215 protein-coding genes, 2 tRNA genes, 1 pseudogene and 2 riboswitches (2 of these 220 only partly in view) are annotated in these 227,842 nt (G+C 59.9%); of the genes and pseudogenes, 95 read left to right on the top strand and 123 right to left on the bottom strand.

The window, feature by feature from the left end:
• Together AC1DPR_RS01920 and AC1DPR_RS01915 are read left to right on the top strand one after the other, a co-directional pair.
• Nucleotides 1–106: the end of a GNAT family N-acetyltransferase gene (locus AC1DPR_RS01920; protein WP_026371499.1), read on the top strand. It extends 359 nt beyond the left edge of the window; 106 of the gene's 465 nt are visible here — the last part of the coding sequence; its start codon lies off the left edge, out of view; it ends in the stop codon at nt 104–106.
• Nucleotides 107–121: 15 nt separating this feature from the next.
• Complete coding sequence (locus tag AC1DPR_RS01915; RefSeq protein WP_192241909.1) at nt 122–928, top strand: DUF72 domain-containing protein; 807 nt, start codon at nt 122–124, stop codon at nt 926–928.
• A gap of 8 nt (nt 929–936) precedes the next feature.
• On the opposite strand, the gene AC1DPR_RS01910 is transcribed toward AC1DPR_RS01915, so the two are convergent.
• Nucleotides 937–2,409, bottom strand: a complete 1,473-nt coding sequence (locus AC1DPR_RS01910; RefSeq protein WP_477815667.1) for an NAD(P)H-hydrate dehydratase — start codon at nt 2,407–2,409, stop codon at nt 937–939.
• Nucleotides 2,410–2,751: 342 nt separating this feature from the next.
• On the opposite strand from AC1DPR_RS01910, the gene AC1DPR_RS01905 reads away from it, so the two are divergent.
• From AC1DPR_RS01905 to hspQ, 3 genes are all read left to right on the top strand, one after another.
• Nucleotides 2,752–3,090 (top strand): P-II family nitrogen regulator, encoded by a 339-nt coding sequence (locus AC1DPR_RS01905; RefSeq protein ID WP_003539626.1) that lies wholly within the window; start codon nt 2,752–2,754, stop codon nt 3,088–3,090.
• A gap of 57 nt (nt 3,091–3,147) precedes the next feature.
• Nucleotides 3,148–4,557 (top strand): type I glutamate--ammonia ligase, encoded by a 1,410-nt coding sequence (gene glnA, locus AC1DPR_RS01900; RefSeq protein ID WP_018855034.1) that lies wholly within the window; start codon nt 3,148–3,150, stop codon nt 4,555–4,557.
• 153 nt (nt 4,558–4,710) lie between these two features.
• The gene (gene hspQ, locus AC1DPR_RS01895; RefSeq protein ID WP_018855033.1) at nt 4,711–5,040 is read left to right on the top strand and encodes a heat shock protein HspQ; all 330 of its coding nucleotides are present in this window, start codon (nt 4,711–4,713) and stop codon (nt 5,038–5,040) included.
• 115 nt (nt 5,041–5,155) lie between these two features.
• Here hspQ and AC1DPR_RS01890 read toward each other — a convergent pair whose 3' ends face one another.
• Nucleotides 5,156–5,812, bottom strand: a complete 657-nt coding sequence (locus tag AC1DPR_RS01890) for an invasion associated locus B family protein (protein WP_018855032.1) — start codon at nt 5,810–5,812, stop codon at nt 5,156–5,158.
• Nucleotides 5,813–6,079: 267 nt separating this feature from the next.
• On the opposite strand from AC1DPR_RS01890, the gene AC1DPR_RS01885 reads away from it, so the two are divergent.
• Together AC1DPR_RS01885 and AC1DPR_RS01880 are read left to right on the top strand one after the other, a co-directional pair.
• On the top strand, nt 6,080–7,885 hold the full coding sequence (locus tag AC1DPR_RS01885) for an extracellular solute-binding protein (protein ID WP_018855031.1): 1,806 nt from the start codon (nt 6,080–6,082) through the stop codon (nt 7,883–7,885).
• Between the two features lie 88 nt (nt 7,886–7,973).
• Nucleotides 7,974–8,645: a DsbA family oxidoreductase gene (locus AC1DPR_RS01880; protein WP_477815666.1), complete on the top strand. Its 672-nt coding sequence runs from the start codon at nt 7,974–7,976 to the stop codon at nt 8,643–8,645.
• Between the two features lie 4 nt (nt 8,646–8,649).
• Here the strand turns inward: AC1DPR_RS01880 and mfd are convergent, their stop codons facing one another.
• Together mfd and AC1DPR_RS01870 are read right to left on the bottom strand one after the other, a co-directional pair.
• On the bottom strand, nt 8,650–12,156 hold the full coding sequence (gene mfd, locus AC1DPR_RS01875) for a transcription-repair coupling factor (protein ID WP_477815665.1): 3,507 nt from the start codon (nt 12,154–12,156) through the stop codon (nt 8,650–8,652).
• On the bottom strand, nt 12,156–12,470 hold the full coding sequence (locus AC1DPR_RS01870) for an FAD assembly factor SdhE (RefSeq protein ID WP_477815664.1): 315 nt from the start codon (nt 12,468–12,470) through the stop codon (nt 12,156–12,158). Before AC1DPR_RS01870 ends, mfd begins: the two co-directional genes overlap by 1 nt.
• A gap of 92 nt (nt 12,471–12,562) precedes the next feature.
• On the opposite strand from AC1DPR_RS01870, the gene recG reads away from it, so the two are divergent.
• Nucleotides 12,563–14,668, top strand: coding sequence for an ATP-dependent DNA helicase RecG (gene recG / locus AC1DPR_RS01865; RefSeq protein ID WP_113470411.1), 2,106 nt, complete (start codon nt 12,563–12,565; stop codon nt 14,666–14,668).
• A gap of 33 nt (nt 14,669–14,701) precedes the next feature.
• On the opposite strand, the gene AC1DPR_RS01860 is transcribed toward recG, so the two are convergent.
• The 15 genes from AC1DPR_RS01860 to pcsA form a co-directional block, all read right to left on the bottom strand.
• Entirely contained in the window at nt 14,702–15,187 is a 486-nt protein-coding gene (locus AC1DPR_RS01860) for a GNAT family N-acetyltransferase (protein ID WP_018855026.1), read from the bottom strand.
• A gap of 89 nt (nt 15,188–15,276) precedes the next feature.
• Entirely contained in the window at nt 15,277–15,981 is a 705-nt protein-coding gene (locus AC1DPR_RS01855) for a DUF502 domain-containing protein (RefSeq protein WP_018855025.1), read from the bottom strand.
• A gap of 120 nt (nt 15,982–16,101) precedes the next feature.
• Nucleotides 16,102–17,928, bottom strand: coding sequence for a glutamine--fructose-6-phosphate transaminase (isomerizing) (gene glmS / locus AC1DPR_RS01850; protein WP_477815663.1), 1,827 nt, complete (start codon nt 17,926–17,928; stop codon nt 16,102–16,104).
• Nucleotides 17,929–18,032: 104 nt separating this feature from the next.
• Nucleotides 18,033–19,394, bottom strand: a complete 1,362-nt coding sequence (gene glmU, locus AC1DPR_RS01845) for a bifunctional UDP-N-acetylglucosamine diphosphorylase/glucosamine-1-phosphate N-acetyltransferase GlmU (RefSeq protein WP_477815662.1) — start codon at nt 19,392–19,394, stop codon at nt 18,033–18,035.
• Between the two features lie 82 nt (nt 19,395–19,476).
• Nucleotides 19,477–20,229: a FadR/GntR family transcriptional regulator gene (locus AC1DPR_RS01840; protein WP_025660978.1), complete on the bottom strand. Its 753-nt coding sequence runs from the start codon at nt 20,227–20,229 to the stop codon at nt 19,477–19,479.
• Between the two features lie 15 nt (nt 20,230–20,244).
• Nucleotides 20,245–21,213: a galactofuranose ABC transporter, permease protein YjfF gene (yjfF, locus tag AC1DPR_RS01835; RefSeq protein ID WP_018855021.1), complete on the bottom strand. Its 969-nt coding sequence runs from the start codon at nt 21,211–21,213 to the stop codon at nt 20,245–20,247.
• Nucleotides 21,210–22,229 carry an ABC transporter permease gene (locus AC1DPR_RS01830; protein ID WP_477815661.1) on the bottom strand — a complete coding sequence of 340 codons (1,020 nt, stop codon included), beginning with the start codon at nt 22,227–22,229 and terminating at the stop codon, nt 21,210–21,212. The genes yjfF and AC1DPR_RS01830 overlap by 4 nt, the downstream gene beginning before the upstream one ends.
• Nucleotides 22,226–23,749, bottom strand: coding sequence for a galactofuranose ABC transporter, ATP-binding protein YtfR (ytfR, locus tag AC1DPR_RS01825; RefSeq protein WP_113470414.1), 1,524 nt, complete (start codon nt 23,747–23,749; stop codon nt 22,226–22,228). The genes AC1DPR_RS01830 and ytfR overlap by 4 nt, the downstream gene beginning before the upstream one ends.
• A gap of 123 nt (nt 23,750–23,872) precedes the next feature.
• Nucleotides 23,873–24,835 (bottom strand): galactofuranose ABC transporter, galactofuranose-binding protein YtfQ, encoded by a 963-nt coding sequence (gene ytfQ, locus AC1DPR_RS01820; RefSeq protein WP_018855018.1) that lies wholly within the window; start codon nt 24,833–24,835, stop codon nt 23,873–23,875.
• A gap of 148 nt (nt 24,836–24,983) precedes the next feature.
• Entirely contained in the window at nt 24,984–26,057 is a 1,074-nt protein-coding gene (locus AC1DPR_RS01815; protein ID WP_018855017.1) for a BMP family ABC transporter substrate-binding protein, read from the bottom strand.
• A gap of 50 nt (nt 26,058–26,107) precedes the next feature.
• A complete protein-coding gene (locus AC1DPR_RS01810; RefSeq protein WP_018855016.1) occupies nt 26,108–27,028 on the bottom strand; it encodes an ABC transporter permease in 921 nt (306 codons plus the stop codon).
• Nucleotides 27,025–28,110, bottom strand: coding sequence for an ABC transporter permease (locus AC1DPR_RS01805; protein WP_025660975.1), 1,086 nt, complete (start codon nt 28,108–28,110; stop codon nt 27,025–27,027). Before AC1DPR_RS01805 ends, AC1DPR_RS01810 begins: the two co-directional genes overlap by 4 nt.
• A complete protein-coding gene (locus tag AC1DPR_RS01800; RefSeq protein WP_026371498.1) occupies nt 28,100–29,674 on the bottom strand; it encodes an ABC transporter ATP-binding protein in 1,575 nt (524 codons plus the stop codon). The genes AC1DPR_RS01805 and AC1DPR_RS01800 overlap by 11 nt, the downstream gene beginning before the upstream one ends.
• Before the next feature lie 42 nt (nt 29,675–29,716).
• Nucleotides 29,717–30,697, bottom strand: a complete 981-nt coding sequence (locus AC1DPR_RS01795) for a quinone oxidoreductase family protein (RefSeq protein ID WP_018855013.1) — start codon at nt 30,695–30,697, stop codon at nt 29,717–29,719.
• A gap of 9 nt (nt 30,698–30,706) precedes the next feature.
• Nucleotides 30,707–31,435 (bottom strand): phosphatidylcholine synthase, encoded by a 729-nt coding sequence (gene pcsA, locus AC1DPR_RS01790; RefSeq protein ID WP_018855012.1) that lies wholly within the window; start codon nt 31,433–31,435, stop codon nt 30,707–30,709.
• Between the two features lie 247 nt (nt 31,436–31,682).
• Here pcsA and AC1DPR_RS01785 point away from each other — a divergent pair, with 247 nt between their 5' ends.
• Nucleotides 31,683–32,495, top strand: coding sequence for a ferredoxin--NADP reductase (locus AC1DPR_RS01785; protein ID WP_025660972.1), 813 nt, complete (start codon nt 31,683–31,685; stop codon nt 32,493–32,495).
• A 45-nt stretch (nt 32,496–32,540) separates the two neighbouring features.
• Here AC1DPR_RS01785 and AC1DPR_RS01780 read toward each other — a convergent pair whose 3' ends face one another.
• The 5 genes from AC1DPR_RS01780 to AC1DPR_RS01760 form a co-directional block, all read right to left on the bottom strand.
• A complete protein-coding gene (locus tag AC1DPR_RS01780) occupies nt 32,541–33,158 on the bottom strand; it encodes a GntR family transcriptional regulator (protein WP_018855010.1) in 618 nt (205 codons plus the stop codon).
• A gap of 247 nt (nt 33,159–33,405) precedes the next feature.
• Nucleotides 33,406–34,614, bottom strand: a complete 1,209-nt coding sequence (locus AC1DPR_RS01775; protein ID WP_018855009.1) for an ABC transporter permease — start codon at nt 34,612–34,614, stop codon at nt 33,406–33,408.
• Complete coding sequence (locus tag AC1DPR_RS01770) at nt 34,604–35,320, bottom strand: ABC transporter ATP-binding protein (protein WP_018855008.1); 717 nt, start codon at nt 35,318–35,320, stop codon at nt 34,604–34,606. The genes AC1DPR_RS01775 and AC1DPR_RS01770 overlap by 11 nt, the downstream gene beginning before the upstream one ends.
• Before the next feature lie 12 nt (nt 35,321–35,332).
• Nucleotides 35,333–36,625 carry an efflux RND transporter periplasmic adaptor subunit gene (locus AC1DPR_RS01765; RefSeq protein WP_477815660.1) on the bottom strand — a complete coding sequence of 431 codons (1,293 nt, stop codon included), beginning with the start codon at nt 36,623–36,625 and terminating at the stop codon, nt 35,333–35,335.
• Between the two features lie 355 nt (nt 36,626–36,980).
• On the bottom strand, nt 36,981–37,172 hold the full coding sequence (locus AC1DPR_RS01760) for a hypothetical protein (protein WP_018855005.1): 192 nt from the start codon (nt 37,170–37,172) through the stop codon (nt 36,981–36,983).
• A 443-nt stretch (nt 37,173–37,615) separates the two neighbouring features.
• Between AC1DPR_RS01760 and AC1DPR_RS01755 the strand changes: the two genes are divergently transcribed.
• Nucleotides 37,616–37,691, top strand: a tRNA-Lys gene (locus tag AC1DPR_RS01755).
• A gap of 658 nt (nt 37,692–38,349) precedes the next feature.
• Here the strand turns inward: AC1DPR_RS01755 and AC1DPR_RS01750 are convergent.
• Nucleotides 38,350–38,556, bottom strand: a complete 207-nt coding sequence (locus AC1DPR_RS01750; RefSeq protein ID WP_018855004.1) for a hypothetical protein — start codon at nt 38,554–38,556, stop codon at nt 38,350–38,352.
• Between the two features lie 780 nt (nt 38,557–39,336).
• Here AC1DPR_RS01750 and AC1DPR_RS01745 point away from each other — a divergent pair.
• Nucleotides 39,337–39,588, top strand: a complete 252-nt coding sequence (locus tag AC1DPR_RS01745; RefSeq protein ID WP_025660968.1) for a GlsB/YeaQ/YmgE family stress response membrane protein — start codon at nt 39,337–39,339, stop codon at nt 39,586–39,588.
• A gap of 61 nt (nt 39,589–39,649) precedes the next feature.
• Here AC1DPR_RS01745 and AC1DPR_RS01740 read toward each other — a convergent pair whose 3' ends face one another.
• Nucleotides 39,650–39,931: a hypothetical protein gene (locus AC1DPR_RS01740; RefSeq protein WP_007793703.1), complete on the bottom strand. Its 282-nt coding sequence runs from the start codon at nt 39,929–39,931 to the stop codon at nt 39,650–39,652.
• A gap of 217 nt (nt 39,932–40,148) precedes the next feature.
• On the opposite strand from AC1DPR_RS01740, the gene AC1DPR_RS01735 reads away from it, so the two are divergent.
• The 6 genes from AC1DPR_RS01735 to AC1DPR_RS01710 are packed head-to-tail and all read left to right on the top strand — an operon-like array spanning nt 40,149 to nt 46,082.
• A complete protein-coding gene (locus AC1DPR_RS01735) occupies nt 40,149–42,041 on the top strand; it encodes a peptidylprolyl isomerase (protein ID WP_477815659.1) in 1,893 nt (630 codons plus the stop codon).
• A gap of 16 nt (nt 42,042–42,057) precedes the next feature.
• Nucleotides 42,058–43,074, top strand: coding sequence for an anthranilate phosphoribosyltransferase (gene trpD / locus AC1DPR_RS01730; protein WP_018855001.1), 1,017 nt, complete (start codon nt 42,058–42,060; stop codon nt 43,072–43,074).
• A 9-nt stretch (nt 43,075–43,083) separates the two neighbouring features.
• A complete protein-coding gene (trpC, locus tag AC1DPR_RS01725) occupies nt 43,084–43,896 on the top strand; it encodes an indole-3-glycerol phosphate synthase TrpC (protein ID WP_113470420.1) in 813 nt (270 codons plus the stop codon).
• Nucleotide 43,897: 1 nt separating this feature from the next.
• On the top strand, nt 43,898–44,395 hold the full coding sequence (gene moaC / locus AC1DPR_RS01720) for a cyclic pyranopterin monophosphate synthase MoaC (RefSeq protein WP_018854999.1): 498 nt from the start codon (nt 43,898–43,900) through the stop codon (nt 44,393–44,395).
• Nucleotides 44,392–45,615, top strand: a complete 1,224-nt coding sequence (locus AC1DPR_RS01715) for a molybdopterin molybdotransferase MoeA (protein WP_192241901.1) — start codon at nt 44,392–44,394, stop codon at nt 45,613–45,615. Before moaC ends, AC1DPR_RS01715 begins: the two co-directional genes overlap by 4 nt.
• A 50-nt stretch (nt 45,616–45,665) precedes the next feature.
• On the top strand, nt 45,666–46,082 hold the full coding sequence (locus AC1DPR_RS01710; RefSeq protein WP_018854997.1) for an ACT domain-containing protein: 417 nt from the start codon (nt 45,666–45,668) through the stop codon (nt 46,080–46,082).
• Nucleotides 46,083–46,095: 13 nt separating this feature from the next.
• Here the strand turns inward: AC1DPR_RS01710 and AC1DPR_RS01705 are convergent, their stop codons facing one another.
• The 6 genes from AC1DPR_RS01705 to AC1DPR_RS01680 form a co-directional block, all read right to left on the bottom strand.
• Entirely contained in the window at nt 46,096–46,791 is a 696-nt protein-coding gene (locus tag AC1DPR_RS01705) for a class I SAM-dependent methyltransferase (RefSeq protein WP_018854996.1), read from the bottom strand.
• 14 nt (nt 46,792–46,805) lie between these two features.
• On the bottom strand, nt 46,806–47,237 hold the full coding sequence (locus AC1DPR_RS01700) for a GNAT family N-acetyltransferase (protein WP_062370917.1): 432 nt from the start codon (nt 47,235–47,237) through the stop codon (nt 46,806–46,808).
• Between the two features lie 54 nt (nt 47,238–47,291).
• Entirely contained in the window at nt 47,292–49,166 is a 1,875-nt protein-coding gene (locus tag AC1DPR_RS01695) for a DEAD/DEAH box helicase (RefSeq protein ID WP_477815658.1), read from the bottom strand.
• Between the two features lie 97 nt (nt 49,167–49,263).
• A complete protein-coding gene (locus AC1DPR_RS01690) occupies nt 49,264–51,123 on the bottom strand; it encodes a CHASE2 domain-containing protein (RefSeq protein WP_026371495.1) in 1,860 nt (619 codons plus the stop codon).
• A 5-nt stretch (nt 51,124–51,128) separates the two neighbouring features.
• On the bottom strand, nt 51,129–51,668 hold the full coding sequence (locus AC1DPR_RS01685) for a FecR domain-containing protein (RefSeq protein ID WP_026371494.1): 540 nt from the start codon (nt 51,666–51,668) through the stop codon (nt 51,129–51,131).
• 108 nt (nt 51,669–51,776) lie between these two features.
• Nucleotides 51,777–52,922, bottom strand: a complete 1,146-nt coding sequence (locus AC1DPR_RS01680) for a citrate/2-methylcitrate synthase (RefSeq protein WP_477815657.1) — start codon at nt 52,920–52,922, stop codon at nt 51,777–51,779.
• Between the two features lie 87 nt (nt 52,923–53,009).
• Here AC1DPR_RS01680 and AC1DPR_RS01675 point away from each other — a divergent pair, with 87 nt between their 5' ends.
• Entirely contained in the window at nt 53,010–54,098 is a 1,089-nt protein-coding gene (locus AC1DPR_RS01675) for a citrate synthase/methylcitrate synthase (RefSeq protein ID WP_477815656.1), read from the top strand.
• A gap of 175 nt (nt 54,099–54,273) precedes the next feature.
• Here the strand turns inward: AC1DPR_RS01675 and AC1DPR_RS01670 are convergent, their stop codons facing one another.
• From AC1DPR_RS01670 to AC1DPR_RS01655, 4 genes are all read right to left on the bottom strand, one after another.
• A complete protein-coding gene (locus tag AC1DPR_RS01670; RefSeq protein ID WP_018854989.1) occupies nt 54,274–55,902 on the bottom strand; it encodes a CTP synthase in 1,629 nt (542 codons plus the stop codon).
• 140 nt (nt 55,903–56,042) lie between these two features.
• Entirely contained in the window at nt 56,043–56,573 is a 531-nt protein-coding gene (gene secG / locus AC1DPR_RS01665) for a preprotein translocase subunit SecG (RefSeq protein ID WP_018854988.1), read from the bottom strand.
• A 107-nt stretch (nt 56,574–56,680) separates the two neighbouring features.
• Nucleotides 56,681–57,451, bottom strand: a complete 771-nt coding sequence (gene tpiA, locus AC1DPR_RS01660) for a triose-phosphate isomerase (RefSeq protein WP_026371493.1) — start codon at nt 57,449–57,451, stop codon at nt 56,681–56,683.
• A gap of 198 nt (nt 57,452–57,649) precedes the next feature.
• Nucleotides 57,650–58,534: an alpha/beta hydrolase gene (locus AC1DPR_RS01655; protein WP_477815655.1), complete on the bottom strand. Its 885-nt coding sequence runs from the start codon at nt 58,532–58,534 to the stop codon at nt 57,650–57,652.
• Nucleotides 58,535–58,749: 215 nt separating this feature from the next.
• Between AC1DPR_RS01655 and parE the strand changes: the two genes are divergently transcribed.
• A complete protein-coding gene (gene parE / locus AC1DPR_RS01650; protein WP_477815654.1) occupies nt 58,750–60,822 on the top strand; it encodes a DNA topoisomerase IV subunit B in 2,073 nt (690 codons plus the stop codon).
• Nucleotides 60,823–60,827: 5 nt separating this feature from the next.
• Here parE and AC1DPR_RS01645 read toward each other — a convergent pair whose 3' ends face one another.
• Nucleotides 60,828–61,283: an OsmC family protein gene (locus tag AC1DPR_RS01645; RefSeq protein WP_192241975.1), complete on the bottom strand. Its 456-nt coding sequence runs from the start codon at nt 61,281–61,283 to the stop codon at nt 60,828–60,830.
• A 3-nt stretch (nt 61,284–61,286) separates the two neighbouring features.
• Nucleotides 61,287–61,904, bottom strand: a complete 618-nt coding sequence (locus AC1DPR_RS01640) for a GntR family transcriptional regulator (RefSeq protein ID WP_477815653.1) — start codon at nt 61,902–61,904, stop codon at nt 61,287–61,289.
• A 205-nt stretch (nt 61,905–62,109) separates the two neighbouring features.
• On the opposite strand from AC1DPR_RS01640, the gene AC1DPR_RS01635 reads away from it, so the two are divergent.
• Entirely contained in the window at nt 62,110–63,288 is a 1,179-nt protein-coding gene (locus AC1DPR_RS01635) for an AI-2E family transporter (RefSeq protein ID WP_018854982.1), read from the top strand.
• On the opposite strand, the gene AC1DPR_RS01630 is transcribed toward AC1DPR_RS01635, so the two are convergent.
• Nucleotides 63,289–63,747 (bottom strand): GNAT family N-acetyltransferase, encoded by a 459-nt coding sequence (locus AC1DPR_RS01630; protein ID WP_018854981.1) that lies wholly within the window; start codon nt 63,745–63,747, stop codon nt 63,289–63,291.
• A 108-nt stretch (nt 63,748–63,855) separates the two neighbouring features.
• On the opposite strand from AC1DPR_RS01630, the gene AC1DPR_RS01625 reads away from it, so the two are divergent.
• Complete coding sequence (locus AC1DPR_RS01625) at nt 63,856–64,263, top strand: hypothetical protein (protein WP_477815652.1); 408 nt, start codon at nt 63,856–63,858, stop codon at nt 64,261–64,263.
• On the opposite strand, the gene AC1DPR_RS01620 is transcribed toward AC1DPR_RS01625, so the two are convergent.
• The 3 genes from AC1DPR_RS01620 to AC1DPR_RS01610 all read right to left on the bottom strand — a co-directional run bounded on the left by AC1DPR_RS01620 (nt 64,260) and on the right by AC1DPR_RS01610 (nt 66,696).
• Nucleotides 64,260–65,432 (bottom strand): DUF2336 domain-containing protein, encoded by a 1,173-nt coding sequence (locus AC1DPR_RS01620; RefSeq protein WP_198011789.1) that lies wholly within the window; start codon nt 65,430–65,432, stop codon nt 64,260–64,262. The two genes, AC1DPR_RS01625 and AC1DPR_RS01620, sit on opposite strands and share 4 nt — an antisense overlap.
• A 77-nt stretch (nt 65,433–65,509) precedes the next feature.
• Complete coding sequence (locus tag AC1DPR_RS01615; protein ID WP_113470431.1) at nt 65,510–66,112, bottom strand: flavin reductase family protein; 603 nt, start codon at nt 66,110–66,112, stop codon at nt 65,510–65,512.
• Nucleotides 66,112–66,696 (bottom strand): nitroreductase family protein, encoded by a 585-nt coding sequence (locus tag AC1DPR_RS01610; protein ID WP_018854977.1) that lies wholly within the window; start codon nt 66,694–66,696, stop codon nt 66,112–66,114. The genes AC1DPR_RS01615 and AC1DPR_RS01610 overlap by 1 nt, the downstream gene beginning before the upstream one ends.
• A gap of 113 nt (nt 66,697–66,809) precedes the next feature.
• Between AC1DPR_RS01610 and AC1DPR_RS01605 the strand changes: the two genes are divergently transcribed.
• The gene (locus AC1DPR_RS01605) at nt 66,810–67,901 is read left to right on the top strand and encodes a hypothetical protein (RefSeq protein WP_037089063.1); all 1,092 of its coding nucleotides are present in this window, start codon (nt 66,810–66,812) and stop codon (nt 67,899–67,901) included.
• 87 nt (nt 67,902–67,988) lie between these two features.
• Here the strand turns inward: AC1DPR_RS01605 and thrS are convergent, their stop codons facing one another.
• The 5 genes from thrS to AC1DPR_RS01580 all read right to left on the bottom strand — a co-directional run bounded on the left by thrS (nt 67,989) and on the right by AC1DPR_RS01580 (nt 71,616).
• The gene (gene thrS / locus AC1DPR_RS01600; protein WP_477815651.1) at nt 67,989–69,974 is read right to left on the bottom strand and encodes a threonine--tRNA ligase; all 1,986 of its coding nucleotides are present in this window, start codon (nt 69,972–69,974) and stop codon (nt 67,989–67,991) included.
• A gap of 122 nt (nt 69,975–70,096) precedes the next feature.
• The gene (locus tag AC1DPR_RS01595) at nt 70,097–70,621 is read right to left on the bottom strand and encodes a DUF1697 domain-containing protein (RefSeq protein WP_018854974.1); all 525 of its coding nucleotides are present in this window, start codon (nt 70,619–70,621) and stop codon (nt 70,097–70,099) included.
• Complete coding sequence (locus tag AC1DPR_RS01590; RefSeq protein ID WP_162763407.1) at nt 70,618–70,755, bottom strand: hypothetical protein; 138 nt, start codon at nt 70,753–70,755, stop codon at nt 70,618–70,620. The genes AC1DPR_RS01595 and AC1DPR_RS01590 overlap by 4 nt, the downstream gene beginning before the upstream one ends.
• A 3-nt stretch (nt 70,756–70,758) precedes the next feature.
• Nucleotides 70,759–71,157 (bottom strand): membrane protein insertion efficiency factor YidD, encoded by a 399-nt coding sequence (gene yidD / locus AC1DPR_RS01585; RefSeq protein WP_018854972.1) that lies wholly within the window; start codon nt 71,155–71,157, stop codon nt 70,759–70,761.
• Between the two features lie 12 nt (nt 71,158–71,169).
• Complete coding sequence (locus tag AC1DPR_RS01580) at nt 71,170–71,616, bottom strand: iron-sulfur cluster assembly scaffold protein (protein WP_018854971.1); 447 nt, start codon at nt 71,614–71,616, stop codon at nt 71,170–71,172.
• 307 nt (nt 71,617–71,923) lie between these two features.
• Between AC1DPR_RS01580 and folE the strand changes: the two genes are divergently transcribed.
• The 3 genes from folE to AC1DPR_RS01565 all read left to right on the top strand — a co-directional run bounded on the left by folE (nt 71,924) and on the right by AC1DPR_RS01565 (nt 74,115).
• A complete protein-coding gene (gene folE / locus AC1DPR_RS01575) occupies nt 71,924–72,544 on the top strand; it encodes a GTP cyclohydrolase I FolE (RefSeq protein ID WP_018854970.1) in 621 nt (206 codons plus the stop codon).
• 26 nt (nt 72,545–72,570) lie between these two features.
• Entirely contained in the window at nt 72,571–73,029 is a 459-nt protein-coding gene (gene hisI, locus AC1DPR_RS01570; RefSeq protein ID WP_018854969.1) for a phosphoribosyl-AMP cyclohydrolase, read from the top strand.
• A gap of 114 nt (nt 73,030–73,143) precedes the next feature.
• Nucleotides 73,144–74,115 carry a patatin-like phospholipase family protein gene (locus tag AC1DPR_RS01565; protein ID WP_477815650.1) on the top strand — a complete coding sequence of 324 codons (972 nt, stop codon included), beginning with the start codon at nt 73,144–73,146 and terminating at the stop codon, nt 74,113–74,115.
• A gap of 15 nt (nt 74,116–74,130) precedes the next feature.
• Here the strand turns inward: AC1DPR_RS01565 and AC1DPR_RS01560 are convergent, their stop codons facing one another.
• On the bottom strand, nt 74,131–74,565 hold the full coding sequence (locus AC1DPR_RS01560) for a CBS domain-containing protein (protein ID WP_018854967.1): 435 nt from the start codon (nt 74,563–74,565) through the stop codon (nt 74,131–74,133).
• Nucleotides 74,566–74,668: 103 nt separating this feature from the next.
• The gene (locus tag AC1DPR_RS01555) at nt 74,669–75,427 is read right to left on the bottom strand and encodes a rhomboid family intramembrane serine protease (RefSeq protein ID WP_477815649.1); all 759 of its coding nucleotides are present in this window, start codon (nt 75,425–75,427) and stop codon (nt 74,669–74,671) included.
• A gap of 292 nt (nt 75,428–75,719) precedes the next feature.
• Between AC1DPR_RS01555 and AC1DPR_RS01550 the strand changes: the two genes are divergently transcribed.
• The 6 genes from AC1DPR_RS01550 to AC1DPR_RS01525 all read left to right on the top strand — a co-directional run bounded on the left by AC1DPR_RS01550 (nt 75,720) and on the right by AC1DPR_RS01525 (nt 81,273).
• Nucleotides 75,720–76,358, top strand: a complete 639-nt coding sequence (locus AC1DPR_RS01550) for a PAS domain-containing protein (protein WP_018854965.1) — start codon at nt 75,720–75,722, stop codon at nt 76,356–76,358.
• 90 nt (nt 76,359–76,448) lie between these two features.
• Nucleotides 76,449–77,060 (top strand): PilZ domain-containing protein, encoded by a 612-nt coding sequence (locus tag AC1DPR_RS01545; protein ID WP_018854964.1) that lies wholly within the window; start codon nt 76,449–76,451, stop codon nt 77,058–77,060.
• A gap of 645 nt (nt 77,061–77,705) precedes the next feature.
• Entirely contained in the window at nt 77,706–78,311 is a 606-nt protein-coding gene (locus AC1DPR_RS01540; RefSeq protein WP_169680293.1) for a transglutaminase-like cysteine peptidase, read from the top strand.
• A gap of 236 nt (nt 78,312–78,547) precedes the next feature.
• Entirely contained in the window at nt 78,548–79,297 is a 750-nt protein-coding gene (locus AC1DPR_RS01535) for a hypothetical protein (RefSeq protein WP_113470438.1), read from the top strand.
• Between the two features lie 117 nt (nt 79,298–79,414).
• Nucleotides 79,415–80,884 (top strand): D-alanyl-D-alanine carboxypeptidase, encoded by a 1,470-nt coding sequence (locus AC1DPR_RS01530; protein ID WP_026371490.1) that lies wholly within the window; start codon nt 79,415–79,417, stop codon nt 80,882–80,884.
• A 110-nt stretch (nt 80,885–80,994) separates the two neighbouring features.
• The gene (locus AC1DPR_RS01525) at nt 80,995–81,273 is read left to right on the top strand and encodes a hypothetical protein (protein ID WP_112660185.1); all 279 of its coding nucleotides are present in this window, start codon (nt 80,995–80,997) and stop codon (nt 81,271–81,273) included.
• Between the two features lie 5 nt (nt 81,274–81,278).
• Here AC1DPR_RS01525 and AC1DPR_RS01520 read toward each other — a convergent pair whose 3' ends face one another.
• Complete coding sequence (locus tag AC1DPR_RS01520) at nt 81,279–81,716, bottom strand: DUF1489 family protein (RefSeq protein ID WP_016554039.1); 438 nt, start codon at nt 81,714–81,716, stop codon at nt 81,279–81,281.
• Between the two features lie 59 nt (nt 81,717–81,775).
• The gene (locus tag AC1DPR_RS01515; protein ID WP_477815648.1) at nt 81,776–83,182 is read right to left on the bottom strand and encodes an L-serine ammonia-lyase; all 1,407 of its coding nucleotides are present in this window, start codon (nt 83,180–83,182) and stop codon (nt 81,776–81,778) included.
• A 185-nt stretch (nt 83,183–83,367) separates the two neighbouring features.
• Between AC1DPR_RS01515 and AC1DPR_RS01510 the strand changes: the two genes are divergently transcribed.
• Nucleotides 83,368–84,132, top strand: coding sequence for a DUF599 domain-containing protein (locus tag AC1DPR_RS01510; protein WP_477815712.1), 765 nt, complete (start codon nt 83,368–83,370; stop codon nt 84,130–84,132).
• Nucleotides 84,133–85,119, top strand: a complete 987-nt coding sequence (locus AC1DPR_RS01505) for a heparan-alpha-glucosaminide N-acetyltransferase (protein ID WP_477815647.1) — start codon at nt 84,133–84,135, stop codon at nt 85,117–85,119.
• Here AC1DPR_RS01505 and AC1DPR_RS01500 read toward each other — a convergent pair whose 3' ends face one another.
• Nucleotides 85,120–85,512 carry a MerR family transcriptional regulator gene (locus tag AC1DPR_RS01500; RefSeq protein ID WP_016554043.1) on the bottom strand — a complete coding sequence of 131 codons (393 nt, stop codon included), beginning with the start codon at nt 85,510–85,512 and terminating at the stop codon, nt 85,120–85,122. It abuts the gene before it with no gap.
• 77 nt (nt 85,513–85,589) lie between these two features.
• The gene (gene mgtE, locus AC1DPR_RS01495) at nt 85,590–87,002 is read right to left on the bottom strand and encodes a magnesium transporter (protein ID WP_018854955.1); all 1,413 of its coding nucleotides are present in this window, start codon (nt 87,000–87,002) and stop codon (nt 85,590–85,592) included.
• Between the two features lie 167 nt (nt 87,003–87,169).
• Between mgtE and AC1DPR_RS01490 the strand changes: the two genes are divergently transcribed.
• Both AC1DPR_RS01490 and AC1DPR_RS01485 read left to right on the top strand, forming a co-directional pair.
• Entirely contained in the window at nt 87,170–87,664 is a 495-nt protein-coding gene (locus AC1DPR_RS01490; protein ID WP_026371488.1) for a peptide deformylase, read from the top strand.
• 246 nt (nt 87,665–87,910) lie between these two features.
• Nucleotides 87,911–88,282, top strand: a complete 372-nt coding sequence (locus AC1DPR_RS01485) for a hypothetical protein (protein WP_018854953.1) — start codon at nt 87,911–87,913, stop codon at nt 88,280–88,282.
• A gap of 45 nt (nt 88,283–88,327) precedes the next feature.
• Here the strand turns inward: AC1DPR_RS01485 and lipB are convergent, their stop codons facing one another.
• Nucleotides 88,328–89,047 carry a lipoyl(octanoyl) transferase LipB gene (gene lipB, locus AC1DPR_RS01480; protein WP_026371487.1) on the bottom strand — a complete coding sequence of 240 codons (720 nt, stop codon included), beginning with the start codon at nt 89,045–89,047 and terminating at the stop codon, nt 88,328–88,330.
• 171 nt (nt 89,048–89,218) lie between these two features.
• On the opposite strand from lipB, the gene AC1DPR_RS01475 reads away from it, so the two are divergent.
• A tRNA-Leu gene (locus tag AC1DPR_RS01475) sits at nt 89,219–89,303 on the top strand.
• Between the two features lie 917 nt (nt 89,304–90,220).
• Nucleotides 90,221–90,586, top strand: coding sequence for a response regulator transcription factor (locus AC1DPR_RS01470; RefSeq protein ID WP_113470446.1), 366 nt, complete (start codon nt 90,221–90,223; stop codon nt 90,584–90,586).
• Nucleotides 90,587–90,609: 23 nt separating this feature from the next.
• Here the strand turns inward: AC1DPR_RS01470 and AC1DPR_RS01465 are convergent, their stop codons facing one another.
• The gene (locus tag AC1DPR_RS01465) at nt 90,610–92,928 is read right to left on the bottom strand and encodes a PAS domain-containing sensor histidine kinase (protein ID WP_477815646.1); all 2,319 of its coding nucleotides are present in this window, start codon (nt 92,926–92,928) and stop codon (nt 90,610–90,612) included.
• Nucleotides 92,929–93,178: 250 nt separating this feature from the next.
• Between AC1DPR_RS01465 and AC1DPR_RS01460 the strand changes: the two genes are divergently transcribed.
• Together AC1DPR_RS01460 and AC1DPR_RS01455 are read left to right on the top strand one after the other, a co-directional pair.
• Nucleotides 93,179–93,331 (top strand): hypothetical protein, encoded by a 153-nt coding sequence (locus AC1DPR_RS01460; RefSeq protein WP_112647943.1) that lies wholly within the window; start codon nt 93,179–93,181, stop codon nt 93,329–93,331.
• A gap of 153 nt (nt 93,332–93,484) precedes the next feature.
• Nucleotides 93,485–95,062: a carboxylesterase/lipase family protein gene (locus tag AC1DPR_RS01455; RefSeq protein WP_083929807.1), complete on the top strand. Its 1,578-nt coding sequence runs from the start codon at nt 93,485–93,487 to the stop codon at nt 95,060–95,062.
• A gap of 168 nt (nt 95,063–95,230) precedes the next feature.
• Here the strand turns inward: AC1DPR_RS01455 and AC1DPR_RS01450 are convergent.
• Nucleotides 95,231–95,584: pseudogene (locus tag AC1DPR_RS01450) on the bottom strand (adenylate/guanylate cyclase domain-containing protein); the annotation flags it as partial.
• Between the two features lie 182 nt (nt 95,585–95,766).
• Between AC1DPR_RS01450 and AC1DPR_RS01445 the strand changes: the two are divergent.
• Nucleotides 95,767–96,408, top strand: a complete 642-nt coding sequence (locus AC1DPR_RS01445; RefSeq protein WP_018854945.1) for a response regulator transcription factor — start codon at nt 95,767–95,769, stop codon at nt 96,406–96,408.
• 56 nt (nt 96,409–96,464) lie between these two features.
• On the opposite strand, the gene AC1DPR_RS01440 is transcribed toward AC1DPR_RS01445, so the two are convergent.
• A complete protein-coding gene (locus AC1DPR_RS01440) occupies nt 96,465–97,103 on the bottom strand; it encodes a response regulator transcription factor (protein ID WP_477815645.1) in 639 nt (212 codons plus the stop codon).
• Nucleotides 97,104–97,430: 327 nt separating this feature from the next.
• Here AC1DPR_RS01440 and AC1DPR_RS01435 point away from each other — a divergent pair, with 327 nt between their 5' ends.
• On the top strand, nt 97,431–98,195 hold the full coding sequence (locus AC1DPR_RS01435) for an SDR family oxidoreductase (RefSeq protein WP_477815644.1): 765 nt from the start codon (nt 97,431–97,433) through the stop codon (nt 98,193–98,195).
• A 33-nt stretch (nt 98,196–98,228) separates the two neighbouring features.
• On the opposite strand, the gene AC1DPR_RS01430 is transcribed toward AC1DPR_RS01435, so the two are convergent.
• The 6 genes from AC1DPR_RS01430 to AC1DPR_RS01405 form a co-directional block, all read right to left on the bottom strand.
• A complete protein-coding gene (locus tag AC1DPR_RS01430; protein WP_477815643.1) occupies nt 98,229–98,633 on the bottom strand; it encodes an EF-hand domain-containing protein in 405 nt (134 codons plus the stop codon).
• A gap of 109 nt (nt 98,634–98,742) precedes the next feature.
• Nucleotides 98,743–100,347: an MDR family MFS transporter gene (locus tag AC1DPR_RS01425; protein ID WP_477815642.1), complete on the bottom strand. Its 1,605-nt coding sequence runs from the start codon at nt 100,345–100,347 to the stop codon at nt 98,743–98,745.
• 60 nt (nt 100,348–100,407) lie between these two features.
• Complete coding sequence (locus tag AC1DPR_RS01420; protein ID WP_029792319.1) at nt 100,408–101,571, bottom strand: HlyD family secretion protein; 1,164 nt, start codon at nt 101,569–101,571, stop codon at nt 100,408–100,410.
• A gap of 73 nt (nt 101,572–101,644) precedes the next feature.
• Nucleotides 101,645–102,403 (bottom strand): SDR family oxidoreductase, encoded by a 759-nt coding sequence (locus tag AC1DPR_RS01415; RefSeq protein ID WP_018854939.1) that lies wholly within the window; start codon nt 102,401–102,403, stop codon nt 101,645–101,647.
• Between the two features lie 107 nt (nt 102,404–102,510).
• Nucleotides 102,511–102,921 carry a cupin domain-containing protein gene (locus AC1DPR_RS01410; RefSeq protein WP_018854938.1) on the bottom strand — a complete coding sequence of 137 codons (411 nt, stop codon included), beginning with the start codon at nt 102,919–102,921 and terminating at the stop codon, nt 102,511–102,513.
• 274 nt (nt 102,922–103,195) lie between these two features.
• A complete protein-coding gene (locus AC1DPR_RS01405; RefSeq protein ID WP_026371484.1) occupies nt 103,196–104,683 on the bottom strand; it encodes a mechanosensitive ion channel family protein in 1,488 nt (495 codons plus the stop codon).
• A 306-nt stretch (nt 104,684–104,989) separates the two neighbouring features.
• On the opposite strand from AC1DPR_RS01405, the gene AC1DPR_RS01400 reads away from it, so the two are divergent.
• The 8 genes from AC1DPR_RS01400 to fghA all read left to right on the top strand — a co-directional run bounded on the left by AC1DPR_RS01400 (nt 104,990) and on the right by fghA (nt 113,482).
• Complete coding sequence (locus AC1DPR_RS01400; protein ID WP_049809231.1) at nt 104,990–105,868, top strand: DMT family transporter; 879 nt, start codon at nt 104,990–104,992, stop codon at nt 105,866–105,868.
• Between the two features lie 99 nt (nt 105,869–105,967).
• Nucleotides 105,968–106,675, top strand: a complete 708-nt coding sequence (locus tag AC1DPR_RS01395; RefSeq protein ID WP_477815641.1) for a hypothetical protein — start codon at nt 105,968–105,970, stop codon at nt 106,673–106,675.
• Nucleotides 106,676–106,760: 85 nt separating this feature from the next.
• Entirely contained in the window at nt 106,761–108,770 is a 2,010-nt protein-coding gene (locus AC1DPR_RS01390; protein ID WP_477815640.1) for an acetyl-CoA carboxylase biotin carboxylase subunit, read from the top strand.
• Between the two features lie 98 nt (nt 108,771–108,868).
• Nucleotides 108,869–110,137 carry a zinc metalloprotease gene (locus AC1DPR_RS01385; RefSeq protein WP_477815639.1) on the top strand — a complete coding sequence of 423 codons (1,269 nt, stop codon included), beginning with the start codon at nt 108,869–108,871 and terminating at the stop codon, nt 110,135–110,137.
• Nucleotides 110,138–110,269: 132 nt separating this feature from the next.
• Nucleotides 110,270–111,397: an S-(hydroxymethyl)glutathione dehydrogenase/class III alcohol dehydrogenase gene (locus tag AC1DPR_RS01380; RefSeq protein ID WP_018854932.1), complete on the top strand. Its 1,128-nt coding sequence runs from the start codon at nt 110,270–110,272 to the stop codon at nt 111,395–111,397.
• A 104-nt stretch (nt 111,398–111,501) separates the two neighbouring features.
• Nucleotides 111,502–112,080, top strand: a complete 579-nt coding sequence (gene gfa, locus AC1DPR_RS01375) for an S-(hydroxymethyl)glutathione synthase (protein ID WP_018854931.1) — start codon at nt 111,502–111,504, stop codon at nt 112,078–112,080.
• Nucleotides 112,081–112,184: 104 nt separating this feature from the next.
• A complete protein-coding gene (locus AC1DPR_RS01370; RefSeq protein ID WP_477815638.1) occupies nt 112,185–112,652 on the top strand; it encodes a YaiI/YqxD family protein in 468 nt (155 codons plus the stop codon).
• On the top strand, nt 112,649–113,482 hold the full coding sequence (fghA, locus tag AC1DPR_RS01365) for an S-formylglutathione hydrolase (RefSeq protein WP_477815637.1): 834 nt from the start codon (nt 112,649–112,651) through the stop codon (nt 113,480–113,482). The genes AC1DPR_RS01370 and fghA overlap by 4 nt, the downstream gene beginning before the upstream one ends.
• 66 nt (nt 113,483–113,548) lie before the next feature.
• On the opposite strand, the gene AC1DPR_RS01360 is transcribed toward fghA, so the two are convergent.
• From AC1DPR_RS01360 to crcB, 7 genes are all read right to left on the bottom strand, one after another.
• Nucleotides 113,549–113,935 carry a DoxX family protein gene (locus AC1DPR_RS01360; protein ID WP_018854928.1) on the bottom strand — a complete coding sequence of 129 codons (387 nt, stop codon included), beginning with the start codon at nt 113,933–113,935 and terminating at the stop codon, nt 113,549–113,551.
• 126 nt (nt 113,936–114,061) lie between these two features.
• Nucleotides 114,062–115,594, bottom strand: coding sequence for an acyl-CoA carboxylase subunit beta (locus tag AC1DPR_RS01355; RefSeq protein WP_477815636.1), 1,533 nt, complete (start codon nt 115,592–115,594; stop codon nt 114,062–114,064).
• A gap of 32 nt (nt 115,595–115,626) precedes the next feature.
• The gene (locus AC1DPR_RS01350; RefSeq protein WP_025661161.1) at nt 115,627–116,082 is read right to left on the bottom strand and encodes a hypothetical protein; all 456 of its coding nucleotides are present in this window, start codon (nt 116,080–116,082) and stop codon (nt 115,627–115,629) included.
• 70 nt (nt 116,083–116,152) lie between these two features.
• On the bottom strand, nt 116,153–116,938 hold the full coding sequence (locus AC1DPR_RS01345; protein WP_477815635.1) for an ATP12 family chaperone protein: 786 nt from the start codon (nt 116,936–116,938) through the stop codon (nt 116,153–116,155).
• Nucleotides 116,939–116,946: 8 nt separating this feature from the next.
• The gene (locus AC1DPR_RS01340; RefSeq protein WP_018854924.1) at nt 116,947–117,600 is read right to left on the bottom strand and encodes an HAD-IA family hydrolase; all 654 of its coding nucleotides are present in this window, start codon (nt 117,598–117,600) and stop codon (nt 116,947–116,949) included.
• Nucleotides 117,597–118,592 carry an RluA family pseudouridine synthase gene (locus AC1DPR_RS01335; RefSeq protein ID WP_018854923.1) on the bottom strand — a complete coding sequence of 332 codons (996 nt, stop codon included), beginning with the start codon at nt 118,590–118,592 and terminating at the stop codon, nt 117,597–117,599. The genes AC1DPR_RS01340 and AC1DPR_RS01335 overlap by 4 nt, the downstream gene beginning before the upstream one ends.
• Nucleotides 118,593–118,681: 89 nt before the next feature.
• Entirely contained in the window at nt 118,682–119,059 is a 378-nt protein-coding gene (crcB, locus tag AC1DPR_RS01330; protein WP_018854922.1) for a fluoride efflux transporter CrcB, read from the bottom strand.
• Nucleotides 119,060–119,177: 118 nt separating this feature from the next.
• Here crcB and AC1DPR_RS01325 point away from each other — a divergent pair, with 118 nt between their 5' ends.
• The 6 genes from AC1DPR_RS01325 to AC1DPR_RS01300 all read left to right on the top strand — a co-directional run bounded on the left by AC1DPR_RS01325 (nt 119,178) and on the right by AC1DPR_RS01300 (nt 125,712).
• Nucleotides 119,178–119,447 (top strand): hypothetical protein, encoded by a 270-nt coding sequence (locus tag AC1DPR_RS01325; RefSeq protein ID WP_018854921.1) that lies wholly within the window; start codon nt 119,178–119,180, stop codon nt 119,445–119,447.
• Nucleotides 119,448–119,560: 113 nt separating this feature from the next.
• Nucleotides 119,561–119,652: riboswitch (glycine riboswitch) on the top strand.
• A gap of 154 nt (nt 119,653–119,806) precedes the next feature.
• Nucleotides 119,807–120,943, top strand: a complete 1,137-nt coding sequence (gene gcvT / locus AC1DPR_RS01320; protein ID WP_026371482.1) for a glycine cleavage system aminomethyltransferase GcvT — start codon at nt 119,807–119,809, stop codon at nt 120,941–120,943.
• Nucleotides 120,944–120,966: 23 nt separating this feature from the next.
• Nucleotides 120,967–121,329, top strand: coding sequence for a glycine cleavage system protein GcvH (gcvH, locus tag AC1DPR_RS01315; RefSeq protein WP_018854919.1), 363 nt, complete (start codon nt 120,967–120,969; stop codon nt 121,327–121,329).
• The gene (gcvP, locus tag AC1DPR_RS01310) at nt 121,329–124,193 is read left to right on the top strand and encodes an aminomethyl-transferring glycine dehydrogenase (protein ID WP_477815634.1); all 2,865 of its coding nucleotides are present in this window, start codon (nt 121,329–121,331) and stop codon (nt 124,191–124,193) included. The genes gcvH and gcvP overlap by 1 nt, the downstream gene beginning before the upstream one ends.
• Nucleotides 124,194–124,263: 70 nt before the next feature.
• Nucleotides 124,264–124,536 (top strand): DUF982 domain-containing protein, encoded by a 273-nt coding sequence (locus AC1DPR_RS01305; protein WP_018854917.1) that lies wholly within the window; start codon nt 124,264–124,266, stop codon nt 124,534–124,536.
• Nucleotides 124,537–124,698: 162 nt separating this feature from the next.
• A complete protein-coding gene (locus AC1DPR_RS01300; protein ID WP_477815633.1) occupies nt 124,699–125,712 on the top strand; it encodes a glycosyl transferase family 90 in 1,014 nt (337 codons plus the stop codon).
• A 5-nt stretch (nt 125,713–125,717) separates the two neighbouring features.
• Here the strand turns inward: AC1DPR_RS01300 and AC1DPR_RS01295 are convergent, their stop codons facing one another.
• The 9 genes from AC1DPR_RS01295 to AC1DPR_RS01255 form a co-directional block, all read right to left on the bottom strand.
• Nucleotides 125,718–126,677: a UDP-glucuronic acid decarboxylase family protein gene (locus AC1DPR_RS01295; protein WP_018854915.1), complete on the bottom strand. Its 960-nt coding sequence runs from the start codon at nt 126,675–126,677 to the stop codon at nt 125,718–125,720.
• A gap of 74 nt (nt 126,678–126,751) precedes the next feature.
• Nucleotides 126,752–127,369 (bottom strand): LysE family transporter, encoded by a 618-nt coding sequence (locus tag AC1DPR_RS01290; protein WP_477815632.1) that lies wholly within the window; start codon nt 127,367–127,369, stop codon nt 126,752–126,754.
• A 138-nt stretch (nt 127,370–127,507) separates the two neighbouring features.
• Entirely contained in the window at nt 127,508–127,900 is a 393-nt protein-coding gene (gene sufA / locus AC1DPR_RS01285; RefSeq protein WP_018854913.1) for a Fe-S cluster assembly scaffold SufA, read from the bottom strand.
• Nucleotides 127,901–127,977: 77 nt separating this feature from the next.
• On the bottom strand, nt 127,978–128,358 hold the full coding sequence (locus AC1DPR_RS01280) for an SUF system Fe-S cluster assembly protein (RefSeq protein ID WP_018854912.1): 381 nt from the start codon (nt 128,356–128,358) through the stop codon (nt 127,978–127,980).
• 11 nt (nt 128,359–128,369) lie between these two features.
• Nucleotides 128,370–129,611 (bottom strand): cysteine desulfurase, encoded by a 1,242-nt coding sequence (locus tag AC1DPR_RS01275; RefSeq protein ID WP_477815631.1) that lies wholly within the window; start codon nt 129,609–129,611, stop codon nt 128,370–128,372.
• 12 nt (nt 129,612–129,623) lie between these two features.
• The gene (gene sufD, locus AC1DPR_RS01270) at nt 129,624–130,898 is read right to left on the bottom strand and encodes a Fe-S cluster assembly protein SufD (protein ID WP_018854910.1); all 1,275 of its coding nucleotides are present in this window, start codon (nt 130,896–130,898) and stop codon (nt 129,624–129,626) included.
• 23 nt (nt 130,899–130,921) lie between these two features.
• Nucleotides 130,922–131,677: a Fe-S cluster assembly ATPase SufC gene (gene sufC / locus AC1DPR_RS01265; protein WP_018854909.1), complete on the bottom strand. Its 756-nt coding sequence runs from the start codon at nt 131,675–131,677 to the stop codon at nt 130,922–130,924.
• A gap of 72 nt (nt 131,678–131,749) precedes the next feature.
• Nucleotides 131,750–133,219: a Fe-S cluster assembly protein SufB gene (gene sufB, locus AC1DPR_RS01260; protein WP_029792341.1), complete on the bottom strand. Its 1,470-nt coding sequence runs from the start codon at nt 133,217–133,219 to the stop codon at nt 131,750–131,752.
• A 143-nt stretch (nt 133,220–133,362) separates the two neighbouring features.
• The gene (locus AC1DPR_RS01255; protein ID WP_018854907.1) at nt 133,363–134,529 is read right to left on the bottom strand and encodes a cysteine desulfurase family protein; all 1,167 of its coding nucleotides are present in this window, start codon (nt 134,527–134,529) and stop codon (nt 133,363–133,365) included.
• Nucleotides 134,530–134,734: 205 nt separating this feature from the next.
• On the opposite strand from AC1DPR_RS01255, the gene AC1DPR_RS01250 reads away from it, so the two are divergent.
• Nucleotides 134,735–135,412, top strand: coding sequence for an alpha/beta hydrolase (locus AC1DPR_RS01250; RefSeq protein ID WP_007789602.1), 678 nt, complete (start codon nt 134,735–134,737; stop codon nt 135,410–135,412).
• Here the strand turns inward: AC1DPR_RS01250 and AC1DPR_RS01245 are convergent.
• Both AC1DPR_RS01245 and AC1DPR_RS01240 read right to left on the bottom strand, forming a co-directional pair.
• Entirely contained in the window at nt 135,409–135,933 is a 525-nt protein-coding gene (locus tag AC1DPR_RS01245) for a GNAT family N-acetyltransferase (RefSeq protein WP_477815630.1), read from the bottom strand. The genes AC1DPR_RS01250 and AC1DPR_RS01245 overlap by 4 nt on opposite strands.
• The gene (locus AC1DPR_RS01240; RefSeq protein ID WP_477815629.1) at nt 135,933–137,051 is read right to left on the bottom strand and encodes an anhydro-N-acetylmuramic acid kinase; all 1,119 of its coding nucleotides are present in this window, start codon (nt 137,049–137,051) and stop codon (nt 135,933–135,935) included. The genes AC1DPR_RS01245 and AC1DPR_RS01240 overlap by 1 nt, the downstream gene beginning before the upstream one ends.
• Before the next feature lie 116 nt (nt 137,052–137,167).
• On the opposite strand from AC1DPR_RS01240, the gene tyrS reads away from it, so the two are divergent.
• Nucleotides 137,168–138,424 (top strand): tyrosine--tRNA ligase, encoded by a 1,257-nt coding sequence (tyrS, locus tag AC1DPR_RS01235; RefSeq protein WP_018854903.1) that lies wholly within the window; start codon nt 137,168–137,170, stop codon nt 138,422–138,424.
• A 52-nt stretch (nt 138,425–138,476) separates the two neighbouring features.
• Here the strand turns inward: tyrS and AC1DPR_RS01230 are convergent, their stop codons facing one another.
• Nucleotides 138,477–141,863 carry a hypothetical protein gene (locus AC1DPR_RS01230; RefSeq protein WP_477815628.1) on the bottom strand — a complete coding sequence of 1,129 codons (3,387 nt, stop codon included), beginning with the start codon at nt 141,861–141,863 and terminating at the stop codon, nt 138,477–138,479.
• A gap of 119 nt (nt 141,864–141,982) precedes the next feature.
• On the opposite strand from AC1DPR_RS01230, the gene AC1DPR_RS01225 reads away from it, so the two are divergent.
• The 5 genes from AC1DPR_RS01225 (at nt 141,983) to AC1DPR_RS01205 (ending at nt 146,749) form a co-directional block, all read left to right on the top strand.
• Nucleotides 141,983–142,456, top strand: coding sequence for a peroxiredoxin (locus AC1DPR_RS01225; RefSeq protein WP_018854901.1), 474 nt, complete (start codon nt 141,983–141,985; stop codon nt 142,454–142,456).
• Nucleotides 142,453–143,280 carry a ferritin-like domain-containing protein gene (locus AC1DPR_RS01220; protein WP_192305934.1) on the top strand — a complete coding sequence of 276 codons (828 nt, stop codon included), beginning with the start codon at nt 142,453–142,455 and terminating at the stop codon, nt 143,278–143,280. Before AC1DPR_RS01225 ends, AC1DPR_RS01220 begins: the two co-directional genes overlap by 4 nt.
• Nucleotides 143,281–143,377: 97 nt before the next feature.
• Nucleotides 143,378–144,676, top strand: coding sequence for a M23 family metallopeptidase (locus AC1DPR_RS01215; protein WP_018854899.1), 1,299 nt, complete (start codon nt 143,378–143,380; stop codon nt 144,674–144,676).
• Between the two features lie 157 nt (nt 144,677–144,833).
• Nucleotides 144,834–146,321 (top strand): DEAD/DEAH box helicase, encoded by a 1,488-nt coding sequence (locus tag AC1DPR_RS01210; RefSeq protein WP_018854898.1) that lies wholly within the window; start codon nt 144,834–144,836, stop codon nt 146,319–146,321.
• A 5-nt stretch (nt 146,322–146,326) separates the two neighbouring features.
• Complete coding sequence (locus AC1DPR_RS01205; protein WP_018854897.1) at nt 146,327–146,749, top strand: NUDIX domain-containing protein; 423 nt, start codon at nt 146,327–146,329, stop codon at nt 146,747–146,749.
• A 3-nt stretch (nt 146,750–146,752) separates the two neighbouring features.
• Here the strand turns inward: AC1DPR_RS01205 and AC1DPR_RS01200 are convergent, their stop codons facing one another.
• Genes AC1DPR_RS01200 through AC1DPR_RS01170 form a run of 7 tightly spaced genes read right to left on the bottom strand, consistent with a single transcriptional unit; the run spans nt 146,753 to nt 152,446 of the window.
• Nucleotides 146,753–147,070: a TfoX/Sxy family protein gene (locus tag AC1DPR_RS01200; protein WP_018854896.1), complete on the bottom strand. Its 318-nt coding sequence runs from the start codon at nt 147,068–147,070 to the stop codon at nt 146,753–146,755.
• 3 nt (nt 147,071–147,073) lie between these two features.
• A complete protein-coding gene (locus AC1DPR_RS01195; RefSeq protein WP_477815627.1) occupies nt 147,074–148,708 on the bottom strand; it encodes an NTP transferase domain-containing protein in 1,635 nt (544 codons plus the stop codon).
• The gene (locus AC1DPR_RS01190; protein WP_018854894.1) at nt 148,705–149,409 is read right to left on the bottom strand and encodes an XdhC family protein; all 705 of its coding nucleotides are present in this window, start codon (nt 149,407–149,409) and stop codon (nt 148,705–148,707) included. The genes AC1DPR_RS01195 and AC1DPR_RS01190 overlap by 4 nt, the downstream gene beginning before the upstream one ends.
• Nucleotides 149,409–149,738, bottom strand: a complete 330-nt coding sequence (locus AC1DPR_RS01185) for an XdhC family protein (protein ID WP_026371479.1) — start codon at nt 149,736–149,738, stop codon at nt 149,409–149,411. Before AC1DPR_RS01185 ends, AC1DPR_RS01190 begins: the two co-directional genes overlap by 1 nt.
• Nucleotides 149,735–150,997, bottom strand: a complete 1,263-nt coding sequence (locus tag AC1DPR_RS01180) for a vWA domain-containing protein (protein WP_169680278.1) — start codon at nt 150,995–150,997, stop codon at nt 149,735–149,737. The genes AC1DPR_RS01185 and AC1DPR_RS01180 overlap by 4 nt, the downstream gene beginning before the upstream one ends.
• Before the next feature lie 3 nt (nt 150,998–151,000).
• The gene (locus AC1DPR_RS01175; RefSeq protein ID WP_018854891.1) at nt 151,001–151,930 is read right to left on the bottom strand and encodes an AAA family ATPase; all 930 of its coding nucleotides are present in this window, start codon (nt 151,928–151,930) and stop codon (nt 151,001–151,003) included.
• Nucleotides 151,931–151,951: 21 nt separating this feature from the next.
• Nucleotides 151,952–152,446, bottom strand: a complete 495-nt coding sequence (locus AC1DPR_RS01170; protein ID WP_018854890.1) for a flavin reductase — start codon at nt 152,444–152,446, stop codon at nt 151,952–151,954.
• A gap of 171 nt (nt 152,447–152,617) precedes the next feature.
• On the opposite strand from AC1DPR_RS01170, the gene AC1DPR_RS01165 reads away from it, so the two are divergent.
• From AC1DPR_RS01165 to purB, 4 genes are all read left to right on the top strand, one after another.
• A complete protein-coding gene (locus AC1DPR_RS01165) occupies nt 152,618–153,700 on the top strand; it encodes a branched-chain amino acid ABC transporter substrate-binding protein (RefSeq protein ID WP_477815626.1) in 1,083 nt (360 codons plus the stop codon).
• Nucleotides 153,701–153,742: 42 nt separating this feature from the next.
• Nucleotides 153,743–154,423, top strand: a complete 681-nt coding sequence (rpe, locus tag AC1DPR_RS01160) for a ribulose-phosphate 3-epimerase (protein ID WP_018854888.1) — start codon at nt 153,743–153,745, stop codon at nt 154,421–154,423.
• Between the two features lie 16 nt (nt 154,424–154,439).
• Nucleotides 154,440–154,931 carry a hypothetical protein gene (locus AC1DPR_RS01155; protein ID WP_018854887.1) on the top strand — a complete coding sequence of 164 codons (492 nt, stop codon included), beginning with the start codon at nt 154,440–154,442 and terminating at the stop codon, nt 154,929–154,931.
• Nucleotides 154,932–154,993: 62 nt separating this feature from the next.
• On the top strand, nt 154,994–156,301 hold the full coding sequence (gene purB / locus AC1DPR_RS01150; protein WP_477815625.1) for an adenylosuccinate lyase: 1,308 nt from the start codon (nt 154,994–154,996) through the stop codon (nt 156,299–156,301).
• Between the two features lie 6 nt (nt 156,302–156,307).
• Here purB and AC1DPR_RS01145 read toward each other — a convergent pair whose 3' ends face one another.
• Nucleotides 156,308–156,787 (bottom strand): low affinity iron permease family protein, encoded by a 480-nt coding sequence (locus AC1DPR_RS01145; RefSeq protein ID WP_025661189.1) that lies wholly within the window; start codon nt 156,785–156,787, stop codon nt 156,308–156,310.
• A 71-nt stretch (nt 156,788–156,858) separates the two neighbouring features.
• Entirely contained in the window at nt 156,859–157,662 is an 804-nt protein-coding gene (locus AC1DPR_RS01140) for a DUF2189 domain-containing protein (protein WP_018854884.1), read from the bottom strand.
• Nucleotides 157,663–157,820: 158 nt separating this feature from the next.
• Between AC1DPR_RS01140 and AC1DPR_RS01135 the strand changes: the two genes are divergently transcribed.
• From AC1DPR_RS01135 to AC1DPR_RS01105, 7 genes are all read left to right on the top strand, one after another.
• On the top strand, nt 157,821–158,375 hold the full coding sequence (locus tag AC1DPR_RS01135) for an RBBP9/YdeN family alpha/beta hydrolase (RefSeq protein ID WP_018854883.1): 555 nt from the start codon (nt 157,821–157,823) through the stop codon (nt 158,373–158,375).
• 393 nt (nt 158,376–158,768) lie between these two features.
• Nucleotides 158,769–161,063: a putative bifunctional diguanylate cyclase/phosphodiesterase gene (locus AC1DPR_RS01130; protein WP_477815624.1), complete on the top strand. Its 2,295-nt coding sequence runs from the start codon at nt 158,769–158,771 to the stop codon at nt 161,061–161,063.
• A 231-nt stretch (nt 161,064–161,294) separates the two neighbouring features.
• Nucleotides 161,295–162,059 (top strand): phosphoribosylaminoimidazolesuccinocarboxamide synthase, encoded by a 765-nt coding sequence (gene purC / locus AC1DPR_RS01125; RefSeq protein WP_007532892.1) that lies wholly within the window; start codon nt 161,295–161,297, stop codon nt 162,057–162,059.
• Nucleotides 162,060–162,092: 33 nt separating this feature from the next.
• A complete protein-coding gene (gene purS, locus AC1DPR_RS01120; protein WP_018854881.1) occupies nt 162,093–162,335 on the top strand; it encodes a phosphoribosylformylglycinamidine synthase subunit PurS in 243 nt (80 codons plus the stop codon).
• A 22-nt stretch (nt 162,336–162,357) separates the two neighbouring features.
• A complete protein-coding gene (locus tag AC1DPR_RS01115) occupies nt 162,358–162,603 on the top strand; it encodes a hypothetical protein (protein ID WP_025661192.1) in 246 nt (81 codons plus the stop codon).
• 8 nt (nt 162,604–162,611) lie between these two features.
• Nucleotides 162,612–163,283 carry a phosphoribosylformylglycinamidine synthase subunit PurQ gene (gene purQ / locus AC1DPR_RS01110; protein WP_018854879.1) on the top strand — a complete coding sequence of 224 codons (672 nt, stop codon included), beginning with the start codon at nt 162,612–162,614 and terminating at the stop codon, nt 163,281–163,283.
• 47 nt (nt 163,284–163,330) lie between these two features.
• The gene (locus tag AC1DPR_RS01105; protein WP_018854878.1) at nt 163,331–163,729 is read left to right on the top strand and encodes a hypothetical protein; all 399 of its coding nucleotides are present in this window, start codon (nt 163,331–163,333) and stop codon (nt 163,727–163,729) included.
• On the opposite strand, the gene AC1DPR_RS01100 is transcribed toward AC1DPR_RS01105, so the two are convergent.
• Complete coding sequence (locus AC1DPR_RS01100) at nt 163,730–163,990, bottom strand: DUF1127 domain-containing protein (RefSeq protein WP_169680274.1); 261 nt, start codon at nt 163,988–163,990, stop codon at nt 163,730–163,732.
• Nucleotides 163,991–164,068: 78 nt separating this feature from the next.
• Between AC1DPR_RS01100 and AC1DPR_RS01095 the strand changes: the two genes are divergently transcribed.
• The 3 genes from AC1DPR_RS01095 to AC1DPR_RS01085 all read left to right on the top strand — a co-directional run bounded on the left by AC1DPR_RS01095 (nt 164,069) and on the right by AC1DPR_RS01085 (nt 168,230).
• Nucleotides 164,069–165,487 carry an aminotransferase-like domain-containing protein gene (locus tag AC1DPR_RS01095; protein WP_169680273.1) on the top strand — a complete coding sequence of 473 codons (1,419 nt, stop codon included), beginning with the start codon at nt 164,069–164,071 and terminating at the stop codon, nt 165,485–165,487.
• A gap of 255 nt (nt 165,488–165,742) precedes the next feature.
• A complete protein-coding gene (purL, locus tag AC1DPR_RS01090; protein ID WP_169680272.1) occupies nt 165,743–167,977 on the top strand; it encodes a phosphoribosylformylglycinamidine synthase subunit PurL in 2,235 nt (744 codons plus the stop codon).
• Nucleotides 167,978–167,996: 19 nt separating this feature from the next.
• Nucleotides 167,997–168,230 (top strand): BolA/IbaG family iron-sulfur metabolism protein, encoded by a 234-nt coding sequence (locus AC1DPR_RS01085; RefSeq protein WP_025661197.1) that lies wholly within the window; start codon nt 167,997–167,999, stop codon nt 168,228–168,230.
• 20 nt (nt 168,231–168,250) lie between these two features.
• Here AC1DPR_RS01085 and AC1DPR_RS01080 read toward each other — a convergent pair whose 3' ends face one another.
• Entirely contained in the window at nt 168,251–169,402 is a 1,152-nt protein-coding gene (locus AC1DPR_RS01080; protein WP_018854873.1) for a hypothetical protein, read from the bottom strand.
• A 281-nt stretch (nt 169,403–169,683) separates the two neighbouring features.
• Between AC1DPR_RS01080 and grxD the strand changes: the two genes are divergently transcribed.
• The 3 genes from grxD to AC1DPR_RS01065 all read left to right on the top strand — a co-directional run bounded on the left by grxD (nt 169,684) and on the right by AC1DPR_RS01065 (nt 172,684).
• Complete coding sequence (gene grxD / locus AC1DPR_RS01075) at nt 169,684–170,019, top strand: Grx4 family monothiol glutaredoxin (protein WP_016554134.1); 336 nt, start codon at nt 169,684–169,686, stop codon at nt 170,017–170,019.
• Between the two features lie 143 nt (nt 170,020–170,162).
• Nucleotides 170,163–171,368: a multidrug effflux MFS transporter gene (locus AC1DPR_RS01070; protein ID WP_018854872.1), complete on the top strand. Its 1,206-nt coding sequence runs from the start codon at nt 170,163–170,165 to the stop codon at nt 171,366–171,368.
• Between the two features lie 35 nt (nt 171,369–171,403).
• The gene (locus tag AC1DPR_RS01065) at nt 171,404–172,684 is read left to right on the top strand and encodes a multidrug effflux MFS transporter (protein WP_026371477.1); all 1,281 of its coding nucleotides are present in this window, start codon (nt 171,404–171,406) and stop codon (nt 172,682–172,684) included.
• Nucleotides 172,685–172,756: 72 nt separating this feature from the next.
• Here the strand turns inward: AC1DPR_RS01065 and AC1DPR_RS01060 are convergent, their stop codons facing one another.
• The 12 genes from AC1DPR_RS01060 to AC1DPR_RS01005 form a co-directional block, all read right to left on the bottom strand.
• Nucleotides 172,757–173,353 (bottom strand): LysE family translocator, encoded by a 597-nt coding sequence (locus tag AC1DPR_RS01060; RefSeq protein WP_018854870.1) that lies wholly within the window; start codon nt 173,351–173,353, stop codon nt 172,757–172,759.
• 155 nt (nt 173,354–173,508) lie between these two features.
• On the bottom strand, nt 173,509–174,333 hold the full coding sequence (locus AC1DPR_RS01055) for an inositol monophosphatase family protein (RefSeq protein WP_477815623.1): 825 nt from the start codon (nt 174,331–174,333) through the stop codon (nt 173,509–173,511).
• Between the two features lie 29 nt (nt 174,334–174,362).
• Nucleotides 174,363–175,247, bottom strand: coding sequence for a tRNA 2-thiocytidine(32) synthetase TtcA (ttcA, locus tag AC1DPR_RS01050; protein WP_169680270.1), 885 nt, complete (start codon nt 175,245–175,247; stop codon nt 174,363–174,365).
• Between the two features lie 59 nt (nt 175,248–175,306).
• A complete protein-coding gene (locus tag AC1DPR_RS01045; RefSeq protein ID WP_018854867.1) occupies nt 175,307–176,236 on the bottom strand; it encodes a glutaminase in 930 nt (309 codons plus the stop codon).
• Nucleotides 176,237–176,305: 69 nt separating this feature from the next.
• Nucleotides 176,306–176,923 carry a 30S ribosomal protein S4 gene (rpsD, locus tag AC1DPR_RS01040; protein ID WP_025661699.1) on the bottom strand — a complete coding sequence of 206 codons (618 nt, stop codon included), beginning with the start codon at nt 176,921–176,923 and terminating at the stop codon, nt 176,306–176,308.
• A 244-nt stretch (nt 176,924–177,167) separates the two neighbouring features.
• Entirely contained in the window at nt 177,168–178,625 is a 1,458-nt protein-coding gene (phoA, locus tag AC1DPR_RS01035) for an alkaline phosphatase (RefSeq protein ID WP_477815622.1), read from the bottom strand.
• 164 nt (nt 178,626–178,789) lie between these two features.
• Nucleotides 178,790–180,304, bottom strand: coding sequence for an ATP-binding protein (locus AC1DPR_RS01030; RefSeq protein WP_018854864.1), 1,515 nt, complete (start codon nt 180,302–180,304; stop codon nt 178,790–178,792).
• Between the two features lie 92 nt (nt 180,305–180,396).
• Nucleotides 180,397–181,524, bottom strand: coding sequence for an MFS transporter (locus tag AC1DPR_RS01025; RefSeq protein WP_477815621.1), 1,128 nt, complete (start codon nt 181,522–181,524; stop codon nt 180,397–180,399).
• Between the two features lie 141 nt (nt 181,525–181,665).
• Nucleotides 181,666–182,466 (bottom strand): glutamate racemase, encoded by an 801-nt coding sequence (murI, locus tag AC1DPR_RS01020; RefSeq protein WP_018854862.1) that lies wholly within the window; start codon nt 182,464–182,466, stop codon nt 181,666–181,668.
• On the bottom strand, nt 182,447–183,277 hold the full coding sequence (locus AC1DPR_RS01015) for an RNA methyltransferase (protein WP_018854861.1): 831 nt from the start codon (nt 183,275–183,277) through the stop codon (nt 182,447–182,449). The genes murI and AC1DPR_RS01015 overlap by 20 nt, the downstream gene beginning before the upstream one ends.
• A gap of 57 nt (nt 183,278–183,334) precedes the next feature.
• Nucleotides 183,335–185,317: an FUSC family protein gene (locus AC1DPR_RS01010; RefSeq protein ID WP_477815620.1), complete on the bottom strand. Its 1,983-nt coding sequence runs from the start codon at nt 185,315–185,317 to the stop codon at nt 183,335–183,337.
• A gap of 130 nt (nt 185,318–185,447) precedes the next feature.
• Complete coding sequence (locus tag AC1DPR_RS01005; RefSeq protein WP_018854859.1) at nt 185,448–185,978, bottom strand: hypothetical protein; 531 nt, start codon at nt 185,976–185,978, stop codon at nt 185,448–185,450.
• Between the two features lie 187 nt (nt 185,979–186,165).
• Here AC1DPR_RS01005 and AC1DPR_RS01000 point away from each other — a divergent pair, with 187 nt between their 5' ends.
• From AC1DPR_RS01000 to AC1DPR_RS00990, 3 genes are all read left to right on the top strand, one after another.
• Entirely contained in the window at nt 186,166–187,377 is a 1,212-nt protein-coding gene (locus AC1DPR_RS01000) for an NADP-dependent isocitrate dehydrogenase (protein WP_018854858.1), read from the top strand.
• Nucleotides 187,378–187,455: 78 nt separating this feature from the next.
• A complete protein-coding gene (locus tag AC1DPR_RS00995) occupies nt 187,456–187,902 on the top strand; it encodes an N-acetyltransferase family protein (protein ID WP_477815619.1) in 447 nt (148 codons plus the stop codon).
• A gap of 88 nt (nt 187,903–187,990) precedes the next feature.
• Nucleotides 187,991–188,611 carry a glutathione S-transferase family protein gene (locus AC1DPR_RS00990; protein WP_018854856.1) on the top strand — a complete coding sequence of 207 codons (621 nt, stop codon included), beginning with the start codon at nt 187,991–187,993 and terminating at the stop codon, nt 188,609–188,611.
• Between the two features lie 11 nt (nt 188,612–188,622).
• Here the strand turns inward: AC1DPR_RS00990 and AC1DPR_RS00985 are convergent, their stop codons facing one another.
• From AC1DPR_RS00985 to recA, 3 genes are all read right to left on the bottom strand, one after another.
• Nucleotides 188,623–189,474, bottom strand: a complete 852-nt coding sequence (locus AC1DPR_RS00985) for an AraC family transcriptional regulator (RefSeq protein ID WP_169680261.1) — start codon at nt 189,472–189,474, stop codon at nt 188,623–188,625.
• Between the two features lie 139 nt (nt 189,475–189,613).
• A complete protein-coding gene (gene alaS, locus AC1DPR_RS00980) occupies nt 189,614–192,274 on the bottom strand; it encodes an alanine--tRNA ligase (protein WP_477815618.1) in 2,661 nt (886 codons plus the stop codon).
• A gap of 154 nt (nt 192,275–192,428) precedes the next feature.
• A complete protein-coding gene (gene recA, locus AC1DPR_RS00975; protein WP_016554154.1) occupies nt 192,429–193,517 on the bottom strand; it encodes a recombinase RecA in 1,089 nt (362 codons plus the stop codon).
• Between the two features lie 240 nt (nt 193,518–193,757).
• Here recA and AC1DPR_RS00970 point away from each other — a divergent pair, with 240 nt between their 5' ends.
• Both AC1DPR_RS00970 and AC1DPR_RS00965 read left to right on the top strand, forming a co-directional pair.
• On the top strand, nt 193,758–194,702 hold the full coding sequence (locus tag AC1DPR_RS00970; RefSeq protein WP_026371473.1) for a carbohydrate kinase family protein: 945 nt from the start codon (nt 193,758–193,760) through the stop codon (nt 194,700–194,702).
• Between the two features lie 28 nt (nt 194,703–194,730).
• Nucleotides 194,731–195,657, top strand: a complete 927-nt coding sequence (locus AC1DPR_RS00965) for a pseudouridine-5'-phosphate glycosidase (protein WP_026371472.1) — start codon at nt 194,731–194,733, stop codon at nt 195,655–195,657.
• Nucleotides 195,658–195,695: 38 nt separating this feature from the next.
• On the opposite strand, the gene cckA is transcribed toward AC1DPR_RS00965, so the two are convergent.
• On the bottom strand, nt 195,696–198,296 hold the full coding sequence (cckA, locus tag AC1DPR_RS00960) for a cell cycle histidine kinase CckA (protein ID WP_018854851.1): 2,601 nt from the start codon (nt 198,294–198,296) through the stop codon (nt 195,696–195,698).
• Nucleotides 198,297–198,584: 288 nt separating this feature from the next.
• Here cckA and AC1DPR_RS00955 point away from each other — a divergent pair, with 288 nt between their 5' ends.
• Nucleotides 198,585–199,601: a flagellar biosynthetic protein FliO gene (locus tag AC1DPR_RS00955; protein ID WP_477815617.1), complete on the top strand. Its 1,017-nt coding sequence runs from the start codon at nt 198,585–198,587 to the stop codon at nt 199,599–199,601.
• 76 nt (nt 199,602–199,677) lie between these two features.
• On the opposite strand, the gene dksA is transcribed toward AC1DPR_RS00955, so the two are convergent.
• On the bottom strand, nt 199,678–200,097 hold the full coding sequence (gene dksA, locus AC1DPR_RS00950; RefSeq protein WP_007532954.1) for an RNA polymerase-binding protein DksA: 420 nt from the start codon (nt 200,095–200,097) through the stop codon (nt 199,678–199,680).
• A gap of 272 nt (nt 200,098–200,369) precedes the next feature.
• Between dksA and AC1DPR_RS00945 the strand changes: the two genes are divergently transcribed.
• From AC1DPR_RS00945 to AC1DPR_RS00930, 4 genes are all read left to right on the top strand, one after another.
• Complete coding sequence (locus tag AC1DPR_RS00945; RefSeq protein ID WP_018854849.1) at nt 200,370–200,867, top strand: SixA phosphatase family protein; 498 nt, start codon at nt 200,370–200,372, stop codon at nt 200,865–200,867.
• A 79-nt stretch (nt 200,868–200,946) separates the two neighbouring features.
• Entirely contained in the window at nt 200,947–202,419 is a 1,473-nt protein-coding gene (locus tag AC1DPR_RS00940; RefSeq protein ID WP_018854848.1) for a YcjX family GTP-binding protein, read from the top strand.
• Nucleotides 202,416–203,492 (top strand): YcjF family protein, encoded by a 1,077-nt coding sequence (locus tag AC1DPR_RS00935; protein ID WP_018854847.1) that lies wholly within the window; start codon nt 202,416–202,418, stop codon nt 203,490–203,492. The genes AC1DPR_RS00940 and AC1DPR_RS00935 overlap by 4 nt, the downstream gene beginning before the upstream one ends.
• Before the next feature lie 209 nt (nt 203,493–203,701).
• Nucleotides 203,702–204,253, top strand: coding sequence for a hypothetical protein (locus AC1DPR_RS00930; protein WP_018854846.1), 552 nt, complete (start codon nt 203,702–203,704; stop codon nt 204,251–204,253).
• 65 nt (nt 204,254–204,318) lie between these two features.
• On the opposite strand, the gene folK is transcribed toward AC1DPR_RS00930, so the two are convergent.
• From folK to folP, 3 genes are read right to left on the bottom strand one after another with little or no spacing between them, the layout of a single operon-like run.
• Nucleotides 204,319–204,837 (bottom strand): 2-amino-4-hydroxy-6-hydroxymethyldihydropteridine diphosphokinase, encoded by a 519-nt coding sequence (folK, locus tag AC1DPR_RS00925; RefSeq protein ID WP_018854845.1) that lies wholly within the window; start codon nt 204,835–204,837, stop codon nt 204,319–204,321.
• The gene (gene folB / locus AC1DPR_RS00920; protein WP_007792223.1) at nt 204,830–205,198 is read right to left on the bottom strand and encodes a dihydroneopterin aldolase; all 369 of its coding nucleotides are present in this window, start codon (nt 205,196–205,198) and stop codon (nt 204,830–204,832) included. The genes folK and folB overlap by 8 nt, the downstream gene beginning before the upstream one ends.
• Entirely contained in the window at nt 205,195–206,067 is an 873-nt protein-coding gene (folP, locus tag AC1DPR_RS00915) for a dihydropteroate synthase (protein WP_018854844.1), read from the bottom strand. The genes folB and folP overlap by 4 nt, the downstream gene beginning before the upstream one ends.
• 92 nt (nt 206,068–206,159) lie before the next feature.
• On the opposite strand from folP, the gene AC1DPR_RS00910 reads away from it, so the two are divergent.
• Entirely contained in the window at nt 206,160–206,786 is a 627-nt protein-coding gene (locus AC1DPR_RS00910) for a DUF922 domain-containing Zn-dependent protease (protein ID WP_477815711.1), read from the top strand.
• 290 nt (nt 206,787–207,076) lie between these two features.
• Here AC1DPR_RS00910 and AC1DPR_RS00905 read toward each other — a convergent pair whose 3' ends face one another.
• Both AC1DPR_RS00905 and AC1DPR_RS00900 read right to left on the bottom strand, forming a co-directional pair.
• Nucleotides 207,077–207,397 (bottom strand): 2Fe-2S iron-sulfur cluster-binding protein, encoded by a 321-nt coding sequence (locus tag AC1DPR_RS00905; RefSeq protein ID WP_018854842.1) that lies wholly within the window; start codon nt 207,395–207,397, stop codon nt 207,077–207,079.
• Between the two features lie 204 nt (nt 207,398–207,601).
• On the bottom strand, nt 207,602–207,970 hold the full coding sequence (locus tag AC1DPR_RS00900; protein WP_018854840.1) for an Hpt domain-containing protein: 369 nt from the start codon (nt 207,968–207,970) through the stop codon (nt 207,602–207,604).
• 464 nt (nt 207,971–208,434) lie between these two features.
• Here AC1DPR_RS00900 and AC1DPR_RS00895 point away from each other — a divergent pair, with 464 nt between their 5' ends.
• On the top strand, nt 208,435–214,638 hold the full coding sequence (locus tag AC1DPR_RS00895; protein ID WP_477815616.1) for an apolipoprotein A-IV repeat region-like domain-containing protein: 6,204 nt from the start codon (nt 208,435–208,437) through the stop codon (nt 214,636–214,638).
• Between the two features lie 184 nt (nt 214,639–214,822).
• Here AC1DPR_RS00895 and AC1DPR_RS00890 read toward each other — a convergent pair whose 3' ends face one another.
• Genes AC1DPR_RS00890 through AC1DPR_RS00875 form a run of 4 tightly spaced genes read right to left on the bottom strand, consistent with a single transcriptional unit; the run spans nt 214,823 to nt 218,858 of the window.
• Nucleotides 214,823–215,431: an ABC-type transport auxiliary lipoprotein family protein gene (locus AC1DPR_RS00890; RefSeq protein WP_477815615.1), complete on the bottom strand. Its 609-nt coding sequence runs from the start codon at nt 215,429–215,431 to the stop codon at nt 214,823–214,825.
• Between the two features lie 22 nt (nt 215,432–215,453).
• Nucleotides 215,454–216,824, bottom strand: coding sequence for an MlaD family protein (locus AC1DPR_RS00885; protein ID WP_018854837.1), 1,371 nt, complete (start codon nt 216,822–216,824; stop codon nt 215,454–215,456).
• A 9-nt stretch (nt 216,825–216,833) separates the two neighbouring features.
• The gene (locus AC1DPR_RS00880; protein ID WP_037089011.1) at nt 216,834–217,679 is read right to left on the bottom strand and encodes an ABC transporter ATP-binding protein; all 846 of its coding nucleotides are present in this window, start codon (nt 217,677–217,679) and stop codon (nt 216,834–216,836) included.
• A 9-nt stretch (nt 217,680–217,688) separates the two neighbouring features.
• On the bottom strand, nt 217,689–218,858 hold the full coding sequence (locus AC1DPR_RS00875) for an MlaE family lipid ABC transporter permease subunit (protein ID WP_477815614.1): 1,170 nt from the start codon (nt 218,856–218,858) through the stop codon (nt 217,689–217,691).
• Nucleotides 218,859–218,957: 99 nt separating this feature from the next.
• On the opposite strand from AC1DPR_RS00875, the gene dgcA reads away from it, so the two are divergent.
• A complete protein-coding gene (gene dgcA, locus AC1DPR_RS00870) occupies nt 218,958–219,941 on the top strand; it encodes an N-acetyl-D-Glu racemase DgcA (RefSeq protein WP_477815613.1) in 984 nt (327 codons plus the stop codon).
• Here the strand turns inward: dgcA and AC1DPR_RS00865 are convergent.
• Entirely contained in the window at nt 219,893–221,113 is a 1,221-nt protein-coding gene (locus AC1DPR_RS00865) for an MFS transporter (protein WP_477815612.1), read from the bottom strand. The two genes, dgcA and AC1DPR_RS00865, sit on opposite strands and share 49 nt — an antisense overlap.
• 163 nt (nt 221,114–221,276) lie before the next feature.
• On the bottom strand, nt 221,277–222,101 hold the full coding sequence (locus AC1DPR_RS00860; RefSeq protein WP_018854832.1) for a UDP-2,3-diacylglucosamine diphosphatase: 825 nt from the start codon (nt 222,099–222,101) through the stop codon (nt 221,277–221,279).
• A gap of 227 nt (nt 222,102–222,328) precedes the next feature.
• On the opposite strand from AC1DPR_RS00860, the gene AC1DPR_RS00855 reads away from it, so the two are divergent.
• Together AC1DPR_RS00855 and AC1DPR_RS00850 are read left to right on the top strand one after the other, a co-directional pair.
• Nucleotides 222,329–224,641: an NADP-dependent malic enzyme gene (locus AC1DPR_RS00855; RefSeq protein ID WP_113471035.1), complete on the top strand. Its 2,313-nt coding sequence runs from the start codon at nt 222,329–222,331 to the stop codon at nt 224,639–224,641.
• Nucleotides 224,642–224,763: 122 nt separating this feature from the next.
• Nucleotides 224,764–225,846, top strand: a complete 1,083-nt coding sequence (locus AC1DPR_RS00850) for a DUF2865 domain-containing protein (protein ID WP_477815611.1) — start codon at nt 224,764–224,766, stop codon at nt 225,844–225,846.
• 6 nt (nt 225,847–225,852) lie between these two features.
• Here AC1DPR_RS00850 and bluB read toward each other — a convergent pair whose 3' ends face one another.
• Nucleotides 225,853–226,542, bottom strand: a complete 690-nt coding sequence (bluB, locus tag AC1DPR_RS00845) for a 5,6-dimethylbenzimidazole synthase (protein ID WP_018854829.1) — start codon at nt 226,540–226,542, stop codon at nt 225,853–225,855.
• A 40-nt stretch (nt 226,543–226,582) separates the two neighbouring features.
• A riboswitch (cobalamin riboswitch) is annotated at nt 226,583–226,764 on the bottom strand.
• 26 nt (nt 226,765–226,790) lie between these two features.
• A complete protein-coding gene (locus AC1DPR_RS00840; RefSeq protein WP_018854828.1) occupies nt 226,791–227,624 on the bottom strand; it encodes a TolB family protein in 834 nt (277 codons plus the stop codon).
• Between the two features lie 217 nt (nt 227,625–227,841).
• Between AC1DPR_RS00840 and AC1DPR_RS00835 the strand changes: the two genes are divergently transcribed.
• Nucleotide 227,842, top strand: partial view of an LTA synthase family protein gene (locus AC1DPR_RS00835; RefSeq protein WP_192240596.1) — a 1-nt sliver only. Its footprint extends 1,928 nt past the window's final position; just 1 of its 1,929 coding nucleotides falls inside the window; its start codon straddles the right edge of the window (only 1 of its three bases is visible, at nt 227,842); the stop codon falls past the right edge of the window.

Genomic DNA, 227,842 nt, shown 5'->3' with positions numbered 1-227,842 from the left:
GCTCTACCGGGCGTTTGGCTTTCAGGAAACGGGTCGCCGCGAGAATCGGCATAGGCCAGGATGGGTGATTGTCGATATGGCAAAGCAAGTCGGCGGACTGAGATAATCAGAGGAGGAAGGAATGACGAAATCCGGCAACATTCGCGTCGGCATCGGCGGCTGGACCTTCGAGGCATGGAGGGACCACTTCTACCCTGGGGATCTGAAGCAGAAGGACGAACTGAACTATGCAAGCCGCAAGCTAAAGGTCATTGAGATCAACGGCACCTATTACAGTTCGCAGAAGCCGGAAACCTTCGCCAAATGGGCCGCGGATGTGCCTGAGGGCTTCATCTTTTCGCTCAAGGCCAGCCGTTTTGTCACCAATCGTCGTGTGCTCGCGGAGGCTGGCGAGTCGATGGAGCGCTTTCTCACTCAGGGCCTGACGGAGCTCGGCCCCCACCTGGGCCCAATCCTCTGGCAGTTCGCCCCGACGAAGAAGTTCGATCCGGATGATTTCGAAGCCTTCCTCAAGCTGCTGCCGAACAAGCAGGATGGCTTGCCTCTGAAGCACGTCGTCGAGGTACGCCATGACTCGTTCAAGGTGCCGGAATTCGTGGCGTTGCTTTCGAAATACGGCGTTGCGCCTGTCTGCGCGGAACACTTCGATTACCCGATGATCGCGGATGTAACTGCCGACTTCGTCTATGCGCGCCTTCAGAAAGGTTCGGACGATATCAGGACCTGCTACTCGCCGGGCGACTTGAAAGACTGGGCTACGCGCCTCGAAACCTGGGCGGATGGCAAGGTACCCGGCGATCTGCCTCTCATCGATGGCGATCGCAAGGTTGCAACCGAACCGCGGGATGTCTTTGCCTTCATGATCCATGAAGGCAAGGTCAATGCGCCCTTTGGGGCGATGGCGCTACAGGAAGCGGTGTTGCGATAGGCTTGTCGTCAGAGCGGACGAACCTCAATCGCCAGCTCTTCCGCGGTCAGTCCTTTGCCAGCGCGCATGCCGGCCTCTCCATGCATGTAGACGCCGGCCGCGGCCGCCTCGAACGCAGGAACGCCCTGGGCCATCAGCGCTCCAATGACGCCTGCGAGAACATCGCCGGAGCCGGCGGTTGCGAGCCAAACCGGTGCGTTGGTGTTGATGCAGGCTCTGCCGTCAGGCGAGGCGATGACGGTATCGGCGCCCTTGTAGACGATGGCGGCATTCGCCCGTGCCGCGGCAGCCTGCGCTTTTTCGACCTTTCCCATGGCTGTGTCAGCGGCGATATCGGGAAACAGCCGGCCGAACTCCCCCTCATGTGGCGTTAGCACCAGCCGCGGCTCGCCGGAGAACTGTGAAAATAGTTCATCCGGGGCATCCTTAAACGACGAAAGCCCGTCTGCGTCGAGCACGAGATGGCGGTCGGAAAGTGCGGCGACGAAGCGCCGCGCCTTGTCGCCGACTCCGAAGCCTGGGCCGAGAACGAACGTCTGCAGCCGCTCGTCGTGCAGCCAGTTGCCGAGTGCGGCCTCCTCTTCGATCGGATGCAGCATGATCGCCGTAAGGTGCGCCGCATTCTCTGCGACTGCATCTCCCGGCGCGGCGATTGTCACGAGTCCTGCCCCGGCCTTCAGCCCCGCCATCGCCGACATTCGGGCGGCGCCGGTCTTGCCTGTTTCGCCGGAGAAGACGACGAGGTGACCGCGTTTGTATTTATGTGTTTCCAGTCCGCTTGAAGGCAGCACCTGGCGCCAACATTCCGGCTGGTTCTCGGCGATTTGCAGTTTTTTCTCGGCGCGAACGATACGGGCGGGTATGCCAATGTCGAAGACTTCCAGTTCGCCGCACAGTTCGCGCCCGGGCATCAGGAGATGGCCGGGTTTCCGCGTCATGAAAGTAACGGTCCGAACGGCCGTGAAGGCCGCCCCTCGGACAGTTCCCGTACGACCGTCCACGCCCGATGGCAGGTCGACGGCAATTACCGGCACCTGCGCCTGCTTCACTCGCTCAATCACGTCAGCGACGCTCTTCGGAACATCGCGGGCAAGGCCAGCACCGAACAAGGCATCGATGATTACGTCGCCATTCCGTGGCTGATACGTCTCAAGCGGCTGTACTGCGTTCGGAAAACTGTCCCTGGCCCGGGCGGCATCGCCGTTGAGCTTCTCCGGTTCGCCCATCTGGAATACGACGACGGCAACGCCGCTATCAGCTAGCAAGCATGCGGCAACATAGCCGTCGCCGCCGTTGTTGCCCGGACCACAAAGAACGACGGCGCGAAGAACCGCGGGAAAATCACGCAACAAACTGGCGGCGACGGCGGCACCTGCTCGTTGCATAAGGGCATAGCTATCGATGCCGGACGCGGCGGCTGCCGTATCGACAGCTGTCATTTCTTCCGGCGTGAGGAGTAGATTGGAGATTCCCGCGGTCATCGCCGCATTCAAACAGAAATCGCCTAAATAACAACCTGTCGAATGATCGGCGAAAAGATCGAAAAATGTGCAAACGCACAAAGGTTAGGCGAATGGCGAGTTTTGTCATCGACTATTAGCGCGGGGGAATATTGCGAAAAATGAGCCGGATTTGCCGATTGCATGTCGATTGTCGAAGAATTTCAGCCCAAAACCAGTGAAAATCTGCCCGATTATGGGTTCCTGCGCCTGATCTGCGTCAATTTCTGAAAAATCCGCTTCCCAACTGGCACGATAACTGCATCATGACGGAAAGCAGGTCTGAGCCTGCCATTAACGGGAGAAGCGGAGAGTCATTTTCTCATGAAAAAGATCGAAGCGATCATCAAGCCCTTCAAGCTCGACGAAGTGAAGGAAGCCCTTCAGGAAGTTGGCCTGCAGGGTATTACAGTTACGGAAGCGAAGGGCTTCGGTCGCCAGAAAGGCCATACGGAACTCTACCGGGGCGCGGAGTATGTCGTCGATTTCCTGCCGAAGGTGAAGGTGGAGGTTGTCCTCGCGGACGAAAACGCGGAGGCCGTCATTGACGCGATCCGCAAAGCCGCCCAGACCGGCCGCATCGGCGACGGCAAGATTTTCGTCTCCAACGTCGAAGAGGTTATCCGCATCCGTACCGGCGAAACCGGCATCGATGCCATCTAATCTTTATCGCCTTCGGGTGAACCAAAGTATCGTCATCTCAAATAAAGGAACTATTTAATGGCGACCGCAAGCGAAATTCTTAAGCAAATCAAGGAAAACGACGTCAAGTTCGTAGACCTTCGCTTCACCGACCCGAAGGGCAAGCTGCAGCACCTCACGATGGATGTGGTCTGTGTCGACGAGGACATGTTCGCTGACGGCGTCATGTTCGACGGCTCTTCGATCGTCGGCTGGAAGGCCATTAACGAATCCGACATGGTGTTGATGCCAGACCCCGAAACGGTTCACATGGACCCGTTCTTCGCGCAGTCCACCATGGTCATTCTGTGCGATATTCTCGATCCGGTCTCCGGCGAAGCCTACAATCGCGATCCGCGCGGCACCGCCAAGAAGGCTGAAGCCTACCTCAAGGCATCCGGCATCGGCGACACGGTCTTCGTTGGTCCAGAAGCTGAATTCTTCGTCTTCGACGACGTCCGCTACAAGGCAGATCCCTACAACACCGGCTTCAAGCTCGATTCCACGGAACTGCCGTCCAACGACGACACCGAATATGAAACCGGCAACCTCGGCCACCGTCCGCGTGTCAAGGGCGGCTATTTCCCGGTTCCGCCGATCGACAGCTGCCAGGACATGCGTTCGGAAATGCTGACGGTTCTGTCGGAAATGGGCGTGGTCGTCGAAAAGCACCACCACGAAGTGGCGGCTGCCCAGCACGAGCTCGGCATCAAGTTCGACACGCTCGTCCGCAACGCCGACAAGATGCAGATCTACAAGTACGTCGTGCACCAGGTCGCCAACGCTTACGGCAAGACGGCAACCTTCATGCCGAAGCCGATCTTCGGCGACAACGGCTCGGGCATGCACGTGCACCAGTCGATCTGGAAGGGCGGCAAGCCGACCTTCGCCGGCGACGAATACGCAGGCCTGTCCGAAACCTGCCTCTACTACATCGGCGGCATCATCAAGCACGCAAAGGCGCTGAACGCCTTCACCAACCCGTCGACGAACTCCTACAAGCGTCTCGTTCCGGGCTATGAAGCTCCGGTCCTGCTCGCCTACTCGGCCCGCAACCGTTCGGCATCGTGCCGCATTCCGTTCGGCACCAACCCGAAGGCCAAGCGCGTCGAAGTCCGCTTCCCCGATCCGATGGCAAACCCATACCTCGCTTTTGCCGCCATGCTGATGGCCGGTCTCGATGGCATCAAGAACAAGATCCATCCTGGCAAGGCCATGGACAAGGACCTTTATGACCTACCGCCGAAGGAACTGAAGAAAATCCCGACGGTTTGCGGCTCGCTGCGCGAAGCGCTGGAAAGCCTCGACAAGGACCGCAAGTTCCTAACCGCCGGCGGTGTATTCGACGACGACCAGATCGATAGCTTCATCGAGGTGAAGATGGCAGAAGTCATGCGCTTCGACATGACGCCGCATCCGGTCGAATACGACATGTACTATTCCTCCTAAGAAGAGAGAAAGCCCCGGTTCGCCGGGGCTTTCGCCTGACCGGATGTCACAGTTATTTGATAGCGGATGTGACACTCATGTGACGAGATCCCGCAAAAATCTTGATTTGAGCGGGGCCAATCACCAAATCAGGTGATGAAAGGAAGTCGTACCATGAAAGAAAGAGTAGCAAAGTTCAGTATCGGTGAAGTGGTTCGGCACAAGGTATTTCCGTTTCGCGGCGTGATCTTCGATGTCGATCCGGAATTCGCGAATACGGAAGAATGGTGGAACTCCATTCCCGCCGAAGTGCGCCCCAGCAAGGATCAACCCTTCTACCATCTGCTGGCCGAGAATGATGAAAACGAATACGTTGCCTACGTATCCGAGCAGAACCTGATCAACGATGAAAGCGGCGTACCGCTCCGTAACGAACAGATCTATCAGATTTTCGATATGGCACCGACGGGGCAGTTCAAACCCAAGATGAACTTGGCCCACTAACGTCCGCTAATATCATTCAAAACCCCGCTCCTCCCGCGGGGTTTTTCTTTGCTTGAGTCGTGTAACAAAAAACCCGGCGCAAGGCCGGGTTCTTTGCAAATCCGATGGCTCAGAATTACTGAGCCTTGGCAGCCTTCTGGGCCTCTTCAAGCTTCTTGCGGGCTTCGTCAGCCTTCTTCTGCATGCTGTCCTGCAGGCTCTTCTGGCTCTCAGCAAGCTTGGAAGCGGAAACCGGTTCGCCATCAAAGGCGCCGGTGAAGCCTTCGAGCGAGATCTTGATCGGGTTCGGCGCGCGGCGGAAGTTGATCGAGGTGAGAACCAGATCGGTGCCCTTCTTCAGGCTGGCGACCATGGCGTCAGTCAGCGGGATCTGGGCGACACAACGGTCGGGCATGCACATCAGGTAGTCGATCTTCTGGGCCTTGCCGCCGTCGATCTGCATCGCGACACCTGGCGGGATCAGACGAGCCGGCGGAACCGAAACCTGAAGGCTCTTGTTGTTGATCTTGCCGGAAACGCTGATGAGGCCAACGCCCGTGACGAGCTGGCCGCCGCCTGCGAGAACAACGTTCTGAACGACGCAGACATCATTGTCTTCCTGCTTGCTACAGGTCTTGTACCAGCCGAGACGCGGGGCGCCGGCAGCAGTAGCCGGGTCGGCGGAGGCCGCTGCATCCTGCGCGAAGGACGATACGGGAGCTGCTGCAGCACCGAGCATCACTGCCAGAACGGACAGGGCTGCCCGCGTTTTGTTTTCAGCCTTGAACATCATAACGAATTCCGTCTCCTGAAATCCCTTAGGGACGACAACGTGCCATCCTCACCAACAGGGTTGTTCGCAATCCACCTCTTAGAACAATGAGGCAAATGCATGACCCCCCGACTTCGGGTTCCCCTGTTACATTGCGTCGGGCCAGATATCCAGTATTTCTTTGACCTTTTCGGGGTCATCCGAAAGAATTCGGCGCGGATGGTGAACTGCGGTGGCTGCATGATAGTCTTGCGCCGAATCGTGCCGTTCCCTGAAAGGACCTCAACGATGCTTCGGATCGTTCTTCCCGTCATTTTTACACTCGTTGGCAGCGCGGCTCTCGCTGAGCCGGTGCATGGCATCGCGATGCATGGCGTGCCGGCCCTGCCCGCCGATTTCAAGCACCTTCCTTACGTCAATCCCGATGTGAAAAAGGGTGGGAAGATCAGTTATGGCGTCGTCGGGACCTTCGACAGCCTCAATCCCTTCATCTTGAAAAGCATGCGCACGACGGCGCGCGGCATGTGGGATCCGGAGTACGGAAATCTCGTTTTCGAGACGCTGATGCTGCGCTCGCGCGATGAACCCTTCGCCCTCTACGGCCTGCTGGCAGAGTCCGTCGAATGGGACGAAGACCGGACGTTTATCCAGTTCAATCTCAATCCAGCCGCCAAATGGTCGGACGGGCAGCCGGTGACCCCCGATGATGTGATTTTCACTCTCAATTTGCTCAAGGAAAAGGGGCGCGTTCCCTTCAGCACGCGATTGAATGCGGTCGAGAAGATGGAGAAAGTGGGCGACCACAGCGTTCGTTTCACCTTCAACGACAAGGCTGATCGCGAATTCCCGATGATTTTGGCCGGCTCCACGCCGATCCTGCCGAAACATGCCATCGATCCAGAGACATTCGATCGTTCGACGCTCACACCTCCCGTGGGATCTGGTCCTTACAAGATCAAGTCTTTGAAGCCGGGCGAGAGCATCACCTTCGAACGCGATCCCAATTACTGGGGAAAGGACATTCCGGCCAAGGTTGGGCTCGACAACTACGATCAGATAACGGTGCAGTATTTCCTGCAGGACACCACCCTGTTCGAGTCTTTCAAGAAGGGTGACATCGATATCTATCCGGACGGAAGTCCCGGCCATTGGGCAAGTGCTTACAATTTCCCGGCAGTGACCTCACGCAACGTCGTCAAGGATACGTTCGAACCCAAGCTGCCGAGCGGCATGTTCGGCTTCGTCTTCAACACCCGGCGGCCGGTCTTTGCCAACGCGAAGCTTCGCGAGGGGCTGTCGCTGGTCTTCGATTTCGAATGGGCGAACAAGAACCTCTTCTCGAACGCTTATATCCGCACAGAGAGTTTCTGGCAGAACTCGGATCTGTCGAGTTTCGGGGTGCCGGCGGACGAACGCGAGCTGAAGCTTCTCGGCCCGATCAAGGATCGAATCGAACCAGCGATCCTGGATGGCACCTACAAGCTCCCAGTCACCGACGGATCGGGCCGCGATCGCAATGTCCTGAAGCAGGCAGCCGCGCTCCTCAAGGAAGCAGGGTATACGATCAAGAATGGCAAGATGAGCGACGCCGACGGACGTCCGCTTGCTTTCGAGATCATGACGCAGAACACCGACCAGGAGAAGCTCGCAGTCTCCTATCAGCGTTCACTGCAACTGCTCGGCATTGCCGCGACCATCCGCACGGTGGACGATTCCCAATATCAGAGCCGCACGAGCAGCTTCGACTATGACGTGATCATCAAGTCCTATACGTCGTCCCTCTCGCCGGGCATCGAACAGCTCGGACGTTGGTCTTCCGCGGCCAAGGAGCGCGAAGGCACAGACAATTTCGCCGGAGTTTCCGACCCTGACATCGATACGCTGATCCAGCACATCCTTATGGCCCGGTCGGCTGAAGACTTTACCGCGGCGGTGCGTTCTCATGATCGGATGTTGCTGTCGGGGCACTATGTCCTGCCGCTTTACCATGTTGATCAGCAGTGGGTTGCGCGCAACAAGCGCATCGCTCATCCGGACTCCGTGCCGCTCTATGGCTACCAGTTGCCGGCATGGTGGGATCAGAGCGTCCAATAGCAGGTTCCTTTTTTCTGCCTGGTTGAAGTCGCCCGCCGCAGGGACTAGATGGCGGGAAGGTTTCGATTTGAGAAAGAAGGAAAAGCCCATGGAACGCATTACCATCGACGTTGTCTCGGACGTCGTCTGCCCGTGGTGCTATCTCGGTAAGGCCCGGCTCGAGCTTGCGATCGCTGAAGTTCAGGACGAGGTCGGCGTGGATATCAACTGGCGCCCCTACCGCCTCAACCCCGATTATCCGCCTGATGGCGTCGACCAGAAGAAGGCGCTGGAGGAGAAGCTTGGCGGTGCCGAGCGCGTTGCCCAAGGACACAAGATGCTGACTGAGCTTGGTCGTGAAGTCGGCATCAAGTTCGATTTTGACGCGATCAAGATCGGCCCGAATACGCTGGATGCGCATCGCCTGATCCATTGGGCAATGGTTGAGGACCGCGACAAGGCGGACAAGGTCGTCAACGAACTGTTCAAGGCGAACTTCGAGGAAGGCCGCAATGTCGGCGATCATGCCGTGCTGCTCGACGTTGCCGAGAAGGCAGGCCTTGACCGCACGGTCACTGCGTCGCTGCTCGCCTCCGATGCCGATAAGGTCCTGGTGGTCGAAGAGATCGAGGCGGCGCAGAAGATGGGCGTGAACGGTGTGCCGTTCTTTATCTTCGATCAGCAATACGCCGTCAGCGGCGCTCAGACGCCGGACGTTCTGGCAGGCGCGCTTCGCGACATCGCCAAGGCGAAGGCGGAAGCGCGCGCCGGCATGAACTGAGCCCTTACCCCTTCGCCATTTCCGCAAGCTGCGTCATGATAACGGCTGCGCCCTGCAGCCGCTTTTCCGGCGTCGGCAGATCGCGTGTGAGGAAGACGCTCTGGTCCGGCCGAATCTTTGCCATGGTCCCCTGCTTGGCGATGTAGCCAACCAGGTTCGCTGGATGCGGAAACTCCTTATTGCGGAACTGGATGACCACCCCCTTGGGACCTGCATCCAGCTTCTCCACGTTGGCGACCCGGCAGAGCGATTTCACATACACGATCTTTAGAAGGTGCTGGACCTCGATCGGCATGGGGCCGAAGCGATCGATCATTTCTGCGCCGAAGGCATCGATTTCCTTCAGTTCCGTGATCTCGCCGAGGCGGCGATAGAGTGCCATGCGCAGATGCAGGTCCGGCACGTAACCGTCGGGGATCATCACCGACGTGCCCACAGAGATCTGCGGCGACCAGCCGGTATCCTGGATTTCGTCGACGCCCTTCACCTCGGCCACCGCCTCTTCCAGCATCTGCTGGTAGAGCTCGAAGCCGACCTCCTTAATGTGGCCGGACTGCTCTTCGCCGAGCAGGTTTCCTGCGCCGCGGATGTCGAGATCGTGGCTGGCCAACTGGAAGCCGGCGCCGAGCGTGTCGAGCGACTGCAGCACCTTGAGGCGCCGTTCCGCCGTCGCCGTCAGCACCTTGTTGACCGGCAGCGTGAAGAGCGCAAAGGCGCGCACCTTCGAACGTCCGACGCGACCACGCAGCTGGTAGAGCTGCGCCAGGCCGAACATGTCGGCGCGGTGCACGATCAGCGTATTGGCCGTTGGCACGTCGAGTCCCGATTCCACGATCGTCGTCGACAACAGCACGTCATAGCGGCCCTCGTAGAAGGCGTTCATGATGTCCTCAAGCTCGCCGGCGGGCATCTGGCCGTGCGCGACCGCGACCTTCAGCTCCGGTACATCCGACCGCAGGAAGGCATGCACATCCTCCAGATCGGCAAGCCGCGGGCAGACATAGAAGCTTTGGCCACCGCGATAGTGCTCGCGCATCAGCGTTTCGCGGATGACAAGCGAATCGAAGGGCGAAATGAAGGTGCGAACCGCCATGCGGTCGACCGGCGGCGTCGTGATCAGCGACAGCTCGCGCACCCCAGTCATCGCGAGCTGCAGCGTGCGCGGGATCGGTGTCGCCGAGAGCGTCAGCACATGGACATCGCTTTTCAGCTCCTTCAAGCGTTCCTTGTGCTTGACGCCGAAATGCTGCTCTTCGTCGATGATCAGCAGCCCGAGATTGGCAAACTTGATCCCGGCACCAAGAAGCGCATGGGTGCCGACGACGATATCCGTCTTGCCCTCTGCTACTTCCTTCTTCGTTAACGCCAATTCCTTCGACCCGACGAGGCGTGAGGCTTGCTGGATGCGAACCGGCAGGCCGCGGAACCGCTCGGCGAAGGTCTTGAAGTGCTGGCGCGCTAGCAGTGTGGTCGGCACGACGACGGCAACCTGTATGCCGTTCATCGCCGCAACGAAGGCAGCACGAAGCGCCACCTCAGTCTTGCCGAAACCGACGTCGCCGCAAACGAGGCGATCCATCGGCCGACCGGCTCCAAGGTCGGAGCGCACAGCCTCGATGGCATTATCCTGATCCTCCGTCTCGTCGTATGGGAAGCGCGCGGCAAACTCGTCGTAAAGCCCTTCCGGCGTCGTTAGCACGGGCGCATGCCGCGTCAGTCGCTCAGCTGCGATACGAATCAGCGCATCCGCCATATCGAGCAGCCGCTTCTTAAGCTTGGCCTTGCGCATCTGCCATGCGCCGCCGCCGAGCTTGTCGAGTTGCGCTTCCGTCCCCTCTCCGCCATAGCGCGACAGAAGGTCGATGTTCTCGACCGGCAGGAACAGCTTCGCGTCGTCTGCATATTGCAGTTCGAGGCAGGCATGCGGTGCGCCCGCCGCTTCGATCGTTCTCAGGCCGACAAACCGACCGATACCGTGCTGTGCGTGGACGACGACCGAACCTTCGTCGAGCCCGGCAACTTCGGAGATGAAATCGGCGGCGCGCTTGCGTCGCTTCGAACGCCGCACCATGCGGTCGCCGAGAATGTCCTGTTCGCCGATGACGACGAGATTGCCGACTTCAAATCCGGATTCGAGGCTGAGCACGCCGGCAGCCGCCTCGCCTTTGGCAAGGCCATCCATCTCCTTCAGCGCGCCGACCGGCTTCACGCGCTCGAGCCCGTGTTCGCTCAGCACCTGCAGCAGACGCTCCAGCGAACCTTCCGACCAGGCGGAAATCAGGACCTTCGCGCCAGCCGAGCGCTTGTCGGCAATATGCTTCACGACAGCGTCGAACACATTGATCCGCTCGGCATTGCCGCCACCCTCGGCATTCGAGCGTGCCCAGCGCTCGCCTTGCCGCGCGTCGAGATTGATCACACGCCGCGCCTCTCCCTCATGCTCGTTAAAGGGCGAGATTCGCATCGCGTTGAACGCGTCGAGCGTGCTGGCGAACGTCTTTCCGTCCAGGTAGAGTTGGCTGGGCGTCACGGGCTTGTAGGGTGTCCCTTGCGCCATCTGTCCCTTGCTGGGCTGCCCGGAACTGACGCGGGCGTCATAGTAGTCGAAGACGAGCTTGGACCGTTCCTCGGCGGCCTGGCGCACAGTATGATCGGTGACCATCCGGAAGTCTTTGAGATAGTCGAATACCGTCTCCAGCTTCTCGTAGAAAAGCGGCAGCCAATGCTCCATGCCTGGGTAGCGTCGGCCCTCCGATATGGCGAGATAAAGCGCATCGTCGCGTGTCGCCGCGCCGAAGGAAGAGAGGTAATTCTTCCGGAAACGGCTGATCGTACCGGGCGTCAGTGTGACCTCGCTCATCGGGTTGAGGTCGAGGGAGCGCACCTGCCCTGTGGTGCGCTGACTTGCCGGGTCAAAGCTTCTGATGCTTTCCAGCGTGTCGCCGAAGAAATCGAGGCGAACAGGCTCCTCGGAGCCCGGCACGAAGACGTCGAGAATACCGCCGCGCACCGCATATTCGCCGACCTCGCGAACCGTTGCGACGCGGTCGAAGCCGTTGCGTTCAAGGCGCCCGGCAACATCGTCCATGCGCACCGTATTTCCGGGGCGAGCTGAGAAGGCAAGGCTTTCGATAATCTCTTGTGGGGCGACTTTCTGCAGCATTGCATTGACTGTCACCAGCACGATCGCGGCATGTGGCTCCTTCTGATGCGCGATCAGGCCGCCCAGCGCCGCGAGACGGCGTGCCGACGTATCGGCGCTCGGGGAAACGCGGTCGTAAGGAAGACAGTCCCAGGCCGGCAAGGTCAGAACCGGGATCTCCGGCACAACGAAGCCCAGCATCTGCTCAAGGTCCACCATCCGCTGGCCGTCGGAAAGCACGTAAGCGACCGGCTCTCCGGCGCGCGCCAGATCGGCCAGCAACAATGCTTCCATACCTGTCGGCACATTGCCGATTGTCAGCGGCTCGGCGACGGCTGACAGCTTCCTTACGTCAAAACCTGAGGTCATTAGACATTCCTGGGCAGGGCGTCGGCTGGATATTCGAAATCGGGCTTGTAAGCGGCAAGGCGCGCAAACATCGGCGTCTGGAAACGCTCAGGCACCGGCCATGTTCCCATGATCCAGCGCACGAGATCGTTGTCCTCTTCGGCCATGATGGTTTCGAACTCGTCGAGTTCGGTCTCGGACAGGGTGGCGATCTCCTTCTCGGCGAACTGCCCGAAGACCAGATCCATTTCGCGGATGCCGCGATGCCAGCAGCGAAAGAGGATTCGGCGGCGGCGCGGATCAAGATCGGCGCTCGAGAGTGACACACCCGTCATGGCTTTACCTTCCTGTTGATGCGCCTCTATAGACCCTCGAAAGCAGCTTGTCAGCCTTGCCAAGGCCGCATTGTTCATCGCATTTTGCGGCCATGCGCCCAGCCATTCTCGATCCGCTGTTTTCGCCCGTTTCCGCCCTGCCCGGCGTCGGCCCAAAGATCGCCGAATTGCTGGTGAAGCTGCTTGGGCGCGAGACGCCCGAAGATACGCGCGTCGTCGATCTGCTGTTTCATGCGCCGCACTCGCTGATCGACCGTCGAAACCAACCGGGTATCGCCCGCGCCCCGCAAGGTGCAATCGTCACCGTCACGGCGCGGGTCGATCGTCACCAGGCGCCGCCGCGCGGCAAGAGCAACATTCCGTATCGCGTCACGCTGCACGACGAAACCGGCGAACTGACCCTTGTCTTCTTTCGCGGCCAGGCGGCTTGGCTGGAAAAGCAGCTGCCGTTGGACGAGGAGGTAACCGTCAGCGGCAAGATCGACTGGTTCAACGGTCGCGCGTCGATGGTCCATCCCGACTACATTGTGAAGGCCAGCGAAGCCGAGAACCTGCCCCTCGTCGAGCCGATCTATCCGCTCACAGCTGGTCTTTCGCCGAAGACATTGCGCAAGATCATCGAAGCGGCGCTGCCGCGCGCGCCGGAAATGCCGGAATGGATCGACTTCGCTCTTGCGCAAAAGCAGGGTCTGCCCTCGATATCAGACGCTTTCCATGGACTACACGAACCGCGCGATCCCTCGGATATCGATGCACAAGCCCCTGCCCGCCGCCGGCTTGCCTATGACGAGTTTCTCGCGGGCCAACTATCGCTGAGCCTCGTTCGCCAACGATTGCGCAAGGTTGCCGGCCAGCCCGTACACGCCACCGGTCAAGTCAGCAGGCAGATCCTGCAGGCTCTGCCGTTTTCGCCGACGAACAGCCAGAATGCGGCGGTCGCCGACATCCTGAAGGATATGGCCGGCGAGGACCGCATGCTCCGCCTTCTTCAAGGCGACGTTGGCTCCGGTAAGACCCTGGTTGCCCTCATGTCGATGGCAGCCGTGATTGAAAGTGGCGGTCAGGCCGTCCTCATGGCGCCGACGGAAATTCTAGCCCGCCAGCACCATGCGACGATCTCCAAATTTGCCGCTTCCGCAGGCCTCGGAATCGAGGTTCTTACCGGCCGCACCAAGGGCCGCGAACGTGAAGATATTCTCGAGAGGATCGCATCCGGAGAGGCGCAGATCGTCATCGGCACCCACGCCCTCTTCCAGGACAGCGTCAACTACCGCAACCTCATGTTGGCTGTCGTCGACGAGCAGCACCGCTTCGGCGTCCACCAGCGCCTGCGGCTGACTGCGAAAGGCATCACACCTCATATGCTCGTCATGACCGCGACGCCGATACCGCGCACACTGGTGTTGGCTGCCTTCGGCGACATGGACGTCTCCAAGCTGACGGAGAAGCCGGCCGGACGGAAGCCGATCCAGACAATCACAGTGCCGACCGAACGTATCGGCGAGATCGTCGGGCGCCTTAAGAGCGCCTTGGCGGAGGGCAAGAAAGCTTATTGGATATGCCCGCTTGTAGAGGAGTCCGAGGAGAGCGACCTGATGTCGGTCGAGGAGCGTCATGCAACGCTCGTTTCGTCGCTCGGCGGCGCCATCGGCCTGATCCACGGCCGCATGAGCGGCCCGGAGAAGGATGCCGTAATGATGGCGTTCAAGAACAGCGAAATCCGCCTCCTAGTCGCAACAACAGTGGTGGAAGTCGGCGTCGATGTTCCCGATGCGACGATCATGGTGATCGAGCATGCCGAGCGCTTCGGCTTGGCGCAGCTTCACCAGCTTCGCGGACGCGTAGGGCGCGGTGACGAGGCTTCGACCTGCATCCTGCTCTACAAGGGGCCACTGGGCGAAACTGGTCATGCGCGCCTGTCGATCATGCGTGAAACGGAAGACGGATTTCGCATCGCTGAGGAAGACCTGAAACTGCGCGGCGAAGGCGAATTGCTCGGCACGCGCCAGTCGGGAACCCCAGGCTTTCGCATCGCGAGCCTCGAGGCACATGCCGACCTGCTGGAAATCGCCCGCCGCGATGCGGCCTACCTGATCGAGCGCGACCCCGATCTCACCAGCGAGCGTGGCAAGGCAGTACGCTCCCTGCTCTACCTTTTCCGCCGCGACGAGGCGATCCGCTTCCTGCATGCAGGGTGAGCCGAGCCCGGCCCACAGCGCGCCGAAACCGTCTTACAGCGTCCGGAACATCACGAGAGCGTCAACGTAGCCTTTTGTCGGGTGCTCGAAGGCGCCGGGCAAGCGGCCGACCGTCTCAAAGCCCAATGTTTCCCAGAGACGAACGGCGCGTTCGTTGGCGCTGACGACGAAGTTGAACTGCATCGCCCGGAAACCACGCTCGCGGGCGCGGACGAGCGAGTGCTCGTGCATCTGTCGCGCCACGCCCTTGCCTGCCGCGGCAGCAGCGGTCATGTAGCCACAATTGCAGACATGTGCACCACCGCCCGCCTGGTTGGCGCGGAGGTAATAAGTACCGAGGATCTCGCCACTTTCGTCTTCGGCGACGAAGGTCTCTTTGTCCGGCCCCAGCCAGTAAGTGAGGGCATCGGTCTGGCTCATGTCGCGATCGAGCGTGTAGGTCTCCCCCGCGCGGATCGTCGGCTCGATGATGGTCCATATGGAGGAACGGTCTTCCGCGGTGGCTGGTCTGATCAGCATTGCGTATGTCATCCTTCAACCGCCATCGCATGGCAACATGGCGGAACCAACAGACGTGATCTCGCGTACGGGCCAAGCAGGAGCGGAAGTTACATTTCGATCGGCGCCGGCAGCGGCTTGCGTGTCCGCTCCTGTTTTTTCATGCGCCCGGCAAGCTCTTCGGGCGTGACGAGACCACCTGAGATCAGGAGCTTCGCCGCGTCCTCCGGTGACATGTCGAGCGGCACAATCTTTTCGCGCGGCGTGAAGATCAGAAATCCGGCCGTCGGCACCGGGGTCGGCGGCAGGAACACGCAGACCATGTCCTGACCCATCGCCTTGAACTTTGTCGCGATCTCGCCTTTGGCATCCGTCGAAATGAAAACGAGCGCCCAGAGGCCGGGGCTGGGATATTCGATGAGGCCGACCTTCTTGAAGGAGTTCGTCTTGTCCTTCAGCACCGTCTCGAAAATCTGCTTCACGCTCTGATAGATGCTCCGCACCAGCGGCACGCGGCGAACAAGCGATTCGCTGAACTGAACGATGCTCTGGCCGATGAGGTTCTTGCCGAGGAATCCGATGAGCGTGATCGCGACGAGTGCTATCAGCAGGCCGGACCCTGGCACCGCAAAGTTAAGGTAGTTATCCGGGTCATAGCGCGCCGGTAGGTAGGGTTTGACCCAGCTATCCGCCCACCGCACGACCGACCACGTCAGCCAAAGCGTAATCGCGACCGGCGCACAAATAATCAGCCCCGCCAGGAAGTCGTTCCTAAGGCGAGTGGCTATAGGCAATCGGGGCAGTTTTTCCTTCATCGCGTACTGATAACTCCGTTGAGCAGGCCGGCTATCAGAAATCAGCTCCCCCGTGCTTTCCTATCAGAAAGCTGCCAGAAACTACCAAGCCATACAAGCCTCCTGGAGGCGAACAAGCGGTCACTCCACCGTGACCGACTTCGCCAGATTGCGCGGCTGATCGACGTCCGTGCCCATGAAAACGGCCGTATGATAGGCAAGCAGCTGGATCGGCAGGGAGAAGATCATTGGCGCGATGATCTCGTTGACATCGGGAAGCACGATCGTCGCCATAGTCGGCAACTTCGATGCCGCCGCGCCCGCCTCGTCGGTAATGAAGATGATGCGTCCACCGCGTGCGGCAACTTCCTGCATGTTCGAGACAGTCTTGTCGAAGAAGCGGTCAAACGGCGCAATCACGATAACAGGCATGTTTTCGTCGATCAGCGCAATCGGTCCGTGCTTGAGTTCGCCTGCGGCGTAACCTTCAGCATGGATATAGGAGATTTCCTTGAGCTTAAGCGCCCCTTCCATCGCAAGCGGGAAGCTCGTGCCGCGACCGAGATAGAGGACATCCCGGCACTTCGAAAGTTCGCGCGACAGGCTCTCCATCTGCGGCTGGATGAGGTTCAGCACGCGGCTCATGATGCGCGGCATTTCGGCGAGATGGCGGACCAGCTCCCTTTCCTGCTCTGCGCCGATCGTTCCCCTCGCCTTGCCTGCGCCGAGTGCGAGCGCGGCAAGGACGGCCAACTGGCAGGTGAAGGCTTTGGTCGAGGCAACGCCGATCTCTGGGCCTGCCATGATAGGGAAGACTGCATCCGCCTCACGGGCAATGGTCGATTCCTTGACGTTGACCACTGCGCCAATCTTCAGCCCGCTCTCCTTGCAGTAACGAAGCGACGCCAGCGTGTCCGCCGTCTCGCCTGACTGCGAGATGAAAAGCGCAGCCTGCGAAGGCGACAGAGGCATCTCGCGATAACGAAACTCGGAGGCGACGTCGATCTCGACGGGCAGACGGGCGTAACGCTCGAACCAGTATTTGCCTACAAGCCCCGCGAGATATGCGGTTCCGCACGCGGAGATCGCCAGGCTGGTGGTAGCCTTGAAATCGATCGCGTTGATGCTGTCGCTGATCGTGTTGCTGAAAAAATCTACGTAGTGGCTGAGGGCATGCGAGATGACCTCGGGCTGCTCATAGATTTCCTTTTCCATGAAGTGGCGGTGATTGCCCTTGTCCACCACATAGGCGGTCGTCTGTGATATCTGACGGGCGCGCTTTACCTCGTTACCTGCGAAGTCGAGGATTGTCGCGCCGTTTCGCGTAAGCACGGCCCAATCGCCATCGACGAGATAGGTGATCTCGTTGGTGAAGGGGGAAAGCGCAATCGCATCCGAGCCGAGGAACATTTCGCCGGAGCCATAACCCACGGCAAGCGGCGGGCCGGACCGTGCCGCCATGAGCGTGCCCGGATCGCTTTGGAGCATGATCGCAAGAGCATATGCGCCTGTTACCCGGTTCAGCATCTTTAGCATCGCGGCGCGCGGCTGGAGGCCGTCACGGAGATACTTCGCAATAAGATGGGCGACGACTTCCGTGTCGGTCTGCGTCCCGAAGACGGCCCCTTCGGCGATCAGCTCTTCACGCAGTTCGGAGAAGTTCTCGATGATGCCGTTATGGACGACCGCGACGCCCTCGACGAAATGCGGGTGAGCGTTGGTCTCGTTGGGAATGCCATGCGTAGCCCAGCGCGTGTGCGCAATGCCGATCGTTCCCGGCAGAGGGTCACCGTCCAGGCGCTTCTCGAGATTGAAGAGTTTACCCTCGGCGCGACGACGAGCCATCTCGCCGTTATGTATCGTCGCAACGCCCGCAGAGTCATAGCCGCGGTACTCGAGCCGCTTCAGCGCATCCACGAGACGCCCCGCAACCGGGCTGCTGCCAACGATTCCAACAATACCGCACATAAACACCCCCAAAGCCTTCTGTTCAGAGGCCACTCGTAACGATTCCGTCTTTTTTCTCAATGGCCTCGGCGGTCACTTTCGGTTTCCACGCGTTACGCGGAAGCCTATGGTTTGGCCTTCTTTGCAGCCTTAATCGCGAATGCGCGTTCGCGGAGCACGGCAGCCCTGCCCGGCTTCAGCTCCTGGTGCGCCCGGCCAAGGGCCAGCGCATCGGCAGGAACATCCGCAGTGATGACACTGCCAGCGGCTATGCAGGCACCGTCGCCAATGCTGACGGGCGCCACAAGCGAGGAGTTTGATCCAATGAAGGTGTTCGCGCCGATCAGCGTCTGATGTTTGTTTACGCCATCATAGTTGCAGGTGATCGTGCCTGCACCGATATTCGCGCCAGCTCCGACCTTCGCGTCGCCGATGTAGGTCAGGTGATTGACCTTGGCGCCCTCACCGATCTTCCCATTCTTGACTTCGCAGAAGTTGCCGACCTTCGAGCCGTTGGCGAGGTCGGCGCCGGGCCGCAAGCGGGCGAAGGGACCAACGATTGCGCCGGCACTGACATGCGCGCCTTCGATATGTGAGAAGGCATGAATGATTGCGCCGCCGTCGATCGTCGCGCCGGGACCGAATACCACATTCGGCTCGATCAGCGCGTCCTGCCCGATGGTTGTATCGTAGGAAAGAAACACAGTCTCCGGCGCGATCATCGTCACGCCTGATATCATCATCTCGTCGCGTCGGCGTTCTTGCCAGAGCCGCTCAATCACGGCGAGCTCCGCGCGATTGTTGCAGCCAGTCATCTCAATTTCAGGAGCATCGACAGCCGTAACGCGGCCCCCAATGGAGTGAGCGATTTCCACCAAGTCGGTCAGATAGTATTCGCCCTTGGCATTGGCGTTGCCGATGCGAGACAGGAGCTCGAGCGCCTTACGGCCGTTGATCGCCATCAGGCCGCTGTTGCACCATTTCACGGCACGCTCGGCATCGGCGGCATCTCGTTCCTCACGGATGGCGATCAGTTCGCCGTCCTTGACGAGCAGCCGGCCGTAGCCGGTCGGCTTGTCGGTGTGGAAACCGATGACTACGACATCGCTGCCCTCGGCAAGGCCCTGACGTGCTGCCTTGAGTGGCCCTTCGGTCTGCAACGGCACATCGCCGTAGGTCACGATGATATCGTCATATCCGCGAGCAATAGCATCGTGCGCTGCCAACACCGCATGACCAGTGCCGAGCCGCTCCTTTTGCAGATAGGTCTCGATTTTGACACCTTCGACCTCGGCCGCCTTCGCCACTTCGTCGGCGTCACGCCCAACGACCAGCGCGACCGATGAGATGTCGCTTTTTGCCACGGCATCCAAGACATGGGCGATCATCGGGCGGTTCGCGATTGGATGCAGCACTTTCGATTTCGACGACTTCATTCGCGTGCTGTCACCCGCAGCGAGAATGATGGCGAGGCAAGTGCGTTCCATGATGTGCTCCGAGAATCCGTTATGTGCGGCCTTTGCTGCCTCATAGCAGCAAGACAAAGGCAGGACAAAGATCAAAAATGGATCAGGCGGATTCTCTGCTCATCGCCGCATAGGCCTCGCGGACGTGATCCCGGCCGTCGACAATCACGGCCTCCATCGCTTTTCGAGCGCCATCGATGTCGCCGGCAACGATCGCCTCCACGATGCGCATATGCGTGTCCGCAATATCTGAGAAGCCGTTCTGCGAGGGGGGCGTACTGATACGAAACATCCCAACCAACGCAGCTTCGATCAAGCTCCCTAGTGTTCGCATGAACGGGTTGTGAGAGGCATCGGCTATGGCGAGGTGGAAATGCAGATCGGCCAAGGCGAGGCTTTCGCTGGTATGACCCGGGGCTGCCATCTCCGTCGCTAGCGCGCGCAGATTTTCAATATCCTCCTTGCTCGCCCGCTCCGCTACGAGACCCGCGGCAAATGGCTCGAAGGCCATCCGAATGTCGTAAAGCTGCAACAGGAATTCTTCCGTCACGCCACAGTCGAAATGCCAAGCTATGATCTCGCTGTCGAACATGTTCCAGAAGTTTTTCTTCGTCACGCGTGTTCCGACACGGGCCTTGGCGATGATCATGCCTTTTGCCGCAAGCGTCTTCATCGTTTCCCGAAGGACCGTCCGCGAGACCTTGAAGTGTTGCGCGAGTTCGGCATCGCCCGGCAGAATGCTTCCGACAGGATAGGTTCCGGCAACAATCGCCCTGCCAAGGCCATCCACGACCTGGGCGTGGCTCGTTCGCGATTTGCGCGCTGTTCTTCCGGTCTCAAGCAATCTGTTACGCAACGAATACCTCCCCGTTCAGGCATACCTCTTATTCATACTGGAAAGGAAGAGAATAACCTTCTGCATTAGAATAAATGCAAAAAGCAATAGGCCGATCAAGATCTTCGTCCACCAGCTCGACAGCGTCCCGTCGAAGGTGATGTAGGTCTGAATGAGGCCTTGTATCAGGATACCGATGAAGGTACCCGCTACGAATCCCGCCCCTCCGGTCAACAGCGTCCCCCCAATGACAACTGCTGCGATCGCATCCAGCTCAACGCCGACTGCTGCCAGAGAATAACCGGCTGACGTATAGAGCGAAAAAACGATTCCGGATAGGCCAGCAAGAAAACCGGATAATGCGTAGATCTGTATCGTGGTGCGGCCCACGGCGACGCCCATGAGTTGCGCTGTTTGCGAACCGCCGCCTAGTGCGTAGACATTGGTCCCGAAGCGGGTGCGGTGCGCCAGGAATATGCCGCCGACAAAGACCAGAAGCATGATGCCGCCGATCAGCGTCAAACGCCCCCCACCTGGCAGCTTGTAATAGAGGCTCGTCAACGTGGTGTAATAGTCGTGATTGATCGGAATGCTGTCGATCGACAGAACGAAAGCCATGCCACGCGCAAGAAACATGCCTGCGAGCGTCACGATAAAGGCCGGCATTTCCAGATAGTGAATGATAGCACCCATTACGGCGCCGAACACGGTCGTGATGATCAGGACCAATGCGAACGCGACGAGCGGATGGATGGTCGTGTTCTGGAGGACGACTGCCAGGAACACACCGGTAAACGCAATGACAGAGCCAATCGACAGGTCGATGCCGCCGGAGATAATGACAAAGGTCATGCCGACTGCTGCAATCCCGAGAAAGGCGTTGTCGGTCAAAAGATTGCCGATTACGCGGGTCGACAGAATATTGGGATACTGCAGCGTGCAGATCGCATAAGAGAGAACGAAGATCACGACCGTTGCCAGAAGCGGCAGATATTTCGAGTTCATTGAACCTGCCCTTCCGTGACGCGGCTCGATCGCCGGCTCAGGACCACGGCGGCCAATTGGACCGCAGGCGACTGAATGACGAGGATCACGATGACGATCACCGCCTTGATGATCAGGTTGAACTCAGGCGGGAAGCCCGAGAGAAGAATGCCAGTATTGACCGCCTGAATGATCATTGCACCGATCAGAGAACCCAGAATGCTGAAACGCCCTCCAAGCAACGAGTTGCCTCCGACCACGACCGCCAGGATCGCGTCGAGTTCAAGCCAGAGACCGGCATTGTTCGCATCTGCGCCCTTGATATCGGCTGCGACAATGATCCCGGCAATCGAGGCGCAAAGGCCGCTCAACATATAAACGGCCATCAGCAGCACAGGCGTGCGCACACCCGACAACGTGCTTGCACGTCGATTGATACCGGTTGCTTCAATCAGCATGCCAAGCGCTGTGCGTCTCACGAGGAGGATCACCAGGGCCCCCACGACCAGCCAGATGATAACGGGCATGGGTAGGAAAGCAAATGCGCCGCTGCCGAGTGCGATCAGCCCTTCATCGTTGAAGGTCATGATTACACCCTCGGTGACGAGCTGCGCGATCCCGCGTCCAGCGACCATCAGCACAAGCGTGGCGATGATCGGCTGGATGTTAAGCAACGCGACCAGGAATCCGTTCCATACACCGCAAAGCAGTCCGACGCCGATCGTTACCAGCAGCGTCGAAGCAAGCGAATGGCCGGACACGATGGATGATGCGGCAACCGCGCCGCAGATCGCGATCACGGCACCGACCGAGAGGTCAATCCCCTTCGTAGCGATCACGAGGGTCATGCCGATTGCCAACAAAGCGACCGGCGCGCCGCGGTTCAGTACGTCGATCAGGCTGCCGTAAAGCCGGCCATTCTGAATAACAACATTAAAAAACTGAGGGAACATAATGAAATTCAATAGGAGAATGACCGCAAGCGCGATAATTTGCGGCGCAAGCCGGGTCAACAAGGCATTGAGTGACGACTTCATGCGTCCTCCGTCTCTTTCTGGGCTGCGGCGATTGCGTCGACGATGCGCGCGGTGCTGACATTGTCACCTGTCAGCTCAGCGACATGTTCGCGGTCACGAAGCACCAAAATACGTGAGCTATAGGCGATAAGCTCTTCCAATTCCGAAGAAATCACGATCAGCGACATGCCATTCGCGCACAGTTCTTCGATCAAGCGGATGATCTCGGCATGCGCTCCGACGTCGATGCCGCGGGTCGGCTCGTCGAGAATGAGAAAGTCGGGATTGGTGGCCAACCAGCGTGCAAGGATCGCTTTCTGCTGATTGCCGCCTGACAGCAGACGGATGGGCTTTTCCCTGTCCGTCGTACGGATGTCGAGTGCGCTGATGTAGCGGTCGGCCAAGGCGTTCTGATCGGCGCGAGAAATCGGTCGGGCCCAGCCTCTACGCGCCTGCAGCGCCAACGCAATGTTCTCGCGAATGGACAGGTCGCCGATGATCCCGTCCGTCTTACGATCCTCCGGACAAAAGCCGAAGCCGTTGCGGATCGCAGCACGCGGGTTCGACAGACTAACCTGCCTACCGTCGACCTTAGCGGTTCCGCTGTCGGCATGCTCGATCCCGAACAGCAATTCGGCGGTCTCCGTGCGTCCCGACCCGAGCAAGCCGGCAACGCCCACCACCTCGCCGACACGGACCTCGAGATCGAACGGCTTCACCTTGCCGCGCTTGCCATAACCCTCGAAGCTGTATTTCACGGGACCGGCAGCAACGGAGTGCGCCCGGGCGGTGGCCTCGGCCTTTGCCAGTTCATGGCCGAGCATCATTGAAATCAGGCTCTGGCGAGACAGCTCGGATGTCTCACGGGTGCCGACGAGCTTGCCGTTTCGAAGGACCGTGATGCGGTCACTGACCTCGTAAACCTGTTCGAGAAAATGTGTAATGAAGACAATTCCAAGGCCGCGGTCTTTCAAGTCACGCATGATGCGAAAGAGCATCGCGACTTCTTGCGTGTCGAGGCTTGCGGTTGGCTCGTCGAGGATGAGAACTTTGCCGGATAAATCGACAGCCCGCGCGATCGCCACGACCTGCTGCACGGCGACCGAAAACCGATCGAGTTGCGCGGTCACATCGATGTCCATCCCATACTGATCAAGCAGCAACCGCGCCTGTCGGTTCATCGCACGCACATCGATCATGCCGAAACGCTTCGGCTGGCGGCCAAGATAGAGGTTCTCAGCGACGCTCAGATTGGAGAGGAGATTGACCTCCTGATACACAGTCCCGATGCCCAGTTTCTGAGCCGCGAGCGTATCGGACGGATTGATTTCAGCGCCGTCGAGAACGAGCCGGCCTTGGTCGCGGTGGTAGGCACCGGTGATGCATTTGATCAGCGTCGACTTTCCTGCGCCGTTTTCGCCGAGAAGCGCATGCACCTCGCCCTTACGCAGCGAGAAGTCGACCTTATCGAGCGCAATGGCACCCGGGAAGAATTTCGAAATACCGGAAGCGGCTAGAACGGTCTCAAAATCGTGAATCATGAGTGCGGCTTTTCCTGATACAGACCTTGCGGTGCCGCGGCATTGAAGGACATGAGGTCCTGATTGGCAGGCGGCAGTTCCGCACCGGTCCATGATGGACCGGTGCGGTTCGAGCGTCAAAAATCAGTAGCCGAGGTTCTTCTTCGACTCGTAGACCTTCGTCGGGTCGTCAGCCGGCGTGTAGAGCTTGGATTCCGTCTGGATCCACTTCGCCGGAGCCTTCTTGTCCTTCAGGTATGCGTCGAGGACGTCGAATGCGGGACCAGCCATGTTCGGCGTGAGTTCCACGGTCGCATTTGCTTCGCCGGCTGCCATGGCCTTGAAGATATCTGGCACGGCGTCGATCGAGACGACCAGAATGTCCTTGCCCGGCTTCAGACCGGCTTCCTTGATCGCCTGGATGCCGCCCACGGCCATGTCGTCGTTGTGAGCGTAGAGGGCGCAGATATCCTTGCCGCCGTTTTCGGCCTTCAGGAAGCTTTCCATGACTTCCTTGCCCTTGGTGCGGGTGAAGTCACCGGTCTGGCTGCGAGCGATCTTGAAGTTTGCCTTGCCGGCGATGGCTTCTTCGAAGCCCTTCTTACGAGCGATGGCGGGGGAAGAGCCGGTCGTTCCCTGGAGTTCGACGATCTTGCAAGCCTTGTCGCCGACGGTCTTTACCAGCCAGTCGCCGGCAACCTTGCCCTCATGAACCTGATCCGAAGTGACAGCGGTCAGGTAGAGGTCTTCAGGCGCCTTGATCGTCCGGTCGAGCAGTATTACGGGGATTTCAGCTTCCTTTGCTTCCTTCAGAACAGCGTCCCAGCCGGTCTCGACGACGGGCGCCAGGAAGATAGCGTTGACGCCCTGGGCGATGAAGGAGCGGATCGCCTTGATCTGGTTTTCCTGCTTCTGCTGAGCGTCAGCAAATTTCAGGTCAACGCCACGCTTCTTGGCTTCTTCCTTCGTGACGGTCGTTTCAGCAGCGCGCCAACCCGATTCAGAACCGATCTGCGAAAAGCCGACGACCAGTTCCGCAGCCGATGCAGAACCGAACATGCAGGCAGCCAGAATCGTAGCACTCAAGAGTGCAGTCTTCAATTTCATTATATCCTCCCAAAGCCGCCTCCACGCGGCACACCGAGAAAAAATCATATAGTATTACTTTTGTAAATGCACTTTCTGGTATGCGGTGCAAATAAAAAAAGGCGCTCAAAACGAGCGCCTTTTCGCACGTGCTAATTGCCTGACGAAATCACTTCGGCAGCTTGTCGTCGACGCCTTCGACGTAGAAGTTCATGCCGAGCAGCGTGCCGTCGTCAGCCTTTTCGCCAGCCTTCAGCCACGGGGTGCCGTCCTGCTTGTTGATCGGGCCGGTGAAGGGGTGAAGCTCGCCCGACTTGATCTTGGCTTCGGTATCCTGAGCCATCTTCTTCACGTCGTCAGGCATGTTGGTGTAGTCGGCCATCTTGAGGATGCCGTCTTTCAGGCCGTCCCAGCTCTGCTCGGACTTCCAGGTGCCGTCGAGCAGCGCGTGAACGCGCTTGGAGTAGTAGTTACCCCAGGTGTCGACGATCGCGGTCAGCTGAGCCTTCGGGCCGGCTGCGATCATGTCGGAGGCTTGGCCGAACGCATGAATGCCGCGTTCCTCGGCAACCTGCATCGGAGCGGTGGTATCCGTGTGCTGCGTCAGCACGTCGACGCCCTGGTCGACCATGGCCTTTGCTGCATCGGCTTCCTTGCCCGGGTCGAACCAGGTGTTCACCCAGATGACCTTCAGCTTGAAGTCCGGATCGATGGAGCGGGCACCCTGTTCGAAGGCGTTGATGCCCATGACCACTTCCGGGATCGGGAATGAGGCGATGTAAGCAGCACCGTGGTTCTTCGACGTCTTGGCTGCGATCTGGCCGAGGATGTAGCGCCCTTCGTAGAAGCGCGAGTTATAGGTCGCGAGGTTCGGGCCGGACTTGTAGCCGGTGCCGTGTTCGAACTTCACGTTCGGGAACTTGGCGGCGACCTTCACGGTGGCATCCATGAAGCCGAAGGACGTCGTGAAGATCAGCTTGCAGCCCGAACGCGCCAGACGCTCGATCGCACGCTCGGCGTCGGGGCCTTCCGGTACGTTTTCGAGGTAGGGCGTGTCGATCTTATCGCCGAATTCCTTCTGGATCTGCTGGCGACCGAGATCGTGAGCCTGGGAATAACCACCGTCCGTGTGTGACCCAACGTAGACGAAGCAGACCTTGGTCTTGTCAGCGGCCTGCGCGGACGAACCGACGCTCAGGACCGCGGCAGCTGATGCGGCAAATGCAAATGCGAGTTTTTTCATGATAACCCCTGTTAGTTTGTAATTTCCGGAAGCGCGTCTCATTCTTCTGTTTAGCGCTCCGGCACGAACGGTTTTCCCAGCGACGCAGGCGTGTTGATCAACGTCGTACGGCGATTATGAGAAATGATGACAAGGACCACAATAGTGGCAGCATAAGGGAGCATCGACAGAAATTGGGCCGGAATTCCAACGCCAAAAGCCTGTGCATGAAGCTGCAAGATCGTGACCGCGCCGAAGAGGTAGCCACCCGCAAAAACCCGCCATGGACGCCAGGATGCGAAGACGACGAGGGCGAGTGTGATCCAGCCACGGCCGGAAGACATGTTCTCCACCCATTGCGGCGTATAAACGAGGGAAAGCTGCGCTCCGGCGAGCCCCGCGCAGGCACCACCGAACATCACGGCGAGGTAGCGCGTGCGGATGACCCTGATGCCGAGAGCGTGCGCTGAACCGTGACTGTCGCCGATCGCGCGCAGCTTCAGGCCGGTGCGGCTGCGGAACAGGAACCAGCTCACGCCGAAGAGCAAAGCCAGCGACAGGTAGAATGTCAGATCCTGCCTGAACAGGACGGATCCGATGAGCGGAATGTCGGAGAGGTAGGGAATGACGATCGGCGCGAGGCGAACGCCCGGTACGCCAACATAGCCCTCACCCAGCATTCCCGACACCCCAAGGCCGAGGATCGTCAACGCCAGGCCAGTCGCCACCTGGTTTGCGACCAGCGTGAGGGTAAGGAAACCGAACAGCAGTGAAAACAGTGCGCCGGCGACAATGCCGCCCAGCAGCCCGATATAGGGAGACCCCGAAATCTGAGCGCTGGCGAAGGCCGCGACGGCCCCCATGATCATCATGCCCTCGACGCCGAGATTTAGAACACCGGATCGTTCGGCGACGAGTTCGCCCAAGGCTGCAATAACGAGAGGTGTGGACGCTGTGATGACGGTCAGCAGAATAGCTTCGAAGATGCTCACGCGACGCCTCCCCGGACCCGCAACCAGACGATACGGATCTTGTAGTAGATGAGCGTGTCGCAGGAGAGCACGAAGAAGAGCAGCAAGCCCTGGAAGACGCGGGTGACCTTGTCGGATACGCCGAGCGAAAGCTGCGCCGCCTCGCCGCCGAGGTAAGTCAGCGCGAGCACAAGGCCGGATGCGATGATGCCGAGTGGGTTCAGGCGTCCGAGAAACGCAACAATGATCGCCGTGAAGCCGTAGCCTGGAGAAATCGCAGGCTGCAGGTGTCCGATCGATCCCGATACTTCGGAGATGCCGGCAAGTCCTGCAAGTGCCCCCGAGAACAGAAAGCTGAACCAGATCATCTTCTTGGACGAAAAGCCGGCGAAGCGCCCTGCCCGCTCGGACTGGCCGAGCACCACGATCTCGAATCCTCTCAGCGTGTATTTCAGCATGAACCAGACGAGAAGCGCTGCGACAATCGCGAACACGAATGCCCAATGGGCGCGGCCCGACTCTTCCCAGATCGCCGGCAGTGTGGCTTCGGGTGGAAACGGCACGCTTTCGGGAAAGTTGAAGCCTTGCGGATTGCGCCAGGCGCCGCGGATCAGCCAATCCAGAAACAGCTGCGCAATATAGACAAGCATTAGGCTCGTCAGGATTTCGTTGGTATTGAAATGCGCCTTCAGCAGCGCTGGAATGGCCGCAAACAACGCACCGCCGATCGCACCCATGACAAGCATCAAGGGCAGCACGAGAGGCGAGTGCCATTCTGTAAACACGATCGGCAGGATCGAGCCAGTTATCGCGCCGATCGTAAATTGACCCTCGGCGCCGATATTCCAGTTATTGGAACGATAGCAGACCGCCAACCCGACGCCGATCATGATCAGGGGCGCTGCCTTAACGGCAAGCTCATGCAGCGACCAGACTTCCAGCAAGGGTTCGAGGAAGAAGGCATCCAGCGCTTCGACGGGGTTCTTGCCCAAAATGGCGAACATGATCCCGCCGGCAATCAGCGTCAGCACCAATGCCAGTAACGGTGAGACGAAACCATAGAGCTTCGACGCTTGCGGCCGCTTCTCGAGCTCAATGCGCATTGGCCGTCTCCGACGCGGTCTTGCCTTCGTGCAGGCCGCCCATCAGAAGGCCAATCTTCTCTCGAGACAGTTCTCCCGCCGGGAAGGGTTGCGAAAGTCGCCCCTCAGAAATCACGGCAATCTCCGTTGCGACTTCAAATATTTCGTCAAGATCCTGGCTGATGACGACGACTGCCGAGCCGTTGCGCGCCAGATCGACGAGGGCCTGACGAATGCGACTCGCGGCTCCCGCGTCGACGCCCCACGTCGGCTGATTAACAACGAGAACCGCCGGTTGTCGGTCGAGTTCACGCCCAACGATGAACTTTTGCAGGTTTCCGCCAGAAAGCGATCCCGCCGCAGGGTCCTCTCCGCTCTTGCGCACGTCCATCGCGTCGGCAATCCGCTTTGTCGCGGTCTTGACGGCACCGCGACGGATCACCTTGAGAAAAGAACCACCGAGGAAGCCCCTGCGGTCGGATTGGCTTCGCGCCAGCACAAGGTTGTCGGAAAGCTTCATGGCGGAGACGGCCGCATGGCCATGGCGTTCTTCCGGCACGAACCCGGCGCCAAGCAGACGCCGTGCCGTGATACCCTGGGTGCCCACCGCCTTCTTGCGGATGGTGATCGCATCCGGCGAGCTCACGGGATACTCTCCAGAGAGCGCATCGAAAAGTTCGCCCTGGCCGTTGCCGGCGACACCCGCAATCGCCAGGATCTCACCCGACCGAACCGTCAGGGATACGTCCTTGAGGGGCATGGCAAAGGGCGTGCGGGCGGAGACGGAAAGATTGCTGACGGAAAGCTGCACGTCGCCCTTGTTGCCGCGATCGGGATGAGTGACGGTTGCGACGTCGCTGCCAACCATCATGCGGGCAAGCGAGGCAGGCGTTTCCTGGCGTGGATCACAGGCGCCGGTGACGCTTCCGTTGCGCAACACGGTCGCCCGGTCGCAGATGCGCTGGACCTCCTCGAGCCGATGACTGATGTAGAGGACCGATTTGCCCTCCGCCTTCAGCTTGAAGAGTGTTTCGAAAAGCTTGTCGGCCTCCTGCGGCGTCAGCACCGAAGTCGGCTCATCGAGGATAATGAGTTTGGGGTTTTGCAGCAGCGCACGCACGATCTCGATGCGCTGGCGTTCGCCGACGGAAAGATCGGCGACGTGGGCATGAGGGTCGAGCGGCAATCCATAGGCGCGCGAGAGCGCCCTTGCTTCTTCCGCAATCCTGCCGATCGGAATGCTGTCATCAAGGGAAAGCGCGATGTTTTCAGCAACCGTCAACGCCTCGAAGAGCGAGAAGTGTTGAAAGACCATGCCGATACCGAGCTTGCGGGCATCACCCGGCGAACCGATCGAAACCGGCTGGCCCTCCCACAGGATATGGCCCTCGGTCGGTTCGAGTACGCCGAACAGCATCTTGACGAGCGTCGATTTGCCGGCGCCGTTTTCACCAAGGAGAGCATGGATTTCGCCGTGGGCGATATCGAGGTCGATGTGGTTGCAGGCAGCAAAGCTGCCGAAGAGTTTCGTCAGTTGCTGGACAGACAATAACGCGCCGGAACCCGGCACATCAGATAACGACACGTTCCCCTCATTTCTCTCTGCCGACCCTGCCCATTCGGGTCATTATGGGATCAGCAGCGTAGTTCCGGTAGTTCTTCTGGACTCCAGATCCATGTGAGCCCGTCCGACTTCACGCAATGGATAGGTTTGGTTGATATTGATACGCACTTTGTTGCTCAAAACAACATCAAATAACGCGTTTGCACAATTGGTTAGCTCTTCGCGTGTTGCGATGTAGGCGAAAAGCGTGGGCCGTGTTGCAAAGAGCGATCCCTTCTGCGCGAGCATGGCAAGGGTGAAGTTCTCGATCGGTCCTGAGGATTGGCCGAACGAGACGAACATGCCGAACCGTCGCAGGCAGTCGAGCGATTGCGGAAACGTGTCGCGGCCAATCGAGTCGTAGGCGACGTGGACCCCTGCCCCACCGGTGATCTCGCGCACGCTCTCTACAAAATTCTCGGTGTTATAGTTGATAACGTAATCGTAGCCATGCTCGAGTGCCAAACGCACCTTGCTATCTGACCCCGCGGTGCCGATCACCGTTGCCCCGAGCGCCTTGGCCCATTGGCCTGCGATGAGGCCGACGCCACCGGCGGCGGCGTGAAACAGGATCGTCGTATCCGGGCCAACCTTGTATGTCCGGTTGAGCAGGTATTCCGCAGTCATTCCCTTCAACATCATCGAGGCTGCGGTTTCCAGGGGAATTCCATCCGGCACCTTGACGAGGTGCTTGGTCTCGACGTTCCGCTCGACGCTGTATGCGCCATCCGCACCGGCATAGGCGACCCGATCGCCAATTTTGAAATCCTCTACATCAGGCCCGACAGCGATGACAGTGCCAGCCGCCTCCTTACCCGTCACGAAAGGCATATGCGGCGCCTTGTAGAGACCTGTCCGGAAGTAGACGTCTATGAAGTTAAGGCCGATGGCTGCATGCTTGATCTGCACTTCGCCTGCGCCGGGCGGCGGCAGGTCGATATCGACATATTCAAGAACCTCGGGTCCACCGGTCCTGCTGAATGAGACCGCCTGCGTCTTTGCCATCGTCTTCTCCTAGGCTCTACGTCCAAGCGCCGGGAAGAACTGCAGCACGGCGCCGACGCAGTAGAGGTAGATACCGCTAAGGATAAAGAGGACAAGCGCCCACTGCGGGATCACGAAATGCGTCAGAAGCGCATACATTCCGAGCGCCGACCATAGGAAGAAAACACCGAGGTTGAGCGGACGCAGGCGCTGGACGCGGACAGGATGGAGAAAATTGATCGGCAGGAAGGTCAGGATGACGGAAACGATGACGACGACAAGTGCTGTGATCGCGCTGGCATCGATGACGAAAAGCGTAAAGACGATCATGTTCCAGACTACTGGGAAGCCAGAGAAGAAGTACTCGTCCGTCTTCATTCCGGTATCCGCGTAGTAGATTGCACTCGATACGACGATCATGCCTGCCGCCACGAAGGACCATGGTTCGCCGATCATGCCACTCTGGTAGAGGGCAAAGGCCGGCAATAGAACGTAGGTGACATAGTCAATTATATTGTCGAGCGTATCGCCCGACCAATTTGGCAGCACCTCCTTGACGCTCACCTTGCGAGCAATCGGTCCGTCGATACCGTCAACTAGAAGCGCAAGGCCGAGCCACCAGAACATGTCGATGAACCGGTGCTCGGCAGCAGCGACCACGCCGAGGAACGCGAGAAAAGATCCGGATGCCGTCAGAATATGGACGGAAAATGCGCGCATCTCCGCGTAAGGTACGCGCTTGTAATTGAAAATCTTCATGTTTCCCCGAGCAGCCTATGGCGTCCGCGCATGGCAGACGCGGTTTTTGGCTTAATATGCATCCTTTGCTTCGCTTCGCCAGCGCAAAAGCGACGAAGCGACGCAAGGGGCAGGAATCCTGACGATGACACGCATATTTCGTGTAAGTCGCATGAGAAAGAATGGAATACCTTTAATCCCGACACTATTTGTAATATCTCGCTGGCATCGATAACATTGTGCGATGAATACGGGATCCGATACCGAAATGAACGCCCCTGCAAAGACCGAAGACTTCGCCTCCCCGATTCCGGCCGGAGTCTATGCCGAAACTGTGCTTAGCGTGACGCATTATACGGACCGCTTGTTCCGGTTCACGATGACGCGCCCGCAGGGTTTCCGTTTCCGGTCCGGCGAATTCGCGATGATCGGGCTGATGGTCGAAGGCAAGCCGATTTTCCGCGCCTATTCGATCGCAAGCCCCGCTTGGGCGGAGGAGCTGGAGTTTTTCTCGATCAAGGTCCCGGATGGTCCGCTGACCTCGCATCTGCAGGCGATCAAGCCAGGCGACCAGGTTCTGATGCGCAAGAAGCCGACGGGCACGCTGGTGCTTGACGCGCTGACGCCCGGCCGTCGTCTCTATATGTTTTCGACCGGCACCGGTATCGCCCCCTTCGCGAGCCTGATCCGCGATCCAGAAACCTACGAGAAGTACGAGGAAGTCATCCTCACGCACACGACCCGCGACGTAGCGGAACTGAAGTACGGCTTCGATCTCGTCGAGGAAATCAAGAACGACGAACTTCTGCAGGAGATAGTCGGCGACAAGCTGCGCCACTACGCGACGGTCACCCGCGAAGACTTCGCCTATCGCGGCCGCATCACGGATTTGATCTCGGCGGGCAAGCTTTTCACCGATCTCGGCGTTCCGCCGCTCGATCCATCAATCGATCGCGGTATGATCTGCGGGTCCTCGGCGATGCTGAAAGATACCAAGGAACTGCTGGAAAAGGCTGGCCTCAACGAGGGCGCAAACAGCAAGCCGGCGGAGTTCGTTATCGAGCGGGCATTCGTCGGCTAAATCAGCCAAGATAGAAGCGTTCACGGCCCCGAAATGGGGCCGTTTTCAATTGTGGCCACTGAGATACTTGATGAGGGCGCCCATCGTCCGGTTGGCGTCCTGGGATCTGCCCTGCTGAATGGCCCGTATGACCTCGACGTGCAGAGAGATGGATTGATCCATCCTGTCGGGACTGCTGGATGCAGACCAGAGCCGACGGGAATGGGTCTGAACCGGTCCGAGCGCCGATGTTATGAAACTGTTCGGGCAGGCTTCTTCCAGGATTTCGTCAAAGGTCTTGTCCGCGGCGAAGAATGCCGCCAAGTCGCCGGTCGTGGCGGACATTTCCATCGTCTGGGCACATTCACCCAGTTCCCTGCGCTGCTCTGATGTCGCAAAGTCGGCTGCCAGGGCGGCAGCGATCGGCTCGAGCTCGCGGCGAACCTGCATGACGTTCTCATGGTCCGTCGGCTTGATTTCGGCCACCTGCAGCCCGACACGCGGCTTCACCACGATGAGCCCTTGCCACGCCAGCTTCTGGATCGCTTCGCGCACCGGCGTGCGTCCGTGACCGGCAAGGTCGATCAGATGCTTCTCGGTAACCAAGGCGCCCGGCTGCAACGTCAGCGTCACGATCGCATGTTCCAGGGTGAGATAGGCACGGTGGCTGAGTGAGTTCTGCATCCGCGTATTCGGCTCCAGAAAGTGTATGCGTGTTGCGAAGCGACTGTAACGTTAATGATATATCAGCGTTCTTTCGAACGGCAAGCCGCGGGAGCGCCTGGATCTTCCGGCGATGCGTCTTCTCAATCACGGTGAAATGGCAAATGGCCTTGCAGCGAGTGGTGACGCAAGAGCGCTAGCCAGCGCCTCGCGCCTAACCCTATGAGGCATGCAGAGCAGCGGCCCGGCCGAAACCAGGCGCCTCCGCTCACTCGTGCCTCAATGCGTCGATCGGGTTGAGCTGTGCCGCACTGCGAGCGGGGAAGTAACCGAAGACCATCCCTATCGCGGCGGAGAACGCGAACGCCACAGCGATCATCGTGGGGCTGACCACGAACGGCACCTTCAGCACGGTCACTGCTCCATAACCAAGGCTGACCCCCAGCAAAATCCCTGCGATCCCACCAAACACGGAGAGTGCCACCGCCTCGACAAGGAACTGCAGCAGCACCTGGTTTTCCAGTGCGCCGATCGCCAGGCGTATGCCGATCTCGCGGGTGCGCTCGGTCACTGACACCAGCATGATGTTCATGATCCCGATCCCGCCGACAAGCAGGCTGATCGCGGCGACCGCTCCGAGCAAGCTGGTCAACAGTGTCGTGGTACCGGTCATTGCGTCAGCAATCTGCGTCATGTCATTGACGCTGAAGTCATCGTCACGTCCCGGTACGATCTTGCGCCGCTCCCGAAGCAGGTTTTCGGTTTCGGTCTGAACTTTCGATGTCGACACCCCGTCGCGCGCCGAGATCACGATCATCTGGACATTGGCGTTCGCTTTGCCGCCGACCCGGCGTTGATAGACCTTGACGGGCATGACGACGACATCGTCCTGATCGTTGCCCATGCCGGACTGGCCGCGCTTGGCAAGGACGCCGATGATGCTGCACGAAACCTTGCCGACGCGAATCTGCTGTCCCGTGGGATCGGCGGCGCCGAAGAGTTGCGAGCGTACCGTTTCTCCGAGGATGCAGCGCGGGCGTCCGCGTTCTTCCGCCGCGTCAAAGGTGCGGCCGATCGCCATGTCCCAGTCCTGCGCGATGAAGTAGTCGTTGTTCGTCCCCATCACGGTCGTCGAGTGGCTCTGCCCGCCGTAGATGACGGTCGCGGTCGTCTGATTGAGCGGCGCCGCGGCGCGCAGGCCATTGACCTGATCGCGAATGGCGTCGACGTCCTTGATCGTGAAGCGGCGTGCTTCCGAGCTTGGGCGACCAGGACCGAACTGACCCGGGCGCGCAAACAGCATGTTGGTGCCGAGCCGTGAAAGCTCGGCCGAAACCTGGGCGGTCGTACCGTTGCCGATCGTCACCAACGCGATGACGGCCGCCACCCCGATGACCACGCCGAGCACCGTGAGGAAGGAACGAAGCATGTTCCGGCTGATCGCACGCAGCGCAAGTTTCAGCGTCTCAAAGAACATGATCCGCCCTCCCGCGATGCTCGACCTCGGTCTCGAGCTTGCCGTCTATGAAACGCAGCAGGCGCTGAGCGTAGGCAGCAATATCGGGCTCGTGCGTGACCATGACGATCGTGATGCCCTGTTCGCGGTTCAGTCGCGTCATCAGGTCCATGATCTCTACGCTGGTCTTCGTGTCCAGATTGCCGGTTGGCTCATCCGCGAGAAGCAGCGAGGGCTCGGTCACGATCGCCCGGGCAATCGCGACACGTTGCTGCTGGCCGCCGGACAGTTCCTGCGTCTTGTGATGCTCACGCCCGGAAAGCCCCACAAGCCCGAGCGCCTCCTTGGCCTTGCGGTGGCGCTCGCTTGCATGCATGCCGCGATAGATCAGCGGCAACTCGACATTCTCCAACGCCGAGGTGCGCGGCAGCAGGTTGAACCCCTGGAATACGAAGCCGAGCATATGACGGCGCAGCAATGTCAGTTGGCTGCGGTCGAAGCCCTGTGTTGAGACGCCTTGGAAAATGTAGTCGCCGTCGGTGGGCACATCGAGACAACCAAGAATGTTCATGGCCGTCGACTTGCCCGAGCCGGAAGGTCCCATGATGGCGACGAATTCGTGTTCGCGGATCGACAGATCCACCCGGTCGAGGGCGCGGATGGCCGCCTCTCCCTGACCATAGATCTTCGAGACCTGCTTGAATTCGATAAGTGCCGGGCTCTGCATCGTGAGCCTCGCCTACTTCGCCTGCGTAGCGTCGGTAATCACCGTATCGCTTTCCTTCAGGTCACCGGAAACGATCTGAGTGAATTGCCCGTCGGAAGACCCCACCTGGATGATCACTGGTGCCGGCTTGCCTGCTTTCAGCAGCCATACGCGCCGCTTTGCTCCGGTCAGGGCTTCGCCTTGGTTGCCGCTCCGTGGCCCCATGCGCGGTGGTCGGAGCAGGCCGAAGATGCCGCGGCCGCGGGGAGACTCTGCAGCCGGGGGGGCATAGCGAAGGGCCGAATTTGGGATCATCAGGGTATTCTCGACTGCCTCAACGGTGACATCAGCCGTCGCGGTCATGCCAGGACGCAGCAACAGGTCAGCATTGTCGACCGACAGGATCGCCTTGTAGGTCACAACGTTGTTCGTGGTCTCGGATGCAAATCGAATCTGCTTGATCTCGGCCGGAAAGGTCCGGTTGGGATAGGCATCAACCGTGAACGTCGCCTTCTGGCCGACGGCAATCTGACCGACATCGGCCTCGTCGACATCGACCTGCAGTTCCATCTTCCGCAGATCGCCGGCGATGACGAACAGCACCGGCGCGGACAAGGACGCTGCGACCGTTGCGCCGGGATCGACCGAACGCGTGAGAATCACGCCGTTGATCGGCGAGACGATCTTCGCCTTGGCGAGGTTGACTTCGGCCAGCCGCAGATCGGCCTCCGCAGAGAGCACGGCAGCGACGTTGATGTCCTTTGCGGCAACCGCGGAATCGAACTTGTAGCGCGCATCTTCGAGGCTCTGCTGCGTAGAAACGTTGCTCTGAACGAGGTTGCGGGCTCGCTGGAACGAGCTCTGGGCCGACTCGAGGTCGGCGGTCGCCTTCACGACATTCGCCTTGGCCGAATCGAGTTTCGCCCGCGAACTCTTGACGTCCGCCTCAAGCTTGTTCGTATCGAGAGCGGCAAGAACCTCGCCGGCCTTGACCTCGCTGTTATAGTCGACGTTCACCTCGCGAACCGTTCCCGACAGCTCGCTTGATATATCCACTTGCTCTGTCGGCTGCACGGATCCGGTTGCCGTAACCAGCACGGTCAGGTCGCCGCGTTTGATAGGTTGAGTGGCGTAGCTGTATTGGTTGCCTTCTTGCCGCGCATAGAAATAGGCCACCCCGCCGGCCGCAAGAATCAGCAGAAGCAATACCAATAGGCGACCACGCCAACGGCCCTTCGACTGTTTGCGTGAAGCCGCAAGGACGGTCGCCAGGTCGGCGCTCGCCTTGGTCGGCTTGGTTTCGTGCATAGTCTTGACGTCGTTCATTCCGACCTCGATCAACATGCTGCCAACGCAGCCGCCCGCAAGATGATCATGTCGAAGCTGAACGGCAGATTAGCATCGGCCCGGATTGGCACGAAATGACGGTCGAATGAAATGAAATCTTGGTAATGAAAGTTCAGTTTCCGTAGGCTGAAATGGGACCGAGAGGATTCGCTTTGTATTGGCCGTCGCTCTTAAGCTGGCCTTCGACCTCTTCGATCTGCAGCCGCTGAAACTGCAGAACCGTCGTGGAGAGCTGCAGCCCCTCGCCGGACTGACCGAGCGATGGCCACACCGCAACGGCGACAAAAGCGAATCCACTCGATTTGCTGCAGTCCTTATGCGTTTGATAGAACCATCAATGAACCGGTAGACGCCGCTTGGCGGCCATGAGCAGATCGAGTTCCGTGGCCGATGGCCCGAACTTCTCATAGAGCCGCTTTGCCTCGGTTTCCTCTAGTCGATACTTCCTGGCAAACTCACCGAGGCTGTAAGGTCGCCCGCGCAACACTTTTCGGGTGGTCGTTGTGGGTGTGGTCACGCTGGTCATCGCAGTCTCCTTGTCTGTACAAGGAGCTAGCTAGAGCGTCATGTGACTTTGTGAAGGTATCGACCAGCCTCGGAAAGGATTGATTCGATTAAATCTTTTTCGGTGGAACCTTCTGATCCGTCGCGCATTTATATGCTGAGATTGTGAGCCGAGCCAAGCGGACTCGGCGGCGCGAAAGTATACCCGGATTTTTCCGCTTTCTCCGGGTCGTCAACACTATATTCGAACTTTCCTCCGCCCGGTTCATGACCTCGTTTCCCCCAACTTTTACAAAGCGCCTTCGGGCGCTTTTCTTTTTGGCCCTTTCCAGGGGGCCGCCTTTTCAGGCCCAGTCGCAAGAAATGTGCCTAATGCACAGGGAACGGTGATTTTTTGGTTGACCGCAATGGGGCACCTGCATATGTTCCGCGCACTTCCAGCCGGACGCACCGCTCGGCTTCAGGGAGAGCGTAGCTCAGCCGGTAGAGCAACTGACTTTTAATCAGTAGGTCTCGGGTTCGAACCCCGACGCTCTCACCATGAAATCAAAGACTTAGTATAGTTTGGGACGGCGACTGCCTTGCGTCCTCGCACCACGTTCGTGTCTAATAGCTGCACGGGCGGCCGTTACTAGGTCTGAACCCATCTGCACAGGCTGGATTTACAGAGCGATCGCGTAGATAGGCCGATGACGACCCGATTGATGAGGTCTGATCAGGGTTTGTGGTGCAGGCTGAGGTGATTGTGGAAAGGCCGATCAGCGCCACGGCCGCCAGAAATGTGAGAAATATGTGCGTCCGCGCTCCTCCGGGAGGGCCATTGCTCACCGCCGCGCGCGCAATCTAGCGTGTCATCGCAAGCCCGGGCGAGAATTACGGCGCCCTTTGCCACGGCACAGTTCACGAATCCGCTACCGCCGGCGAGTTCCAGATCCTCTGGGGCATCGCTATGCGGCGTGAGGCACGATGAAGCGAAACTCACCTGATTTTATCCGACAGGTCGCAGATTTTCGTCCTGTTGGTAGTGGGTTGAACTCCACTCCGTGATGTCATCACTCTACTGGCGTGCCGGAAACGCTATTCACTACCCCGGTGCCGCGATGCCTGGATGTGCGGAGATCTTTCCTGCGGGCAAATGCTGCTGCCTTGCCCGCAGATCCGGTGTCCTCGTCCTCGCCCCATTAGCAATGTGACGCCTATCAATGCGAAGTCGCCTTCCTGCTGGCCAACAACAGAATGTAGTCATCCGCTGCATCCGCTATTGCCATCGCCACTTCCGCCGGCGCCCACCCCTTTAGTTGCGCATCGCGGATGATCTGATGGAGCGCGGGTTCAACATCGGCGCGGCAATCGAGCAGGCGTTGATCATGAGTAGTGTCATTACGAACCGATTGAAGATTAATCATAGCTAGAACCCCTCTCATGTGAGGAAGCTACCATGACATAGATTGCAGGTTGAGCAAGCAATTGCTTAAGGAAACGCGCGATTTCGTTGAGAATGAGCTTTTTCGATGACACAAGGGGGGTCGGCAAAGCGATTCACGGTATAATCAGCCATCTGAAACCATCACGGAAGTGTGATGGATTTTGCGGGCGCCATCCGACGAGAGAGCTCCGGACTCGTCTTCCGGAACAAAACTGATCGCATATTGGTATTATTCCTACGCGACTGATATACCGGAAAGTACGACGATTGGTATGCATTTCCGACGTTGTCGTCAAAACGTGATGACCCCGTGATATGGTGTTTTGTTCGCGACTTGCCAGCTGATGAATTTGTGCCTGCCTGGCGGAACCATTCAGCATCTCTCAAGGCGTACTCGACACCACGTCGAGTGTTTTGCAAAAGGACGTCCAGTGGTTGTGGCTGCGTTAAGGGGGGCCGTCGAAGATTGTTCGGAAAGTGTGTTTGAAGGGATGTGAGGTCGATCGCACGGACTTTGCCGCCGTTGTCCTCGTTTTAGGGCGAACACATTTGCGTTGCGCAACCAAACGGATCGCCTATCTTTTCTCTCGGGGGAATTGAGTCTGACTGCCGGCATTGGACATTTGCGCAGCCTTTGCGTTTGACCTGCCTTACGCTGCCAAAAGCATACCTCTTCTGCCATGCACTGCCCCGGCCGTTACAGAGGCCTCAATTTCCGCCTCGAGCGTTGACTTCGTAGTTTCTCTGGAAGGAAAATCATATGGAAGACGCAGGCGTAGGTTGGGTAGCAGCTATCATTATCGGCGGCATTGCCGGGTGGCTGGCGGAAAAGTTCATGAACAGCAACATGGGCCTGTTGATGAACATCATTCTTGGCATTGTGGGCGCGATCGTTGCGAACGCCATCCTCTCTGGGCTGGGCATCGCGCTTGCCGGCTGGCTCGGGTATTTGATTGCTGGCTTCGTCGGCGCGTGCCTGCTCATTGCCGTTGGGCGAGTCATACGTCGCTAGTTAGAAACCAAAAGCCGGGCGCCAACACGCCCGGCCCTTGCCTGGTCAAACACCGTTCGCTCTATCGACGGCTCATCAATCCAAAAAGGTAAGCGACGCCGGCTGTCACGGCGAGCGCGAAGATAGGTTCCTCCCTTACCTTGTCGCGCAGCCGCTCCGTCATGACCGATGCCTCGTCGGCGACGGCGGTCTTGGCGCCGTGTCCAAGCGCCACAACGCTTTCGGACAGGCGTGCAAGGTCTTCGCGCAATGCGGCGACCTGTGCGGAAAGATCGTCTGCCGCGATCTCCGCCTTCACACGCGCGGTTGCGGACTGGGCGGAGGCGGTTTTCATATCGGCCATGGTCTGCTCCTCTTTTTCCGGATGCTCTTCAACGAATTAGTGCTGGGAAAGGTTCCGATGTCCGGTCTCTTTTGCGGCGCCAGGCGCTCCAGTATGACTGCACATATAGCGCAGATGTTTTCGTGCGATAACCCTTCATTTCCTGCTGGCTTTGTTCTAAGGAACGTCAAAAGCTTTGCCCGCGAACGGGCGAATATAATGCGAGGTTTGCGTTTCGATGTTCGATCTTCTGCGAAGAGCTGCTCACACCTGGGTTGCCAAGCTCCTCATGCTGCTACTTGTCGCCTCTTTTGGTATTTGGGGCGTGTCGCGCTCACTGATATCGGGCGGCACGAGCACGACGGTTGTCAGCGTCGGAGACCAGCACGTCGACGTCAACGAGTTTCGCCTGGCCTACCAGCGGCAGGTCGCAAATCTCAGCCAGCAGTTCGGCATGCGCCTGACACCCGAGCAGGCCCGGGCCTTCGGTGTGGAGCAGCAGGTTCTGGCACAGTTGGTCGCCGGCGCATCGCTCGATCAGTTGGCGGAAGACATGAACCTTGGCCTGTCGCAGGATCGGCTTGCGCAGCTGATCGGCGACGATCCAGCCTTCAAGGCGGTGAATGGCCAGTTCGACCGTACCCTCTTTACGTCGCGCCTGCGCAATGCCGGCATCCGCGAAGATGATTACATCAAGGAGCGCAGCAAGGTCGCCGTTCGGAGCCAGATCGTCGATGCAGTATCGAACGGCTTCACGGCGCCGAAAACGCTCGTCGATGCGCTCAAGCTTTACCGCCAGGAAAGTCGCGGTATCGATTACCTGCTGCTGACCAACGCCAATATCGAGCCGATCAAGGCGCCTGCCGAGGATGTCCTCGCCAAGTGGTTCGAAGGCGCCAAGACGCGCTTCCGCGCGCCGGAATACCGCAAGATCGCGTTCCTGAAGCTGCAACCGGAAGACATCGCCGATGCCGCCTCCGTTACGGACGACCAGATCCGCGAGGATTTCGAAAAGCGAAAGGAGAGCTTCCGCACGCCAGAGGCCCGTACGATCGAGCAGTTGACCTTCCAGAACAAGGATCTTGCCAATGCCGCGCTGGCCGCGCTGAAGACCGGCACGACGTTCGATCAACTGGTGACCGATCAGGGCAAGACGGCAGCGGACGTGTTCCTGGGCGAGTTCTCCAAGGACAAGGTGCCGGATCAGGCGATCGCGGATGCGGCCTTCGCCGTCTCGAAGGATGGCGGAACGACGCCCGTTGTCGATGGCACCTTCGGCCCAGTCATCGTCCGTGTCAGCAACATCAAGCCCGAGAGCGTCAAGACCCTTGACGAGGTCAAGGAAGAGATCCGCAAGCAATTGGCCGTTTCCAACGCCTCGCAGGAACTCATCAACGTTCACGATCAGATCGAGGATCTGCGCGGGTCGGGCTCGACGCTGGAACAGATTGCAGAGCAGCTCAAGCTCAAGGCGATCGTGATCGACGCCGTCGATGCGACCGGTCTCGATAGGGACGGCAACGAGGTCAAGGATATTCCGGCCAAGCAGCAGGTTCTTGGGGCTGCCTTCAAGACTGAGGCTGGGGCTGACGCTCCTTCCCTCTCGATCGGCACCGACGGCTATCTTTGGTTCGACGTCCGCGACATCACGCCGGAGCGTGATCGGCCGCTCAGCGAAGTGAAGGATAAGGCAATCGCCGACTGGACCGCCGAACAGCAGAAGCTCGAACTCGCCAAAAAAGCCGAAGAGCTGAAGCAGCAGGCGCAGAAGGGAACGTCGCTGGCCGATATCGCTGCACCGCTCGGCATTACGGTCGAAAGCAAGAGTGGTATCACCCGCGGCACCGACGACGCCGTTCTCGGCAGGGCCGGTGTCATTGCCGCGTTCTCCGGCCCGATCGACACCATTGCTAGCGCCGTTGGTGGCGACCCGACGACGCAGATTCTGCTCAAGGTCACTGAAGTCAACACGGAACCGACGGGTGACGTTCTCAACAACCAGGACCAACAGATCACGTCAACTGCAAACGCTGCCGGCGACGACATTCTCGATCAGATGGTCAACTTGCTGCAGACGCAGTACGGCGCATCGGTCAATCAACCTCTCGCCGAACAGGCGGCAGTCCGCTAAGGGGAACATTAAGCGCATGACCGATCTGAAGCCGCTTTTGGCGAAGGCTGCAAGCCGCGAGCCTCTGACACGTGAGGAGGCCCGCGAGGCCTTCGACATACTGATGTCCGGTCAGGCAACCCCTTCGCAGATCGGGGGCTTCCTGATGGCATTGCGCGTCCGCGGTGAGACGGTCGACGAGATTGTCGGCGCTGTGACGACGATGCGCTCCAAGATGCTGACCGTCGATGCCCCGGCGGATGCAATCGACATCGTCGGGACCGGCGGTGACGCAAGCGGGACCTACAATATCTCGACGCTGGCTGCCCTTATCGTGGCCGGTGCGGGTGTCCCTGTTGCAAAGCATGGCAATCGGGCACTGAGCTCGAAATCGGGCGCCGCCGACAGCCTCGCTGCCCTCGGCGTCAAGCTGGATGTAACGCCCGAGGTGATCTCGCGCTGCATTCGCGAAGCTGGCGTGGGCTTCATGTTTGCCCAGCAGCATCACTCTGCGATGCGTCACGTTGGACCCACGCGTGTCGAACTTGGCACGCGCACCATCTTCAATCTGCTTGGCCCTCTCTCCAATCCGGCCGGTGTCCGCCGCCAGTTGCTTGGCGTTTACGCGCCGCAGTGGGTCGTTCCGATTGCCGAGGTCATGCGCGATCTCGGCTCGGAAAGCGTGTGGGTTGTCCACGGCAACGGCCTCGACGAAATCACCACGACGGGACAGACGAGCGTCGCGGCACTCGAGGGCGGCAAGATCCGCACCTTCGAACTGTCGCCCGCGGATTTCGGCGTAGAACCTTGCCGGCTGGAAGCCATCAAGGGTGGCGACGGCGTGGTGAATGCGGCGGCGCTGCGCGACGTCCTGAGCGGCGCAAAGAACGCGTACCGCGATATCGCGCTCGCCAACGCAGCGGCCTCGCTGGTGATCTCCGGCAAGGCTGAGATGCTGAAGGATGGCATGCGGCTTGCTGCGCAATCGCTGGATAGCGGTGCGACGGCGGCAGCCCTCGATAAACTCGTCGCCGTGTCGAACGACATCGACTAGGATAGAGCCATGACCGACATCCTGAAGAAAATCGAACTATACAAGCGGGAAGAGATCGCCGCCGCAAAGACGAAAGTGTCGCTGGCCGACCTGAAGGCGATGCAGGCGGATCAATCGGCGCCGCGCGGCTTCCACCGCTCGCTCGTTGCAAAACGTGAGGCCGGCCAGTACGGCCTGATCGCCGAGATCAAGAAGGCCAGTCCTTCCAAAGGACTGATCAGACCCGACTTCGACCCGCCGTCGCTGGCCAAGGCCTATGAACTCGGAGGCGCGGCATGTCTTTCGGTGTTGACGGACACGCCAAGTTTCCAGGGCGCGCCGGAATTTCTGATGGCGGCACGTGCCGCCTGTTCGCTGCCGGCGCTGCGCAAGGACTTCATGTTCGAGACCTATCAGGTGCAAGAAGCCCGCGCCTGGGGTGCCGATTGCATTCTCCTGATCATGGCGTCGCTTTCCGATGACGATGCAAACCGTCTCGAGGATGAGGCCTTCGGCCTCGGCATGGATGTACTGGTGGAAGTTCACGATGCCGAGGAAATGGAGCGTGCGCTGAAGCTCTCCTCCCCGCTCGTTGGCATCAACAATCGCAATCTGCGGACATTCGAAGTCAGCCTCGAAGTCAGCGAAAAGCTGGCGCCGATGGTTCCAGAGGATCGCCTGTTGGTTGGCGAAAGCGGCATATTCACGAACGCGGATTGCAAGCGCCTACAGGCGGTAGGCATCAACACGTTCCTGGTTGGCGAGAGCCTGATGCGCAAAGAAGATGTTACGGCGGCGACGCGCGCGCTCCTATTCGCCGAAGCCGCTCAGGCGGCCGAGTGATATGAGCGGCCAATCCGGTCTCACCCACATTGATGCCTCCGGCGAGGCGCATATGGTCGATGTCGGCGATAAGGCCGAAACCACAAGGATCGCGACCGCCGAGGGGCACGTGCGGATGGCGACGGCAACGCTCGATCTCATTCGCGCGGGCAACGCGAAAAAGGGCGACGTGATCGGCACGGCGCGCCTTGCCGGCATCATGGCGGCCAAGCAGACGAGCAACCTCATCCCGCTCTGCCACCCCCTGATGTTGACGAAAGTCTCGGTCGACATCACGGAGGATGCCGATCTCCCTGGCTTGCGCGTCACCGCAACGGCAAAGCTGACGGGCAAGACGGGCGTCGAAATGGAAGCCCTGACAGCCGTTTCCGTCGCCTGCCTGACGATCTACGACATGGCCAAGGCCGCCGATAAGGCCATGGAAATCGGAGGCATCCGGCTACTCGAAAAATCTGGCGGCAAGTCTGGAGACTTTCGTCATCCGGAGTACGGCAAATGAGCTTGCTGCCGGTTGCTGAGGCGCAGGATCGCCTGCTGTCGCGTGCTGAGCCAATCGAGACCCTTGAAACAGTCCCCTTGCCGGAGGCCGACGGTCGTGTGCTCGCGACCGATGTTGCAGCCCGGTTGACCCAGCCGCCTTTCGACGCGTCAGCGATGGATGGGTACGCCTTGCGCGGTGACGACGCCCCTCAGCCCGGCAGTCAGTTGAAGCTCATAGGAATGTCGTCCGCCGGGCACGGGTTTGAGGGCGTTGTCGGCAAGGGCGAGACCGTCCGTATATTCACCGGCGCCCCGGTTCCGTCCGGTGCGGATAGCGTCTTGCTGCAGGAGGATGCGGAAAAAATCGAGGGTGGCATCCGCACGACCTTTGCAGTTCGTCCCGGCCAGCACGTCCGGCCTCGCGGCCAGGACTTTCTCGAAGGCGAAGCGGTGCTGAAGGCCGGCACTGTATTGGACTTCTCTCGCCTGACCGTGGCGGCCGGAATGAACCACGCGACCCTTGAGGTCCGGCGCAAGCCGGTGGTTGCGTTGCTTGCGACCGGCGACGAATTGTTGCCACCTGGAAGCTCGCCCGCTCCCGCGCAGATCATTGCGTCTAGCACCTTTGGCATCGCTGCCATGGCCCGCAAGGCGGGAGCCGAGGTTCTTGACCTCGGAATCGTCCCCGACGACAAAGCCGCGATTTCGGCGGCGGTCGAGCGCGCAAGGCGGGCCGAGGTCGATGTCATCGTGACGCTCGGCGGAGCGTCGGTGGGCGACCATGATCTGGTGCAGGCAACGCTGCTCGCATCGGGCATGAAGCTCGATTTCTGGCGGATTGCCATGCGCCCGGGCAAACCCTTGATGGTCGGCAGCCTCGGCGAAACCCATGTCATTGGCCTGCCTGGTAATCCGGTGTCGAGCCTAGTCTGCGGGATCCTGTTCCTTGAACCGTTGATCCGGAAACTGGCCTCGCTGCCACCAGTCAGACGCGAGGCGACCGTAGAAGCGGCTGCGACGCTTCGTGCCAACGACCAGCGGCAGGACTACGTCCGAGCCACGCTGTCGCGATCGTCATCCGGCGCGCTGGCGACAAAGCCGTTCACCAAGCAGGACTCGTCCATGATGAAGATCTTCGCCGAGTCCGACTGCTTGATCGTTCGTCCACCGCATGCACCGGAACTGCCCGCCGGAAGTCCCTGCCCGGTGATAATGCTGAGGCCTGATCTTCTGGGCTGAGTCGTCGAGCCTGCCCTGATTGTTTCCTGGGAACAGAAAGCAGGATTGAGATGACGAAGGAGGCTGTCAAAGACACACAGGCCATGCTTTCGCGCATGACGCCTGCGCTCATGGATGGCGAGTTCGTATTCTGCGTGACCTCAGACGAGGATGTGGCACAGCTTGCTGTTCCCGATGCTCTTGCATGGTTTCGCGAGCACGAAGGGACCTCCCTGATCCTCTCGAGAGGCCGAGCCGCGGAACTCGGCTTTAATTGCGATGCGCCGATGCGGCGTATCGTTCTTGAAGTCTTTTCGTCGCTGGAAGGTGTCGGCCTGACGGCCGCGGTTGCTTCTGCGTTGGCAGCCCGCTCAATCCCGTGCAACATGGTAGCGGCCTACCATCACGATCATGTCTTCGTTCCAGTCGCCATGGCGGATTTGGCGCTCGAGATCTTGCTTAAACTACAAGAAACGTCGTCGGCCTAAACGCCGTCTTTGATCAGCGGGCGTCCGCCAGAGTGAACACCCCGCCGATCGCCCCCTGCCCGGTCGAACCGTCGCCGAAATCGGGGACAGCGTATTCAGCGACTAGGTTTAGGGCTGCGAGTGGCAGCGACTGCCTGCGTGGATCTCCGATGAGCACATCGACGCCTGCCTTGCGACTGGCCGCAAGGAACGGCAAAACCCTCCCGGCAAGCTGGGGATTGTAGAAGACGTCCCCAGCGAGGATGACATCGACATCCGGCGGTGGGCCGGCAAGCACGTCAGCGCTCGTCACTTCGATCGCGACGCCGTTCGCTGCCGCGTTGAGGCCGATCGCCGCGATAGCGTTCGTGTCGATCTCGGCTGCGATCACGAGGGATGCTCCGCATTTTCGGGCCACGATCCCGACGATGCCGGACCCTGCGCCGAGATCGAGGACGCGGCGGCCACTAACGATGTCCGGATAATTCAGAATATGCCGAGCGAGCAGGGTTCCACCAGCCCAGTTGTAGGCCCAGTACGGCGGCGCATCCTCCGCGTCGCTGGTTCTGAGGCGCGACAGCCCACTGCCGGGATGAGCCGTGTAGAGAACTATCTCCTGCAGGCCGGGTGCGGGTTTCAGGTGAAGGTTTTCGACGATAAAGGCGCGGACATCCCGCGGAAAGAAAGCATCGCGATTTGGTTCAGCCTCAGGATGGCGGTGTCCGCTCATTCCGCTCGGCCGGATCAATAATTCTTCATCGCCAGATGCGGTATGCCGCCATCAGGGAATTCGTCGCCGAAGGCGGCAAATCCGAAGCGTTCGTAGAGTGCTATTTTATCGCTTTGTGCCGTCAGATAAAACCGGTTCTCACGGGCAGATCGGTGCTCGTTCATCGCATAGGTCAACATCGCGCTTGCGACACCATGTCCGCGCCATGCCTTGCCGACGGCGACGCGGCCTATCTTCACATGCTCGTTCGCATGGATGATCCGGAGCGTCCCGCAGACCTCACCGCCTGCAACCGCGACGACATGATGCGCAGTAAGATCAAGCGCATCGAATTCTTCATCGGCGGGTACATTCTGTTCGGCTACAAAGACCGCGCGCCGGAGCTTGAACGCCTCATTGCAAAGGGTACTGAAAACAGGAACCGTTAAAACGATGGTATCTGCCATTGTCCTCTCCGCGGGTTCAAGCGGCGACGCAAGGCTGCGCCGCCGGTGGGATCATTATGCCTTCTTTTTCGAGAACTTGGGCTTAGGGCCGCTGCCCCCCTTGCCCTCGAACTTCGGCTTGCCCGGCTTCTTGCCCCAAGGCTTCGAGTCGCGTCGCTCGTCGCTCCCGCCCTCGCCGCGGGCTTCCTTGCGGAAATTGCCTTTGGGGCGCTCATCCGTGAATTCACGACGCTCGCCAAAGGCCTTCTTGCCGGCATAGGGTTTTGCGGCGGCAGGTTTGCTGAAATCAGGCGTGCCGTTCAGCGGCGTCACGCGGATGCCGCGCTCCATCGTCTTGTTTGGACCGATCGACTGCAGGAAGCTGTCGGCGCTGGCCGCGGAAATCTCGACGTAGGTTTCCTCGGGCTGCATCTTGATCGCGCCGATCTCGCGCTTGGTCAGATTGCCGTTCCGACAAAGCATCGGGATCAACCATCGCGGCTCTGCATTCTGCTTGCGACCGACCGAAATCGAAAACCAGATGCTCGCGCCGAAGTCGTCGCGCGGACCTTTCTGATAAGGCTCCCGTAAACTCTCGGCATGCTCGCGGCGCTTGCCGCCACGGCTGTCCTGGACCGAGACCTCGATGAGATCCTCCGGCGCGGACTGGTTCGAACGATAGAGGTTGACGAAGGCAGCAGCGAGCTTTTCGGCGCCATGCGTATCGAGAAGCCGCTTGACCAGGTCCTGGGCTTCCTCGCTCGAGGCTTCATCAAAGATGGGGTCGGCAAGCAGACGGACTTCGTCACGTGCTGTGACCTCCTCCGCTGACGGTGGACGAGCCCAGGCGGCCGAGATGCCGGCGTTGTCGAGAAGACGCTCTGCCTTGCGGCGGAGGTTCAGCGGCACGATCAGCGCGCTGACGCCCTTGCGGCCGGCGCGACCGGTGCGGCCGCTGCGATGAAGCAGGGTTTCGGGATTGGTCGGCAGGTCGGCATGAATAACAAGGTCAAGACCCGGCAGGTCGATACCGCGGGCGGCGACATCCGTTGCGATGCAGACCCGGGCGCGTCCATCCCGCATTGCCTGCAGCGCATGGCTGCGCTCGTTCTGCGTCAGCTCGCCCGACAAGGCGACGACGTTGAAGTTGCGATTGTGAAAGCGGGCCGTCAGATGGTTCACCGCCGCGCGCGTCGAACAGAATACGATGGCGTTGGTCGCTTCGTAGTAGCGCAGGACATTGATGATCGCGTTCTCGCGGTCGCTCGGCGACACGACAAGAGCCCGGTATTCGATGTCGCCGTGCTGCTTTTCCTCGGTGGCCGTTGCGATCCGGACAGCGTTCTTCTGATAGCTCTTCGCGAGTTTCGCGATGGCTGCCGGAACCGTCGCCGAGAACATCAGCGTGCGACGGTCATCGGGGGAGGAATCCAGAATGAACTCCAGATCTTCGCGGAAGCCGAGATCGAGCATTTCATCGGCTTCATCAAGTACAACAGCCTTGAGGCCGGAAATGTCGAGCGCATTGCGCCTGATATGATCGCAGAGGCGACCGGGAGTGCCGACAACGATATGGGAGCCACGCTCCAGCGCACGGCGCTCGCTGCGGATGTCCATGCCGCCGACGCAGCTGACAATCAGCGCGCCCGTCGCTTCATAAAGCCATTCGAGTTCGCGCTTGACCTGCAGCGCGAGTTCGCGGGTCGGTGCGATCACAAGAGCCAACGGTTCGGCTGCAGGGCCAAAGCGTTCCGCGTCCTCGAGCAGCGTCGGCGCCAGCGCGAGGCCGAAGGCTACGGTCTTGCCGGAGCCGGTCTGGGCCGAAACGAGGGCGTCCGACGCGGCGAGCGCCGGGTCGAGCATGGACTTTTGAACCGGCGTCAGCTCGGTGTAACCGCGCTTCACCAACGCCTTGGCGATCGCCGGAACGACGCCGTTAAAATCTGTCATGTTGTCTATCTTTCGGAAGTCTCACGCGCATGTTGCGCCCTGGCCGGCAATTGCCGGTGGAGAAGTTGGCCGTTCCTACTTGGTCAGGCGGCAAATGTCAAAGCGGATGTCCCTGCCATAGCCACACGTCGATGCCTTCGCTTCTGCCACGAATGCGTGCTTTTGCAGGGCCCTCGAGCCGGCCGGCGCGAAGCGGCGCGCTATCGGCGCCTGCCGCCTTCATCAGTGCGGCGCTCAACGCCAGTTCGACACCACGCTCTGCCGCGACCTCCATCAGGCGGCTGGCGACATTCACGGTGTCACCGGTTGCGGTAATCTGCTGGCGGCTGCCGGTTCCTAGGCGCGAGGCAACGACCGGACCGCAATGAGCTCCAACCTTGAAACCAGTCTTTCGGCCGCTCAGCGCGGGATGTATTGCAAGCCAGGGACGCATTCGCCCGCACAGGCGAACGGCGCAAGCGGCGGCTCGCGCGGCATCGTCATCGGCCGGTTGCGGCAAGCCGAAAAGAATCATCGCTCCATCGCCCATGAAGCTGGTGACCGCGCCGCCGTGCGAGCGCGCCTCTTCGTCGACCAGTTCAAAAAAGTCGCTGAGAACTTCGCGGACATTCGTCGCGCCGATTGCTTCGCTCAAGCCCGTGAAGCCGGAGAGGTCGATGAAGACGACTGCGGCGTCTTGCCGGACCGGCTTTGCGAGAAAGTTGGGATCGCGGGCGAGCCACTCTCCCAGGCCCGGGGCCTCGATGCGCTGCAGGAGATCGCTTTGCGCCGCAAAGTGTGCGGCCTGGCGACGATCCATCCAGATCTCGGCGGCGCCGAAAAGCAGCACGGGTGGCAGCGCCGCTGCGATTGGCAAGGCCGCACTGAACCAATAGCCGTGCGCGAAGGCGACAACGTTCAGGGCGGCCCATGCAAGCGCCGCCGACGCAATGATAGCGTAGCCGATGGCGCTGCGTCGCCACGCAAGCAGGCTGATCAATAGCACCGGCAGACCCACCGCGATCAGCGAATCGAGCAGGCGCACATTGCGGTCCCTGATGATGCCGTCGCCGGCAATCAGATGCGTCGCTGCCGTCGCCATCACCTCGACGCCCGGCAATACCGGATCGAATGGGGTTGGGAAGACGTCGCCACCGCCCGTCACCGTGGAGCCGATCACGACGATCTTGTCCTCTATTGCCTTGGCGGGGAGTTTGCCGGCCAGCACATCCGCCGCGCTGAAAGTTGGAATGGCGCCGCGTGGACCATAGAAGGTGATCGGCAGGCGCTGCCCGTCGTCGGTCGGCAGATGCCGGTCGCCGAGTGCAAGTCCGCCAGGCGAGAATGCCGGATTGATACCCAGTGCAAGTGACGCCACCCGCAACGGAAATGAGGCATCGACTCGTGCGCCGCCACGCGAGATCAGCGGAATGAAACGCGGTGTGCCCGACTCGTCGGTGGCGACGTTGACGACGCCAATGGCAGCAACGTCGGAAAAGCGACTTAGAGGCAACAGCATCTGGCTGGCTGCCGGTATCGCTGCCAGCGGATCATTGGCGTCACGATCGACCGCCTGTGTGTCTTTCGGGAAGACGCCGGCGGCGGCGATCACGCTGGGGCTCTGATGGAGAGCCAAGGCAAGCGCCGCATCTCCCTCTTCTGGTCCGGGATCAACCAGCAAAAGATCAAGTGCGATGACCTTCGGTTTCAAGGCGCCGACGGCGGCAACCACGCGGGCAAGTGTTGCCCGATTGAGAGGATAGCCGTTGTCGACGGCAGTCTGGTCGTCAATCGCAACAATGCTGGTAATCGGCGGAGGCTCCTTTGCGCCGATTACCGTGCTTCGCACGTCAGTAAGGGAAGCTTCGAGGCGGTCGAGGAAACTCATGCTTCCCGAAAGATGCATATAGCCGAGGAGGCCGCCCCAGAGCGCGGAGAGCAGCAGTGCAATCGTGACCAGGAGCCGTCTGCCCTGCATCGGCGTTATTGGCCGAGCCGCGCGAGCAGGGCCGCACTGCGGGCCGGCGGCCATCGGCGGACGGCGAGTGGCGCGCTTCCTGGCGCGACATCAACACCCTCGCCTACATTCAGCACGACGCGTGCTGCTGCTCCTGCCGAAGGACGGCCGACCGCTACGCGTCCGCGTACGACTAAGACAGAGGTCGTGCTGTTCTTGACATCGACAGCCCAACGTGTGCCGCGGACGGCGGCAATTGCCTGTGGTGTGACGACCTCGAATCCGTCCGGGTGCCGCGCCCGGTCGACATCGACGAGCACGGCCTTGTTGCGCAACGAGACCGTGTCCGGTCGCCCGTCGTGATTGCGGTCGACGACGTTGAAGCGAGCCCCAGCCTCGGCGGTGATCGTCACGCCATCCGCGCACCGCATGATCTGTCGCGCCGTTCCCGCCACGCGCGCCATCGTGCATCCGTTCGCTTGCGCAAGTGCCGGATCTGAGCTGAATAGACAGGCAGCGCTTGCCCACGCGGCCAGCGCCAGGAGCATTCTGGAGTTCACAAGCATATTCGTCCCCTACCTGAATGCATGGCCGGACAGCCCGGGCGTGCGACGGCATCATACGCTGATAGCTGCAGCACGCATGTCAAAACGTCAACGCCTATCCGACATTGTCTATGTCTTAAGCGGTCTTTCGATTGCCGGTCCAGTATAGCGCGCCCTCGGGCGAATAAGGTGGCCGCTCTCGATCTGCTCCATGGCATGAGCGAGCCACCCGACGGTTCGCGCGAGCGCGAAAATCACGAGGGGCGCATTATCGGGAAGATCGAAGGCGGCGCTCATGGCTGTCAGCGCGAAATCGATGTTGACGCCTTCCCCGATGATCTCTTGTCCCGCGGTCGCCAGTTCGGCGTAGCTCGGTGGCAAGGCGAACTGAGCCATCAGCGCCTTTGCCCTGATGTCTCCATCCGGATACAGAGGATGGCCGAACGCCGGCAGCGATCTTCCCTGTGTCAACGCCTGCCGTATTGCTTGACTGGCATCGAGCGCTTCGACCTCTGCGATCAACGAGGCGACGCCCTGCCAGGCGCCACCGTGGAGCGGTCCGCTCAAGGTCGATAGGCCCGACAGGACCGCGGCCGATAGCGTTGCGCCTGAAGAAGCAGCCACTCGCGAGGCAAAGGTCGACGCGTTGAGTTCGTGATCGGCAAGGAGCGCAAGTGCGCGCCTGATGCAATCGGCGGCTTCTGGCCTGGACCAGCTGGTGGCGAGGCGCAGATGCAATGGGGAAGCCGCGGCATCTGGAGCAAGGGCACTGGCCACGGTCGAAAGAATGCTGTTTGCTTCGGCTTGCAGTACCTTGGGCGCCCTTCCGAGAGTCGGTAAGTCGTGGGTCACGCGCTGTGCGAGCAAAACAAATGCCCGCTCTAACGACGGTGTCGTTTCAGAAGCCTCGCCTGTTGCGGCTGCAATCGGTCCGGACTTCCACAGAAGTGCCGCGGTCTCCTCGAGCGTCGCATGTTCCGCCCAAGTCGCCGCATCACGGCCGCGATAGTAGAGTCGGCCCTCCAGGATGGTGGAAATGGCAGATGGCAACACGGGATCGCCCCATTGGATAGCGTCTGCCGCAACTGTCTCGGTCTTTCGCCGGCCAGCGTGACGTTCGGCAAGCCGCATGACGTCGGCGGCATTGTAAAGACTTCGCCGTGGATCGCTGGCATCTGCTTTGGCCCGGATACGGCCGCGACTCACATTGGCGTACAGCGTTTGTGGCTTGGTTCCGAGTTTTTCGAGCGCCTGCTCGGCTGTCAGCCAAGACATTTCGTCCTCTTTACATTGATCAATTGCATCAAGATTGACGTCAATCAATCTAAGCTTGATCCTGTTGCACGTAAAGGAGAAAACACCATGAAAAACGGTTTGGAAGATGTTATCGCAGCGGAAACGCAGCTCTCCGATGTCGACGGCGAAGCGGGCCGCCTGATCATCCGTGGCGTGTCGCTCGATCATCTCGTATCGACAGCAACCTATGAAAGTGTTGCCGCGCTGTTGCTCGACGGCCTGACGGAACGGCATTTTGGTCCTGCAGAACTCGGCGATTGGTTGGGTGAAATGCGGGTGCGCATATTTGCCCATGTGGCGGCCCTCCAATCGGACCTGCTGGCCTTGCCGCCAGTGGACGCGATGCGCGTTCTCATCGCTCGCCTGCCAGATGGCGAGGACTTCGAAGCGGCGCTTCGATTGCTGGCAGCGCCCGCAGTTTTCCTGCCGGCGATACTCCGTCTGCAGGCCGGCAACGAACCCGTGGCCCCGGACGCTTCGCTACCCCAGGCAGCCGACATCCTGCGCATGCTCACAGGCAGGATGCCGAGTGCGGAGCAGAAGGCTGCTCTCGACGCCTATCTTGTGACCATTTCCGACCATGGCTTGAACGCCTCGACCTTCGCTTCGCGCGTCATCGCCTCGACGCGGGCCGGCCTCACTTCATCAGTGCTCGCGGCGATAAGTGCGCTTAAAGGACCTTTGCATGGCGGCGCGCCGGGGCCTGTGCTCGATATGTTCGATGAGATCGGAGTCAGCGAGAATGCGCGCGGGTGGCTCGGTCGAGCATTGGATCGCGGCGAACGCCTGATGGGCTTCGGTCACCGCATTTACCGGGTGCGTGATCCGCGCGCCGATGCATTGAAGAAGGCGCTGCGACCGCTCGTCTTGGCTGGGCAGGTCGATCGCCAGCGCGTGGAGCTCTCGGAAGCCGTCGAACGTGCGGCGCTTGCTGTCCTGAGGGAGCGCAAGCCAGACCGGCCGCTGGACGTCAACGTCGAGTTCTACACCGCCTTATTGCTCGATGCACTGGGCTTTCCGCGCGAATCATTCACCGGCGTATTCGCGATCGGCCGGACCGTGGGGTGGATCGCGCATGCGCGCGAGCAGGCGCTGGAAGGCAGATTGATCCGTCCTCGGTCGATCTATGTCGGGCCGGTGCCGCAGGCGGCGTGAGCATCGACAATAAGAAGAACCGGCGGTCCCAGCCGCCGGCATATCGTTTATAGTGGGTCTCGGTGCGGGGAAGCCTCTAACCGCTGAGATAGGCCGCAAATTGCTAAGTGTCTCTCGGCAATTAAAAAGGCCGCCTCGTTGAGGCGAGCGCATCGTTGAGGCGGCCTCTTGAAGGTCAGACCAGGCGGCTCTGTTCGGTTGCGGCTTCGATGAAGCTTGCGAAGAGCGGATGCGGGTCGAGAGGACGGCTCTTCAGTTCCGGATGGTACTGAACGCCGATGAACCAGGGATGCTCAGCATACTCGATCGTCTCGGGCAGTACACCGTCCGGTGACATTCCCGAAAAGACGAGACCGCAGTCTTCCAAACGGTCCTTGTAGTCGATGTTGACTTCGTAGCGATGGCGATGGCGCTCGGAAATATCGGTCGAACCGTAGATCTCCGAGATCTTCGTATCCTTCTTCAACGCAGCCTTGTAGGCGCCGAGGCGCATCGTGCCGCCGAGATCGCCCGCTTCCGTGCGCTTCTGCAGCTCATTGCCCTTCACCCATTCGGTCATCAGGCCGACAACGGGCTCCTTCGTCGGGCCGAACTCGGTCGACGAGGCGCTTTCCACGCCGGCAAGGTTGCGGGCGGCTTCAATGACGGCCATCTGCATGCCAAAGCAGATCCCGAAATACGGTACCTTCCGTTCGCGTGCGAAGCGGGCCGCATGGATCTTGCCTTCCGAGCCGCGCTCGCCGAACCCGCCGGGAACGAGGATGCCATGGACCTTCTCGAGATACGGCGCCGGGTCTTCCTTTTCGAAGACCTCAGATTCGATCCATTCCAGGTTGACCTTGACGCGATTGGCAATGCCGCCGTGATGCAGCGCTTCGATCAGCGACTTGTAGGCATCCTTGAGGCCGGTGTACTTGCCGACGATGGCAATCGTGACCTCGCCCTCAGGCGTGCGGATGCGGTTGCAGACCTCTTCCCATTGGTCAAGGCGGGGCTTAGGTGCCGGCTCGATGCCGAAGGCTGCCAGCACTTCGTTGTCGAGCCCTTCCTTGTGGTAGGCCATCGGGACGTCGTAGATGTTGGCGACGTCGAGCGCCTGGATCACCGCGGACGGACGGACGTTGCAGAAGAGCGACAGCTTGCGGCGTTCCGCTTCCGGAATTTCGCGGTCGGCGCGCACCAGCAGGATGTCCGGATGAATGCCGAGCGCCTGCAGTTCCTTGACGGAGTGCTGGGTTGGCTTGGTCTTCAGTTCGCCGGCAGCCGGAATATACGGCATCAGCGTCAGGTGGACGTAGATCGCAGTGCCGCGCGGCAGGTCGTTGCCGAGCTGGCGGATCGCTTCCATGAACGGCATCGCCTCGATATCGCCGACCGTGCCGCCGATCTCGCAGATGACGAAGTCGTAGTCGCCGTTGCCTTCGGTGACGAAGTCCTTGATCTCGTTGGTGACGTGCGGAATGACCTGAACGGTCGCGCCGAGATAGTCGCCGCGGCGTTCCTTGTCGATGATGTTCTTGTAGATGCGTCCGGTGGTGATGTTGTCGGTCTTGGTCGCCGAACGCCCGGTAAAGCGCTCGTAGTGGCCGAGATCGAGATCCGTTTCGGCACCGTCATCGGTGACGAAGACTTCGCCGTGCTGGGTCGGGCTCATGGTGCCCGGGTCCACGTTCAGATAGGGGTCGAGTTTGCGAAGCCGCACCCGATAACCACGGGCCTGCAGCAACGCTCCGAGAGCCGCGGCCGCAATTCCTTTACCGAGAGAGGAAACCACGCCGCCAGTGATAAATACGTATCGCGCCATGGGAGTCACCGGATACCTTTTCAAAAACGATTCCACCAGCCCAAAAATTCTTTTCCAGAACTTTTGGTGCCAGCGCGGAATCTGAACAAAAGAAAACCGGCAGACCCGAGGGCCTGCCGGCGGTTGATGCTGTGTGCCGCTTACTGTCCGCTTGGGACGGTGGCGGGCGCCGGAGCGGAAGGCGTAGCCGCCTGCGGTGCTGCCGGAGCAGTTTGAGTAGACGGAGCCGTTTCGGCAGGTGCCGGTGCGGCCGGAGCAGTTGCTGCCGGAGCCGCCGGCGCGGTTGCTGCCGGAGCCGGAGCGGTCTCACCGCCGGTCGGAACGCCGTTGTTGTTCTGCGCGGCCGGTGCAGCCGGAGCGGCATTGCCGTTCTGGCCGCCGAGCGAGTCGAGAATACCCTTGCCCTCACCGCTCGTCGCCGGAATACGGTTCAGAATATCCGTCGGACGGCTTTCATAGCGGTTGAGAATGCCGAGGCCGAGCGACGTGATGAAGAACAGCGTCGCCAGGATCGCGGTCGTGCGCGTCAGCGCATTGGCCGTGCCACGGGCAGACATGAAGCCCGAGCCGCCGCCGATGCCGAGGCCGCCGCCTTCCGAGCGCTGAATGAGCACGACGCCGACAAGCGCCAGCACGATCATGAGATGGATGACAATCAAAACGGTCTGCATGGGTCCAGTCCTGCCCACGCGCGCGGCGGGCATAAAGTAAAATTCTGGCGCTCTTTACATGAGGTGATCCGCTATTCCAAGCCCTTAGGCTCGGAATATACACGGCTCTAAGCAACCAGCGCTCCGTATGCGCCGTAGATGGCGAGGAAATCGGCCGCTTTCAAGCTTGCACCGCCGATCAGTGCGCCATCGACATTCGCGACGCCCATCAACTCCCTTGCATTGCTTGGCTTGACCGAGCCGCCATAGAGGATGCGGATCTTCTTGCCAGCCGCCCCGAAGCGGGCGACGAGCTCGGAACGCATGAAGGCGTGCGCCTTCTCTACGTCTTCCACGGTTGGGGTAACGCCGGTGCCGATCGCCCAGACGGGCTCGTAGGCAATGACGGCATTCTCCGGCGTCGCGCTATCCGGCACCGAGGCGGAAAGCTGACGCTTGATGATGTCGAGGGTCTGGCCTGCCTTGCGTTCGTCCGCCGTTTCGCCGATGCACACGATTGCCGTCAGGTCGGCCGCGAACGCAGCCTCCGCTTTGGCGCGAACAAGATGGTCGGTCTCGGCATGGTCGGTGCGACGCTCCGAATGTCCGACGATCACGTAAGTGCCGAAGCAGTCTGCGATCATTTCGGCCGAAATATCGCCGGTGTGGGCGCCCGAGGGCTTCTGGTGGCAGTCCTGTGCGCCGATCGCCAGCGGGCTGTCGGTGCAGAGCGCAGTGGCGACATAAAGCAACGTTGCCGGAGGGCAGATCAGCGCCTCCACCTTATCGGAAAGTGGCCCCTGAACACCTTCGGCGATTGCCTTGATTTGGTCGAGGGAGGCACGCGTGCCGTTCATTTTCCAGTTTCCCGCCACAAGCGGACGCACGTCAGGTGTCATGCCAGCCTTCCCATCTTCCACGTATCGTGGGGCCTTAGCAAAAGCGGGGATCAATGAAAAGGTTTGGGCACCTTCCCTAACGGAAATAACGGCCTTTTGTCGCGCAAATGCTTAAAATTCGGAGCCCATGTTGCTGAAAATCATAGACCAGGCGGCCGCCATGACGCTCGCCCGGCGGTCAGGCGACTTAGGCTGTCGTCACGAACCCAATATCCAGTTCAGCGTGCGGCGCCAGTCGATCATCCGGATCGGTGTTCCGTGATTTCCCGTCTGATAGAGCGTGAAATGTGCAGGGTAATCCCCCTTCAGCAGTTTTTCGAAGAGTGCCTGCTGGTCTGTCGCTGCATAGACCGGATCCCGGCTGCCATGCGCGAACCAAAGCGGCAGTTTGGCCTTGAAGGACGGGCTCTTGCTGAAGTCCGGATCGGTAACACCGCTGAGGATCACCATTCCCTTGAGGGCTTTCACGCTGGCGGGGTCACGGCTCAAGCCCCAGCAGACCTGGCTGCCCATCGACGCACACGCCAGAATGACCGGCTTGCCGGGCGACTGCTGGGAAGCGTAGCGGATCAGCCCTTTGATCGCGGCGACGCCATCGCTGTCGAAGCTCTTGACCGTCGGGGAATAATAGACACCGCCATTGCCGGCGACCAGGTTTTTCAGGCGATTGAAGTTGCCCCCGAAACTGTAGTCGTTCACGCCCAGGCGCCGGTCGCCGTTACGACCGTGAATGAAAATGACCGTAAATGCCGCTCCCGAGCTTTGTCCCACCCTGGTGACGTCGAGTCTTTGCGAACCAAGCTGCAAGGTCTCGTCCGACTGCTGCCTTTTGACGCCGAGAGACACGTATTGTTGTTGGGCGCGCTTTTGGGGTATCTGATCGCGGCCGTTGATGTCCCGCATCTCGTCGTATTCGATGACGTCAAGGGCGCCATTATCGCTCGTCCGCAACACATTTTGTGTGGAGAAGAGCTCGTCCTTAAAGGGCGGCAGGCTCTCGGCCGCTCGGCCGCTTGCCGTCGTCGTCAGGAAAAAGGCCGCAATTGCGGTAATAATGGTGCAATGACTTGTGGACATTCGCATGAGCATGGTTCCCTGAGCCTTCTGGCCGCTTGCCATTCCACGCCCGCCAACGCAAACCACTTCCTAAGGAAGTCCGCCTGATCGGGCGGCGTCGCGTAACGAGGCGCTTTCTGGCAGAATCTGCCTGATTCGCAAACGTGACATCAAATGCGGTGATTTTGGGTCAGGCTTGGCGTAAGGCCCCTGCCCGACAGGATAAAGATCTGAACGGCCCCATGGACGATAGCAACGACCTCTTTTCCGGACTGCCCCTGACACCGAAGCAGGAGGAAGCTCCAAAGTCTGCCGAGCCACAAAAGGCCGCACCCGCTAAGGCTGCTGTCCCCGCCCTGCGTCCGGCGCCCGTGAACTCGACGTCGGAAGACTACGGCGCGTCCTCGATCCGCGTTCTCGAGGGTCTTGAACCCGTCCGCATGCGGCCGGGCATGTATATCGGCGGCACCGACGAAAAGGCTCTTCACCATCTCTTCGCCGAAGTCATCGACAATTCGATGGACGAAGCTGTCGCCGGCCACGCCAACTTCATTGAGGTTCACCTTGACCTGGAGGGCTACTTGACGGTCAGCGACAATGGCCGCGGTATCCCCGTCGAGAATCACCCGCAAGTTCCCGGGAAGTCGACCCTTGAAGTCATCATGACGAAGCTGCACGCGGGCGGCAAGTTCGACGGCAAGGCATATGAGACGTCAGGTGGTCTGCACGGCGTCGGCGTTTCCGTCGTCAATGCGCTTTCCGACGTGCTGGAAGTCGAGGTTGCGCGCAATCGGAAGCTATATCGTCAGCGCTTTTCCCGCGGTTTGCCCCAGGGCGAACTGGAAGAACTCGGCGACGTCCACAATCGTCGTGGCACGCGAGTCCGCTTTCACCCCGATCCGCAGATCTTTGGCGAGCACGCGAAGTTCGATGCCGGGCGTGTGTTCCGTATGGCACGCTCCAAGGCTTACCTCTTTGGCGGCGTCGAAATCCGCTGGAGTTGCGAGGAAGGCGTTCTGCCGCAAGGCTCGGAGATACCTGACAAGGCGGTCTTCCACTTCCCCGGCGGCCTGAAGGATTACCTGCAGGCGACGATGGGCAAGGAATTCACCGTTACCCGCGAGATATTCGCAGGGAAAACCGAGAAGACCAGTGGTCATGGCTCCCTGGAGTGGGCGATCACCTGGTACGGCGGCGATCCCCAGGTCCACTCCTACTGCAACACGATCCCGACGCCAGAAGGCGGCACGCACGAGGCGGGCCTGCGCATCGCGCTGACCAAGGGCCTGAAGAATTACGCCGAACTGACGCAGAACAAGCGCGCTGCCCAGATCACCACCGATGACGTGATGATCTCCGCCGTCGGCATGCTCTCGGTCTTCATCCGCGAGCCGGAATTCGTCGGCCAGACGAAGGACAAGCTCGCCACGGTCGAAGCCCAGCGGATCGTTGAAAACGCACTCCGCGACCCCTTTGACCACTACCTTGCCGACAATCCGAACGAGGCAGCCAAGCTGCTCGACTGGGTTATAGAGCGTGCGGAAGAACGCCTGCGCCGTCGCAAGGAAAAGGAAGTCAACCGCAAGACCGCCGTGCGCAAGCTACGCCTGCCCGGCAAGCTAGCCGATTGCGCACAGAACACCGCCCAGGGTGCCGAACTCTTCATCGTCGAAGGTGACTCGGCAGGTGGCTCGGCCAAGCAGGCTCGCAATCGTGCCAACCAGGCGATCCTCCCCCTGCGCGGCAAAATCCTCAACGTCGCCAGTGCCGGTCGCGAAAAGCTTGGCGCCAACCAGCAGCTCGCCGATCTCGTTCAGGCGCTCGGTTGCGGTACGCGCTCGAAGTATCGTGAGGAAGACCTTCGCTACGAACGCATCATCGTCATGACCGATGCCGACGTCGACGGTGCCCACATTGCCTCGCTACTGATCACGTTCTTCTATCAGGAAATGCCGGAGCTGGTCCGTGGCGGTCACCTCTTCCTGGCCGTACCGCCGCTCTACAAGATCACCCAGGGCGCGAAGTCCGCTTACGCCCGCGACGATGCGCACCGCGCCGAGCTGATGGAGACCGAGTTCAAGGGCAAGGCGAAAGTCGAAATCAGCCGTTTCAAAGGCCTCGGCGAAATGCTGCCGGCGCAGCTCAAAGAAACCACCATGGACCCAGGCAAGCGCACGCTGTTGCGCGTGATTATCGACGAGGTGGATTTCGAGGGTACGCGCACGGCGGTCGACGACCTGATGGGAACGAAGCCGGAAGCGCGCTTCCGGTTCATTCAGGATCGCGCCGCCTTTGCGGAAAACCTCGATATCTGAACCGGCTAGTCGAGGCGCACCGTAATTTCCGTCTTCACGGAGTTGGCAAGAAAGCACAACTCGTGCGCTTCGTGGTGGAGTTTCTGTTCGATCTCTCGGTTCGGCCGGTCGCCGGCATAGGTAACCTGCGGTCGAAGCTCCACGCGGCTCACCATTGTCCTGCCCTGCACAGTTTCCATAAGGCCTGTTGCCGCATCGACATAGCTATCGACCAGGATGCGCTTCTTTGAGGCCAGCCAGAGATAGAAGAGCATGTGGCAGCTCGACAGTGCTGCAACGTATGCCTCTTCCGGATCAACATTCTCGGCAAGCGCATACGGCAACGGCACATTGTGCGGCGAAGCGGAGGCAGCGACGGTGGCGCCGCCATCAAAGCTCCATCTGTGCCCGCGGCTATAGCGTCCGTCGATAAAACTTGCTGCGCCCCGCTCCCATGCGACCTCCGCGGAAAACGTCGTCATCTTTCATTCTCCCTCGTGCGTCAGACGTGCTGTTGTCATCTGCAAATGTTCCGACAAGGACTTCAGTGCCGCAGCCTCGTCGCGATGCGCGCACGCATCTATGATTGCGCGATGCTCGGCGTGGAGGATCACACGCTCGTTGGAGCCTTTTGGCTGCCTCAGATAGGCACGACGCGATTCACCCCGCAGTTCGTCGATCATGGACAGAAGGCGGCGATTGCCACATCGCCCGTAGAGCGTTCGATGAAAGGCGACATCCAGCTCCTCCAGCGTGGCCGGATCATCCTCTTCGATCAGATCTTCATTGAGACGGCGCGCCTTGCGCAGGTCGCTGTCGCCGAGCAGCGGCAGCGCAGCGCGCAGCGCCATGCTCTCCAAGGCTGCGCGGATCTCGGCGAGTTCACGTGCTTGCTCTTCCGTCAAACCGGCGACGGCCAGGCTTCGGTCAGGCCGCCGGTCGAGCAGGCCTGACGCTAGCAACCGATCTAGCGCCTGGCGTACCGGCTGGCGGCTCACGCCAAACCGCTCTGCTAGGAGCTCTTGTTTCAGGACGGTCCCTGGCGGCAGGCTCCCGCCTTCTATTTCGCGCCGCAGCGCTGTTGCAATCAGGTTTGTATCCATGGATCCAAAGTAAACGCGCAAGTGTATTTTGGCAACGCTGTGGCAGGATTTCTGTCATATTGATTGCGAAGAATAGCGTTAGGGAGCGTAGTATGGATCGCCGGTGGTCTCACGGGCGCCAGTCGATGACATGAATCGGTCATTGTGCTTGCGCCCGAGGGACGCATGGCCCATATCCATAGCCAAAACAGGGGAAAAGAACGACGTGAGCCTTCCGAACAACAACATCCAGCGAGAGCCGCGATGGCTCGGCCCCTCAGGCCCAGCCCGCACGCCGTTAATTCCCTCCATCTCCGCGGCGCGCTGGCTGCTCGTGCTTGTTGTCGCGGCTGGCGTCTACTTCTTCTACGGCTTTGCTGTCCCGGTTCTCGCCGCCCTTGTCATCGGCTTTGCAAGCTGGCCGCTGTATCGCCGGCTTCTCAGCCGTGTCGGTGGAAACACAACGGTCGCCGCCACCATCGCCATTCTGATGATCGTGACGTTTCTCGTGTTGCCGATCTTTTTCGCCGTTACCTATACGACAGGTGAGGTGCGCGAATGGGTGGCCTGGGCCGTGCACGCAAACAGGTCCGGTGCGCCAACCCCGCAGTGGATCATCGCCCTGCCTTTTGCCGGTCCGTATCTCGATGAACTGTGGACCAGATATATCGGCAGCCCCGGTGCCATGGGTGAGCTAATCCAGGCTGTGAGCGGCGCCCATATCGGCAACATCTATCGGGCGATTCTGGCAGCTGGCGGTGGCGCCTTCCACCTGCTCCTCACGCTGCTCTTCATGTTGATCGCGCTGTTCTTCGTCTACCGCGATGGTTCCTCCTTCTCGCAGCAGATCGATATGCTCGGCGAACGCATTCTTCCGAACCGCTGGGAGCGAATTTCCCGCGTCGTTCCGGCAACCATCAGCTCGACTGTCATGGGCATGACGCTGATCGCGATCGGCGAAGGCATCGTGCTCGGCGTCGCTTATTGGATCGCCGGTGTCCCCTCGCCCGTCACGCTCGGCGTCCTGACCGGTATCATGGCCCTGATACCCGGTGGTGCCCCGCTGTCCTTTACCCTGGTGTCTGTCTACCTGCTCGCCAGTGGCTCACATATCGCAGGCATCGGCCTTTTCGTTTGGGGAACGGTCGAGCTGTTCATTGTCGACAAGACACTTCGTCCGAAGCTTGTTGGCGGTCCCATCAAGCTGCCATTCCTGCCGACCTTCTTCGGCCTTGTCGGCGGCGTGAAAACCATGGGCTTTCTCGGCCTCTTCATCGGGCCGGTGCTGATGGCCCTCATTGTGGCGATCTGGCGCGAATGGATGCACGAGGTCCGGAGTGCCGAAACCGGCCCGAACGTCATGATCGACGAGCAGGCCCCGCCGGCGTCTCGCGCGGCCGAATGATCAGGGCAGCCGCTTTTCCATGAACAGGCTAAGTGGGTCTGGCAGGTAGCTGCCAAACGCTTCGATTTCGCCATAGCCGTACTTTCGGTAGAGAGCGATCGCTTCTGGCTGGTAAATGCCGGTTTCAAGACGGACGGCTTGGAGCTTCTTTTCAGCCGCCGTCGTTTCGAGTGCGTCCATCAGCTTGCTTGCCACTTTCAAGCCGCGGGCGCCGGGATCGACGAACATCCGCTTGATCTCCGCCGTTCCGTCGCCAGCCTCGACCAGTGCACAGCAGCCAACGATCGCACCCTCGTTGCGGGCGACGAAGAAGCTGACGGCCGGCTTCTCCAGGGTCGATACATCGACGAGGTGATTGCTTTCTGGCGGATACAGAGACTGGGCATAGGCGTCGGACATGTCGAGCAAGCGGAGCACGCCGTCTTGGCGCGGTGTTTCCAATGCAATCGTAATGGACACGGGTTTTTCCTGTCTTGTGGCGCCCGCGTAAAAAATGTTGGGGCGCCTTCATTCTGTTGGAATTTCAGCATCTAAGAGGCGAAGGTTCAATATTCAAAAGGCGATATTATGCAAGTGGTGCTGGTTGCAATGACGATCCTAGGCTGCAACGACTCGGTCACACAATGCAACTATCTCACCACGGTTGAGCAGAAATGGCAGACCGTCGCCATGTGCGACGCCGATTCGGAAAGGCAGCTGAAGCGCTATACGAATGTCAGCTACCCAACGGTAATTGCTGTCTGTGAGCCACCGAAGCCTGCTTCCCCAGAAGCGCCAAAGGCGGTCGTGGAAAGCGCGCCGACGCCGCCCGTTCCAGCCGAAACGCAGGGTCGATTGTCGGCCCTCGCTGACCGGGTGGCGAGTGAGGTGCGCGCGTACCTGCCGTCCGGTAGCGAAATGAAAACAGCGCTGGCTTCACCCGTCCACTTCGTCTCGGGCAGCTATTCCTGGGTGGCGAAGCGGCTGCACCGCTAGGCTGCGGCGAGCGACGTAAATTGAGCATAAGCGCGTGCATGCTGCCGCTGTTCAGCGATGTGCAGCCTTTCGATCATCTCCAGGAGTTCCTGCACGGCCCCATGCGTTGCATGCCGGCGGAACTTCTCAAGCAGCTTGCCGCAGACGTCGCCGAGCATCGTCGCTGCCAGATCTTTCGATGCGTCCCGCCACAACAGCGTCGCTTCGACGAAGATCGTGCTGATCTCGCGGGAAAGGCCGGCCGTCTCATAGAGGGCGCGCACCGCGTGCATGCGACCGGTTGCGAGAATGGAGCGAACGCGTCGCTCTTCGCAGCCAGTCAGGTTGACGATGGCGCCTGCGAAGAACTCGACCTTTCCGGAGCAAAGAGCGTGGATCAGGCACGACGGCGTTAGGTGGCCACTAACCCGTAAATGCTCGACAAGGTCTGAAATCTCGCGCGGCGTAATCTCGCCAGCAATCGACACGATGGCAGTTTCATTGGCCTCTCTGCTGATCCTGTGCAGTCGGCCGGGATCGATCGTCGCTAGCGCCAATGGCAGACCAACGAGGGCGGCGCTGACATGCTGCGTCAACAACTGACGCGCGTCCGCCGCAAGATCCCCGCGCTCCAGCAGCAGATTGCGGATTTCGCAGTGATGGCCGAGCCGCTCGGCAATTCTTTTAAGAGAGTAAGGCGCGATGGCCGCCCCGCCGTTCTCGAGAAGGCAGAGGACGGCCTCTTCTTCACCGATCTCGGCGAGCGCGGCTGAAACCGGCCGTGAAATCGTGCCGCGCGCGGCAATCAGCATTCGCGTGACGTCGCTGCCGCTGGCCGCGAGATCCACGAGGTCTGCGTCCGACAGTAAGGGTGAGCATGTGACCGCATGGCAGGCGATCTCCGGCTGATCCGCGGCCAGCGAGAGAATAACCGCTCGCGGCGCCTCCGGTGACCAAGAGATTGCTTCGGCAAGCGCCAGCCTCACCTTGGGGGATGGGTCGTCGAGCAGGAAAGTCATGGCCATCTCGGCCGCGGCGCGTTCTTCTGCTGCCATTTCGGACTGCAGATAGGCTCTGCCGAGGGCACTGGCCGCACGGGCCCTGTCTCCGGCCTTGGCGGTTTCCGCCCAACGAAGAAATGCTTCTACGATCACCCGTGTGCCCCATGCCCGAATGCGATTCTCTCGCATTCCAATCAGTGAGATCACGGTATCTTGGAAAAGTTTATGATTGGTTCACCATGTTCCTTAAGCGCTGACGGCCAACGTCAAACCTGCGGCCGGAACATTTCGAACACGTCGCTGCCTTCGCTGTAGTCCATGTAACCCATGCGGGCGACTGGCCTGGCGATCGCCATATCGAGTCGCCCATCGCGAATGATCGTCTCGTCGATGTGGATGCCGACAACCTGACCGAGGATCATGATGTTCTCGGAATTTTCACCGGTGAGTGACTTCGGCACAAGGGTCTCCGTTACCTTGCATTCGAGCACAGCAAAGGCCTCGGCGACGTAGGGCGCGTCGACAAGCTCACCCTTCCTGGCGGCGAGGCCGGAAAGAGCAAACTCGTCAACGCCATAGTCGACGGCCGCAGATGAGATATTCATCTTCTCGACCAGGTTCCGGCTGACAAAGTTACAGGTGAACTCGCCGGTCTCGATCGCATTCCTCTGGCTGTGCTTTAGACCGGCGGAGGAAAACATCACGAGTTTCGGGCGGTCGGAAATCGCATTGAAGAAAGAGTACGGTGCAAGGTTGATCGAGCCGTCGCTTCCCCTGCTGCCGATCCAGCCAATCGGACGCGGCGAGACAATGGCCTTGAAGGGATCGTGCGACAGGCCATGCCGGTTCGTATCGGTGGTATAGAACATCAGTCCCCTCCGCCAACCCAGGTCACTGTCTCGGTCAGTTCCGGGCGCGGGCGCTCGACGGGCGGAAACGTCGTTGAGCCCATGTGAATGAAACCAGCGATCTTTTCACCCGACTTGACGCCCAGGAGTTCGTAGGCGCGCTCGTCATAGGCGAACCACTCCGTCAGCCAGTTGGCGACCCAGCCGTGGGCATTGGCGGCGAAGATGATGTTGAGGCAGACAGCACCAGCAGACATCAGCTGCTCCCACTCGGGAATCTTGATGTGCGGGCCGGACTTGCTGACGACGGCAACGACAACAGGAGCGCGGGTAAAGCGCGTACGCTCCACCTGGACCATTTCCTCAGACAGTTCTGGCTTGGCCTCGAGCGCGAGCTTGAGGAGCTCTTGGCCAATCCGGGCACGCTCTTCGCCGCGATAGACGATGAAGCGCCATGGCGCGAGCTTGCCGTGGTCGGGCACGCGGGAGGCCAGGCGCAAAATCTCTTCGATCTCGGCTTTGTCGGGGCCCGGCTCGCACATCTGGAAAGCGGGAATAGAGCGACGGACACCGAGATAGTCGATCAGCTTGATATCGGATTTCATGCGGGAGAGACTTCCATTTTCATGACAGCATTTGGGATGGGTCTTGAATTTGCCATCGCGTTGGTCTTGAAGTGGCCTCTGTGATTTCAGATGTCAATTGGTTCGCACGACAGATGGTTGGCATTTCGCCATATGCACGCATAAGCCTGGCCTTGGTTCTGACCGCCCTACTGCCTTTAAGTAGCCAGGCGCAGGACGCCTTCCAGACCTTCAAGCAGTTGGATACGACTGCGAAAATGCCGAAGCTGAATGCCTTCATCGCGCCGGGCACCGCCCCGCAGGGCTCGAAGCTGCGCGAGATCGCGCTCGAGGCGAAACTGACCGCCAACGGCGATCCTGTTCAGGATGGTCTCTCCTGGTATGTGTTCAGCCCGGCAGCGGGCACCGACGGAAAGCTTCCGCTGATCGCGTCCTCGCAAGGCGGCTCCGCGGATTTTCAGCTCGCGCCGGGAGACTATTTCGTCAACGTTTCTTTCGGTCGCGCCGGTGTCACGCGCAAGCTGACGGTTCCTGAAGAGGGTCAGGTCGACAAGCAGACGATGGTGCTGGAAGCCGGTGGCTTACTGCTGAACGCGGTCTCGGGAACGGACGTTCGCATTCGCCCGGATCAGCTCAGCTTCTCGATTTACTCCGCCGACGTGCGTGAGGACGGCGAGCGCGGTCTTGTCATGGCTGACGTGCCGCCAAACACCGTGGTTCGCTTGAATGCCGGAACCTACCACATCGTCTCCGAATACGGCGACACCAATGCCTCGATCCGCGCCGATATCCAGGTGGAGGCAGGCAAGCTCACGGAAGCAACGATCCAGCACAAGGCAGCACAGATCACGTTCAAGCTCGTGTCCGACGCCGGTGGGGAAGCGATCGCCGATACGGCCTGGTCGATCCTGACGGCCGCTGGCGACAGTGTCGGCGAGAGCGTCAGCGCTTTCCCGACCATGGTGCTCGCCGAAGGCGAATACTCCGCCGTCGCTCGAAACAAGGACAAGATCTACCAGCGGGATTTCAAGGTCGAAGCCGGCAAGAACACAGACGTCGAAGTTCTTATGAAGGACGTGCAACCCGAAGAACCGACAGAGGCCGCTAAAACCGTTCAGGTTCAGCCGGATCAGCAACCGCCAGCGAGTGACGGCTCGCCGAATACGCAGGCACCGCTACCTACCTACGATCAGCTCCAGGGCGGCACCGGCGCCGACGCGGACTGATCGGCCTCCTAGGGGTCCACAGACAAAGAAAAACCGCCCGGTTCTTTTAGAAACCGGGCGGTGTTGTATTCACGTGCTGGAGGCAGCTCAGGCTGCCTTTGCCTTCCTCGCTTCCGCCTTCCGGCGCACGTCCGGCGGCGTGGCTTCGAGCCCGAGGCTTGCGATTGCCTCGTCAAGCGACATCGAGGTTTGCTCCTGGCTGCCAAGACGGCGGATGTTGACCGTGCGCTCTTCCGCTTCCTTCTTCCCGCAGACGATGATGACGGGAACTTTCGTAACGGAATGCTCGCGGATCTTGTAGTTGATCTTCTCGTTACGGAAGTCGGTCTCAACGGTCAGGCCGGCGTCCCGCAGCGCTGCCGCGACTTCGGCGCCATAGCCGTCGGCCTCGGACGTGATCGTCGCGACGACGATCTGCTGCGGCGATACCCACAGCGGCAGATGTCCTGCGAAGTTCTCGATCAGGATGCCGAGGAAGCGCTCCATCGAACCGCAGATCGCGCGGTGGATCATCACCGGCTGCGTCTTTTCCGAATTGCTGTCGATGTAGAAGGCACCGAAGCGTTCCGGCAGGTTGAAGTCGACCTGCGTCGTGCCGCACTGCCATTCACGGCCGATCGCGTCCTTTAGCGTATATTCGAACTTCGGACCATAGAACGCGCCCTCGCCCGGCAGAATGCCGGTCTTGATGTTGTTCGACTGGTGTTGGATCGTGTCCAGCACGTCGGTCATCACGCTTTCGGCGCGATCCCAAAGATCATCCGAACCAACACGCTTTTCCGGGCGCGTTGAGAGCTTGATGGTGATCTCGTCGAAGCCGAAGTCCTTGTAGACCGACAGGATCAGATCGTTGATCTTCAGGCACTCGGCTGCCATCTGCTCGTCGGTGCAGAAGATGTGCGCATCGTCCTGCGTGAAGCCGCGCACACGCATCAACCCATGCAGAGCACCGGACGGCTCGTAGCGGTGAACTGTGCCGAATTCCGCAAGACGGATCGGCAGTTCGCGATAAGACTTCAAGCCATGCTTGAAGATCTGCACATGGCCGGGGCAGTTCATCGGCTTCAGCGCGAACACGCGGTCATCATCCGTATCGTCGCCGGCGACGGTGACCTTGAACATGTTGTCGCGGTACCAGCCCCAGTGACCGGAGGTTTCCCAGAGCGACTTGTCGAGCACCTGCGGCGCATTGACCTCCTGGTAGTCTTCGGCGAGACGACGGCGCATATAGGCGACGAGCGTCTGGAACATGCGCCATCCCTTGCCGTGCCAGAAGACAACGCCCGGACCCTCTTCCTGGAAATGGAAGAGGTCCATTTCGCGGCCGAGGCGGCGGTGATCGCGCTTCTCGGCTTCCGCGAGCACGTGCAGGTAGTTGTCGAGTTCGGCCTGTTCGGCAAATGCCGTGCCGTAGATGCGGGTCAGCATCGGATTGTTGCTGTCGCCACGCCAATAGGCGCCGGCCACCTTCATCAACTTGAACGCCGTCCCGATCTGGCCGGTCGATGCCATATGGGGGCCGCGGCAGAGGTCGAACCAGTCGCCCTGATAATAGATCTTCAGATCCTGGCCTGCCGGAATCGCGTCGACGAGTTCAACCTTGTAGCTTTCGCCCTTCGCGACGAACACTTCCTTGGCCTTCTCGCGCGCCCAGACTTCCTTGGTGAACGGCGCGTTGCGAGCAATGATCTCCTTCATCTTCTTTTCGATTTTCGGCAGATCGTCGGGTGTGAAGGGCTCGTTCTTGGCAAAGTCGTAGTAGAAGCCGTTCTCGATAACAGGGCCGATCGTGACCTGCGTGCCGGGCCAGAGCTCCTGCACGGCTTCCGCCATCACGTGGGCTGCGTCATGCCGGATCAACTCCAGCGCGCGGCCGTCGGTGCGGGTGATGATTTCAATTGCGCCTGCCGTCACCGGATCGGAAAGGTCACGGACCTGACCGTCGATAGCGATCGCGACTGCCTTCTTGGCAAGCGACTTGGAAATGGATTCTGCGACATCCTTGCCGGTTGCGCCAGCATCGTAGCTGTGCACGGAACCATCGGGAAATGTCAGGGAAACGGATTGGGACATCTAGAATTCTCCTTGTCCAGTCCCGCCAACGAATGCGGGTGGTTGCAATGAAGCGCTTCGTCCGCACGAATGCGCCGCCGCCTGATACCGAGATTTGCTGCTTGAGTAAAGAAAAAGCCAGCTTAGCCGATCATTTCGGCAAGGCCACGCACCGTGTTCCAGTTCCGCAATGTTCCGACGCCCATTCGCTTGGTCGTCAGTGCCGAGAGCAACTTCCACTCGCTCGGCTTGCCGGCAAAATCGATCCAAAGGTCGCCGGCGGTGAGTGCCATTCGCTGCTTAGGATCGGCATAAGGGCGAAGCGCCTCCATGGCAGTAGGTGGAAGCGGCCTGCGCATGACGCGCACGATCACCTGACTGCCCTCGCCGTCTGCAAAAGGATTGGACTTCGCAAGGGTCAACCAGTCGATACCTTTGCGCACGATGATATCGACCGGTTTGCCGAAACGAGCCTTGAAGGCCGCTTCCAGCTTCGCCTCGATCTCTGCGAGCAGGGCGGCATCGGCCTCGAAAACGATGTTCCCGGTCGAGACAAGTGTCCTCGGATTCTTGTACCCGATGTCCTTGGCCATGTCGCGAAGGTCGGACATCACCACGCGGCGACCGGGCGCAAGCACAATGCTGTGCAGGAGCGCGACGTAGATCATGCTTTGCAGAACTCTGCCGCGCCCTCGCCAAAATCTTCGAGTTCGTGCTTGGACGCGGCCGCATCCACATACTTGAGCGAGGCATCGGGGACGTCGAGGCGACGGCGAAACACCCGAAATGCGCCTTGCGTCATCGTTCAGCCCGCCTTGCGACCAAGCGCGAGGTAGCGCCAGGGCGTCCACCAGTGAAAGCGTTCGCCGAGCTGCTCGGGAACCGGGTCGAGCCCGCTGGTGCCGCCCGGGCCGCAGCGCGCGACGCGAAAGAGCGTCATCCATCCGCCGTTCCACAGCCCGTAACGGGCGACTGCCTCATAGCCGTATTCCGAGCAGGTCGGGATGTGGCGGCAGGAATTGCCGATGAAACCGGAGAGGGTCAACTGGTAGGCGCGAATGAAACCCATCCCCAGCACCCTGCCGGGCGTCTTCCGAAACGGGCCGGAGTAATTTCGGGAGTAGGAGCGCGTGGATCGACGCGGTGCGGCGGCGCCACCCTCGTCTTCGTCCTCATCGCGATTGATCGAACAGAATTTGCACATCGGCTATGCCGCTCAGGCCTCGATGGTTTCGCCGCGCTTGGCCTCGACCTGGCTGACCGCATCGACGACGGCGTCGAAGGTCAGCATCGTCGAGGCATGTCGTGCCTTGTAGTCCTTCACGGGGCGGAGATAACGCATGTCCTCGAAGCGGCCTTCCGGCCCCTCGCCGTCCGCCTTCAGCATTGCCAGCATGTCCTCTCGCGCCTTGCGCAACTCAGTCGCGCTGGCGCCGATCACATGGCGGGCCATGATCGAAGACGATGCCTGTCCGAGCGCGCAGGCTTTGACGTCGTGCGCGAAGGCGGTGACCGTATCGCCGTCCATCTTCAGCCAGATCTTGACCTTGGAGCCGCAAAGTTTGGAGTGCGCCTGGGCGCTGGCGTCCGCATCCGGCAAGCTGCCGATCAGCGGAATATTGCCCGCGAATTCCAGGATTTTGCTGTTGTAGATATCGTCCATCGTGGATTCCGCTCCAGAATTCATGCGGATCGGCGCCTCAAAACTCATTGTAGCACAAAAGAAAAACACAGCGTGTCGTGCCGGGAGACTTACATAAGGATGCCGTTTTCCTATATGTATGTCGTTCGAAGGCCAGAAAAATGCAATGGCCTCGGCTAAGTTTGATTGGGAAACCGTGCCGGAAGGGCAGCAAACCAAGCCCTGAAAGCCCCGGAGCCTGCCAAAGGTGCATGAATTCCCTTGAGTGGAATTGCCAGTGGCTAGTCCGAAAGACGGTCCGCCAAAGCGGATCAGGAGACTGTTACATATGGACGCCATCATCAAGAATTTTCCGCAGACCCCCGCCGATCTCGATGCGGATCGGCCCAGCCAGAAAGAAGCAGAGGATGCCGTCCGCACGCTGTTGCGTTGGGCAGGTGACGATCCGACGCGCGAAGGCCTGCTCGATACGCCAGCACGCGTGGCCAAAGCCTATCGTGAACTCTTTGCCGGCTATGATATGGACCCGGAAGATGTGCTGGGCCGTACCTTTGAAGAGGTTGCCGGCTACGACGACATGGTCCTGGTGAGGGATATTCCGTTCTTCTCTCATTGCGAACACCACATGGTTCCAATCATCGGCAAGGCCCATGTTGCCTACATGCCGGATGGCAAGGTGCTGGGCCTTTCGAAGATCGCACGCGTCGTTGAGATCTACGGTCGTCGCCTGCAAACGCAGGAAACCATGACCGCCCAGATCGCTAAGGCCATTGACGACACGCTCACTCCGCGCGGTGTAGCCGTCATGATTGAGGCCGAACACATGTGCATGGCGATGCGCGGTGTGCAAAAGCAGGGCTCGACCACATTGACGACAACATTTACCGGAACGTTCAAAACTGAGCCGGCTGATCAAGCCCGATTCATGTCCATGGTCCGGAGCCGCTGAATACGGCTTCAGTTAAGAAAGCCGCGATGATGCCCTTTGCGTTCAATGCGCCGTCCGATGATAAATCAGAACTTGAGGACGCGGGCGACTTCACGCCACGCTTTGACGATCGCGGCCTGATCACCGCGATTGTCACCGATTCCGCCGATGGCGAGTTGCTGATGGTGGCGCATATGAACGCCCAGGCCCTCGCACTGACCATTCAGACCGGGAAGGCTCATTACTTTAGCCGCTCGCGGGGCAAGCTCTGGATCAAGGGCGAAACCTCGGGCAACACCCAGATGGTCAAGGAAATCCGGACGGACTGCGACCAGGATGCCATCTGGCTGAAGGTCGAGGTCGCAGGCCATGATGCCACCTGTCACACCGGTCGCCGATCCTGCTTCTATAGGACCGTGAACCTCGAAGACGGCAAGCCGATGCTCGAAATCGTCGATGACGAGCTCCAGTTCGATCCGGACGAAGTCTACGGTAAAGAGTCATAAAAGCAGGCAGTTGCCTCTTATTGGGCCAAAATCTACGCCTATATACGAATTGGAAAGGGACGCGGGACACTAATATAGTTCGTTTTTAATTGTTTGCCGGGAGGGATACGAGCCATGCTGAATTGGGGATTGTACCGCCAAAGCTCCGAGGCGGGCGCGTCCAATGCCAGCACCCCGACCGCGCCAGACATGAACGCTCCCGCATCTCCTCCGCCTGCCCCCAAGAGAACCAAGCTTGCCCTTGCGCTGGGCGGCGGCGCCGCACGCGGCTGGGCGCATATAGGGGTTCTGCGCGCCCTGGACGAAGAAGGTATCGAGATCGGCATGGTTGCCGGAACCTCGATCGGTGCGCTGGTCGGCGGCTGCTATCTGGCGGGCAAGCTCGACGAACTGGAAGGATTCGCTCGTTCGCTGACGATGCGGCGTATAGCGAGCCTGCTTGATCTGACGATCGGCGGCAGTGGTCTGTTCGGCGGCATGCGGTTGACGAAGCGCATGCAGGAGCATCTTGAGGGGCTCAGCGTCGAAGATCTGGACCGGCCATTCGTGGCTGTCGCCGCCGAAGTAAACACCGGGCACGAAGTCTGGATCGCAAACGGATCGCTAATTACGGCTCTTCGCGCCTCCTATGCCCTCCCCGGCATTTTCGAACCCATCCGCAGCAATCAACGGACACTCGTCGATGGCGCGCTGGTCAATCCGGTTCCCGTTTCCGTATGTCGCGCCTACGAGCAACCGCTCGTGGTTGCCGTCAATCTGAACTACGATCTTTACGGTCGATCGGCTGTCGTCCGGCACAATGCAACCCTCTCGCGCTCCGAAGTCCAGCAACGCGAGGAGGTGCCCTATACCAAGCTCGGCATGACCGGTGTGATGGTGCAGGCTTTCAACATCATCCAGGACAGGATCGCGCGTGCGCGCTTGGCGGGCGATCCGCCGGACATATCGCTTCAGCCGCGTCTCGGCGATATCGGCCTCTCGGAATTCCATCGCGCTGGAGAAGCGATCGAGCGCGGCTATGAAGAAGCCAAGCTGAGGCTTCCCGAGTTGAAACGGATGCAGGAACTATTCGCCGGCTCTCTCTAGGCGCCGGCGAAGCATTCAGCCGGCGATGTAGGCCTTGATCTGTTCGGCTTCCAGTTCGACTTCAGCAATACGCGTCTTCACGACGTCACCAATCGAAATGATACCGGCAAGTTTGCCGTTCGTTTCGACAGGAACGTGACGGAAGCGTCGGCTCGTCATCAGCCCCATCAGGTCATACACTGTCGAATCTTCATGGCACCGATAGACCTTTGCGGTCATAAGCGAGCCAACCGGCTGATCGAGGCAGGCCGCCCCCGCCTTGGCGATCGCGTGCACGACGTCGCGCTCCGTGAAAATCCCGGAAATCTTGTTTTCCATCCCGACGATAACGATAGCGCCGATCTTCTTCTTGCTGAGAATCACAGCCGCCTCGGCAACGGTCGTGTTTGGCCCGGCGGTTACGACATCCCTGCCCTTCGCATCGAGTATGGCCTTGACTGAGTTGGACATTCTTGAACCTCCTATGTCGAAAGTGAAACACTTCAACTGATCACAGGCATCCGTGGCGGCTCTCCTCCCATCACGGATCAGGAGGAATGGTGCACTCCAATGCTCAAGATTGCAATATATCCGATGTCTCTGAAATGAGCGGCTGCTCGGGTGGCTCCCGGTCGAAAAAGCCGAAGAGAACGAAGCCGAAAACGAAGCCTCCGATATGGGCGTCCCAGGCGATTGCCTGGGATCCGTCGCCAATCAACGGGACGCCGACGGCGATCAGGAGATTGCCCACGAACCAGAAGAGAATGAAGGCGACGACCGTGCGGCTGCGAAACGCTCCCAGCATCGAGAGTCGCGGATTAAGATGCGCCGGCCCGCTCATCCGCTGTTCAGGCGGGAACGCAAAGCGGCAGGCAGCGCCCATCAGGCCGGACACCACGCCCGACGCGCCGATCAGCAGCGTGGCCCCTCCCCAATTTAAGGCCGCATGGAAGGCGGCGGACGCAGTTGCCGAGAGCACCCAGAAAACGATGAAGCGAAACGTTCCAATCCGGCGCGCCACCGGTGTGCCGAAGGCCATGAGCCACAGCCCGTTGAAAACGATATGCTCTATACTGGCGTGAAGCAGCGAATAGGTAATCGGCGTCCAGAAAAGTTGCGGGCCCTGCTCTGACAGCGGCGTGATGTAGCGCAACGGAATGAAGCCGAAATTGAAGAACAGCCAGTCGAGGCCGCTGCCGGATAGAAGCAGCGATTGAACCGCATATATCAGCCCCAGCAGCGCAAGTGCCGCGAGCACCGGGCCCGGAAGGTTGAAGATGGGTGACGGCGGCGGGGGCTCTATCGCCGTTTGCGGCTCCGACTGCTCGTTCATCTTCGTCCTCAATTGATTGCGGCACAGCCTTACAGGACGAAAGGTCAAAAAAAAAGCCGTCCGGCAAAGACCGGACGGCTTCGAGCGTCGAGGATATCCGCGCCCGACAGTCTGTGCTGAACTTCCCGAAGACAGGAAGCGATGGACAGACATTGTCACGGCGCGATGCGCGGCTCAATCGAAACCGTTCCTTAACCTTAACTGCTCCGAGCTGGCACGAGATACGCACAGCATCATAGCGCATGGCCATGACGGCCGTGTTTTGATCCAAAATGAAACAGCCGGTGCAGCAATGCGTCTCAAAACGACGATCGACCTATTCGAATATTGGACTCGGATCCGCGGCAAAGACGTTGCGCCGTTGAGATCGCAGGTCGAGCCAACGCATTTGCGGCAGATTCTGTCGAGCGTGTTTCTCCTCGAAACAGGTGATTCGGGCCGCATCGCATTCCGCCTTGCCGGAACCCGTATTTGCGATCTCTTTGGTCGCGATCTCCGTGGGGTCCCGTTTTCCGAGCTTTGGGCGCATGGGAAGGACGACATCGAACAGATGGCCACGGGCCTCATGAGCAACGCGATGCCGGAGCTGCTCAACGCCACGGGTTTCACCGCGGCCGGCCATTGTGCCTCCTTCGAAATTGTCCTCCTGCCGCTTCGCTCGGACGAGTGTCAATGCGACAAACTTCTGGGGGCTATCGCCCCCGCGGTCGCATCAAGCTGGCTGGAAGTCGTGCCGCTCCAGTTCCTCGCTCTCGATCGCATCCGATCACTGCACGAAGGGCTTGGCTCCGATAGGGAGCTCAAGGATGCCGAGTTCGGAGATGAGCACCCGCTATACGAGCGTACCCCGTCGATCGCTGACACAATGCGACGCGTTATGTCCAATCTATTTGCTGAATTCGGCGTTCCAGGCTCGGTTAGGCACAACTGAATGCGTGCATAGTGGACGAATCTGAACAACCTTCTGTTAAGGGATTCCGGGTAATGATCGGTTGGTTGTATTTCATGAAGAAGCCCTTTGATGCACGCGTTCCAGCAAGTTCAGACGCAACGAACTGCGCCTCGCCTCGAACAAGGTGCCTTTCAACGTGTCCCAATCAACATGCAGGGCCGGCTTATGCTGGCGAACTACGAGGAATTTGAGTGCCTGGTCATCGATATGTCGCCGGGCGACATGTACGTGACTTGCCTGGGCCGCCCTCGTGCCAACGAGCGTGTGGTGGCCTATATCGATCACCTCGGGCGCGTCGAAGGCTATGTGCAGACGATCGATGGTCGTGGCTTTGTCATGTCGATCCATGCGACCGAACGCAAGCGCGAAAAGCTCGCAGCACAGCTAACTTGGCTTGCAAACAAGCATGAGCTTGGCCTTCCGGAAGACCGCCGTCACGACCGCCTGACGCCGCGCGAGACGAAAACCGAAATCACGCTGGAAGACGGCGCCCGCTACAGCTGCCGCATCATGGACCTGTCGCTTTCCGGCGCTGCAGTCGATGTCGAGGTGCGTCCGCCCATTGGCACACCTCTCCGCCTCGGCAATATGCGCGGCCGCGTCGTACGCCATTTCGTGGAAGGCGTTGCGATCGAATTCCTGTCGATCCAGTCGCGGGAAACACTGCGCGAATTTCTCTAATCGTGCCGCAGGCGCGCCGACCGGGTGCCTGCTGTTCGATGTTCGCTTATCGCGAATTTGATCCCTCGGCCTGTTGCACATCATTCTCTCGATCAACGCAACGGCGGCCGCACCCGCCCAGCCCGGCCGATTGGTCACTCGGCGCCTGCTCAAAGGCAGCTGGACCTTGAGAAGCCGCTTGCGGGCGCATGGCAATTTTTCAGAGCCTAGCCGCAAAGTAGTTCTCATCGATCGTGGGCCGTGGATCCGACAGCTGCTTTTCCGCAAAATTTCTCGATAATAATTTTGCTGCCGAAACGTGCCAATCGGCGAATTTCACCGCCAGCACCGCGATTATGATCTAGGCGCGGACCATCGCGGCGGCAGTGCAGATGGTAAATGAAGTCCTCCCAAAGCCTCGGATCCGGACGCTGCGTTAATAACTTGTCCCAAAATGCTGCGATTAAACGCCGAACCTCTTTCCGAGGAAGGAGCAATTTTAATCAAGTTTAGCGCGAAAGCCCTTCGAATTTTAGGCGAATTCGATTTTGTTTTTAGTCGATTTCTCTGCGTGTTTGAATAAACTAAGCCGTTAATTTAACTGCGTAATTTTGCGTCGAATAAAAATGTCTGTGTCAGGTTCTCCTCACAACGGGGACACGACAAATGACAATAACGAGTTTCATCAAAGGCAGTCTGGCCGTCGGTGCAATGTTGATCGCGATGGCGGGTTTGGGACAAGCGAGCCCCCTCAACATGACGGTCCTTGGAAATGCGAGCCCGCCGATCGGTGCCTACCAATTCTGCAAGGAAATGCCTACCGAGTGCGCCAATGCAGACGGCGATCAAGGCGAGTTGCTTCTGACGGAGGAACGCTGGAAGACGATCCTCAAAGCGAACTACCAGGTCAATTCGTCGATCACGCCGTTGACCGACAAGGAAATCTACGGTGTCGAAGAACGCTGGGCCTATCCGCGCACCGCCGGCGATTGCGAAGACTATGCGCTGCTGAAGCGCAAGATGCTGATCGATGCCGGCTTCTCGCCTTCCGATCTGCTGATCACCGTCGTCCTGCAGCCGAATGGCGAAGGCCATGCGGTGCTGACGGTCCGCACGGACCGCGGCGATTTCATCCTCGATAACATGCGCAACAAGGTCATGCTTTGGGCCGATACCGAATACACCTACCTCAAGCGTCAGTCCGCTAACGATCCGAGCCGCTGGGTCAAGCTGCAGGATGGTCGCGCGGTGGCGGTCGGCAGCGTCAAGTAAGCGCGTAACGCCGGGAATATCCGGCGGTAACCATAAGGCTCCGGTCGTCCCCCGCATCCCCGTGCCTGACCGGCGCCACAGAGCCGCTCCCGCTGTCCCGGGAGCGGTTCGTTTTTTCTTGCCGCAAGGCGGCGCTTAAGTGTTCGTTAACCGTATCAGCCAGACAATTGCTGCATCAACCAACGGCACCGGCGACTCTTGTTCCTTTCGCGGCGGTCTGACATCCGAAGGCCGCCATGAACCATACCGGTACCGCACGCGAAATTGAGGAGTCGCCACTCCTTTCGACGCGTTTCGTCGTCCGTTTTACGATCGCTGTCGCGTGCCTTGCGGCTTTGACACTGGCCATCAGTTTCGGTGGTCGCTGGTTTGGCGCTCGCATTTCCCTCGCTGGCAATACCGATGCGATAACGCCGATAACCCTGACGATTGGCCGCGATACTCTCCGCCTTCCCGAAAACACGCTGCGCTTCCCTAGCCAGCGGAAGGACGGCCTGTTCGAAAGGGCGGACCTCTATCTCACTTGGCCGGAAATGCAGGGCTACAGCAAGGAACACCACGAGCGTTTCGACGATGTTACCCAGTCGTCGGGACTGATCTTCCTTCAGGTCACCCAAAGCACTATGTCCCGGGATATGTCGGGACGACTAGAACCGATCTACTCGCATCTCGTCGAGGGCGACGGCGTCCCCTTTGCCAATGGCATGACGCTGCATCACCTGCGCGCAGACGCGGGCTATGCCGATGAGGTTCTGTTGACCGCGCCGCGCGCCGGCGGCCAGGACTATGTCGTACGTTGCGCCTTGCCGGCGACGCGTCAAATGGCCACCAGCGGGGATTGCCAGCGTGACATAAAACTCGGTCGCGACTTAACTGTGCTTTACCGGTTCTCCAGCACGCATCTGCCTGATTGGGACCATATTGATGCCGCTATTCGCCATTTTGTGGAAGAGCGACTTGTGAACGCTTCTGCGCCGGGTCGCTAGAATGATCCGATGTGGCGAAAGAAACGATTAATCATAAACGGATTGGTAACCCCGGACGGATAATTTGCTGAGAGAACGATCGCGCCGGGAGGGCGGCCGATCTCTCCAGTGTCCGAAATGCAAGCGAAGAGTAGAATAGTGCCAAGGTCAGTCTCCTCCGTATCACCATCGCGATCCCGCAATATTCTTATAAGAGCGATCACGGCGCTGTCTCTGGCGGCCGGTATCATTATGGCCGACTCGATCGATGCCGATGCGGAGGCCGCCAACTCAAAATACGCGGGTATCGTCGTTGACGCGAAAACCGGCAACGTTCTCTATAGCGAGAACGCGGATCGCCTGCAGTATCCGGCCTCTCTCACAAAGATGATGACGCTCTACCTGACCTTCGAAGCATTGGAGCAGGGGCGCATCCGCCTGGACACCTCGGTGCCCTTTTCCGCCCACGCTTCCGCCCAGGCGCCGACGAAGCTCGGTGTTCGCGCAGGTGGTACGATCTCCGTCGAACAGGCAATCCTTGGCCTCGTGACGCTGTCGGCCAATGACGCGTCCACTGCTCTCGGCGAGTTGCTTGGTGGCACAGAGGATCGTTTCGCCCAGCTGATGACCGCGAAAGCGCATGCGCTTGGTATGACGCGTACGACCTATCGTAATGCCAACGGCCTGCCGAATACCGCCCAGATGACGACTGCGCGCGACCAGGCCCGCCTGGGTATCGCACTTCGCCAGCATTTTCCGCAGTATTACGGCTATTTCTCCACGCAGAGCTTTAAGTTCGGAAATCGCATCATCCGTAGCCACAACCGTCTTGTCGGCTCCGTGCGCGGCGTCGATGGCATCAAGACGGGTTATACCCGGGCGGCTGGTTTTAATCTGGTTAGCTCCGTTCAGGTCGATGGAAAGTCGATCGTTGGCGTTGTTCTCGGCGGGGCTTCGACCCCTGCCCGCGACAATCAGATGCGCAAGCTGATCGCCGCCTACCTGCCCAAGGCATCCAGCCGCAGTGGTTCCTCGGATCTGATCGCCCAGACCGCGCCACAACCGGTAGCGCCCGTCGCCGAAACACGCGTCGCTTCGGCTGCACCTGAAATCAGCCTGCCTCGGACAGCGCCAACGCCGGATACCCGCGATCAAGCGGCCTCCGCGCAGGTTGCGTATGCCGACGTTGCCAAGTCGAAGTCCGACAATCCGCTCCTCCAGCAGGAAATGCCAGCACCGACGAAGGTCAAGACCCAGGCGATCAAGCAGGCATCTGTTGCTACGCCCACACCTGCTCCTGCCTATGTCCCGCCGGAACAGGGCGATACGTCTGTCGACGAACTGACGACCGCATCGACCAAGGAACCGCAGCTGGCCGGTTGGGCCGTTCAGATTGGCGTTTCTTCCAGCAAGGAAGGCGCGATGGACCTGCTCGACAGCGCCAAGAACAAGGGTGGCAAGTCCCTTCGTTCCGCAAAGCCTATCGCAGTCGCCAATGCCGGAAGCTACCGTGCTCGCTTCAGCGGTTTCGATGACCAGCGTTCTGCTGTGAACGCCTGCAACGCCCTCAAGCGCGCCGGCGTGAAGTGCTGGGCTACGGCCCAATGATCAGCTGACATGCCGCCCACTAGACCGGGCGGCATGTCACAGACGTCGTGATCGTGTGTTTGATCCGACGGAGTTCTGAGACTCGGTTTGTAATGCGTACGGGGATGAGAATGGCGATCAACGAGAATGTTCCGGAATTTCCGCCACATGGTCGGGTGACCGGCAAAAATCCGCGAGCCGGTTTGCACCCGCTACATGAAGCGGCTTTGCGACTGGCAGAGGTAGGATTGCAGCGGCAGAAGCCGAAATCGGCAAAGACCAAGGACCTGATCAATCTGCTACTGTGCCACGGCGCGCGGGCCTGGCGTTGCTCACAGGCGGAAACCAGTATCCACCTTCACGTCACCTGCCCGGAAGGTCGGGCACCGGTAACGTTGCGCCTGCGCTAAGCTAGTCAGAGCAGGCCGAGTTCGGAAAGCTCGCGGCGAAGGTCCGCGGGCATTTCCGCAATTCCTTCTCCAAGGCTATTCAGATCGCGCGGCACATCATCTTGCGGATAGTAGCGCCAGCCCTGGAACGCACGCTTCGGCTGGACTGCCGTTTCGATCACCTCGGGCCCCAGCACCAGATGGCAACGTGAGATTCCCTCGCCATCGGTAAAGGTCTGGATATCGAGCAGCTTCTGGCGCGCCTGCACCTGCCCCTTGATCACCCAGTAGAGCGAACCGCCGTCAAGCAACTCTTCGACCCGTTTCGGGACCATCCTCGTCGTATGCACGGAATGAGGCTCTAGCCCGGCCGCAATCGCCCTGAGAGACCGCTCGGCGACCCACTCACGCAGATCGTCGATCGAATCCGCGCCCACACACAGTTTAATGAGATGCAATGCCATGCCGCCGTTCAAATCCTTTTATCGGGCAGCGTCAAGCGGCAAGTCGCATGTTCACAAAGTCAGCATTCCACGACGTTGACGGCAAGGCCGCCGGTAGAAGTCTCCTTGTACTTCTCGCTCATGTCGTTGCCGGTCTGCCGCATGGTTTCGATGCAGGCGTCGAGCGGAACGAAGTGTCTGCCATCGCCCTTGATGGCCAGTGAGGCAGCCGTAACTGCCTTGACCGCGCCGAGGGCATTTCGTTCGATGCAGGGAACCTGCACGAGACCCGCGACTGGATCACAGCTCATCCCAAGATGGTGTTCCAGCGCGATTTCGGCGGCGTTCTCGATCTGCTCTGGCGTCCCGCCCATGACCGCGGCAAGGCCGGCAGCCGCCATGGCGGCTGCGGAGCCCACCTCACCCTGACAGCCGACCTCTGCGCCGGAAATCGAGGCGTTGTGCTTGATGATCCCACCGACCGCAGCAGCGGTCAGAAGATAATCGCGGATGCCGTTCTGGTCCCAATCGTCGTGGAAATGCTCATAATAGCGGATCGTCGCCGGGATAACGCCCGCGGCACCGTTCGTCGGAGCGGTCACGACGCGACCACCAGCAGCATTTTCCTCGTTGACGGCCATGGCGTAGACGCTCAGCCAGTCGTTCGCGAGCAGCGGGTTGATGCGGTTGCTGCGCCATTCCTCCTGCAGCTTGTCGTGAATCGCGCGGGCGCGGCGGCGAACATTCAGCCCGCCCGGCATGATGCCATCGACCTTGAGCCCGCGTTCGATACACGAGCGCATTGCTTCCCAGATGCGATCAAGACCGGCGTCCAGTTCCTCGCGGCTACGCTGCGTTTCCTCATTGGCACGCTTCATCTGCGCGATCGAGAGGCCGGAGCGCGCGGCCATGTCGAGCATCTGCTTGGCCGAGGAGAAAGGATAGGGAACCTTGAGCGAATCGGACGGAGTCTTCTTCTTTGCACGCATCTGCTCGAGCTCGGTGTCGGTCACGACGAAGCCGCCGCCGACTGAATAGTAGATGCGCTTGACCAGCATCCGCCCGTCCTTGTCGAAGGCGGAAAGCGCCATACCGTTGGCGTGGCCCGGCAACGGCTGCTTCTTGTCGAAGATCAGATCGGTCTTCGGCTGGAAACCATAACTCGGATGCCCCGGCGGCGAGATACGGCCGGAGCGCTCCACCTGGCTGATGATCCCGTCCATCTTGTCTGGATCTACGCTGTCGGGCTGCTCGCCCATCAGGCCGAGGACGACGGCCCTGCCGGTCCCGTGCCCGATCCCTGTATGCGCCAGTGAGCCGTGCAGGCTGACCTTTATGGACGCGACCTGGGCGCCAGAGGTCGGGCGCGGCCAGTCGTTTGACAGGATCAGATCGAGGAATCGATTGGCTGCAGTCATCGGACCCATCGTGTGCGAACTGGAGGGCCCGACACCGATCTTGAAGACGTCGAAAACGGAAAGGAACATGACTGCGTCCTGTATAGTTGCTGCGCAAACCTACGCTACCGGCTCCCACGATCCCGGCGATGGACCGACATGGCATTTCACGCGTGCGACATCTGTAAAACGAAGCGCTGCGACTTGCTAGTCATTGCGGCGTGCCACCGCATCTGTAGAGTGACGCGGCGACGGGAGCCTGATTCAATATAATGATGACGACAGCGGATTACATTGCACTGGTGTTCTTTGCAGCGATCTGGTTCGGCTATGCGCGCCTGCTGCAAAGCTCGAGTTTCTTCGGCCGAACCAGCCTCACCCACGCCATGCGGGAACGCCGGCGCGAGTGGATCTACAATTCGCTGCGCCGCGATTTGAAGATGATCGACACCCAGATCATGGCCGGCCTGCAGAATGGCACCGCATTCTTCGCCTCGACGTCGATTTTCGCCATCGGCAGCTGCTTTGCTCTGCTGGGGGCAACGGAGAAAGTCGACGCCGTCTTCGCTGACCTGCCCTTCGTCTTTCATAGCGGGCATGCCGTCTTTGAAATGAAGGTCGGCGGCCTCGCGGCGCTTTTCGGATACGCCTTTTTCAAATTCGGCTGGTCGTATCGCCTCTTCAACTACTGCACCATCCTCTTCGGCTCAATCCCGATGATGCGCGACAGCGAACACGATGTGATTGCCGCCGAGCGGGCGGCGGAACGCGTCATCCGCATGAACATCATTGCCGCGGGTCATTTCAACGAGGGGCTGCGCGCCATCTTCCTCTCGATCGGTTATCTCGGTTGGTTCATCAATCCCTATGTTTTCATGCTCACGACTACGATCGTGATCGTCGTTCTGACGAGGCGGCAGTTCTTCTCCGAGGCGCGGCTGGCGATCATGGACGCTCAACCGCCATCAAATCTCCACCGTTCTCCTATTTCCCGCGCCAAGCCGTCGAACGATGGCAATGACTCATCCGAGGGATTGTGAATGACCGCTCTAGCGACGGAAACACATGCGAGCGTTAAGCCGCCTCGCATTGGCTTGCTGGACACAGCGCGCGGTGTCGCCCTGCTGGCGATGGCGACCTATCATTTCACCTGGGATATGGAGTTCATGGGCTACCTCGCCCCAGGCACGGCAGAAACCGGCTGGCTGAAGCTCTATGCCCGCGCCATCGCATCGACCTTCCTTTTCATTGTCGGCGTCAGCCTGGTCCTCGCAAACACGCCGGAGATCCGCTGGCGCCCGTTCTGGAAGCGGTTTGCGATGATCACTGCCGCGGCGCTTGCGATCTCAGTGGTGACGCGCTTTGTTTTCCCCGGCGAATGGATATTCTTCGGCATTCTCCATTGCATCGCGGTCCTCAGCCTCCTGGGCCTTGCCTTCCTGCGTCTGCCCTTGCCTGTCACCATCGCCGCAACCGCTGCTGTTACCGCGGCATGGGTCGTGGATACGTGGGTCGCGCCCAACCTGTTGCGCTCGCAGATCTTCAATCCGCGTTACCTCGCATGGATCGGCCTGGCAGAGATGCCGCAACGGTCGAACGACTATGTCCCGATCTTTCCTTGGGCGGTGCCCTTCCTGCTTGGCATGACGACAGCTCTGCTTGCCATGAGGACGGGGCTTCCCGAGAGGCTTGCAAAGCTTGGCACGGGCTCAAGCCTGCCGGCAAGGGCGGGGCGTCATAGCCTCGCCTTTTACCTCATTCATCAGCCGGTGCTGATTGCAGTTGCCTACGGACTTTCCGTGATCATTCCGCCCGCTAAGCCGGACCCGGTCGAAACCTACCTGAGGCAATGCAATGCCTCCTGCATGATGCAGGAACGTGAAGCGCTATGCCGCAGCTTCTGCCAGTGCACCCTCGATGCGCTGCAGACACAAAAGCTCTTCACGGAATTCCAGTCTGGCGCCGTCAAGCCGGATGACGGGCGGATCATGGCGTTGGCGAGCGAGTGCAGCGCCAACGCGCAATAGTCAGGTGCCGACGCCGATATCGGCCAGACGACCGAGGCATGCCTCTTCGATATTGTCGAGCTCGGCCAGGGTGTCGTCGATGTCCTTGCGCTTCTGGCGCAGGTCTTCGCGCTTCTCATCGACGCGCTTCATCAGGAGCTTCAGCTGGCCCAACTCGCCAGGCGGCTCCTTGTAGACCTGGATGATCTCGCGGATTTCCGCAATGGTGAAGCCGATACGTCGGCCTCGCAGGATTTCCTGGATTAGGCGGCGGTCTGCCGGACGGAACAACCGCGTGCGTCCACGGCGTTCGGGATGGATCAACCCTTCGTCTTCGTAGAACCTCAATGTACGCGTCGACACTCCAAACTCGCGCGTCAATTCGGTTATGCTATAGTACTTGCTGACCGGCATAGGCTCCCCACCATTAAGGGTGCCAATAATATTGACTTTTACGTAATAGTCAATTTCTGCGCGGAAATTCGAGCCGGCTAAATTCCGAACCACCATGTAGCGATACCGAGAAAGGCAAAAAAGCCCGTACAATCGGTTACGGTCGTGACAAAAACTGACGACGCAATGGCTGGGTCGGCTCCGACCTTATGCAGGAGCAACGGTAGCAGAATTCCGGCAAGGGCTGCCGCAAAAAGATTGATGATCATCGCGGCGCCGATCACGAAGCCCAGCTGATAGTCGTGAAACCAGGTGGCAGCGATGGCCCCCATGATGACGGAGAACAGCGCGCCATTGGCGACGCCGACCCCCGCCTCCCTGCGGATGATGCGCCCGGCGTTGTAGATATCAATGTCGCCGGTCGCCAACGCGCGGACGGTAACCGTCATCGTCTGCGTGCCCGCATTGCCGCCCATGGAGGCCACGATCGGCATCAGCACCGCAAGCGCAATCATCTTCTCGATCGATTCGTCGAACAACCCGATGACGCTTGCAGACAGCAAGGCCGTTCCGAGGTTGATCACGAGCCAGAGAAAGCGAGAGCGGACGGTTGAGAAAACATTGTCCGACAGCTCTTCGTCGCCGACACCGCCCAGACGCTTGATGTCTTCGTCGGCTTCCTCGTGAATGACGTCGACCACGTCGTCGATCGTGAGCACACCGACCAGCCTGTCGTTCTCGTCGACGACGGCGGCGGAGAGAAGGTCGTATTGTTCGAAAAGCTGGGCGGCCTCTTCCTGGTCCATCTCCGCAGGGATCGGATGATTCGTCTCCCGCATGATGGATTCGATCTTGGTTTGCCGCTTTGTCCGCAGGATCTTGTCCAGATCGACGGCGCCCAATAGCTTGAATGTCGGGTCGATGACAAAGATCTGCGAGAACGAGTATGGCAGGTCTTCCTCGTCGCGCATGTAGTCGATCGTTTGCCCGACCGTCCAGAACGGCGGGACCGCGACGAACTCCGTCTGCATACGACGGCCGGCCGAGCTTTCCGGATAGTCGAGCGCGCGCCGCAGCCTCACACGTTCGGTAAACGGCAGCTGCGCGAGGATTTCTTCGCGATCCTCAGTGTCGAGGTCCTCGAGAATGTAAACGGCATCGTCCGAATCGAGTTCACCAATCGCTGCGGCGATCTGCTCGTTCGGCATCTGGTCGACGATCTCGCGGCGAATCGTTTCATCGACCTCGGTCAGCGCCGTCATGTCGAATTCGTCGCCGAGAAGGCGAACAAGCGCGAGCCGCTGGTCCGGCTGCAGCGATTCAAGAAGGTCGCCTATTTCGGATTCATGCAGGCGGGCGACGTGCTGGCGCAAGAAGATCGTGTCGCGATCGGCAATCGCGGCGCCGACCAGCGCCAGGAAATCGCCCCGGACGTTGCCATTTTCATCATAGATGTCGGCGTCGCCGCTGTCTGGACGCGGGCGGACGAGCTCTTCTGCGTCGTTCGTCATGGTTGCCGCCCTCGCATCCCGTTTGAAGTTCAATGACTAAGCGCCGAATTATATAGCTTCGTGCTAGCTCAAAGCTTGAAGTCCGTCCAGCCGCAAACGCCTCGCGTGGATGACAATGCGCGTGCGCAGCGATAGTTTCCGCGCATCTCAAAACAGGAATTTTGCCAGTGGCTGTCCGACCCATATTGCGCTTTCCCGACATTGGCCTGAAAACCGTTTGCGAACCCGTCGAAATCTTTGACCAGAGGCTGCGCGACCTCGCGGACGATTTGCTGGATACGATGCGGGCGGCGCCAGGCGTCGGTATCACTGCTGCGCACATCGGCGTCTTTCTGCGGGTGGCCGTCATTGAGCTTGGCCGAAACGAAGGCGTGCGCCACTACGTCAATCCGGAGATTGTGTCAGTGTCAGACGACACGATTCGCCATGTTGAAGGGAGCGTCTCCATGCCCGGTATGACTGATGAGGTCGTCCGGCCAAAGGCAATTCGTGTTCGATACCGTGATCTGACGGGCGTCGTTCACGAGGAGGAAGCGGAGGGCTTCCTCGCCGTCTGCATCCAGCACGAAATTGACCAGCTCGACGGCATCTTTTGGATACAGCGCCTTTCCAGGCTCAAGCGCGAGCGGCTGGTCAAACGGTGGGAGAAGTTACGAAAGTAGCCCCGGCTGAGTGCACAATTAATCTTCTTCTGGTTGTGTAAACACGGTAGCGCGCGCTTTCCGAATGAGAGAGAATGTTCCATCACGAAACGGTCAATTTCGGTCGCGGATCTGTGATTTCATTTGATAAAACGGCACCGTTCGCGTGATTTTTGCCCGCATTCTTGCCGCAATTTGAGCGCGAACTAACTCCTGCCGAGGGTTTGGTGTCGTTGTCAATGCAACGATGAATTGAGGAGTTATCCCATGCGTTTCAGATTTGCGGCCGCCGCTTCCGTTCTTGCCCTCAGCCTCGGCCTAGGAAGTGCAGCCTTTGCCCAACAGTACTCGAACGACTACAGCAACGACAGCGACGGGTTTGCGCCCGTCCAGATGACGGCGAAAAAGCCAATTCACTACGCCAATCGCAAGGCACCGGAATATTCCAACGACTACACGAATGACAGCGACGGATTTGCGCCAGCCCGGATGTCGGCTCCCGTCGACAGGATGACAACGGGAAGCGTCCGGCGCCTGCCCGACTGCGACTACATGAGGACGAACTCCGGGGTGCATACGGCTGGCGGCGATAGCGGAGCGTCACATACCGATGCCTGCCGCGACATCGGCGACAAATAGCAATCGATTGCCGAGGGCCGGTCATCCGGCCCTTTCTTCATTGCGTCACCCCTCGGTGACTGTTTCACCAAAAACCGATTCGAATGCCTGTCGAAGCCGGATGTCGACATCAGTCATCATGACCGGTAGGCCGAGGTCGACCAGACTCGTGACGCCATGGGCGGAAATCCCGCATGGAACGATTCCGCTGAAGTGATCGAGATCGGGTTCGACGTTCAGCGACAGTCCATGAAAGGTCACCCATTTCCGCAGCCGGATCCCCAGTGCCGCAATCTTGTCTTCTGCCATCGTGCCGTCGGGTAGAGCCGCCTTGTCAGGCCTGCGAACCCAGACACCGACGCGGTCCTCGCGCCGTTCGCCGCGGACGTTCATCGAATCAAGCGTGCGAATGACCACTTCCTCGAGCGCGGCAACAAAGGCACGCACGTCCTGACGCCTGCGCTTCAGGTCCAGCATCACGTAAGCAACACGCTGGCCCGGCCCGTGATAGGTATATTCGCCGCCGCGTCCTGTTGCGAAGACAGGGAACCGGTCGGGCTGGACCAGGTCTTTGGCATCTGCGCTCGTTCCCGCCGTGTAGAGAGGCGGGTGCTCCACGAGCCAGACGAGCTCGTCGCCGCCGTCTGCGATCGCCGCGACCTCGCGCTCCATGTTTTCCACAGCCTCCTCATAGGGCACGAGGCCGTCGGCGATCCGCCATCGGACCGGCCGCGAGCCTTCTCGGGGCATCATGGAGAATTCAAGATCTGTGCGTAGCATGGCCATTCCTTGTGCTGCGGCTGCGGAGGCAGCGCTGCGAAGGCCTATATGGTCCCGTTTCGAGGACGATTCAAATGCTGTGATTTCTTTTGAAAAAATCTGTCATATCGCCCTTGTGTACCGGAAATGCTTTTGCTACATGCTGCCCCGCCGGCACAAATCGGCACCTACCACGATGCGGTCGTGGCGGAATTGGTAGACGCGCAGCGTTGAGGTCGCTGTGGGGCAACCCGTGGAAGTTCGAGTCTTCTCGACCGCACCATTCAATCCAATGGGATTGATAACATTGAACCTGCTGAGGCGCGTTTGCGGCCCAGCGTTTAAAACTCTTCACAATCTTTGCATAGATTTGCGACGATGCTCCCAGCAGGCCTGAGGCTCTGTTTCCAACGGAGTCAGTCGATATCGGCTGTTGCCCCTGCTGTGGCAAGCTCGGCTCCCATCTTTGCAGCGACTGCCGGTTCTGGCATTCCCCTACTTGATTCGGGCGAGCAGCCGCCCTGCTGACGACATGTCCTCGGCGATTCGCGGGATCATCAAAAGATCGCGCAAAAGAGCGCACTCATGGCGCGATACGATCGTCACGGCCGAACGCACCAGACCCTCAAGATATACTTGTGTTGGGGATGCGAGCGCCTACCTATCGGCGTAATCTAAGTCCGGAAAAAGCACGTGCTTTCAAACAGGGTTGCCAAAAGGCTCTTTGCCTTCGCGCTGTCCGCATAACCTTACGGGAGTTGTATCCTCAGGCTCATGATACGACCTAATCGAGAGCGTGAGAAGCTATGTCATCCACAACACAAATGACCTCTGACCGAAACAACGATCCTGTTCAGCTGGACCTGGATAGAATCAGAGATTCAGCCTGCTCGCATTTAGGATCGATTGACGTCCTCGTTGACCTGCTGCGGGTAGATAGCCAACGCGTTTGCCGCCGGGCGAGCGCCGTGAATGGTGCTTCGGCTCTCGTGGTCGCACCAAACCCCGACGGGCCGCCATTTAGGGAGCACCAGTTCTCGAGCGGATCACCCCGCGCCGCAGACCGGTTGAGCGGGCGCACTACGTCACGCCGGATTGGGGGCGCCACGTTCTCATTCATCCTTCGACAAAACGACATAGGCAGCCGCAAGGAAGACTGCCCCGGCGAACAATGACCAGGTTTGCGCTGATGAGAAAACGATGAATATGCATCCGACGCTAATTGCGATCATAGATGATGACGAAGCAGTGAGGGAATCGCTGCTCGATCTGCTGGAGGTGTCTGGCTATTCCGTGGTGACATTCGCGTCGGCCGCCGAGTTCCTCGCGTTCCCTCGAATCCCGGATACGAAGTGTCTTGTCCTCGATATTTCGATGCCTGGCATGAGTGGGATCGACCTCAGCAATGAGCTACGACGGCGGAACATCACCATACCTGTTGTGTTCATGACCGGTCACGCTCAGGATGCGCTTATCAAAGAAGCAAAACGCACCGGTCTCTGTCTTTTCAAACCATTTGCCGGTGGCGAACTCCGCTCAGCCATCGAAGCCGCGGTCACGGTCTGACCGATCGGAACCCATTGGGAAGGCTATGATGCCCGGGCCGCCTCGGCTTTCACCGGTAGCGAGAAGACGAATTTTGCGCCATTCGGATCATTTTTCTCGACCCAGATTCTCCCGCCATGGGATTCGAGAATCGACCTGCAGATCGCCAGCCCCATGCCCATCCCCTGCCCCTTTGTCGTAAAAAACGGCTCGAAAATGCGGTCAGGATTGTCGATGCCCGGACCATTGTCGGCGATCTCCGTGTGAACCCAGTCTTCATCACGGCGCACGCGCAGCTGCAGGAGGCGGCGATCTGGAGCCGCATCCATTGCTTCCATCGCATTCCGGATAAGATTGACGAGGACCTGCTGGATTTGAATGTGATCGAAGAACAGCGGCGGAAGATCGCTGTCGATACGCGAGTTTATCCGGACGCCTCGTCTCAGTGCCTCTTCTGCCATCAAGTCGCGCGCTTCGGTAACCACGTTACCAAATGCGTTGACACGACGTGAGTCGTCGGAATGCTTGAAAAGCGCCCGAATGCGGTTCACGACGTCCGTCGCGGTATTCGCACTTCTCACAACACGATCCAGCGCCTTCTGGGCTCGCTCCATATTCGGCGGTTCTGCGTTCAGCCACCGCTGGCACGCGTCGGAACTGGAGATCATCGCCGCGAGCGGTTGACCTATCTCGTGCGCGATCGATGCGGTGAGCTCAGCCAGGCTCGCCGCCTGGCTGGCCCTGGCAAGGTTCCTCTGGGCTAGTCGCAGTTCCTCCTGCGCACGAAGCCAATCGTCGATGTCGAGGCACACGCCGTTCCATTGAACGATTTCACCTTCCGCATTGTACATCGCCAGTGCCCGGGTCTCCATCCAGCGATATTCTCCGTCGAACCGCCGCATTCGGTGCCTCATCGCGTACGGCTTTCCTGTCGGCAGCGACTGGCTGTATTTTCTCTTAACGGCGGGGAGGTCCTCGGGATGGATGATCGCTTCCAAGGTGGCGTGGAGGCTCTTACCGGTTTCTGCATCTTCCTCAATCCTGAAGCCCAGATATTCGCTCAGCTTCTGGCTGCGATAGATCGGCCTGCCATCAGGGGCCAGACAGTAGATGAGTGCCGGCAGTGTCTCCACCAGCTGATGAAGAGAGTGCTCGCTCTCCCGCAGCGACTGTTGAATCCGCATCTCCTCATCGACATCAACTGAAAGGCCATACCATTCAACAATAGTGCCGTTAGTACCGCGCAGGGGCTCGAACCTGTCGGCCGTCCAACGAAAAGTTCCGTCTTTCCGTCGTCGGCGATATCTCATTGAGAATGCGTCGCCCTTCTGAATGCATTGGAGAGCCTGACCTCGAACCTGCGCGACGTCGTCCGGATGGATCAAGTCCAGCGCGGCCTTCGCGAACTCCGAAAAGCTCGCCTTCGACAATCCGGCTTCTTCGAGAAAGCGCTTGCTTACGTAGGAAAGCTCTCCCGCGGCTGTCCAACTGCAGATGTGGACCGGCAAGGCATCGATCAAGCGTTGCAGGTGCCATTCGCTTCGCCTGAGCGCCTCCTCAGTGGCGACCTGATCGTTGACATCGTGACAGAGGCCGTACCATTGGACGATGCGGCCATCGTGGTCTCGCACCGATTCCGCACGGCTGGACATCCACCTGTAAACGCCGTCATGGCGACGCAGGCGATATCTCATGAAGAAGCTCTCGCCCGTTACCAGGCTCTGATTGAGCGCGCCACCGAACTCTTCCGCATCTTCCGGATGAATTGCCATCTCGATCATGGCGTCCAGTCGGCTGAGGCCAGGTATCTGGATATCGCTGACGTCCCGGCCGAGATAGTCGATCATTCTCTTGTTGAAGAAGCTCGGTTCTCCCTCGGGCGTCAGCCGCCAAAGATGGCTCGGTACGGAATCCACCAACAGCGAGAGTTCGAGCTCCCGGTCATGCAAGGCGTCGACAGTTTTTCGGTCGCTATCGATATCGAGCGAGGTCCCGTACCAGCCGACGATGTCGCCAGAGTCGTCCAGGATGGATCGACCGGAGCTTCGTACCCAACCAAAGCCGGTCCTGCGTCTGATGCGAAATTCACTGTCGAACGGATACCCTGACCGAAGGCAATGCCGCCACTCCCCGGCAACACGTTCGTAGTCGTCGGGGTGAACCAGTTGCTTCCAGGCCCCCTCTCCCTCACTCCACCACGCATTCAGGTCTTCCGGGGTCTTCGCTAGCGCGAGCTGCAGATCATGGGACAGATAGGTCCACCTCCCGCTGGCATCCATAGCCCAGCCATTGCCTGACAGTTTCTCGACGGTCTTGGCGGCTCCCATGGGCGAATTAACAGCTGTAGCAAGGCCCGGCGCCATGGTTTGCTCTCCCCTGAGCGGCACTGTAGTTGCTCGCACTGCTTTTTACGCCCGCTTTAGGGTTCAGTCCAACCGAGTGGCGTTCCGATCACGAGTGTTTGAAGAAAAGAGTAATCTCCTGTTGCCGCTGGTCGCGCGCACCCGCCCAACGTGTGAGTTACGCCGGCAAGCGGGACATCTCATGCCACCGCAGCAAACGGGAACCTTCAAGTCTTTTTGGAATTTACGGACTACCACGAAGGAGGCTGTCGTGATCCGTAGGCTGAAATCCGGCGAGTATCGGCTCTATTCACGCAAGGTCGATCCAAAGACCCACAAGCGCAAAAATCTCGGCACGTTCAAATCACGCGAAGCGGCTGAGAAGCACGAGCGCGAGGTGCAATATTTCAAGCATCATGTTTGAGGTGAAGCGTCCGCGATCAGATGCACGCAGACACGACGCACGCGAATGGGTGCGTTACGCACAGCATTTGTCGTGAGCGGATGAACGCTTTTTGATGTCGCCAGAGGGGAGTATTTTTACCTGCAGACTGTCAGAATCTGGTGATTGGAGGGGATGGTGCCCGTAGACCGCAGTAGCAAATTCGTGCTCGTTTTGGCGGTCGCAACGTGTCAGATGATCTTTGCACCAAGAACTGATGCTGCAGACGATACCGTTCAAATCGACAGCGGAATGCTGCGAGGTGAGACGATAGGCACGGTCATTAGCTTCAAAGGCATACCCTACGCCGCTCCGCCTGTTGGTAATCTGCGATGGCGCAATCCAACGCCGGTGTCGAAATGGAATGGCGTCAGGGAAGCGCGGAGTTTCGGTCCTTCATGCGTGCAGGCCGATGATTTGCCAAAGTCCGAAGACTGTTTGACTCTCAACATCTGGACACCAGTCAAACGTTCCAGGACACCGCTTCCGGTTATGGTTTGGATACACGGCGGCGCTCTTGTACACGGGAATACCCTTCAGTATCCCGGCGACCAGCTCGCCGCGCAGAGAGTTGTGTTCGTCAGCATGAACTACCGCCTAGGACGGTTGGGTTTCTTCGCTCATCCTGGGCTCACAGAGGAATCTCCTGATGAACCGGTCGGTAACTATGGTTACATGGACCAGCTTGCAGCATTGAAATGGGTGCAACAGAACATCAAGGCCTTCGGCGGCGATCCGAAGAGGGTGACCATATTCGGAGAGTCAGCAGGCGGCGGCTCGGTGATGGCTCACATGGTGTCGCCTTTGTCGCGAGGGCTCTTCCAGGCAGCCATTTTGCAGTCGCCGGGCGCTCCCACGGCGCGTGCCCAAAGCTTGCCGCTGTCATCGCTGAAGCAAGGGGAGAAAGCCGCGTTGGACTTTGCCGACTCTCTCGGAATCACTGGCACCGATTCCGGAGCTCTCGCAGCGCTCCGGGCGCTACCTGCTGAAAAGCTGACCGAGGGTGCATCGGCACCAGAGGCGCTGGCGGGAATGTCGACAAGCAAGCCGGTCATCGGCATTTCAGGACCTATCCTTGATGGACAGTTTTTGCTCGAAACGCCCGAGGCGGCCTTCGCAGCAGGACGTCAAGCGCCAGTGCCCGTCATTGTCGGAGCGAATAGTCGTGATCTTGGTATCGGCCAGGCCGCGACGAAAGACGACCTGTTCCAGATATTCGGGAAGGCTGCGGCAGAGGCTCGCGCGCTTTATGATCCCGGGAACCGAGAGACGCTCGAAGAGCTCAGACAGCAGCTTTTCGCAGACAAGACGATTGTCGAGCCGTCTCGCCATCTCGCTGACGAGATGATCCGAGCAGGTCAGCCGACCTGGTGGTATCGCTTCTCCTATGTCGCCGAGGCGCTGCGCGATGATCCGAAATGGAAAGGCACTCCGCACGGCTTTGAGACTCCGTATATGTTCGACATCCCAGCCGCATTGGTGAAAGACAAGGTTACGCCTGCCGACTGGGCCATGGCCGCACTTGCGAGTGGCTATTGGGTCGATTTTGCAAGAAAGGGCGATCCCAATGGTGGCTCACGGCCATATTGGCCCATCTACGACCCCAATACCGATAAACTCATCAACTTCACCAACGACGGCGCGATCGTAGGGCCCGATCCGCTGAAGCCCAGGCTCGACCTCTGGCAAAGATATTGGAACGAGCAGAACTGAGGCTGCGGCGCCTAAATGCACGAAACGCCTACTCAAAATGCTATTCTGGGAGGCCGGCGCAGCGCAGTCCGTCAAGGAAACGTTGCCGATCGGCGTCGTATTTGTAGGCCAGCCTCTTGCCCCGTTCCGCGACAGAAAAGTCCGGCTTCGCTTCGAGTGCCATCGCAACATGCTTGGAAAAGCGAAGTCGAGCTTGTTCTTGGCCTGCTCGTGCACATTGGCGGCAATGCAAATTCCTCCCGGCTCCGCCAGCCCCTGCAGGCGATCGGCAATATTGACCCCGTCCCCCTGAATGTCATCGCCTTCGACAATCACATCCCCAAGGTTGATGGCCATGCGAAATTCAAGTCAACGATCGGGTTGCCTGTCCGCATTGCGTTCAACCTCAATGTGCTGCACGTCTGCGGCGCAGCGAACGGCATCGACGACACTATGGAATTCCACCAACAGACCGTCGCCCATGAGCTTGACCAGGCGACCGTGATGGGCACTGATCGTTGGCTCGAAGACCTCATGCAGGTCTATAACAGAAGGTTCAGGCCTGTTGCTATTTCCGGTTCCTCCCGTTTCCAAGCGGATAGCCGACCAGCAGGGCCACGGTGCAGAAAGCGTTCGGATCTTCGTCATGCAACGTTCGCTTACTTGCCTGCGAAAATTGCGATCGCTAATATGCCATGAGCAAATGAGCTGTCCGGGGGACGTTCATGGCCAATGCTCCTCATATGCAGACAGGCGAACCTCTGGTTCAGCAGACCGTCCACGTGGTGGAAGACGACGAGCAATTTCGCATTTCACTTATAGATCAGCTCGAGTCGCTTGGAATTCACGCCTTGGGCTTCGATGCGGCCCTCGATTTCTTCAGCCACGCTTCGCAGGATGCAGGCGGCTGCATTCTGCTCGACGTGCGGCTACCCGATCTGAATGGCATCGAATTCCAGAAGGAACTGAAGACGCGTGGATACGACCTTCCCGTGGTCTTCATGACGGCACACGGGGACGTGACAACGAGCGTCAGTGCCATGAAGGCGGGCGCTGTGGACTTTCTGCCAAAACCGTTGCAGCGACATGAGGTTGTCGAGGCGATCACAACCGCCTTCACGATCGATCGGGAGCGGCAGACCCAGCGAGCGTATCGCAAAGAAATACTGGAGCGAGCTGCCACCCTCACCCCACGCGAAGTCCAGATCATCGGACTCGTCGTGGGCGGGTCGATGAACAAGCAGATCGCCTTTGAACTCGGCATCAGCGAAATCATGGTGAAGCTCCATCGTGGGCGTGCCATGAAAAAGATGCGGGCGGCGTCCCTGGCGGAGTTGGTTCGGCAGTTCGAATATCTCAGCCATTAGTATTCTGCGCTGGAGGCTGGCGGGTGTTCCGGCGTTGTCGCTTCGTACCCGCCGGATCAACGGATCTGGAGCTTCTCGACTTTGCGAACAAGGTCGGCAAGAGAGCGAGCCTGCATCTTTCGCATCACGCTCATCCGATGGAGCTTCACAGTCATCTCGCTGATCCCGAGTTCAAAGGCGATCTGTTTGTTCATAAGCCCACTGACAACGGCCAGCATGACCTCATGCTCTCGCGGGGTCAGTGTGTCGACCAGTGACCGGACATGAGCTTGTTCGGCTTCAATCTTTCGTCTTTCGCCATCCAGTTGAATTGCGAGATCCACGGCATCGAGTAGATCCCGGTTGACGAATGGCTTCATGATGAAATCGGTGGCTCCCGCCTTCATGGCTCTGACGCTCGCCCGAACGTCCGCGTGGCCGGTCAGAAATATCACGGGCATCCTGCTTCCCATGGTGATGAGTTCGCTTTGGACATCCAAGCCGCTGCCTTCGGGCATTCGAAGGTCGACCACGACACAGCCGGGCGCGGTCGTGTCAACAGTCTTAAGGAAATCAGGACCGCTGGAGTAGGCAGAGGCGCGCCTGTTCGTGATCATGAAGAGATCGAGCAAAGACTCCCGGATCTCCTTGTCGTCGTCGATGACGTGAACGATAGGTTCGGCGGATAAACCCGCCTTCGTTGCCAGGCTTTCCATGATCTCACCTCGACTAAAAGGCGAACGCTCACCAATCGCACTCCCGATGTTGAAGGGCCGGTTCCCGCTCGCCCCTCTCGTGATGGGTTCGCCGCTCGCGGAATTGTGCTCACCGCCAACTTATCACGGGTTAGAGATCCTGGGATGGTAAACCTTGGTTTACGTCCCGGGGGGGCGACCTAGGGAGCCGCAACGACCGGCGACAGTGCCGGCCCGATCACCCCAAACCTTGGTTTGCATTGACCTTCTTCGACCAACAACCGAATCTAACAGCACCCCAAAAATCGAGACGGATCGAATGAGACAGCAAACTACGAGGGGCATGAGATGAAGATCGCGGTTATCGGCGCAAGCGGCATGATGGGATCCAAGATCGCTCGCATCCTTGAACGCGATGGATTCGACATCATAAGAGCCTCGACGAGCACAGGCGTCAACGCCTACACGGGTGAAGGCGTGGAACGTGCACTGTCCGGAGCAGATGTCGTCATTGACGTGACGAATACCGGATCATTCGGAGAGACCGATACACTCGACTTCTTCAGGAAAACAAGCGGCAACCTTCTGTCCGCCGCGAAAGCTTCCGGAGTGACACACTACCTTGCGCTGTCGGTTGTTGCTGTCGATCGACTGGTGGAGAACGATTATTTTCGCGCAAAGCTGGTGCAGGAAAACCTGATACGAGCCTCCGGGTTGCCATTCACGATTGCACGCTCGACGCAGATGTTCGAGTTCTTCAATGGGATTGTCGATGCAAGCGCCGTGGACGAAACGCTGAGAGTGCCTTCTGTTCGTGTCCAACCGATAGCTGCCGACGAAGCGGCTGGCGCGATTACCAATTTGGCGACCGCGAAGCCGTCGAACTCAATTGTTGAGATCGGCGGCCCCGAAGCTTTTGAACTGGTGGAAATCGCGCAGGAGCTTCTTACCGCCGCGGAAGACCCCCGTCCGGTCGTCCTCGACCCTACTGCCCGCTATTTCGGCGTTGCCCTCTCGAAGGACGGCCTTCTACCCTCTCGCATGATCGCAACAGGGACGCTTTCCTTCCACGAGTGGCTGTTCACGAGCATGTCCGTGCAAGATGTCGCGTGAGAGATCATGGGAAATTCGCGGTCTCGATGGACGCTACCCCTGCCTCGTGCGGAGACGCTCGGCGTAGTTCGCATCCAGATGTCCGACACTGACCGGTAGGAGGTTCTCGTAACCTTCGCGCAACTCGCTTTCGTTGAGCCATCCTTTGCCGCTGGGATCGAGCTTGTTCCAATGCTGCTCAGCGGTTGCAGGATCGAACACACGATTGTCGATCTTCGCAAGGCGTGCCTGTGAATCCATGTACTCGCTCTTAGTGACAGTGCTGTCCTTGTTGCTGTCGGCCCAATCGAGTTGCTGTTTGGTCAGGCGCGCGTAAAAATCATCGATGAGTTGATCGTCCGAACGAACGGCCGGGGCCTTGGGCGCCGACACAACTTGCAGCTTTTCGTCGGAAACAGACGGTGCTTTACGCGACGTTGGCATCATGAGGCTGTACATCGAACTATCAGAATTTACTCGCACGTTTTTCATTCCTCCATATCGACGTGATGTGGAAGATAAGTTGCAACTTCAGCTTGCTCCAAGCTTGCACAGTCGGCTGTAGCAGTCAGTGCGCGCCACCCTCGGAGAGCTGGACGGGCTTCTTCAGCAGGAGCGAGGCAAGCAAGGCCACGATGAGCGCCACCCCCAACAGGAAGAAAGTATCGCTGAAGGCCATGATGTTGGCCTGTTTCCTGATTCTGAGCGCGATCGCGACAACGGCCTTGTGTGTCGCCATTGCTTGGTCGCTGACGCCGTGGCTCATGAAATAGGCCGTCAACTGCGCGACACGATCACGAGTCGCCTCCTCAAAGGCGCTGACCGCATTGGTCAGAATGTTGGAGTGAAATTGCTCCCTCTTCGTCAGGAAAGTCTGCAAGGAAGCAATTCCGACAGCGCCGCCGAGATTGCGCATCATGTTGAACAGCGCAGACGCCGAACCGGCGTTCTGCTCTTCGATACCCGCTGTTGCAATCGCCGACAGCGGAGTGAAGACGAGCGCCTGTCCGACCGCACGCACGACATTCGGCCAGAAAAGCTGGTCGCTCCCGTAATCAGCGGTCATATAGACATTCATGAAGTTCGAGGCCGCAAAGAGACTGAATCCGACGACGATCAGCAAACGGACGTCGAAGACCTTCATCATCCGCGGTACAAGCGGGATGAGCAGAAGCTGAGGTATGCCCGTCCAGGCAAGAACGACCCCGATCTGCTCCGAATTGTATCCTTGAACCCGTGAGAGATAGATCGGCAGAATGAAGGCCGAACCGTAGAGTGCCATTCCCAGCAGAAAATTGGCAACGACACCGAAACCGAAATTGCGGACCAGGAGAAGCCGCAGGTTCAGAAGCGGGTGAGCCGACTTTATCTCGATGATGAGAAAAAGCGTAAGCGACACCACGGCAATGACCGATAGCCGAACGATGAAGTCGGACCCGAACCAGTCTTCCTTGTTCCCTTCCTCGAGCACCGTCTGCAAGGCTGCTAATCCAACGGCCATCGTGACGATGCCCGGCCAGTCGCCCTTGGCAAGCAGACCCAAATTCATCGGGGCGGGCTCCAGAGATACGAAGAGCATCGCAATCATGAGCGATCCAGGGACCAGATTGACGTAGAAGATGAACTCCCAACCGTAGTTCTCCGTCAGGTAGCCCCCGATCGTCGGTCCTATGGCGGGAGCAAAGGTTGCCGACAGCGCAAACAGCGCGAGGCCCATCGGTTGCTTGGGTTTCGGCAACAACGTGATGATGATGGTGAATGCCATGGGGATGAGGACGCCGCCGGTAAAGCCCTGGATCGCGCGCAGCACGATCATCTGTTGCAGATTAGCGGCAAAGGCACAGGCAACCGAGAAGACCAGAAACAGGGCGGCGTTGACTAGGAGATAGGTGCGGACAGAAAAGACGCGCGCCAGCCAGCCCGTGAGGGGAATAACGACAATCTCGGCGATCAGATAGGAGGTCGATATCCACCCTCCATCGTCCTTCCCGGCTCCTATGGCTCCCTGGATGTCTGCCAGTGATGCGTTGACAATCTGAATGTTCAGGACGGCCATGAACGCGCCGAGCGTTGAGCCGACCACCGCGCACCACATCCGAAAAGCACTCAGCGCGGGCTCGACCGATTTCGCAAACTGCTGATTGCTGTTGGCAGGGATCAGAAGAGTAGCCATGAGACCTCACTCCTTCGGGCTTCCATTGACTGCCGATCACGACCATGGAAGCACCGATCCTCATATTCCTTCCGACATCCGGGTGGCCTTGGTATCCACTTCAGGCTCCACCGACATTCCGGACCGGAGCTTGCCGGCGATACCCTCGTCATCAATGAGGATCTTGACCGGAATGCGCTGCACGATCTTGGTGAAGTTTCCAGTCGCGTTGTCGGGTGGAAGCAACGAAAATTCCAGGCCGCTGGCGGGCGAGATGCTGTCGACGTGACCCTTCACCGTAAGATCCGGAAAGCTGTCGACCCTGATCTCGACGGTTTGGCCGGGGCGAACGTAAGTGAGTTGGGTTTCCTTGAAGTTCGCGACAACATACACGGCATGGAGCGGAACCACCGCCATGAGCTGGGTGCCGGACGAGACGAACTGGCCAACACGGATCGACCGCGCACCAACGGTTCCGTCGACTGCTGCAACAATGCTCGTGTAGGAAAGGTTGAGTTTGGCCTGCTGGACGGCCGCCTCGGCTCGATCTCGCTGGGCTACGATCTGGTCGCGCTGTGTGCTAAGGACTCGCACTTTGTTCTGTGCGGCAACAAACGCGGCCTGATCGCGCTCTACCGCTGCAGACGCCTGATCCAATATGGACTGGCTCTGTTCGGCGCGCGACAGAGTACCGGACCCATTTGATGTCAGCCGCGCATTTCGCGCCGCATCAGATTTTGCAAAGTTATAGGATGCTTTCGAGACATCGACTGAGGCCCTCGCCTGCTCGATCACGGATGCCTGAAGTTCAATCTGCGCATCCAGGTTGGCAATGGCGGCCTCCGCACCTTGCAAGTCTGCGCGTGCCGAGTTGAGAGCGATCTGGAAATCGCGATCATCGATTGTTGCGAGAACCTGACCGGCTGTGACTGGGTCATTGTCGCTGACCCGCACGTCCTTGATATAGCCGGCCACTTTGGGGGCGACGGTCGTGTAGTCGGCCTTCACGTAGGCGTTGTCGGTAGACTCGATGAAGCGCCCGGCTGTCCAATAGTAATGGCCGTATCGAACACCAAACGCCGCGCCTGCGAGCAGGACCAAGGCGAGAGATCGTCTCTTCCAGAGGCTCCTGTTCGACTTCGCGGGCACTGTCGGCTTCAACGTATCGACAGGAGTCCCATCGGTGGTTCCTCTGTCAGTCTCGGCGGCTTTCTCGAAGGTATCCTGGCGAGGCAATTCGACCATCTTCCTTCTCCTGGCAATCTCCCGCGTTCAAAAACGCAGGCCCGGCGGCGGGGTGCCGCCAGGCCGTATCTGGTCAGGCAGCTGCCTGGGGACGTTGTGCAAACCACGTTTTGACGTCCAGCTTGCCAAGCTTGGCTGGTCCGAGAGGAACCAAGGACTGGTCATCGACTAGCGAACCGAAGTACCTGGCCTGGGGATCGACGACGACCGTTCGCTTGTCGCCGATAGCGGTGAGATAGCCCTTAACGAAATCACTCAGGGGCTTCTTCTCAGGCCCTGCGATTTCGATGGTTCGGTTCTCGGCAGCACCAGCAGCGGCCTCAGCGACGAAGCCTGCAACCTCGTCCGCAGCAATTGGCTGGAACGCGCCGTGCGAAACGTGGACTGTCCCATCGACGGTCGCGCTATCGGCAATCCCGCCCAGGAATTCGAGGAACTGGGTGGAGCGGACGATGGTGTATGGGATGCCACCCTTCTTGATGAGGTCTTCCTGAGCAACCTTGGCCCGGAAGTAACCGTTCTCGGACGATCTCTCGATGCCAACGATGGAAAGCGCGACGTGGTGGTCGACGCCTGCCGCGCGCTCTGCTTTGAGCAGGTTTGTTGTTGACGTTTGGAAGAACGAGAGAACGGCGCTCGGCTCAAATGACGGCGAGTTGGTGACGTCGAGTACGACGTTCGCGCCGGCAAGTACGTCGTCGAGTCCCTCGCCTGTGAGTGTGTTGACCCCGGTCGACGGGGACGACTGCACTACATCGTGTCCTTGCTTGCGCAGGCGCTCCGCAACTTTCGTTCCAACGAGGCCCGTGCCTCCGATGATGACGATTTTCATGGTTCTATCCTTTGAGACTGGATATCCACCGAGGACATCTCAGGTTTTGAGATTGAGGCAGTAGCAGGCGGCACTGCCGTCGCCTCCTCCCGCCCCACAGCAACTGCTTACTTGTCGGGGGTCGTCAGCTCCGTCTCGGCCGTGTCGACGACGAATACGGCAAGAATCTTCGCAGGCTTCGTGTTGCTCGCATTCGCGCTGACTTTATGGTGATCGCCGGAGACCTCGATCCAGTTTTCACCGGTCTTGTAGACCTTGACCGGGCCATCGTTGACCTGGCTCTTGATGCTGCCTTCGATCACGGTGGCGTAAATGAAGGCGCTTTTGGCGTGCGTGTGCGAGGGATTGGACCCGCCGGGACCGTATTCGACGAGCACGCCGCGCACGCTTTTTCCGGGTACGTTCGGAAGCACGTGGTCGAATACGATCGAGACCTTGGCATTGTGGGGTTTATCCGCGGCTACGGCAGGCACAGCCATCAGCGTTGCGCAAAGCAAGCCACTTGCGAGCCTTAGCATGGCAATTCTCCTTCGTTGACGTCATTGATTGTGACCGAAGCCGATCCTATGCGACGGGCATTGGGCACAATAGATATACGAAGGTTTGCCAAATCTATACGAAGGTTTGCCGAACCGACCGCGCCGGTTTGGGTCGATCGGATGGGCCGCCTGACTCTTGCCGCAGAGCGAACATGACCGGGCACGCCAGCGCGGGTGCCGACCGCGGCGTCAAAAACACACCAATTTGGACTAGTTTAGGCTTCGGTTGGGATGGGGTCGCCTTGATCGAGCCTCAAGGGTTCAGGTGTTCCCGGTGCGCGCGAAAGATCGACCGAATTCCTTTGAGCAAATCCAGTCTGCGCCGCTCATTGTGGATTGTCGGTACCCCGGAATTCACCCCGAGCCCTTCGCGATGAGCAAGATGGGCAGCGAGGTCTTCGGCGAGTTCCGGTCGTTCACGCATCAGTGGCGCAAAAGCAGTCTGGTCGATCTCATAGACGGTGACCCGCGTTACCGCATAGAGCCCATGTTGCTCTGCCATACCGGCGAGTGATCCCTGTTCTCCGAAAAAGTCTCCGGGGGCCAACCGCGCCACTTCCTCGTCACCCTTCCTCATTGCGATGATGCCCGCACGTACGATCATGAGGCTGGCAAGACGCCCCCCTTCCCGGACGATTTCAGCCCCCGGGGAAAAGGTTCTTCGGCTGGCAGACGCGACGAGGACATCGCGCTCTTCCTGGCTCAGCAATGAGAAGATCGAAATAGCGTCGATGAGGCTCTGCGCCGGGGGCGTCGCGGGACGCGGCGCGCTTCGAAGGTAGTCTCCTGCAAGTGGGCTTTCCGGGGGGAGCGCCAACTGCAGGCCGTTCGCCTTGCAATGACGATATACGAGGTCGATGACTTCGGTTCGCGCAGCACCTCGTTGCGCCGGGCTGGTGACGCGAAATTGCAGTTCGACAGTCACGGCGCTGCCGTCAATGCCGGCAAGCACGACGTTTGGGGGTGGCTGCTTCACGATGAGGTTGCAGCTGTCGAGCACGGTGTGCATCACCTCGACAATGGTTCGGGGCATGTGTGTCGGGGCAACCCGTATCGACAGGTCGATTTGATGGTTCTCGTCCGGCCGGCTGACATTCGTCAGCCCCAGCTTGGCCAGGACGCTATTGGGCAGCACCACGATGTTATGAGCGCCTGTCAAAAGGTAAGTCGAGCGCCAGTTGGTGGCGACAACACGTCCCTCGGTGCCATCGCTCAGATAAATGAAGTCTCCGATGACATAGGGGCGGCCTAGCGTGAGAGCGATGCCGGAAAATACGTCGCTCAAGGTGCTCTGTAGGGCAAGACCGAGAATGATGGCGATGACGCCAGACGTTGCCAGCAGCGTTCCGATCGGCACGCCGAAAACAAACGCCATGATTGACAACAGCACCCCGAGATAGACGAGTGCGACGATGAGATCCTGGATCAGTCTCGCTTCTCGTGGCCGCCCGTCCAGGACGATGTAGATACGAACGAAGCCGATCACGGCCCACGACAAATGGACCCACCAGAGAATCTTGGCCGATACCATCAACGCGTTGGCGCCGTTTAGGTCCGCGGGGTCGAAGCGGAACGGCACAATCCGAGCGTAGGCAAGCACGGCGGTCATTGACAGGAAGACTGCGATCTGAACGATCAGGCGCTGGGTCGGGCGTCCCTGTCCCTGCATATGCCAAATGACAATCCCAGCGAGCCCCATCACACTGATAAGCAGTGGCAGCAGGTGAACTTCCTGACCCATCACGATCCCACAACGAAAAATTCTGACCCCATGCGCCGATCTAGAGGCGCACATGTCACGCGGCGGCTCAGCGCGACAGTCGAACATAGGCCGACGATGCGAGCGCGGCTACTACACCAAGGTTTACCCTCACGGCGATGCCACGGCGCATCGTTTGCGTCTTGCTGAGTGCTCATTGGGTCGCAGAGCGCCTTCCGTCCCTTCACCCGCACCATGACTTTCTATATAGCCGCTTGGACCGAATATAGAATCTCACTGATGCGCAATCCTCCCGAATACCAGAATCCCCTCCAGGGAATGGCCCTGATGGCAGGCGCGATGCTCGTGCTGCCGACGATGGATGCGATCGCCAAATACATGGCGACCGTCGAGGCGATGTCGCCCGGCCAGGTGACATTCTACCGCTTCTTCTTCCAGCTCGTGTGCACGCTGCCGTTCCTTTTCGCGGTATTCGGCCGCAAGGCGCTTCACGCCAAGCGCCCGTGGATGAATCTGTTGCGCGGTGCCCTCCATGGGGCGGCGAGCCTGCTCTTCTTCGTTGCCGTGAAATATATGCCGCTCGCGGACGTATTCGCGATCTATTTTGTCGAGCCCCTCATGCTCACGGCGCTGTCGGCGATCTTCCTCGGAGACAAGGTTGGCTGGCGTCGGTGGATGGCGATTGTCGTCGGGTTCGGTGGCGCAATGATCGTCATTCAGCCGAGCTATGAGATCTTCGGCCTGAAGGCGCTCTTACCCGTTTTCTGCGCCTTCCTGTACTCGCTTTATCTCTTCATGAACCGGGCGATCGGCATTGCTGACTCCCCGCTGACCATGCAGACGATGGCTGGTATCGGCGGCACCGCGTTCATGGCTGTCGCGTTGATCGCGGGCAATGGACTTGGCGTCGGCGATTTCCATCCCTCCCTGCCCTCCTCGGCATTGGGACTGGTTCTGCTGCTGATCCTCGGGACGATTTCGGGCTATGCCCATATGGTCATCGTCCGAGCCTTCCGGCTCGCACCGCTGTCGCTGCTCGCACCATTCCAGTATTTCGAGATCATTTCAGCAACAGTACTCGGCTACGCGCTATTCGGCGATTTTCCCAACGTTTCGAAGTGGATCGGCATCCTGATCATCGTCGCGTCCGGTCTCTTCATCATCTGGCGGGAGCGTGTGCAGGCGCGATCGTTAAAAACGTCGTGACTATTTGAGCGCGCCATTAACACTGCTTCTTGAGGGATCATCAATTCGCTCGCAGTAGAAGGGCCCTTCGGCCTCATGATGAGGTCCTGGAGACAAAAGATGAGCGAATTCCGTCTCGCTTTTCCGGCATGTGTGATTGCCGGGAAGCATCAGCTGACCACCGAAGACATCGGTCTGCTGCGCAAACATACCTTCCCGGAAGGCATCCGGACCGCCGACAACGTTGTCGCCATGTTGGCGCTGAACAATTCCTGCCCCGCAAAATGCCCGGAGTGGAACTCCTTCTTTGTGGAGCAACTCGCTGGCTTCATCGTCAACTATAGCTACCCTCAGGGGTCTCTCGACGAGATCAATGTGGCCTGGCTCATACGCATGGTCGCGACCGACGGCGTGGTCAATTCGGAGATCGAGCTCGAACTGGTTCTGCACGTGATGGAGATCGCGGTAAACGTGCCGGATGAGTTGCGCGCCTTTGCACTCGATCAGTTACGTCTTGCGCTGGCGGAAAACGTCGGCGGATACCGGCTATCGCGCGCAGTGGATCGAAAGGGCATCACGCGACAGGATATCGATTACATGATGCGGGTTCTCCGCGGCATAAGCGATGCCGGCGTTATCAGTGCGCCGCCCCTCACTTGGGGCGTTATGATGCGGATCGCGGAGGAAACGCTGCCGGCGGGAAATCACCCGCGTTGGGCCGACATTCTCTCGGCGCTCCAACTCGTGGATTATGCCGAAGCCCCACGCCGCAGCCGATGGCTGAGGATCGTCGATGACAGTTTCGGCAACGAAACCGCCGTGGCCTGAGACACGCCGATATTCTTTCGGCTGATTGTGCGTTCCGGGGTTTTATGCGTAAAACTTCGGAACGCATGTTTTGGGTGGAGTCTCCATGTTCAAGAAAATCCTGATCGCGAACCGCGGCGAGATCGCTTGCCGCGTTATCAAGACTGCGCGCCGCATGGGAATTGCGACGGTGGCCGTCTACTCGGATGCGGATCGGGATGCACTCCACGTGGAGATGGCTGATGAGGCCGTTCATATCGGTCCCGCTGCGGCGGCCGAAAGCTACCTCGTGGCGAACAAGATTATCGCTGCCTGCAAACAGACGGGCGCCGAAGCGGTTCATCCCGGCTATGGCTTCCTCTCCGAGCGAGCGTCGTTTTGTGAAGCTCTGGAGAAGGAAGGCATTGTCTTCATCGGTCCGAAGCCGAAAGCCATCATGGCGATGGGCGACAAGATCGAGTCGAAGAAGTTCGCCAACGCCGCCAAGGTCTCCACCGTCCCCGGCTATCTCGGCGTCATAGAGGATGCGTCTCACGCGGAAAAGATCGCAGCCGAGATCGGTTACCCCGTCATGATCAAGGCCTCTGCCGGCGGCGGCGGCAAGGGCATGCGCATTGCCTGGAGCGAAGCGGAAGTCCGCGACGGCTTCGACCGAGCGCGTTCCGAGGCGAAGAGTTCCTTCGGCGACGATCGCGTATTCATCGAAAGATATGTTGTCGAGCCCCGCCACATCGAGATCCAGGTGCTCGCGGACGGGCACGGCAACGTCGTCTATCTCGGCGAACGCGAATGCTCCATCCAGCGCCGCAACCAGAAAGTCGTCGAAGAGGCTCCCTCGCCCTTCCTTGATGCGGAAACTCGCGCGGCCATGGGCGAGGAGTCGGTCGCGCTCGCCCGCGCCGTGGACTACCAAAGCGCCGGCACGGTGGAATTCATCGTCGATCGTGACCGCAATTTCTATTTTCTGGAAATGAACACGCGCCTGCAGGTCGAGCATCCGGTTACCGAACTGGTGACGGGTATCGACCTGGTCGAACAGATGATCCGCGTTGCAGCCGGTGAAAAGCTCCCCTTTACACAGAGCGACATAAAGCTGAACGGCTGGGCGATCGAGAGCCGGTTATATGCCGAGGATCCCTACCGAAACTTTCTTCCATCGATCGGGCGCCTAACGCGATATCGGCCACCCGCCGAAGGCAAGTCCGGTAACACCATCGTGCGCAACGACACGGGCGTTTTCGAAGGTGCCGAGATTTCGATGTACTACGATCCGATGATCGCGAAGCTCTGCACCTGGGCCCCGACACGTCTTGAAGCGATCGAGGCGATGGGCGAGGCACTCGACGGTTTCGTCGTCGACGGAATTGAACACAACGTCCCCTTCCTGGCCGCGCTGATGAAGCACCCCCGCTGGCGCGAAGGGCGTCTGTCGACCGGTTTCATCGCGGAGGAATACCCTGATGGATTTGCGCCGATGGTACCGGACGCACATCAGCAAGCCACCCTCGCGGCCGTCGCTCTTTCTGCGTCTCTCGTTGAAGCCAACCGTCGGGAGCGCTTCGCCGATCGCTTGCGCGGCCCCTCCGGCGCGACCCGTGAGGACTGGACCGTCAGGCTGGGTGACAGTTACGTCGATGCACGTCTGGTCGATGGGCTCGTGACGATCCCGTTCGACATGGACATCCAGATTGGCGGCAAGATTTCCAATGTCGTCACCGACTGGAGACCTGGCGATTCCGTTTGGCGCGGCAAGGTCGCGGGCCAAAGCGTGATTGCGCAGATCCGCCCGGTTCTCAATGGCCTCCGGCTGGACTGGCAGGGAATATCGCTGAAAGCCAAGGTATTGACGCCCCGACATGCCGCGCTCGATAAGCTGATGCCAGTGAAGCTTCCGCCGGATACGTCGAAGCTGCTGCTCTGCCCGATGCCTGGTCTCGTCGTTTCGATTGCCGTGGTCGAGGGCCAGGAAGTCAAAGCGGGCGAAACGCTTGCCGTGGTCGAAGCCATGAAAATGGAAAACGTGCTGCGCGCCGAGCGCGATTTGGTCGTCAGCAAGATCAACGCCAAGCCCGGAGAGAGCCTTGCCGTTGATGCCGTGATTCTCGAGTTTGCCTGACGGACGCTAACGCCTCTTGCTGCCTCGCTGGTTAGGTTTTGTTAACGGCTGGCCGCCTATCGTGGCCCCACCGGCGGAATGCCCGGTGGAGGTAGCAAATGACGGCGCTGCAATCGGCGACCCTCTTGCTGGTCATAAATCTCGGTTTTCTCTGGCTTCTGATGCGAATCCCGCTGGGACGCAGAACCATTTGCCTCAGCCGGACCTACGGATGCTCCCCCGATAGACTCTGGAACGCGATGAACCCCGCCGGTCCGGACGCATCCTGGCACCACTCGGTCATCAGCAGTCACGCCCTTGCCGATCGGCGCGGCGTGGTGGAACAGACCTACCGGCATCTCGACAAGAACGGCGCGCCGTCCCGACGGCTACTTGCATTGGAACCGTTGCCATGGATGGCGAGCAATGCCCACGGCTTCCAGGCTCACATCATCGATGACAGCACGCTGGATCCCACATTCTGGGACCACTACCGGGAGCGCCGTATGATTCGACCGACACCCGATGGTGCGCTGCTGGAAATCGAACAGACCGACCGCTACCGTGGCTTGGCGTTCCTCTTGTTCCGCTATTTCGTCCTGCGCCGGGAAATGAAGGCGCTCGATGGATGGTTGAAAACAGGCGAGTCGCTGCCACAGGGCTACTTTGAGCGACCTCTGGTCCAAGGCGGTCTTGCGGTGTTGTCGACACTGCTGCTCTGGCCCTTCCTTGGGTTCGATGCAGGTGGCCTGATGCTCTCGACATTCCTGACCCTTGTCATTGTCTTCCATGAACTCGGGCATATGGCGGCCTACCGCATGTTCGGTCACGCGTCCGTCAGGATGATCTTCGTGCCATTGCTGGGTGGCATCGCGGTCGGCGGGAGGCCCTACCGGTCGCTATTCGAGGTGGCGACCTGCGCCCTTATGGGTGCAGGAATGTCGGCTTTCCTTGTCCCGATCCTCGCGGTCGCCACGCAGCTCGCCGATGCCGGTCTGCTGCCCTTGGCGTCACGTGGACCTCTGCTCATCTTCCTGTTGATCCTCGGCGCTTTCAACCTGCTGAACCTGCTGCCGATGCACCGTTTCGACGGCGGCCAGGTGCTCCGGCAAATTTTCCGCACGCGAAGGTCGCAGATTGCGGCCAGTTTTGTTGTCACCCTGTGCATTCTCGGCATCGGATTCGAGATCGGTTTGCCGGCGAACGTGCTAACCGCGGGCCTGCTCGTTTTCACGCTTGTTAGCCTCGTCAGCGGCGCTTCCGTGAAGCCGCGCCAGATGCTCGAAGAGATGAAGGACGGCGAGCGCATGCTGGTTGCCTTCGGCCTCAACGCGGCCATCGCGGTGCATGGCTATGCCATTATTTTCGCAACTGAAAAGCTCTTTTGACGCAGGCCGTATAGGGATTGGCGCAATCAGCCTATTCGAGGCGGAAACTCACGCCCACGGACAGTTTTCCCTTGAGCGGGCAGGGTCGTGCGTGCAAAGCTCCGCCCAATCAAATCAGTAGGAGCATCTGACATGGACGTTCGCGCCGCCGTTGCCGTACAGGCTGGAAAACCGCTTGAAGTGATGACCGTTCAGTTGGAGGGACCGCGAGCCGGCGAAGTGCTGGTCGAGGTGAAAGCGACCGGCATCTGCCACACGGATGATTTCACCCTCTCGGGCGCCGATCCGGAAGGTCTGTTTCCGGCGATCCTCGGCCATGAGGGCGCCGGCATCGTCGTCGATGTCGGTCCAGGTGTGACCTCGGTGAAGAAGGGTGACCATGTCATTCCGCTCTACACGCCGGAATGCCGCGAATGCCCGTCCTGCCTGTCGCGCAAGACCAATCTGTGCACCGCCATCCGCTCGACACAGGGCCAGGGGCTGATGCCGGATGGCACTTCGCGCTTCTCGATCGGCAAGGACAAGATCCACCACTATATGGGCTGCTCAACCTTCGCCAACTACACGGTGCTGCCGGAGATCGCCGTCGCCAAAGTCAATCCCGACGCACCCTTCGACAAGATCTGCTATATCGGCTGCGGCGTAACCACGGGCATCGGCGCCGTCATCAACACCGCCAAGGTGGAGATGGGCGCGACCGCGATCGTCTTCGGTCTCGGCGGCATCGGCCTTAACGTCATCCAGGGCCTGCGCCTCGCCGGCGCCGACATGATCATCGGCGTTGATCTCAACAACGACAAGAAGGCCTGGGGCGAGCGCTTCGGCATGACGCATTTCGTCAACCCGAAGGAGGTCGGCGACGACATCGTGCCTTACCTCGTCAACATGACGAAGCGCGGCGCCGACCAGATCGGTGGCGCAGACTATACCTTCGACTGCACCGGCAACACCAAGGTCATGCGTCAGGCGCTGGAATCCTCGCATCGCGGCTGGGGCAAGTCCGTGGTCATCGGTGTTGCGGGTGCCGGCCAGGAGATCTCTACCCGGCCGTTCCAGCTGGTTACCGGTCGCTCCTGGATGGGCACGGCCTTTGGCGGCGCACGTGGCCGCACCGATGTGCCGAAGATCGTCGATTGGTACATGCAGGGCAAGATCGAGATCGATCCGATGATCACCCACACCATGCCGCTCGAAGACATCAACAAGGGCTTCGAACTCATGCATTCCGGCGAAAGCATCCGAAGCGTGGTACTGTATTGAGGCGAGGACGACGGAATGCGGTGCGACTTTAAAATGGCCTGCGGCTTTTTCGCAAATTGATCCTGATTTGGGAGCCGTGGGCAGCTAAGGAGGAGGAGCTGAACATGCCAAGTCAAGTATCGCTGCACCCCGCCCTCGACGGCGGTGTGAAAAAGGGCCAGGCAAATTTCAACGGCGGCACGCTGGTCTGCGCCTGCGTCGACCGTCCTGTGAAGGTCGCTATCAAGGGTACTATCGCGCACAATCACGCCTGCGGCTGCACGAAATGCTGGAAGCCGAAGGGAGCGGCTTTTTCAGTGGTCGCCGTGACCCCGCATGAAAACGTCACGGTGCTGGAAAATGGCGACAAGCTGCAGGTCGTCGATCCGGATGCGCTGATCCAGCGCCATGCCTGCAAGGCCTGCGGCGTTCATATGTACGGACCGGTGGAGCGCGAACATGCCTTCAAAGGGCTCGATTTCATTCATCCGGAACGCTTTCAGGAGAGTGGCTGGCCGGAGCCGACATTCGCGGCCTTCGTGTCGTCGATCATCGAATCCGGCACGCCGCCTTCGGCGATGGCAGGTGTCCGCGGTCGCCTGAACGAGCTAGGCCTCACGCCCTATGATTGCCTGAACCCAACGCTGATGGATGTCATCGCAACCTGGGTGGCGAAAAAGGCAGGCACACTGAAGGAAGCCTGACGTCTTGAACGAATGGCAGCCGTCGGATTATGAGACCCCGAACGAACCGCTGCTACGCGCCCGTCGGGGCCTCCTAGCGTTTCCATCAAAGCAGATTGAAATTCATGATTTATGTCGATGCAGACGCCTGCCCGGTGAAGCCGGAAATCCTCAAGGTCGCCGAGCGCCACGGCATGGAAGTGACCTTCGTGGCGAATTCCGGTCTGCGTCCTTCCCGCGATCCGATGGTGCACAATATCATCGTCTCGGCCTCGTTCGATGCCGCCGACAACTGGATTGCCGAGCATGCCAGTGTCGGTGACGTGGTCGTCACTGCCGATGTCCCGCTCGCGGTCCGTTGCGTGGCAACTGGCGCGCTCGTCAGCGGTCCGACGGGTCGGGTCTTCGACGATACCAATATCGGCATGGCGAGCGCTATGCGCGATCTCGGCGCTCACCTGAGAGAGACCGGCGAAAGCAAGGGTTACAATGCGGCCTTCGGCCCGAAGGATCGCTCCCGCTTCCTCGAAACTTTCGATCGCCTGTGCCGCCGGGTTAAGGCTCTTACCCCAAAAACGGACGATAAAGAATGAACATAATTTCACAGACGACTGCCTTTGGCGGCATGCAGGGTGTTTTCACGCACGAATCCGACGCCTGCAAGTGCGACATGACTTTTGCAGTTTTCGTCCCACCAAAGGCCATCAAGGAGCCCTGCCCGGTTGTCTGGTATCTCTCAGGCCTAACCTGCACGCATGCAAACGTTATGGAAAAGGGCGAATATCGGCGCATGGCTGCAGAGCTCGGCCTGATCGTCGTCTGCCCGGACACGAGCCCGCGCGGCAATGACGTCCCGGATGAGCTTACCAATTGGCAGATGGGCCAAGGCGCCGGTTTCTATCTCGATGCGACGGAAAGGCCTTGGTCGGAAAACTATCAGACGTACACCTACATCACCCAAGAACTTCCGGCCTATGTTAGCCAACACTTCCGCATGGACATGAGCCGCCAGGGCATCTTCGGTCACTCGATGGGCGGTCACGGTGCCATGACCATCGCGCTCCGGAACCCAGATCGGTTCAAGAGCTGCTCGGCTTTTGCGCCCATCGTGGAGCCTTCGACCGCAGATTGGTCGGCCCCAGCGTTTGAGAAATATCTGGGCTCCGACCGTGCCACCTGGCGGAAATATGATGCCTGCGCCTTGGTAAGCGACGGCGCACGTTTTCCCGAGTTCCTGATTGACCAAGGCAAGGCCGATGGCTTCCTGGAGAGCGGGCTGCGTCCATGGCTGTTCGAAGAGGCTGTGAAGGATACTGACATCAAGCTTACGCTGCGCCTGCACGAGCGCTACGATCACTCCTACTACTTCATTTCGACCTTCATGGACGATCATCTGAAGTGGCACGCGGAGCGTCTTGCCTGAGGCGGCAAAAAACGGGTAGCGAGCCGCAGCCGCGGCCGGTAAAGCCGGCCACGGCATTTTATTGCATCAGGCGGAGGCCTTGCGCCCCTCGACCGACAGAGCACCGGGGCCAGCGAAGAAGATGAACAGGAAGATGAAGCTGAACAGAATTGCCGCCTCGCCACCGTTCAGAGCCGGCCAGAACGCTTTCGATCCGTGCGCCATGAAGTAGGCAACAGCCATCTGGCCCGAAAGGATGAAGGCGACCGGCCGCGTAAACAGCCCGATCAGCACCAGCAGGCCACCGACCACTTCGAGCAGAGCGGCGACCAGCAGCAAGGGCGGCAGCGGGCCGTCCATCTGCGCGGCCGGGAACGCGAAAAGCTTCATCGTTCCATGCTCGATAAACAGCAGCGCAGTGATGATGCGCAGAGCGGCAAGCGCGTAGGACTGGTAGGCGCTCAGTCGTTCCATGTAGACTCTCCTTTTGAATAAAGACAGCGGAGGGTTAGCTGCTTCGCCAGTAGGAAAGAAGACACGGATCGTTGACGGGCGATCACTTCCTGTTGATTTTCCTTGGCTTTCCCCACTTTATTCTCCTTAAAGCGGAATATTGTCGTGCTTCTTCCAAGGATTGCTCAGGTCTTTATTGCGAAGCATCTTTAGGCCCCGCGCCAGCCGTCGGCGTGTGGAATGCGGCATGATGACCTCGTCCACGTAACCGCGCTCGGCAGCGACGAACGGAGAAAGGAACCGATCTTCGTACATCTTCGTATGCGCGCTGATCTTTTCGGGATCGGCGATATCCTTGCGGAAGATGATTTCGACGGCCCCCTTCGCGCCCATCACGGCGATCTGAGCCGTCGGCCAAGCATAGTTCATGTCCCCCCTCAAATGCTTCGATGCCATGACGTCATAGGCCCCGCCGAACGCCTTGCGCGTGATGACGGTGAGCTTCGGCACCGTCGCCTCCGCATAGGCGAACAGCAGTTTCGCACCATGCTTGATCAGCCCGCCATATTCCTGGGCGGTTCCAGGCAGGAAGCCGGGCACGTCCACAAAGGTTACGATCGGAATGTTGAAGCAGTCGCAGAAGCGGACGAACCGCGCTGCCTTTCGCGACGCATCGCTGTCGAGCACGCCGGCGAGCACCATCGGCTGGTTTGCCACGAAACCGACGGTCGAGCCTTCGATCCGACCGAAGCCGCAGACGATATTTTTGGCGAAGCTCGCCTGGATCTCGAAGAAATCACCCTCATCCACCGTCTTTAGGATCAATTCCTTGATGTCGTAGGGCTTGTTCGCGTTCGCTGGCACCAGTGTGTCGAGCGATGCATCGGCATCTGTCACCGACTGGTAACATTCGATTTCGGGCACCGGTGATGTGTTCGACTGCGGTAGCAGGTCGATGAGTCGCCGAACCTGCAGCAACGCCTCGACGTCATTGTCGTAAGCGCCGTCGGCAATCGAGGATTTGGTCGTATGCACCGAGGCGCCACCGAGCTCTTCCGCGGTGACGGTCTCATTCGTCACCGTCTTCACCACGTCGGGGCCGGTCACGAACATGTAGGAGGTATCACGGACCATGAAGATGAAATCGGTCATGGCGGGCGAGTAGACGTCACCGCCGGCACATGGACCCATGATGACCGAGATTTGCGGAATGACGCCGGAGGCGAGCACATTGCGCTGAAAGACCTCCGCATACCCGCCCAGCGCCGCCACGCCTTCCTGGATACGCGCGCCGCCGGCATCATAGATGCCGATGATCGGCGCTCTGTTCTTGAGCGCCATATCCTGAACCTTCATGATCTTCTCGGCATGCGCTTCCGAGAGCGAACCGCCGAACACCGTGAAGTCCTTCGCGAAGACGAATACCGTTCGCCCGTTCACCGTTCCCCAACCGGTGACCACGCCGTCACCGGCGATCCGCGTCTTGTCCATGCCAAAATCGTTGGATCGATGCTCGACAAACATGTCGAACTCCTCAAAGGAGTCTTCGTCCAGGAAAAGATCGATCCGCTCACGTGCCGTCAGCTTGCCGCGCTGATGCTGCGCGTCGATACGCCCCTTGCCTCCACCGAGCCGTGCAATGCCGCGCCGGCGTTCGAGTTCCTCAAGAATTTCCTTCATGGATACTCCTCGCCGCGGATCACGCGGCTGGTTCAAGCGCGTCCGGCGCTCAGTGAGAAAGCGGAACGAATGCGAGCGGCGATATCCTCGGCGAGGATCTCGTCGGCTGCCGTTGGACTACTGGAGAAGCTTGTCACTTCAAACGCACTGACGGCGATGACCGAACCATCGTCGACGGAGGCGGCATCGACGCTGACCTTTGCGACATTCCGGCTTTTGTCGAAGCCCTGGCCCTTTTCGACAAAAAGGATCCGGATTGTCAGCACAACGCGCGGATAGACGTCTGTTCGCACCGTAGCGTTTATCGCGGCATTTACCCGATCGCCGACACCGGCAAGGATTGCTGGCGGGATCTTCTGCGCGCTGACAACGACAGCGCTTCGCACGTCATAGACCGGGGCGGGTTGCTCCTTTGCGAAAATCGAGCACGAGGCAAGCGCGATGCAAACCAGCGCCACCGGTAAAAAGCACGACTTGACCCAGCTCATTAAGAAAATCCGCATCCGCCCCCAATAGACTCGCAGATTTTCGCGATAACCCGGCTCAACGCAATATGTTTCAGCCCTTCAAGGCCAAAAAAACGTCCGCAGCGGCATTGAAGTCCTCAAAGCGCTTCGCGCGCCGCTCTTCGGCTTCTTCGTCACTGCCCCAATGCTCGATCGTCCAATCCTCATCGAGATGCGCGAGCGACCAAGCCTTGTCCGCCGGCAGAGTGCCATCGGCGAAGGCAAGCGCCAGCAGCGCGGAGCCGGTCAGTGTCGTGATGGTGTGCAAGGCCGCCAGGGTCGTCGCATCGTCGTGCCGCCTCAATGCTGCGGAATACGCAGAAATTGCTTCCGGCGGCTGGTCATGGTGCATGACGCCTTCGATCAGGATGAAGCGCGCACCGAGCGAGTTGCCGGCCCAATCGAGCACCGGGTCCCAAAGATCTCTCTGGCGCTCGACGAGGGCTTGCGGCGCTTCAGCACGATAGCAAAGCAGATCGCTCGAGGAGAAGCGCACGATATCGTCGAAGACGGCTTGCGTGTCGGCTGCAACTCCGTCGATGGCGGTGTTGACGAGCCGAGTCACAGGCATGGTCGAGGGGTCGATCACCTCAACCTGCGCCTCCCATTCGTGTACCAAAAGCTCCGCAAGTGGCTTCGTCGCGACAACAAGCAGTTTGCGCGCTGGCGTACGAATGGCCTTGCCGTCCAGCTCGATGGAATGGCCTTCGTCGACTTCCGCGATCGTGACAGCCTTGTAGAAGCGCTTCGGCAACGGCTTCTTCATCTGGATCTGGGCACGGCGAATAGGGTCCGGATGGCTCAATCCTTCCGCCAGGTCGTTCAACAGATCACGCATGCTTCACCTCAGGAAAAATGCTTCAAAACGTCACTCGGGTGACGAACAATGCCGTCGGCCCCTGCAGACACCAGATCGTCCACGCTCGCATAGCCCCACGACACGCCAACCGCTTTCGCGCCCGCGGCCTTCGCCATCTGCATATCGTAGATGGCATCGCCGATAACAATCGCATCGGCGGGATTCATGCCGATCTCGCTGCAGCACTCCATTACCATAGCTGGATGGGGCTTCGATGGGCAGTCGTCAGCCGTGCGCGAAACGATAAAATGGGGTGCGAAACCGTGTGTTTCGAGAATGTGGACAAGACCGCGACGCGACTTGCCCGTTACCGCTCCGATCAGGATGTCATCGTTCTGCGCCAATTCATCGATCAACGGCCTGATGCCATTGAACAGCGGCACATCCATTCCAGGTTCGTCACGAACACCGGCATAGATCGTCTTGTAGTGTGCCGTCATCGCGATCGCTTCGTCGTCCACGTGCGGCTTTCCCTGCATCCGCGCAATGGCGATATCCAGCGTCAGTCCGATGATCGACTTCGTCAACGAGACATCCGGCCTATCGTATCCGAAGTGCACGAAGGTCCGCGCCATCACCTCATGGATCAGTGCTGCGCTGTCGACCAGCGTGCCGTCACAATCGAAGAGCGCCAGTCTCATTCGTCATCGGCTCCGTCGGCAGAGTTCTCATCAAATCCCAGCAGGTTCCAGGTCTGGACCATATGCGGAGGCAGCGGCGCGGTGATGCGAAGGCGCCCTCCGGACGGATGCGGGATGTCGATGTGGCGTGCGTGCAGGTGCAGTCGCTTTTGAACGCCGCCGGGAAAATCCCAGTTCGGATCATCGTCGAAATATTTGGGATCCCCAATGATCGGGTGACCGATATGGAGCGCATGGACGCGAAGCTGATGCGTACGGCCGGTATAGGGCTCCATTTCAAGCCAGGCGAGCCTCTGCGCCGCCGTCTCGACCACGCGGTAGTAGGAAACGGCGTGGTCGGCGCCCTCCTCACCATGCTTGGCAATCCGCATGCGGTCGCCATCCGGCGTTGCTTCCTTCACAAGCCAAGTCGAGATCTTGTCCTCGCGCTTGCGCGGTACCCCCTTCACGAGCGACCAGTAGGTCTTCTTCGTGTCGCGTTCCCGAAAGGCGGCTGTCAGCTTTTGGGCGGCGCCGCGGGTGCGTGCGATGACCAGGACACCCGATGTGTCCCTGTCCAAGCGATGCACCAGGCGCGGCTTCTCGCCTTTCGGACTGGTCCAGGCTTCGAGCATCTTGTCGATATGGCGTGTCACGCCTGAGCCGCCCTGCACCGCAAGGCCCGCGGGCTTGTTAAGGACGATGACCTTGTCGTCTTCGTGCAGCACCATCCGCGACAACAGTTCGAAATCGCCGGAGTGCTTGAGATCGCGGCCAGCGATCGGTCCGGTTTTCGCCTTGGCATCGACATCAAGCGGTGGCACGCGCACCATCTGTCCGGGCTGCACACGCGTGTCGCTTTTCACCCGCCCACCGTCGACGCGAACCTGTCCGGAGCGAAGCAGCTTCTGGAGCGGGCCGAAACCGAGGCCCGGGAAGTGCACCTTGAACCAGCGGTCGAGCCGCATGCCCGCCTCATCCGGCTCCACCTTTTTGTGTTCAATACCCGCCATACGTCATCTTTCGGAAAATGGTTTCCGCGCACGGCGCGGCCTTTGCGGCTGGCTTTAGAGCATTTTTGCCGAAAACGGAAACCGTAATCTCACAAGATCGCGCGCATGAGTGCCAGTCCGCCGATCACCGCGGCCAAGGAGAGGCCGACGCTGGCAGCGATATAGACCGCGCTGGCGACAGTTGCGCCACGCTCGCAGAGCGAAATTGCATCGAGCGAGAACGAGGAGAAGGTTGTAAGACCGCCGAGGAAGCCGGTGATCAGTAGCAGGCGCAATTCCGGCGAGGCATCGAAGCGCCGGACGATCATCTCCGCGAATACGCCGATGATGAAGCAGCCAACAACGTTGACGGTCAGTGTCCCCCACGGAAATGCCGGCCCTGCAATCCTGAGTGCCAACTGGCCGACATAGTATCTAAGCACGGAACCGATCGCACCGCCGACGGCGACAAGGAAGGCCTGAATCATGGATCTACTCTGTTTTGACGCGCGGGACATTCCAATCATCTGCGGGGAAGATCAAGATGCATAAAATGCTAGCGGTTGATTTAGCCAGTTAAGAACCCCCGCGCCTTATCGTGTCACCATGACAGTCTTGGTTGGCAGCATATCCGCAAGCACCGCCGCCGCAGCGTTTGAAACGCTTCGGATTCCACAGCGTGTGTCCGCAAGTACCTCTGCCAAAGAGTCTCGCCGCGCCGCCGATCGTCAAACCAAGGCAGCCAGCGGCCAGGACGTCGAAGAGCCCGCCAATATCATTCAATCGACGGAAGTCGCGCTAGATCTCATGACGATGGGGCAAAGGCAGCCGCAGGCCGGGTTGAAACAGGCCCTGGAATTCTACAGCGAGAGCTGAGCATTGCCGGATTTTCTCACCCGCAGCGACCTATCATTAGAAGCGCGCGACAAAAATTTGTTCGGCGGCGACATTCCCCCTTGCCAACTACAGCCCTGGCCAGATAATTGCCCTCGACCTTGTTGGGAGAAGCTGGTCGTCTACGACCGGTGCCGAAGGAGCAACCGCCCCGGAAACTCTCAGGCCAAAGGACCAGCAAGGGGCAGACGGAACTCTGGAGAGAAGCGTTCTCGAAACGCTCGCCGAAGGGATAACAATCTCAGGCACAGGGACAGAGGGGGCTCGAAGTACAAGGCGCAACTGCGTCTGAAGATTTGAGCCCGCGCATGGAATTCCAGGCGCAAACCCCGGAGGCGTCGTTGGACGATACTGCTGCCCTCAAGAAAACCCCGCTGCATCAGCTGCATCTGTCACTTGGCGCCCGTATGGTGCCGTTTGCAGGCTATGACATGCCGGTGCAATATCCGGCCGGTGTGATGAAGGAGCACATCCAGACCCGCACGTCCGCCGGTGTTTTCGACGTGTCCCATATGGGCCAGGTCGTCATCAAGGCAAAGTCCGGAAAGTATGAGGACGCCGCGCTGGCGCTGGAAAGCCTCGTTCCGGTCGATATCCTCGGCCTCGCGGAAGGTCGCCAACGCTACGGTTTCTTCACCGATGAGAACGGCGGAATTCTCGACGACCTTATGATCACCCATCTCGACGATCACTTGTTCGTCGTCGTCAATGCGGCCTGCAAGGATGACGACCTTGCCCATCTCCAGAAGCATATCGGCGATAGCTGCGACATCACGCTCCTTGATCGCGCGCTCATCGCCCTCCAGGGACCGCGCTCCGTCGAGGTGCTCGCGGAACTGTGGGCAGATGTCGCCGCGATGAAATTCATGGACGTGCGCCACTGCCGACTGCACGACGTTTCCTGTCTGGTCTCCCGCTCCGGCTACAGCGGCGAGGACGGCTTCGAAATCTCCATTCCCAAAGACAAGGCGGAGGATGTCGCCAAGCGGTTGCTTGAACATCCGGACGTCGCGCCGATCGGGCTTGGCGCTCGTGACAGCCTGCGCCTTGAGGCCGGCCTCTGCCTGTATGGCAACGACATCGACACGACCACCACGCCCGTGGAAGCCGCGCTTGAATGGGGAATGCAGAAGGCCCGCAAGTCCGGCGGCACTCGCGCCGGCGGTTTCCCCGGCGCTGATCGCATTCTGCGCGAGTTGGAAAGCGGCGCGACCCGCCGGCGTGTCGGCCTGAAGCCCGAGGGCAAGGCCCCGGTTCGCGGCCACGCCAAGCTCTTTGCGGATTCCGAAGGCAAGACGGAAATCGGCGAAGTGACCTCGGGTGGCTTCGGCCCCTCGGTCGAGGGTCCCGTTGCGATGGGTTATGTGCAGCTTCCCCACGCAGCCGTTGGAACGCAAGTTTACGCCGAAGTGCGCGGCAAATACCTGCCTGTCACGGTCAGCGCCCTTCCCTTCATCACACCGACCTACAAACGCTGAAACATTTTCCGGAGATTACAATCATGCTGAAATTTACCGAAGAACACGAGTGGCTGAAAATCGAAGGCGCTGTCGCAACGGTCGGTATTACCAATTATGCCGTCGATCAGCTTGGCGACCTCGTTTTCGTCGAACTGCCTGAAGTTGGCGCCACCTTCTCCAAGAACGACAACGCGGCCACCGTCGAGTCCGTCAAGGCTGCTTCCGACGTCTATTGTCCGCTCGATGGTGAGATCACCGAAGTCAATCCTGCGATCGTCGCCGATCCGTCGCTGGTCAATTCCGATCCCCAGGGCGCCGGCTGGTTCTTCAAGCTGAAGCTGGCAAACGCCACCGATGCCGATGGCCTGCTCGATGAAGCGGCCTACAAGGAGCTCACCGCGTAATGACGACGCCGACCGAATTCCAGTTTACAGACTACCAGCCGTATGACTTCGCCAACCGTCGCCATATTGGCCCCTCGCCGGCTGAAATGGCTGACATGCTTGGTGTCATCGGCTACAGCAGCCTCGACGGGCTGATCGACGCCACCGTGCCGCCCTCCATCCGTCAGAAGGCGCCGCTTGTCTGGGGCGCGCCGATGACGGAACGCGAGGCGCTCGACAAGCTGCGCGAGACGGCCAACAAGAACAAGGTGCTCGTCTCGCTGATTGGCCAAGGCTATTACGGCACGATCACGCCGCCGGTTATCCAGCGCACCATCCTGGAAAACCCCGCCTGGTACACGGCCTATACGCCCTACCAGCCGGAAATCAGTCAGGGCCGCCTCGAGGCGCTGCTCAATTACCAGACCATGATCTGCGACCTCACCGGTCTCGATGTCGCCAACGCCTCGCTGCTCGATGAAGCGACTGCTGCTGCCGAGGGCATGGCAATGGCGGAGCGCGTCTCCAAGTCGAAGGTGAAGGCCTTCTTCGTCGATGCCGCCTGCCATCCGCAGACGATCGAGCTGATCAAGACCCGCGCCGAACCGCTCGGCTGGAGCGTCATCGTCGGCAATCCGTTCACCGATCTGGACCCGGTCGACGTCTTCGGCGCCATCTTTCAGTATCCGAGCACACATGGCCATGTTCATGATTTCACCGGCCTGATTTCGCGCCTGCATCAGACCGGTGCCATCGCGATCGTCGCAGCCGACATCCTCGCTCTGACGCTTCTGAAGTCGCCCGGGGAAATGGGTGCCGATATCGCCATCGGGTCCTCGCAGCGCTTCGGCGTTCCTGTTGGATATGGCGGCCCGCATGCGGCCTACATGTCGGTCAAGGACGCACACAAGCGCTCCATGCCCGGCCGTCTCGTCGGTGTTTCCGTCGATGCTCGCGGTAACCGCGCCTATCGCCTGTCGCTGCAGACCCGCGAACAGCATATTCGTCGCGAAAAGGCGACGTCGAACATCTGCACAGCGCAGGTGCTGCTTGCCGTCATGGCCTCGATGTACGCCGTCTTCCATGGCCCGAAGGGCATCAAGGCGATCGCACAGCAGGTTCATCAGAAGGCCGTGCTGATGGCCAAGGGCCTGGAAAAGCTCGGCTACACCATCGAGCCCGAAACTTTCTTCGACACCATTACTGTCGATGTCGGCCATATGCAGGGCCTCATCATGCGGGCAGCCGTCGCCGAAGGTGTGAACCTGCGCAAGGTCGGCGCGACGAAGATCGGCATGAGCCTTGACGAGCGTACGCGCCCGGCAACGCTGGAAGCCGTCTGGCGCGCCTTCGGCGGCAATTTTGCTGTCGGCGACTTCGAGCCGAGCTATCGCCTGCCGAAGGGCCTCGCCCGCACCAGCGAGTACCTGACGCATCCGATCTTCCACATGAACCGCGCCGAAAGCGAGATGACCCGTTACATCCGCCGGCTGTCGGACCGCGATCTGGCGCTCGATCGCGCGATGATCCCGCTCGGCTCCTGCACGATGAAGCTGAACGCTACAGCGGAAATGCTGCCGATCACCTGGCCTGAGTTCTCGGATATTCATCCGTATGTTCCAGCCGATCAGGCGCTCGGTTATCGCGAGATGATCGACGATCTGACGGAAAAGCTCTGCGCCGTAACCGGCTATGATGCCTTCTCCATGCAGCCGAACTCCGGCGCGCAGGGCGAATATGCTGGCCTGCTGACGATCCGCAACTACCATATCGCCAACGGCAACGGCCATCGCGACGTTTGCCTCATCCCGACGTCGGCGCACGGAACCAATCCTGCCTCGGCACAGATGGTCGGCATGAAGGTCGTGGTCGTCAAGGTTCGTGAGAACGGCGACATCGACATGGATGATTTCCGCGCCAAGGCGGAGCAGTATTCGGTGAACCTCTCCTGCTGCATGATCACCTACCCGTCGACACACGGCGTCTTCGAAGAAACCGTCAAGGAAATCTGCGACCTCGTGCACAAGCATGGTGGCCAGGTTTATCTCGACGGTGCCAACATGAACGCCATGGTCGGTTTGTCCCGTCCTGGTGACATCGGTTCCGACGTCAGCCACCTCAACTTGCACAAGACGTTCTGTATCCCGCATGGCGGCGGCGGCCCGGGCATGGGTCCGATCGGCGTCAAGGCGCATCTGGCACCCTACCTTCCGGGTCATCCGGAAACCGACGGTCGTAAGGGCGCGGTATCGGCTGCGGCTTTCGGCTCGGCATCGATCCTGCCGATCTCCTGGAGCTACTGCCTGATGATGGGCGGCGAAGGCCTGACGCAGGCGACGAAGGTGGCGATCCTCAACGCCAACTACATCGCCGCACGGCTGAAGGGCGCCTACGACGTGCTCTACAAGTCCGAGGCCGGGCGCGTGGCGCATGAGTGCATCATTGACACGCGCCCGCTGGTCGATAGCGCCGGCGTGACGGTCGACGACGTCGCAAAGCGCCTGATCGACTGCGGCTTCCACGCCCCGACCATGAGCTGGCCGGTCGCCGGCACGCTCATGATCGAGCCGACGGAGTCGGAAACCAAAGCCGAACTCGACCGCTTTTGCGAGGCGATGCTGGCGATCCGCCAGGAGGCCCGCGACATCGAGGAAGGTCGCTCGGACAAGGTCAATAACCCGCTGAAGAACGCCCCGCACACAGTCGAGGATCTCGTCGGCGAATGGGATCGTCCTTATTCGCGCGAACAGGCCTGCTTCCCACCCGGCGCCTTCCGCGTCGACAAGTACTGGTCACCGGTCAACCGCGTCGACAACGTCTTCGGCGACCGCAACCTGATTTGTACCTGCCCGCCGGTTGAGAGCTACGCGGAAGCTGCTGAGTAACATCCGAACGGCCTTCCCTTTTCAGGGAGGGCCGTTCCGCACTTACACTGGAAATGAAGGTCCGCGCGGAATGCCAAAAGACGACAGCGATTCTCTGACGCAGGCTCCCTGGCCAAAGCCGGTCCTGCTTGCCCTTGAAGAGCCGGGCAACTACGTGACGATCGCAACGACGCAGGCGGCCTCCTGGACGATGATCGAGGATTGGCCGACCGAAGACGGTCCGGCGCTCGACCGCGCCTTGTTGATCTGCGCCGACGTCGTCAAGGGCAAGCGCACTAACGAGGATGCACGACGTGCCTTCATAGAAGCTGCCATCGAAGCGGGCATCGACATCAAGAGCTGACAACCGGTCCAACCTCCCTTGGACCAAGCCTTCGTTCGGTACCGGCTTGCGCGCTGCATGCGCACACACGCGATCTGTTCTTTGGCCCCAATCCACCATATTGATTGCCGCGTGATCGCGTCAGCGATCGTTTGACGATTGTCGCGTAAGCTCAGGAATATGATGACGTATTCTTCCACCCTCAACCCACTTCGCCTCTACAGCACGCGACGGGTTGCACCCTATTTCAGGCGCGAGTTCAAACGGGTCGGCGCCAAGCCGCCAAAGGTACGCATTGGTTACACCGATGCCGGGAATCCGCCTCGAGATGTTCGGATCGAGCGGCATGGGCAACACTTCATCCTCGTTCTCGAGAGCGCCGCGACACGGTGGTTTTCCGGATACATGCGGTACAAGGTCTGCAGCTATGCCTATTGGCTGAGCCTGTGCCCGCCAGAGGTGAGGTACATCACCGTGAACGCCTCGGATGGAGAGGCGGTCTCCAACGCACGATTTGCGGCGTCCGTGCGGTTGCCTCAGCATGTGGGGCTGCCAGATCCGCACTTCTTCCAGAACGACGGCTTTGCCGCCGAGTTGGAGCGCGGCCAGACAGCGCCGAGCTGGGAGGAGCGCTCGAACGACATCGTCTGGCGCGGCGGCATGAATGGCTGCGGCTGGGCGAGCTTTTCGCCGGAAGACATCAACAATCCCGCCGTCCTTCAGAGGATCCGGATGGTCTTGCAACTCAGGGACATGGCGGGACTGGACGTCAAGTTCGTCGATCTCCATCCGACTGCGGACGACTACGGCACGCTGGCGGACCGGCAAAAGCTTCTGGGGCAGCCGATTGCGGCCCAAAGTTGGCTTGGGCGCAAGTTCGCGATTGATATCGATGGCTATACCAACACCTGGTCGAACCTCCTGGTGCGCATGCTCTACGGATGCTGCGTGCTGAAGGTCGAGTCACAATTCGGCTTTCGCCAGTGGTATTATGACGAACTCAAGCCGTTCGAACACTATGTACCGGTCGCTGCCGACATGTCGGACTTTCGCGAGAAGATCGATTGGGTGCGCAGCCACCAAATCGAAGCCAAGGCCATTGCGGAACGTGGTCAGGCGCTGGCACGTAAGCTTACTTTCGCAACCCAGGCGCGGCGCGCTGCCAACCTCATCGAAGAACACTGGGATCGGGACTAACTGGCTTAAACGGCTGCCAGCACCGGTGCCTCACGAACGGTCTTGAAGTAGGCAATGGTGCGCGTCAGGCCGTCGCGGAGCGGAACGCTCGGCGTCCAGTCCAAAAGCCGCCTCGCCTTTTCGATATCCGGCAACCTCTGACGCGGATCATCTACGGGTAGAGGGCGATGGACGATGCGTGAATTGGAGTTGGTCAATTCGAGGATGAGGTCCGCCAACTGTCGGATCGTAAACTCTTCCGGATTGCCAAGATTGATCGGACCCGTAACATCCGGACGACTGCTCATCATGGCCATCAGACCCGCGACCAGGTCGTCCACGTAGCAAAACGACCGCGTCTGTGTTCCGTCGCCATAGACGGTGATGTCGTCGCCCGATAGCGCCTGCTTGATGAAATTTGCGACAACCCTTCCATCGGCGGGATGCATGTGCGGCCCGTAGGTGTTGAAGATGCGCACGACCTTGATCGGTAGTTCGAACTGGCGGCGATAGTCGAAAAACAATGTCTCGGCGCTCCGCTTCCCCTCGTCGTAGCAAGCACGCGGGCCAATCGGATTAACGTTGCCCCAGTAGTTTTCCGATTGCGGATGGACATGGGGATCGCCATAAACCTCCGATGTCGATGCCTGCAATACCGGAATATTCCTGTCTCGAGCCAGCTCGAGCATGTTGAGCGCGCCGACGACACTCGTCTTCAACGTGGCGATCGGGTCGGCCTGATAATGGACCGGTGAGGCTGGGCATGCGAGGTTATAGATCTCGTCAACCTCGAGGTTCACGGCCTCGTTCACGTCCTGAGTAAGCAAGCTGAAGGCGGGGTTATTGAGCAATTCCGCGACATTGTGCATGGAGCCCGTCGAGAAATTATCCATGCAGACAACCCGATGCCCTCCGTCGAGCAGCCTTCTGCAAAGATGTGTGCCGACGAAGCCGGCGCCGCCGGTAACAAGAATGCGTTTATTCATAGTGGCTTGCGCTTGTTTGTGACGTCGCAGGCCTATCGCGGATTCTGCCTGCCTTCAAGGGAGCCGGCCTGAAACTAGAGGAGCGAGTAGGCTGCTGAGGCGAGCGCTGCGAGGCCGAAGAGTATCAGCAGATAGCTTGTTCCGCGCACGACCTTTGCTGTGAAATTCATTGGCAATTTGCCCCGGGCGACACTGACCGTACCGCTCAGAAGAAACCACCAAGCAAGCGATCCGCTGAAGACGCCGCCCACGATCACGGCCGAGCTGAAACGCCGCGTTTCCTCCGTCAACCCGAAACCGGCGAACAGCGCGCCAAAGGCGAGAATGGTGGCCGGGTTGGAGATTGTCAGAAAAAACGTTGCAGCTGTTGTGCCCAGGAGGCCCGCCGCCCTGACATTTGCAGCCCTGACCGGATCGTGCGTCAGCCCTCGATAGCCCAGCGCCAGGAGCAATAAGCCTCCGCCAATCGCCAGAGGCAGGGTTGCTACCGACATGGCCTGCTCGAAGACCGCGATTCCGGTTACTGCGACCAGGGCATAACTGGCATCACCGAGCGCCGTTCCGAGGCCACAGGAGAAGCCAGCAGTAAAGCCGCGCTCCAATGTACGATTGATACACAGCATTCCAATCGGCCCCAGCGGGGCCGTGATGATGACGCCCAGCAGGGCGCCCTTCGCAAACAGCAATAGCATTGGTCAGTCGCTTCCCCTCCACAGGAGACAATCCCGCGGACTTTCGAAAGAGAGCCCTTAAGGCGCTATTGCGAAGAGGTAAAATCAAAAAGGCCGCCGAACCGGCGGCCTCATCGAGAATTCGAATGATTGTGACAATCAGTGCGCAGGCACGACAGCATTGCCCTGGGCAGCAAGCGCCGCAAGGTCTGCAGGCTTCAGTTCCACGGATTCGCCGCAGCCGCACGCAGACGTCTGGTTTGGATTGGTAAAGGTAAAACCGGAGCGCAACGTCGTGCTCTCGAAGCCCATTTCGGTGCCGAGGAGATACAGCACTGCTGATGGTTCGACCCAGACCTTGGCGCCATCCCGCTCGATCAAATCGTCCTTGGCGTTCGGATCGGTCACGAGGTCGATGGTATACTCCATCCCTGCACAGCCGCCCTTCTTGATCCCGACGCGAATGCCTTTGGCCTCTGATCCGGAGTTCTCGACGATCGCCTTCACGCGGTTCGCAGCGGTCTCCGTCATGCTCATGATTGCAAAGCCCATGGGCCTTTTCTCCTTCCGCGCACGGATTCAAGGTCCGGCGTTTCATGATTCAAATGTAGTGCCAGTAGCTTAACCGATCAATACCAGCCGACGGCGACCTGCGCCTCTTCCGACATTCTGTCCGGCGTCCACGGCGGATCGAAGGTCATCTCGACCTCGACGCCGGATACGCCCTCAACCGCGCCGACCGCGTTCTCCACCCAACCCGGCATCTCACCGGCAACGGGGCAGCCCGGCGCAGTCAGCGTCATCATGATCTTCACCATGCGATCGTCTTCGATGTCGATCTTGTAGACCAGCCCGAGCTCGAAAATGTCAGCCGGAATTTCAGGGTCATAGACCGTCTTGAGCGCCGAAATTACGTCGTCGCTCAGCCGCGCCAGTTCGTCGGCCGGAATGCTGGAATGCACGATGCCTTCGCGCACGTCGATCTTCTGTTCGCTTTCGTCCAAGCTCATATGGACACTCCTTAGGCAAAGAACTTGCGCGCATAATCAAGCGCATCTGCCAAGGCATCGACCTCGGCCCGTGTATTGTACATCCCGAAGGACGCGCGGCATGTGGAGGTGACGCCGAAGCGTTTCAAGAGCGGCATGGCGCAATGCGTGCCCGCGCGGACCGCAACACCCTGACGGTCGATTACCATCGACACGTCATGTGCATGGAGACCGGCAAGCTCGAAGGAGAAGATACCACCTTTGCCCGGCGCCGTGCCGAACACCCGCAACGAATTGACCGCCTGCAGCCGCTCCGCGGCGTAGGCCGCGAGATCAGCCTCATGGCGCGCGATCGCCTCGCGGCCAACCTTTTCCATGTAGTCGAGCGCATAGCCGAGCCCGATCGCCTGGACGATCGGCGGCGTGCCAGCTTCGAAGCGATGTGGCGGATCGTTGTAGGTCACGGCATCCTCTGTCACCTCGAAGATCATCTCGCCGCCGCCCTGGAAGGGCCGCATCTCGCGAAGCCGCTCCTTCTTGCCATACAGCACGCCGATGCCCGACGGCCCGTAAAGCTTGTGGCCGGTCATCACGTACCAGTCGCAATCGATATCCTGCACGTCGACAGGCATATGGACGGCGCCCTGCGAACCATCGACCAGTACAGGAATGCCGCGCTCATGCGCGATCCGGCAGATTTCCTTGATCGGAACCACCGTGCCGAGCGCATTCGACATATGCGTGATCGCGACGAGCTTGGTCCGCTCCGTCAGGCTCTTTTCGAAATCCTCGACGTGGAAAGCACCCTCGTCGTCGACGGGTACCCAGACCAGCTTGGCACCCTGCCGCTCACGGATGAAATGCCACGGTACGATGTTGGAGTGATGCTCCATGATCGAGATGACGATCTCGTCGCCCTCGCCGAGCTTGGGCATGCCCCAGCCATAGGCGACGGTGTTGATCGCTTCCGTTGAAGACTTCGTGAACACGATGTCGTTGATATCAGGCGCGTTCAAGAAGCGCCGGACCTTCTCGCGAGCGCCCTCATAGGCGTCCGTGGCCGCATTCGAGAGGAAATGCAGACCACGATGAACGTTCGCATACTCGTTCGAATAGGCGTGGGAAATCGCGTCGATGACGGCCTGCGGCTTCTGGGCGGAGGCGCCGTTGTCGAGATAGACCAGCGGCTTGCCATAGACTTCCTTCGCAAGGATCGGGAAATCCTTGCGAATGGCTTCGACGTCGTATGCGGTTGCCGGAACTATCTTGTCCATGACGCTATCCGATCAGGCGTGCTTTTCGAGCCAGGCCGAGATGACGCCTTCCAGCGCCTCGACCAGAGCTTCGTCTTCCAGTTCCTCGACGATTTCGGCAACGAAGGCATTGACGAGCATGGCGCGCGCCTTGTTCTCCGGAATGCCGCGCGCCATCATGTAGTAGAGATGGTTGTCGTCGATGTCGGCAACGGTTGCACCGTGACCGCACTGAACGTCGTCAGCGAAGATCTCGAGCTCCGGCTTCACCGAGAACTCGGCGTCGTCAGATATCAATAGAGTGTTGCACGCCATCTTCGCGTCGGTCTTCTGCGCATCGGGCGCAACGCGGATCATACCCTGGAATACACCCTTGGCGCGGTCGAAGACGACGTTACGGATCACTTCCGTGGAACCTGTATGCGGGACGTTATGGCCGAGAACCATGGTAACGTCCGTATGCGTTTCAGCGCCCAGCAGGTTGATCCCGCGAAGCGTCAGATCGGCGCCCTCGCCAGTCACCTTGATGTGCAGTTCCTGGCGAACCAGCTTGCCGCCGGCATTGATGACGAACAGCTTCAGCTTGGCATCGGTGCCGAGATCGACACGGATCTGGCCGAGGTGCGTATCATCAGCGCCCTGTTGCTGGATGATGATCCAGGTGAGCTCGGTACCCTCGCCAATCGTGATGTCACTGATGTGGGACACGAAAGCCGCATCCGACGTCACTGCAAGGTGACGTTCGATGACCGTCGCCTTTACGTTCGCGCCGAAGGTGACCGGCAGGCGCGTATGCGTCTGGCCGCCAGCGTGAACAAACTGGATCTCAAGCGGTTCGTCAAACGTCGTTTCCGAGGCAACGTCAATGACGTAGCCATCGCGAACGAAGCTGCCGTTGATCCGGCCGATCGCGTCGTCATTGCCGAGCGCGCCGAGGCTGGTGGCAGCCGTGCCGTTGGAGAGCAGAGCCGCATAGCCTGATATGTCCAGACCATCGACCGAAGCCTTAAGATCAGGAACACCCTGAATAACCGACAAAACGGAGGACTCTTCGACCAGCGGGTCGCGAGCTTCGGAGCCGGCGTCGCCAGCCTGATCCGGAATGGCGCGCAGCAGGGTCTTGAGGTCGGTATAGTGCCAGGCCTCGATGCGGCGCGTCGGCAAACCGGCCTTCTTCAGGTCGTCAAGCAGCCTGTCCCGGATGGCGATGACCGAACCGTCGCCCGGCAGTTCGCCGATCTGGTTGTTGAAAGCCTCGATGAGCGCCGCTTCCGCGGCGGTCTGGCGGCTCGTCGTCTGCATGTTCATGAGACTCGTCCTTTCCGCCTCAATCAGGCTGCCGCACCGATGATGTCGGCGTAGCCATTGGCTTCCAGCTCGTGCGCCAGCGTCTTGTCGCCCGACTTGATCACCTGCCCCTTGTAGAGAACGTGAACGGTATCCGGGACGATGTAGTCGAGCAGGCGCTGGTAGTGCGTGATGACGACGACAGCGCGATCCGGCGAACGCAGCGCGTTGACGCCGTCGGCAACGATTTTCAGCGCGTCGATGTCGAGACCGGAGTCGGTTTCGTCGAGAACGCAAAGCTGTGGCTGCAGGAGGGCCATCTGCAGGATTTCGGCGCGCTTCTTCTCACCGCCGGAGAAACCGACGTTCAGCGGGCGCTTCAGCATTTCAGTGTTGATCTGCAGCTTGCCGGCTGCGTCCTTGACGAGGCGCATGAAGTCAGGCGTCTTCAGCTCTTCTTCGCCGCGCGCCTTGCGCTGCTCGTTCATCGCAACCTTGAGAAACTGCATGGTGGCAACGCCCGGAATTTCGACCGGGTACTGGAAGGCCAGGAAGATGCCCTTGGCGGCACGCTCGGCAGCGTCGAGCTCCAGAATGCTCTCGCCGTTGTAGAGGATGTCGCCTTCGGTGACTTCGTAGTCTTCTCGGCCGGACAGGATGTAGGAGAGAGTCGACTTGCCGGAGCCGTTCGGGCCCATGATGGCGGCCACTTCGCCGGCCTTCACGGTGAGGTTCAAGCCGCGGATGATCTCGGTGCCGTCTTCGGCGATGCGGGCGTGCAGGTTCTTAATTTCAAGCATGGTATTTTCCCATAAAAAGCAATCGGAGAACGGCGCGATCCACGCGCCCTCGCGCATTCATGTCGTGTCGCGTCAGCCGACGCTGCCTTCAAGCGAGATGCTGATGAGCTTCTGCGCTTCGACAGCAAATTCCATCGGCAGTTCCTGCAGGACTTCCTTGACGAAGCCGTTGACGATCAGGGCGATCGCCGCTTCCTCCGGAATGCCGCGCTGCAGGCAATAGAAGAGCTGGTCTTCCGAGATCTTCGAGGTGGTCGCCTCGTGCTCGAACTGCGCCGTGGAGTTCTTCGCCTCGATATAAGGAACCGTGTGGGCGCCGCACTTGTCGCCAATCAGCAGCGAGTCGCACTGCGTGAAGTTGCGGGCGTTGGATGCCTTGCGGTGCGCCGAGACCTGGCCGCGATAGGTGTTCTGCGACACGCCCGCGGCGATACCCTTGGAGATGATACGGCTCGACGTGTTCTTGCCGAGATGGATCATCTTCGTGCCGCTATCGACCTGCTGGTGGCCGTTGGAGACGGCGATCGAGTAGAACTCGCCTCTGGAGTCATCGCCGCGCAGGATGCAGGATGGGTACTTCCAGGTGATAGCCGAACCGGTCTCGACCTGCGTCCACGAAATCTTCGAGCGGTCGCCACGGCAATCGCCGCGCTTGGTGACGAAGTTGTAGATGCCGCCCTTGCCCTGCGCATCGCCCGGGTACCAGTTCTGGACCGTCGAGTACTTGATCTCGGCATCATCGAGCGCAACGAGCTCAACGACAGCGGCATGCAGCTGGTTTTCGTCGCGCTGCGGCGCGGTGCAGCCTTCGAGGTAGGAGACGTATGCGCCTTCCTCGGCGATGATCAGCGTGCGTTCGAACTGGCCCGTATTCTTTTCGTTGATGCGGAAGTAGGTGGACAGCTCCATCGGGCAGCGAACGCCCTTCGGAACGAACACGAACGAACCATCGGTGAAGACGGCCGAGTTCAGGGTCGCGTAGTAATTGTCGGAGGTCGGAACGACGGAGCCGAGGTACTTCTGCACCAGTTCCGGATGCTCGCGAATGGCTTCCGAGATCGACATGAAGATCACACCGACCTTCTTAAGCTCTTCCTTGAAGGTCGTGACAACAGAGACAGAGTCGAAGACGGCATCGACGGCGATCTTCGGCTTCTCGACGCCAGCCAGGATTTCCTGTTCCTTGAGCGGAATGCCAAGCTTTTCGTAGACCTTGAGGATTTCAGGATCGACTTCGTCAAGCGACTTCGGGCCGGGCGTGCTTTTCGGCGCGGCGTAGTAATAGATGTCGTTGAAATCGATCTTCGGATAATCGACGCGAGCCCAGGTGGGCTCCTCCAAGGTCAGCCAGCGCTTGTAGGCTTCCAGACGCCATTCGAGCATCCACTCCGGCTCCTGCTTCTTGGCGGAGATGAAACGGATGATGTCTTCGGACAAGCCCTTGGGCGCCTTGTCCATTTCGATAATGGTCTCGAAACCGTATTTGTACTGATCGACGTCAATCTGACGAACGCGATCAACCGTTTCCTGGACGGCGGGCATGTCATTCTCCAATCTCGCCGGAGAAAAGGTCCGGCAGCTTGTCGTTCGGGCAGTATCGTTTGCCCCGTATGTAGGTGGCCAAAAGGGACTTTTCAGCCCGAATGGCAAGCGGAAAATTGCGTTTCCGCAAATTTATGAAGCGGTCAAGCCGCCTCCCCGGCCGGCTTGCGCCGAGCGGCTATTTTCGCGAAGACCGAAATCGCCTTGTCGATCTCCTCTTCGGTGGTGGCAAAGCCCAACGAAATGCGCAAAGCGCCGAGCTTGGGGTCTCGCCTCATGGCAACCAGGACATGGCTCTCGCCGACCTTGCCGGACGAGCAGGCAGACCCGGCAGAAAGCGCCACACCTTCGAGATCGAAGGCGATCTGGCCCGTTTCGGCTTTCAGCCCCGGAAGGGTGAAGAAAGTCGTGTTCGAAACGCGCTGGCCATCGGAGCCGTAGATGACGACATCAGGTGCCGCGCCTCGCATTCCGGTTTCCAGTCGGTCACGGAGCACGGAGATCGCTTCGTTGCGTGCCTCAAATTCCATCGCAGCAGCTTCGGCGGCAGCACCAAACCCGATCACCGCAAGCGAGTTCTCAGTCCCCGAGCGGTGACCCTTCTCCTGGCCGCCGCCATGGATCAGCGGTCGCGGCATCAGCACTTCACCGCGCGTGACAAGCGCACCGGCGCCTTTCGGGCCGCCGATCTTGTGCGACGAGACGATTAGGAAATCGGCGCCGAGCGCGTTGATATCCAGCTTCAAGCGACCGGCTGCCTGTACGGCATCGACAACAAGAAGGCAGCCATGCGCCTGCACCAGCTTCGCAACCTCGGCAATCGGTTGGACGATGCCGGTCTCGTTGTTAACGAGCATGACCGCGACCATCGGCAGCCCGGCCGACTTGTCATGAGCGGCAAGCGAAGCACCAAGCGCATCGAGATCGACGACGCCGGCCTCCGTCACCGGAATTTCCGCCGTCTGTTCCTTCGGGAAGCGACCGCCTTCCCGCATCGCAGGATGCTCGACGGCAGAATAGTAAAGCTGGCTGACTTTAAGCGGCGTGCGCCCCATCCTGAACTCGGGCGTCAGCACCATATTGGCTGCCTCTGTCGCGCCGCTCGTAAAGATTACATGGGCCGGATCAGCCCCTGCAAGTGCCGCCACCTGGCGTCGTGCATGCTCGATCGCAGCACGAACGGCTCGGCCTTCGCCGTGGACCGAGTTCGGATTGCCGAACAGGTCCAAAGCGCGCAGCACCGCGTCGCGCGCATTCGGATGCAGCGGCGAAGTCGCGTTCCAATCGAGATAAAGGCGTGGCGGCGCCATGATCTTTTGTCCTGCGCTAAATCCTTGCGAGGCGGCTCGGCTCATTTTCCTTGAAATTTCGGCCGGGCTTGCCTTATGACACATCCCACAATGCGTGGATCGTCATGCAAGTTTCGAATTGTTCTAAACTGCGTTTTAGAAAAGCTGACAACATTCGTCAAGTCTTACGCAGGGCCGAACGCGAAAAATAAAAGCCGGAGTACCGATGCCCGAAGTCATTTTCAACGGCCCTGCCGGCCGTCTTGAAGGCCGCTACCAGCCCTCCAAGGAAAAAAGCGCACCGATTGCCCTCATTCTGCACCCGCACCCCCAGTTCGGCGGCACGATGAACAACCAGATCGTCTACCAGCTCTTCTACATGTTCCAGAAGCGCGGGTTCACGACGTTGCGTTTCAATTTCCGGGGAATCGGTCGCAGCCAGGGTGAATTCGACCACGGCGCTGGCGAGCTTTCGGACGCCGCGTCCGCGCTCGACTGGGTACAGAGCTTGCATCCTGATTCGAAGACCTGCTGGGTTGCCGGTTATTCCTTCGGCTCCTGGATCGGCATGCAGCTTCTAATGCGCCGCCCGGAAATCGAAGGTTTCATGTCGATCGCGCCGCAACCGAACACGTATGATTTCTCGTTCCTCGCGCCCTGCCCGTCTTCCGGCCTCATCATCAACGGCGAAGCCGATAAGGTTGCGCCCGAGAAGGACGTAAACGGCCTCGTTGAGAAGCTGAAGACGCAGAAGGGTATCCTGATCACGCACCGCACGGTGCCTGGCGCCAACCACTTCTTCAACGGCCAGGTCGAGACGCTGATGAGCGAATGCGAGGATTACCTCGATCGCCGCCTGAACGGCGAACTCGTGCCGGAACCGGCTGCCAAGCGGATCCGCTAAGCGGTCCGCATCCCGGCGGTCAGTTCGAACGTCGGACAGGCCAATCCGTCAATGATCATCGGCATGCGGCTTCGCATGCCGATTTTCGTTAGGACATGCTGAGATGCGGCATTGTCCGGATGCGTGAATGCGATGAACTGCTGCGCGAAGTTCCGTTCGAAGAACCATTCCGCCAACTCGCCGGCAATCTCCGTCGCATAACCCTTGCCCCATTCCTGGAACCGAAGCGAATAGCCGAGTTCGAAATCCTGCCGCTCACCGCCAAGCAGGGAAAAGCCCGCGCTGCCAATGAAGCGGCCGTCGTCACGACTGAGGATCTTGTACTTGGTGGCTCCATCCCGCTCCTGCTCGCCGAACCAATTGCGCAGCCGTTCCTCGGCTTTCTCACGCGACCACGGCGCAGCGCCCGAAAGATACCGTGTCGTCTCAATCGTGGAGTGAAGCTCATGGATCAGGCCCGCGTCGTCAGGTTCCCACATGACCGCGGCTAGGCGCGGCGTCTCCAGAATCGCCTGTTGCATCACGGCTTCACCACGACACCGCCGCTGACGGGCGCACGCACGCCGGTCGTGCCGGGAAATGTCAATGGTAAGCGGTCCAACGACCTTACCGCGAGATAGCCCCAGGCTTCAGCCTCCATGGAATCGCCATTGAACCCCGCCTGCTCCGCCGTTATCACCTCGGCGCCGTTGCGATGGGCGATATCTTTCAAATCTTGCATCAGCACGCGATTGAGCCGACCACCACCGCAGATGACGTAGAGGGCCGGCGTGACCGGCAAGTGACCGGCGGACTTGATGATCGAGGCGGCCGCGACATAGGCAAGTGTGCGGGCGCCGTCTACAAGCTCCGCATCTGCACCCGACGGCGGCGGAAAGTCGTTGCGGTCGAGCGAGCGCCGCTTCTCTGCGGTGAAGAACGGGCTATTCAAATAGCGATCGGCCAGTTCCCCCACGATCCGTCCCTCTGAGGCTATCATGCCGCCCTGATCGAACGGCACGCCCGCATGGGTTTCGACCCACTGGTCGATCAGCGTATTGCCCGGGCCACTGTCAAAACCGACTATGACGCCATCCGCGCCAATATAAGTCAGGTTTGAGATCCCGCCGATATTGACGAAGCAGACCGGCAACGTGGCATGAGGGACGTTGGCGGCGAGCGCCGCATGATAGACCGGAACCAATGGCGCGCCCTGGCCGCCATGCATCATGTCGTTGGCACGAAGATCGTAGACAACGGGAATGCCGGTTTCCCGTGCCAAGAGCGCCCCATCCCCGATCTGGACCGTCAGCGCTTCGTCCGGGCGATGTAACACTGTCTGGCCGTGAAAGCCGATGACGTCGATCGACGAGGCATCGAGCGCATTCGTAGCCAGAAATTCCCTCACGGCAATTACATGACGTAACGTCAGTTCACGCTCGACAGACGCCAGATCGCCCGGCCGCTGCTCACGTTTCGCAATAGACTTCGCCTGCTCCAGCGCCAGCTTCAATCGGTCGCGGAAGGCTGGCCCATACGGAACACCGAGGAACGGCCCGCGCTCGACGAAGGCTCGGCCGTCGGTCCGCAGCAGCGCCACATCGATGCCGTCCATTGATGTTCCGCTCATCAAGCCGATCGCGGTCCTGATCTTCTCCATGACCCCTCGCTGGAAGATTCTCGCCAAATGGTGACTGTTCGGCAAAACAGTGCTAAACGCGCCGCGTCACTTCAACAATAGCCAATCCGAAAATCCGCACCCGAGAGCAAAAGGTCATGTCCGAGTTCAAATCCGATTTCCTCCGTACGCTGAAAGAGCGCGGCTTCATTCATCAGATTTCCGATGAAACGGGCCTCGACGAACTCTTCGCCAAGGAAACGGTAACGGCCTATATCGGCTTTGACCCCACCGCTCCCAGCCTGCATGCCGGCTCGCTGATCCAGATCATGATGCTGCACTGGATGCAGGCGACCGGCCATCGCGCCATTTCGCTGATGGGCGGCGGCACCGGTATGGTCGGTGATCCCTCCTTTAAGGAGGAAGCGCGGCAGCTGATGACCGTCGATACCATCGAGAGCAACATCGCTTCGATTAAGCGCGTCTTCTCGAACTACCTCTCCTACGGCGAAGGCCCGAAGGATGCGTTGATGATCAACAACGCAGAGTGGCTGAGATCGCTCAACTACCTCGAATTCCTACGCGATGTCGGCCGGCACTTCTCGGTCAATCGCATGCTGGCTTTCGACAGCGTCAAGACGCGCCTTGACCGCGAACAGTCGCTGTCGTTCCTCGAATTCAACTACATGATCCTGCAGGCCTACGACTTCGTCGAATTGGCCAAGCGCTACGACTGCCGTCTGCAGATGGGGGGGTCGGATCAGTGGGGCAACATCGTCAACGGCATCGACCTCGGTCACCGCATGGGGACGCCGCAGCTCTACGCCCTCACCTCGCCGCTGCTGACGACCGCTTCCGGCGCCAAGATGGGCAAGTCTGCGACCGGCGCTGTCTGGCTCAACGCGGACATGCTGTCGGCCTATGACTTCTGGCAGTACTGGCGCAACACAGAGGACGCTGACGTCTCGCGCTTCCTGAAGCTCTACACCACGCTGCCGATGGACGAAATCGCACGCCTCTCAGCGCTAGCCGGTTCCGAGATCAACGAGGTCAAGAAGATCCTGGCGACTGAGGTCACCGCGATCCTGCATGGTCGTGTTGCCGCGGAGCAGGCTGCCGAAACCGCCCGCAAGACCTTCGAGGAAGGCGGCCTTGCCGAGAACCTTCCGTCTGTCGACGTCCCGGCCGCCGAACTCGACGGTGGCATCGGCCTTCTGTCGCTGATCGTCCGCGCCGGCCTTGCAGCCTCGAACGGCGAGGCCCGCCGCCACGTTCAGGGCGGTGCGGTGCGCATCAACGACCAGGCCGTCAGCGACGAGCGCAAAATCATCGGCAGCGAAGAGATCACCGCTGATGGCGTGATCAAGCTATCGCTCGGCAAGAAGAAGCACATCCTGATCCGCCGCGCTGCCTAAGCGTGGTCAACGTCTCAGACAGAAAGCCGGCCTCGCGCCGGCTTTTTTGTGCCTACTGGAATTCGAAGATGTTGCGGAAAACGCCCGGCGCGATGATCGACAACGGATTGACGATCAGATCCGGCGATTCCAACTTTCCTGTGAGCTTGAAGGTAATGCCGATCAGGCCGCGATCCGTGCCGTTCCCAAGGATGATGCCGATCAACGGCAATTCGGCAAACAGCCGGTTGAGGCCATATGCAGGCATGAAGGTACCCGTCATGTCCATCCTGCCGCGCTGGTTACGAACCGTTCCCTGAAACACCGCGCCGACCTGGTCACCACGCACCACGCCGTTCTCGATACTGACGACGCCGTTCTGAGAAACAATGCGCGCAAAGCCGCGCTGGAAACGCTGCGCCGATGTATCGATGTTCCGTTTTACCGCTGAATTCAGGCTTCGTTGCTCCTCGCCGAYCGGCGTCGAAACGATCGAGTGCAAGCGCTGTTCGTTGACAAGCGAGAAGCGCCTGATGTCGATGGAGCCATCCCAATTGTCGCCCGCCCCTAGGCGGATCTGCATATTGAGCAAGCCGCCCATCATGTGCTGATAGAGGTCGGCGAAGCGGGAAACAGAGCCGGCATCGCCGCTCGTGACATTGATAACGCCATTTCCCTTCGTCTGGGCTACGAACGCCTCGCCGCTGTCGGTGACGCCGGTGAAATTCAGTGTCTGCAGCCTCCCGCCTGACGACACATAGGTCATCTCGGCATTGCGCAACTTCTCGTCATTGAAACCGACGACGCGGCCGAGCTTGGCTCGAACGGATATGCTGCCGCTGTGGTCGGAGTCACCGCCGCTGCTGGACTTCAATCTCGCGATGATCGGACGTGCATCTGCACTCTCGCCTGACACGGAGACATCAAACCCTCCCTTGCCGCGCTTCACCGAAACGGAGAAGTCGTCCAGCGACGACAGTTTGACACTGTCGAAATCCGCCTTCACGAGATTGCCCTTGCCGATAACAAGCGAGCCATTTGCCCCGAATCCATCCCCCTTGAGGACGAAGTTCTTCAACTCGGTGTTGTCTGCAGGGCCGGAGGCCTCGAATGTGGCCGTCGCGCCGATCCCGCCGCCCTTGGACCAGCCGATCCATGGGAGAGACAGCCGCGCCCTTCCAAGGTCGACAGTGACCGCCTGTCGGTCCTGATCGATGCGATTGAGTTCCACGTCGACGCTACCATCGACGATGTCGTTGAGACCGGGCAGCACCTTTTCCCGCTGATCATTGTTCAAGGTGGCAGTAATGGTCTGCTGCGGCTGGACATTGGACGACTTGTCCGTCGGCTCGACAAGCTTGATCCCGGCGGGAATGCCATCGATCAGCCCTTTTCCGTCGAGGCTGACCTGCTTTGGATCCGCGTTCAACACGCCGTCGAGACCAGTGATCTTGCGGCCCGAAAACGGTTTGGCGACATCGAGATCCTGTAGCTGCAGGACCGCTTTCCATTCAGCAGGAGGAGGACTCTGCGACGAGATCAGCCCGATGCGAGCCTGCACTTTCGCCGACACCTTGCCCTTCAGGTCCTCGGGCACGAAGCCCGCGCGCTGTAACACCTGGATCGGCTTATAGGTGAGCAATTCGCCGACCGCGTCAGCCGCGCCGGAAATGGGAAGATTGAGTTCGGCCATGAGCGGCTTGTCGTAGGTCGATGGCAGGACAAACGTGCCCTCGCCGACGCTCACCGATCGTCCGGACGGAAAGAATGCCGTCCCGCTCTTGATCGAGATTGTCGCCCGCGGACCGCTCAGATCAAAGTGGGCATTCATATCGCGGATTGGCGGGATGTCGCCGGCCACGTTCATTCGGGTATCTGCGATGTCGAAAGCAATCCGGATCTGGTTCTTGTCGAGTTTCAGACCTTTGCCGACCGCCTCGTCCAGGCGTCCGAACGGAATGAAGACGGAGATTGATGCGTCGGTGACGGTGCCCCCGAAGAGGTTGCGCTGAACCCATTCGCGGCCCTTCGACGCCATCCAGAATGGCCACAATTGCTTGACGGCCGTTGTCTGCAACTGCTGTGACTGCCCGGCAAAGCTGATCTCCGGCGACACGTCGCCCAGACGAACATGCAGCGAGCCAAAAAGACCGCCAGCAGGGCTCGAAACCCGCATGTTCGGGAATTCGAGTTCGCGGTCGGTAACGAGGTAGCGACCGGTCGCCTGGATATCGAAGGCGAGCGGTTGCTCGCCTGACGCGGTGGGGGCCGCGGTGCCGCCACTGACCAGCAGATCTATCCCGAAGCCCTTTCCTGCAGCGGCATCGATCTTGTCCAGATCGATAAGAGCGCCGGTAAGCGGTACGGATGTCGCGCCGAACTGAACACGCGATTTCGCGATCTCAAGCTTCTGCTTGTCAAAGTCGTAGGCGAGGTTGATGCGCCCTCCGCTCAACTCCTGCTGGTCGCCATCCATATAGAATTGCCCAGGCTCCAGGTCGACTGACGCGCCGAGCGCCGGCTCGGCTTGATCGCCGGTGCGAACTGCCGAGATCGTCACATCACCAGAGCCGTCGATGCCCTGCCGGATTTGACCCTGGACATTCCGCTTGAGTGTGAACGGTCCCAGGTCGACGCCCGCCAGTTGTCCCGTCAACTTCGAGGTACGTTCGCCGGTTCTTTCGGTGATGACGCTGAGCGTCGCTGCCTTGCCGTTGATCGCGACCTCACCATCCAGCGCCAGCGCGCCTTGGCGTGTCCTTGTGAAGTCCAGGCTGTCGACGACGATCGAGAGTGGACCATTCGCCGTATCGGCCAGCTTGATATCTATGCCCGAGAGTTTCACTGAGCGCGTCCCACCCCGCTCGACAAAACTGTCGATCATGTCGAGTTGAGCGAACGCAGCTTCCATCGCCGTCGGAATCTCGTCGATGCGAACGTCATCGAGCTTGAGCGGCTTTCCAGACGGCAGCAGCGCTGTGTCGAGTGCGATATCTTCCGCCTCGATCTGCGCAATCGCAATCCGACCGCGAAAGAGTTGTAGCGGGTCGAGCGCCATGCGCATCGCATGTGTGGTCGACAGGTGCTGTCCGCTCTTCTCGTCAATCATGTTGACGTTGCGAGCTTCGAGCGCAAGGCGCAGGTTCGAGGTAAAGCGGATAGCAGTGGAGCCGACCTCCGCCCTATAGCGAGGCCCGATGGCCGAATTGAGTGCAGCCTGCGCCTGCCGCGTCAGCGGCCCGTCGAATATGCCGCTTTCTACCGTGAAGACAATTGCAGCGAGCACGAAGAAAATAATGGCGATGCAGCCACCCGTGGCGCCGGCGGTCTTGCGCATGCGCGAACGCGACGGCGGGCAACTGACGATCATGGGATCTTCGGCCTGCGCCGAAGGGAGCTCATGCAGTGCGACGATGTCTTTCTTGCGGAATGTAATTTTCTCGCCGCGGATCGCCGACATGCGTCTCGCCTAACTCCCTAATTTGCGGTTTGGACCAGACTGGCTGGACGACTGCCCGTCCAATATATATCTGGCAAATCACCTGTTATCCATAAACTCGGCAAAAGAAAGGTCTCTCCATGACGGATGTCAGCATCGGCACGACGGCGCCTGACTTCAATCTCCCGCGCGATGGCGGAGGCCGCGTCGCGCTTGCCGATTTCCGTGGTAAGCCGCTGGTGTTGTTCTTCTATCCCAAGGACGACACGACAGGATGCACGGCCGAATCGTTGGCTTTCACGGCGCTTGCAGACCAGTTCGAAAAGGCCGGTGCTGCCGTCATCGGCATGTCTCCCGATTCCGCAAAATGCCATGATCGCTTCATCAAGAAGCATAGTCTTTCGGTTGTCCTGGCGTCCGATGAAGAGAAGACGACGCTGGCGGCCTACGGCGTGTGGAAACAAAAGAGCATGTATGGACGCAATTTCATGGGCGTGGAGCGCACAACCTTCCTCATTCGTGAGGATGGGACCATCGGAACGATCTGGCAGAAGGTGAAGGTGCCCGGCCACGCAGAAATCGTTCTTGCCGCCGTGCAGAACCTGTCGCGATGACCTCTCGCTCCAGCATCACGTCCCTGCGCGGCGGAGCGATCGACGCTATCCGAGCAACTGATCTCGATAAGAAGACGACGCTCGCCCAGGAAACTGCGACGCGTTGGTTTGCTCGCACACTGTCCCTGCGTTCGCCACTTGACGCGCCGCTGCCTGAGAGGCCGGGCCGTCCGGATAAGCCGGACTTGATACCGCCGACGCAGGTGGAGAGGCGGTCCTTGCATACCGTCAAGGGGCGCATCGCGCTGCTGCATGCCATCGCCCACATCGAACTCAACGCCGTCGATCTGGCGCTTGATATCGTTGCGCGATTCGCGACCGAACCCGTCCCGAACTCCTTCTTCGACGGGTGGATGCAGGTTGCCTTCGAAGAAGCGAAACATTTCCGCATGGTGCGCGCCCGCCTGAATGACCTCGACGCCGACTACGGTGACCTCCCCGCCCATGACGGCCTTTGGCAGGCCGCGCACGCGACGAGGAATGACCTGACGGCGCGCCTCGCCGTTGTCCCGCTTATTCTCGAGGCTCGCGGGTTGGACGTCACACCGTCGCTGCAGGCCAAGATGCGCGAAACCGGGGATTTGGAGAGCGCTGCCGTGCTCGATGTCATCTACAACGACGAGAAAGGTCACGTTGCGATAGGCGCCAAATGGTTCCGCTTCCTTTGCGCCAGAGAAAAGCGGGATCCGGCACGGACATTCCACGAGTTGGTACGCGCCAATTTCCGCGGACCGTTGAAGCCTCCCTTCAACGACATCGCCCGGGCCGAAGCAGGACTGACGCCATCCTTCTACCGATCGCTGACATCGACAAGCAACGCCTGATCCGATCACGACAGCCATACTGACCTAAGTAAATATTAACCATAATCGTGCGTAATTGCGGCAATTGAGGCATCGGCCTTCGATTGGGAGATTCTCCGTGACGCATGCACAGCATAGCCGCGTATTCGGTCAGCGAAAACAAGAGCATATCCTGATCCTGGCGAGCGGTGACCGGGTCCGTCACCTCACCGTCAAGCCGTGGATGGCGGCGCTTGTCTTATGTTTTGTCGGGGTCTTTGCGATCGGCTATCTGTTGGCCACATCCTATCTCGTGCTGCGTGACGACCTGATCGGCGCGGCAATGGCCAGACAGGCGCGCATGCAGCACGACTATGAGGACCGGATCGCCGCTCTGCGAGCTCAGGTCGATCGCGTTACCTCCCGCCAGTTGCTCGATCAGCAGGTCGTCGAAGACAAGGTCGACAAATTGATGGAGCAACAACTGGCGCTCACCTCACGCCACGGCAAGTTGGGCTCCCTTCTTGACCGGGCCGAAAGTTCCGGGCTCGGAAACAAGGCGGCCACACCACTCCAGTCCTACGCGCCCGACGCAAACGAGAAGCATGCCTCGCTCTCCGGCGCAGTTCAGGCTATCGAGAATCAGCTTGCCGGCGCTGTAGAACCTGCTGAGGCGACGCCTGATAACGCGACGCTGGCTGATGTGCCGGCAAAGGAAACCGTCGGCGACCGAGCTGACCGGGTTTTTTCCAAGGTAACGCTGTCTCTGAAGGATATTGAGCAGAAGCAACGCACCCGCATCGCGCAACTGACGAGCGATGCCGGCGGCGCCGCCAATGCCATATCGAAGGTCTTGACGCGGTTCAGGATTTCGGTCCCGGCCGAGCGCTTGAAGCAGGATGACACCGCAGTCGGCGGCCCTTACGTAGAGCCTGAGAGCAACGATGATTTCGATACGTCGCTTGCGCAGTTGGACGATGCCCTCACCCGCCTGGAGACTGTACGGAGCATGGCCGAATCGCTGCCATTCCAGAATCCGGCCGCCGGCAAGGAGATCACCAGCTCGTTTGGGAACCGGCGTGATCCGTTCCTCGGCCGCCTCGCACTCCACTCCGGCATCGATTTCCGTTTTGCGCCTGGCGAAAAGGTTCACCCGACGGCACCCGGCAAGGTCATAGCGGCCGGCTGGACTGGCGGCTACGGCAACATGGTCGAGGTGGATCACGGCAAGGGCATTTCCACGCGTTACGGCCACATGTCGGAAATTCTCGTGAAAATTGGCGACAAAGTCGACCGCACGGACGTGATTGGCCTTGCCGGCAGCACCGGCCGGTCCACCGGTACGCACTTACACTATGAAGTCCGTCAGGATGGTCGTGCCATTGATCCCATTTACTTCATGAATGCGGGCTTGAAGCTTGCGAGTTACATACAGTAACTACGCGCGCTAACCACGTCTTTACCTCTGCACTGGCTGCAAGGCCTGTATTCCTTGACTTAAGGAGAGTTTCGGCTTATGTCGCGCTGCATTGCGCCACGCAATCACGCCGACTCAACCAGAGTACGGCCGAACCGGAACGGAAACAGTTTTCCCTTTGACGACATTTGCTGATCTTGGCTTGAGCCAAAAAGTGCTTTCCGCCGTGACCGACGCGGGTTACACGACGCCAACCCCAATTCAGGCTGGTGCCATCCCCTTTGCGCTTGAGCGCCGCGATATTTGCGGGATTGCGCAGACGGGAACGGGCAAGACTGCGTCTTTCGTTCTGCCGATGCTGTCGCTGCTGGAAAAGGGCCGTGCCCGCGCCCGGATGCCCCGGACTCTGATCCTCGAGCCGACCCGCGAACTAGCCGCCCAGGTTGCGGAGAACTTCGAAAAGTACGGCAAGAACCACCGCTTGAATGTCGCGTTGCTGATCGGCGGCGTTTCGTTTGAAGATCAGGATCGCAAGCTCGAGCGTGGCGCGGATGTTCTGATCTGCACCCCGGGCCGCCTGCTCGACCATTTCGAACGCGGCAAGCTCCTGATGAGTGCTGTCGAAATCTTCGTCATCGACGAAGCCGACCGCATGCTCGACATGGGCTTCATCCCGGATATCGAGCGCATCGCAAAGCTTATCCCGTTCACCCGTCAGACACTTTTCTTCTCGGCAACCATGCCGCCCGAGATCCAGAAGCTTGCGGATCGCTTCCTGCAGAATCCGGAGCGGATCGAAGTTGCCAAGCCGGCATCCACCGCAAAGACGGTAACGCAGCGCTTCGTTGCCTCGCATGGCAAGGATTATGAGAAGCGTGCTGTTCTGCGCGATCTTATCAAGGCTCAAACCGATCTGAAGAACGCAATCATCTTCTGCAACCGCAAGAAGGACGTGTCCGATCTCTTCCGTTCGCTCGACCGCCACGGCTTTTCCGCCGGCGCTCTGCACGGCGACATGGATCAGCGTTCGCGCATGGCCATGCTGCAGAACTTCAAGGACGGTAATCTCCAGCTTCTCGTGGCTTCCGATGTCGCCGCTCGCGGTCTCGATATTCCCGACGTCAGCCACGTCTTCAACTTCGATGTTCCGATCCATTCCGAGGATTATGTGCATCGTATCGGCCGTACCGGCCGCGCAGGCCGTTCCGGCGCTGCATTCACCATCGTCACCCGCCACGACCAGAAACATGCCGACGCGATCGAAAAGTTGATCGGCGAGAAGGTCGAGTGGTTGAACGGCGACCTCTCCGCCTTGCCTCCGCCCGAACCCAGCCGCGACGACGATCGCTCGCGTCGCAAGGGCCGGGACAAGGACACCGGCCGCGGCAAGAGCCGTCGAGGTCATAAATCTGAAATCGCCGTCGCAGATAATGACGTCGAGACGATGGAAACAGCAGCACCAGCAAAGGTCGAAAGCGTGAAGCAAGAGCGCAAAGCAGAACAAAACAAGCCGCAGCAGAGCTCGCGCGCCGCTCGTCCTTACCCGGCAAACGACGACAATCGCGACCGCCGCCGCTATCGCGACCACGACGACGGTCCGACGCCGGTTGGCTTCGGTGATGAAATTCCCGCCTTCATGCTGATCACGGCCAACGCCAAGATCTGACGAATATGGGCACGCCTGGCATCGATTTCCCGGGCCTTGGCGTTGGCCTGGTGGTTTTGCGCGACCGCAAGATCCTGCTTTACAGGCGCATGCGCGCTCCTGAAGCCGGCCACTGGAGCATTGTGGGCGGCAAGGTCGATCATATGGAGCCGTCCGAGCAGGCGGCTCGACGCGAGGCGGAAGAAGAAACCGGCCTATCGATCGGCCGCGTCAACCTTCTCGGCGCCACGGAACTGATCAGCGACGCGGATGCCCAGCACTGGATTTCCCTGCTCTATGTAGCGTCCGAGTTCGATGGAGAACCGCAGCTCACGGAGCCGGACAAGCTGTCGGACTTCGGTTGGTTCAGCCGCGCCGATCTCCCGCAGCCGCTTTCCGCATTTGCGGCGGCCGCAATCGAAAAGCTCAAGTCGGGCGAACTCCTCTAAGGTTCATTCCGCTCGGACAGCCGCTTCGTAGGCAAGCCGAACCCATCGCGCCATGACATCGGGGTCGTCATAGGCATCGTCGGGGATGGACCAATACGGCATCTTCACCGGGCTTCCCTTCTTGCCTTCATAGGCCCATTGCGACGCTCCCGCCGCCTCGAATTCCGATGCGCTTTGCTCGTCGGCCTTCAACAGCATCTCGCCGCGCACTTCGACAGCAACAATCCGCCCCATATGGTAGATGCCCTTGCCGCCGAACATGCGCCTGATGGTGACGGGTCCAAGCCCCTGAAACATTTCTTCAATTGCCGCCGTGTCCATCCCTTAGCCCTTTAAAACCCCTCCTGCGCCAATGACCGCTTCCGGCGTATCCACATCCAGATGCGCCGCATCGCCAATATCGATGTCCACGACAGGCACGCCCGATGTTTCGATGATGTGCCGCGCCCCGACATCACCCTCCAGCCGCAGCACTGCATCAAATAGAGATTTAGGCAATATCACGGGATTGCCACGCTTGCCGCGCGACACCGCGCGGATGATCGACTGGCCGCCAGATTGCCGGAAAGCTGCCATTAGCTTATCGAGATCATCACTGGACACACCCGGCATATCGGCAAGCATAACGAGAATTCCATCCGCGTCACGGGCGTGCTCGACCGAGAATCCCGTTGCGAGCGACGAAGCCATGCCCGACGCGTAATCCGGATTGTGAGCAATTGTCACGTCAAGTCCGGACAGTGCTGATTCAATCTCGCTTTTACGATGTCCCGTCACGACGATCACCGACGCCGAGCGGCTGCCGATCGCGGTCATCACCGATCGCCGGATAAGCGGCACACCGCCAAACTCCGCCAGCAGCTTGTGCGGGCCGCCCTCTCCCATCCGTCTGGCCTGGCCCGCGGCAAGAATGACTGTAACAAGCTTGCCGGCGGGGCTAGTGCGCGCCTCGGCTTCGCGTAGGCTGGGCCGCGCCTGGATTTCCATCAGAAGACCTCCCACACCCATGCCGCTGATGTCGACTGCGCTCGGCTGTTCGCCAGCCAGAATGCGGTCGAGTACCCAATCGAAGCCATTCTCCTTCGGGCTGCGTGCACATCCCGGTGCGCCGATGACGGGAATATCACCGATCCGACCGAGGACAAGCAGGTTCCCTGGATCGACAGGCATGCCGACCTGCACGACTTCGCCGCCGGCCCTTCTTATGGCTTCGGGAATCACATCCTCCGCGTCGATCACGGCGGACGCGCCGAAAAGGATGACCAACTTCGGGGCGCTGTCGGGTAGCCGCAATGCCTCGAGAAGCGCCTGCGCTACCGGTTCGACGTGATGAGCAACCCGCGTCTCCCTCACGAGATGACTGCCTGATGCGACGAGCCGCCGGGAAAGCACGCGTGCCGTCTTGTCCATGACCGATGGCTTCAGCGACGGCAGTTCCGTCGCGATCAACGAGACCGAGCGGCCGGCAAAGGGCTTCACCTCGAAGGCGGATGTCGACCGCAGCACCTCGCATGCAAGGTCGAGTTTGGCGCCGGACACGGCGAGCGGGATGATCTTGAATGTCGCAACCATGTCGCCATTGCGAACGGGCACATGATCGTTGAGACAGGCAAGCGTGATAGCAGGGTCGATGCTGTTCAGCCGGTCGACGGCGCTGCGGCTTGCGACGAACAGGCCGTCAACAGTCGAATAGACGTTCACGCGTCCCGTGGAAGCCTCAGAGAGGCGCAAATGGTCGGGCGCGATTGCCTGCGCAAGTCGTCTCGCCGCCTCGTCCTCCCCGACGTCGCCCTCCTCCATTAGTGCAGCAATGACCTGCCCTATAGCCTCACCGCGCAGCCTTTCGATGTCGCCGGCACCGATCCTGTGTCCTTTGGACAGGCTGCCGCCGGCAAGCTTCACGGCATGGGCGAGGACCACGCCCTCGGCTGCCTCGATGGAGAATGATCCGAACTTCATTTGCTGTCACCAACCGGAGACAAGGTCCGCGTCCGCAGCGTTTGGACGATCTCCGCGAGAATGGCGACCGCGATTTCGGCTGGGCTCGACGCACCGATATTAAGCCCGATCGGCGCGCTGATTTTGGCAAGCGCGGCCTCGTCCGCACCGTCTGCGCGCAACCGTTCTAGCCGAGTCGCATGCGTCTTCCGGCTGCCGAGCGCTCCGACATAGAAACAGCCGGTCCGCAACGCCTCGGTAATGGGATAGTCGTCGATCTTCGGGTCATGCGTCACGGCGACGAGCGCCGTATAGGCGTCCAGCGGACGATCCTTGAGGACATCCACCGGCCAATCCGCCGTCAGATCGGTCCCGAGGAACCGTTCCGGCGTGGCGAAAGCCGTGCGCGGATCGATGATCCGCACATCGAAGCCGGCAAGCGATGCCATCTGCGCCAGGACCTGACTGATGTGAACGGCGCCGATAATCACGATATGGGCCGGCGGCAGATGCACGTTAAGAAAGTAGCGATGCCCATCGACCTCGATTGCCGTCGATTTCCCTGAGCGAAAGGCAGCCTCGATATCCGCTCGCAAGGAGGGTTCCACTGGCTCCCCCTCAAGGACAACGGTATCTCCTCCCTTTTCGAGATCAGTCAGCAGCATGGCGGCGCGGCGCGCCCGGCGCGCGTCATTCAGCCGCGCAAGATTTGCCGCATCCATCAATTGAGCCTTTCGACATAGACACGAATCCGGCCGCCGCAAGAAAGGCCGACGCGCCACGCCGTTTCATCCGCAACACCAAACTCGAGCATCTTCCCCTTACCGTCGGCGATCACATCAAGCGCCTCGGCGATAACGGCGCCCTCGACGCAGCCCCCCGATACGGAGCCTTCGAAATTGCCGTCTCGGTCGATCACGAGATGGCTTCCGGCCGGTCGTGGCGCCGATCCCCACGTCTCGATGACCGTGGCAATCGCCACGTCTCGCCCGCTTTTTCTCCAGGCTTCCGCCGTCATTAACGGATCAAGGTCAAACGATGTACCTGTCATGCGATGCCTTTCAATCTTTCGAGGTACCGGCGCGGGTCACATTCCGTCGATCGCGTTGCGCCGAGTGCTTCCGCAAGGTCGCTCAAGGATGATAGATTGTGAACCGGTCGGAATTCGTCAACATGCGGCAGCATTGCGCGCACGCCACGCGCGCGCGGCTCGAAGCCGTCGAAGCGCAGCAGCGGATTGAGCCAGATCAGTCGCCGACACGAGCGATGCAACCTGTCCATTTCTGCCGCGAGCAGATCCGTTCCCTCGCGCTCCAGCCCGTCGGTGATCAACAGCACGACCGCGCCCTGCCCCAGCACACGGCGAGCCCACAGGCGATTGAACTCCCTCAGCGTCTCACCGATCCGCGTCCCACCGGACCAATCCCTTACCGCTGCCGCGCATTCATCCATTGCTTCGTCGGGATCCTTGTGCCGCATCTGGCGAGTGACATTCGTGAGGCGCGTTCCGAACAGGAAGGTATGAACCCTCCGGCGCTTCTCCGTTAGCACATGGAGAAAGTGCAGAAAGATGCGCGTGTACTGGCTCATCGAGCCGGAGATATCGGCGAGAACGACCAAGGGTGGCTGAACCTCGCGGATCTCGCGGTATCGCGGAAGAATGAGGCCGGCCCCGCTGCGCAATGCAGCCCGCATCGTCGCGCGCGCATCCACATGGGCGTGAGCATGCGATGGGCGGAAGCGCCGGGTCCGCACCTTGTCCAGAGGCAGCTGCAGTTTCGCAAGTGCCTTCTTGGCCGCGGCAATCTCCAACGCAGACATTTGGGCGAAGTCCATCCGCCGGAAGACTTCGTTGCCCGACATCGTAAAGCGCGCATCGATCTCGATATCAGGCTCGTCGCGCGGCGGCTTGTTGTCCCTTCGGTCGCCGAGCAAGGCGTCCGCGGCGCGGCTTTCGCCGGGCTTTGCCTTCTCCTTCTGGAGGGTTTCCGACGCCCTTGGCGACAGCATTGCGATCATCTTCTCGACAAGGTCCCGCGAGCGCCAAAAAAGGCGAAACGCCTCGTCGAAGACCGGCTTGTCTTCGTGCCGTTTGACGAAGACGGATGAGAGCGCGGCGTGAAATTCCTCACGCGACCCGATACCGATCGTCTCGACCGCCTCGATCGCATCAACGATCGCGGCCGGCCCGATCTTCATGCCGGCCTTCCGCAGTACCCTGGCAAAGAAGACGATATTATCGGCAAAACGACCGTCACCGACCGGAAGAGGCGGAAAGACAATCCCATCCTGTCGGCTTGTAGCTTCCATCCGTTATCCTGCCGCCTGCAGCTCGCCCCTGATATCCTCCAGGACTTTCGCACCGTCGCTACCCTGGATACGCGCGATGTCGTCCTGGTATTTCAGCAGTGTTCCGATCGTATCGGAAATCGTTTCCGGATCGAGCGCCAGGCGATCGAGTTCGGTCAGCGCTGTCGCCCAATCAATCGTCTCGGCTACGCCCGGGTTCTTGAAAAGATCCAGTGCCCGAAGCTTCTGTACATAGGCGACGATCTGCGCGGACAGAGCCGCATTACAGCCCGGCACCTTGCGGCGAATAATCTCCAGCTCCTGCGCGGCATCGGGATAATCGACCCAATGGTATAGGCAACGCCGCTTCAGCGCGTCGTGAACCTCACGCGTCCGGTTCGTGGTTATAATGACGATCGGTGGCTCGGCTGCACGGATAGTGCCGAGCTCGGGGATCGTCACCTGAAAATCAGAGAGAACCTCCAACAGAAAGGCCTCGAACGCTTCATCGGTGCGGTCGAGCTCGTCGATGAGGAAGACGGGCGCCCGCCCATCCGCGCTCGACAGAGCCTGCAACACCGGCCGGCGGATGAGGTATCGTTCGGAGAAGATGTCCGACTCTATCCTGTTCCTGTCGGTCAGCCCGGACGCTTCGGCCAGGCGGATTTCGAGCATCTGTGCCGGATAGTTCCATTCGTAGACAGCCGAAGCGATATCCAGTCCTTCGTAACATTGCAGGCGGATCAGCGGCCGGCCGAGAGCTTTCGAGAGCACCTTTGCGATCTCGGTCTTGCCGACACCCGCCTCGCCTTCCAGAAAGAGAGGACGCTTCATCTTCAGGGCCAGGAAAAGCACTGTTCCAAGCGCCCGCCCCGCGAGATAATCCTGATCGCCCAGCATCGCGATCGTCTCATCGATCGACGATGGCAGCGGCGGATGAGTTTGATCCGGCATGTCTCCTCCCTTTTTCAGGAGTTATAGCGTGTGGTAATCCCGGTTCATATAGACAAGCGCAGGCTTCGCCTCGTTGTACCGGACTGCCACGACCTCGCCGAAAATGATGTGGTGCGTCGACATTTCCTTGATTTCGCTCACGCGGCAATCGAAGGAGGCAAGCGCGTCGCGAAGGATGGGCGCGCCCGTTACCAGCTTGTCGAACACACCCGTCGCGAAGCGTTCGTCGTTGGTGAGCAGCGCACGCCCCGAAAAAGCATCCGCAAGCGCTTGATGATGCGCGGCCAAGGTATTCAATGCAAAGATGCCGCTCCGAAAGAAGATGTCGTTCTTCGGATTGCTGTTGTTCAGGCATACCAGTACGGTCGCAGGGCTATCGGATACCGAGCAAGCGGCAGTGATCGTCACGCCTCTGCGCTCCTCACCGATCGCCGTCGTTACGAGCTGCACATGGCCGCCAAAGCGGCTCATCGCATCCCGGTAGAGGCGCGGGTCGATCGGTTGCTTGTTCAACAAAGGCATTCTCCATCCGGCGTCACCGGTTTTGCTGTTTTCTATAATATGAAGGTGATCGGTTACCTTTTCTACAAAAGCCAGGCGAAAAGCTTCCCAACCGTGCGTTTTTCTTTGACGATCGATGCCGGACGGATAAAAGAGCAGGACAAACGACACGGACCTGCGGCTTTTATGAATACTTTGCGTGGCCTAGCACTTCTGCCGATGCTGCTCCTTGCGGCCGGAGAATGCCATGCCGCCGGCCTCACGATTGGCGTTGTTGCGCCACAGACTGGCAACCTCGCGCCAATCGGAGCCCAGATCATTGCCGGTGCCACTGCCAGGATCCAGCAGGATGGCAACACGATCGTCACGGTCGCGGAGACTTGCGAGGAAAACAGCGGCGCGGCGATCGCTGACGCGTTGATCAATGCCAAGGTCCAGGTAGCCGTAGGCTTTCTCTGCAGCGAGACGCTCGAGGGCGCACTGCCAAAGCTGAAGGATGCCAATATCCCGGCGATTACCATCTCGGTGCGCTCACGCATCCTCATGGAAGACGCGCTAAAAAATGCCTGGCCGCTCTATCGAATGGCGCCGGCCGATGGCGCGGAAGCGGAGAAGATTATCGAGGTGATCGTACGGGAGTGGGCGGCCTCGCCGATCGCACTGGTCGAAGACGGCACTATCCATGGCCGGGAGCTTACGGAAGCGATCCGAAACGCGCTCGAGGAAAAAGGCCTCAAGCCGGTATTCACCGACACCTATCGACCGGGCCAGGAGCAGCAGGTTGCTCTTGTACGCCGCCTGAAGAAGGCCGGGGCGACAAAGGTATTTGTCGGCGGGGATCGCAGCGACGTTGCAGTGATCGCACGTGATGCAGCGGCGGAAAAGATTCAACTCGATATCCTCGGTGGCGACGCCATGCGGGCTGCCAACCAACCGCTCGCGCTTGCCGATGGCGTTTACGCCGTTGCCCTGCCGGACTATGCGGCGCGGCCGGAAGCGAAGTCGGTTGTCGATGCGTTACGCGCCGGCGGCGTCGAGCCGGAGGGCTATGTACTGCCTGCTTATGCAGCTGTGGAAATCGCGTCGAAGGCTGTCCAGGATGCCGGCGCTGATGATAGGCCGATCGCGCAGCATATCGGCGGCACCTCCTTCGAGACGATTATCGGAAAGATTGCTTTCAACGCCGGCCATGAATTGGCCGATAACCCCTACCGCCTGCTGCTATGGCACGCCGGTTCATTCGTGCTGCCAAGCGCTCCGATCGAATAGGCTTTGCCGCCGCCGCTGCACGAGTTTTACGGAGAGACGTCAATGACTACGCCCATTCGCATCGCGCCATCCATCCTTGCCGCCGATTTTGCCAAACTGGGCCAGGAAGTCCGTGACGTGACCGCGGCTGGAGCCGATTGGATTCACCTCGACGTCATGGACGGTCACTTCGTCCCAAACATTTCCTTCGGCCCTGATGTGATCAAATCGCTGCGTTCCTATACGGACGCCGTTTTTGATTGCCATCTGATGATTGCACCTGCCGATCCTTACCTGGAGGCCTTCGCCAAGGCGGGCTGCGACCGCATTACCGTCCATGCCGAAGCCGGGCCGCATCTCCACCGGTCGCTTCAAACTGTGCGCAGCCTGGGCAAAAAGGTCGGCGTCACCCTCAATCCGGCCACGCCGCTTTCGGCACTAGAAAATGTCCTCGACGAGGTCGACCTCATCCTTATCATGTCGGTAAACCCCGGATTTGGCGGACAGAAATTCATTCCCGCGATGGCGGACAAGATTGCCGCCGCGCGGTCACTCATCGGTGACAGGCCGATCGATCTCGAAGTCGATGGTGGAGTAACAGTCGAAACGGCGCCGATCGTCGGCAAAGCTGGCGCCAATGTTCTCGTCGCAGGTTCGGCGATCTTCAAGGGCGGCTCGGTCGAGGCCTACAAGGCGGCCATCAGCGCCTTGCGCAGTGCCGCCGAAGGTCAGTCCAAGTCGTGATGAAAGCAGGCCGTCCTTGATCTCCGAGCGGCTCAAGGCGGCGCGCCCGCCTCTCCCCGATCTATTCGCAGGCGCAGTGCTCTGGGGCACGCAGATGCTCGCGTCCGCGATGGCCGCGCTCTGTTTCAGAAACGGAATGGAGACGGCACATCTCCGCGACCTCGCGCTACTCTATTTCACAGGCGGATTGCTGGCTTGGCCATTCATGTTGCCATTGGGTCGCTTCCTTGCGCACCGACGCTCGCCGGAGACGCGTTTTGCAGCCTTCTTCCTGACACTTGCTGCCGGGACGATCCTGATGACCGCCTTTCTATTCGCCATGGACTACCGGGTCTTCTACTCGGCGTGGCACGCTTCTTTTGGATCCCTGACGTGGGTGTTTCAATTCGTCTTCACCGGTGCCAGTGCAGTCTATCAGTTCGCCGTCCTTGGAATTCGCCTGTTTCTTCCGCTCGGCCTTCTCTGCCTTTTCGGCACTAGTGTTGCGCTTGCTAAACGCATGCGTTGAGATTGCCGCCTGTCTTTGATACAGGGGCGCCAGCATTTCCTTATGAACGAAAGCAGGAAGCCATGATCCCGCGCTATTCCCGGCCAGAGATGGTCGCCATCTGGTCGCCCGAAACCAAATTCCGCATCTGGTTCGAGATCGAGGCTCACGCCTGCGATGCGCTCGCCGAACTGGGTGTCATCCCGAAATCGGCTGCGAAGACGATCTGGGAACGAGGCGGCGCCGCCACGTTCGACGTTGCGCGGATCGATGAAATCGAGGCCGTCACCAAGCACGATGTCATTGCCTTCCYGACGCACCTTTCAGAGATCGTCGGTTCCGATGCGCGTTTCGTCCACCAGGGCATGACGTCTTCTGACGTTCTCGACACCACATTCAACATCCAACTCGTCCGCGCAGCCGACATCCTGCTCGCCGACATGGATCGTCTGCTCGCCGCTCTCAAGGCACGCGCCTTCGAACACAAGGACACCGTCCGCATCGGTCGCAGCCACGGCATTCATGCCGAGCCGACCACGATGGGCCTGACGCTCGCGCGCTTCTACGCCGAGATGAGCCGCAACCGCGCCCGCCTGCTGGCCGCGCGTGCCGAAATCGCCACCGGTGCGGTCTCCGGCGCTGTCGGCACTTTCGCCAATATCGACCCGCGCGTCGAGGAACATGTCTGCGCCAAGCTCGGCCTGGTGCCGGAGCCGGTTTCGACGCAGGTCATTCCGCGCGACCGGCATGCGATGTTCTTCGCCATCCTCGGCGTCATTGCCTCTTCGATCGAAAACGTCGCGATCGAGATTCGCCATATGCAGCGCACGGAAGTCCTGGAAGCTGAGGAGTACTTCTCGCCCGGCCAGAAGGGCTCTTCGGCCATGCCGCACAAGCGTAACCCGGTCCTGACTGAAAACCTGACCGGTCTGGCGCGCCTGGTGCGCATGTCGGTCGTTCCCGCCATGGAGAACGTCGCCCTGTGGCATGAGCGCGATATCAGCCATTCGAGCGTCGAGCGCGGCATCGGGCCCGACACGACGATCACGCTCGACTTTGCCCTCAACCGTTTGGCCGGCGTCATCGAGAAACTCGTGGTCTATCCCGACAACATGATGAAGAACCTCGACAAGTTCCGTGGCCTCGTGCATTCGCAGCGCGTGCTTCTGGCGCTGACACAGGCAGGCGTTTCCCGCGAGGATGCCTACCGGCTCGTCCAGCGAAACGCCATGAAGGTGTGGGAACAGGGCAAGGATTTCCTGGAGGAGCTGCTTGCCGACTCCGAGGTCCGTGCCGCGCTCACCGAAGTGGAAATCCGCGAGAAATTCGACCTTGGCTATCATACCAAGCACGTTGATACGATCTTCCGGCGCGTCTTCGGCGCTGCCTAAGCTGGATTACCGAGACGGCGCCTTCACGGGCGCCGTTTTACGCTTCGTCTTCTTGAGCCTTGCCGACGCGCTCGCCTCGCCTCCACCATTTTGACCGTTGGACGCTTTTGACGACCGTTGATTGCGAACGCCTTTCGCCGCCTTGGCAACGAGGCGATCGAGATGTTGGAGGTCCTCGTCGTCAAGATGCTCGATGCCGATGAAGCGGTTTTCCGCGTGGCTGGTGAGTATGATTTCGTTGAGTTTGGCCTGCACCGCCCGAGCATCCCGCGTCTGCGCGTTCTGAAGCACGAACACCATCAGGAAGGTAATGATGGTCGTTCCGGTGTTGATGACCAGTTGCCAAGTCTCGGAGAAATCGAAGACCGGGCCCGTCCCTGCCCATACCGCGACGAGTACGACCGCCAGCACGAACGTGGCGGGCCTGCCTGCCCATTCAGAAGTCCTGCTGGCAAAGCGGGTAAACAGATGCTGCGGCGTTGCCATGTATAACCTCCCTCGGTATTCGCCTCAGCGAAACTCCCAGGGAGGTGTTGCAGTTCCCGGCGCCCTGACTGTCAGACCACTGGCGGTGCCACGAGCTTCCTATACAGGTGCCAACTGGCATGCCCGAGGATCGGCATCACCAACGCCAACCCGACAAAGAGCGGGATGGTGCCTACGATGAGAGAAACGGCGATGATCAGCCCCCAGCAGAAGACGGGGATCGGGTTGGCGACGGTCGCTCTGACCGATGTCTCCATCGCGCAGACGAGACCGACATCCCGATCCAGCAACAACGGGAAGGTGACGACGGTCGTGGCCAACACGATAATAGCAAAGCCCAGACCAAGCACGTGTCCCCAAATGATCAACTGCAGCCCTGCAGCCGTGCCGAAGATCTCTGAGAGGAAGAGCGAGATCGATCGCGGAAAAACGTCACCGAACACGTTGGCATAGAGCGTCTGCGCAGCGACAAGCCAGACGACGAAGAAGCCAAACAGCAACAATCCGCCAGCAATAATCGATGGAAACGCTGGCGATCCTGTTACCTCGAGCGCGTGCCTCCACGAGGTATCCATGCCAGCTTCGCGCCTGCGGCTGATCTCATAGAGCCCGATCGCAGCGATAGGGCCGATCAGTGCAAAGCCCGATACCAGCGGAAAAATCATCGGCAGGAGGTTAGCACTTGACGTCGCGACAGCGAGAAAAATGCCGGCAATCGGATACATCAGGCACAAAAATACATAGTGGGATGGTTTTTCACGAAAATCGTCGAGGCCGCGCCGTAGCGCATCAAAGACATCCGAAACGCTGATCTTGTTGACGACCGGGCGTGTGTAGACATCGCTTGCACCCGACATAACATGGAATGCCGTCATGGCTTTCTCCTCCTCAGCCAAGATAGCCGGCAGCGAAAGGATCGGCGACAACGCCGATACGAGACGCAACCGGCACTGCCAAAAACATAACAAATTTCAGAAGCCTTGTCCCACCCTCCCTTGACATCGCCGTCGAGCTTTCTCACATCCGCGCCATCATGAAAGCTTCAGACGCCGAAATCCTCATCATTCCCGGTTATACGAATTCCGGCCCCGATCATTGGCAAAGCCGCTGGGAGGCCAAGCTCAGCACAGCTCGTCGTGTCGAACAGGCAGAATGGTCGAAGCCGGTCCGCGACGATTGGGTTCAGCGGATCGCCGAGGAGGTGAACGCTGCCACGCGACCGGTGGTGCTGGTTGCGCATTCCCTTGGCATTCCATCGGCGATCCATGCAATTCCCCATTTTCGCAACAAGATAGCCGGGGCATTCTTCGTTGCACCGCCCGATGTCGCCAATCCGGCAATACGGCCGAAGCACCTGATGACATTCGGCCCGTACCCGCGGGATCCACTTCCCTTCCCGACAATCACGATCGCCAGCCGCAACGATCCCTTCGGCAGCTACGAGCACGCCGATGACATCGCTGCAAGCTGGGGATCCCTCCTCATTGACGCTGGTGAGGCCGGCCATATCAACACCGAGTCCGGCCACGGGCCTTGGCCGGAAGGAACAATGGTGTTTGCCCAATTCCTTGGCCGTTTGAAGCCGTAATACCGGACGCTTTGGCAGAACCGCAATTCACAGTCGGGCATTGCATCGCCGCGCCCAGCACGGGAACGCTCGGGCGGTTTTAGCTGAGCAATCGGCTAGTCACCCTCTCCGCGAATGAAGAGAACGCCCGCCAGGCCCACAAGAACGATGCATGGCAGTATGAACATCGGCCATTCTGGAGACATCGCATTCCCTCCGCCAATTGGGGCGATATAGGGCACCACTGCACAAGTGAATGGGCATTGTCGAACCTTGTCTGCGCCCCTCAGGCTACGCAGGGCGGAACGCACAACCAAGTAATTGTTTTTACGTAGATATTATTTTTATGGCATTAAGGGCTGTTTAATTCAATGCATCCAAAATATACACGCGCCAGGAGAGCGAGTACGCAGATTGAAACGATCGACACCCGGCAACCGGGGCAAACCGAAGACCAAGCTTCATGCGACCGGGCTCGACGACCACGCGCCCCCAACAAATAGCGCCGAACTCTCGGAGCGCGAGAGTCGCTGGAACTACGCTCTTGTCGGGTCAGGCCTCGGCGTCTGGGACCACGATCTTCGTCTTGGCAAGCGTTACTATTCCGATACCTGGAAGACCATTCGTGGCATGGCGCCCGATGAGGATGCCGACGGGGATTATGACACTTGGATTGAACTCATCCACCCCGATGATCGGGAATTCGTCGTAAGGGCGATCGATCGTCAGAATGCAGGCGATCCGGACTATCAGATTTTCGTGTATCGCGAGCGCCACAGGGACGGCCACTGGATCTGGATCGAATGCCGTGGTGCTTGTGTCGAATGGGACGAAAATGGCGCCCCTGCCCGCCTCGTCGGCACCGATACCGACATCACCGAGCGCAAGGAGGCGGAGGAGCGGCTGGCGCACGTGTCGCGACGCCTCGATCTCGCGCTTGATATCTCCAATATCGGCGTCTTCGAGGCCGACATCGAGAATGGCACTGTCGATTGGGACGACCGTCTTCTGGCGATCTACGGCATTACTGGGACGTCGCCAGCCACCACGGGCGATGCCTGGGAGGCTTCGCTGCATCCCAATGACAGGGAACGTGTGCTAGCGACCATCAGCGAGAGCATTGCTGACAACACCGATTTTGAGCACGAATTCCGCATCATCCGGCAGGACGGCATCGAGCGCGTCATCCGCGCAAAGGCGGCATTTTTTCTCGACAGCGACGGACGCCGCAAGCTGATCGGTGCGAATTGGGATGTCACTGCCGAAGTCCGGCTCAATAACGAGTTGCAGCGCGCCAAGGATCTCGCCGAAGCCCGCAATAGGGAGCTCGAAAGCGCCAAGGAAAACATCGAGCACCTGGCGCTGCATGATTACCTCACCAACTTGCCCAATCGCCGATACCTGGATCGCATGCTGGACGAGCGTTCCGCCGAATGTCGCCGGACCGGCCTGACGCTCGCGATCCTCCATATCGATCTCGATCGCTTCAAGCAGATCAACGATACGCTCGGCCACCGTGCCGGCGACGCGATGCTGAAGCACGTTGCGCAGGTCCTGAAAAGGAACGTCCGTTCCACTGATTTCGTCGCTCGTATTGGTGGCGACGAGTTCGTGGTCCTGTGTACCCTCGACGTCACACCAAGGAAGATCTCTAATCTGGCCGAACGCATCATCCGCGAGCTCTGCAAGCCTATTCGCTACGAGGGCCATGATTGCCGTTTCGGCGCAAGTATAGGAATCGCCACGGGGGACGGTCCGGCGCTGGATGCCAAGCAACTTCTGCTAAATGCCGATATCGCGCTCTACCGTGCAAAGAGCGGTGGACGCAATCGCCACGAATTCTTCTCGACCGATGAGCGCCGCCGCATCATCGCCAGCAAGCGACTGGCCGACGAAATCCTGCTGGGCCTGGAACGCGGCGAGTTTATTCCGTTCTACCAGTTGCAGTTCCAGGCGCGAACGCTCGAGGTTGCCGGCGTCGAGACGCTGGCGCGCTGGCAGCACCGCGAACACGGTTTGCTGGCCCCCGATCGCTTCCTCGCGATTGCCGAAGATCTGGATGTTGTCTCGACGATCGACGGTCTTATCCTCGAGCAGGCACTGGCGGATCGCCAGCGATGGGAGGATGAAGGGCTTCGCATCCCGAAGATCGCAGTCAACGTCTCGTCTCGTCGCCTCGCCGATCCGAACCTTGCGAAGAAGCTTCGCGGACTGAAGATCGAGCCTCGCACGATCTCCTTCGAACTGCTTGAATCGATCTCGCTGGACGATTGCGATGATGCCGTGACCGCCAATCTCCGGCAGCTACGCCGCCTCGGCATCGATATCGAGATCGATGACTTCGGCACGGGCCACGCGTCGATTGTTAGCCTTTTGAAGCTGAGCCCGAAGACCTTGAAAATCGACCGCGAGCTGATCCGCATGCTGCCCCACTCGGCAGAGCAGCGGAAGCTCGTCCGTTCGATCATCGACATCGGTCGTTCGCTGAACATTCTCGTCACGGCTGAGGGGGTGGAGACGATGGACCACGTCCGAATCCTCTGCGACCTCGGTTGCGACATGCTCCAGGGCTACGCGCTGGCCCGCCCGATGCCCGCACTGCAGATAGCGCCCTTTGCACGCGCTGCGTCCTGGCGGGGCGTGGAAGGCCCTGCCCGCGGCCTGCAACAGGACCTGCGCAAGTCGATCAACAGCTCCGGCCAAAGATAAAGGCCTGCATGACTCCGCCGAGACGGACGGCTCACATTCCGTTGATCGCAAAAAACCTGTAAACTGCTTCGCAGAAAGTCTTCGATTCTCTTAGCGGCACTCCGGCAATCCCGGATTCCGGGGAAGGAGTGACAGGCGGATTGTGAAACCCTCGCTTTTCCTTTAAGGGGACGCCACGAGATCGATCCACTCGCGCTATCCCAAGAGCGCCAACGATAGAGAACAATTGCAATGAACCGTCGCCGCCGTATTTACGAGGGCAAGGCCAAGATTCTGTATGAGGGCCCGGAACCGGGCACGCTGATCCAGTTCTTCAAAGACGATGCCACCGCCTTCAACAAGAAAAAGCACGAAGTCATCGATGGCAAGGGCGTTCTGAACAACCGCATTTCGGAATACATTTTCAGCCATCTGAACAAGATCGGCATTCCGACGCATTTTATTCGTCGCCTCAACATGCGCGAGCAGTTGATCCGCGAAGTCGAAATGATCCCGCTTGAGATCGTTGTACGCAACGTTGCCGCCGGCTCGCTGTCCAAGCGCCTTGGCATCGAGGAAGGCGTCGTGCTGCCACGCTCGATCATCGAGTTCTATTATAAGTCCGACGCGCTCGACGATCCGATGGTTTCCGAGGAGCACATCACGGCATTTGGCTGGGCGAACCCCGCCGAACTCGATGATATCATGGCGCTTGCCATTCGCGTCAACGACTTCATGACCGGTCTTTTCCTCGGCGTCGGCATCCAGCTTGTCGACTTCAAGATCGAATGCGGTCGCCTGTACGAAGGCGACATGATGCGCATCATCCTGGCCGATGAGATTTCGCCGGACTCCTGCCGTCTCTGGGATATCGATACCCGTGAAAAGATGGACAAGGACCGCTTCCGCCGGGACATGGGTGGACTTCTCGAAGCCTATTCGGAAGTTGCGCGCCGCCTCGGCATCATCAACGAGAACGAGCCTGTGCGCGGCACCGGACCGGTGCTCGTGAAGTAAGACTTTCAGGCCAAGCAAGACAGGGAAGATAAAGTGATCAAGGCTCGTGTAACCGTCACGCTGAAGAACGGCGTTCTCGATCCGCAGGGCAAGGCAATCGAGGGCGCCCTCGGTGCTCTCGGCTTCGATGGTGTCGGCCATGTCCGTCAGGGCAAGGTTTTCGACGTCGAACTCGAAGGCGCTGACAAGGAGAAAGCGGCGAGCGACCTCAAGGCAATGTGTGAGAAACTCCTCGCAAATACGGTGATCGAGAACTATAATATTTCCGTCGACTAATCTTGGTCGTGGAGCGCACGCGATGGCTGAATTGACGCAAGAGCTCATGCTTGAGTTGTTGACGAAGATGAACGAGCACATCGATACGCTGGACGCGTCGCTTGACGAGATCCGAAGCGAAATGCATTGCATGCGCGACACGATGACCACGATGGAGCAGGAAATACACAGTATTTACGGTGTTCTCGGTCGGCACGAAGGCCGGCTGGAGCGTATTGAAAAGCGTCTCGTACTCAGAGAACTTGCAGAAGCACAAACAAGGTTTTAGCCGCACTCATGAAATCAGCCGTCGTTCAACTTCCGGGTCTCAATCGCGATCGAGACATGATCGCAGCACTGACGAAAATCTCCGGTCACGCGCCGGTGACCATCTGGCAAACGGAGACGGATATTCCGGACGTCGACCTGATCGTCATCCCCGGCGGCTTTTCCTATGGCGACTACCTCCGGTGCGGCGCTATCGCAGCGCGCATGCCGGTCATGCAGGCGATCATCGAAAAGGCAAACAAGGGCGTCAAGGTTCTCGGCGTTTGTAACGGGTTCCAGATCCTGCTCGAGGCAGGTCTGCTTCCTGGCGCGCTGATGCGCAATGCCTCGCTCAAATTCGTCTGCCGCGAGATCAAGCTCGAAGTCGTCAACGCCGACACCGATTTCACCCGCGCCTATTCCAAGGGTCAGATCATTCGCAGCCCAGTCGCCCATCACGACGGCAACTACTTCGCCGACGCCGAGACCCTGGCAAAGATCGAAGGCAGCGGCCAGGTCGTATTCCGCTATGCGGAAGGCACCAACCCGAACGGCTCGATCAACGATATTGCCGCGGTCATGAACGATAAGGGCAACGTCCTCGGCATGATGCCGCATCCCGAAAACCTCATCGAAGCAGCGCATGGCGGTTCCGACGGCCGTGGTCTGTTCGCATCCGCCCTCGAGGTAATCGCAGCTTAACCTTCGGCACGTAAGAGGCCATTCATCCAGTCCATTGGAGCAAGTTGATGCGTCCTCGCCTTTCGACGACACGTGTTCTCGCGATTGCCGCAACGGCGGCGCTGGTCGCGTCCTGCCAATCGAACACGCCCGCGAAGGGTCCTGACCGCAGCGCGCTGTCCACCATGGAGCGCGTTGCTCTCGGTGCGAACGCCTGCTGGTTCAAGTCGGGCGACGCGGCCTTTGCCGCATACAGGTTGGCGCCGGAGTTGAATTCCTTCTCCGGTCGTCCGCGCATTCTCGTCGTGCACAAGGGAAGCCCCGAAAGCCGCCCATTGCTCGTTGTTCAGGCAGAGGGCAACCCCTCCAAGCTCGATGCCTTCGGTCCGATGATGCAAGGCGCCACCGGACCGCGGATCGTCAAGGATGTCACCCGCTGGGCCTCCGGCGGCAAGGCTTGCGGCTGATCAGTCCCAAAAGAACGACTTGCTGGCCTCCTTGTTCGCCTCGGCGCGCGTGACGCCAATGTCCAGCAGTTCGGCGTCCGTCAGATCACGCAACACCCTGCGGCTCTCTCGCTTCTGATGCCACGATGTTAGTCGTTGCAATGCGGACACCAGCAAGGTGCGCGGCACACGGCGAGAGTCTTGCTGAATGCGGCATTGTATCGATTGCACCTTGGAAGGGAGCGGTGCAATCCGGAGCTCGTTCTCTGGAACGGCGGACATTTCATTCTCCACGTGGATTGTGTCTGTAATTCAGATAATCTTGACGGACGAAGGGTGACAATATAGAGAATTGTCATCATGACAAATTGGCTCCCAGACGTTTCGCGCGGTTTCGGCCCGGTTTACCTCCGGATTGCGGACAGCATTGAATCAGCCATTGCCGCAGGTACATTGCCCGCTGGCAGCAAGTTGCCGCCGCAGCGAAACCTTGCCTACGACATAGGCGTGACAATCGGGACAATCGGCCGGGCCTATGCGCTGGTGCACGAACGCGGCCTCGTCGCGGGAGAAGTCGGCCGCGGCACATATGTCCTGGATCGCGCCGAGACGGCACCCGGCAATCAGCCGGACCCACTGACCATCGCGCTCGGCGGCACGCGTCCGATTGATGCGCCGGCCGGCAAGATACGCTTTGACACCACCGCGGCTCCGGACCTCGGCCAGGGCAAGATCATCGGCAGCGTGCTCGCCGCAATCGGCGAGGAGCAGCTTTCCGAGATTTCGTCCTATTCCCGTGTTTTCCCGCAAAATTGGTACGAGGCAGGGCGGCGCTGGCTCGCCAGGAACGATTGGACGCCCGACACCGAAAACATCGTCCCTACCCTCGGCGCACACGCGGCGGCGGTCTCGGTGATTTCGGCCGTGTCGTCGCCCGGTGACAAGATCGTATTTGAAGATTTGAGCTATACGCAGGTCAGCCGCAGCGCCCGCATTCTTGGTCGCCGTACGATCACCGTCGACTCCGACGAGAACGGCGTAATCCCCGATGACTTCGAGCGCTTGTGTCTTCAGCAGCATCCCAAGCTCGCGTTCCTCATGCCGACCGCGCACAATCCCACTCTGGCTACGATGCCTTGCGAGCGGCGGGTACGGATCGCGGAGATTGCACGCAGGCATGGCGTCTGGCTGATAGAGGACGATCTCTACGGTGGCATGACTGGAGACGAAAATCCCCTGCTGGCGTCGCTCGCGCCCGATCGCACCTTCCTGATCAGTGGCCTTTCAAAGTCCGTGGCTGCCGGAGTGCGCGGCGGCTGGGTCGCCTGCCCGCCGCATTTTGCGCAGCGGATCAAGGTAACGCACAAGATGATTACGGGCGGGCTGCCTTTCATTCTGGCCGAGGCTTGCGCCCGTCTCGTTCAGAGCGGCCAAGCACACGAAATCCGCAAGGCAAGCACGGCCGAACTGGCCATCCGCGAGCGCCTCGCACGGCAACAACTACAGGGATACGATTTTGTGTCCCATCCGCATGTTCCCTTCCTCTGGCTGAAGCTGCCCGATCCCTGGCTCTCGGGAACCTTCAAGAACGCCGCCTATAGAGATGGCGTGCTGATCGATGACGAGGACGAGTTCAAGGCCGCTCGCGCCGAGAAAGTTTATCACCGCGTGCGGATAGGCTTCTCGTCCCCCAGAAACCGTGACGATCTGGTTGCAGGATTGATGACTTTGAGACGCCTACTAGAAAGCGGCGGCGCCGGCTATGATGGTGAGATTTGAAGCGACGGCAGATCGGCCGCAGACCAGCGACAAAGCATCGTCGGTCGGCAAAAATGCTTTACCCGCCGATGATCGATGGTGCGTAATTCGGATTACGCGCGCCGGCATCCAGGTCGGCTACAAGTTTTGAGCTGGCACGATAGTCGCCTTTTGGTGCCTGCTGTCTGTTAACAGCGGGCATTTTCCTATCGCGCGTTTCATTCACTTAGGCTAAAGACACCGCAATCGCGCAACGGCAGGGACTTCCGAGAGCTCATGACCATTTCCAATACCCGCCCGATCACCCCCGAACTGATTGCCGCCCACGGCCTGAAGCCAGACGAGTATCAGCGGATCTTGAGCCTGATCGGACGCGAACCGACTTTCACCGAGCTCGGCATCTTTTCGGCCATGTGGAACGAGCACTGCTCTTACAAATCCTCCAAGAAGTGGCTGCGTACGCTGCCGACCAAAGGTCCGCGCGTCATTCAGGGCCCAGGTGAAAATGCCGGTGTTGTCGATATCGATGACGGCGACTGCGTAGTCTTCAAGATGGAGAGCCACAACCACCCGTCCTACATCGAGCCATATCAGGGCGCGGCCACAGGCGTCGGGGGCATTCTGCGCGACGTCTTCACCATGGGTGCACGCCCGATCGCAGCAATGAATGCGCTGCGTTTCGGCGAGCCGGACCATCCGAAGACCCGTCACCTAGTCTCCGGTGTCGTCTCGGGCGTCGGCGGTTATGGAAACTCCTTCGGCGTTCCGACGGTCGGCGGCGAAGTCGAGTTCGACGCGCGTTATAACGGCAATATCCTGGTCAACGCCTTCGCGGCTGGCCTGGCCAAGTCGAATGCCATCTTCCTCTCGGAAGCCAAGGGCGTCGGCTTGCCGGTCGTCTATCTCGGCGCAAAGACCGGCCGCGACGGCGTCGGCGGTGCGACCATGGCCTCGGCCGAATTCGATGAGTCCATCGAGGAAAAGCGTCCGACCGTCCAGGTCGGCGATCCCTTCACCGAAAAGTGCCTGCTGGAAGCCTGCCTCGAGCTGATGCAGACCGGCGCCGTCATCGCCATCCAAGACATGGGTGCTGCCGGCCTCACCTGCTCGGCCGTCGAAATGGGTGCAAAGGGCGATCTCGGCATTCTGCTCGATCTCGATACCGTGCCGGTGCGCGAAGAGCAGATGACCGCCTACGAAATGATGCTGTCCGAAAGCCAGGAGCGCATGCTCATGGTTCTGGAGCCGGAAAAGGAAGCCGTGGCGAAGGCGATCTTCACCAAGTGGGGCCTGGATTTTGCGATCGTCGGCAAGACCACGGACGACCTGCGCTTCCGCGTTGTCCATCAGGGCGAAGAAGTCGCCAACCTGCCGATCAAGGATCTCGGCGACCAGGCGCCAGAATATGATCGTCCGTGGCGAGAATCGGACAAGCGTGCGCCGCTGCCCGCGAACCTCGTTGCCGCACCGGCAGACTACGGCCAGGCGCTGTTGCAGCTCGTTGGCTCTCCCAATCAATCGAGCCGCCGTTGGGTTTACGAACAGTACGACACCCTGATCCAGGGCAACTCACTCCAGCTTCCGGGAGGTGATGCAGGCGTCGTTCGCGTCGAGAACCATCCGACCAAGGCTCTTGCATTCTCGTCCGATGTGACGCCGCGCTATGTCGAGGCCGATCCGTTCGAGGGCGGCAAGCAGGCAGTCGCAGAATGCTGGCGCAACATCACGGCTACCGGCGCAGAGCCGCTGGCGGCGACCGACAACCTGAACTTCGGCAACCCTGAAAAGCCGGAAATCATGGGCCAGTTCGTTCAGGCCGTGAAAGGCATCGGCGAAGCCTGCCGCGTCCTCGACTTCCCCATCGTGTCGGGGAACGTCTCGCTCTACAATGAAACCAACGGCGTTGCGATCCTGCCGACACCGACGATCGCTGGCGTCGGCCTTCTGCCCGACTGGAAGAAGATGGCGCGCATCGGCAGCGCCTCGAATGGCGATAAGGTAATCATGATCGGTACGGACGGCAGCCATCTCGGTTCGTCGGCCTATCTGCGCGATGTCGTCGGCAGCACTGAAGGCCCCGCTCCCGAGGTCGATCTCCTCGCGGAGCGCCGTAACGGCAACTTCGTCCGCTCGGTCATCCGAAACGGCCAGGCAACGAGCTGCCACGATATCTCTTCCGGCGGCCTCGTTCTGGCTCTCGCCGAAATGGCGATGGCGTCAGGCAAGGGCCTCAAGATCGATCTTCGTGAAAGCAAAGGTGCACCGCACGCGCTCCTATTCGGCGAAGATCAGGCCCGCTACGTGCTGACGGTGCCAGCGGATGTTGCCAATTTCGTCTGCGCCAACGCCGAAGGTGCGGGTGTACCTTTCCGCCGCCTCGGCACTGTCGAAGGTGAAAGCCTCGTGATTGACGATCTGCTGTCGCTGCCGATTCAGCAATTGCGCGACGCCCATGAATCATGGTTCCCTGATTACATGGAAGGCCATGGCACACTGGCTGCCACGGAATAATGCGCAAGGAGTAACGATCATGCCTATGAAACCCGGTGATATCGAAGACATGATCAGGGCCGGCATCCCCGGCGCCAAGGTGACCATCCGCGATCTTGCCGGCGACGGCGATCATTATGCGGCTGAGGTGGTAGCGGAAGCTTTTCGCGGCAAGAGCCGCGTGCAGCAGCATCAGATGGTCTACGAGGCCCTGAAGGGCAACATGGGTGGCATACTGCATGCCCTGGCGCTGCAGACATCGGCACCTGAGTGATATCGAACGCAAATGCCCGGTTAGAAGCCGGGCATTTCGTTATAACCGTCTGCAGCAAAGACCATGTCCGAGCGTGGGCCGGCGGTTAGCAGCGTGAAGTCGAAGGGCGCCCGCAGGTCTGGCCCCAGGACATACTGCCGATGCACGCGCAGGAAATCCTTCTTGATCTTCTTATAGTGCTCGATAGTCAGCATTTGCTTCACGCGAATGAAGATCATCTTCGCAGGCCGTGCATTTCCATGTCCACAAACCGCTACGACCGGCACCTTGTAGAAATGAATGGCGTCGGTCAGACAGTGGACATCAAGCCAGTTGACGCTGTCGCATCGCGCGATCAGGCCGACCCGTGACCGCAACACGTGCGCGGGGCGCAACAATGCGCATTGCAGGATTGCCGAGCCGAGCGTTGCAAAGATCACCTTCTTGCCGGCAAAAACATCAGGATCCCGTTCGAGCAGGAGGCCAACGACGTGGGCGGCGACGCTGGATCCCATACTGTGAGATGAGATCACATACTCCTGCGCAGGTTCCGACAGGGCGGTCTGCGCGGCCGTGGCACAGCGATCTAGCCACTGGTCGAATGCCGCATCGCTCGTCCGGGCAAGAGCAACCGCCATCCGCCAGTCAGCGAAGAGATGCAGCGTGTAGAAGCGCTCCGCGAAAGGCAGAAACACGAAGACGAAAAAACACAATGCCAACGCCGTGCTCCACAGGAGATGAAAAGCGGGCAACTCCATTTCGAGTGGTATCACGGCGATCGTGGCGCTAAGCGAAAAGCCGAGTATCATCATCAGGAACGGAAAGACGAAGAACAGCCCGAATCGCCAAGCGTGCCTGAAGTAGCCGGCCATCCCGCCATGGAGGATGACCTGCAGAGCACTACGAAAGCCCGCCAGAATTTGCGCAGGTATGCTGCGTGATCGAAGCTGCTCCACCAAAGCATTGAGGTCGAAGATATGGATGTGGCTGTTGGTTTCCCATCCGTCAACACCCGCCTTCACCTTGAACGCCGTCGACGCCGGTCCGTCGTCCGGCTCGCCTGTCAGCACGGAGAAATTCCAGGTCGCTGCACTTTGTTTTGCGGATCGTTCATAGCGCGCCCTGTGAGCACGCCCATCAAGTGGCTCGAACCCCGGAAAATGGAGAACGACCCGTTTCGAAATCAATGTCATTATTTTCTTTCTGGCCGCGCACGGCAGGAAATTGCTGCGCCGCAATCGGCGAGAATTGTGGCAAAATCCGGGTGAATTCCTTGCCATAACCGGCAATGCGCGCGCGAGATTAAGCCGCTCCTGAACCAGGCGTAACGCAAGCGCAACAATGCGCCGTCCGCAAACCGATAGGGCGCTCTTTTTTTGGCTCGGCCTGCTGGAATTCCGCGGATCACATGCTATCTAAGCTTAACGATTGAAACGGCGGGCCTTTAACTCGCCTGTGGAAAGGATTAGTCCCTATGAGCGGTATCAACGAATTCATCGACAACGAAATCAAGAGCAACGACGTCGTCCTCTTCATGAAGGGCACGCCGCAGTTTCCGCAGTGTGGATTCTCCGGCCAGGTCGTGCAGATTCTCGATTACATCGGCGTCGACTACAAGGGCATCAACGTGCTCGCTGACTCCGAGATCCGCCAGGGCATCAAGGATTACTCCAACTGGCCGACGATCCCGCAGCTCTACGTGAAGGGCGAGTTCGTCGGCGGTTGCGACATCGTCCGGGAAATGTTCCAGGCCGGCGAGTTGCAGCAGCACCTGCAGGAACATGGCGTGACCGTTCGCGGCGCTGCCTGACCTGTTCGGTCACCGGGCGTCCGCCCGGTTTCCAAATCTTGCATTTTGAGTCCGAGGCGCTGTGCTGAACAGCGCCTTGGCCCGTTTATGGGAATTTCATTGTGACAGATTCATCACAAACCGTGCACGCGGGCCAATTGCCCATGGGCAAAGGGGAATTCATTGCGCTCGCCGCCTTCTTGATGGCGGTCAATTCGCTCGCGATCGACATCATGCTGCCGGCACTGCAGCAGATCGGCGCAAGCCTTGGCGTCGAAAGCGAAAATCACCGTCAGTTCGTCGTTTCCGCCTATCTGCTGGGCTTCGGCTCGGCTCAGCTCTTCTACGGCCCTCTCTCCGACCGATTCGGCCGCCGTCTGCCGCTGTTGATCGGCCTTGTCATCTATATCTGTTCTGCGCTGGGGATCGCACTGGTACCGTCCTTTGCGGGCCTTCTCGCACTTCGCTTCATTCAGGGCATTGGTTCCGCAGCGACGCGCGTCATCACCATCTCCATCGTCCGTGATATCTACGGCGGCCGGCAGATGGCAGAGGTCATGTCCCTGATCATGATGGTCTTCATGATCGTTCCCGTCATCGCGCCGGGCAGCGGCCAGATCATCATGTTCTTCGGCAGCTGGCATCTGATCTTCGTGTTCATCGCCGTCCTGGCCGCTTTGATCTCGGTTTGGGCCTATATCCGCCTTCCCGAAACCTTGCGTCCCGCGAATGTCCGCCCGTTCACCGCACGCTCGGTGATCGGTGGCTTCAAGCTGGTTCTCACGAACCGCATCGCCCTCTGCTACACGATTGCCACCACCTTCATCTTCGGTTCGCTGTTCGGCTTCATCAATTCCGCGCAGCAGATATACGTCGGCATCTACGAGCTTGGGGTCTACTTCCCCTTCGCCTTTGCCGGCGTCGCTGTCTTCATGTCGCTTTCGTCATTCCTCAACGCGCGGCTTGTTGGCAGGTTCGGGATGCGGCGGTTGTCGCATGGCGCGTTGGTCGGCTTTATCACCGTCAACACCATCTGGCTCGCAGCCCTCGTTCTTGGGCCGCAACCGATGCCCTTTGCGTTTTTCATCTGCTTCTTCGGTGTGGCCATGTTCCAGTTCGGCTGGATCGGCTCCAACTTCAACTCGCTTGCCATGGAGCCGCTCGGCCACGTCGCGGGAACGGCTTCGTCCGTCCTCGGCTTCATGAGCACAGTCGGCGGCGCGCTGATCGGCGCCGGCATCGGCCAGGCATTCAACGGCACAGCATTGCCAATGGTCGCAGGCTATTTCACCGTCTCGATCATCGGTCTGGTCTTCGTTTTGATCGCAGAGAAGGGACGTCTCTTCCAGCCGCACAATCCTGCGGTCTGATCGGCTCTCTCCGCCCCTATTTCAGGATTTCGATTATGACGCCACCACATAAACCCCATGTTGAGAATCAGGGCTCCCGCCGCATAGGCATGGGCTTCGTCGAATTTGTCATTACCATCGCCATCATGACCGCCAGTGTCGCGATGGCGATCGACAGCATGCTGCCATCCCTGCCCGCGATCGGCCATTCGCTCGGTGTCACGAACGCCAACGATACGCAGCTCGTGATCGGCGTCTTCTTCCTCGGATTCGGCGTGTCGCAGATCATTTTCGGTAGCCTGTCTGATACCTTCGGCCGTCGAAACATCCTGCTTGGCGGCCTCGCCGTTTATGTCCTCGCTATGTTCGCCGCTGCCGCTACCGCCAGCTTCGAAATGCTGCTGATCATGCGCTTTGTCCAGGGCCTCGGCGGCGCAGCCGTCCGCATCACGACCATGGCGATTGTTCGCGACTGCTTCGGCGGCCGTGAGATGGCGCGGGTCATGTCCTACGTGATGATCGTCTTCATGATCGTGCCGATCGTGGCGCCTTCGGTCGGTCAGTTGATCATCACCTACGCCAACTGGCACTGGATTTTTATCCTGCTCGGCCTTGTCGGAGGGGTCTTGTTCATCTGGGCACTCGCGCGTCTGAAAGAATCTCTGCCGAAAGAAGAGCGCATCCCGTTATCGGTCGGCTCCGTCGTCGACGGTTTCAAGACCGTCCTGACGAACAAGATCACCTGTGGCTACATGATCGGGCTGACGATGTTCACGGGCGTCATCAGCGCCTACGTTATTTCGGTCCAGCAGGTGTTCGGCGAGGTCTACGGCCTTGGCGATTGGTTACCGATCGCCTTTGCGGCAACGGCCGGCGGCATCGCTGTCGCGAACTTCGCCAACGGGTTTTTTGTGCGCAAATTCGGGATGCGCCGCATCTCGCACGTTGCGATGATCCTGTTCACGATCGTGTCTGCAATCGGTTTCGTCAAAGCTCTCGGTGGCCGGCCCGATTTCGCCTTTGCCTATACCCTGTTCACGATCCTGCTGATGATGTTTGCGGTTATTGCCACCAATTTTACGGCAATCAGCCTGGAACCCATGGGCAACCTCGCCGGCACCGCGACAGCCATCACCGGCTTCGTATCGACGACCTTCGGCGCGATCCTCGGCGGCACGGTCGGACAGCTATTCAACGGGACTGTGCAGCCGCTCTTCGGCGGCTTCGCGGTGTTCGGGGCGATCAGCATCGCGGCAACGCTGTGGGCCGAAGGCGGCAAGCTGTTCACACATCCGGGTGACAGCCCGCACATCGATCAAGGCGCCGGGCATTTCTAGTAGACTGCCTTGCAACGCATAACGTTCCTTGTCGCCCGCAACACACCGTTGCGGGCGAAACTCTTTCGGGAGCTAGCGCCACACAAGGGCGACCGAAAGAGCCAGAGCCAACGCCATCGCGATATTGAAGAACCGCGCCGAACGTGGGGTGCGTAGAAACTGTGCCACGAGAGCGCCGAGGACAAGCCATACGAACCCGGCGGGAAACGCGGCGGCTGCGAACAGCGCCCCCATCCACAAGGCGCCACGTGCTTCAGCGTGCTGTGAAGACACAAGGAAGGTGCTGCCTGCGCTCAGCGCAACCAGCCAACCTTTCGGGTTTAGCCACTGGAATAGAAAAGCCTGCCGAAATCCAACCACGCGCCTCTGGCCATCCGCTTCAACAGTACCGGCATTGGCGATCTTCCAGGCAAGCCACAACAGAAACAGAGATCCTGCCAACTTCATCGCTATTACGATCGCTGGCGCCGCGGCGACAATTTCTCCGACACCGAAGGCGCTTAGAACAATCATTGCGCCCATGCCAAGCGATGCACCGAGCGGACAGCCGATGCCTCTCAAAGTGCCGACAGCAGCACCTGTGGACAGGACCAGAGTGTTACTGGGTCCCGGTGTAACCGCCGCGATAAACGCAAACAGCAAAAACGCCAGTGTCTGCCCTGTATCCATCATACTCTCCTCGTCATTTCGAAAACGGGAGAACATTTACGACTGGCGTGCCTGCTCGTATTGTACGTCTGTGCGCATGGCGTTTTCCTGGGAGCGCGAAATCTGGGCCCCCCAGGAAACGCTACCGCAACCCGCAGGAGGTCGCGGCTCCGATATCAGATCGTGAAAACTTCGCTCCGCAGAATGTCCCAGCTGTCCTTGTCGGGCGCAATCAGCAAGCCACCACTGGTGTGATGCGGAAGGTAAGGCGAACCGTCAATACGGGCCGCATGCGCGCCAGCCTCGATGCTGATCAGGGTGCCCGCGAGATGGTCCCAGGGCATGAGCTTATTATACATCAGATAGTGGACGTGACCGCCCGCAAAGGCGCGGTACTCATGGGCAGCACAGCGATAGTTGGCAAGGAACCGAACCTTGGCCAGATTGGCAAGGATCTCGCTGCGCTTCGGCTTCGGCAGGAAGCCCGTCGATGCCATGCCGACCATCTCCTCCAGCGCGACGGGCGCTGCAACGGCGAGCCGCTCCGCCTCCCCGCCAGGACGCCAAAGCCACGCGCCACCGCCCTTCTCCGCCATTACCCAGTCATCGCCCATCGGGTCGTAGATGATGCCGGCAACCGTTTCGCCCTTGGACACGACGGACGCCATCACGCCGAAGGCCGGAATGCCGGATGCGAAATTGAAGGTCCCATCGACGGGATCGACCACGATGGCAAGGTCCGCTCCCTCGAGCTTGCCGAGCAGATCAGGATCCGCCGCGACCGACTCCTCTCCGATGAACACGGCATCCGGCCAGAGTGCAGCGGCTTCAGCCTTAATCATCCGCTCCGCCTGCAGGTCCGCCTCCGTCACCAGATCGGTCGCTTCGCTCTTGGCGCGCACGTCATCGCTTCCAAGTCGACGGAAGCGCGGCAATATCTCTGCCTTCGCCGCCCGCCTCAGGAGATCGGCAAGCGTCGTTACATCTATCGTGGAACTCATGGACTTTCCTTCTTTGCCGTGGGCGCCGACTATTCACTCTTCGGCGCGGTCTCTCCGGCCATCAGGCCAGCGAAATCGAAAAGCTTGGGATCGAGCAGATGCGACGGGTTCACATGCGCAAGCGCTCTCAGCATCGTATCCTTGCGGCCCGGCATACGCCGCTCGATATCGGCGAGCATGTCCTTCATCGCATTGCGCTGCAGCCCGTCCTGGGAGCCGCAAAGATCGCATGGAATAATCGGGAACTGCATGGCAGCCGCGAACTTCGCCATGTCGTCTTCCGCGCAATAGGCGAGCGGGCGCAGCACCACGAGGTTGCCCTCGTCATTGAGCAATTTGGCCGGCATCGAAGCGAGCCGCCCGCCATGGAAAAAGTTCATAAAGAAGGTTTCGAGAATATCCTCGCGGTGGTGGCCGAGCACCAATGCGTCACAGCCCTCCTCCTTGGCAATCCGATAAAGATTGCCGCGACGCAGGCGCGAACAGAGCGAGCAATAGGTCGCTCCTTCAGGAACCTTCTCCTTCACGATGGAGTACGTGTCGCGATACTCGATGCGGTGCTTGACGCCGACCTTGGTGAGATATTCAGGCAGGATATGCTTTGGGAAGTTCGGCTGGCCCTGGTCGAGATTGCAGGCGATCAGTTCCACCGGCAGAAGACCGCGCCACTGCAGGTCGAGAAGAAGGGCGAGCAATCCATAAGAGTCCTTGCCGCCGGAGAGACCGATCAGCCAACGCGTCTGCCCCTTCAGCATTGCAAAATCGTCGAATGCCTGTCTGACGTTCCGCAACAGCCGCTTGCGCAGCTTGTTGAACGACACCGAGTCAGGAGCTTCGGCAAAGAGCGCGTGCGCGATCGCCCCATCCGCGTTCGGCGTTTCCAGCTCATCGGCAATGTTGGCTGCGATGTTCATTTTCTCGTCCAATCAGACTCTGCCTCCGCCTTAGCAGAAAGCGTCACGACAACCCAGCATCAATCGCCGAAAACAGACCAGCCAGTGCGGGCCGCCAGCATTTCGAGCGCGACAGCACCGAGCTGCGAGTTGCCGACCTCGTTGAGCCCCGGCGACCACACCGCAATCGAGGCAATGCCGGGCGCCACTGCAAAAATACCACCGCCGACACCACTCTTGCCGGGGAGACCGACGTGATAGGCAAAGTCGCCGGAACCGTCATAGTGGCCGCATGTCAGCATCAGCGCGTTGATACGTCGCGCCCGCTTCGGCGACACGACGGAGTGGCCAGTCATCGGATTGCTGCCGCGTGCGGCCAGAAACAGCCCGGCCTTCGCCAGCTGCTCGCAGGTCATCGACAGGGCGCACTGGTGAAAATAGACGCCAAGCACGTGTTCGACTGGGTGATCGAGGTTGCGATAGGCCCGCATGAAGTTTGCGAGCGCGAAATTGCGGTAGCCCGTCTGTGTCTCGGACCTTGCAACGCGATCATCGATGGTGACCGACTCGTCATCGGCGAGGTAGCGGACGAAGCGCAGCAACTCACCAATAGCCTCGCGTGGCGCATGGCCGGCCATGACAACATCGGTCACGGCAATTGCCCCCGCGTTGATGAAGGGATTGCGTGGAATGCCCTGCTCGTGCTCGAGCTGGACGATCGAGTTGAACGCCGAGCCCGAAGGCTCGCGGCCGACCCGCTTCCACAGTCCCTCGCCGACCTTGCCGAGTGCAAGCGTCAGCATGAAAACCTTCGAGATGCTCTGGATGGAGAACGGGACATCGGCATTGCCGACGCTGTAGACCTTGCCATCCACGGTGACGACCGCTAGGCCGAACTGGTTTGGGTCGACCTTGGCGAGTTCCGGAATGTAGTCCGCAACCTTGCCCTCGCCGATACGGGGGGTCAGCTCCTTGTGGATGCTATCGAGAACTGCCTGCAAGTCCGTCATCGTATCTCCCCAGATAACAAAAAAGCCGCCCCAGGAGGCGGCTTTTCCGTATGCGAAAACGCCTCGCGATTAACGCGAATAGAATTCGACCACCAAATGCGGCTCCATGACGACCGGATACGGTACGTCGCCGAGCGCCGGAACACGAGCGAAGGTAGCAACCATCTTGTTATGGTCAGCTTCGATGTAGTCCGGAACGTCGCGTTCAGCCAAGCCAACAGATTCCAGAACGGAAACGAGCTGCTTCGACTTCTGACGAACTTCGATGACGTCGCCAGCCTTGCAACGGTAAGAACCGATGTTTACGCGGACGCCGTTCACGGTCACGTGGCCGTGGTTGACGAACTGGCGAGCAGCGAAAACGGTCGGAACGAACTTGGCGCGATAAACGATCGCGTCAAGACGAGACTCCAGAAGACCGATCAGGTTTTCCGAGGTATCGCCCTTGCGGCGGTCGGCTTCAGCGAAGATCGCGCGGAACTGCTTCTCGCGCAGGTCACCGTAGTAACCCTTCAGCTTCTGCTTGGCGCGCAGCTGCACACCGAAGTCAGAGAGCTTGCCCTTGCGGCGCTGACCGTGCTGGCCCGGGCCGTATTCGCGGCGGTTCACCGGGGACTTAGGACGGCCCCAGATGTTTTCGCCCATACGGCGGTCAATCTTGTACTTGGACGATTCGCGCTTGCTCATCGTATTTCCTTTCAGAAAGTTAGAACGGTCTGTTGCCAAACCGCGTGAAGGAAACACGCCCTCCTTTGATCTTCTTTCGAGGATCCGACAGGATCATCCCATTACGCGAACAGGACAAATCCACGGGACATGTCAAATGAAACACCGGACATCTCTGCCCGGTGCTGGGGCGGTCTTTAGGGCGAAGTCGCTGGAATGTCAATCACAATTCCACGTTTTCGCCCGTGGCATTCGCCGAGGCGGCCTACTTCGCGCTGGCCGTCTCGGTCTTCAGGCCGAGCGCGTCGCTGATCGTATAGAACAGATCCGTCTGGTCCGTCAGGCCAGTGACATTGGCAGCGCGCGGCCCGTAAGCAGCAATGCGAAGCTGCGAGCCGGTATGGCCCTGGTCATCCGCATCGTCGGAGTTGCCGTAGCTCACGGCCATCACGGCGCCGTCCTTCGTCATCAACGCTTCCGTCAAGCCCGGAGCCTTGGCGTCGGCATCGATGATCTGGCTCGCGTGCGCATGATCGGCGGTGATGATGACGAGCGTGTCGCCGGCTTCTTGCGCAAACTTCAACGCTTCCTGAACGGCTTCATCGAGATCAACCGTTTCGCCGATCTGGCCGCACGGGTTGGCGGCATGATCCTGCTTGTCGATCGACGCTCCCTCGATCTGCAGGAAGAAGCCCTTCTCGTTCGTCCTGAGCAGTTCGATCGCCTTGGCCGTCATCTGTGCCAACGTCGGGGTTGCCGACGTGCGCTTCTCGTTGGGCTTGCAGACGACCGGCTCCTTCTCGACATTGCCGTAATGGCTGGCCTTCGGGCCTTCCCAGCGAACCGGCATATTGCCCTCGGCAAACAGGCCGAGTACCGGCGCACTGTCGTTCGCCTGCTTAACGGCCTGGAGCTCGTCAAGGTTCGAGACGATCTTGTAGCCTCGTTCCTCCGCCTGCTGGCGAAGCGTCTTGTCCTTCCATTCGCCGGCCTTGGCGGTCTCGCCGAAGCTCTTTGCGCCCCCGCCGAGTGTCACGTCGGGGCGCGTATCCAGCAACTGCTCGCTGATCGAACCTTTGCCGCCGTTTTCAAGCGCGTTCGTCGGGCACTTCTCTGTGGTGGATGCCGGGCTGTAGCACTTACGCTGGGTCACGTGCGCGATCTGCACGGCTGGCGTTGCATCCTGCAGTTCGGCTGTCGAGACATTGCCTGTGCCAAGACCGGCAGCCTTTGCCTTTTCGATCAGCGTTTCGTGGCTCTTCTCATGAATGTCGACGCCGATCGCGCCGTTATAGGACTTCACGCCCGTCGCCCAAGCGGTGCCCGAGGCAGCAGAGTCGGTCACATAGGTCGGCTTGCCCGTCTTCTTTTCGAGCGAATAATGCGTGTATTGCCCGGTGACCGGAAGCGCATCGATGCCCTTGAAATACTGGCCCGCGCCGACCGCATAGTTGCGTGCGATGGTGATCTCGGAGTCGCCCATGCCGTCGCCGATCAGGAGGATGACGTTCTTCGGGCGGGTATCGATGAGCGCGGCGCGATAAGCCTCGGTGATGTCGCCGGAAAGGCGGCGTGCGCCACCGGGAGCGCTGAGATCGGCGCTTGCCGCACGTTCCAGAAGCTTGTTCGCCGCATCATCTGCATAGCCAGGCTGAACGGCAACGGTTGCAAGCAGGCCGCCGACGACAAGGCGCAGCAGCTGGTGACGAACGTCGTTTCTCATGACCGAGATCTCCTTTTGATAATCCGCATCGACCGCACGGGTCGCGCGCCTTATCCACCACCCGAATGAAGCTCTTGTGACAAAAGCAACTGCTTCGTGTGACATTAGGGATCGAGTATAAACCGGGCACATTGTCCGCGCGCTATTTGCCGTCAATTCGGCCGTCATTCCGCTGCGGAGCGCACCTCATCCACATCAGGCGCATTGGCATCGCCGGGAGCCGTCTGGCAACTCATGTCGGGGAAAGCGACGATGCGCTTGCCGGCGAAGTCCGTGTGCACGACCACAGTCCCCTGCTCCTCGAAATAGCCAAGTAGACGTCTCGCACGCCGGGCCGAGTGGGTGCCGTAAGCGCGCGCAATCCGCGCATCCGAGGGGCATGGTTCGCCACAAATTGCCGCTTTTGCCAACATCAGGAAAACACCCTGAAGATCGTCGGTGACGCCAGAAGAGAGCGACAACGCCATTCCCCAGGCCTCGGTTTCTGCGGTCGCCGCACCTACGCCGGAACGCGAAATCGCCACGCGGCGTCGGAACTCCGACAAAGACATCGGAGCGCCTGGAACCCGGCGCATGCGAAGTCGCACCAGGAACTCCTGGTAAAGCACGGAATCCGTTCGGAATCCGGAGCTCGGATCGTCCAGTATTTCGTTGAGCACCGCCGTCAGCCGCTCCTCCCGTTCCTCGACCGACAGCTCGGGCTGAGGCGCACGCGTCTCCGAAACCGGAGCCGAGGCAGCAGGAGCCGATCGCGACAACTCCGCGAGAATATCGGTGGTCGGCCGTGGTGCGGGCGCGGCGCGCCGAACGATCGGCCGCTGAAATTCTTCCGGATCCGGGGTGAAGATCAGGTCTTCGACGTCCTGCGGTGCGTCCGGCAGCGGCATGAGCTTGGGGCTCGACGAACGCGCCGAGGTCTCGACATTACCGATCTGGATCGGCAGCGGGCGGCGGGACAAGGCCGGCCCAAGCGCAACGAAATTGCCACGCTTCAGGTCACGGAACATTTCCGCCTGCCTGCGATCCATCCCGAGCAGATCGGCAGCACGCGCCATGTCGATGTCGAGGAAGGTGCGCCCCATCAGAAAGTTCGAGGCTTCCGCGGCCACGTTCTTGGCAAGCTTTGCTAGGCGCTGCGTCGCGATCACGCCGGCAAGACCGCGCTTGCGGCCGCGGCACATCAGGTTCGTCATGGCGCCAAGCGACATCTTGCGGGCATCTTCCGAGACGTCGCCGCCGACCGAAGGCGCAAACATCTGCGCCTCGTCGACCACGACGAGAACCGGATACCAGTATTCGCGGTCGGCATCGAACATGCCGTTGAGGAAAGCGGCTGCGGCGCGCATCTGCTGCTCGATATCGAGACCCTCGAGGCTCAGAACGCAGGAGACGCGATGCTGGCGGATACGATTGGCAATACCGGCCAATTCGGCCTCGGTGCGCTCGCCGTCGACGACGACGTGGCCGAACTTGTCCGACAGTGTGACGAAATCACCTTCGGGATCAATGATGACCTGCTGCACCCACTGCGCTGATTGCTCCAGCAGACGGCGGAGCAGATGCGACTTGCCGGAGCCGGAATTGCCCTGCACCAGAAGACGGGTAGCCAGAAGCTCTTCGATATCGAGCGTGGCCGGATTGCCTCCCGACGCCGATCCCATATCGATACCAACCTGCAATGTTACATTCCTCTTTCAATCAAACATGGCGTCCTAGCAGGTTTGGCCGTGTCTTTGGCAACACGCCCGCGCAAACCCACAGAAGAAAAACGTCAGAAACTTGCCTTCAACATTCGCGCAAAGGCCAGGCTGACCGCGAGAGGTACCAGCAAGACCGCCAATCCGACCCGTAGCCCTGATACCTCCGCGATAAAACCGATCAGAGGCGGTCCAATCAGAAAGCCGGTCAGTGCCATGAAGGATAGGATCGCGACATTGGCGGCCGCCGGTCGATCCCTGAGGCTTGCCGCCGCGGTAACAGCCAGCGGAAAGCCGACCGACACACCGATCCCAACCAGTGCAAAGCCCGCCAGCGTCACCAGGCTATGCCAGGCAAAGACGACCATGAGCATGCCCACCAGCGAAGCCGCGCCGCAGCCCCGGGCCAGTGAAATCGCCCCGAGCCGCTGTTTCAGATGGTCGCCGCTGAAACGGCCCGCCGCCACCATCATGGCGAAAATCGTATATCCAATACCGGTCATCATGCCGTCGGTCTGGAAAACGTCCTTGAGATAGACGGCAGACCAGTCGGCAATCGCTCCTTCGGTCATCGTAATCCCGAAGACGAAGGCGCAGATGCCGAGCAGCGCGCTGCTTGGCAGCTTGATCGGCATATGCGGCGGCGCCGCGCCAGCTTCGCGATCGGGGGGCAGGCGGAGGCTTGCTACAATGGCAAACGGCAAAACGACGAAGGCAGCCGCCATGATCGCCCCTTCGGCCGGCGCGGCAATCGCCACCATTCCCGAACCAAGCAGGCTGCCGGCCATGATGCCTAGGCTCCAGAAGCCATGGCAGCGGTTCATGATAACAGAGCCGGTATCCTTCTCAGCACGATCGGCTTCGACATTCAGCCCAAGCTCCAACGTCGACATGGCAACGCCAAGGAGGGCAAGCGCGATGAACAATTCAACCGGCGTCCGGGAGAAGGCAGGAAGGCAGACAATCACCGAGAAAACTACAAATCCTGCGATGACTGTGGTTTTGCCGCCGATGCGCGACACCACTCGTCCGGCGACAGGCAGCGTCGTGAGGATGCCGACCGGCATGCCGAGCAGCGCCAGCGCAAGATCAGCAGGACCGAGCCCCAGACGAGCCTGGATTTCGGGAATGCGCGGCAACCAGCTGCCAAATGCAATCGGTTGCAGGAAGAAGATAGCCATAACAAGTTTTTGGAAGGACATGCGGAGCCTGGCGGGATCGATGCGAATCACAACCCTCAGTTTGCGCAGTCATCAGGTCTTGCGAAAGCCCCTATCGCATCAACGTTCGACGCGATTGCGCGGGAGCCGCCTGACCAGCCGGTCAGCCCTGCAAGCAGCCCATCAAGCCTTGAGACCAAAACCCTGCATCAGCCGCCTCGTCGCAAAATCGGGATTGCCTGAGGTGAAGACCGCAAAGTCGAAATTATCGGGATGCACGGCATCGGCGACATGCGGCACGAGGCTGCGGGCACGCCGGGCAATTGCCTCAGCGGGATCGAGCCAATCTACCGGCCAGGGCGCAAGTCGACGGAAGACGTTCGCCATGAAGGGATAGTGCGTGCAGGCGAGCACGACGATATCGGTCTTCGATCCGTCTTTCTCCACGAAGCATTGATCTATCTCGGAAAGAACAGCCTCATCCGACACCACATCACCGCGGATATAGGCCTCGGCCATTCGGGCCAGATTTTCGGACCCGACCAGACGCACATGGCACTGCTGCGCGAAGGACTGGATCAGGTCGCGCGTATAGGCCCGCTTGACCGTACCCGGCGTTGCCAACACGGAGACAAGCCCCGAGCGTGTCCGCTCGGCGGCCGGCTTGATCGCCGGTACCGTGCCGACGAAGGTCATCTGCGGAAACGCCGCACGCAGATCGGTGCCAACAAGCGTAAAGGCCGTGTTGCAGGCGATGATGCAGACTTCGGGATCATGCTCGTCAAGCAGCTTGGCGAAAAGACCAATGATCCGTTCCTTCAGTGCTTGCTCTTCCCAGCCGCCATAGGGAAAGCCGGCATCGTCAGCAATGTAGATGAAGCCGCGCTCCGGCATCAGCACGCGCGCTTCCCGCAATACGGTCAGCCCTCCGATACCGGAATCGAAGACCAGAACCGGTTTCAGCTCATTCAGCGCTGCTGTCATCTTCCGACTGTTCCTTGACGTCGACGGGCGGCCGCCTCCCGCGCGGATATTTCCGCGAGAAGCGGTCGAGGGAGGAGATTACGCCGCGCAACACGCTGATTTCCTGCTCCGTGAACGCGCGACGGGAAAGGACTGCCCTGAGGTTGTCTACCATTTTCGGCTTTTTCGCGGGCGGATGGAAATAATTGCGTGCATCCAGCGCTTCTTCCAACTGGTCGTAGAGACCGAACAATTGTTCCTTCGTGGATTGCGTCTGCGACATCGCCTGGAAGGGAACGGATCCGACATCCTCCATGCCCGACTTCATCCACTCGTAGGACATCAGCAATACCGCCTGGGCGATATTGAGCGACGCAAAGGCGGGATTGACCGGGAAGGTGACGATCTCGTCGGCCAGCGCAACCTCCTCGTTCGTGAGTCCCCAGCGCTCGCGGCCGAACAGGATGCCGCTGCCCTCGCCTGCCTGGAATTTGGCGCGCAGCGTTTGCGCCGCCACGACGGGCGACCGTACGGGCTTGAAGCCATCGCGCTCACGCGCTGTCGTTGCGTAAACGAAGTTCAGGTCGGCGATAGCTTGCTCGAGTGTGTCGTAGACCTTGGTGCCCTCGATGACGTGGTCGGCCTTCGAGGCGGCGGCCTGTGCCTTCTCGTTCGGCCAACCGTCACGCGGATTGACGAGCCTCAGTACCGAGAGGCCGAAATTCGCCATGGCCCGCGCGACCATCCCAATGTTCTCCCCCATTTGGGGTTCGACGAGAATGATTACCGGACCTTCCGTGAGAAGTTGCCGCTCGCTGTTCGTGCCTGCCATGATGCTGGATCCTTTTGCTACGGGCGGAATAGCCAAGCCGGGCCGAAACGGCAAGGGTCAACCATTCGGGTAGAGGCGATCGAGCGTTGAGCCGATCATCTCGACCCCAAGGCGCGCACCCGCATGCGACAGCGGCAAATGCCGTTCCGGTGCACTGCTGGCCTTTTGGTCGACGAAGAAGCAGTCAGACTGGCGCTTTGCGAGAAGCGTCGCACGCTCACGTTCAGCATAGATCAGTTTCATGCCATCGTTGTCACACGCGCTCCTGTCGAAATCCTTCGCCAGGATTCGCGCCCAATAGGTCGCCGCAAGAAAGATCGCGAGCGTCTGCCGTATGTGTCCTGGCCTGGTGACAACCGACCAGGTCGAACCGAGTGGGCGGGCAGCTGCAGCTATGTCCCGGTAAGCCGCATCGAGCTTCTGCGAAAGAGCGATCAGCGCGTTCGTTGCTTCGCCCACCGCTGCGGCAGAAAGCAGCTCTTCCAATGCCGAAAACCACGTCGCCAGCGCCGTATTGAGCGCGCTGCGCGTTCGCGCAGGAAAAACGACGAAGGCAATGAACGTGCCCGCCGCAGCCCCAAGCATTGTTTCTTCGACGCGCAGCAACAGCAGGTCGACTGTCAGCGATCCCGTCATGCCATAGACTAGGCAAAGCGCAATCGATACGAAGAAGGTCATTATCGCGTAGGATGTCTGAAGAAAATAGAAGGCCAGAAAGATGGCAATCGTGGTGATTACTAGGGCAACCGCCATATGCCCCGTCAGGGCTGTTGCGAGAAACAAGCCCATCGCAATCCCGAACAGCGTCCCAAGCGAGCGTTGCAGGGCCTTCATCGCCGTATCACCACGCGAATTCGTGTTGGTGAACACCAGGAAGGATGCAAGCACCGCCCAGAACCAACGTTCGCGTGACAGCATCAGCCCGAGGGTCATTGCGATTGCCGATGCCAGCGTAATCTGCAGGGCCGCGCGGATCAGGGGATTGGCCAGCGAGAAGTCGATCTTCGCGGGAGCAGCAGTCGCTTCGGTTACAGCCCAGACTTCGGCAAATCCTGTCGAATAGCCCTTCTCGATCGTTTCCGAGAGGAGCACTCGCGCCTCTCCCAGCCGGATCAAGGACCGAGCCGTCTTGGCCTGCAGATCATCCGATTTCTTCGCCTCCACCAGAACGGGATCGCCCTCGATGACGGCATGAACGAGAGCGAACGGCGGCAAGCTCTGCGAGCTCAGCACAATCGCACTCTCCGCGGCAAGGTGGACGTCGAACAGTCGGATCGCCAGGATTGCCGCAGGCTCGGTACCATCAAACACGCCGGACGGCGGCCGCGGGATGAACCCCTCGGCCATCAGAACGACTTCCTTCAGGCGGATTTCCAACTGCTCTAATTTGTGCGCATCCCTCGCCGTCATTCGCCCAACGGAGGCGAGCGTCGCGATCTTGAACAGGATCTGGTTGATGCGGCCGCGCACACTTTCGAGTGAGCGCAAGAGATCCGGGCGCCAATCATCGGGGAGGACAAGAGAGCGCACGACATGCCCGATCAATGCCGGGACGATGGGCCCCATTGCAATCAGCGGAAGCTCACCAAGCGGGGGGCGGAAATAGGCACCCATGAAATAGGAGGTGAAGGCGAACATGCCGATTGCGTGTCCGCGTGGCCCGAACACTCGCCCGGCAGCAGCAAGAAAGATGATGATGAGAAAGGCCACATCCGAAACGATGCGATTTGATTCCAGGGCCGCGGCAAGGCCGACGACACAGACACTTGCGGCACAGCCGAGCAAGCGTGTCACGAGTTGCGGTGCGCTCCCCTTGTCCTTTACCGCGACGCCACCCTCGATCGACAGGACAAGCCCCAACCCATACGCAGCGGTCGGAAGCGGAAGCAGCAGCCTGTCGATTGCCAATAGCACCCCGTACGAGAGCGCCATTGTCAGCGTCACCCGCGACGCCATTCGCAAGCGCGAGAGCGCCGGGTCGTTGGCGAGAAGCCAGTCGCGGAAATCAAAACCGGAAAGCAAGCAGCCCTGGCCTCTCATTCAGCCCCCGACAGCCAATGGCCGAGGGAATTTCTCGACACACCGAGGACGGCCCCATCACCCGAAGCGACCGCCCTTCAACAACGAAAACGTAGCACACAGGCTTCGTTGGAAAAATGCAGTCCGCGCTTCACTGACCTTTGGCGATCTGCACCATCGTATTCTTGAGCGAGTTCGCCGGTTGCCCGGGATCGCCCTCGGTGACGATGTCGTCGATAACAGGCTTGCCGGCTTCTTCAAGCATCTCGAATCGAACGGTCGTCACCGCCTCCTTGTCCGATCCGTCGTCCATGCAGGTCGCCTTCTTGAAGGTGACGACGACCTCCGTCGCGCCACCGGCGGTCGGCTTCGGCTCATAGGTCAAATCTTCGAGTGGACACGCATCCTCACCATTCACGATCACATCGTAGTCGAAGGGCGAGACACCATCTTCGTCAGCAGCCGGGTTCTGGATCGCTGCCTGGTATTTCGTCACGAAATCCTTGCTGTAAAGCCGCGATAGCTTGCCCGGATCAAAGATGTCGATCCAGTCGCTATCTGCGCCCGACCAGTTCTTGATCGTCGCATCCATGATCTCCTTCACAGGCGCGGTAACGTCGGCGGCAAGCATCGGCGAGGTCGAACCGAGCAGGATCGCGAGGACAAGGGGAATCTTCTTCATGGCGAATATCCGGGCAATGGTTTTGCGCCGGAGACTAGCCATTTTCCTCCGCTTGGCAATGGCCGCAAAAACGCCGCCGCATCCTGCTTCCGGCTTTGCACTCCCGGTCCACAATGCTATAGCGCTCGGGATTTTTATATCACCCACCTGGGACGTCGGTCCCTTCCAAGCTTAACGAGGCAGATACATGAAGAAGATCAAGGTCGCCAATCCCGTCGCCGATCTCGACGGCGATGAAATGACTCGCATCATTTGGCAGCTCATCAAGGATAAGCTGATCCATCCGTATCTCGACCTCGAGATCGATTACTTCGATCTTTCCGTTGAAAACCGCGACGCCACAAATGACCAGGTGACGATCGACGCCGCCAACGCCATCAAGAAGCACGGCGTCGGCATCAAGTGCGCGACAATCACGCCGGATGAGGCACGCGTCAAGGAATTCAACCTCAAGCAGATGTGGAAGAGCCCGAACGGCACGATCCGCAACATCCTCGGCGGCGTCATCTTCCGCGAGCCGATCATCTGCAAGAACGTTCCGCGCCTGGTTCCCGGCTGGACGCAGCCGATCGTCGTTGGCCGTCATGCCTTCGGTGACCAATACCGCGCGACCGACTTCAAATTCCCGGGCAAGGGCAAGCTGACCATCAAGTTCGTCGGAGAAGACGGGCAGGTCATCGAAAAGGAAGTCTTCGACGCCCCCGGCGCCGGCGTTGCCATGGCCATGTACAACCTCGACGAGTCGATCCGCGAATTCGCCCGCGCTTCGATGATGTACGGCCTGATGCGCAAGTGGCCGGTCTACCTGTCGACCAAGAACACCATCCTCAAGGCCTATGACGGCCGCTTCAAGGACATCTTCGAGGAAGTCTACGAGACCGAGTTCAAGGACCAGTTCAAGGAAATCGGCATCACCTACGAGCACCGCCTGATCGACGACATGGTCGCTTCGGCGCTGAAGTGGTCCGGCGGCTATGTCTGGGCATGCAAGAACTACGACGGCGACGTCCAGTCGGACACGGTTGCCCAGGGCTTCGGTTCGCTCGGCCTGATGACCTCCGTTCTGCTTACGCCGGATGGCAAGACGGTCGAAGCCGAAGCCGCACACGGCACGGTTACCCGCCACTACCGCCAGCACCAGAAGGGCCAGGAAACCTCGACGAACTCAATCGCCTCGATCTTCGCCTGGACCCGCGGCCTCGCCCATCGTGCCAAGCTCGACGACAATGCGGAACTCGCAAAGTTCGCAGCGACGCTCGAAAAGGTTTGCGTCGACACCGTCGAAGCCGGCTTCATGACCAAGGACCTGGCGCTGCTCATCGGTCCGGATCAGCCGTGGCTCTCCACGACTGCCTTCCTCGACAAGATCGATCAGAACCTGCAGAAGGCGATGGCGTAAGCCAAGACCAATATCCGAATGGACGGCGGGGATTTCCCCGCCGTTTTCGTTTCAAGGACAAGCAAAGGGAACAAGAGGATGACCATAACAATCCGTCCGCTGCAACCATCCGACCGGGTCGCCTGGGAGCCTCTGTGGGCCGGCTACCAGCGCTTCTACGAGGTTGTTATCCCGCCCGAGACGACGAACCTGACCTGGAGCCGATTTCAGGATCCAGGCGAAGACATGCACGCGCTTGGCGCCTTCGACGACAGCGGCCGCCTTGTCGGTATCGTTCATGCGATTTTCCACCGTTCGACCTGGCTGCCGAAATGGACCTGCTATCTTCAAGACCTCTATGTCGACGACACGCAGCGCGGTCTCGGCACAGGTGCGGCTCTCATCGATGCCGTGGCGGATCTTGCCCGCGCGAATGGGGCTGGCCGGCTCTACTGGATGACGCATGAAACAAACGCCACCGCCCGAAGACTCTACGACAGGATCGCCGAACGATCCGGTTTCATCCAATATCGCAAGCCGCTGTAGATAGTTAGGGCCTTTGCGCCGGACCTCTCTGTCCTATGTCCCTGATGGCGGACTTGATACGCTGCATTCAGCAAACGAGGAGGAGTTCATGGCAGACGAACTGGTATTTTATACGAACCCCATGTCGCGCGGCCGCATCGCCCGCTGGATGCTGGAAGAGACAGGCGTACCGTACAAAACAGAGATCATGACCTTCGGCGGAACGATGAAGGCGCCTGAATATCTCGCCGTCAACCCGATGGGAAAGGTCCCGGCCATCAGGCACGGAAAAACGATCGTGACTGAGTGCGCAGCGATCTGCGCCTACCTCGCTGAGACCTTCCCCGAAGCCGGGCTCGCTCCAACATCAGATGAACGCGGCAGCTACTACCGCTGGATGTTCTTTACCGCCGGACCGCTGGAGGCAGCGGCGACCAACAAGGCATTGGGCTTCGAAACGCCACCAGACAAAGCCCGGATGGCGGGATATGGCAGTTTCGCCGACGTGATGAACGCGCTTGAAGGCGCCGTCAGTGCCACACCTTACGTTGCCGGCAATCGTTTCACGGGAGCCGATGTTTACGTCGGCTCCCATATTGGCTGGGGCATGAGCACAGGTACGCTTGAAAAGCGCCCAGCGTTCCTCAACTATCTCGGCCGCATCTCCGATCGCCCGGCCTACAAGCGTGCCACCGCGATCGATGACGAAGCCATGAAGGCTGCCCAGTAGAAACAGGTCGCTCAGGCAAGCGGCATGTAGATATCGGTCAAGAGCTCGGTCGGCGGCACCTCACGTGGGTTGTTGAGGTATTCCTCAAACATCACACTGTCGCGAAGCTGCCGACCCGAGGCGGGCAACCATTCCGCATAAAGCCACTGGTAAGCCTTGTGCATGTCTGCATAAGGCCCCTTGTGACGCAGTACGGCATACTCGCCTCCGTCGAGCATCCGCGCTTCGAACGGCGCCGTCGCGACAACCTCGCCGTCCGTAGTCACACATGCGATCGAGCGCAGCTTCTCGGACGGCACGATATCGGGATCATCCAGATAAACACCGATCATCCGCATCGTCGGCTTGGCAAGCCCGCGCGCATAGAGCGTGCCGAACAAGGTCTCGAACGCCTTGCCGATCTGCATGAACGAGCCGGTGTGCGGCACTCCGAGCAATTGAATTGGCTCAATCTTCCGTAGGGTAACGTCGAACATCGCTGCAGTCTTTCCGTTAGGTGAGGGTTCAAAGGCTTTATGGCTTCCCTCTTTCCTGTACTGACCTGGCGGCATGCCATAGACCGATTTGAAGATACGGTTAAAAGACTGGAGGTTGGGATAGCCTGATCGCTTTGCTATCTCCCCGACAGAAAGATCCGTGCGAACCATGTCCCCGGCTGCACGATGCAGCCTTAATCGCTTGACTGTCGCCGCGAGTGTCTCGCCGAAAATCGCGCGATAGATCCGATGCCAGTGGTAGCTCGACATGCAGGCGATCCCGGCAAGTTTATCCATGTCGAGTTCTTCGTCGAGATGATCGTGGATATAGGCTGATACCCGTCTGAGACGGTTCTCGTAGAGCGCCCATGCCGTTTCGCCGTTCATTGTCAAAACCTCCTGCAAATCGATCGGCTGCAGAAAACCATAGCCCGGTTTGACAAATCCTGCGGACTTTGGCGAATCCGCAAAGAAAAAGGCGGGGACCAGCCCCGCCTCTCTAAGACCTTTACAAACTTCAATTCGCTCAGCTTGCCAGTGCGACCGCAACGGCCTCAATGGCTTCATCAGCCTTCGTCCCATCCGGACCACCGGCCTGGGCCATATCGGGACGACCGCCGCCACCTTTGCCCCCAAGAGCCGCCGACGCAACGCGCACGAGATCGACGGCGCTGAACCGGCTCGTCAGGTCCGGGGTCACGGCAACCACTGCGCTCGCCTTGCCGTCTTCGGCGACGCCGATCAACGCGACGACGCCGGAACCGAGGCTCGCCTTGCCATCATCGGCCAAGCCCTTGAGCTCCTTGGGATCGACGCCGGAAATTGCCTTGCCGAGGAACTTGACGCCGGCAACATCACGAACCGCATCGGCAGGGCCGCCCTGCCCTCCGCCCATCGCAAGCTTGCGTTTGGCATCGGCCAGCTCACGCTCGAGCTTCCGGCGTTCGTCCACCAGCGCCTCAACGCGAGCAAGAACATCCGCCGGCTGCACCTTCAGCGACGTTGCGAGCGATTTGACGCGCTCGTCCTGCTCCGCCAGGTATTCGCGCGCAGATTCGCCGGTGACCGCCTCGATACGACGCACGCCGGCGCCTACCGCGCTTTCGCCAAGAATGCGGATCAGCCCGATCTGCCCCGTCGCGCCGACATGCGTGCCGCCGCAAAGTTCGATCGAATAGGTCTTGCCGGCCTTTGCGCCACGCACGCCCTGGCCCATGGCCACAACGCGGACCTCGTCACCGTATTTTTCGCCGAACAGCGCCATTGCGCCTTCCGCGATCGCGTCATCGACGCTCATCAGGCGCGTCGAGACAGGTGAATTCTGCAACACGATCTCGTTCGCCATGTCCTCGACGACCTTCAGCTCGTCGGCCGTCATCGGCTTTGGATGAGAAACGTCGAAGCGCAGGCGCTCGGGCGCAACCAGCGAGCCCTTCTGAGCCACATGCGTGCCCAACACTTCGCGCAGCGCCTCGTGCAGCAAGTGGGTGGCGGAGTGGTTCGCGCGCAGACGCGAACGGCGCGCATGGTCGACCGTCAACGCAACCGGCTCGCCGGCCTTCACTGTGCCCTCGACAACAGTGCCGATGTGGACAAAGAGGCCCTCGCCCTTCTTCTGGGTGTCGGTGATTTCAACCTTCGCGGTATCGGAGGTGATGACACCGGTATCGCCCATCTGGCCGCCGGACTCGCCGTAGAACGGCGTTTGGTTGACGACGATCTGAACCTTGTCGCCGGCCGACGCAGCATCGACCGCGGCACCGTCCTTCACGATGGCCTGAACAACGCCTTCTGCGGTCTCAGTGTCGTAGCCGAGGAACTCGGACGCGCCGTGCTTTTCCTTGAGTTCAAACCAGATCGTCTCGGTAGCCTTGTCGCCGGAGCCGGCCCAGTGCGAACGCGCCTCGGCCTTCTGGCGTTCCATGGCGTCCGTAAAGCCTGATATGTCGACGCCGATTTCGCGGGCGCGTAGCGCATCCTGTGTCAGATCGAGTGGGAAGCCATAGGTGTCGTAAAGCTTGAACGCGGTTTCGCCGTCGAGCACGTCGCCCTTGCCGAGCGTCGTCGTTGCATCGGAAAGCAGTGAAAGACCACGCTCCAGCGTCTTGCGGAAGCGAGTTTCTTCCAGCTTCAGCGTCTCGGAGATCAGCGATTCCGCACGCACCAGCTCCGGATAGGCGCGACCCATCTCCTGAACGAGCGTCGGCAACAGCTTCCAGATCATCGGTTCCTTGGCACCCAGGAGCTCGGCGTGGCGCATTGCGCGGCGCATGATGCGGCGAAGCACGTAGCCGCGGCCTTCGTTGGACGGCAACACGCCATCGGCAATCAGGAACGCAGAGGAGCGCAGGTGGTCGGCGATGACACGGTGGCTCGCACGGCGCTCGCCCTCGGCCCTCACGCCCGTGACCTCCTCGGAAGCCTCGATCAGGGCACGGAACAGGTCGATGTCGTAGTTATCGTGCTTGCCCTGCAGAACTGCCGCGACGCGCTCCAGTCCCATACCGGTATCGATCGACGGACGCGGAAGGTCGATGCGCTCTTCCTTCGTCACCTGCTCGTACTGCATGAAGACGAGGTTCCAGATCTCGATGAAGCGGTCACCATCTTCCTCCGGCGAACCGGGAGGGCCGCCCCAGATGTGAGCGCCGTGGTCGTAGAAGATTTCCGAGCATGGGCCGCACGGGCCGGTATCACCCATCGCCCAGAAATTGTCGCTGGTGGGAATACGGATGATCTTCTCGTCCGGCAAGCCTGCGATCTTCTTCCAGAGGTTAAAGGCCTCATCATCCGTGTGATAGACGGTGACCAGCAGCCGCTTGGCGTCGAGCGCAAATTCCTTGGTGATCAGGTTCCAGGCAAGTTCGATCGCCCGCTCCTTGAAGTAATCGCCGAATGAGAAGTTGCCGAGCATCTCGAAGAAGGTGTGGTGGCGTGCGGTGTAGCCAACGTTATCAAGGTCGTTATGCTTGCCGCCGGCGCGGACGCACTTCTGCGCGGTCGAGGCCGTCTTGTATGGACGCTGCTCCAGACCGGTGAAAACGTTCTTGAACTGCACCATGCCGGCATTGGTGAACATCAGCGTCGGATCGTTGCGCGGCACCAACGGGCTCGACGGAACGATTTCGTGGCCGTTCTTCTTGAAGTAGTCGAGGAAGGTCGACCGGATATCATTCACACCGCTCATGCTATGCCCTTCAATGCTGCCGGAAGGCAGGTCAAAACTTAAATCCAGTGGCTTTTATCGCTCGCCTTAACCACTGTCCAGCAGACAAACAAAACCGGCCGCAATCTCATTAGGAATGCGACCGGTTTTGAACTCTGGGAAACCGCCAGGCAAATCAGCCGTCTGCAGCCTCGTCGCCGTCATTTGCATCAGGGCCGCCATTCTGCAGGAAGCGGTCCGCAATCAGGCCAGCATTCTGACGAAGCGCCGTCTCGATCTCGCGCAGGAGATCCGGATTGTCACGCAGGAACAGCTTCGCATTTTCGCGGCCCTGGCCAAGACGCTGGCTGTTATAGGAGAACCAGGCCCCTGATTTCTCGACGATACCAGCCTTGACGCCAAGGTCGACCAACTCGCCGGTCTTCGAAACGCCTTCACCATACATGATGTCGAATTCGACCTGCTTGAAGGGAGGCGCCATCTTGTTCTTGACGACCTTGACGCGCGTCTGGTTGCCGATGACCTCTTCGCGCTCCTTGACCGCACCGATACGACGGATGTCGAGGCGAACGGACGCATAGAATTTCAGCGCGTTGCCGCCGGTCGTCGTTTCCGGCGAACCGAACATGACCCCAATCTTCATGCGGATCTGGTTGATGAAGATGACCATGGTGTTGGACTTCGAAATCGAAGCCGTCAGCTTGCGCAGCGCCTGGCTCATCAGGCGCGCCTGAAGGCCCGGCAGATTGTCGCCCATTTCGCCTTCAATTTCGGCACGCGGCGTCAGCGCGGCAACCGAGTCGACGACAAGAACGTCGACAGCGCCGGAACGCACCAGCGTATCGGTGATCTCGAGCGCCTGCTCGCCAGTATCCGGCTGCGAGATCAGGAGGTTCTGCAGATCGACACCGAGCTTGCGGGCGTAAACCGGGTCAAGCGCGTGTTCCGCATCGACGAAGGCACAGATGCCACCCTTCTTCTGCGATTCAGCTATCGTCTGCAGCGCCAGCGTCGTCTTACCCGAGCTTTCTGGTCCGTAAATCTCAATGATACGGCCCTTTGGAAGGCCGCCGATGCCGAGCGCGATATCCAACCCGAGAGAACCTGTCGAAACCGTTTCGATCTCGACGACGTTCTCGTTCGAGCCGAGCTTCATGATTGAGCCCTTGCCGAACGACCGCTCGATCTGTGAGAGTGCCGCTTCAAGTGCCTTGCTTTTGTCCACCGATTTGTCCTCTACAAGCCGCAATGTATTCTGTGACATTCGATCCACCTTTAGGTTATTGAAGCCGCTCAAGCAATGTCGCCAGCGATGGCGATTTTGTACCGCATTTGTTCTCATTGCGCAAGTTGCGTGCAAATAATTGAAACAAAAAGGTAAATTTGCCAGTGTTCTACATTTGTTTTCGTGATGGAAAGCAACGGCTTAGATATAGCGCTCTGGTCGCCAGCCGACCAGCGGCGGCAGGACGATTCGTATCTTTCGACCATGCGGGACGATGAAATGAAGCGGAAGATTCTTGTCCTCGGCGGAGCCCACATCGACAGGCGCGGACGCATCTCAGGCGACACCGTGCCAGGCGCCAGCAATCCAGGCTCATGGTTTGAGGAGCCGGGCGGCGGCGGCTTCAATGCGGCGCGCAACCTTGCCAGGTTGGGCTTCGATGTGACGATGATTTCACCGCGTGGCGGCGATCCGATCGGCGAGATGGTCGGCGAGGCGGCCGACTTCGCTGGGGTTCATGATCGCCCCTTCATTTTCCTGGATCGGAAGACGCCGAGTTACACCGCAATCATCGAGAACGACGGAAACCTCGTGATTGCGCTTGCCGACATGGATCTCTATCGGATGTTCGTGCCGCGGCGCCTTTCGATCCGTGCCGTACGTGACGCCTTTGCCGCCACCGATTTCATTCTCATTGATGCCAACCTGCCGGCAGAGACGCTGGCATCGATCGTCGAGCGCGCAAAAGCTCTCGGCAAGCCGGTGGGCGCGATCGCCATCTCGCCCGCGAAGGCCCTCAAGCTCAAACCATGCATCGAAGGGATCGACTATCTTTTCCTCAACGAGGCCGAGGCTGCCGCATTGACCGGCGAGCGCCCAAACGATCCCGCGCACTGGCCGTCACTGCTGGGTGACATCGGTTTACGCGGTGGCGTCGTCACCCGCGGCCAACGCGAGCTGATCGCCTTCGCGGATCGCCATGTTGTTGCCCAGCAGCCGGCAAACCTCGAAGATGTCGCGGATGTCACCGGTGCGGGTGACTCGCTTGCAGCCGGCGTTATCTCCGGATTGATGCGTGGAATTTCCTTAGCCGATGCCATCAGGGAGGGCGCCGCGGCCGCGGCACTTACCGTACAATCGCCGCATGCCGTCAATGAAAACCTCTCCCCAGATCTCGTGAGGGAGACACTTTCCCTTGTTCCGCCGGCGAGAATTCTGCATTGAAGGCAATACCGATGAAATGGAAGCGACAATGACGAAACCGATCTCCCCCCTCCTGCCGATCGCCTACTCCAAGGAAGTCGCAAGCGCCAAGCAGCGCGGCGCGCCGATCGTGGCGCTTGAATCGACCATCATCACCCATGGCATGCCCTACCCTGGCAACATCGAGATGGCCCGCAGCGTCGAGGCGCTCATTCGTGAGCAGGGCGCGGTCCCAGCCACCATCGCGGTCATTCACGGTACGCTGCATATCGGCCTCGAATCCGACCAGTTGGAGCAACTGGCGCAGGCCAAGGACGTCCTCAAGGTTTCGCGCGCCGATCTCGCCTTTGCGATCGCCGAGCGCCGTCACGGCGCAACGACCGTCGCAGCAACGATGATCGCCGCCGAGTGTGCCGGCATCAAGGTCTTTGCAACGGGTGGCATCGGTGGCGTCCACCGCGGCGCGGAAGAAAGCTTCGATATCTCCGCTGACCTCGAGGAACTCGGCCGCACCAGCGTCATCGTCGTTTGCGCCGGCGCCAAGGCGATCCTCGATATACCGAAGACCCTTGAAGTCCTGGAGACCGCGGGCGTGCCTGTCGTCACCTACGAGAGCGAGGAATTCCCGGCCTTCTGGTCACGCTCGTCCGGATTGCGCAGTCCGCTGACGCTGAACAGCCCGGCTGCCATCGCCAACTTCCAGACTGTACGCGAGCAGCTCGGCATTGACGGCGGCATGCTCATTGCCAATCCGGTGCCGGAGGCAGACGAGATCCCCCGCGAGGAAATGGAAATCTATATCGAGCGCGCCCTCGACAGCGCCGAGCGCGACGAAATCAGCGGCAAGGAAGTAACCCCTTACCTGCTCAGCACGATCTTCGACCTGACCGACGGCCAGAGCCTAAAGACCAACATTGCGTTGGTGGAAAACAATGCTCGACTCGCGGCAGAAATTGCCGTCGCGCTGGCTGGCTGAGTTTGAAAAAGGGGCGCTGCGGCACGCTGCGGCGCCCCTTAACTGTCCAGCGTCTCCTTGACGACGACGGCAAGCTGCTTGAGGGAGAACGGCTTCGGCAGGAAGCCGAACTTGGAATCCGGCGGCAGGTTGCGGGCAAACGCGTCTTCGGCATAGCCTGAAACGAAGATGAATTTCAGGTTCGGATAGTTCTTTCGCAGTTCGCGCAGCAGCGATGGACCATCCATCTCCGGCATCACGACATCCGAAACGACGATGTCGACCTTACCCTCGAGCTCGTCCATGATATCGAGCGCCTCGATGCCGGACCCGGCCTCGTAAACCGTATAGCCGCGCGTCTCAAGCATGCGCTTGCCGCCGCGACGCACCGCTTCCTCATCCTCGACCAGCAGGATCACAGCCGAGCCTGTCAGATCCTCGGGCTGCTCCACCGCGGCGGGCGCCTGTTCCGCAGGTGTGCCGATAGTAGGCGTGACGGCATCGCCTTCCGCGGCAACCGCTGGCTCGACAATGTGGCGCGGCAGGAAGACGCGGAACGTCGTGCCTTTGCCAACTTCCGACTCCGGCTGAATGTAGCCGCCCGATTGCTTGACGATGCCGTAAACCATCGCGAGGCCAAGGCCCGTTCCCTTGCCCACTTCCTTCGTCGTGAAGAAGGGTTCGAAAATCTTGTCCATGATCTCAGGCGCAATGCCGGTCCCGTTGTCCGAGACCTCGATGAGGACCATGTCCTCATGCGGCATGTAGGAATAGTTGAAAGCCGCCACCTCTGCCGCCGTCACGTTCTTCGTGCGAAGCGTCAGCTTCCCGCCCTGCGGCATCGCATCTCGCGCGTTGACGCAGAGGTTTATCAGCACCTGCTCGAACTGCGACAGGTCGGTCTTCACAGGCCAGAGATCACGGCCATACTCGACGTCGAGCTTTACGTTGGTACCGGACAGCAGGCGATCGACCAGCATCCTGAGGTCGCCAACCACATCGGTGAGATTGAGCACCGTCGGCCGCATCGTCTGCTTGCGCGAGAACGCCAGCAGCTGCCGCACGAGCACGGCCGCGCGATTGGCGTTGCGCTTGATTTCCATCAGATCCGCAAAGCCAGGGTCCGCCGGCCGGGCCTGCAGCAGCAGATGATCGGAGGACAGCAGGATCGCGGTCAGGACATTGTTGAAGTCGTGCGCGATCCCGCCCGCGAGTGTGCCGACCGCATTCATCTTCTGCGTCTGCGCCATCTGCGCTTCGAGCGCCTTCTGCTCAGTCACCTCGACGGCATAGACGATCGCCGCCTCTTCCGGCGTCTCGTCGCTCTGGTCGATCACCGCGTTGACGTAGAAGCGGAAATGGCGTGCTTCATCGGTTGGCGTGCGCGAGTCGATCGGCGGGATATCGCCCTGGCGGTCCTTCGCCGCCGCGAGCGCCTGCTGCAGTTTGGATTTGTCGCTGTCCTGCACAATGACTTCGAGCAGCGCGCCGTTCTCGACATCATCTCGGGAAACGATACCCGAAAACAGCTTCAGGAATGGGGCATTGGTTCGCAGGATCCTGCCTGCCCCATCCACCGAGGCAATCGCCATCGGCGTGTTGTTGAAAAAGCGGGTGAATCGCATCGCGGCGGCCGAGGCGGACTGATCGTTCTCGCCGCTCTTCTGCCGCGTCAGTACGATCGACCGGCTCTCTCCAGGAGCGCCATCGCGCATCGACGTCACGCTGTGGACGATCTGCGCCGGCAGGCTCTGGCCGTTCATCTTCTTCAAGTCGAGATCGAGCGTCACCGTCTTTTTCAGGCCCGGATCGGCCTGCACCGACTGAATAAGCGCAAGCCCCTCGCCCGCGACAAAATCGCCGATCGTGACCGAACCCGGAACGAACTTGGTAAGATCGATGCCAAGCCATTCCGCCAGCGTTGCGTTGAGGTAGAAGATCTCTCCCTTGCGGCCGGCCGAAAAGAACCCGGCTGGTGCGTGGTCGAGATAGTCGATCGCATTCTGCAGTTCCTTGAAGAACCGCTCCTGATCGTCGCGCTCGGAGGTAATGTCGCTGATCTGCCAAATGTGGAGCGGCTTGCGTCCGATCTCCTCGCTCTGCAGGGTCCGTGCTTTCAGGCGGTACCAATGCGCTCCGGAACCGTTTGTCGAGGGGCCCAGGGACCGCAGCAGGCGGAATTCTTCGCTCCCCTCCCGGCCTTCGCGAAGCCCGTTGGAAAGGCGATAGAGCGCCTCGTTCGATTCCCGATGACGCGACAGCAGCGCTTCGAGCGTCTGAACTTCCGTCGACTTGCGAGCGCCTGTCAACTCGCCATAGGCCGCGTTCGCATAAACGATACGGCCTTTGTCGTCGGTGATGAGAGAGCCGTCGGGGTGACTGTTCAAAAATGCCCGCGCCAGGCTGTCGGACTGCCGCTGCGGCATGACTTCGATAAAGCCGATCACCGACGACACGAGGAAGAAGATCCCGACCATGGCAAGCACGCCGAGAACGCCGAGCACCATTTCGTTGTCGAGAGAACTCTTGAAAACGACGAACGCCGCGGCTGCGCCGATGAGCACAAGGGCGAGCAGGATGATCCGCAAAGCCGTTCCCGTGCGGCCCCCGCGGTCCAAGAGCGGTTCGCTATAATCGTCGGCCTGACGCGGTCTCGTCATCTATTCCCTCGCATGGCCTGCCGGGCTTCACTCGTAACAAGGAGACAAAGCAGGAATCAGGCGCCTTTTCCTTCTTACCAATTTGCGGTCTCCGCAAAAACACTGCTCTCTGTGAAGACTGATTGAATTCACAACGAAGAGCGCCAATTTCGCCATTAAAATGCGTTGTTAAGAAAGCATGTTCGAATTCCACTTCGGGTTGGCATGACTGGACAAGGCCATCACGACTTGTCTACGAAGTGGTAAAAGTCGCCATGTGGTTCAAAACCGCGAAGGGAGTAAGCCAAGATGTTCGATGATCTCATGGGAGCCTATGGGAGCCGCTTCCTTCTCGCCGCCGGCGGCGTTGGCATAGCTCTATTACTGCTGATCGTCGTGCTCTGGTTCATGCGTAACCGCGCACCTTCGCCCTTCCTTCGGGGGGGCCGCAACCGCCAACCACGGCTGCAGGTCCTCGATGCAGCCGCCGTCGATGCGCGCCGCCGCCTCGTCCTCGTCCGTCGGGATGACGTCGAGCATCTGATCATGATCGGCGGGCCGACCGATATCGTCATCGAGAGCAGGATTGGTGAGGCCACCGACAAGTCCGCACCGGTCGAGGCAACTGCTCAACCAGCCCCAGCCCTGGTGGCGCCGGCTCCCGCCCCTATCGCGCCACCACAGCTCGAGGCAGCGCCAGAGCCGCCGGCGCCCGTTCACATCGTACCGACCGAATCCCAGTATGTGCCCCCGGTCCGCGGTCATACGCCATCCGAACCCTACGTGCCCGAACGTGCGCCGATCGAAGCCAGGCCAGAACCGGTCATGGTTGCGACTCCCGCCTCGCCTGCGCCCGTCATCACCGAACGTGAGCGTGCCCCACGCCCAGCGCCGTCTTTCGACCCGCGTCCTGAACCGCGACCGGCACCAGCCCCGATCGAAGCCTCGGCCGCGGCAGACATCCTCGATTCCGCCCGTCAACGCGTGTTGCCGCAGCAGCGTATCGAGCCGCAGGTGACGCAGCCTTCCGTCCGGAGCACTCCCGCGCCCGCACAGCCGTCATCGGCGTTCGTCGAGGTCGGCACGCTGGCGCCTGCCGCGCAGCCGAGCGACTTCCAGCGCATTCTCGAAGAGGAAATGACGAGCACGCTTGCCGCCGAGCGTATTGTGCCGACGCCACAGGCGCCCGCCGCAAAACCCGGTCCGGCGTCAGGCAACCAGCCTCGCCGCGATCCTGAAATGGCGCCGCTCACCGGCGCGGATGCCGCTCTTCAAAACGAAGTCGCACGCATTTTCGGCGAGATGAGCGTTAACCGCGACAAGTAGCGGATCAACCGAACAAAACAAAAAGGGCACCACGGTTTGCGTCGCGGTGCCCTTTTTGTTGTCGGTATGTAGGGACTTATTCGTCCCGGTAGACTTTTTCCCGCCGCTCGTGCCGCTCTTGAGCCTCGATAGACAGCGTCGCAATCGGTCGAGCATCAAGCCGCTTGAGCCCGATCGGCTCTCCGGTCTCCTCGCAATAGCCGTAGGTGCCGTCTTCGATACGTTGCAGTGCTGCGTCGATCTTGGAAATCAGCTTTCTCTGGCGATCGCGGGCGCGCAGTTCGATGGCCCGGTCGGTTTCGGACGATGCCCTGTCAGCAAGATCCGGGTGGTTTGCGCTTTCCTCGGCCAAGTGGTCGAGGGTTTCGCGCGCCTCTCTGAGGATGTCATTCTTCCAGGCGACCAGCTTGGCTCTGAAGTAAGCCCGCTGATTGCCGTTCATGAACTCTTCCTCTTCCGAGGGTACGTAGTTGCTAAGATCGATCTTCTCACTCAACGCGATTCTCCTGAAGCAGATCTCATGTGGCGGGTGTATATCGCGAGCACTACTGGTGATTCAAGCCAAATACGCTAGGTAAACAGTTTTTTAAATCTGTCATATTTTTGAGCTAACAGACTATTTTCTCATCACTATTCCCCCGAACGCCTATTCGCCTCCCGGTAACTCCGCACTTTCCTACCCGGATTTGGCCGCAACACCTGGCGCTGCGGTTGACGTGCGTGCCGCCGACCCGCTACTGAAAAAGTCCCTTCGACGTGGATTTTCCTATGGCTGCAATCACGCCTCCACCCTCCCGGATCTATCTGCTGCGGCATGCCGAAGCCGCTTGGGCAACACCCGGGCAGCGTGATTTCGACCGTCCCCTGAACGCGAAAGGCTATGCAGACGCCGAGCTCATCGCCGACAAAGCGGCGGACAAGGGGTACCGGCCGGATCTGCTTCTGAGCTCGACGGCAGCGCGTTGCCGCGATACTGCCGACGCGGTGCATCGGGCCATGGGCTCCACGCTCGAGCTTCGATTCGTCGATGAACTCTACAATGCATCGCCTGATATCTACCTCGAGATCATCGACGCCCAGGAGGCGCTCGGCTCTGTCATGCTTGTCGGCCACAATCCGACCATGGAGCAGACGCTTGAAGCGCTGATCGGTCACGAGGCGCTCCATCAGGCACTGCCGACAGGCTTTCCGACTGCCGGACTTGCGGTTTTGGACTATGACAGCGAGTTGACAGGCTGGCAGCTCGTTGATTTCGTGATCGACTAAGGTCTTTTCGCGGAACGTCTTTTCGCGTCGATCTGCCCTTCCTATATGGCTTGTCACGATTAGAAACCGGAACTCCGCCTTGCCGCCCAGCCTGACCTCCCTCTCCGATGACGCGCGCATCGCCCTGGACAATTTCGCGGACCGGGCATCGGGCCTCATCAATCCCACGGTGCGCCTTGGCGTCACTGGCTTGTCGCGTTCCGGCAAGACGGTCTTCATTTCCTCGCTGCTTCACAATCTGCTGCACGGCGGGCGGCTGCCTCTCTTCGAGCCAGTGCAGTCAGGTCGTGTCTCGGCGGTGCGTCTTGAGCAGCAGCCGGATGATGCCGTGCCGCGCTTCCAGTACGAAGATCACATCCGCTCACTCGTGAAGGACCGCGTTTGGCCCGATTCGACGCGAGCAATCTCTGAACTGCGCATTACGCTCGAATACCAGAGCGCCAGCGGCTGGAACCGGCTCTTCTCGCCCGGCCGCCTGTCGATCGACATTGTCGATTATCCAGGCGAGTGGCTTCTTGACCTTCCGTTGCTTGGAAAGGACTATCGGACGTTTTGCGAAGAGACGATCGCCTTGGCCGGAACGGGCATTCGTGCGGAACTCTCACGCGCCTGGCTTGCCCTTACACGCGCCACAGATAGCAACGCCCCGGCAGACGAAATGCGGGCTCGCGACCTCGCCACCGCTTTTGCCGATTATCTGAAAGCCTGCAAAGCCGATGAACGCTCGCTTTCCACGCTGCCGCCTGGCCGCTTCCTGCTACCCGGCGATCTCGACGGCTCTCCTGCCCTGACCTTCGCGCCGCTTGCACTCACGCCGGAAGCCAAGCCGCAAAAGGGATCGCTTTGGGCGATGATGGAACGACGCTATGAGGCCTACAAATCCGTCGTCGTGAAGCCCTTCTTTCGCGAACACTTCGCCCGTCTCGACAGGCAGATTGTCCTCGTCGATGCGCTGCAAGCCATCAACCGTGGTCCGGAGGCCGTGCAGGACCTCGAACGCGCCCTGACGGACGTTCTGGCCTGCTTCCGCTCGGGCACGAACTCATGGCTGACGTCGCTGCTTGGCCGCCGTATCGATCGCGTCCTTGTCGCCGCAACCAAAGCTGACCACCTGCACCATGAAAGCCATGACCGGCTCGACGCCCTCACCCGCCGCCTGGTCGACCGTGCCGTCCAACGCATTGGTGTCACAGGCGCGGGAATCGACGTCATGGCACTGGCTTCGGTCCGCGCCACGCGCGAAGCGACGGTGAAACGCGACGGCCATGACCTCCCGGTCATCGTCGGAACACCGATGGCAGGCGAGACTATCGGTGGAGAGAGCTTTGACGGCCACAAGAAGACGGCAATCTTTCCGGGCGACCTGCCGGCAGACCCGGAGAACCTGTTCGAGCGTATCGAATCCGGAGAAAATATCGTGCTGCCCGATGTCAGCGTTGTGCGTTTTCGGCCGCCGCACCTCGAAGAGACCGGTGGCGGCATAAAGCTTTCGGTCCCGCATATTCGCCTCGACCGTGCCATGCAGTTTCTGTTCGGAGATCGCCTCGCATGATCAAGCCGCCCTCCGAACACCCCGCACAGCGCGCGCCGGCCGCCTTCTCCTACGAGGAGGACACGCCCTCCACGCCTGTCACGACCAAACACAGCCCGCGAAAGCCCGGTAGCTTCACGGACGATGTCGTGCTGACCGCCGACGAGGACGATCCATTCCTCAACCCCGAAAAGGATGTCCCTCCAATTGCTGTCGCGCTGCCGCGCAAGCGTGGCACCTCATTCGCGAAAATCGCTGCCGCCGCTTTCGGCGTTCTCTTCTCCCTCGCCTTCGGGCTTTGGACCGACAGCCTCATCCGCAATCTTTTCAGCCGCGCGGATTGGCTCGGCTATGCGGCCCTTGGAGCGCTCGCAATCGGCATTCTGGCGGTGATTGCCATCGTCGTTCGTGAAACGGCGGGCATGATGCGGTTGGCGGCCGTGCAGGAAATCAAGGCGGAAGCTGAGGCCGCCATGGTGGAGACGAAGCCGGCGAAGGCACGTGCGCTGGTCAAGCGGCTGGAATCGTTGCTCTCCGGAAAGCCGGAGACGGCGAAGGGCCGGGCCACGTTGAAGGCGGCCGAAGGCGACATCATCGACGCACCGCATCTCATCGCCCTCGCGGAACGCGAGCTTCTGATACCGCTCGACCGGCAGGCGCGGGCCCTGATCGTCAACGCTTCGAAACGCGTCTCCATCGTCACCGCCGTCAGCCCGCGCGCGATCGTCGATCTCCTGTACGTGCTCTACGAGGCGGCCCGGCTTGTCCGAGCCATGGCGGATCTTTATGGCGGCCGGCCGGGAACGCTGGGCATGATCCGGCTGATGCGTGATGTTCTAGCGCACCTCGCCGTGACCGGCTCGATCGCGGTCGGCGATAGCCTCGTGCAGCAGGTACTTGGCCATGGATTGGCGTCGAAGCTGTCGGCGCGCCTCGGCGAAGGCGTCATCAACGGCCTGATGACGGCCCGCATCGGGATCGCGGCGATGGATCTTTGCCGTCCCCTTTCTTTTCACGCGCTGAAACGTCCGGGAATCGGCGATTTCATCGGGGACCTGACACCGTCCATGACAGCGCGCGACAAGAATTCCTGAGAATTGAAACTTTCGTCGCGCCTGCCGTGGCAGAAGCGCTGCACCAAAATACTCGTCAAGAATTCAACGCACTAACATTCCGCGCCGTCCTCTGCGAGCCGCGGAATTACTTGCTGCTCATTGCTTTTCGGCCTAAAAGAAACCAAGCATTAACCATTCTTCGGCAAAACTTGAACCTAGTTAAGCGATGGTGTCGCTAGGGAAAATCCATGTATTCGCGCAAGTTTCTTCTTCTTTTCGGCCTGGCTGCGGTGGCGTTGTCACCGGCCGCCGACATGGCTTCGTCGGCGACTGCGGCGACACGTGACAAAGCCTTTTTCGAGTCTGTCGCCGGCACTTGGCGCGGTCCCGGCGAGATCGTTGCCGGAAAGTACAAAGGCACGAAATTCACCTGCAATCTGGTGGGCGAACCAGTGAGCGCCGGAGGTGCTGGCATCAAGCTCGACGGAAGCTGCAGGGTCGGCGTCTTCAAGCAGCCGATGACCGCGCTCATCACCCAGTCGGGGAGTTCCTACAAAGGGAAGTTTCTTGACGGCGCCGAAGGCAAGGGGCTCGACGTCGTGTCAGGTGCTGTCACACAGGATACCGTCGTCGTCGGCCTCAATCGTTCCAAGCTCAACGGCGCCATGATCGCCCGTGTCCGTGACGACAAGACCATGAACGTCACCGTTTCGGTCAAGGTCGAAAGCCAGATGATCCCCGTCATCGGCCTGACGCTGACGCGCCAGGTCGACGAAATCACGGTCGGCTCTGTCGAATAGCGTTCCAACCCCAGACATTCCAAAAGCGGCGGATTTTCCTGCGGATTTTCCGCCGCTTTTGCATTTCAGGCGATATGCCACCAAGCGCTGCTTTGATCGGCCACTTCGATCCCCTGCACATCGGCCTTCGCCAGCCACTCGAGAACGGTTGTTCCTTCGACAAGCATGTCAGGCGCAAAATCGGCAAGCGGCATCAGCACGAAGCCACGGTCCTTCATGCGCGGGTGCGGTAGCTCAAGTCGCGGTGCCGATTGCACCACATCAGCGTAGGTCAGGACATCAATATCGAGCGTTCGCGGCCCCCACCGCTCGATACGCTCGCGCTTCATCGCCCGTTCGATATCGAGGCAGACGTCGAGAAGCGCCTCGGGGCCAAGCGTTGTCTGGATTTCAGCACAAGCGTTGAAGAAATAGGACTGGTCGGTCTTTCCCCATGGCGGCGTCCGATAGAGCCGCGACACGGCTACCACACGACAATCGGAGCGCTGGTCAAGCGCCCTCAATGCCACGGCCATCGCGTGCACAGGCTCGCCGAGATTGCCGCCAAGGCCGAGTGTTGCCGTCTTGAAAATGGACTCAGGCAAAGTGTTCGACGCTCACCTGAACGAAATCCAGAACGCCCGGCACCGGCGCGTTCGGCTTGCGCACCGTAATCTTTGCACGCTTGATTTGCGGAAACTTCGAACACAGCCCTTTGGCGATATCAAGCGCAAGCGCCTCGATCAGATAGCGACGCTTGCCCGTCACGATCTCCTCGATCACGGTGAAGGCAATGCCATAATTGACCGTGTCATTGATGGAATCGCTCTCCAGGGCGTCGCCGGCGACGACGTCGAGCTCGGCATCCACAAAGAAGCGCTGGCCGAGGAACTCCTCTTCGTCGTGAACGCCATGGCGGGCAAAGAAGGCACAGTTCTGAAGCGTGATGGTGTAGGTGGTGCTCATGCCAATTGTCCCTGCTCAAAGCTATAGCGCGCCGCGAGCATAGCATCGGCGATGGCCAAAGCGTCCTTGTTGATTGCGACATCGTGTACACGAAAAATGCTAGCCCCCGCCAAACGCAACAATACGCTTGTCGCAGCCGTTCCCACATCCCGATCGGCGGCTTCCCGACCTGTGATCGCGCCGACGAAACGCTTGCGCGACGTGCCGGCAAGCAGCGGCAACCCCAAGCGGCGCAGTTCTCCGAAACGCGCCATCAGTTCCACATTCTCCTGTATATCCTTGGCAAAGCCGAAGCCCGGATCCAGTACGATGCGATCCTTGGGCACGCCGGCCGCCGAAGCGAGCGCGAGCGAGCGCTCCAGGAAGTAGAACTGGTCTCCGATCACATCCGGAAGCTTCTCCCGATCGCGGCCGGTATGCATCAGGCACAGTCCCGCACTGGTATCGGCTGCGATCCTTCCCACCTCCGGCTCCTTCTGCAACCCGAATACGTCGTTGATTACATGCGCGCCTGCAGCGACGGCAAGCCGGGCGGTCTCAGCGCGATAGGTGTCGATCGAGATCAAGGCATCGGTCTTGCCGCGCAACGCCTCGATCACCGGCAGCACCCGGGCCTGCTCTTCCAGCGGAGTGACGACGTCTGCGCCGGGGCGCGTCGATTCACCGCCAATGTCGATGATCTCAGCGCCATCGCTTACCGCCTGGAGCGCATACGTCACGGCCGCATCGACCGTCTCGTATCGCCCGCCGTCCGAGAAAGAATCCGGTGTCACGTTGACGATCGCCATAAGGACGGCGCGCGCGCCCAGTTCGATCTCGCGGCCATGCCCGACGCGCCAGAAACTGCTCTCAAGCTGTGCCAACGGCATTCATCCTATCGATCGAAAAAGGCGCCCATGATCTTGCACTGGCCGTGGCTATGCCCCAAGCTCCGGCAAACTTCAACATGAGTATCTGCAGAATGCATTCCGTACCGCGTTATATGCCCCTCCTCCTCGGCTTTTCCATGGCCGTAGCGGCGTGCAGCCCCGCTGCCGCCACCGTAATCGCGACGCGAAGCTATTCCTATTTTCCCATCAAGGGCAAAACCGCGGACCAACTCGACCAGCAACTGAGCATCAACGGGCCGACGGCCAGTGGCTCGTCCGCCCGCCACCCGGGTGCGACCAAGATCCGCTTCGGCGGCGATGCGACCTATGTTCAGGCCGGAGGGCGCTGCCGCGTCTCCAGCGCCAAGGTCGCCGTCCATACGCAGATAATCCTGCCCCGCTGGACCGACCGCAAGGGTGCCAGCAAGCAGTTGTCGATCATCTGGGATGCACTTGCGAGCGACATCAAGCGGCACGAGGAGCGCCATGCAGAGATCGCGCGAAACCAGGCGCGTGTCATGGAAAAGCAGATCCTCGCGCTTCCACCGCAGCGCAGCTGCGAGCGTATGCAGGAGCTCGTCACCGACGTATCGACCCGCGGCATCGATGAGCACGACAGGTTGCAGGCCCGATTCGACCGAATCGAAGCCGTCAATTTTCAAAGTCGAATGATGAGACTTCTGAACGATCGGATTAAAATATCCGGCGGCGCAAGGTAGCTGATTCTCAAGCTTAACGCGATCACAAAAGGTTAGCCGCGTAACAAAACTTGTGCGAAACCGCAATCGCCCCAGTGATTTAGTGGTTATTTCTCGGTCTAGCTAAATCAACCATAACGCGGTAATATTCAAACATTCGAAAGTTCAGGTCCGTAAGCCCGAACTTTCGCTCCTGGGTTCTCCTGGCGCGTTGCGAAGCCGCGGATGATCCTCCCTCGTCCGCAGGTAATGCGCCTACCTCGCCTCGCTCGTCTAACGGCAAGCGAGGCTTTTTTTGGACTGTGGTGGAATCAGGCCTGCCGCTCGGGCACGTGAACGACGAGCCCGTCCAGAGCCGCCTTCATTCTGATCTGACAGGAGAGGCGCGACGTCGGACGCACGTCAAAGGCGAAATCGAGCATGTCCTCTTCCATCGCCTCAGGCGAACCGACGCGTTCCGTCCATTCGTCGTCGACGTAGACGTGACAGGTCGCGCAGGCACATGCGCCGCCGCATTCGGCCTCGATACCTGGTACCGAATTGCGCACGGCATTTTCCATAACGGTCGATCCCTGATCGACATCAAGATCGAAGCGCGTGCCGTCGAAGGCGACAATGGTCAGTTTGGGCATGATGATTTCCGGTGGTCGTCAATGGGAGGGTTTGGATTTTTTCTTCCAACAAATCGCCGAGGCAGTCAACATCGACCGCTCGGTGTCCTTCATCACAGATTGAGAAGCGACGCGCTTGTCAAAATGCGCCATGCCGGCGGTCACAAAAAGACCCGCTGCTCCGAAATGGATCAGCGGGCCTCTATTCCGTCAGATTTATAGAACTCAGCGGCAAAGCTTGAGGATAAAATTCTCCGCTTCGATCACGGCAATACCGACCGCCGCCATGCTGGCCGCGTCGCCGCAATTGCCCTCAAGCGCCTCGGCAGCCGCATGGACGCGAAACGCCCCGACAGCTCCGGCCGCGCCCTTGAGGCGATGGGCCGCGGTTTCAACGATCTTGGCGTCACCGGACGATATTTCCTGCAGGCAGGCCCGCGCCTGACGCGCAAACATTTGCAGAACTTCGATTTCCAGGCTCTTGTCGCCCATTGTCTGGTTTGCCAGATGCACCAGATCTACCGGACGCTCCTGCGAAGGCCGAGGTCCCTTGCAAATGTCGGGCGCCGCAAACGCAATACTGACTGCTGCCATGTGCCAATCCTCCGTCGTCCATGCCGACTTTCCACAAAAGTGCGGGCACCGAGTGGCCATCGCGTTAAATTCCGGCACATTCAGGGCGGATTTCTTGAGGTATGGTTAACGCCAGCTAAACGTCTCTAACGCCTTGGTTTCAAGGGCCCGCTTTTATTAAATGATGTTAACAAGACCTTATTATCCGGGAATTTGAGCGGTTGCGTTAATTGTCTAGCAGTCCCGGATGTGTCACTACGATACTACTGGGCGAGCTTTCCGGTACCTGCCTTTGCTCGCCAAGTGGATAATGGTAATGTTTTGATACCGTCTGTATGAAAAAGCAGCTATCCACTCTGAAATGATATGCTTATCCGTCCTCGGCAATGTGGACGGGCGGGCTCAGAGGCTAAGGTTTTGTGCGGGCTCGGCGGGAAGCCCGAGGCGTTGTTGAACCGGCTGGGATGTAACGAGGCGTAACGTAAATGGCGAACAACAAATACAGCGAGTCGATCGAGGACAAGGCGTTCAAGGCATTGGACGAGGCGCTCCAGATCGACTTCGGAGAAGACGATACGCTGTCTCGCAACGGCAAGACCGACGCCCCGGAGGCCAAATTGTCCGAAACACCGAGTGCCCGCAATCAACAAGGCTCCAAGGAGCGCGCGCGCCCCGCCAATACGCCTCGCCAGCCCGAGCAGCCGTCTCGCGCCCCGTCCTTCGCCGCCAACGACGCCAACCGCATATCGCCGGCTACGCTTCTTAAGTCCCTGGAGACCGGCTCCAGCCGATCGGCTGTTCGCAACGCAACCATTGTGTCGCTGCTTTGGATCGTCGGCGGTCTCGGCCTCATGGCCCTGCTCTATTCGCCGCAGATCTGGCAGATCCGCTCGATCGCCGATCTTTTGGCTCTTCCGGGCATTGTTGCCGGCCTCATCGGCATCATCGTGCCGGTGTTGCTGTTCTATGCCTTTGCCGTCATGATGGCGCGCGCCCAGGACATGCGCAACGCAGCACGCTCCATGGCCGAAGTTGCGCTTCGCCTCTCCGAGCCCGAGACCGTCGCTTCCGAACGCATCATGACGGTCGGCCAGGCCGTTCGCCGCGAAGTCTCGGCGATGAACGAAGGCATCGAACGCACCATCGCACGCGCTTCGGAGCTTGAAACCCTCGTCCACTCCGAGGTCAACGCCCTCGAGCGCAGCTACGCCGACAATGAATTGCGCGTGCGCGGCCTCGTCCATGAACTTGGGTCGGAGCGCGAAGCGATCGTCAACCACGCTGAGCGTATCCGCACGTCGATCTCGGGCGTGCATGATCAGCTCAAGGAAGACCTCTCTCTTGCCACGGAAGAGATCGCGATACGCCTTGCGACCTCGGGCGAAGCATTCGCCTCGATGATCGACACGCGCGCGGCGGCGATCACCGAAAAGTCGGAATCGGCCATCCAGTCGCTCGGCACGCTGCTTGCGGCAAAGACGGATTCACTGCTGCAAACGCTCACCTCCTCCGGATTCGCACTCACCAACGAATTCGACACGCGGCTGGATACCCTGGCGTCGAGCCTGAGCGAGCATGGAGAGCTTGTCCTTCGGCAGTTCGAGACGCGTGCGTCCACGATGGACAGCAACGCCGAGAAGCTGAACGCCGCGCTGAACGACCGTGCCCGCCAGTTGAACGAAATCCTGATCGCCCGCACCCGCGAGATCAACGAGAGCCTGACCGGTGGCGAGCGCACGATCAGCACCACGCTTGATGACGTTCTCTCCAAGCTCAACAGCGCGCTCGACGAGAAGGGTTCGACCTTCCGCCAGAGCCTGCAGTCGAGCGTCGACGACACCATCATGGATCTCGACCTTCGTTCCGGCTTCTTTGACGAACGGCTGCAAGCGACTGTCGCGCAGCTCTCGACCTCGTTCGATGAGCGCGTCGCGGAATTCGCCAATGCCTTCGACAAGCGTGCCGGCTCGCTCGACACGAAGCTCATGGAGAGCCTCAACCGCATCAACGACACCATGACCGGCGGTTCGGAGTCGCTGAACGGCATTTTGAGCTCGAGCATCGAACGCCTTGGCGCGTCGCTGACCGATCAATCCTTCGCACTGGCCACTGCCCTCGCGACCAGCCAGGAAGTTATGGAAAGCTCGCTGGCAGGCAAGGTCTCCGAGGTCACCGAGGCTATCCATACGCACACGACAGGCATGACCTCGGCGTTGAGCCACGCCACGTCCGAAATCTCCCTGGCGCTTGCGTCGGGCACCTCGGAACTCCACAATAATCTCTCCGCACGCGCGACAGAGTTCCGCGAAACATTGCTGTCCACGACCTCCGATCTCAGCTCGGCCGTCTCCGCGGGCACCGAGCAAATTACGTCGGCCTTCGGCCGCGCCGACGATCTGAACACGATGATCTCCAAGCGCGCTGCCGATATCACGCACGCGCTCGATTCCGCGCATGAGCGGATCGACGGCGTTATGGCCGATCGCGGAGGCGCGCTGACTGCCGCCCTTGCCGACAGCCACGACCGCTTTGAGAGCACCCTGGCAAGCCGCTCGGACGCAATCATCAGCGCCGTCTCGGGCAGCCATGAGCGCCTTGCGGACGCACTCGACGACAAGGCCATGACGCTGGCCATCTCGCTGGATGAGAGCCAGAACCGCTTCGAGGATGCGATCGCCAAGCGTGCGGAAGCGATTGCCGCTTCGATCGCCAGCGGCCATGAGAAGCTCGCCGATACTCTTGATGACAAGGCAATGGCCCTCGCCATCTCCCTCAACGAAGGCCAGTCGCGCATTGAAGACACGCTCGGCCATCACGCCGAAACGATCAGCAACTCGCTTGCCGGCGGGCACGACCGGATCACCGAGGCGCTTGATGACCGTGTCATGGCGCTTGCGGTATCGTTGAACGAAGGTCATAGCCGCATCGACGAGGCGCTTGCCCGGCGTGTCGATACCATCGCGAATTCGATTGCTACGGTCCAGGACCGCCTCTCGGATACGCTGGACGAGAAGGCCATGGCGCTCGCGATCTCCTTCGGAGAAAGCCAGAGCCGTTTTGACGATGCACTGGAAGCCCGCACCAACGCCTTGCTCGACACCGTGGCCGGCGCCGAGTCCCGGGTTGCCGGCGCCCTCGTCGACAAGTCGGACGCCATCCGCAGCGCCTACACGGAAAGCCAGGAACGCCTCGAGCGTTCCCTGAACGAACACGCATCGACGCTTGCAGGCACGCTGTCGAGCGGCAGCGATCGGATCGAGCAGCTGGCTGGCAGCGCCGCGGCCCGCATCGAATACAACCTCAGCAATGCGCATCAGAAATTGGAAACACTGCACGGCGACGCTGCCGCCCGCATCGAAAGCGGTCTTGCGGCTGCGCATGATCGTTTCGAAGCCCTGACCGGCAATGCCGCTACGCGCATCGAAAGCGGCTTGGACTCGGCCCATGAACGCATCCGTTCGACGCTGGCCGATCGCGAGCAGGCTATCAACCTCGCCCTCACCGACGCCCACAGCCGTATCAGCGATACGCTCTCCGATCAGGCGACGACGATCAGCGCCTCGATTGCCACCAGCGTCGGCATGCTGGAAATGTCCCTGGAAGACCATGAAGTCTCGCTTCGCCAGGCGATCGACAACAGTGGCCGGGCCCTGGAAGACCGCCTGCGCGACAGCACCGGTCACATTGCCGGCCGTTTCCAGGAGGCTGCTGGCGAGATCTCGCGTTCGGCAGAGACCTTCTCTTCACAGCTTGACCAGTCGATCGAGGGCATGACGGGCCGCTTTGCGGAAACCGGCTCGCGCGTCGAGGCCGGCCTTGCCGCCCTCGAAAACCGCATCCGTGACGGCGTCGGCGGCGTGGCCGAGCAGGTCGACGCCGCTGGCGGTCGCCTCTCCAGCACTTTGTCCGACGGCATTTCCCGCCTCGGAACGCTCGGCGAAGACGCAACGAACCGTATCGCTGCGGCGATCAACGACAGCGCCACGAAGTTTACCGAAACGATCGATGGCCGCACCGCCAACCTCACCTCGGAGATCGACTCCCGTACGGCCAGCATCGACGAGGCGATGGAACGCGGCAGCGTCCGCATCGAGGAGCGCCTGTCCACGATGGACCGGGCCCTCACAGTCGGCCTCGACGCCGTCAATCGCACGATCGAAGGTAAGGCTGCCGGGCTCGCCGCTTCGCTGCGCAGCGCCGTCGCCGAGACGACGAAGGGCATCGACGACGAAGCAGCCCGCGCCGCCGAAAACCTAGGCCGCACCGGCCAGCAGTTTGCCGAAGGCCTCGACGCCAAGAGCAACGAGTTCGCCCGCACGATCGAAGAGCGTTCCGAGCAGATCGTCGGCCGCGTCTCCGACGCCCAGAACCGTTTGGCCGGCCAGGCAGCCGCCGTTGCCCAGACTTTCTCGGAAGCCGGCAATGCCATTATCAAGAAGGTCGCCGAGGCCGAGACCCTCGTCAGTGGCCAGGTTGGCGCTATTTCCCGCGCCCTCGGCGACGCCCAAGCGACTTTCGAAAACCATGGTGCCGGTATCCGCACGACGATTTCCGACGCAAGTCAGGAAATTACCTCAACCATGGCAGACGTCGAACGTGCTCTGGAAGCACGTGGCAATGCAATCCGTTCGAACCTCGAGGATCGCACGCGCGAAATCGACTCGACGCTGACCAATGTCGAAAAGGCGCTCGAGGCGCGTGGCGACGCCATCCGCTCGACGCTCGACGATCGCACCCGCGAGCTCAATTCGATGCTGTCCGGTCGTTCCACGGAGCTGTCGCGCATTCTCGAGGAGACGGCGCGGCCGCTGATCGACCGCTATGCCGAAGCAGGCAAGGACGCCGCCGCGCGCATTACGACAGCGACGGAACGCAGCACCGAGCGCCTGCGCAGTGAGAATGAGGCGCTCGTCAACGCAATCACGGCACGGACCGAAAGTGCATCCTCGGCCGTCGACGCGATGGAAAACAGCCTGCTTGCCAACGTCAACAAGCTGATCGAACGCCTGTCGGACAACAGCTCAGCTATGGGCCAGGTGATGAGCCGTGCCGCCGAAAATCTCGCGGCAGTGGATGGCCGCCTCGGCGATACGACGTCGCGCTTCACCGAGTCTGCCCAGAAGGCCGCCGAAATGGTGTCTGCCTCGACGCGCCTGCTCGAAGGCAAGGTCGACCGCCTCTCGGACATTTCGGGCCAGACGCTTGCCCAGGTCGGCGGTATCATCGGCCGGTTCGACGAACACTCCAAGGTGCTCAGCCAGGCATCCGGCCTGCTGGCAGCCGCTCAATCCAACCTCGTGTCAACGCTCGAGGATCGCGAAAGCGCCCTCCAGAACCTTTCCGTGGGACTCGTCCAGCGCTCCGAGGAAATCGAACGGACGATGCGTGCCCTGGGCGGCATGGTCGAATCCGCATTCGACCGCGCCGAACAGCGCTCCAACCAGGTCAGCGGAACGCTGCGCGAAAGCGTGCAATCCTCGTTCTCCGACATCGGCCGCGTTCTTTCCGAAACCGAAAAGCGGGCTGAGGAAGCCGCCTCAACGATGCGCGCTGCGATCGTCAAGGCCGGCGAAGACGCAAATGCCACAATCGACGGCGCCTTCGGCAACGCCGAACGTCGCTCCAGCGAGCTTTCCAGCCGCTTGCGTGGCGGCCTGACGGCCTCCCTGTCGGAAGTCGAGCGTATGCTGGGCGAGGCAGGTCGTGCATCCGACGGCGCTGCCCAGACCATGCGCGAGTCGCTTCGCGAGGCAGTCGAGGAGGCAGTATCCCGCTTCTCCGGCGCCACCGAGGAGATCCGCCGCTCGGCCGGCGATATCCGCAAGGAACTCGACATGACCCGCAGCGAATTGAAACGCGGTGCATTCGATCTTCCGGAAGAGGCCAAGGAAAGCGCTGCTGCCATGCGCCGCGCCGTTGCCGAGCAGATCAAGGCTTTGCAGGACATCTCGCACATCGTTGGCCGCTCGACGCAGCAACTGGAGATCTCCGAGCCTGCGCCGCGGGCCATTCCTCAGCCTCAGCCTGCGCCACGCCCGGCTCAGCCGGCCGTTACCCAGCAGGCGCCCCAGCCCACCCCTCCCGCAGCCCCCGCCCCGGCTCCGGCAGCAACACCCTCGCCGATCGAGAACCTCGGTCTGCGTGGCTCCCTGACGCATGCAGCAGCAACGCCGCAGCGCGCCCCCGTTGCCGCTCCCCCGGCAAGCGGCGGCTGGATCAGCGACCTCCTGCGTGGTGCATCGCGCGATGAGACCGCCGAGGAAGCTCCAGCACGGCAACCAGCCCCACGCGCCGAGGCTGCCGCGGCGGCACCTGCCCGCGCGGCCGATAGCCGCAATCCGCGCCACGTCGTCGAGTCGCTGAACTCGCTTTCGGTAGATATCGCGCGTGCAATCGATCATGACGCTTCGGTCGATCTGTGGCGTCGTTACCAGCGTGGCGAACGGGACGTCTTTACGCGCCGCCTCTACACGCTGAAGGGCCAGCAGACCTTCGACGAGATCAAGCGCAAGTATGATCGCGAGCCGGAGTTCCGCACCGCCGTCGATCGTTATATCGCCGATTTCGAGAAGCTCCTTTCTGATGTTTCCCGCGGCGATCGCGACAAGACGATCACGCAGTCCTATCTGACCTCGGATACCGGCAAGGTCTATACGATGCTTGCTCACGCCGCAGGGCGACTGGGCTAAGCCACACTCAAGGAACAAATGAAATGGCCGCCCAAGAGGCGGCCATTTTCATCTCGGGCGATTGTCCTGACGTCGCTCTCTGCGAAAGGTCGGGTCGGGTCGTGGACGGTGGATCGTGTTACGCCATCGCGCTAGGCCGGCACGCGCCAGCAGGCACCTTGTGGTGCATTGCCGGCGCCCTCTATCAGATCGACTGGAGGGTCCAGTTCACGATCTCAGCCGTCACGCTCGCGAACGCGCGATCGAGACCCTTCACAAGACCGTCGTTGGACCCATTGGCCGGCACCGCTTGTCTGAACACTTTCTGGGTTCTCACGGTGCCATTCCGGTCGTTCACGATCTTGGCCGAAATCTCGACGACCGCGTGGCTGCCACCGGTCGTGTCGATCTCGAAAGCGCGGATATCGGTCACGAGCTGATAGTCGATCGCCAGTCCCTGCCCGGGCACGCCGACGCCGCCGAGCTTGCCTGAGTTCTCGTAGGCTTCGACGAGCTTTGCTTGGACCATGCGCGGCAGCTTGTCGCCCCATTGCGCCTTGGAAAGGTACTGTATCTGCGACGGCGCCACCCGAATGACGATCTGTTCGCTATCGATCGCCCGCAACGCAGTTGGCTGCTGCACCAGGATCTGCCGGCCCCTGGCCGCCGGCCCACTGCCAGTCACCGACGCGGAGAGGTCGTAGGTGTCGTTCCTGGCAGCCGTCCCACAGCCTGCCAGACTCGCCAATAGCGGCAGCGTAATCGCGGTCGTCGATAGCCACGAACGACGCTGCAACAGATCCGATACGGCCATATGCGCTCCCCTAATATCCCTATTAACGCCGCGTCCGGCCGTCATATTGCTTTACGGTATCCCCACCGAAGATCAGCCGCTGCGGATTGCGGTCAAAATTGCCGATCGCATCGTTGAGGTTTTGCACGGTGGAGCGCGTGTCGTTGATGAGCGACTGCACATCGCGCAGCCCACCGCTGGAAAATTTCTGCAAGTTGTCCGCAATAGGACCGATGCGCGAATTCAGATTGTCGGCGACCTTCTTGAATGAGGTGAGCGTGTCGCGCGCCTGCGCAAACAGCGACTGCGTATTGTCCGTACCGAGCAGCGCGTCCAGCTTGATCAGAATGCCGTCGACACGTGTGGAGGCCGCGTTCAGCTTGTTCGCCATCTGCGAAACATTCTGGATCGTCTGGTCGATGTCCTTCTGCCGAGCCGAAACAGTGTTCGCGACGTCCTTGATCGAAGCGACTGCGGTGCGTGCGTCCTTTGTTGCCTGGGAGATATCGTCGACGGATCCCTTGACCTTCGCCGGGTCGATCTGCGCGACCAACGTATCTACTCGATCGAGCGTCGCCTGCGCCTTCTTGCCGAGGTCGTTGTAGGTCGTCGCCGTTTCCTGGAACTTCTGGATCGCTCCCTTGAAGTTTCCCGAAGCATCGGCAACGTCGCGGCTGACTTTCTCGGCATTGCTGAGAATGGTGTCGATCTTCTTCGCGTCGACGGCCTTCACGAGGGCCTCGACCGCTTCCAGCGTCGAGTCGACACGACCCGAGACCTTACGCACGGTCTCGGAGAGTTGGCCGACACTCTGCAGGAACGAGTCGATGTTGCCTGAGTTCTTGGCCAGTGCATCGGAGAAGGTCTCGGCATTCTGCAATGTCTTCGTCAGCGGCCCGCGTGCATCCGTCACAAAGCCCTGAATCTGCCCGACAGCATCGTTCGCTCTGTCAAGAATCTTGTCTGCCGTCGCCAGAAGGTTCGTGACACTCGACTGATCCGCGACGATGACCGCTCGCTTTCCGGTCTCGAGGGACTGTTGAAGGATGTTCTTTTCGCCGATCCTCCCGCCCGAAAGTTCGATATAGGCAGCACCCGTCAGACCCTGGATTTCAAGGATGGCTTTCGTCGAGGGATAGATAGGCGCGTCGACCCGCACCTCGGTGAACGCCAGTGAGAAACTGGGATCGTCGGCATCGATGGACAGCGACTTGACCGAACCGACCTGAATGCCGTTGAACCGCACCGGCGAGCCGACGCTCAAGCCGTTCGCGGAGCCGGGAATCCGGACGATCAGTTCGGCCATCGGCCCACCGCGCCCATATTCCGCCATCCAGTAAACGAAACCGAACGCCGCCGCGATAACGAGCACCGTGAAAAAGCCGACAATCGTGTAGTTCGCTTTTGTTTCCATCGTATCCGCTCACTTCCCGCGGCTATCTTGCGCCAGGCTGTCCTTGCCTGCGTGGCCACGCTGCGGCACGACCGAACGCGCCCGCTTGCCCTTGAAATAAGCCTGAACCCAAGGATCGTCGCAGGCCAGCATGTCGTCGATCGTTCCCTCGACCAATACCCGCTTCTTGCCAAGCACCGCAATCCGGTCACAGACCGAGAAGAGACTGTCGAGGTCGTGCGTGACCATGTAGACGGTCAGGCCGAGGGTGTCCCTGAGCCTTGCGATGAGCTCGTCGAACTCCGCGGCACCGATCGGGTCGAGGCCCGACGTTGGCTCGTCAAGGAAGACCAATTCCGGATCGAGCGCAAGCGCGCGTGCCAGCGCAGCACGCTTGATCATGCCGCCCGAAAGCTCCGACGGGTATTTGTCGGCGGCATCAGCCGCAAGCCCGACGAGGCGGATCTTGAGCTGCGCGAGTTCGTCCATCAGCGACTGGGGCAGGTCCAGATACTCGCGCATTGGAACCTGGATGTTCTCCCGGACGGTCAGCGACGAAAACAGCGCCCCCTGCTGGAACAGCACACCGAGCCGCATGTCGAGCGCGTTGCGCTGCGGCTCGTCCAACTCATCGAAGTCCTGACCGAGAATCTTGATCGTTCCAGAGCGCCGCGGCAGCAACCGAAGCACCGTCCGCATCAAGACCGACTTGCCCGTTCCCGACGCTCCGACAAAACCGAGAATTTCGCCGCGATAGATATCCAGATCCAGATGGTCGAGAACAACCTTCGACCCGAAAGCGACGGTCACGCCGCGCGCTGATAGCACGACATCTCGCCCCTCGTTGTTTCCGGTCTCTGTATGCTGCCCGTCCACGTACAATCCTTAGAAATTGATGGCCGCATAGAACATGGCAAAAAGCCCGTCCATGAGGATAACGACAAAGATCGCCTTCACTACCGCCGCGGTCACGTGCTGGCCAAGCGACTCGGCGCTGCCGCCTACCTTTAAGCCCTCGACCGCCGCAACGATACCGATAACCAGCGCCATGAACGGCGCCTTGATCATCCCGGACAGCACCGTCGACAGCGTGATCGCCTCATGCAGGCGGGAGACGAAGTTGGCTAAGGTGATGCCGGAATAGGCCCAGGCGACCACGGCTGCGCCGGCGAGCGAGGCAAAGTTCGCGATGACCGTCAACAGCGGCAGCGCCACCGTAAGGGCAACTAGGCGCGGGAAAATCAGCACGCCCACGGGATTGAGCCCCATGACCTTCAATGCGTCCACTTCCTCGCGCATCTTCATCGAGCCGATTTCAGCCGTGATGGCGCTGCCCGAGCGGCCGGCAATCATGATGGCGGTGAGAAGCACACCGATTTCGCGAAGCTGCAGGATACCGACTAGATCGACGACGAAGACTTCGGCGCCAAAATAGCGGAGCTGAAAGGCGCCCTGCTGCGCGATGATCGCACCAATCAGAAACGACATCAGCAATATGATCGGCACCGCGCGCACGCCCATGTGGTCGATCTGGTTGACGATCGACGCCGGCGATACGCCGCTGCCTCGCCCGAATTTCATTTGCGCGCCGCGGACAGCGGAGCCGAGGATATACATCGCGGCCGCGAGGTTGTTCCAGAGCTCGGAGGTGATCTTGCCGATCGGTGCGAAGATCCGCTCCGGCCAGCTTGCGCTTGGCTGCGGCTCCTGCTCGGGCTGCGGCGGTTCCTCGGAAAACTCCGCGATCATCTCGTCGATATGGGTGTTACTGCCTTCGAAGCGCACGGTCCCACCGGCGCCTTCCACCTGCTTCTTCAGCCGGCAGAGCAGCCAGACGCCCGCGGTGTCGATATCGGTCACGCCTGATAGGTCGAGTGTCACCTCGCCGCTTCGGCTGGCGGTAAGCTTGTCGAAGTCACGCAAAACGAGATGCAGGTTGGCGCTTCGCCAGTTCCCTTCGATATGAACGAACTGACCCGCGCCATGGCTCTGGTCGTCCACATGCAGTGAGGCGGCGTTACGGGTTTCGGACTTCAAAACGCTTGTGTCTTTCAAGGCTTACGGCGACATTGCCGACTCGCGAACTAACGGTTCGCCGCTTCGGATCAATATACCCAAGCCGCACCAAATTTCCATGCGCGCAGGATTGCAAATATGCCACGGTCACTTCAAATTCACACGGATTCCTTCCCCATAGCGGGCACATTCTCGATCTCGCGGGGCGCCAAAACGTCGGCAGACGTGATCCTCTGCATAATCCGGGAAAACGGGTTTGCCGGCCGAGGCGAATGCGTTCCCTATCGCCGTTATGGCGAGACCATGGAAAGCGTGGCAGCACAGATCGAAGCGGCAAAGCCGTTGATTGAAGCCGGCCTGACGCGAAAGGAACTTCAGCGAGCTATGCCTCCCGGCGCCGCGCGCAATGTCGTTGACTGCGCCCTCTGGGATCTGGAAGCCAAGAGTTCGGGCGAAACCGTGATCATGGCGCTTGGCCTGGCGCAGCCGCAGCCGCTGACGACCGCCTTCACGATCTCGCTCGGCGAACCTGACGTCATGGCCGCACAGGCGCGCGCAAACGCCGATCGGGCCCTCCTGAAGGTCAAGGTCGGCACCGGCGATGACGAAAGCCGTATCCGCGCGGTTCGCGAGGCAGCGCCCAATGCGGCGATCATCCTCGATGCCAATGAGGGCTGGCCTGACGAAACGCTTGAGCATCATCTGCGCATCGCTGCCGATATGGGCGTCGCCTTGGTCGAACAGCCGCTGCCGGCCGGCAAGGATGAATTTCTGGCGGAGATCCGTCGTCCCGTCCTCGTTTGCGCGGATGAAAGCGTCCACCATACCGGGGACCTCGCCAGCCTTCGCGACCGCTACGACGCGATCAATATCAAGCTCGACAAAACGGGTGGCCTCACGGAGGCGCTTGTGATGAAGAAAGAGGCGCAACGCCTTGATTTCAAGATCATGGTCGGCTGCATGGTCGGCACGTCGCTGGCAATGGCGCCAGCCGTGCTGCTGGCCCAGGACGCCGAGTTCGTCGACCTCGATGGACCGCTGCTGCTTGCTCGCGACCGCGAACCGGGACTGCGTTATACGGCCTCTCTCGTTTTCCCGCCGGAAACGACGCTCTGGGGCTGAAGATAGTAAGCCGCGATAACCAGCCCGAGACCGGTCAGGGCGACGAGTGCCATCACGTAGTAGCTTGCGAGGCCGAGCCAAGCGTAGATGTAACCGGAGGCGATGGTCATCAGCCCCATGAACATGCCGTTGTAGAAGAAATACGCGCCCTGCGCCGACGATTCCTGCGTCTCCTGCACCGAGGCGACGATACGTGTCTGCACGCCCGTATGCACGAACGCATAGGTGCAGGAATGCATGCACTGAAGCAGGAAGAAGCCCCAGAACCCCCAATGCATCGGGAACAGAATCCAGCGACACACGCTGACCGCCGCCCCGAACCGGATTAGCGTCCAGGCGCTGAACCGGCGGTTCAGCCGGCGGGAAAGAAAGAAGACGGTCACTTCGGCCGCAACGCCAGCACTCCACAAAACGGCGATCTCAGTGCCGGAAAAGCCGAGTTCTCGCCAGTAGAGGGATGCGAAGGCCTGCAGCACCGCGTGGCTCGACTGCTGGATTGCGACCCCGATCAGCAACGCCAACAAATGGGGCTGGCGCAGAGAACTCCCCGTTGCAGCCGAGATATCGACAGGTATCCCGCGCCTGCGCGTCGGGCCGATCCGGGGACAATAGATAGCCATCACAACAGTCATAACAAAGCCAAAGGTCATGACAGGCAACACCATCTCGCCACCCCAATGCCCGATCAGCTGCCCGCCGATCAGAGTGGAGACGATGAACGCTACCGACCCCCATACCCGCATGGAGCCGTAATCCAGACCCCAGCGCCGCACTCCGGAGATCACGATCGATTCGACAACCGGGACATAACAGGCAAAGGTCGCTCCCTGGATCGTGTAGACGATCAGCACCGGCCAGAATGTGTTCGTCCAGTAGAGCGCGATGGCTGTCAGCAGCGACAGGACTCCGGAAAACAGCAGCACATCCGCTCGCTCCCTCATCCGGTCGGCATACATCGCCACGATCGGGGCGACGAGCACGCGCACGACCATCGGCACCGCGAGGATGACGCCGATCTCGTGGTCGTTGAATTCGTGCTGTGCAAGCCACATCGGAAAGAAGGGCAACGCAACGCCATTGACGAGCAGGGGCGCGCAGTAAGACAGGGCACTGAGAAGCCGAAAGCGCGGCGGGGCGCCCTCGCCTGTCTGAGGGTTTTGAGTGGGAATCATTAGGTGGACCTGCAGGAAACTGAACGCTGCCTATCACGTCAACCTAAGGGCGACTATGGCAAGAAATTGCCCGATTGAAACGTTTAAAAAAATAAATAGGGCCTGTCGCAAAGACACAACGGGCTAAACTGATGCATTGAATTGCTGGCTTGGGAGATTGCGCCTAAGCGGCTTGCCGGGCGACGTCCTTTTCGCGATGCCCGATCGCCATCGGGACCGCCTGCGTACCGCTCATGGAACGCCATTCGATCAATTCAAAGGCGCCGTCTTGATGCTCGGCGATCGCCGTACAGCTTTCGACCCAGTCTCCAGTGTTGATGTAACGGATCCCGTCCATGTCTTCCATGACAGCGTGATGAATGTGGCCACAAATCACGCCGTCCGCACCGTGCTTACGGGCTTCGTCGGCAACGACGCGCTGGAACTCGCCGATGAAATTGACTGCATGCTTCACCTGAAGCTTGGCCCATGCGGAAAACGACCAGTACGGCATCCCCATCCGGCGACGGATTGCTGCTAGGCCAATATTGATTATGATCGCCATGTCGTATGCCCAGTCGCCGAGATAGGCGAGCAGGCGGGCGTTGCGCACCACGACGTCGAACTCGTCGCCATGCAGCACGAGGTACTTCTTGCCGTCGGCCGCTTCGTGCATGATGCGCTCGGCAACCTCGATGCCACCGAAATGGGTGCCTGGAAAGTCACGAAGGAATTCGTCGTGATTGCCGGGGATATAAACCACCCGCGTGCCCTTGCGCGCCTTGCGCAGCAGCTTCTGGACCACGTCGTTGCAATCCTGCGGCCAGTACCAGCTGCGCTTCAGTCGCCAGCCATCGATGATATCGCCGACGAGGACGATGGTATCGGCCTCGTGATGCTTGAGAAAATCCAACAGGAAGTCCACCTTCGCGGCCTTGGAGCCGAGATGCACATCGGAAATGAAAAGCGTACGGAAGTGCCGCGTATCCATATTGTCCCTCACAAGCATCCTGCTCGTGTCCCATGGTTCACCTGACCTTCCAAAACCAGAGTCGTGTTTCAGGAAGATGACATCCGGTTGTCACGCCCGATTTTCCCGGTCTCTACAGACCTGCGCTCCCCCCACGGCAGATTTGCGCTGTTTTCGCATTTCGAACGGAAATTCCGACTGTTCGACCATCCCGTTTGATGTATTGAAGGCAGTTCAAAGACAGCATGCGGCAGCCGGAGGCGATGATGGATCATCACGAAAAGTCCAAGACGGAAAAGAATTTGGCAGGTGGAAGCCTCGACGAGCAGGCGCTCTACTTCCATCGCTATCCGCGTCCGGGCAAGCTTGAAATCCAGGCAATCAAGCCGCTCGGCAACCAGCGCGACCTGGCGCTGGCCTATTCCCCCGGCGTCGCAGCACCCTGTCTCGCCATCCGCGACAATCCCGAGACGGCCGCCGACTATACCTCGCGCGCAAATCTCGTAGCGGTCATTTCCAACGGTACGGCCGTTCTCGGCCTCGGCAATATCGGTCCGCTGGCATCAAAGCCGGTCATGGAGGGTAAGGCCGTCCTCTTCAAGAAGTTTGCCAACATCGATGTCTTCGATATCGAGGTCGATGCAACGAGTGTCGATCAGATGGTCTCGACCGTCGCCTCGCTCGAGCCGACCTTCGGCGGCATCAATCTCGAGGACATCAAGGCGCCGGAATGTTTCGAGATCGAGCGCCGCCTCCGCGAGACCATGAAGATCCCGGTTTTCCATGACGACCAGCATGGCACGGCCATCATCGTCGCTGCGGCGATCCTCAATGGCCTGGAACTGGCCAACAAGAAGATCGACGAGGTCAAGATCGTCGCTTCGGGCGCGGGTGCCGCTGCCCTCGCCTGCCTCAACCTCCTCGTCACGCTGGGCGCCAAACGCGAGAATATCTGGGTCCACGACATCGAAGGCCTGGTCTACGAAGGCCGTACAGAGTTGATGGACGAGTGGAAGAGCGTCTACTCCCAAAAGAGYGACACGCGCACGCTTGCGGAAAACATCGGTGGCGCCGACGTATTCCTTGGCTTGTCTGCCGCCGGCGTGCTGAAGCCGGAACTGCTGGCGCAGATGGCCGAAAACCCGCTGATCATGGCGCTCGCCAATCCGACGCCGGAGATCATGCCCGATCTCGCCCGCGCTGCCCGCCCCGATGCAATGATCTGCACCGGTCGCTCCGACTTCCCGAACCAGGTGAACAATGTTCTTTGCTTCCCCTACATCTTCCGGGGTGCTTTGGATTGCGGCGCGGTCACCATCAACGAAGAAATGAAGATGGCTGCCGTGCGCGCCATCGCGGCACTTGCGCGGGAGGAGCCGTCCGACGTCGCCGCCCGCGCCTATTCGGGCGAAACGCCGGTCTTCGGCCCGAACTACCTGATCCCTTCGCCCTTCGACCCGCGCCTGATCCTGCGGATCGCCCCGGCGGTCGCGAGGGCTGCCGCCGAAAGCGGTGTCGCCCTGCGTCCGATCACCGATTTCGACGCCTATCTCGACCAGCTCAATCGTTTCGTCTTCCGTTCGGGCTTCATCATGAAACCGATCTTTGCTGCGGCGAAGAATGCCGAGCGCAAGAGGGTCATCTTCTCGGAAGGTGAGGATGAACGCGTGCTGCGCGCCGCGCAGGTGCTGCTGGAAGAAGGCATTGCCGAACCGATCCTGATCGGCCGCCCGCAGGTCATCGAAACGCGCCTCCAGCGCTACGGCCTGCGCATCCGCCCGCTTTCGGATTTCGACGTCATCAACCCGGAAGACGATCCGCGCTTCCGCGAATATGTCGATCTCTACTTCTCGCTGGTCGGGCGTCGCGGCGTCATTCCGGAGGCCGCCCGCACGATCGTTCGTACCAACACGACCGTCATCGGCGCGCTGGCGCTGAAGCGCGGCGAAGCCGACGCTCTGATCTGCGGCCTGGAAGGCCGTTACGAGAAACATCTGCGCGACGTTCGCCAGATCATCGGCAAGCGGCATGACGTCTGCGACTTCTCGGCACTCAGCCTGCTGATCTCGCAGCGCGGAGCCACGTTCTTCACGGACACCTACGTCACCTTCAATCCGACTGCGGAAGAAATCGCCGAGTCCGCGGTTCTCGCCGCCGAGGAAATCAAGCGCTTCGGCATTACGCCGCGCGTGGCCCTCGTTTCCCACTCGAATTTCGGCTCGCGTGAATCCGAGAGCGCGACGAAGATGCGTGCTGCTCTCAAGCTCGTTCGCGAAGCAGCCCCGGAGCTTGAAGTCGACGGCGAGATGCATGGCGAGAGCGCGATCTCCGACGCCCTGCGCAAGCGCGTCATGCCCGACACGACCCTGCATGACGAAGCGAACCTGCTGGTCTTCCCGAACCTGGATTCGGCGAACATCACCCTCGGCGTCGTGAAATCGATGATCGACGGCTTGCATGTAGGGCCGATCCTGCTGGGCGCTGCGCTGCCGGCGCACATCCTGGCGCCCTCGGTGACCTCCCGCGGTGTCGTCAACATGGCTGCCCTCGCCGTCGTCGAGGCTTCACAGCCGGCGTGATTTGCGGCCGATCGAGAAAATGCGCTAAGATTCCGACTGCAGCCTGTTAAGACAAACGGGCTAGCAATGGAGGCGCGGCGGGACGCCGCGCCTTACGACCTGCTCACCGATGGGACGATGCCTTGAACCGCTGGATTCTGTCATTCGCAGCCGCACTTGTGTTGATCGGCCCGGCCCATGCCCAGGTGCCGGCGATCTGCGGAGACCTGCGTGCCCGCCTTGCCGATCTGCCGCAAATCATCGGCAGCACGCCCGAGGTGCGCAAATTCGCCAGCGCCATCGCCGAACAGAACCTTGAGCTTCGCAAGGTCCGTAGCGATCTCCGTCAGAACGGCTGCACAAGCGGCAGCATGGTCGTGATCGGCGACGATGACGGCTATTGCGGGGAGCTTGAGCGCGCGGAGAGCAAAATGGTCGACAACATCCGTTATCTGCAGCAGCGGCGCGACGAGCTGCGTGGCCAAAGCGAGGATGTCCGCACGCGAAACGAGCTTCTTGCGGCGCTCGATGACAATGGCTGCAACGAGGAACAGTGGCCCGCCGACAGCGGCGATGGATATGCACCGCCTCCAAGCATTGAAGATCAGGCGCTGCGAAACGACACCTTCGTACCGCCGGGTGGCGATCCCGGCCAGCGCCGATACCTCCCCGGCATGTCGACGCCCTCTCATCTCAATACCGTCTGTGTGCGCACCTGCGACGGTGGCTTTTTTCCGTTAAGCTCGAATGCAACCTCGCAGGACTTCGCCCGCGATGCCGACACCTGCTCGAAGATGTGTCCCGGCATCGACACCGAGCTCTTTTATCATGACGTCTCCAGCACTGAGACTTCACAGATGATATCGGCGGCGACGGGCGCTCCTTACAGCGCAATGCCGAACGCTTTCGCCTACAAGAACCGCAAACCCGGCGAAAAATCATCCTGCAGCTGCGACCTCAACGCCTACTATGAGCGGATGCGAAAAAGCCAATCGATCAGCGAACCGCCGCAACAAGGATCGATCACCACGATCGAAACCAAGAAGCCCGAGCCAGCGAGCAAGGTCGCCGCCCCGGCTGCACCGCAGCCTCAGGTGCCGGACAGGCCATATGATCCGGCGACCAACAAGGTGCGCCAGATCGGTCCGCAATTCTTAGCCGGCGACCAAGGCACAATCGACCTCAAGCATCCGGCAAAGCCGGGCCCTCAGCCGCAGCAGCAATAGCCGCCCTCAGTCCGCTGGATTGTCCCAGCGATCCGTAAACACCAGTTCCTCCAGCACCAATCGCTGGCGCCATCCTTTGACGGCGAGTTCCGGCTGGTCATAGAGCCGGTCGACATAGCCGACGCAGAGCCAGGCAACGATCTCGACCCGATCAGGAACACCGAGGATGTCCTTGATATCGGACTCGTGAAAGATACTCACCCAGCCGACCCCCACGCCTTCGGCTCGGGCGGCGAGCCACAGATTCTGCACGGCGCAGACCGTGGAGTAGGAATCCATCCGCCGATTGTGCGTCCTGCCAAGAACGACATCGCCGCAGCGGTCCGGATCGCAGGTCACGCAGATGCTGAGCGGTGCGGTTCGGATGCCCTCAAGCTTCAGCGAGCGATAGAGCTGTTGCCGCCCGCCTTCAAACATCTCGCCGGCCTCGCGGTTGGCGCGATTGAAGGCCTGCCACGCGGCCTCCTTCACCTTGTCATCGCGCACCAGGATAAAATTCCAGGGCTGCATGAACCCAACGGACGGCGCGTGATGCGCGGCCGTCAGAAGCCTTTTGACGACGTCGTCCGGTATGGCATCCGGGAGAAACTCGGAACGCACGTCGCGTCGCGTCGAAATAGCCCTGTAGACGGCGTCGCGTTCCTCGGTCGAAAAGGCTGCGGCTCCCGACAGGGAGCCTGAATGGTCTGGTCGCATCGTCAATCCCCAACAACACAACCGCCCGCCGTCCACGCGGGTCAGTCTATGGTGTCGGGCCGGTCTTCTGACTTGGCGTCATCCGACTGCCGCGCCTTCCCGGTACTGGACCAGTGGCTCTTTGCGGCAGCCGTCAGCCTTACAGCGTTGGGCACGTTTCGGTCTTTCACCGAATTCCCGATTCTCCCGCCCGCGGCGGGCACCCGACGGACGCGTCTATGCCCATAAACCCTGGCCGACGCAATCCCTTAATCCGAGACGGGAAAGTAGCGCACATAGGCGAACTCATCACCTGACGGCGACCAGTTGGGCACGTTGATCGTTCCCTGCCCGCCGAAGAGATCGAAGAGCATCGTCAGGTTTCCGCCGTCCATGTCCATCAGCCGCAGGCGAACATCGAGATCGCGTGGATGGTCGAACACATCAGGATCGTAAGAAAGGATCAGAACCTTGTCGTTGTTGGGCGACGGATGGGCAAACCAGTTCCCATAGTTGTCACTGGTGACCTGCTCGAGACCGGTCCCATCGGGATGGATTCGCCAGATTTGCATGAGGCCGGTGCGGCTAGAATTGAAGTAGATCCATTGACCGTCGGCGGAATAGTCCGGCCCGTCATTGCGTCCCTCGCCGTGGGTCAGCCGCTTTTCTTCGCCGCCGTCAACGGAGATCGTGTAGATATCGAACAAATCGTTGCGGATGCCACAATAGGCGAGTTGCTTCCCGTCGGGCGACCAGCCGTGCCAATAGGATGGCCGATTTTGCGTCACCAGCCGCGGCGTACCACCTTCGGCCGGCAGCACATAAATCGTCGACTTCCCGAACTCGGTTTTGTCGGAGATGACGATCTGGCGGCCATCGGGCGAAATGCCGTGGTCGTTGTTGCAGGTCGTCGCAAAGCCGGTATCGACCTTGCCGACCTTGCTCGAACCATCAAGTGCGAGACGGTAGAGGAGTCCGTCGCCGTTCAACAGCAGATAGGTCCCATCCGGCGAAAAATTCGGCGCCTCAACGAGTTGCGTGGTTTGCCAGACGACGCGCGCCTCGCCTGTCCTGATGCTGTAGATCTCAACGGAACTGCGCAATCTGAATCCTCCTAAGCATCGAATCCGCCAGACCTACGACGGCTCGCCACTCAGCACAAGCAAATGCGCCTGACCGAGAATCTGGTCTGGAGGTAGTTCCTGCGTGATGGGCGTTTTATCCACCGATCACAAATGCAGGAAACCTAACGGTTCATCTAGCATTCATGACGAAGATGTGACAGTTCGACGAAGCTTCTATGACGTCGGAGTTTTCCAGT

Source organism: Rhizobium sp. 01T417 (assembly GCF_056398905.1).
This window is presented reverse-complemented; position numbering and strand designations above follow the sequence as displayed.

Excerpts from the sequence above, each read along its gene's own strand:
- gcvH (WP_018854919.1), top strand. The coding sequence starts at position 120,967 with ATGCTGAAATTTACCGAAGAACACGAGTGGCTGAAAATCGAAGGCGCT.
- folE (WP_018854970.1), top strand. The coding sequence starts at position 71,924 with ATGGACGCCATCATCAAGAATTTTCCGCAGACCCCCGCCGATCTCGAT.
- thrS (WP_477815651.1), bottom strand. The coding sequence starts at position 69,974 with ATGTCCCAATCCGTTTCCCTGACATTTCCCGATGGTTCCGTGCACAGC.
- AC1DPR_RS01100 (WP_169680274.1), bottom strand. The coding sequence starts at position 163,990 with ATGTCCGCCGTTCCAGAGAACGAGCTCCGGATTGCACCGCTCCCTTCC.
- AC1DPR_RS01560 (WP_018854967.1), bottom strand. The coding sequence starts at position 74,565 with ATGTCCAACTCAGTCAAGGCCATACTCGATGCGAAGGGCAGGGATGTC.
- rpe (WP_018854888.1), top strand. The coding sequence starts at position 153,743 with ATGACTACGCCCATTCGCATCGCGCCATCCATCCTTGCCGCCGATTTT.
- AC1DPR_RS01500 (WP_016554043.1), bottom strand. The coding sequence starts at position 85,512 with ATGCCGGTCAGCAAGTACTATAGCATAACCGAATTGACGCGCGAGTTT.
- AC1DPR_RS01385 (WP_477815639.1), top strand. The coding sequence starts at position 108,869 with ATGACGGCGCTGCAATCGGCGACCCTCTTGCTGGTCATAAATCTCGGT.
- AC1DPR_RS01550 (WP_018854965.1), top strand. The coding sequence starts at position 75,720 with ATGCGTCTCAAAACGACGATCGACCTATTCGAATATTGGACTCGGATC.
- AC1DPR_RS01910 (WP_477815667.1), bottom strand. The coding sequence starts at position 2,409 with ATGACCGCGGGAATCTCCAATCTACTCCTCACGCCGGAAGAAATGACA.
- AC1DPR_RS00945 (WP_018854849.1), top strand. The coding sequence starts at position 200,370 with ATGGCTGCAATCACGCCTCCACCCTCCCGGATCTATCTGCTGCGGCAT.
- AC1DPR_RS01340 (WP_018854924.1), bottom strand. The coding sequence starts at position 117,600 with ATGAGACTGGCGCTCTTCGATTGTGACGGCACGCTGGTCGACAGCGCA.
- AC1DPR_RS01670 (WP_018854989.1), bottom strand. The coding sequence starts at position 55,902 with ATGGCGCGATACGTATTTATCACTGGCGGCGTGGTTTCCTCTCTCGGT.
- AC1DPR_RS01655 (WP_477815655.1), bottom strand. The coding sequence starts at position 58,534 with ATGCGAATGTCCACAAGTCATTGCACCATTATTACCGCAATTGCGGCC.
- glnA (WP_018855034.1), top strand. The coding sequence starts at position 3,148 with ATGGCGACCGCAAGCGAAATTCTTAAGCAAATCAAGGAAAACGACGTC.
- AC1DPR_RS01380 (WP_018854932.1), top strand. The coding sequence starts at position 110,270 with ATGGACGTTCGCGCCGCCGTTGCCGTACAGGCTGGAAAACCGCTTGAA.
- AC1DPR_RS01565 (WP_477815650.1), top strand. The coding sequence starts at position 73,144 with ATGCTGAATTGGGGATTGTACCGCCAAAGCTCCGAGGCGGGCGCGTCC.
- AC1DPR_RS01395 (WP_477815641.1), top strand. The coding sequence starts at position 105,968 with ATGAGCGAATTCCGTCTCGCTTTTCCGGCATGTGTGATTGCCGGGAAG.
- pcsA (WP_018855012.1), bottom strand. The coding sequence starts at position 31,435 with ATGAAGATTTTCAATTACAAGCGCGTACCTTACGCGGAGATGCGCGCA.
- AC1DPR_RS01300 (WP_477815633.1), top strand. The coding sequence starts at position 124,699 with ATGACGTATTCTTCCACCCTCAACCCACTTCGCCTCTACAGCACGCGA.
- AC1DPR_RS01685 (WP_026371494.1), bottom strand. The coding sequence starts at position 51,668 with ATGCTTGTGAACTCCAGAATGCTCCTGGCGCTGGCCGCGTGGGCAAGC.
- AC1DPR_RS01070 (WP_018854872.1), top strand. The coding sequence starts at position 170,163 with ATGGGCAAAGGGGAATTCATTGCGCTCGCCGCCTTCTTGATGGCGGTC.
- AC1DPR_RS01885 (WP_018855031.1), top strand. The coding sequence starts at position 6,080 with ATGCTTCGGATCGTTCTTCCCGTCATTTTTACACTCGTTGGCAGCGCG.
- AC1DPR_RS01615 (WP_113470431.1), bottom strand. The coding sequence starts at position 66,112 with ATGTTCTATACCACCGATACGAACCGGCATGGCCTGTCGCACGATCCC.
- AC1DPR_RS01305 (WP_018854917.1), top strand. The coding sequence starts at position 124,264 with ATGCCAAAAGACGACAGCGATTCTCTGACGCAGGCTCCCTGGCCAAAG.
- AC1DPR_RS01370 (WP_477815638.1), top strand. The coding sequence starts at position 112,185 with ATGATTTATGTCGATGCAGACGCCTGCCCGGTGAAGCCGGAAATCCTC.
- AC1DPR_RS00885 (WP_018854837.1), bottom strand. The coding sequence starts at position 216,824 with ATGGAAACAAAAGCGAACTACACGATTGTCGGCTTTTTCACGGTGCTC.
- AC1DPR_RS01095 (WP_169680273.1), top strand. The coding sequence starts at position 164,069 with ATGACAAATTGGCTCCCAGACGTTTCGCGCGGTTTCGGCCCGGTTTAC.
- AC1DPR_RS01355 (WP_477815636.1), bottom strand. The coding sequence starts at position 115,594 with ATGAAGGAAATTCTTGAGGAACTCGAACGCCGGCGCGGCATTGCACGG.
- AC1DPR_RS01000 (WP_018854858.1), top strand. The coding sequence starts at position 186,166 with ATGAAGAAGATCAAGGTCGCCAATCCCGTCGCCGATCTCGACGGCGAT.
- AC1DPR_RS01595 (WP_018854974.1), bottom strand. The coding sequence starts at position 70,621 with ATGATCTACGTCGCGCTCCTGCACAGCATTGTGCTTGCGCCCGGTCGC.
- murI (WP_018854862.1), bottom strand. The coding sequence starts at position 182,466 with ATGACAGCAGCGCTGAATGAGCTGAAACCGGTTCTGGTCTTCGATTCC.
- AC1DPR_RS01010 (WP_477815620.1), bottom strand. The coding sequence starts at position 185,317 with ATGAGAGGCCAGGGCTGCTTGCTTTCCGGTTTTGATTTCCGCGACTGG.
- purQ (WP_018854879.1), top strand. The coding sequence starts at position 162,612 with ATGAAATCAGCCGTCGTTCAACTTCCGGGTCTCAATCGCGATCGAGAC.
- AC1DPR_RS01890 (WP_018855032.1), bottom strand. The coding sequence starts at position 5,812 with ATGATGTTCAAGGCTGAAAACAAAACGCGGGCAGCCCTGTCCGTTCTG.
- AC1DPR_RS01180 (WP_169680278.1), bottom strand. The coding sequence starts at position 150,997 with ATGGAAGCTACAAGCCGACAGGATGGGATTGTCTTTCCGCCTCTTCCG.
- AC1DPR_RS01140 (WP_018854884.1), bottom strand. The coding sequence starts at position 157,662 with ATGACGGCATTCCATGTTATGTCGGGTGCAAGCGATGTCTACACACGC.
- AC1DPR_RS01675 (WP_477815656.1), top strand. The coding sequence starts at position 53,010 with ATGAAAAACGGTTTGGAAGATGTTATCGCAGCGGAAACGCAGCTCTCC.
- sufD (WP_018854910.1), bottom strand. The coding sequence starts at position 130,898 with ATGAACATGCAGACGACGAGCCGCCAGACCGCCGCGGAAGCGGCGCTC.
- AC1DPR_RS01290 (WP_477815632.1), bottom strand. The coding sequence starts at position 127,369 with ATGCTATTGCTGTTTGCGAAGGGCGCCCTGCTGGGCGTCATCATCACG.
- AC1DPR_RS01590 (WP_162763407.1), bottom strand. The coding sequence starts at position 70,755 with ATGACGCAAGGCGCATTTCGGGTGTTTCGCCGTCGCCTCGACGTCCCC.
- AC1DPR_RS01055 (WP_477815623.1), bottom strand. The coding sequence starts at position 174,333 with ATGAGTTCCACGATAGATGTAACGACGCTTGCCGATCTCCTGAGGCGG.
- AC1DPR_RS00860 (WP_018854832.1), bottom strand. The coding sequence starts at position 222,101 with ATGCTTGTGAGGGACAATATGGATACGCGGCACTTCCGTACGCTTTTC.
- AC1DPR_RS01530 (WP_026371490.1), top strand. The coding sequence starts at position 79,415 with ATGCAAGCGAAGAGTAGAATAGTGCCAAGGTCAGTCTCCTCCGTATCA.
- AC1DPR_RS01390 (WP_477815640.1), top strand. The coding sequence starts at position 106,761 with ATGTTCAAGAAAATCCTGATCGCGAACCGCGGCGAGATCGCTTGCCGC.
- AC1DPR_RS01515 (WP_477815648.1), bottom strand. The coding sequence starts at position 83,182 with ATGTTCCTTTCCGTTTTCGACGTCTTCAAGATCGGTGTCGGGCCCTCC.
- AC1DPR_RS01555 (WP_477815649.1), bottom strand. The coding sequence starts at position 75,427 with ATGAACGAGCAGTCGGAGCCGCAAACGGCGATAGAGCCCCCGCCGCCG.
- AC1DPR_RS01420 (WP_029792319.1), bottom strand. The coding sequence starts at position 101,571 with ATGGTCGAATTGCCTCGCCAGGATACCTTCGAGAAAGCCGCCGAGACT.
- AC1DPR_RS00990 (WP_018854856.1), top strand. The coding sequence starts at position 187,991 with ATGGCAGACGAACTGGTATTTTATACGAACCCCATGTCGCGCGGCCGC.
- AC1DPR_RS01915 (WP_192241909.1), top strand. The coding sequence starts at position 122 with ATGACGAAATCCGGCAACATTCGCGTCGGCATCGGCGGCTGGACCTTC.
- AC1DPR_RS01860 (WP_018855026.1), bottom strand. The coding sequence starts at position 15,187 with ATGCTGATCAGACCAGCCACCGCGGAAGACCGTTCCTCCATATGGACC.
- lipB (WP_026371487.1), bottom strand. The coding sequence starts at position 89,047 with ATGGCCATGCTACGCACAGATCTTGAATTCTCCATGATGCCCCGAGAA.
- AC1DPR_RS01905 (WP_003539626.1), top strand. The coding sequence starts at position 2,752 with ATGAAAAAGATCGAAGCGATCATCAAGCCCTTCAAGCTCGACGAAGTG.
- AC1DPR_RS01455 (WP_083929807.1), top strand. The coding sequence starts at position 93,485 with ATGGTGCCCGTAGACCGCAGTAGCAAATTCGTGCTCGTTTTGGCGGTC.
- AC1DPR_RS01680 (WP_477815657.1), bottom strand. The coding sequence starts at position 52,922 with ATGTCTTGGCTGACAGCCGAGCAGGCGCTCGAAAAACTCGGAACCAAG.
- AC1DPR_RS01780 (WP_018855010.1), bottom strand. The coding sequence starts at position 33,158 with ATGCAGAACTCACTCAGCCACCGTGCCTATCTCACCCTGGAACATGCG.
- AC1DPR_RS01625 (WP_477815652.1), top strand. The coding sequence starts at position 63,856 with ATGCAAGTGGTGCTGGTTGCAATGACGATCCTAGGCTGCAACGACTCG.
- AC1DPR_RS01645 (WP_192241975.1), bottom strand. The coding sequence starts at position 61,283 with ATGACGACGTTTTCCGCGGAGGTCGCATGGGAGCGGGGCGCAGCAAGT.
- AC1DPR_RS01195 (WP_477815627.1), bottom strand. The coding sequence starts at position 148,708 with ATGAAGTTCGGATCATTCTCCATCGAGGCAGCCGAGGGCGTGGTCCTC.
- AC1DPR_RS01325 (WP_018854921.1), top strand. The coding sequence starts at position 119,178 with ATGACAGTCTTGGTTGGCAGCATATCCGCAAGCACCGCCGCCGCAGCG.
- AC1DPR_RS00930 (WP_018854846.1), top strand. The coding sequence starts at position 203,702 with ATGTATTCGCGCAAGTTTCTTCTTCTTTTCGGCCTGGCTGCGGTGGCG.
- trpC (WP_113470420.1), top strand. The coding sequence starts at position 43,084 with ATGACCGACATCCTGAAGAAAATCGAACTATACAAGCGGGAAGAGATC.
- AC1DPR_RS01115 (WP_025661192.1), top strand. The coding sequence starts at position 162,358 with ATGGCTGAATTGACGCAAGAGCTCATGCTTGAGTTGTTGACGAAGATG.
- glmU (WP_477815662.1), bottom strand. The coding sequence starts at position 19,394 with ATGGAACGCACTTGCCTCGCCATCATTCTCGCTGCGGGTGACAGCACG.
- AC1DPR_RS01085 (WP_025661197.1), top strand. The coding sequence starts at position 167,997 with ATGCCTATGAAACCCGGTGATATCGAAGACATGATCAGGGCCGGCATC.
- rpsD (WP_025661699.1), bottom strand. The coding sequence starts at position 176,923 with ATGAGCAAGCGCGAATCGTCCAAGTACAAGATTGACCGCCGTATGGGC.
- AC1DPR_RS01710 (WP_018854997.1), top strand. The coding sequence starts at position 45,666 with ATGACGAAGGAGGCTGTCAAAGACACACAGGCCATGCTTTCGCGCATG.
- trpD (WP_018855001.1), top strand. The coding sequence starts at position 42,058 with ATGACCGATCTGAAGCCGCTTTTGGCGAAGGCTGCAAGCCGCGAGCCT.
- AC1DPR_RS01580 (WP_018854971.1), bottom strand. The coding sequence starts at position 71,616 with ATGGACGATATCTACAACAGCAAAATCCTGGAATTCGCGGGCAATATT.
- gfa (WP_018854931.1), top strand. The coding sequence starts at position 111,502 with ATGCCAAGTCAAGTATCGCTGCACCCCGCCCTCGACGGCGGTGTGAAA.
- AC1DPR_RS01775 (WP_018855009.1), bottom strand. The coding sequence starts at position 34,614 with ATGTTCTTTGAGACGCTGAAACTTGCGCTGCGTGCGATCAGCCGGAAC.
- purL (WP_169680272.1), top strand. The coding sequence starts at position 165,743 with ATGACCATTTCCAATACCCGCCCGATCACCCCCGAACTGATTGCCGCC.
- AC1DPR_RS01785 (WP_025660972.1), top strand. The coding sequence starts at position 31,683 with ATGAACGCCCCTGCAAAGACCGAAGACTTCGCCTCCCCGATTCCGGCC.
- AC1DPR_RS01770 (WP_018855008.1), bottom strand. The coding sequence starts at position 35,320 with ATGCAGAGCCCGGCACTTATCGAATTCAAGCAGGTCTCGAAGATCTAT.
- AC1DPR_RS01165 (WP_477815626.1), top strand. The coding sequence starts at position 152,618 with ATGAATACTTTGCGTGGCCTAGCACTTCTGCCGATGCTGCTCCTTGCG.
- AC1DPR_RS01745 (WP_025660968.1), top strand. The coding sequence starts at position 39,337 with ATGGAAGACGCAGGCGTAGGTTGGGTAGCAGCTATCATTATCGGCGGC.
- sufB (WP_029792341.1), bottom strand. The coding sequence starts at position 133,219 with ATGCCCGCCGTCCAGGAAACGGTTGATCGCGTTCGTCAGATTGACGTC.
- grxD (WP_016554134.1), top strand. The coding sequence starts at position 169,684 with ATGAGCGGTATCAACGAATTCATCGACAACGAAATCAAGAGCAACGAC.
- AC1DPR_RS01705 (WP_018854996.1), bottom strand. The coding sequence starts at position 46,791 with ATGAGCGGACACCGCCATCCTGAGGCTGAACCAAATCGCGATGCTTTC.
- sufA (WP_018854913.1), bottom strand. The coding sequence starts at position 127,900 with ATGGGCTTTGCAATCATGAGCATGACGGAGACCGCTGCGAACCGCGTG.
- AC1DPR_RS01360 (WP_018854928.1), bottom strand. The coding sequence starts at position 113,935 with ATGGAACGACTGAGCGCCTACCAGTCCTACGCGCTTGCCGCTCTGCGC.
- AC1DPR_RS01015 (WP_018854861.1), bottom strand. The coding sequence starts at position 183,277 with ATGGCAGGCACGAACAGCGAGCGGCAACTTCTCACGGAAGGTCCGGTA.
- AC1DPR_RS01830 (WP_477815661.1), bottom strand. The coding sequence starts at position 22,229 with ATGAAGTCGTCACTCAATGCCTTGTTGACCCGGCTTGCGCCGCAAATT.
- AC1DPR_RS01610 (WP_018854977.1), bottom strand. The coding sequence starts at position 66,696 with ATGAAATCCGATATCAAGCTGATCGACTATCTCGGTGTCCGTCGCTCT.
- AC1DPR_RS01470 (WP_113470446.1), top strand. The coding sequence starts at position 90,221 with ATGAATATGCATCCGACGCTAATTGCGATCATAGATGATGACGAAGCA.
- AC1DPR_RS01535 (WP_113470438.1), top strand. The coding sequence starts at position 78,548 with ATGAACCATACCGGTACCGCACGCGAAATTGAGGAGTCGCCACTCCTT.
- AC1DPR_RS01505 (WP_477815647.1), top strand. The coding sequence starts at position 84,133 with ATGACCGCTCTAGCGACGGAAACACATGCGAGCGTTAAGCCGCCTCGC.
- AC1DPR_RS01345 (WP_477815635.1), bottom strand. The coding sequence starts at position 116,938 with ATGCGTGATCTGTTGAACGACCTGGCGGAAGGATTGAGCCATCCGGAC.
- AC1DPR_RS01715 (WP_192241901.1), top strand. The coding sequence starts at position 44,392 with ATGAGCTTGCTGCCGGTTGCTGAGGCGCAGGATCGCCTGCTGTCGCGT.
- bluB (WP_018854829.1), bottom strand. The coding sequence starts at position 226,542 with ATGCGACCAGACCATTCAGGCTCCCTGTCGGGAGCCGCAGCCTTTTCG.
- AC1DPR_RS01695 (WP_477815658.1), bottom strand. The coding sequence starts at position 49,166 with ATGACAGATTTTAACGGCGTCGTTCCGGCGATCGCCAAGGCGTTGGTG.
- purC (WP_007532892.1), top strand. The coding sequence starts at position 161,295 with ATGAACCGTCGCCGCCGTATTTACGAGGGCAAGGCCAAGATTCTGTAT.
- AC1DPR_RS01135 (WP_018854883.1), top strand. The coding sequence starts at position 157,821 with ATGAAAGCTTCAGACGCCGAAATCCTCATCATTCCCGGTTATACGAAT.
- fghA (WP_477815637.1), top strand. The coding sequence starts at position 112,649 with ATGAACATAATTTCACAGACGACTGCCTTTGGCGGCATGCAGGGTGTT.
- AC1DPR_RS01065 (WP_026371477.1), top strand. The coding sequence starts at position 171,404 with ATGACGCCACCACATAAACCCCATGTTGAGAATCAGGGCTCCCGCCGC.
- AC1DPR_RS01795 (WP_018855013.1), bottom strand. The coding sequence starts at position 30,697 with ATGGCAAAGACGCAGGCGGTCTCATTCAGCAGGACCGGTGGACCCGAG.
- AC1DPR_RS01545 (WP_018854964.1), top strand. The coding sequence starts at position 76,449 with ATGCACGCGTTCCAGCAAGTTCAGACGCAACGAACTGCGCCTCGCCTC.
- AC1DPR_RS01485 (WP_018854953.1), top strand. The coding sequence starts at position 87,911 with ATGCGTTTCAGATTTGCGGCCGCCGCTTCCGTTCTTGCCCTCAGCCTC.
- AC1DPR_RS01760 (WP_018855005.1), bottom strand. The coding sequence starts at position 37,172 with ATGACCAGCGTGACCACACCCACAACGACCACCCGAAAAGTGTTGCGC.
- glmS (WP_477815663.1), bottom strand. The coding sequence starts at position 17,928 with ATGTGCGGTATTGTTGGAATCGTTGGCAGCAGCCCGGTTGCGGGGCGT.
- AC1DPR_RS01870 (WP_477815664.1), bottom strand. The coding sequence starts at position 12,470 with ATGACGGGTGTGTCACTCTCGAGCGCCGATCTTGATCCGCGCCGCCGC.
- AC1DPR_RS01765 (WP_477815660.1), bottom strand. The coding sequence starts at position 36,625 with ATGAACGACGTCAAGACTATGCACGAAACCAAGCCGACCAAGGCGAGC.
- AC1DPR_RS01335 (WP_018854923.1), bottom strand. The coding sequence starts at position 118,592 with ATGGCGGGTATTGAACACAAAAAGGTGGAGCCGGATGAGGCGGGCATG.
- AC1DPR_RS01805 (WP_025660975.1), bottom strand. The coding sequence starts at position 28,110 with ATGCGCATTGAGCTCGAGAAGCGGCCGCAAGCGTCGAAGCTCTATGGT.
- AC1DPR_RS01520 (WP_016554039.1), bottom strand. The coding sequence starts at position 81,716 with ATGGCATTGCATCTCATTAAACTGTGTGTGGGCGCGGATTCGATCGAC.
- AC1DPR_RS01225 (WP_018854901.1), top strand. The coding sequence starts at position 141,983 with ATGACGGATGTCAGCATCGGCACGACGGCGCCTGACTTCAATCTCCCG.
- mgtE (WP_018854955.1), bottom strand. The coding sequence starts at position 87,002 with ATGACGAACGACGCAGAAGAGCTCGTCCGCCCGCGTCCAGACAGCGGC.
- AC1DPR_RS01005 (WP_018854859.1), bottom strand. The coding sequence starts at position 185,978 with ATGAAGAAGATTCCCCTTGTCCTCGCGATCCTGCTCGGTTCGACCTCG.
- AC1DPR_RS01250 (WP_007789602.1), top strand. The coding sequence starts at position 134,735 with ATGCCCGAAGTCATTTTCAACGGCCCTGCCGGCCGTCTTGAAGGCCGC.
- AC1DPR_RS01700 (WP_062370917.1), bottom strand. The coding sequence starts at position 47,237 with ATGGCAGATACCATCGTTTTAACGGTTCCTGTTTTCAGTACCCTTTGC.
- hspQ (WP_018855033.1), top strand. The coding sequence starts at position 4,711 with ATGAAAGAAAGAGTAGCAAAGTTCAGTATCGGTGAAGTGGTTCGGCAC.
- AC1DPR_RS01405 (WP_026371484.1), bottom strand. The coding sequence starts at position 104,683 with ATGGGTCAGGAAGTTCACCTGCTGCCACTGCTTATCAGTGTGATGGGG.
- AC1DPR_RS01295 (WP_018854915.1), bottom strand. The coding sequence starts at position 126,677 with ATGAATAAACGCATTCTTGTTACCGGCGGCGCCGGCTTCGTCGGCACA.
- ttcA (WP_169680270.1), bottom strand. The coding sequence starts at position 175,247 with ATGAACATCGCAGCCAACATTGCCGATGAGCTGGAAACGCCGAACGCG.
- AC1DPR_RS01220 (WP_192305934.1), top strand. The coding sequence starts at position 142,453 with ATGACCTCTCGCTCCAGCATCACGTCCCTGCGCGGCGGAGCGATCGAC.
- folP (WP_018854844.1), bottom strand. The coding sequence starts at position 206,067 with ATGCCGTTGGCACAGCTTGAGAGCAGTTTCTGGCGCGTCGGGCATGGC.
- AC1DPR_RS01415 (WP_018854939.1), bottom strand. The coding sequence starts at position 102,403 with ATGAAAATCGTCATCATCGGAGGCACGGGCCTCGTTGGAACGAAAGTT.
- AC1DPR_RS01190 (WP_018854894.1), bottom strand. The coding sequence starts at position 149,409 with ATGGATGCGGCAAATCTTGCGCGGCTGAATGACGCGCGCCGGGCGCGC.
- AC1DPR_RS01735 (WP_477815659.1), top strand. The coding sequence starts at position 40,149 with ATGTTCGATCTTCTGCGAAGAGCTGCTCACACCTGGGTTGCCAAGCTC.
- hisI (WP_018854969.1), top strand. The coding sequence starts at position 72,571 with ATGATGCCCTTTGCGTTCAATGCGCCGTCCGATGATAAATCAGAACTT.
- AC1DPR_RS00895 (WP_477815616.1), top strand. The coding sequence starts at position 208,435 with ATGGCGAACAACAAATACAGCGAGTCGATCGAGGACAAGGCGTTCAAG.
- AC1DPR_RS01350 (WP_025661161.1), bottom strand. The coding sequence starts at position 116,082 with ATGAGCTGGGTCAAGTCGTGCTTTTTACCGGTGGCGCTGGTTTGCATC.
- AC1DPR_RS01425 (WP_477815642.1), bottom strand. The coding sequence starts at position 100,347 with ATGGCTACTCTTCTGATCCCTGCCAACAGCAATCAGCAGTTTGCGAAA.
- AC1DPR_RS01145 (WP_025661189.1), bottom strand. The coding sequence starts at position 156,787 with ATGGCAACGCCGCAGCATCTGTTTACCCGCTTTGCCAGCAGGACTTCT.
- phoA (WP_477815622.1), bottom strand. The coding sequence starts at position 178,625 with ATGAGAAACGACGTTCGTCACCAGCTGCTGCGCCTTGTCGTCGGCGGC.
- AC1DPR_RS01640 (WP_477815653.1), bottom strand. The coding sequence starts at position 61,904 with ATGGATACAAACCTGATTGCAACAGCGCTGCGGCGCGAAATAGAAGGC.
- AC1DPR_RS00985 (WP_169680261.1), bottom strand. The coding sequence starts at position 189,474 with ATGAACGGCGAAACGGCATGGGCGCTCTACGAGAACCGTCTCAGACGG.
- AC1DPR_RS01060 (WP_018854870.1), bottom strand. The coding sequence starts at position 173,353 with ATGGATACAGGGCAGACACTGGCGTTTTTGCTGTTTGCGTTTATCGCG.
- AC1DPR_RS01855 (WP_018855025.1), bottom strand. The coding sequence starts at position 15,981 with ATGAAGGAAAAACTGCCCCGATTGCCTATAGCCACTCGCCTTAGGAAC.
- AC1DPR_RS01815 (WP_018855017.1), bottom strand. The coding sequence starts at position 26,057 with ATGAAAAAACTCGCATTTGCATTTGCCGCATCAGCTGCCGCGGTCCTG.
- AC1DPR_RS01205 (WP_018854897.1), top strand. The coding sequence starts at position 146,327 with ATGGGCACGCCTGGCATCGATTTCCCGGGCCTTGGCGTTGGCCTGGTG.
- AC1DPR_RS00890 (WP_477815615.1), bottom strand. The coding sequence starts at position 215,431 with ATGGCCGTATCGGATCTGTTGCAGCGTCGTTCGTGGCTATCGACGACC.
- AC1DPR_RS01880 (WP_477815666.1), top strand. The coding sequence starts at position 7,974 with ATGGAACGCATTACCATCGACGTTGTCTCGGACGTCGTCTGCCCGTGG.
- alaS (WP_477815618.1), bottom strand. The coding sequence starts at position 192,274 with ATGAGCGGTGTGAATGATATCCGGTCGACCTTCCTCGACTACTTCAAG.
- ytfQ (WP_018855018.1), bottom strand. The coding sequence starts at position 24,835 with ATGAAATTGAAGACTGCACTCTTGAGTGCTACGATTCTGGCTGCCTGC.
- AC1DPR_RS01280 (WP_018854912.1), bottom strand. The coding sequence starts at position 128,358 with ATGAGCTTGGACGAAAGCGAACAGAAGATCGACGTGCGCGAAGGCATC.
- AC1DPR_RS01525 (WP_112660185.1), top strand. The coding sequence starts at position 80,995 with ATGGCGATCAACGAGAATGTTCCGGAATTTCCGCCACATGGTCGGGTG.
- AC1DPR_RS01465 (WP_477815646.1), bottom strand. The coding sequence starts at position 92,928 with ATGGCGCCGGGCCTTGCTACAGCTGTTAATTCGCCCATGGGAGCCGCC.
- AC1DPR_RS01440 (WP_477815645.1), bottom strand. The coding sequence starts at position 97,103 with ATGGAAAGCCTGGCAACGAAGGCGGGTTTATCCGCCGAACCTATCGTT.
- AC1DPR_RS01105 (WP_018854878.1), top strand. The coding sequence starts at position 163,331 with ATGCGTCCTCGCCTTTCGACGACACGTGTTCTCGCGATTGCCGCAACG.
- AC1DPR_RS01255 (WP_018854907.1), bottom strand. The coding sequence starts at position 134,529 with ATGGCGCCGCCACGCCTTTATCTCGATTGGAACGCGACTTCGCCGCTG.
- parE (WP_477815654.1), top strand. The coding sequence starts at position 58,750 with ATGGACGATAGCAACGACCTCTTTTCCGGACTGCCCCTGACACCGAAG.
- yjfF (WP_018855021.1), bottom strand. The coding sequence starts at position 21,213 with ATGAACTCGAAATATCTGCCGCTTCTGGCAACGGTCGTGATCTTCGTT.
- AC1DPR_RS01025 (WP_477815621.1), bottom strand. The coding sequence starts at position 181,524 with ATGTCCTTCCAAAAACTTGTTATGGCTATCTTCTTCCTGCAACCGATT.
- AC1DPR_RS01175 (WP_018854891.1), bottom strand. The coding sequence starts at position 151,930 with ATGCCGGATCAAACTCATCCGCCGCTGCCATCGTCGATCGATGAGACG.
- AC1DPR_RS01080 (WP_018854873.1), bottom strand. The coding sequence starts at position 169,402 with ATGACATTGATTTCGAAACGGGTCGTTCTCCATTTTCCGGGGTTCGAG.
- AC1DPR_RS01045 (WP_018854867.1), bottom strand. The coding sequence starts at position 176,236 with ATGACGGACTTGCAGGCAGTTCTCGATAGCATCCACAAGGAGCTGACC.
- moaC (WP_018854999.1), top strand. The coding sequence starts at position 43,898 with ATGAGCGGCCAATCCGGTCTCACCCACATTGATGCCTCCGGCGAGGCG.
- AC1DPR_RS01620 (WP_198011789.1), bottom strand. The coding sequence starts at position 65,432 with ATGCGAGAGAATCGCATTCGGGCATGGGGCACACGGGTGATCGTAGAA.
- AC1DPR_RS00865 (WP_477815612.1), bottom strand. The coding sequence starts at position 221,113 with ATGATTCCCACTCAAAACCCTCAGACAGGCGAGGGCGCCCCGCCGCGC.
- secG (WP_018854988.1), bottom strand. The coding sequence starts at position 56,573 with ATGCAGACCGTTTTGATTGTCATCCATCTCATGATCGTGCTGGCGCTT.
- yidD (WP_018854972.1), bottom strand. The coding sequence starts at position 71,157 with ATGTGCAAATTCTGTTCGATCAATCGCGATGAGGACGAAGACGAGGGT.
- AC1DPR_RS00995 (WP_477815619.1), top strand. The coding sequence starts at position 187,456 with ATGACCATAACAATCCGTCCGCTGCAACCATCCGACCGGGTCGCCTGG.
- AC1DPR_RS01200 (WP_018854896.1), bottom strand. The coding sequence starts at position 147,070 with ATGGACACGGCGGCAATTGAAGAAATGTTTCAGGGGCTTGGACCCGTC.
- cckA (WP_018854851.1), bottom strand. The coding sequence starts at position 198,296 with ATGACGAGACCGCGTCAGGCCGACGATTATAGCGAACCGCTCTTGGAC.
- recG (WP_113470411.1), top strand. The coding sequence starts at position 12,563 with ATGCGCCCAGCCATTCTCGATCCGCTGTTTTCGCCCGTTTCCGCCCTG.
- tyrS (WP_018854903.1), top strand. The coding sequence starts at position 137,168 with ATGTCCGAGTTCAAATCCGATTTCCTCCGTACGCTGAAAGAGCGCGGC.
- AC1DPR_RS01410 (WP_018854938.1), bottom strand. The coding sequence starts at position 102,921 with ATGCTAAGGCTCGCAAGTGGCTTGCTTTGCGCAACGCTGATGGCTGTG.
- AC1DPR_RS00910 (WP_477815711.1), top strand. The coding sequence starts at position 206,160 with ATGCATTCCGTACCGCGTTATATGCCCCTCCTCCTCGGCTTTTCCATG.
- AC1DPR_RS01445 (WP_018854945.1), top strand. The coding sequence starts at position 95,767 with ATGGCCAATGCTCCTCATATGCAGACAGGCGAACCTCTGGTTCAGCAG.
- dgcA (WP_477815613.1), top strand. The coding sequence starts at position 218,958 with ATGCCACGGTCACTTCAAATTCACACGGATTCCTTCCCCATAGCGGGC.
- AC1DPR_RS01430 (WP_477815643.1), bottom strand. The coding sequence starts at position 98,633 with ATGTACAGCCTCATGATGCCAACGTCGCGTAAAGCACCGTCTGTTTCC.
- AC1DPR_RS00935 (WP_018854847.1), top strand. The coding sequence starts at position 202,416 with ATGATCAAGCCGCCCTCCGAACACCCCGCACAGCGCGCGCCGGCCGCC.
- crcB (WP_018854922.1), bottom strand. The coding sequence starts at position 119,059 with ATGATTCAGGCCTTCCTTGTCGCCGTCGGCGGTGCGATCGGTTCCGTG.
- AC1DPR_RS01245 (WP_477815630.1), bottom strand. The coding sequence starts at position 135,933 with ATGCAACAGGCGATTCTGGAGACGCCGCGCCTAGCCGCGGTCATGTGG.
- AC1DPR_RS01605 (WP_037089063.1), top strand. The coding sequence starts at position 66,810 with ATGGTTGGCATTTCGCCATATGCACGCATAAGCCTGGCCTTGGTTCTG.
- AC1DPR_RS01740 (WP_007793703.1), bottom strand. The coding sequence starts at position 39,931 with ATGGCCGATATGAAAACCGCCTCCGCCCAGTCCGCAACCGCGCGTGTG.
- AC1DPR_RS01400 (WP_049809231.1), top strand. The coding sequence starts at position 104,990 with ATGGCAGGCGCGATGCTCGTGCTGCCGACGATGGATGCGATCGCCAAA.
- AC1DPR_RS00955 (WP_477815617.1), top strand. The coding sequence starts at position 198,585 with ATGTTCGATGATCTCATGGGAGCCTATGGGAGCCGCTTCCTTCTCGCC.
- ytfR (WP_113470414.1), bottom strand. The coding sequence starts at position 23,749 with ATGATTCACGATTTTGAGACCGTTCTAGCCGCTTCCGGTATTTCGAAA.
- AC1DPR_RS01240 (WP_477815629.1), bottom strand. The coding sequence starts at position 137,051 with ATGGAGAAGATCAGGACCGCGATCGGCTTGATGAGCGGAACATCAATG.
- AC1DPR_RS00900 (WP_018854840.1), bottom strand. The coding sequence starts at position 207,970 with ATGGCAGCAGTCAGTATTGCGTTTGCGGCGCCCGACATTTGCAAGGGA.
- AC1DPR_RS01690 (WP_026371495.1), bottom strand. The coding sequence starts at position 51,123 with ATGCAGGGCAGACGGCTCCTGGTCACGATTGCACTGCTGCTCTCCGCG.
- AC1DPR_RS01750 (WP_018855004.1), bottom strand. The coding sequence starts at position 38,556 with ATGATTAATCTTCAATCGGTTCGTAATGACACTACTCATGATCAACGC.
- recA (WP_016554154.1), bottom strand. The coding sequence starts at position 193,517 with ATGTCACAGAATACATTGCGGCTTGTAGAGGACAAATCGGTGGACAAA.
- AC1DPR_RS00905 (WP_018854842.1), bottom strand. The coding sequence starts at position 207,397 with ATGCCCAAACTGACCATTGTCGCCTTCGACGGCACGCGCTTCGATCTT.
- AC1DPR_RS01185 (WP_026371479.1), bottom strand. The coding sequence starts at position 149,738 with ATGACAGGTACATCGTTTGACCTTGATCCGTTAATGACGGCGGAAGCC.
- mfd (WP_477815665.1), bottom strand. The coding sequence starts at position 12,156 with ATGACCTCAGGTTTTGACGTAAGGAAGCTGTCAGCCGTCGCCGAGCCG.
- AC1DPR_RS01510 (WP_477815712.1), top strand. The coding sequence starts at position 83,368 with ATGACGACAGCGGATTACATTGCACTGGTGTTCTTTGCAGCGATCTGG.
- AC1DPR_RS00970 (WP_026371473.1), top strand. The coding sequence starts at position 193,758 with ATGAAGCGGAAGATTCTTGTCCTCGGCGGAGCCCACATCGACAGGCGC.
- AC1DPR_RS00965 (WP_026371472.1), top strand. The coding sequence starts at position 194,731 with ATGACGAAACCGATCTCCCCCCTCCTGCCGATCGCCTACTCCAAGGAA.
- folB (WP_007792223.1), bottom strand. The coding sequence starts at position 205,198 with ATGAGCACCACCTACACCATCACGCTTCAGAACTGTGCCTTCTTTGCC.
- sufC (WP_018854909.1), bottom strand. The coding sequence starts at position 131,677 with ATGCTTGAAATTAAGAACCTGCACGCCCGCATCGCCGAAGACGGCACC.
- gcvP (WP_477815634.1), top strand. The coding sequence starts at position 121,329 with ATGACGACGCCGACCGAATTCCAGTTTACAGACTACCAGCCGTATGAC.
- tpiA (WP_026371493.1), bottom strand. The coding sequence starts at position 57,451 with ATGACACCTGACGTGCGTCCGCTTGTGGCGGGAAACTGGAAAATGAAC.
- AC1DPR_RS01275 (WP_477815631.1), bottom strand. The coding sequence starts at position 129,611 with ATGGACAAGATAGTTCCGGCAACCGCATACGACGTCGAAGCCATTCGC.
- AC1DPR_RS01435 (WP_477815644.1), top strand. The coding sequence starts at position 97,431 with ATGAAGATCGCGGTTATCGGCGCAAGCGGCATGATGGGATCCAAGATC.
- AC1DPR_RS01540 (WP_169680293.1), top strand. The coding sequence starts at position 77,706 with ATGACAATAACGAGTTTCATCAAAGGCAGTCTGGCCGTCGGTGCAATG.